The organism is Rhizobium sp. 05N49 (genome assembly GCF_056396805.1).
This window is the reverse complement of the sequence record NZ_JBFTME010000007.1, coordinates 1-224830: the sequence shown is the minus strand read 5'-3', so window position 1 is coordinate 224830 and position 224830 is coordinate 1. Positions and strand designations below refer to the sequence as shown.

216 protein-coding genes, 1 tRNA gene and 4 pseudogenes (1 of these 221 cut by a window edge) are annotated in these 224830 nt (G+C 60.6%); 122 read left to right on the top strand and 99 right to left on the bottom strand.

Annotation, left to right across the window (positions count from 1 at the left end):
* The 5 genes in view from AC1DF8_RS16520 to bcsN are tightly spaced (at most 54 nt apart) and all read right to left on the bottom strand, a layout consistent with a single transcriptional unit that may run on beyond the window.
* A protein-coding gene (locus tag AC1DF8_RS16520; protein WP_478154192.1) for a tetratricopeptide repeat protein crosses the window boundary here: on the bottom strand, positions 1–2055 show its 5' portion. Its footprint begins 426 nt before the window's first position; the window shows 2055 of its 2481 coding nt (coding positions 1–2055); its start codon is at positions 2053–2055; its stop codon lies beyond the left edge, outside the window.
* Complete coding sequence (locus AC1DF8_RS16515; RefSeq protein ID WP_478154191.1) at positions 2052–3098, bottom strand: family 8 glycosyl hydrolase; 1047 nt, start codon at positions 3096–3098, stop codon at positions 2052–2054. The genes AC1DF8_RS16520 and AC1DF8_RS16515 overlap by 4 nt, the downstream gene beginning before the upstream one ends.
* Positions 3095–5641, bottom strand: coding sequence for a cellulose biosynthesis cyclic di-GMP-binding regulatory protein BcsB (locus AC1DF8_RS16510; protein WP_478154190.1), 2547 nt, complete (start codon positions 5639–5641; stop codon positions 3095–3097). Before AC1DF8_RS16510 ends, AC1DF8_RS16515 begins: the two co-directional genes overlap by 4 nt.
* Positions 5638–7836: a UDP-forming cellulose synthase catalytic subunit gene (bcsA, locus tag AC1DF8_RS16505; protein ID WP_112544796.1), complete on the bottom strand. Its 2199-nt coding sequence runs from the start codon at positions 7834–7836 to the stop codon at positions 5638–5640. The genes AC1DF8_RS16510 and bcsA overlap by 4 nt, the downstream gene beginning before the upstream one ends.
* A gap of 54 nt (positions 7837–7890) precedes the next feature.
* Positions 7891–8874 carry a cellulose biosynthesis protein BcsN gene (bcsN, locus tag AC1DF8_RS16500; protein ID WP_478154189.1) on the bottom strand — a complete coding sequence of 328 codons (984 nt, stop codon included), beginning with the start codon at positions 8872–8874 and terminating at the stop codon, positions 7891–7893.
* Between the two features lie 304 nt (positions 8875–9178).
* Here bcsN and AC1DF8_RS16495 point away from each other — a divergent pair, with 304 nt between their 5' ends.
* The gene (locus AC1DF8_RS16495; RefSeq protein WP_112544635.1) at positions 9179–9499 is read left to right on the top strand and encodes a DUF1236 domain-containing protein; all 321 of its coding nucleotides are present in this window, start codon (positions 9179–9181) and stop codon (positions 9497–9499) included.
* Positions 9500–9531: 32 nt separating this feature from the next.
* Here the strand turns inward: AC1DF8_RS16495 and AC1DF8_RS16490 are convergent, their stop codons facing one another.
* Entirely contained in the window at positions 9532–11169 is a 1638-nt protein-coding gene (locus AC1DF8_RS16490) for a response regulator (RefSeq protein ID WP_478154188.1), read from the bottom strand.
* Between the two features lie 184 nt (positions 11170–11353).
* Here AC1DF8_RS16490 and AC1DF8_RS16485 point away from each other — a divergent pair, with 184 nt between their 5' ends.
* Positions 11354–11695: a response regulator gene (locus tag AC1DF8_RS16485; RefSeq protein WP_478154187.1), complete on the top strand. Its 342-nt coding sequence runs from the start codon at positions 11354–11356 to the stop codon at positions 11693–11695.
* A 5-nt stretch (positions 11696–11700) separates the two neighbouring features.
* Here AC1DF8_RS16485 and AC1DF8_RS16480 read toward each other — a convergent pair whose 3' ends face one another.
* The 6 genes and pseudogenes from AC1DF8_RS16480 to AC1DF8_RS16455 form a co-directional block, all read right to left on the bottom strand.
* The gene (locus AC1DF8_RS16480) at positions 11701–12243 is read right to left on the bottom strand and encodes a MerR family transcriptional regulator (RefSeq protein ID WP_112544640.1); all 543 of its coding nucleotides are present in this window, start codon (positions 12241–12243) and stop codon (positions 11701–11703) included.
* A 149-nt stretch (positions 12244–12392) separates the two neighbouring features.
* On the bottom strand, positions 12393–12731 hold the full coding sequence (locus AC1DF8_RS16475; protein ID WP_007819963.1) for an integration host factor subunit alpha: 339 nt from the start codon (positions 12729–12731) through the stop codon (positions 12393–12395).
* A 106-nt stretch (positions 12732–12837) separates the two neighbouring features.
* Positions 12838–13809, bottom strand: a complete 972-nt coding sequence (locus AC1DF8_RS16470) for a beta-ketoacyl-ACP synthase III (protein WP_112544642.1) — start codon at positions 13807–13809, stop codon at positions 12838–12840.
* A gap of 19 nt (positions 13810–13828) precedes the next feature.
* Positions 13829–14875 (bottom strand): phosphate acyltransferase PlsX, encoded by a 1047-nt coding sequence (gene plsX, locus AC1DF8_RS16465; RefSeq protein WP_112544644.1) that lies wholly within the window; start codon positions 14873–14875, stop codon positions 13829–13831.
* Between the two features lie 102 nt (positions 14876–14977).
* Positions 14978–15532: a DUF177 domain-containing protein gene (locus AC1DF8_RS16460; protein WP_112968033.1), complete on the bottom strand. Its 555-nt coding sequence runs from the start codon at positions 15530–15532 to the stop codon at positions 14978–14980.
* 11 nt (positions 15533–15543) lie between these two features.
* A pseudogene (locus tag AC1DF8_RS16455) lies at positions 15544–16135 on the bottom strand (ubiquinol-cytochrome C chaperone family protein).
* Between the two features lie 189 nt (positions 16136–16324).
* On the opposite strand from AC1DF8_RS16455, the gene AC1DF8_RS16450 reads away from it, so the two are divergent.
* A complete protein-coding gene (locus tag AC1DF8_RS16450; RefSeq protein WP_112544650.1) occupies positions 16325–16858 on the top strand; it encodes an outer membrane protein assembly factor BamE in 534 nt (177 codons plus the stop codon).
* 72 nt (positions 16859–16930) lie between these two features.
* On the opposite strand, the gene AC1DF8_RS16445 is transcribed toward AC1DF8_RS16450, so the two are convergent.
* From AC1DF8_RS16445 to AC1DF8_RS16435, 3 genes are all read right to left on the bottom strand, one after another.
* Positions 16931–19069: a sodium-translocating pyrophosphatase gene (locus AC1DF8_RS16445; RefSeq protein ID WP_112544652.1), complete on the bottom strand. Its 2139-nt coding sequence runs from the start codon at positions 19067–19069 to the stop codon at positions 16931–16933.
* 195 nt (positions 19070–19264) lie between these two features.
* A complete protein-coding gene (gene nusB, locus AC1DF8_RS16440) occupies positions 19265–19747 on the bottom strand; it encodes a transcription antitermination factor NusB (RefSeq protein WP_007819976.1) in 483 nt (160 codons plus the stop codon).
* A gap of 3 nt (positions 19748–19750) precedes the next feature.
* Complete coding sequence (locus tag AC1DF8_RS16435; RefSeq protein ID WP_112544653.1) at positions 19751–20206, bottom strand: 6,7-dimethyl-8-ribityllumazine synthase; 456 nt, start codon at positions 20204–20206, stop codon at positions 19751–19753.
* 342 nt (positions 20207–20548) lie between these two features.
* Here AC1DF8_RS16435 and AC1DF8_RS16430 point away from each other — a divergent pair, with 342 nt between their 5' ends.
* The 3 genes from AC1DF8_RS16430 to AC1DF8_RS16420 all read left to right on the top strand — a co-directional run bounded on the left by AC1DF8_RS16430 (position 20549) and on the right by AC1DF8_RS16420 (position 22084).
* Positions 20549–20908 (top strand): hypothetical protein, encoded by a 360-nt coding sequence (locus AC1DF8_RS16430; RefSeq protein ID WP_112544657.1) that lies wholly within the window; start codon positions 20549–20551, stop codon positions 20906–20908.
* A 122-nt stretch (positions 20909–21030) separates the two neighbouring features.
* Entirely contained in the window at positions 21031–21525 is a 495-nt protein-coding gene (locus AC1DF8_RS16425; protein WP_112544659.1) for a cupin domain-containing protein, read from the top strand.
* Positions 21526–21568: 43 nt separating this feature from the next.
* The gene (locus tag AC1DF8_RS16420) at positions 21569–22084 is read left to right on the top strand and encodes a GNAT family N-acetyltransferase (protein WP_113204711.1); all 516 of its coding nucleotides are present in this window, start codon (positions 21569–21571) and stop codon (positions 22082–22084) included.
* Here AC1DF8_RS16420 and AC1DF8_RS16415 read toward each other — a convergent pair.
* From AC1DF8_RS16415 to AC1DF8_RS16385, 7 genes are all read right to left on the bottom strand, one after another.
* Entirely contained in the window at positions 22065–22685 is a 621-nt protein-coding gene (locus AC1DF8_RS16415) for a riboflavin synthase (protein ID WP_478154186.1), read from the bottom strand. The two genes, AC1DF8_RS16420 and AC1DF8_RS16415, sit on opposite strands and share 20 nt — an antisense overlap.
* Entirely contained in the window at positions 22685–23881 is a 1197-nt protein-coding gene (gene ribD / locus AC1DF8_RS16410) for a bifunctional diaminohydroxyphosphoribosylaminopyrimidine deaminase/5-amino-6-(5-phosphoribosylamino)uracil reductase RibD (RefSeq protein WP_478154185.1), read from the bottom strand. Before ribD ends, AC1DF8_RS16415 begins: the two co-directional genes overlap by 1 nt.
* A gap of 2 nt (positions 23882–23883) precedes the next feature.
* Positions 23884–24360 carry a transcriptional regulator NrdR gene (gene nrdR / locus AC1DF8_RS16405; RefSeq protein ID WP_112544665.1) on the bottom strand — a complete coding sequence of 159 codons (477 nt, stop codon included), beginning with the start codon at positions 24358–24360 and terminating at the stop codon, positions 23884–23886.
* A 111-nt stretch (positions 24361–24471) separates the two neighbouring features.
* On the bottom strand, positions 24472–25770 hold the full coding sequence (glyA, locus tag AC1DF8_RS16400; protein WP_112544667.1) for a serine hydroxymethyltransferase: 1299 nt from the start codon (positions 25768–25770) through the stop codon (positions 24472–24474).
* 179 nt (positions 25771–25949) lie between these two features.
* The gene (locus tag AC1DF8_RS16395; RefSeq protein ID WP_113204699.1) at positions 25950–27251 is read right to left on the bottom strand and encodes a L,D-transpeptidase family protein; all 1302 of its coding nucleotides are present in this window, start codon (positions 27249–27251) and stop codon (positions 25950–25952) included.
* A 640-nt stretch (positions 27252–27891) separates the two neighbouring features.
* The gene (gene ldtR / locus AC1DF8_RS16390; RefSeq protein WP_112544669.1) at positions 27892–28404 is read right to left on the bottom strand and encodes a transcriptional regulator LdtR; all 513 of its coding nucleotides are present in this window, start codon (positions 28402–28404) and stop codon (positions 27892–27894) included.
* Positions 28405–28532: 128 nt separating this feature from the next.
* Positions 28533–28970, bottom strand: coding sequence for a DUF6163 family protein (locus AC1DF8_RS16385; RefSeq protein WP_112544670.1), 438 nt, complete (start codon positions 28968–28970; stop codon positions 28533–28535).
* A 135-nt stretch (positions 28971–29105) separates the two neighbouring features.
* Between AC1DF8_RS16385 and hemB the strand changes: the two genes are divergently transcribed.
* From hemB to AC1DF8_RS16355, 6 genes are all read left to right on the top strand, one after another.
* Positions 29106–30119: a porphobilinogen synthase gene (hemB, locus tag AC1DF8_RS16380; protein WP_113212471.1), complete on the top strand. Its 1014-nt coding sequence runs from the start codon at positions 29106–29108 to the stop codon at positions 30117–30119.
* Positions 30120–30192: 73 nt separating this feature from the next.
* Complete coding sequence (locus AC1DF8_RS16375) at positions 30193–30651, top strand: RDD family protein (RefSeq protein ID WP_112544671.1); 459 nt, start codon at positions 30193–30195, stop codon at positions 30649–30651.
* 182 nt (positions 30652–30833) lie between these two features.
* Positions 30834–31610: an arginyltransferase gene (locus AC1DF8_RS16370; RefSeq protein ID WP_020487538.1), complete on the top strand. Its 777-nt coding sequence runs from the start codon at positions 30834–30836 to the stop codon at positions 31608–31610.
* Positions 31610–32488: a DMT family transporter gene (locus tag AC1DF8_RS16365; RefSeq protein WP_478154184.1), complete on the top strand. Its 879-nt coding sequence runs from the start codon at positions 31610–31612 to the stop codon at positions 32486–32488. The genes AC1DF8_RS16370 and AC1DF8_RS16365 overlap by 1 nt, the downstream gene beginning before the upstream one ends.
* Positions 32489–32545: 57 nt before the next feature.
* A complete protein-coding gene (locus tag AC1DF8_RS16360; RefSeq protein WP_112544673.1) occupies positions 32546–32767 on the top strand; it encodes an AbrB/MazE/SpoVT family DNA-binding domain-containing protein in 222 nt (73 codons plus the stop codon).
* Entirely contained in the window at positions 32764–33156 is a 393-nt protein-coding gene (locus AC1DF8_RS16355; RefSeq protein WP_478154183.1) for a type II toxin-antitoxin system death-on-curing family toxin, read from the top strand. Before AC1DF8_RS16360 ends, AC1DF8_RS16355 begins: the two co-directional genes overlap by 4 nt.
* Here the strand turns inward: AC1DF8_RS16355 and AC1DF8_RS16350 are convergent.
* Both AC1DF8_RS16350 and parC read right to left on the bottom strand, forming a co-directional pair.
* Positions 33146–33643 carry an SRPBCC family protein gene (locus tag AC1DF8_RS16350; protein ID WP_478154182.1) on the bottom strand — a complete coding sequence of 166 codons (498 nt, stop codon included), beginning with the start codon at positions 33641–33643 and terminating at the stop codon, positions 33146–33148. The genes AC1DF8_RS16355 and AC1DF8_RS16350 overlap by 11 nt on opposite strands.
* A gap of 167 nt (positions 33644–33810) precedes the next feature.
* Positions 33811–36066: a DNA topoisomerase IV subunit A gene (gene parC / locus AC1DF8_RS16345; protein ID WP_478154181.1), complete on the bottom strand. Its 2256-nt coding sequence runs from the start codon at positions 36064–36066 to the stop codon at positions 33811–33813.
* Between the two features lie 229 nt (positions 36067–36295).
* Between parC and AC1DF8_RS16340 the strand changes: the two genes are divergently transcribed.
* Positions 36296–37483: a hypothetical protein gene (locus tag AC1DF8_RS16340; RefSeq protein WP_478154180.1), complete on the top strand. Its 1188-nt coding sequence runs from the start codon at positions 36296–36298 to the stop codon at positions 37481–37483.
* A 70-nt stretch (positions 37484–37553) separates the two neighbouring features.
* Here AC1DF8_RS16340 and aspS read toward each other — a convergent pair whose 3' ends face one another.
* The gene (gene aspS, locus AC1DF8_RS16335) at positions 37554–39344 is read right to left on the bottom strand and encodes an aspartate--tRNA ligase (RefSeq protein WP_478154179.1); all 1791 of its coding nucleotides are present in this window, start codon (positions 39342–39344) and stop codon (positions 37554–37556) included.
* Positions 39345–39596: 252 nt separating this feature from the next.
* On the opposite strand from aspS, the gene AC1DF8_RS16330 reads away from it, so the two are divergent.
* The 4 genes from AC1DF8_RS16330 (at position 39597) to AC1DF8_RS16315 (ending at position 45006) form a co-directional block, all read left to right on the top strand.
* Positions 39597–40988, top strand: a complete 1392-nt coding sequence (locus tag AC1DF8_RS16330) for a multicopper oxidase family protein (RefSeq protein ID WP_478154178.1) — start codon at positions 39597–39599, stop codon at positions 40986–40988.
* 165 nt (positions 40989–41153) lie between these two features.
* A complete protein-coding gene (rnd, locus tag AC1DF8_RS16325; RefSeq protein ID WP_478154177.1) occupies positions 41154–42305 on the top strand; it encodes a ribonuclease D in 1152 nt (383 codons plus the stop codon).
* Positions 42306–42479: 174 nt separating this feature from the next.
* Positions 42480–43541, top strand: coding sequence for an adenylate/guanylate cyclase domain-containing protein (locus AC1DF8_RS16320; RefSeq protein WP_113204704.1), 1062 nt, complete (start codon positions 42480–42482; stop codon positions 43539–43541).
* Positions 43542–43650: 109 nt separating this feature from the next.
* On the top strand, positions 43651–45006 hold the full coding sequence (locus AC1DF8_RS16315; protein ID WP_112968017.1) for an esterase-like activity of phytase family protein: 1356 nt from the start codon (positions 43651–43653) through the stop codon (positions 45004–45006).
* Positions 45007–45108: 102 nt separating this feature from the next.
* Here AC1DF8_RS16315 and ppx read toward each other — a convergent pair whose 3' ends face one another.
* The 4 genes from ppx to AC1DF8_RS16295 form a co-directional block, all read right to left on the bottom strand.
* On the bottom strand, positions 45109–46629 hold the full coding sequence (gene ppx, locus AC1DF8_RS16310) for an exopolyphosphatase (RefSeq protein WP_112968016.1): 1521 nt from the start codon (positions 46627–46629) through the stop codon (positions 45109–45111).
* Between the two features lie 10 nt (positions 46630–46639).
* Complete coding sequence (locus tag AC1DF8_RS16305; RefSeq protein ID WP_112544684.1) at positions 46640–48844, bottom strand: RNA degradosome polyphosphate kinase; 2205 nt, start codon at positions 48842–48844, stop codon at positions 46640–46642.
* 65 nt (positions 48845–48909) lie between these two features.
* The gene (gene hdaA / locus AC1DF8_RS16300; RefSeq protein ID WP_478154176.1) at positions 48910–49623 is read right to left on the bottom strand and encodes a DnaA regulatory inactivator HdaA; all 714 of its coding nucleotides are present in this window, start codon (positions 49621–49623) and stop codon (positions 48910–48912) included.
* Positions 49616–50740 (bottom strand): AI-2E family transporter, encoded by a 1125-nt coding sequence (locus tag AC1DF8_RS16295; RefSeq protein WP_113146175.1) that lies wholly within the window; start codon positions 50738–50740, stop codon positions 49616–49618. The genes hdaA and AC1DF8_RS16295 overlap by 8 nt, the downstream gene beginning before the upstream one ends.
* A 244-nt stretch (positions 50741–50984) precedes the next feature.
* Between AC1DF8_RS16295 and purM the strand changes: the two genes are divergently transcribed.
* The 4 genes from purM to AC1DF8_RS16275 all read left to right on the top strand — a co-directional run bounded on the left by purM (position 50985) and on the right by AC1DF8_RS16275 (position 55034).
* The gene (purM, locus tag AC1DF8_RS16290; protein ID WP_478154175.1) at positions 50985–52058 is read left to right on the top strand and encodes a phosphoribosylformylglycinamidine cyclo-ligase; all 1074 of its coding nucleotides are present in this window, start codon (positions 50985–50987) and stop codon (positions 52056–52058) included.
* The gene (gene purN / locus AC1DF8_RS16285) at positions 52055–52720 is read left to right on the top strand and encodes a phosphoribosylglycinamide formyltransferase (RefSeq protein WP_112968014.1); all 666 of its coding nucleotides are present in this window, start codon (positions 52055–52057) and stop codon (positions 52718–52720) included. Before purM ends, purN begins: the two co-directional genes overlap by 4 nt.
* Positions 52721–53110: 390 nt before the next feature.
* Positions 53111–53731 (top strand): PadR family transcriptional regulator, encoded by a 621-nt coding sequence (locus AC1DF8_RS16280; protein WP_478154174.1) that lies wholly within the window; start codon positions 53111–53113, stop codon positions 53729–53731.
* A gap of 4 nt (positions 53732–53735) precedes the next feature.
* The gene (locus AC1DF8_RS16275) at positions 53736–55034 is read left to right on the top strand and encodes an FAD-dependent oxidoreductase (protein WP_478154173.1); all 1299 of its coding nucleotides are present in this window, start codon (positions 53736–53738) and stop codon (positions 55032–55034) included.
* A 68-nt stretch (positions 55035–55102) separates the two neighbouring features.
* Here AC1DF8_RS16275 and AC1DF8_RS16270 read toward each other — a convergent pair whose 3' ends face one another.
* Positions 55103–55693: an NUDIX domain-containing protein gene (locus tag AC1DF8_RS16270; protein ID WP_478154172.1), complete on the bottom strand. Its 591-nt coding sequence runs from the start codon at positions 55691–55693 to the stop codon at positions 55103–55105.
* Positions 55690–57879: a molybdopterin oxidoreductase family protein gene (locus AC1DF8_RS16265; RefSeq protein WP_478154171.1), complete on the bottom strand. Its 2190-nt coding sequence runs from the start codon at positions 57877–57879 to the stop codon at positions 55690–55692. The genes AC1DF8_RS16270 and AC1DF8_RS16265 overlap by 4 nt, the downstream gene beginning before the upstream one ends.
* A 17-nt stretch (positions 57880–57896) precedes the next feature.
* Between AC1DF8_RS16265 and AC1DF8_RS16260 the strand changes: the two genes are divergently transcribed.
* Both AC1DF8_RS16260 and AC1DF8_RS16255 read left to right on the top strand, forming a co-directional pair.
* On the top strand, positions 57897–58766 hold the full coding sequence (locus tag AC1DF8_RS16260) for a 23S rRNA (adenine(2030)-N(6))-methyltransferase RlmJ (RefSeq protein WP_478154170.1): 870 nt from the start codon (positions 57897–57899) through the stop codon (positions 58764–58766).
* Positions 58767–58823: 57 nt separating this feature from the next.
* Complete coding sequence (locus tag AC1DF8_RS16255; RefSeq protein ID WP_112968009.1) at positions 58824–59420, top strand: glutathione S-transferase; 597 nt, start codon at positions 58824–58826, stop codon at positions 59418–59420.
* 93 nt (positions 59421–59513) lie between these two features.
* Here AC1DF8_RS16255 and AC1DF8_RS16250 read toward each other — a convergent pair whose 3' ends face one another.
* A complete protein-coding gene (locus tag AC1DF8_RS16250; RefSeq protein WP_018114166.1) occupies positions 59514–60146 on the bottom strand; it encodes an outer membrane protein in 633 nt (210 codons plus the stop codon).
* Between the two features lie 363 nt (positions 60147–60509).
* Here AC1DF8_RS16250 and AC1DF8_RS16245 point away from each other — a divergent pair, with 363 nt between their 5' ends.
* From AC1DF8_RS16245 to AC1DF8_RS16225, 5 genes are all read left to right on the top strand, one after another.
* Complete coding sequence (locus AC1DF8_RS16245) at positions 60510–61277, top strand: SDR family oxidoreductase (RefSeq protein ID WP_478154169.1); 768 nt, start codon at positions 60510–60512, stop codon at positions 61275–61277.
* Positions 61274–63316: an excinuclease ABC subunit UvrC gene (gene uvrC, locus AC1DF8_RS16240; protein WP_478154168.1), complete on the top strand. Its 2043-nt coding sequence runs from the start codon at positions 61274–61276 to the stop codon at positions 63314–63316. The genes AC1DF8_RS16245 and uvrC overlap by 4 nt, the downstream gene beginning before the upstream one ends.
* Positions 63317–63426: 110 nt before the next feature.
* Positions 63427–64017, top strand: coding sequence for a CDP-diacylglycerol--glycerol-3-phosphate 3-phosphatidyltransferase (gene pgsA / locus AC1DF8_RS16235; protein ID WP_112544696.1), 591 nt, complete (start codon positions 63427–63429; stop codon positions 64015–64017).
* Positions 64014–64268 carry a molybdopterin converting factor subunit 1 gene (gene moaD / locus AC1DF8_RS16230; RefSeq protein WP_112544697.1) on the top strand — a complete coding sequence of 85 codons (255 nt, stop codon included), beginning with the start codon at positions 64014–64016 and terminating at the stop codon, positions 64266–64268. The genes pgsA and moaD overlap by 4 nt, the downstream gene beginning before the upstream one ends.
* A 33-nt stretch (positions 64269–64301) precedes the next feature.
* Complete coding sequence (locus AC1DF8_RS16225) at positions 64302–64763, top strand: molybdenum cofactor biosynthesis protein MoaE (protein ID WP_112544698.1); 462 nt, start codon at positions 64302–64304, stop codon at positions 64761–64763.
* Here the strand turns inward: AC1DF8_RS16225 and AC1DF8_RS16220 are convergent, their stop codons facing one another.
* A complete protein-coding gene (locus AC1DF8_RS16220; protein WP_478154167.1) occupies positions 64764–65660 on the bottom strand; it encodes a branched-chain amino acid ABC transporter permease in 897 nt (298 codons plus the stop codon). It lies immediately after the preceding gene.
* 66 nt (positions 65661–65726) lie between these two features.
* Here AC1DF8_RS16220 and AC1DF8_RS16215 point away from each other — a divergent pair, with 66 nt between their 5' ends.
* Positions 65727–66275 carry a CGNR zinc finger domain-containing protein gene (locus AC1DF8_RS16215; RefSeq protein ID WP_478154166.1) on the top strand — a complete coding sequence of 183 codons (549 nt, stop codon included), beginning with the start codon at positions 65727–65729 and terminating at the stop codon, positions 66273–66275.
* Positions 66272–66778 carry a hypothetical protein gene (locus AC1DF8_RS16210; RefSeq protein WP_113013951.1) on the top strand — a complete coding sequence of 169 codons (507 nt, stop codon included), beginning with the start codon at positions 66272–66274 and terminating at the stop codon, positions 66776–66778. Before AC1DF8_RS16215 ends, AC1DF8_RS16210 begins: the two co-directional genes overlap by 4 nt.
* Before the next feature lie 72 nt (positions 66779–66850).
* On the opposite strand, the gene ndk is transcribed toward AC1DF8_RS16210, so the two are convergent.
* Both ndk and AC1DF8_RS16200 read right to left on the bottom strand, forming a co-directional pair.
* Positions 66851–67273 (bottom strand): nucleoside-diphosphate kinase, encoded by a 423-nt coding sequence (ndk, locus tag AC1DF8_RS16205; RefSeq protein WP_018115524.1) that lies wholly within the window; start codon positions 67271–67273, stop codon positions 66851–66853.
* An 82-nt stretch (positions 67274–67355) separates the two neighbouring features.
* Positions 67356–68045, bottom strand: coding sequence for a glutathione S-transferase family protein (locus AC1DF8_RS16200; protein ID WP_112968002.1), 690 nt, complete (start codon positions 68043–68045; stop codon positions 67356–67358).
* Positions 68046–68309: 264 nt separating this feature from the next.
* Between AC1DF8_RS16200 and AC1DF8_RS16195 the strand changes: the two genes are divergently transcribed.
* The 4 genes from AC1DF8_RS16195 to AC1DF8_RS16180 all read left to right on the top strand — a co-directional run bounded on the left by AC1DF8_RS16195 (position 68310) and on the right by AC1DF8_RS16180 (position 73217).
* On the top strand, positions 68310–69359 hold the full coding sequence (locus AC1DF8_RS16195) for a GGDEF domain-containing protein (RefSeq protein ID WP_478154165.1): 1050 nt from the start codon (positions 68310–68312) through the stop codon (positions 69357–69359).
* A 93-nt stretch (positions 69360–69452) separates the two neighbouring features.
* Positions 69453–71339 carry an ABC-F family ATP-binding cassette domain-containing protein gene (locus AC1DF8_RS16190; protein ID WP_478154164.1) on the top strand — a complete coding sequence of 629 codons (1887 nt, stop codon included), beginning with the start codon at positions 69453–69455 and terminating at the stop codon, positions 71337–71339.
* A gap of 323 nt (positions 71340–71662) precedes the next feature.
* On the top strand, positions 71663–72589 hold the full coding sequence (locus tag AC1DF8_RS16185; protein WP_112544705.1) for a Gfo/Idh/MocA family protein: 927 nt from the start codon (positions 71663–71665) through the stop codon (positions 72587–72589).
* Between the two features lie 76 nt (positions 72590–72665).
* Complete coding sequence (locus AC1DF8_RS16180) at positions 72666–73217, top strand: GrpB family protein (RefSeq protein WP_112968000.1); 552 nt, start codon at positions 72666–72668, stop codon at positions 73215–73217.
* 9 nt (positions 73218–73226) lie between these two features.
* Here the strand turns inward: AC1DF8_RS16180 and AC1DF8_RS16175 are convergent, their stop codons facing one another.
* Positions 73227–73676 (bottom strand): DNA polymerase III subunit chi, encoded by a 450-nt coding sequence (locus AC1DF8_RS16175; RefSeq protein WP_113013947.1) that lies wholly within the window; start codon positions 73674–73676, stop codon positions 73227–73229.
* A complete protein-coding gene (locus AC1DF8_RS16170; protein WP_478154163.1) occupies positions 73673–75166 on the bottom strand; it encodes a leucyl aminopeptidase in 1494 nt (497 codons plus the stop codon). Before AC1DF8_RS16170 ends, AC1DF8_RS16175 begins: the two co-directional genes overlap by 4 nt.
* 140 nt (positions 75167–75306) lie before the next feature.
* Between AC1DF8_RS16170 and AC1DF8_RS16165 the strand changes: the two genes are divergently transcribed.
* The 7 genes from AC1DF8_RS16165 to rsmA all read left to right on the top strand — a co-directional run bounded on the left by AC1DF8_RS16165 (position 75307) and on the right by rsmA (position 83791).
* A complete protein-coding gene (locus AC1DF8_RS16165) occupies positions 75307–76080 on the top strand; it encodes a phosphatase PAP2 family protein (protein WP_183851041.1) in 774 nt (257 codons plus the stop codon).
* 99 nt (positions 76081–76179) lie between these two features.
* Positions 76180–77361 carry an LptF/LptG family permease gene (locus AC1DF8_RS16160; RefSeq protein WP_029616522.1) on the top strand — a complete coding sequence of 394 codons (1182 nt, stop codon included), beginning with the start codon at positions 76180–76182 and terminating at the stop codon, positions 77359–77361.
* Positions 77358–78446 (top strand): LPS export ABC transporter permease LptG, encoded by a 1089-nt coding sequence (gene lptG, locus AC1DF8_RS16155; RefSeq protein ID WP_029616523.1) that lies wholly within the window; start codon positions 77358–77360, stop codon positions 78444–78446. The genes AC1DF8_RS16160 and lptG overlap by 4 nt, the downstream gene beginning before the upstream one ends.
* Positions 78446–80800: an LPS-assembly protein LptD gene (locus AC1DF8_RS16150; protein ID WP_478154162.1), complete on the top strand. Its 2355-nt coding sequence runs from the start codon at positions 78446–78448 to the stop codon at positions 80798–80800. Before lptG ends, AC1DF8_RS16150 begins: the two co-directional genes overlap by 1 nt.
* A 187-nt stretch (positions 80801–80987) precedes the next feature.
* Positions 80988–81929, top strand: coding sequence for a SurA N-terminal domain-containing protein (locus tag AC1DF8_RS16145; RefSeq protein WP_018115537.1), 942 nt, complete (start codon positions 80988–80990; stop codon positions 81927–81929).
* Between the two features lie 6 nt (positions 81930–81935).
* Positions 81936–82964, top strand: coding sequence for a 4-hydroxythreonine-4-phosphate dehydrogenase PdxA (pdxA, locus tag AC1DF8_RS16140; RefSeq protein ID WP_478154161.1), 1029 nt, complete (start codon positions 81936–81938; stop codon positions 82962–82964).
* Entirely contained in the window at positions 82964–83791 is an 828-nt protein-coding gene (gene rsmA / locus AC1DF8_RS16135) for a 16S rRNA (adenine(1518)-N(6)/adenine(1519)-N(6))-dimethyltransferase RsmA (protein WP_113146164.1), read from the top strand. Before pdxA ends, rsmA begins: the two co-directional genes overlap by 1 nt.
* Positions 83792–83889: 98 nt before the next feature.
* Here the strand turns inward: rsmA and gmk are convergent, their stop codons facing one another.
* The 7 genes from gmk to fabD all read right to left on the bottom strand — a co-directional run bounded on the left by gmk (position 83890) and on the right by fabD (position 90386).
* The gene (gmk, locus tag AC1DF8_RS16130) at positions 83890–84552 is read right to left on the bottom strand and encodes a guanylate kinase (protein ID WP_112967993.1); all 663 of its coding nucleotides are present in this window, start codon (positions 84550–84552) and stop codon (positions 83890–83892) included.
* A gap of 3 nt (positions 84553–84555) precedes the next feature.
* A complete protein-coding gene (locus AC1DF8_RS16125; protein ID WP_112544715.1) occupies positions 84556–85443 on the bottom strand; it encodes a YicC/YloC family endoribonuclease in 888 nt (295 codons plus the stop codon).
* 16 nt (positions 85444–85459) lie between these two features.
* The gene (gene mltG, locus AC1DF8_RS16120) at positions 85460–86680 is read right to left on the bottom strand and encodes an endolytic transglycosylase MltG (protein ID WP_018115542.1); all 1221 of its coding nucleotides are present in this window, start codon (positions 86678–86680) and stop codon (positions 85460–85462) included.
* A 116-nt stretch (positions 86681–86796) separates the two neighbouring features.
* Positions 86797–88059 (bottom strand): beta-ketoacyl-ACP synthase II, encoded by a 1263-nt coding sequence (gene fabF / locus AC1DF8_RS16115; protein WP_478154160.1) that lies wholly within the window; start codon positions 88057–88059, stop codon positions 86797–86799.
* A gap of 93 nt (positions 88060–88152) precedes the next feature.
* Positions 88153–88389: an acyl carrier protein gene (locus AC1DF8_RS16110; RefSeq protein ID WP_003547058.1), complete on the bottom strand. Its 237-nt coding sequence runs from the start codon at positions 88387–88389 to the stop codon at positions 88153–88155.
* A gap of 285 nt (positions 88390–88674) precedes the next feature.
* Positions 88675–89412 carry a 3-oxoacyl-[acyl-carrier-protein] reductase gene (fabG, locus tag AC1DF8_RS16105; RefSeq protein WP_018115544.1) on the bottom strand — a complete coding sequence of 246 codons (738 nt, stop codon included), beginning with the start codon at positions 89410–89412 and terminating at the stop codon, positions 88675–88677.
* 29 nt (positions 89413–89441) lie between these two features.
* The gene (gene fabD / locus AC1DF8_RS16100) at positions 89442–90386 is read right to left on the bottom strand and encodes an ACP S-malonyltransferase (RefSeq protein ID WP_113013935.1); all 945 of its coding nucleotides are present in this window, start codon (positions 90384–90386) and stop codon (positions 89442–89444) included.
* A 208-nt stretch (positions 90387–90594) separates the two neighbouring features.
* Here fabD and AC1DF8_RS16095 point away from each other — a divergent pair, with 208 nt between their 5' ends.
* The 6 genes from AC1DF8_RS16095 to AC1DF8_RS16070 all read left to right on the top strand — a co-directional run bounded on the left by AC1DF8_RS16095 (position 90595) and on the right by AC1DF8_RS16070 (position 96267).
* Positions 90595–91638 (top strand): aldo/keto reductase, encoded by a 1044-nt coding sequence (locus AC1DF8_RS16095; RefSeq protein ID WP_478154159.1) that lies wholly within the window; start codon positions 90595–90597, stop codon positions 91636–91638.
* A gap of 351 nt (positions 91639–91989) precedes the next feature.
* Complete coding sequence (rpsF, locus tag AC1DF8_RS16090; protein ID WP_029616526.1) at positions 91990–92448, top strand: 30S ribosomal protein S6; 459 nt, start codon at positions 91990–91992, stop codon at positions 92446–92448.
* Positions 92449–92460: 12 nt separating this feature from the next.
* Positions 92461–92709, top strand: a complete 249-nt coding sequence (gene rpsR, locus AC1DF8_RS16085) for a 30S ribosomal protein S18 (protein ID WP_478154158.1) — start codon at positions 92461–92463, stop codon at positions 92707–92709.
* Between the two features lie 146 nt (positions 92710–92855).
* The gene (locus tag AC1DF8_RS16080) at positions 92856–93836 is read left to right on the top strand and encodes a DUF2232 domain-containing protein (RefSeq protein ID WP_478154157.1); all 981 of its coding nucleotides are present in this window, start codon (positions 92856–92858) and stop codon (positions 93834–93836) included.
* Between the two features lie 20 nt (positions 93837–93856).
* Positions 93857–94435, top strand: a complete 579-nt coding sequence (gene rplI / locus AC1DF8_RS16075) for a 50S ribosomal protein L9 (RefSeq protein ID WP_018115549.1) — start codon at positions 93857–93859, stop codon at positions 94433–94435.
* A 335-nt stretch (positions 94436–94770) separates the two neighbouring features.
* On the top strand, positions 94771–96267 hold the full coding sequence (locus tag AC1DF8_RS16070; protein WP_007820234.1) for a replicative DNA helicase: 1497 nt from the start codon (positions 94771–94773) through the stop codon (positions 96265–96267).
* A gap of 62 nt (positions 96268–96329) precedes the next feature.
* On the opposite strand, the gene AC1DF8_RS16065 is transcribed toward AC1DF8_RS16070, so the two are convergent.
* The 3 genes from AC1DF8_RS16065 to AC1DF8_RS16055 form a co-directional block, all read right to left on the bottom strand.
* Entirely contained in the window at positions 96330–96632 is a 303-nt protein-coding gene (locus tag AC1DF8_RS16065) for an AzlD domain-containing protein (RefSeq protein ID WP_113208495.1), read from the bottom strand.
* Positions 96629–97348 carry an AzlC family ABC transporter permease gene (locus AC1DF8_RS16060; protein WP_112967987.1) on the bottom strand — a complete coding sequence of 240 codons (720 nt, stop codon included), beginning with the start codon at positions 97346–97348 and terminating at the stop codon, positions 96629–96631. Before AC1DF8_RS16060 ends, AC1DF8_RS16065 begins: the two co-directional genes overlap by 4 nt.
* Before the next feature lie 69 nt (positions 97349–97417).
* Positions 97418–98239, bottom strand: coding sequence for an AraC family transcriptional regulator (locus tag AC1DF8_RS16055; protein WP_112544802.1), 822 nt, complete (start codon positions 98237–98239; stop codon positions 97418–97420).
* A gap of 188 nt (positions 98240–98427) precedes the next feature.
* On the opposite strand from AC1DF8_RS16055, the gene alr reads away from it, so the two are divergent.
* Entirely contained in the window at positions 98428–99594 is a 1167-nt protein-coding gene (gene alr / locus AC1DF8_RS16050) for an alanine racemase (protein WP_478154156.1), read from the top strand.
* A 3-nt stretch (positions 99595–99597) separates the two neighbouring features.
* Here the strand turns inward: alr and AC1DF8_RS16045 are convergent, their stop codons facing one another.
* Positions 99598–100233, bottom strand: coding sequence for a LysE family translocator (locus AC1DF8_RS16045; RefSeq protein ID WP_018115555.1), 636 nt, complete (start codon positions 100231–100233; stop codon positions 99598–99600).
* A gap of 141 nt (positions 100234–100374) precedes the next feature.
* On the opposite strand from AC1DF8_RS16045, the gene radA reads away from it, so the two are divergent.
* The 11 genes from radA (at position 100375) to cimA (ending at position 111100) form a co-directional block, all read left to right on the top strand.
* The gene (gene radA, locus AC1DF8_RS16040; RefSeq protein WP_018115556.1) at positions 100375–101775 is read left to right on the top strand and encodes a DNA repair protein RadA; all 1401 of its coding nucleotides are present in this window, start codon (positions 100375–100377) and stop codon (positions 101773–101775) included.
* A gap of 89 nt (positions 101776–101864) precedes the next feature.
* Positions 101865–102485 carry a CvpA family protein gene (locus tag AC1DF8_RS16035; protein ID WP_112544723.1) on the top strand — a complete coding sequence of 207 codons (621 nt, stop codon included), beginning with the start codon at positions 101865–101867 and terminating at the stop codon, positions 102483–102485.
* Positions 102486–102715: 230 nt separating this feature from the next.
* A complete protein-coding gene (purF, locus tag AC1DF8_RS16030) occupies positions 102716–104206 on the top strand; it encodes an amidophosphoribosyltransferase (RefSeq protein WP_478154155.1) in 1491 nt (496 codons plus the stop codon).
* Between the two features lie 79 nt (positions 104207–104285).
* Positions 104286–105026: an SDR family NAD(P)-dependent oxidoreductase gene (locus AC1DF8_RS16025; RefSeq protein ID WP_478154154.1), complete on the top strand. Its 741-nt coding sequence runs from the start codon at positions 104286–104288 to the stop codon at positions 105024–105026.
* Positions 105027–105030: 4 nt separating this feature from the next.
* On the top strand, positions 105031–105450 hold the full coding sequence (locus AC1DF8_RS16020; protein ID WP_478154153.1) for a hypothetical protein: 420 nt from the start codon (positions 105031–105033) through the stop codon (positions 105448–105450).
* 240 nt (positions 105451–105690) lie between these two features.
* Entirely contained in the window at positions 105691–107067 is a 1377-nt protein-coding gene (gene cysS / locus AC1DF8_RS16015) for a cysteine--tRNA ligase (RefSeq protein ID WP_478154152.1), read from the top strand.
* Positions 107064–107540 carry a GFA family protein gene (locus AC1DF8_RS16010; RefSeq protein WP_113013927.1) on the top strand — a complete coding sequence of 159 codons (477 nt, stop codon included), beginning with the start codon at positions 107064–107066 and terminating at the stop codon, positions 107538–107540. The genes cysS and AC1DF8_RS16010 overlap by 4 nt, the downstream gene beginning before the upstream one ends.
* Complete coding sequence (locus AC1DF8_RS16005; RefSeq protein ID WP_478154151.1) at positions 107537–108025, top strand: GFA family protein; 489 nt, start codon at positions 107537–107539, stop codon at positions 108023–108025. Before AC1DF8_RS16010 ends, AC1DF8_RS16005 begins: the two co-directional genes overlap by 4 nt.
* A complete protein-coding gene (locus AC1DF8_RS16000) occupies positions 108022–108498 on the top strand; it encodes a GFA family protein (protein ID WP_018115565.1) in 477 nt (158 codons plus the stop codon). The genes AC1DF8_RS16005 and AC1DF8_RS16000 overlap by 4 nt, the downstream gene beginning before the upstream one ends.
* The gene (gene pip, locus AC1DF8_RS15995; RefSeq protein ID WP_478154150.1) at positions 108495–109454 is read left to right on the top strand and encodes a prolyl aminopeptidase; all 960 of its coding nucleotides are present in this window, start codon (positions 108495–108497) and stop codon (positions 109452–109454) included. Before AC1DF8_RS16000 ends, pip begins: the two co-directional genes overlap by 4 nt.
* Positions 109455–109483: 29 nt before the next feature.
* Positions 109484–111100: a citramalate synthase gene (gene cimA / locus AC1DF8_RS15990; RefSeq protein WP_113208487.1), complete on the top strand. Its 1617-nt coding sequence runs from the start codon at positions 109484–109486 to the stop codon at positions 111098–111100.
* Between the two features lie 101 nt (positions 111101–111201).
* Here cimA and AC1DF8_RS15985 read toward each other — a convergent pair whose 3' ends face one another.
* The gene (locus AC1DF8_RS15985; RefSeq protein ID WP_113212440.1) at positions 111202–112062 is read right to left on the bottom strand and encodes a methyltransferase domain-containing protein; all 861 of its coding nucleotides are present in this window, start codon (positions 112060–112062) and stop codon (positions 111202–111204) included.
* Positions 112063–112176: 114 nt separating this feature from the next.
* Between AC1DF8_RS15985 and rarD the strand changes: the two genes are divergently transcribed.
* A complete protein-coding gene (gene rarD / locus AC1DF8_RS15980) occupies positions 112177–113091 on the top strand; it encodes an EamA family transporter RarD (RefSeq protein ID WP_112967978.1) in 915 nt (304 codons plus the stop codon).
* A gap of 72 nt (positions 113092–113163) precedes the next feature.
* Here rarD and AC1DF8_RS15975 read toward each other — a convergent pair whose 3' ends face one another.
* Complete coding sequence (locus AC1DF8_RS15975) at positions 113164–113787, bottom strand: LOG family protein (protein ID WP_029616531.1); 624 nt, start codon at positions 113785–113787, stop codon at positions 113164–113166.
* A gap of 156 nt (positions 113788–113943) precedes the next feature.
* On the opposite strand from AC1DF8_RS15975, the gene AC1DF8_RS15970 reads away from it, so the two are divergent.
* The 5 genes and pseudogenes from AC1DF8_RS15970 to AC1DF8_RS15950 all read left to right on the top strand — a co-directional run bounded on the left by AC1DF8_RS15970 (position 113944) and on the right by AC1DF8_RS15950 (position 120054).
* Positions 113944–116016, top strand: a complete 2073-nt coding sequence (locus tag AC1DF8_RS15970; protein ID WP_478154149.1) for a LysM peptidoglycan-binding domain-containing protein — start codon at positions 113944–113946, stop codon at positions 116014–116016.
* 162 nt (positions 116017–116178) lie between these two features.
* Positions 116179–118056, top strand: a complete 1878-nt coding sequence (locus tag AC1DF8_RS15965; protein ID WP_018115571.1) for an ABCB family ABC transporter ATP-binding protein/permease — start codon at positions 116179–116181, stop codon at positions 118054–118056.
* Between the two features lie 131 nt (positions 118057–118187).
* Positions 118188–118889 (top strand): annotated as a pseudogene (locus AC1DF8_RS15960) (phosphatidylserine decarboxylase); the annotation flags it as partial.
* Positions 118890–118907: 18 nt separating this feature from the next.
* Entirely contained in the window at positions 118908–119753 is an 846-nt protein-coding gene (gene pssA / locus AC1DF8_RS15955; RefSeq protein WP_018115573.1) for a CDP-diacylglycerol--serine O-phosphatidyltransferase, read from the top strand.
* Positions 119754–119919: 166 nt separating this feature from the next.
* On the top strand, positions 119920–120054 hold the full coding sequence (locus AC1DF8_RS15950) for a hypothetical protein (protein ID WP_018115574.1): 135 nt from the start codon (positions 119920–119922) through the stop codon (positions 120052–120054).
* 185 nt (positions 120055–120239) lie between these two features.
* Here the strand turns inward: AC1DF8_RS15950 and AC1DF8_RS15945 are convergent, their stop codons facing one another.
* Both AC1DF8_RS15945 and AC1DF8_RS15940 read right to left on the bottom strand, forming a co-directional pair.
* A complete protein-coding gene (locus tag AC1DF8_RS15945) occupies positions 120240–121004 on the bottom strand; it encodes an SOS response-associated peptidase (RefSeq protein ID WP_478154148.1) in 765 nt (254 codons plus the stop codon).
* A 95-nt stretch (positions 121005–121099) separates the two neighbouring features.
* Positions 121100–121420: a YnfA family protein gene (locus AC1DF8_RS15940; protein ID WP_478154147.1), complete on the bottom strand. Its 321-nt coding sequence runs from the start codon at positions 121418–121420 to the stop codon at positions 121100–121102.
* Between the two features lie 106 nt (positions 121421–121526).
* Between AC1DF8_RS15940 and AC1DF8_RS15935 the strand changes: the two genes are divergently transcribed.
* The 8 genes from AC1DF8_RS15935 (at position 121527) to AC1DF8_RS15900 (ending at position 126717) form a co-directional block, all read left to right on the top strand.
* Complete coding sequence (locus AC1DF8_RS15935) at positions 121527–121943, top strand: NUDIX hydrolase (RefSeq protein WP_478154146.1); 417 nt, start codon at positions 121527–121529, stop codon at positions 121941–121943.
* Positions 121944–122020: 77 nt separating this feature from the next.
* Positions 122021–122479, top strand: a complete 459-nt coding sequence (locus tag AC1DF8_RS15930; protein WP_113114945.1) for a TIGR02301 family protein — start codon at positions 122021–122023, stop codon at positions 122477–122479.
* Between the two features lie 103 nt (positions 122480–122582).
* Positions 122583–122840, top strand: coding sequence for a hypothetical protein (locus tag AC1DF8_RS15925; protein WP_018115578.1), 258 nt, complete (start codon positions 122583–122585; stop codon positions 122838–122840).
* Positions 122841–122859: 19 nt separating this feature from the next.
* Positions 122860–123612, top strand: a complete 753-nt coding sequence (locus AC1DF8_RS15920) for a hypothetical protein (protein ID WP_478154145.1) — start codon at positions 122860–122862, stop codon at positions 123610–123612.
* Positions 123613–123773: 161 nt separating this feature from the next.
* Positions 123774–124613, top strand: coding sequence for a CAF17-like 4Fe-4S cluster assembly/insertion protein YgfZ (gene ygfZ / locus AC1DF8_RS15915; protein ID WP_478154144.1), 840 nt, complete (start codon positions 123774–123776; stop codon positions 124611–124613).
* A gap of 29 nt (positions 124614–124642) precedes the next feature.
* Positions 124643–125215: a YfbR-like 5'-deoxynucleotidase gene (locus AC1DF8_RS15910; RefSeq protein WP_210299457.1), complete on the top strand. Its 573-nt coding sequence runs from the start codon at positions 124643–124645 to the stop codon at positions 125213–125215.
* Positions 125212–125742: a tyrosine phosphatase family protein gene (locus tag AC1DF8_RS15905; RefSeq protein WP_113013912.1), complete on the top strand. Its 531-nt coding sequence runs from the start codon at positions 125212–125214 to the stop codon at positions 125740–125742. The genes AC1DF8_RS15910 and AC1DF8_RS15905 overlap by 4 nt, the downstream gene beginning before the upstream one ends.
* A gap of 54 nt (positions 125743–125796) precedes the next feature.
* Positions 125797–126717, top strand: a complete 921-nt coding sequence (locus tag AC1DF8_RS15900) for a mechanosensitive ion channel domain-containing protein (RefSeq protein ID WP_113202838.1) — start codon at positions 125797–125799, stop codon at positions 126715–126717.
* Position 126718: 1 nt separating this feature from the next.
* On the opposite strand, the gene AC1DF8_RS15895 is transcribed toward AC1DF8_RS15900, so the two are convergent.
* Together AC1DF8_RS15895 and AC1DF8_RS15890 are read right to left on the bottom strand one after the other, a co-directional pair.
* Complete coding sequence (locus AC1DF8_RS15895) at positions 126719–127234, bottom strand: superoxide dismutase family protein (RefSeq protein ID WP_112967974.1); 516 nt, start codon at positions 127232–127234, stop codon at positions 126719–126721.
* A 125-nt stretch (positions 127235–127359) separates the two neighbouring features.
* On the bottom strand, positions 127360–127689 hold the full coding sequence (locus AC1DF8_RS15890; protein ID WP_478154143.1) for a hypothetical protein: 330 nt from the start codon (positions 127687–127689) through the stop codon (positions 127360–127362).
* A 469-nt stretch (positions 127690–128158) separates the two neighbouring features.
* Here AC1DF8_RS15890 and AC1DF8_RS15885 point away from each other — a divergent pair, with 469 nt between their 5' ends.
* From AC1DF8_RS15885 to AC1DF8_RS15875, 3 genes are all read left to right on the top strand, one after another.
* Positions 128159–130063 carry a putative bifunctional diguanylate cyclase/phosphodiesterase gene (locus AC1DF8_RS15885; protein ID WP_478154142.1) on the top strand — a complete coding sequence of 635 codons (1905 nt, stop codon included), beginning with the start codon at positions 128159–128161 and terminating at the stop codon, positions 130061–130063.
* Positions 130064–130136: 73 nt separating this feature from the next.
* Positions 130137–130781 (top strand): HD domain-containing protein, encoded by a 645-nt coding sequence (locus AC1DF8_RS15880; RefSeq protein WP_478154141.1) that lies wholly within the window; start codon positions 130137–130139, stop codon positions 130779–130781.
* 9 nt (positions 130782–130790) lie between these two features.
* Positions 130791–131648, top strand: a complete 858-nt coding sequence (locus AC1DF8_RS15875) for an MOSC domain-containing protein (protein WP_478154140.1) — start codon at positions 130791–130793, stop codon at positions 131646–131648.
* 108 nt (positions 131649–131756) lie between these two features.
* Here the strand turns inward: AC1DF8_RS15875 and AC1DF8_RS15870 are convergent, their stop codons facing one another.
* The 12 genes from AC1DF8_RS15870 to rpoZ all read right to left on the bottom strand — a co-directional run bounded on the left by AC1DF8_RS15870 (position 131757) and on the right by rpoZ (position 142283).
* Positions 131757–132752, bottom strand: a complete 996-nt coding sequence (locus AC1DF8_RS15870; protein ID WP_478154139.1) for an aldo/keto reductase — start codon at positions 132750–132752, stop codon at positions 131757–131759.
* Positions 132753–132864: 112 nt separating this feature from the next.
* Complete coding sequence (gene recO, locus AC1DF8_RS15865) at positions 132865–133635, bottom strand: DNA repair protein RecO (RefSeq protein ID WP_478154138.1); 771 nt, start codon at positions 133633–133635, stop codon at positions 132865–132867.
* Between the two features lie 54 nt (positions 133636–133689).
* Positions 133690–134178, bottom strand: coding sequence for a response regulator (locus tag AC1DF8_RS15860; protein WP_478154137.1), 489 nt, complete (start codon positions 134176–134178; stop codon positions 133690–133692).
* Positions 134179–134400: 222 nt separating this feature from the next.
* The gene (locus AC1DF8_RS15855; RefSeq protein ID WP_478154136.1) at positions 134401–135153 is read right to left on the bottom strand and encodes a Crp/Fnr family transcriptional regulator; all 753 of its coding nucleotides are present in this window, start codon (positions 135151–135153) and stop codon (positions 134401–134403) included.
* Between the two features lie 293 nt (positions 135154–135446).
* Entirely contained in the window at positions 135447–136385 is a 939-nt protein-coding gene (gene era, locus AC1DF8_RS15850) for a GTPase Era (protein ID WP_112544749.1), read from the bottom strand.
* An 8-nt stretch (positions 136386–136393) separates the two neighbouring features.
* The gene (gene rnc, locus AC1DF8_RS15845; protein WP_018115595.1) at positions 136394–137110 is read right to left on the bottom strand and encodes a ribonuclease III; all 717 of its coding nucleotides are present in this window, start codon (positions 137108–137110) and stop codon (positions 136394–136396) included.
* Positions 137107–137850, bottom strand: coding sequence for a signal peptidase I (gene lepB / locus AC1DF8_RS15840; RefSeq protein WP_018115596.1), 744 nt, complete (start codon positions 137848–137850; stop codon positions 137107–137109). The genes rnc and lepB overlap by 4 nt, the downstream gene beginning before the upstream one ends.
* 114 nt (positions 137851–137964) lie before the next feature.
* Positions 137965–138369, bottom strand: a complete 405-nt coding sequence (gene acpS, locus AC1DF8_RS15835; RefSeq protein WP_478154135.1) for a holo-ACP synthase — start codon at positions 138367–138369, stop codon at positions 137965–137967.
* Between the two features lie 34 nt (positions 138370–138403).
* Positions 138404–138994 (bottom strand): DUF2062 domain-containing protein, encoded by a 591-nt coding sequence (locus AC1DF8_RS15830; protein WP_113146138.1) that lies wholly within the window; start codon positions 138992–138994, stop codon positions 138404–138406.
* Positions 138995–139139: 145 nt separating this feature from the next.
* A complete protein-coding gene (locus AC1DF8_RS15825; protein ID WP_478154134.1) occupies positions 139140–139289 on the bottom strand; it encodes a DUF3563 family protein in 150 nt (49 codons plus the stop codon).
* A 195-nt stretch (positions 139290–139484) separates the two neighbouring features.
* Positions 139485–141719 (bottom strand): RelA/SpoT family protein, encoded by a 2235-nt coding sequence (locus AC1DF8_RS15820; protein WP_113208474.1) that lies wholly within the window; start codon positions 141717–141719, stop codon positions 139485–139487.
* 159 nt (positions 141720–141878) lie between these two features.
* Complete coding sequence (gene rpoZ / locus AC1DF8_RS15815; protein WP_018115601.1) at positions 141879–142283, bottom strand: DNA-directed RNA polymerase subunit omega; 405 nt, start codon at positions 142281–142283, stop codon at positions 141879–141881.
* Between the two features lie 297 nt (positions 142284–142580).
* Here rpoZ and AC1DF8_RS15810 point away from each other — a divergent pair, with 297 nt between their 5' ends.
* Complete coding sequence (locus tag AC1DF8_RS15810; RefSeq protein WP_007820126.1) at positions 142581–143162, top strand: LabA-like NYN domain-containing protein; 582 nt, start codon at positions 142581–142583, stop codon at positions 143160–143162.
* Between the two features lie 140 nt (positions 143163–143302).
* Here AC1DF8_RS15810 and smpB read toward each other — a convergent pair whose 3' ends face one another.
* Positions 143303–143782: an SsrA-binding protein SmpB gene (gene smpB / locus AC1DF8_RS15805; protein WP_112544806.1), complete on the bottom strand. Its 480-nt coding sequence runs from the start codon at positions 143780–143782 to the stop codon at positions 143303–143305.
* Between the two features lie 101 nt (positions 143783–143883).
* Positions 143884–144768 (bottom strand): 4-hydroxy-tetrahydrodipicolinate synthase, encoded by an 885-nt coding sequence (dapA, locus tag AC1DF8_RS15800; RefSeq protein WP_018115603.1) that lies wholly within the window; start codon positions 144766–144768, stop codon positions 143884–143886.
* A gap of 216 nt (positions 144769–144984) precedes the next feature.
* Between dapA and AC1DF8_RS15795 the strand changes: the two genes are divergently transcribed.
* Complete coding sequence (locus tag AC1DF8_RS15795) at positions 144985–147060, top strand: lytic transglycosylase domain-containing protein (RefSeq protein WP_478154133.1); 2076 nt, start codon at positions 144985–144987, stop codon at positions 147058–147060.
* A gap of 63 nt (positions 147061–147123) precedes the next feature.
* Complete coding sequence (locus AC1DF8_RS15790) at positions 147124–148017, top strand: alpha/beta fold hydrolase (protein ID WP_478154132.1); 894 nt, start codon at positions 147124–147126, stop codon at positions 148015–148017.
* Between the two features lie 129 nt (positions 148018–148146).
* Here AC1DF8_RS15790 and AC1DF8_RS15785 read toward each other — a convergent pair whose 3' ends face one another.
* Complete coding sequence (locus AC1DF8_RS15785; RefSeq protein WP_478154131.1) at positions 148147–149190, bottom strand: porin; 1044 nt, start codon at positions 149188–149190, stop codon at positions 148147–148149.
* A gap of 715 nt (positions 149191–149905) precedes the next feature.
* Here AC1DF8_RS15785 and AC1DF8_RS15780 point away from each other — a divergent pair.
* The gene (locus AC1DF8_RS15780) at positions 149906–150241 is read left to right on the top strand and encodes a hypothetical protein (RefSeq protein WP_113208470.1); all 336 of its coding nucleotides are present in this window, start codon (positions 149906–149908) and stop codon (positions 150239–150241) included.
* Between the two features lie 149 nt (positions 150242–150390).
* On the opposite strand, the gene AC1DF8_RS15775 is transcribed toward AC1DF8_RS15780, so the two are convergent.
* The 3 genes from AC1DF8_RS15775 to AC1DF8_RS15765 form a co-directional block, all read right to left on the bottom strand.
* Positions 150391–150480, bottom strand: a tRNA-Ser gene (locus tag AC1DF8_RS15775).
* 141 nt (positions 150481–150621) lie between these two features.
* Positions 150622–151839 carry an NAD(P)/FAD-dependent oxidoreductase gene (locus tag AC1DF8_RS15770; RefSeq protein WP_478154130.1) on the bottom strand — a complete coding sequence of 406 codons (1218 nt, stop codon included), beginning with the start codon at positions 151837–151839 and terminating at the stop codon, positions 150622–150624.
* Positions 151840–151924: 85 nt separating this feature from the next.
* Positions 151925–153040 (bottom strand): Gfo/Idh/MocA family protein, encoded by a 1116-nt coding sequence (locus AC1DF8_RS15765; RefSeq protein ID WP_478154129.1) that lies wholly within the window; start codon positions 153038–153040, stop codon positions 151925–151927.
* Positions 153041–153248: 208 nt separating this feature from the next.
* Here AC1DF8_RS15765 and AC1DF8_RS15760 point away from each other — a divergent pair, with 208 nt between their 5' ends.
* The 4 genes from AC1DF8_RS15760 to iolE all read left to right on the top strand — a co-directional run bounded on the left by AC1DF8_RS15760 (position 153249) and on the right by iolE (position 159009).
* On the top strand, positions 153249–154121 hold the full coding sequence (locus AC1DF8_RS15760) for a MurR/RpiR family transcriptional regulator (protein WP_113146134.1): 873 nt from the start codon (positions 153249–153251) through the stop codon (positions 154119–154121).
* Positions 154122–154214: 93 nt separating this feature from the next.
* Complete coding sequence (locus AC1DF8_RS15755) at positions 154215–156149, top strand: bifunctional 5-dehydro-2-deoxygluconokinase/5-dehydro-2-deoxyphosphogluconate aldolase (RefSeq protein WP_478154128.1); 1935 nt, start codon at positions 154215–154217, stop codon at positions 156147–156149.
* 25 nt (positions 156150–156174) lie between these two features.
* Complete coding sequence (gene iolD, locus AC1DF8_RS15750) at positions 156175–158025, top strand: 3D-(3,5/4)-trihydroxycyclohexane-1,2-dione acylhydrolase (decyclizing) (protein ID WP_478154127.1); 1851 nt, start codon at positions 156175–156177, stop codon at positions 158023–158025.
* Between the two features lie 66 nt (positions 158026–158091).
* A complete protein-coding gene (gene iolE / locus AC1DF8_RS15745; RefSeq protein ID WP_478154126.1) occupies positions 158092–159009 on the top strand; it encodes a myo-inosose-2 dehydratase in 918 nt (305 codons plus the stop codon).
* Between the two features lies 1 nt (position 159010).
* Here iolE and AC1DF8_RS15740 read toward each other — a convergent pair.
* Positions 159011–159161 (bottom strand): annotated as a pseudogene (locus AC1DF8_RS15740) (endonuclease domain-containing protein); the annotation flags it as partial.
* Positions 159162–159180: 19 nt separating this feature from the next.
* Here AC1DF8_RS15740 and iolB point away from each other — a divergent pair.
* From iolB to AC1DF8_RS15720, 4 genes are all read left to right on the top strand, one after another.
* Positions 159181–159978 carry a 5-deoxy-glucuronate isomerase gene (gene iolB, locus AC1DF8_RS15735; RefSeq protein ID WP_478154125.1) on the top strand — a complete coding sequence of 266 codons (798 nt, stop codon included), beginning with the start codon at positions 159181–159183 and terminating at the stop codon, positions 159976–159978.
* A 91-nt stretch (positions 159979–160069) separates the two neighbouring features.
* Complete coding sequence (locus AC1DF8_RS15730) at positions 160070–160315, top strand: YjiS-like domain-containing protein (RefSeq protein ID WP_112967934.1); 246 nt, start codon at positions 160070–160072, stop codon at positions 160313–160315.
* Between the two features lie 50 nt (positions 160316–160365).
* Positions 160366–161199 carry a helix-turn-helix transcriptional regulator gene (locus AC1DF8_RS15725; protein WP_112967933.1) on the top strand — a complete coding sequence of 278 codons (834 nt, stop codon included), beginning with the start codon at positions 160366–160368 and terminating at the stop codon, positions 161197–161199.
* A gap of 85 nt (positions 161200–161284) precedes the next feature.
* Positions 161285–161449 (top strand): hypothetical protein, encoded by a 165-nt coding sequence (locus AC1DF8_RS15720; protein WP_478154124.1) that lies wholly within the window; start codon positions 161285–161287, stop codon positions 161447–161449.
* A 54-nt stretch (positions 161450–161503) separates the two neighbouring features.
* Here AC1DF8_RS15720 and AC1DF8_RS15715 read toward each other — a convergent pair whose 3' ends face one another.
* Both AC1DF8_RS15715 and AC1DF8_RS15710 read right to left on the bottom strand, forming a co-directional pair.
* Positions 161504–162871 (bottom strand): MATE family efflux transporter, encoded by a 1368-nt coding sequence (locus AC1DF8_RS15715; protein WP_478154123.1) that lies wholly within the window; start codon positions 162869–162871, stop codon positions 161504–161506.
* Between the two features lie 37 nt (positions 162872–162908).
* The gene (locus AC1DF8_RS15710; protein WP_112967931.1) at positions 162909–163349 is read right to left on the bottom strand and encodes a glyoxalase superfamily protein; all 441 of its coding nucleotides are present in this window, start codon (positions 163347–163349) and stop codon (positions 162909–162911) included.
* Between the two features lie 368 nt (positions 163350–163717).
* On the opposite strand from AC1DF8_RS15710, the gene AC1DF8_RS15705 reads away from it, so the two are divergent.
* Positions 163718–164056: a hypothetical protein gene (locus AC1DF8_RS15705; protein ID WP_112544807.1), complete on the top strand. Its 339-nt coding sequence runs from the start codon at positions 163718–163720 to the stop codon at positions 164054–164056.
* Positions 164057–164126: 70 nt separating this feature from the next.
* Here the strand turns inward: AC1DF8_RS15705 and AC1DF8_RS15700 are convergent, their stop codons facing one another.
* Positions 164127–164573, bottom strand: a complete 447-nt coding sequence (locus AC1DF8_RS15700) for a baeRF12 domain-containing protein (RefSeq protein ID WP_112544766.1) — start codon at positions 164571–164573, stop codon at positions 164127–164129.
* A 155-nt stretch (positions 164574–164728) separates the two neighbouring features.
* Between AC1DF8_RS15700 and AC1DF8_RS15695 the strand changes: the two genes are divergently transcribed.
* From AC1DF8_RS15695 to AC1DF8_RS15685, 3 genes are all read left to right on the top strand, one after another.
* Positions 164729–165130: a DUF2177 family protein gene (locus AC1DF8_RS15695; RefSeq protein ID WP_478154122.1), complete on the top strand. Its 402-nt coding sequence runs from the start codon at positions 164729–164731 to the stop codon at positions 165128–165130.
* A gap of 182 nt (positions 165131–165312) precedes the next feature.
* Positions 165313–165711, top strand: coding sequence for a PilZ domain-containing protein (locus AC1DF8_RS15690; protein ID WP_112544768.1), 399 nt, complete (start codon positions 165313–165315; stop codon positions 165709–165711).
* Positions 165712–165805: 94 nt separating this feature from the next.
* Positions 165806–166918 (top strand): pyridoxal phosphate-dependent aminotransferase, encoded by a 1113-nt coding sequence (locus tag AC1DF8_RS15685; RefSeq protein ID WP_478154121.1) that lies wholly within the window; start codon positions 165806–165808, stop codon positions 166916–166918.
* 180 nt (positions 166919–167098) lie between these two features.
* On the opposite strand, the gene AC1DF8_RS15680 is transcribed toward AC1DF8_RS15685, so the two are convergent.
* Entirely contained in the window at positions 167099–167368 is a 270-nt protein-coding gene (locus tag AC1DF8_RS15680) for a sel1 repeat family protein (RefSeq protein ID WP_112544770.1), read from the bottom strand.
* Positions 167369–167799: 431 nt separating this feature from the next.
* On the opposite strand from AC1DF8_RS15680, the gene AC1DF8_RS15675 reads away from it, so the two are divergent.
* From AC1DF8_RS15675 to amn, 3 genes are all read left to right on the top strand, one after another.
* Complete coding sequence (locus tag AC1DF8_RS15675) at positions 167800–168138, top strand: DUF2147 domain-containing protein (RefSeq protein ID WP_478154120.1); 339 nt, start codon at positions 167800–167802, stop codon at positions 168136–168138.
* A gap of 127 nt (positions 168139–168265) precedes the next feature.
* The gene (locus AC1DF8_RS15670) at positions 168266–168448 is read left to right on the top strand and encodes a hypothetical protein (RefSeq protein WP_183851097.1); all 183 of its coding nucleotides are present in this window, start codon (positions 168266–168268) and stop codon (positions 168446–168448) included.
* A 72-nt stretch (positions 168449–168520) separates the two neighbouring features.
* Positions 168521–170023, top strand: coding sequence for an AMP nucleosidase (gene amn / locus AC1DF8_RS15665; RefSeq protein WP_112967926.1), 1503 nt, complete (start codon positions 168521–168523; stop codon positions 170021–170023).
* A gap of 45 nt (positions 170024–170068) precedes the next feature.
* On the opposite strand, the gene AC1DF8_RS15660 is transcribed toward amn, so the two are convergent.
* Positions 170069–170236, bottom strand: a complete 168-nt coding sequence (locus AC1DF8_RS15660; RefSeq protein ID WP_183851099.1) for a hypothetical protein — start codon at positions 170234–170236, stop codon at positions 170069–170071.
* Between the two features lie 259 nt (positions 170237–170495).
* Between AC1DF8_RS15660 and AC1DF8_RS15655 the strand changes: the two genes are divergently transcribed.
* Genes AC1DF8_RS15655 through AC1DF8_RS15640 form a run of 4 tightly spaced genes read left to right on the top strand, consistent with a single transcriptional unit; the run spans position 170496 to position 172835 of the window.
* The gene (locus AC1DF8_RS15655) at positions 170496–170846 is read left to right on the top strand and encodes a YciI family protein (protein ID WP_112544774.1); all 351 of its coding nucleotides are present in this window, start codon (positions 170496–170498) and stop codon (positions 170844–170846) included.
* A 12-nt stretch (positions 170847–170858) separates the two neighbouring features.
* The gene (locus AC1DF8_RS15650; protein ID WP_112967924.1) at positions 170859–171218 is read left to right on the top strand and encodes a YciI family protein; all 360 of its coding nucleotides are present in this window, start codon (positions 170859–170861) and stop codon (positions 171216–171218) included.
* A 2-nt stretch (positions 171219–171220) separates the two neighbouring features.
* The gene (locus AC1DF8_RS15645; protein ID WP_478154119.1) at positions 171221–171580 is read left to right on the top strand and encodes a YciI family protein; all 360 of its coding nucleotides are present in this window, start codon (positions 171221–171223) and stop codon (positions 171578–171580) included.
* Between the two features lie 19 nt (positions 171581–171599).
* On the top strand, positions 171600–172835 hold the full coding sequence (locus tag AC1DF8_RS15640) for an RNA polymerase sigma factor (protein ID WP_478154236.1): 1236 nt from the start codon (positions 171600–171602) through the stop codon (positions 172833–172835).
* On the opposite strand, the gene AC1DF8_RS15635 is transcribed toward AC1DF8_RS15640, so the two are convergent.
* Positions 172825–173793, bottom strand: a complete 969-nt coding sequence (locus tag AC1DF8_RS15635) for a lysylphosphatidylglycerol synthase domain-containing protein (RefSeq protein WP_112544777.1) — start codon at positions 173791–173793, stop codon at positions 172825–172827. The genes AC1DF8_RS15640 and AC1DF8_RS15635 overlap by 11 nt on opposite strands.
* Positions 173794–173874: 81 nt before the next feature.
* Here AC1DF8_RS15635 and AC1DF8_RS15630 point away from each other — a divergent pair, with 81 nt between their 5' ends.
* Both AC1DF8_RS15630 and AC1DF8_RS15625 read left to right on the top strand, forming a co-directional pair.
* Positions 173875–174885, top strand: coding sequence for a glycosyltransferase family 2 protein (locus AC1DF8_RS15630; RefSeq protein WP_112544778.1), 1011 nt, complete (start codon positions 173875–173877; stop codon positions 174883–174885).
* Position 174886: 1 nt separating this feature from the next.
* Positions 174887–176377, top strand: a complete 1491-nt coding sequence (locus AC1DF8_RS15625) for an ArnT family glycosyltransferase (RefSeq protein WP_478154118.1) — start codon at positions 174887–174889, stop codon at positions 176375–176377.
* Between the two features lie 98 nt (positions 176378–176475).
* Here the strand turns inward: AC1DF8_RS15625 and AC1DF8_RS15620 are convergent, their stop codons facing one another.
* Positions 176476–177843 carry an aspartate aminotransferase family protein gene (locus AC1DF8_RS15620; RefSeq protein ID WP_478154117.1) on the bottom strand — a complete coding sequence of 456 codons (1368 nt, stop codon included), beginning with the start codon at positions 177841–177843 and terminating at the stop codon, positions 176476–176478.
* Between the two features lie 45 nt (positions 177844–177888).
* Between AC1DF8_RS15620 and AC1DF8_RS15615 the strand changes: the two genes are divergently transcribed.
* Together AC1DF8_RS15615 and AC1DF8_RS15610 are read left to right on the top strand one after the other, a co-directional pair.
* Positions 177889–179265, top strand: coding sequence for a glutamine synthetase family protein (locus AC1DF8_RS15615; RefSeq protein ID WP_478154116.1), 1377 nt, complete (start codon positions 177889–177891; stop codon positions 179263–179265).
* 164 nt (positions 179266–179429) lie between these two features.
* Positions 179430–181208 (top strand): GGDEF domain-containing protein, encoded by a 1779-nt coding sequence (locus tag AC1DF8_RS15610; RefSeq protein ID WP_478154115.1) that lies wholly within the window; start codon positions 179430–179432, stop codon positions 181206–181208.
* A gap of 3 nt (positions 181209–181211) precedes the next feature.
* Here AC1DF8_RS15610 and AC1DF8_RS15605 read toward each other — a convergent pair whose 3' ends face one another.
* Positions 181212–182156 (bottom strand): diacylglycerol/lipid kinase family protein, encoded by a 945-nt coding sequence (locus tag AC1DF8_RS15605; protein WP_112967918.1) that lies wholly within the window; start codon positions 182154–182156, stop codon positions 181212–181214.
* 295 nt (positions 182157–182451) lie between these two features.
* On the opposite strand from AC1DF8_RS15605, the gene AC1DF8_RS15600 reads away from it, so the two are divergent.
* Entirely contained in the window at positions 182452–183699 is a 1248-nt protein-coding gene (locus AC1DF8_RS15600; RefSeq protein ID WP_478154114.1) for an MFS transporter, read from the top strand.
* On the opposite strand, the gene AC1DF8_RS15595 is transcribed toward AC1DF8_RS15600, so the two are convergent.
* Positions 183667–184068, bottom strand: coding sequence for a winged helix-turn-helix transcriptional regulator (locus AC1DF8_RS15595; protein WP_112544784.1), 402 nt, complete (start codon positions 184066–184068; stop codon positions 183667–183669). The genes AC1DF8_RS15600 and AC1DF8_RS15595 overlap by 33 nt on opposite strands.
* Before the next feature lie 105 nt (positions 184069–184173).
* Between AC1DF8_RS15595 and AC1DF8_RS15590 the strand changes: the two genes are divergently transcribed.
* Positions 184174–185187, top strand: coding sequence for a zinc-binding alcohol dehydrogenase family protein (locus AC1DF8_RS15590; protein WP_112967916.1), 1014 nt, complete (start codon positions 184174–184176; stop codon positions 185185–185187).
* Between the two features lie 316 nt (positions 185188–185503).
* On the top strand, positions 185504–186877 hold the full coding sequence (gene mgtE, locus AC1DF8_RS15585; protein WP_478154113.1) for a magnesium transporter: 1374 nt from the start codon (positions 185504–185506) through the stop codon (positions 186875–186877).
* On the opposite strand, the pseudogene AC1DF8_RS15580 reads toward mgtE, so the two are convergent.
* The 5 genes and pseudogenes from AC1DF8_RS15580 to AC1DF8_RS15560 form a co-directional block, all read right to left on the bottom strand.
* Positions 186874–187673 (bottom strand): annotated as a pseudogene (locus AC1DF8_RS15580) (ABC transporter ATP-binding protein). The gene mgtE and the pseudogene AC1DF8_RS15580 sit on opposite strands and share 4 nt — an antisense overlap.
* The gene (locus tag AC1DF8_RS15575; protein ID WP_478154112.1) at positions 187666–188673 is read right to left on the bottom strand and encodes a FecCD family ABC transporter permease; all 1008 of its coding nucleotides are present in this window, start codon (positions 188671–188673) and stop codon (positions 187666–187668) included. Before AC1DF8_RS15575 ends, AC1DF8_RS15580 begins: the two are co-directional and overlap by 8 nt.
* Entirely contained in the window at positions 188670–189683 is a 1014-nt protein-coding gene (locus AC1DF8_RS15570) for an iron ABC transporter permease (RefSeq protein WP_112547814.1), read from the bottom strand. Before AC1DF8_RS15570 ends, AC1DF8_RS15575 begins: the two co-directional genes overlap by 4 nt.
* A gap of 6 nt (positions 189684–189689) precedes the next feature.
* Positions 189690–190622, bottom strand: coding sequence for an ABC transporter substrate-binding protein (locus AC1DF8_RS15565; RefSeq protein ID WP_478154111.1), 933 nt, complete (start codon positions 190620–190622; stop codon positions 189690–189692).
* A 124-nt stretch (positions 190623–190746) separates the two neighbouring features.
* Complete coding sequence (locus AC1DF8_RS15560) at positions 190747–191220, bottom strand: Lrp/AsnC family transcriptional regulator (RefSeq protein ID WP_113014089.1); 474 nt, start codon at positions 191218–191220, stop codon at positions 190747–190749.
* 143 nt (positions 191221–191363) lie between these two features.
* Here AC1DF8_RS15560 and AC1DF8_RS15555 point away from each other — a divergent pair, with 143 nt between their 5' ends.
* Positions 191364–192269: a DMT family transporter gene (locus AC1DF8_RS15555; protein WP_478154110.1), complete on the top strand. Its 906-nt coding sequence runs from the start codon at positions 191364–191366 to the stop codon at positions 192267–192269.
* A gap of 76 nt (positions 192270–192345) precedes the next feature.
* On the opposite strand, the gene AC1DF8_RS15550 is transcribed toward AC1DF8_RS15555, so the two are convergent.
* Positions 192346–192966, bottom strand: coding sequence for a L,D-transpeptidase (locus AC1DF8_RS15550; RefSeq protein ID WP_478154109.1), 621 nt, complete (start codon positions 192964–192966; stop codon positions 192346–192348).
* A gap of 226 nt (positions 192967–193192) precedes the next feature.
* Positions 193193–194857 (bottom strand): electron transfer flavoprotein-ubiquinone oxidoreductase, encoded by a 1665-nt coding sequence (locus AC1DF8_RS15545; RefSeq protein WP_478154108.1) that lies wholly within the window; start codon positions 194855–194857, stop codon positions 193193–193195.
* 254 nt (positions 194858–195111) lie between these two features.
* On the opposite strand from AC1DF8_RS15545, the gene AC1DF8_RS15540 reads away from it, so the two are divergent.
* Positions 195112–195900, top strand: coding sequence for an SDR family oxidoreductase (locus AC1DF8_RS15540; RefSeq protein ID WP_478154107.1), 789 nt, complete (start codon positions 195112–195114; stop codon positions 195898–195900).
* 10 nt (positions 195901–195910) lie between these two features.
* On the opposite strand, the gene AC1DF8_RS15535 is transcribed toward AC1DF8_RS15540, so the two are convergent.
* Positions 195911–196789, bottom strand: a complete 879-nt coding sequence (locus tag AC1DF8_RS15535) for a phosphotransferase family protein (protein ID WP_478154106.1) — start codon at positions 196787–196789, stop codon at positions 195911–195913.
* Between the two features lie 296 nt (positions 196790–197085).
* Between AC1DF8_RS15535 and AC1DF8_RS15530 the strand changes: the two genes are divergently transcribed.
* Complete coding sequence (locus tag AC1DF8_RS15530; protein WP_478154105.1) at positions 197086–198399, top strand: efflux RND transporter periplasmic adaptor subunit; 1314 nt, start codon at positions 197086–197088, stop codon at positions 198397–198399.
* The gene (locus AC1DF8_RS15525; RefSeq protein ID WP_112967907.1) at positions 198396–201512 is read left to right on the top strand and encodes an efflux RND transporter permease subunit; all 3117 of its coding nucleotides are present in this window, start codon (positions 198396–198398) and stop codon (positions 201510–201512) included. The genes AC1DF8_RS15530 and AC1DF8_RS15525 overlap by 4 nt, the downstream gene beginning before the upstream one ends.
* A 37-nt stretch (positions 201513–201549) precedes the next feature.
* Here the strand turns inward: AC1DF8_RS15525 and blaOXA are convergent, their stop codons facing one another.
* Positions 201550–202374: a class D beta-lactamase gene (blaOXA, locus tag AC1DF8_RS15520; RefSeq protein ID WP_478154104.1), complete on the bottom strand. Its 825-nt coding sequence runs from the start codon at positions 202372–202374 to the stop codon at positions 201550–201552.
* Between the two features lie 104 nt (positions 202375–202478).
* Here blaOXA and AC1DF8_RS15515 point away from each other — a divergent pair, with 104 nt between their 5' ends.
* The 5 genes from AC1DF8_RS15515 to AC1DF8_RS15495 all read left to right on the top strand — a co-directional run bounded on the left by AC1DF8_RS15515 (position 202479) and on the right by AC1DF8_RS15495 (position 206308).
* The gene (locus AC1DF8_RS15515; RefSeq protein WP_113114974.1) at positions 202479–203369 is read left to right on the top strand and encodes a LysR substrate-binding domain-containing protein; all 891 of its coding nucleotides are present in this window, start codon (positions 202479–202481) and stop codon (positions 203367–203369) included.
* Positions 203370–203514: 145 nt separating this feature from the next.
* Positions 203515–204810, top strand: a complete 1296-nt coding sequence (locus AC1DF8_RS15510; protein WP_478154103.1) for an Hsp70 family protein — start codon at positions 203515–203517, stop codon at positions 204808–204810.
* A 68-nt stretch (positions 204811–204878) separates the two neighbouring features.
* Complete coding sequence (locus AC1DF8_RS15505; RefSeq protein WP_113114976.1) at positions 204879–205769, top strand: uracil-DNA glycosylase; 891 nt, start codon at positions 204879–204881, stop codon at positions 205767–205769.
* A 134-nt stretch (positions 205770–205903) separates the two neighbouring features.
* Positions 205904–206095 (top strand): hypothetical protein, encoded by a 192-nt coding sequence (locus AC1DF8_RS15500; protein WP_018114375.1) that lies wholly within the window; start codon positions 205904–205906, stop codon positions 206093–206095.
* A 66-nt stretch (positions 206096–206161) separates the two neighbouring features.
* The gene (locus AC1DF8_RS15495) at positions 206162–206308 is read left to right on the top strand and encodes a hypothetical protein (RefSeq protein WP_478154102.1); all 147 of its coding nucleotides are present in this window, start codon (positions 206162–206164) and stop codon (positions 206306–206308) included.
* Between the two features lie 23 nt (positions 206309–206331).
* Here AC1DF8_RS15495 and AC1DF8_RS15490 read toward each other — a convergent pair whose 3' ends face one another.
* A complete protein-coding gene (locus AC1DF8_RS15490) occupies positions 206332–207204 on the bottom strand; it encodes a hypothetical protein (protein ID WP_478154101.1) in 873 nt (290 codons plus the stop codon).
* 247 nt (positions 207205–207451) lie between these two features.
* Positions 207452–208390 carry a DMT family transporter gene (locus tag AC1DF8_RS15485; RefSeq protein WP_478154100.1) on the bottom strand — a complete coding sequence of 313 codons (939 nt, stop codon included), beginning with the start codon at positions 208388–208390 and terminating at the stop codon, positions 207452–207454.
* A gap of 438 nt (positions 208391–208828) precedes the next feature.
* On the opposite strand from AC1DF8_RS15485, the gene AC1DF8_RS15480 reads away from it, so the two are divergent.
* From AC1DF8_RS15480 to AC1DF8_RS15470, 3 genes are all read left to right on the top strand, one after another.
* Positions 208829–209935 carry a methyl-accepting chemotaxis protein gene (locus AC1DF8_RS15480; RefSeq protein WP_113013849.1) on the top strand — a complete coding sequence of 369 codons (1107 nt, stop codon included), beginning with the start codon at positions 208829–208831 and terminating at the stop codon, positions 209933–209935.
* A gap of 184 nt (positions 209936–210119) precedes the next feature.
* The gene (pepN, locus tag AC1DF8_RS15475) at positions 210120–212768 is read left to right on the top strand and encodes an aminopeptidase N (protein ID WP_478154099.1); all 2649 of its coding nucleotides are present in this window, start codon (positions 210120–210122) and stop codon (positions 212766–212768) included.
* A 204-nt stretch (positions 212769–212972) separates the two neighbouring features.
* A complete protein-coding gene (locus AC1DF8_RS15470; RefSeq protein ID WP_478154098.1) occupies positions 212973–215288 on the top strand; it encodes a PAS domain-containing sensor histidine kinase in 2316 nt (771 codons plus the stop codon).
* An 11-nt stretch (positions 215289–215299) separates the two neighbouring features.
* Here the strand turns inward: AC1DF8_RS15470 and AC1DF8_RS15465 are convergent, their stop codons facing one another.
* The 4 genes from AC1DF8_RS15465 to AC1DF8_RS15450 form a co-directional block, all read right to left on the bottom strand.
* A complete protein-coding gene (locus AC1DF8_RS15465) occupies positions 215300–218257 on the bottom strand; it encodes a bifunctional [glutamine synthetase] adenylyltransferase/[glutamine synthetase]-adenylyl-L-tyrosine phosphorylase (RefSeq protein WP_478154097.1) in 2958 nt (985 codons plus the stop codon).
* Positions 218258–218350: 93 nt separating this feature from the next.
* A complete protein-coding gene (locus tag AC1DF8_RS15460) occupies positions 218351–219757 on the bottom strand; it encodes a HAMP domain-containing sensor histidine kinase (RefSeq protein WP_018114531.1) in 1407 nt (468 codons plus the stop codon).
* Complete coding sequence (locus tag AC1DF8_RS15455; protein ID WP_029616368.1) at positions 219754–220500, bottom strand: response regulator transcription factor; 747 nt, start codon at positions 220498–220500, stop codon at positions 219754–219756. The genes AC1DF8_RS15460 and AC1DF8_RS15455 overlap by 4 nt, the downstream gene beginning before the upstream one ends.
* 133 nt (positions 220501–220633) lie before the next feature.
* A complete protein-coding gene (locus AC1DF8_RS15450) occupies positions 220634–222193 on the bottom strand; it encodes a Do family serine endopeptidase (RefSeq protein ID WP_018114528.1) in 1560 nt (519 codons plus the stop codon).
* A gap of 238 nt (positions 222194–222431) precedes the next feature.
* On the opposite strand from AC1DF8_RS15450, the gene AC1DF8_RS15445 reads away from it, so the two are divergent.
* The 4 genes from AC1DF8_RS15445 to AC1DF8_RS15430 are packed head-to-tail and all read left to right on the top strand — an operon-like array spanning position 222432 to position 224103.
* The gene (locus AC1DF8_RS15445) at positions 222432–222779 is read left to right on the top strand and encodes an ArsR/SmtB family transcription factor (protein WP_478154096.1); all 348 of its coding nucleotides are present in this window, start codon (positions 222432–222434) and stop codon (positions 222777–222779) included.
* A 39-nt stretch (positions 222780–222818) separates the two neighbouring features.
* The gene (locus AC1DF8_RS15440) at positions 222819–223295 is read left to right on the top strand and encodes an SRPBCC family protein (protein ID WP_478154095.1); all 477 of its coding nucleotides are present in this window, start codon (positions 222819–222821) and stop codon (positions 223293–223295) included.
* 5 nt (positions 223296–223300) lie between these two features.
* A complete protein-coding gene (locus AC1DF8_RS15435; protein WP_478154094.1) occupies positions 223301–223717 on the top strand; it encodes a VOC family protein in 417 nt (138 codons plus the stop codon).
* Positions 223714–224103 (top strand): DoxX family protein, encoded by a 390-nt coding sequence (locus AC1DF8_RS15430; RefSeq protein WP_018114523.1) that lies wholly within the window; start codon positions 223714–223716, stop codon positions 224101–224103. The genes AC1DF8_RS15435 and AC1DF8_RS15430 overlap by 4 nt, the downstream gene beginning before the upstream one ends.
* Positions 224104–224141: 38 nt before the next feature.
* Here AC1DF8_RS15430 and AC1DF8_RS15425 read toward each other — a convergent pair whose 3' ends face one another.
* Together AC1DF8_RS15425 and AC1DF8_RS15420 are read right to left on the bottom strand one after the other, a co-directional pair.
* A complete protein-coding gene (locus AC1DF8_RS15425; RefSeq protein WP_478154093.1) occupies positions 224142–224597 on the bottom strand; it encodes a cytochrome c-type biogenesis protein in 456 nt (151 codons plus the stop codon).
* Positions 224594–224830, bottom strand: a 237-nt coding sequence (locus tag AC1DF8_RS15420; RefSeq protein WP_478154092.1) for a cytochrome c-type biogenesis CcmF C-terminal domain-containing protein, incomplete at its 5' end; no start/stop codon positions are given. The genes AC1DF8_RS15425 and AC1DF8_RS15420, both read right to left, overlap by 4 nt.

The window sequence follows — 224830 nt, the reverse complement described above, 5'->3', positions numbered from 1 at the left end:
TTCCATCGGCCTGTTGATATCCATCAGGCACCAGCCGCGTGCCAATGCATCGCCGGGCCGGAGGCGGGCGGGATCAATGGTGGTGGAGCATCCGCGAAGCTGACGCGGACCGCGCTCGACTGCAACCGTCTGCATGGCCCGCGTGGGCCTCGCGGGCACAACGGGCTGGGGCTGCACTTGCGGCTGCTGGGATTGAAATTGCGCCGGCGGCTGAGGCTCCGGCTGGAAGGCGGCACTGCGTTCGGTCGGCGCAGACTGGATCTGAGGGGCGGCAGGCTGAACAGCCGGCTGCGACCCAGCCGCAGAACCGGGGGCCGGCAACGGAGCGTTGCTGCGTGAAACGGCGGCTGTATCGTTCAACGTGGCAATGCGGGCCGAACGATCCGCCCAGAGACGCTGGATCTCGGCAACTCCGGCCCGGTCGTTCAATTGCTGGCGGGTGACGGCAAGGCCATAAGCGGACGGTTCGTCATCCGGCTTCCAACGCAGTCCCGTCTCGAACCACCGGGCAGCCGTCTGGAACTGGTTCAACGATCGAGCGTACCAGCCGAACTGCTGGGCCGTCGGCACGTATTTCTGTTCGATGATAGCAGCGGCGATACGACCGAGCACGTCCTCGCTCAGATCGGCCGGCGGCTGCAAGGCCATCAGATTGGCGGTCGCGGCAAGATAGGTGGCGGTCGCATCCTTGGAATCGTCACGCCATTTGTACATGACGTCTTCGGCTTCCTGCGGCGACTTGCGGGCGATCAGAGCCAGCGCCAGCCCCTGCGAGGCCACAGCGGAATCCTGCTTGTCATGGGCGATGCGGAACCACTTTTCGGCATCCGCATCATTGTTGCGGCGAAGCTGATACCAGCCAAGCAGCAGCGCGTCCGAAGGCAGCCCCTGCTCTTCGGCAAGCTTCTCAACGCGGGAGATATAATTGGCAGCGACCTCGAGCTTGGCATCGTCATTGCCGTCGGCAACGAAGCGGCGGGCCAGATCGTCGCGCAGGCTGTCGAATTCTCTGACACCATTGGCATCGGCAGGTTTTTCAAGGGACAGCAGCGACTGCATCGCACCATAGGGCAGAAGAGCGGCTGCCTTCTGGATCGTCGCCACGCGCTCGGCCGGCTCGGTGCAGTTCTTCAGGATATAGGTATATGCATCCTGCCCTCGCTGCTGCCTGTTCGTATCGACGAATGCTTCGGCAACGCGCCAGAGCACATCTATTTCGGCGCAGGTCAGCAGACTCGGGGTTTCGGCTGCAATATCGACGACCGTCGCATATTGCTTGAGATCGGAAGCATTGACCAGCCGCGCACGGGATTCGGCGACATCGAGACGGTCGAGCAGGTCGGCTGGCGGCTGCCAACTTTCGGCGACCTGACGATCGGCGATCGCCTTGCGCAGTTCGGCATAACGGCCCTCCGAATAAAGCCGCCACATATTTTCGAGCTGCCGGTCGCCGTTTTGTGGAATGGCGAGCGGATCAGCAGGTGGTACCCAGTTCGGATAGAGCGCCTGAAGGCGCGAGATTTCCGCCTGCAGGCGAAGCTTGTCGCCGCGGCTCGCAAAATAACGAAGGGCGCTTACGTCGACAACCGGCTGCTGGCTTGCCGCCGTGCCAGAAGACGGCGGATTGGCCGGGGCGGTGGCGGCACCCGAGGCAGCCGAGGGTGGTGCGGTCTGCGGGACGACCGGAACCGGAGCCGGCTGCTGGGCCTGATTTGTCTGTGGCTGATTTGCCGGGGCTTGGGCTGGCTGAGCTTGGCCCGGCTGCAATTGGCTTGTCTGCGCTTGGCTTATCTCGGGCAGGTCCGTCTGAGCCGCGCTTTGGGCCTGACCGACAGAGTTATCCTGCGTCGCGGCCTGGATCCGCTCCGTCACGGTCTGCACATCGATCGGCTCACCAGAGGGGGTATCCGGCCCCTTGATACGGCCCATCATCATGAGTTCGGGAGTCTTGCCACCGAAGCCGAAACGTTCCTGCAATGCGTCGCGGTCCTTCAGCCCGGCGATGAGAGTCGCCACAAGGACCGCTGCCGTGACCGCCACGAAAGAAGATTTCACAGACACTCCGGATGCTTCTCCCCGACATAGGCCAGCCCCAGAAGCTGAAGCGTTGAAGGATAATAATAGGCGGGCGCAAATTGCAGCGCTTCGGCAGGTAGTTTGGTTCCGTCCAATACACAGGCCACAACGTGGTTAACAATTTCATAACCAGGGTCGGAAAGCGGCGTCTTCGATCGCCCGGTGGTGAGGTCGATTATAGCCGGCACCCCGTTTTCGGTCATGCCTTCCTTGATCCGCGTCAGCAACGCCCTGTCGGTCACGCCGCCTCGCGCCAGATAGAGCGGGATACGGATCGCGTTGTAGCCGAACTCTGCCTCGAAACCGTCGGCCGGCTGCGGCTGTCGCTTCAGGCTCACCCATTCGGCGGGCAGCTTGCGCGGGCCAAATTGCATGGCCTTGAGCAGCGACAGACCATCATCGGCCAGTTTCTGCCACTGATCGGACGGTGCAAGTGCGGCCATGACCGGAAGCGCTTCATAGACCCAGTAGGATGGGTTGATAACGGGGCCATCGTCGCGATCCGTGCCGGAGAAGCCTTCCGCGCCAGGCATCAGCAGGGTGCGGCCGGAAAAATCGGCCACGGTCTCCGATAATGTCGACTGCGCCATGCGGGTGGCCGCGGTAATATAATCGGTACGGTTCCAGGCAGAGCCCGCCAGCGCAAGCGCATAGGCAATCAGTATATCGCCGTCGGACGCGTTGTTGGTGTCGGTCACATGCGGGCTGGCAGACGGATCCCATTTCCACACGGCAAGACCGTCATTGCGCAGCAGCAATTCGGTGCGGGTGAAATACCAGATCTGCTCGAAATCGGAGGGGCTCGCGGCAAGATAGGCGAGCAGCAGGCCGTAGCCCTGGCCCTCGCTATGGCTGATGTTGCCATTGCCGTTATCGATGATGCGGCCGCTCGGGTCGAGGAATTTCGCCTTGTAGGCAGCCCATGCCTCGCCGCTGATTCGCGGCTGCTGCGCCAAGGCCGGCTCGCTGGCGAGAGCCAGCATCATCGTGCCTGCCAGCAACGTCGCGATCCAGCCCTTCATTTCGACCTGCCTAGCCTTGAGAGCATTCTGGACGTGACCAGACCGATCAGCAGCGAAAGCACGACCAAAAGGAAAGAATAAGAGAGAATATTCGTCGACAGCCAGTTGGCAGCGATCAGGCGATAGTTGGCGATCGACAGGCCTCCGGTAGGTACGAAATCGAAACGGGTGACCGGCACGCTCTCGATCTTGCCGGTGCGGCTGGAATAGGTGGTGACATGGCCAGCAATCTGCGGCCAGTTCATCTGGGCGGTCAGGGAACTCAGCCCTTCGCGCAGGTCCTTGGCCGAGGGCGCGGTCACGACAGTCCACGTACCACCACCATCCGGGCTCTTGCCCTGAGCGACCATCAGAGATGCCACATTCGACGGCGTGAACACCTGCTCTGCAGTGGGAACGAATTGCAGCGAGGCGCCGGTAATATCGAAGTTTCGGTGCAGCCATTCGCGGAACGCGGCAATGCGGCCCTGCAGCGCGCCACCGCTGATGCGCGAGCGCCACTCTTCCAGCGCCTTGCCATTGTCGATCTCGGTCGGCTGGGAATCCGTCACCGGACGCCAGGAAGCCTGGCTGGCTGTTGAGACATTGACCTGCGTGAGCGCCGTTGCCGGCATCTGCGAAATCGAGCCGATGAAAATCGCGTTGCGGTCACCGATCACACCCGGCGAGGCGACCGTTTCGATCGCGATCGGGTGGCCCGCCATGATCGCGAGCTGGCCAAGCAGGGTCGCGGTGGCAGACAGCGTGTCGGCATCGGTGCGATCGATGAACAGCGGCGTCGGATCTGGACTGCGCCCATAGGGGTAGGATGTGCCGGCCATGGCCGCGAGGTTCGGTCGCTGCCCGACGCGTGCGAAATCCGGCATATGGAATTCGGACGTATCGAAAAGTGCAAATCGCGGCGTCGACGAGGCTGTCGCCCCGGGGACGCAAGCTGCATCATCATCCGTCATCAGAACTGCTTCGATGGCAATCGAATTCAGCCCTGGCTTGAAATGCCGCATGGTCACGCGGATAGGAAGCTGGCGGAAAATCCCGCCATTGGTCGTTGCTATCGGCACAGTGGAGGCAATGTTGCCGTTCACGTAGACATCGATATGACTGCCGGGAAGCACTTTGCTGGAATAGGCAGCATCGAGCAGGATTTTCGCCTCGCCGTAGGCATTGGCGTAAAAGTCAGCCGGCACGGCGATATTGAAGCCGGTGCGAAAGCGACGGCCGGAAAAGTCGATGGTCTTCAAGCCGAGCTGCGAGAGCGGAATACTCGTATCAGAAAAGAGAAGCGGCGCGTCAGGCGCGCTCCAGCGCTGCGTGGTCAGCACGTCACGACGGACTTCAGGGGCGCGGTCGGTCGGAGACACGATAGTATCGATCGCCGTGGAAACCGCCTGCCAGGATGGACCGCTGATCAACAGGACGGGCGAACCACTGCGCGGGTCGATGACGAAGGCCGCAAGCGGCGCGCTTTCAGCGCCTTGCGGAAGATTGGGGAAGATCGGACGCAGCTCGGTGGCGGTACCGACGAAAACCGCCATCTTGCCGGGACCACCTGCTGGCGGAGTGTCGGCACTAAAGGCAAAGACCTGGTTCGGCATGCCGCTCAGGAGCGACAGGCCCTGCGCCAGACGCAGGAGTGGCTTGGTGGTGCCGGGCTGTTCCATCGCCGGAACGACGAGATCGAATTCCGTCTTGCCTGCGCCATCGACCCCGATGGCGCGGATCGCATCCGTGCCGGAAAGCTGACTGGCGTCGCGGCCGGCAAAGCTCAGATAGGTACCGGCCGGATCGATGTTCGACCAGAGCTCATAGGTGGAGTCGATGCTGCAATCGGTGCGATGACGCTGATTGGCCTCGAAAGTGATGAGATTGGCACCGGGCTGGAGCAGACCCGGAGGAACATCGAAGCTGACTGCCGAAGGACTGTCGGGCGAACCGACCTGCTGCTGACCGATAATACGGTTGTTGATGAACACGGTCAGCTGCGATGCTTCGGGAGCGACGACGATGGCATTCTGATAGGTGAAGGTGAACCGCGCCTTCGCTGCTGCCTGCTCTGTCGTCAGATAGATCGACCATGACCTGCGGTCGTATTCACCACCAAGGCCGAGCTCGGAGAAAGGCACGATATAGCGCCTGAAATCGCCGGCCTGTGGAGCGGCCGCGGCAGGACGGATGACAGGGGTGGCCGCCTGCGGCTGGGCCTGAACAGGGGTGGATGGCACCGCCGGCGCCGATGGAGGTGCAGGCGCTGGTGCGGGGGTTGCGGGAATGACGCTAACCGGCGGCGCTGCGGGCGTGGGCGCCTGGCTCTGCGCCGGCGCGGAAGGCTGTACCGGCTGCGGAGCAACAGTCTGCGGAACGACGGGAACAGGGGCCGGTGCGGGCTGGGAAGGCTGCGCGGGCTGCGCCGGAAGCGTCAGGCGCGGCTTGACCGGCGGCGCACCCGCCGGGCGCTCACCGGACATGTCGAAGGGAGCGGTCTGCGCATAAGCGAGAACCGATGTGCCGATCAGGAGAAGGGAGGCGGTGAAGAGTTTTCTCATCCGGCGTTCGCCTTTGCCGCCTGCTGCTGTCGATGCTCCTCACGTTCCGGGCGCATGCTGCGGAAGAAATAAACCAGGCCACGGCTCGTCTGATAGAGCGAGAGGCCGAGGAACCAGATGGTGCCTCTGATGAGGCCGGGATTACGCCGGCGCGAGGCCTGGAACTGCGTCCATTGATCCGAATTGGCGAAGATCAGATCGGCGATGAGGCGATGGTCCAACGCGCTCTTCGGTTGATACTGGCAGCCGACATTGGTGATATCGCCAGACGGTTCGATGTTGCGGACGATGAGCGGCAAGGTTTCGAGATCGGCGCCGCTATAGGGGCGGAAGCGGATCTCGCCGAGCGCTCCAACCTGCACCGCATCAAAATGCTTGCTGAAGATGTGCAGGCGCGCGCCGTGGACAGAGACGTCCTCGATCGAGGCGGTGTACCACTGGTCGCCGACGCCGAATTCGCAGCGCCGATTGACGCGCACGCGGCGGGAGGACGCCCTCTCCCCACGCTCCGAGACCACGCCGAGCGCGCAGCCGGCAAGGATGAGATTGATGATATTCCAGCCGCCGACGACGAGCGTGACATCCGCCTTATAGGGTTCGGCATAGATCTTGTAGATGGTGATCGCGACGGCGATGATCTGCACCGCGAAGATGACGAAAAAGGGCCTGCTGATTTCCGACAAGCGGCTGACGGCGATGGATTCGTCCTTGGCGGTGACCTTGAAGGTCGGCTTTCGCGGATTGAGCATGACCGAGACGACAGCTGGCAACAGGTGAACCGTCTGCACATATTCATAGAGTTCGGAAATCCACGGCCAACGGAACGACCCGTAGAGGTAGTTCTGCATCATCAGGTTCACGATCATGTAGGCGAGCGTATAGGCCAGGAATTCGCCGCCGGAGGCCGTGAAGATCTCGAGATCGAAAAAGAGATAGAAGAGCGGCGCGAACAAGAAGATCGTGCGCGGGAACGGGAACAGCCAGAACAACGATGAGGACATGTAGCAGAAGCGCTGCGGCAGCGTGAGGCCGCGCTTGAGAAGCGGAAAGCGGAAGCGCAGGATCTGCATCATGCCTTGCGCCCAGCGGCTGCGCTGACCGATGAAACTTGCGAAGGTGGCGGGCTGCAGCCCGGCGATCAAAGGCTTGTCGAGATAGAGGCTGTTCCAGCCGGAGCCGTGCAGGGCAAGCGCGGTCTCGCAATCTTCGGTGATGCTGATGCCGCTGAAACCGTTGGTGGACTGCAGCGCGCGGCGGCTCAGCACCGCTGCCGAGCCGCAGAAGAATGCGGCGTTCCACTTGTCGAGACCGCGCTGAATGATGCCGTAGAACATTTCGTTCTCGCTCGGCATCTTTTCAAAGGTCCGAAGGTTGCGCTCCAGCGGATCCGGATTGATGAAGAAGTGCGGCGTCTGGACAAGGAAGAGCTTCGGGTCGTCGTCGAAATAGCCGACCGTTTCCAGAAGGAAGTCGCGCGCCGGCGCATGGTCGGCGTCGAAAACGGCAATCAATTCGCCGCTCGAATGCTGCATGCCGTTGTTGAGGTTGCCGGCCTTGGCGTGTTCGTTACGGTCACGCGTCAGGTAATTGACGTCAAGATCGACGCAGAGCTGCTTGAGCTCGGCGTGGCGGGCCGCGGCTGTCTGCGCTTCGATCAGCTTGCCGGAATTGCGCTTCTGTAGCGTGCCGCCATCATCCAGCAGCCACACATGCAGCTTGTCGGCCGGATAATCCATTGCCTTTGCGGCGGCAAGCGTATTGGCAAGCAAGCCGGCATCTTCGTTGTAGGACGGCACGAAGACATCGACATGGGGGAAACGCTCGAGCTTGCCGGCGCGCGAGGGACGCGGCGGCAGCGGGGTGGCGACGATGAAGAGCGACAGCGCCAGCATCATCACGCTATACATTTCAGCGAGATAGAGGAGCAGGCCGGGAATGAAGTTTGCGAGCTGGTTGACCGGCGGCAGCGTATTGGTCGTGCGCCAGTAGACATAGCGCAGCACGATGGCCGTACCGAAGGCGAGCGCCACGAGACGCCATGTGCCCTCTCCCTTCAGCACCTTGATGAGCGCCATGACCGTGACGACGGTAATGCTGGCGATGAGCTGGGTCTGCAGATTGACGGGCAGCGTGATCAGAGCAATCACGCAAAGCGACACCATAGCCCATATGAGAACACTGCCGGCCTTACGCATGAACGTTCCTTCGAAATGGCTCAACCGCTGCGCTCGGCGCATTGGGCGTATTTGCTATTTCCGGCAGGCGGCCGTCATGGCCGCATCGCCAATGCAATCAGGCGAAGGCACGGTCACACCGATCGGCCTTGCCGTTTGTTCGACTGCCGCCGGCGCCTCTGCCGGTGGCTCTATCGCATTCGTCTGCGTGTCGTCGTTCGGCAGCGGCACGCGAGGGCCGACAGGCGGCTGCAGGACCGGTGCAGCAGGTGCCGGTTGCGCCTGCACGCGGCGCACGGCCACGGCCCTTGTCTGGCGAACTGCGGCCGGAGCAGGTTCGTAACCGATCGGCATCGTGGTCGCACGATAGCCGCCCTCGTCGGGATAGATCGGCGCGCCGGTCTGGCCGAGCGCCGGATTGGCCGGCGGCGGAGCGCCATAGGGATTCCAGATATCGCCGTCGAATGTGCCCGTGACGGTGTAACCGTAGACGATGCCGAGGAGCTGGCGCTCGCTAGCCCGGGCATCGCAAAGGCGCAGGCGGATCTGGATCATGCCAAAGTTGCGCGCCTGTGTGTGCGCCGACTGGCTGGAGCGGACCTGCTGCCAGGCGTAAAGACAGGTATCGCCTGCACGGCTGTGGCCAGAGGCGTAACCGAAGGGACCGTAGCTGTTCTGCAGAAAGGTGGCTGAGGTCGCCATCGGAACGCCGGGAACCGATCGTGCCATCTCGCGCGCGATATCCCCTTCCCGGATCATCCTGTAGGAAGCGTTGCCGGCGCCGGGATTGGCCCCGGACGCGCCAAGAAACTGAACTTTGAGGAAATTCTGGCCTTGAACAGATGAGGACGTGAAGAGCGATATTGTCTGCTCCACACCATTTCCACGCTTTTGCTCGACGACGCTGACGATCGACGGACCACCAGGGGGCGGCAGGACCAGCGCCTTTTCCGGCTCTACACTGTCAGGCCCAACAGGCTGACGCACTCCCCCTGTCGACGTACAGCCGGCTATCATGGCCGCGAGAGCCGCCATCGATATCGTCTTCGGAAAATGCATGTCCTGGCCGTTGCTATCGTATTTTTAATCTTTGTCTGAAGGGACAAAGCGCGGCGAATTTCCGAATCAACAACCCCTATGTCGTTCTTTAGGAATAAACGATGCTCATGGTTAACAAATGGTCAACACTTTTCTACAGGTGTGCCGGGTAAAATCGGCAGGCGCTCCACTTTCACGGGCGCAGCAAGGCGAGAGGAAATCAACGGCATCCGGCAAGAATGACCCGGAGTAGCAGAGCCACCGGCGGAACCATGAAGGACGGCCGACGTTTTCTCGATGGCTGGGTAGGAAAAGGAGAATATCCATGCGCAAGACCATGCTGGCCGCGGCCGCCCTCATGCTGACCGTAAGCTCCGCCGCCTTCGCGCAGAGCAGCGTCATCGTAACCGATCCGGCGCCGACCGGTTCGACCGTCGTGCTTCCAGGGGAAGTCCGCACCTATGTCATGGAGCAGAGCGTTCCCTCCGTCGTCTATGACGGCGACATTGCCGTCGGCACGACGCTTCCCGACACGGTAGAGATTCATACCGTTCCCAACGTGGACGGCTATGGCTACACCGTCGTCAACGAGCGCCGCGTAATCGTCGAGCCGCAGACACACCGCGTTATCCAGGTTCTGGAATAGGCTCCCGCACGGCGTGAGGCTTTACGCGGGCCTCACGCCTGTTCCGAGGACGGCTTGCCGTTCAGCACTTCACGGACCTTGTGGGCGAGCTGTTCCAGGCTGAAGGGCTTGGCAAGCAGCGAGACGCCGTGGTCCAGCACACCATTATGAACAATGGCATTGCGGGTGTAGCCGGTCGTGTAGAGGATCCGGATTTCCGGCCACTTCTCCGTGACGGCATCAGCAAGCTGGCGACCGTTCATCTGCGGCATGACGATATCGGTGAAGATGAGATCGACCCGCTCATTCTGCAGCACATCCAGCGCCTCCGGACCGCTCGCGGCCTGCAGGACACTATAGCCGAGTTCACGCAGGCTTTCCGCCGTCATCTCGCGCACACTCTGGTCATCCTCGACCACAAGGATGGTGTCGTCGACGCTCCCTTGCGGGATCGGCATCATCGACGGCGCCGAAAACCGTGTCTCACCTGAACCGACGCGGCGCGGGAGATAGATCTTCACCGTCGTGCCGCGATCGATCTCCGAATAGATCTTGATGTGTCCCCTGCTCTGCTTGACGTAACCGTAAACCTGGCTGAGGCCGAGGCCGGTGCCCTTGCCGGCACCTTTCGTGGTGTAGAAAGGATCGAAGGCGCGTTCCAGAACCTCGGGCGACATGCCGATGCCGGTATCGGTGATACTGATCATCACGTACTGGCCGGCCTCCACTTCCTGGTGCATGCGCGCATACCGGTCGTCGAGTTCGGTATTGGCCGTTTCGATGGTCAGATGCCCGCCATCGGGCATGGCGTCGCGGGCATTGACCGAGAGATTGAGGATGGCGTTTTCAAGCTGGCTCAAATCGGCAAAGGTCGGCCACAGGCCACCGGCCAGAACCGTTTCGATCCTGATCTGCTCGCCGAGCGTCCGGCGCAGCAGTTCCGACATGCCGCCGACAAGCTTGTTTAGGTCTATGGTTTCCGGCGCCAGCGGCTGCTGGCGTGAAAAGGCGAGCAGCCGCGCGGTCAATACCGCTGCGCGCTGCGCCCCGTCCCTGGCGCTCTGGATCGAATTCAGGAGGCGTGGATCCTCCTTGCCGTTCAGCCGTCGCTGGGCGAGATCGAGGCTGCCGATAATGATGGCCAGCATATTGTTGAAGTCATGAGCGACGCCGCCGGTCAGCTGGCCGATTGTCTCCATCTTCTGCAACTGGCGCACCTGGGCCTGGGCGCTCGCATGTTCCGCCATCTCGCGCTTGAGCTCGCCAGTGCGCTGGGCGACCGTCTCTTCCAGTTTCCTGTTGAAATCGTTCAGCTCTCCGCGCAGGCGCAGCTGCCGGCCGTGGGAGACGACAATCGCCTGCATCAGTCCGACAATGATGAGTGCATTGGCAATGAACGTCGAAAGGCCGAGCCACTGGATGAACGTGACGGGCCAGAAGATATCGTGCGGCTCGACGAAGAACTGCTGGACGAGGAAGCCCGACAGAATGGCGGCCACCACGCCCGGCCCGGCACCGCCGATAAAACTTGCGATCAGCACGGCGGGCAAGAAGCTCAGAAACGGAAAGCCGGAGAGATAGTCGCCAGCAGCAGTGCGCAACAGGAATGTAACTGCAACAGCGGCGACAGCGAGCGGATAGGTCAAACCCGGCCTATGACGCAGCCAGTCCGTGGCGCTCAACAAATCCATTTCCCAGCCTCGTCCTTCCGTTACGAAAACGGCCCTCCAGCTTTTGCATATCGAATCCGGTCGGGCAACATGCCGTTTTTCGCACTACCGCGATCCAACCTTGACGAGCAGCCTGCTCGGGACAGATAAGCCATGTACCCGACAGGCCTGCACAGGCCCGTGCGGGCAGAGAGTGGACGGAACCATGAAAGACATTTTCATCGTCGAAGACGATGCGCTGATCGCCATGTTGCTTGAAGAGATGCTTGAGGATCTCGGCTACCGTATCACTGCCAGCGCTCCGGATCTGGAGCAGGCGCTCGATGCGGCTCAGAACAAGGAATTCGACGCGGCTATCCTCGACGTATCCTTGGCCGGAAAGAGTTCACTGCCGGTCGCTAAGCTGCTCGAGGCGCGCGGCAAGCCTTATGTCTTTGCAACAGGGTATGGCAGCGCGCCGGAAGGCAGCAATTCAGGCCAGCCTATCCTCAGAAAACCGTTCCAGCTTTCCGATCTCGAGAGAGCGCTGAAAGGCATGGAGGCCTAAACGCGCTAACGCACCTGATCGAGCAGGCGCTTGCATTCCAGGAGATCGTAGAGCGCTTCCTGGAGAAGCGCACGATCCTCCTTGCCGACACTGGACTTGCCGACCGAGATTTCCGGCTGATCATCGTCGCCGCTGACGAAGTTGAAAAAGCGGCGCGTGATCGGCGGCTTGGCGCGGCCAACGATCTGATCCTCTTCCGCCATTGCGACGCGCGGTTCGCCTGCGACCGTATCGTGCACGTTCGCAGAGAGTGCTTCAACGCTTGCGAGATCGCCATGGCCGACCGCGACGACAAACTTGTTGCCGTTGGTTTTCAAGAGCTTCTGCACACCCTTGATCGTATAGCCGTGGTCATAGAGCAGATGGCGGATGCCTTTCAAAAGATCGACATCCTCGGGCCGGTAATAGCGCCGTCCACCGCCTCGCTTCATCGGCTTTATCTGCGGAAAGCGGGTTTCCCAGAAGCGCAGCACATGCTGCGGCAGGTCGAGATCATCAGCAACTTCGCTGATGGTGCGAAAGGCATCCGGGCTCTTGTCCAACGTCATACTGCTACGCGACCTCGCGGATCGATCCAAACGGCGACTCATCATATTTCAACGGTTTGGAGCCGCGAATTCAAGTCACGTCTTCGCGTTGCGCACAGCCGGAGGCACGACGCAGCAAAAAACCTTTGCGTTCGGCGGGAAAAAGATGATCAGGCAGCCGGATTTTGCGGCTTGGTCTTGCCCTTCCGGGCAACATGGGACTTCAGAATGCGCGTCTTAAGCACATTCGACGCCTTGAAGGTCATGACGCGGCGGGGGGAGATCGGAACTTCCTCGCCGGTCTTCGGATTGCGGCCGATACGCTCGTTCTTGTCGCGCACCTGGAAGGTTGCGAAAGAGGAAAGCTTGACTGTCTCGCCGCGCACGATCGCGTTGCAGATCTCGTCGATGACCGTTTCGACAAGCTCAGCAGATTCTGTCCGGGAGAGACCGACCTTCCGAAAAACGGATTCCGCCAGGTCTGCTCGCGTAACTGTCTTTCCGGTCATGGTTTCCCCGCCCAATAGAAAATATTTTGTGAAAGTGGACGAAGATTATTTGTCTTGTGCCTCACGGTCAAGCTCTTGTTCGCCGCCAGTTTTTTAGGATTTATGCCTACCAGCGCAGCAAAACCGCGCCCCAGGTGAAACCGCCGCCCATGGCCTCCAGCATCACAAGGTCGCCCTTCTTGATGCGTCCGTCGCCTGCAGCCGTCGCAAGTGCCAGCGGAATGGAGGCAGCAGACGTATTGCCATGCAGATCGACGGTAATGACGACCTTTTCCGGGGCAATGTTCAGCTTCTTGGCCGAGCCGTCGATGATGCGGCGATTGGCCTGGTGGGGGACCAGCCAGTCGAGATCCTCGGAGGTTGTTCCGGTTGAATCGAAAGCGGCCTGAATCACGTCAGTAATCATGCCCACGGCATATTTGAAGACCTCGCGGCCTTCCATGCGCAGCTTGCCGACCGTACCCGTCGAGGACGGACCGCCGTCGACGTAAAGCTTGTCCTTGTGCGAACCGTCCGAACGCAGATGCGCCGTCAAGACGCCGCGGTCTGCCGTCGTCCCCTCGCCTTCGACTGCTTCCAGCACGATCGCGCCGGCGCCGTCGCCGAAAAGCACGCACGTGGTGCGGTCATTCCAGTCGAGGATGCGGGAGAAGGTCTCGGCACCGATGACAAGCACGCGCTTGGCAAGACCGCCACGAATATAGGCGTCAGCCGTCGTCACCGCATAGACGAAACCCGTGCAGACGGCCTGAACGTCGAAGGCGAAGCCATGCGTCATTCCGAGACGGTTCTGGATATTGACGGATGTCGCCGGAAAAGTGTTGTCCGGCGTCGAGGTGGCACAGATGATCATATCGATATCATCAGGCGTCAGCCCGCCATTTGCGAGCGCGGCCCGCGCTGCAGCCTCACCGAGCGACGACGTCGTTTCGTCATCGCCGGCAATGTAACGCTGGCGGATGCCGGTACGCTGGACGATCCACTCGTCCGACGTGTCGACGACACCTTCCATTTCGCGGTTGGTCATCACGCGTTTCGGCAGTGCTGCCCCGAAACCACGAACCACTGATCGGATCATATTGCTTGAACCCCGTCGCTCACGCGGCCTCAGGCCCTATCGGGGGCAGCCGCTTGGCATGATATTTTTTGAGATCGTTTTCTATTTTCTGGGTCAGGCCATTCTTGGCCATGTCATAGCCGACTTCGATGGCCGCGGCTATGCCTTCGGCATTCGCCCCGCCATGGCTTTTGATCACGATGCCGTTCAGGCCGAGAAATACGCCGCCATTGACCTTGCTCGGATCGAGCTTCTCGCGCAGCATGTCGAAAGCGCTCTTGGCGAAGAGATAACCGATGCGGGCAAGCAGCGTGCGCGACATGGCGGCACGCAGATAGGTGCCGATCTGCCGGGCGGTGCCCTCGGCCGCCTTCAGCGCGATATTGCCGGAAAAGCCTTCCACCACCACGACATCGACGGTACCCTTGCCGAGATCGTCGCCTTCGACGAAGCCGGAATATTCGAGCGAATCAAGATTGGCTTCGCGCAACAGGCGACCAGCCTCCTTGACCTCTTCCTGGCCCTTGATTTCCTCGACGCCGACATTCAGCAGGCCGACTGTCGGGCGCTCAAGCTCGAAAAGTGCGCGCGCCATGGCGCCGCCCATGAGAGCGAAATCCATAAGTTGCTGCGAATCGGCGCCGATCGTGGCGCCGACATCGAGCACGATGCTTTCGCCCTTTACCGTCGGCCAGATGGCGGCAATCGCCGGGCGTTCGATATTGGCCATTGTGCGCAGGCAAAACTTGGCCATGGCCATGAGTGCGCCGGTGTTGCCGGCGGAAACGGCGACATCGGCCTCGCCCGACTTCACCGCTTCGATGGTGCGCCACATGGTGGAGACATAACGTCCGCGGCGAAGCGCCTGGCTCGGCTTTTCTTCCATGCTGACTGCGAGCTCGCAATCATGAAAGACAGACTTTTCCCTGACCTTGGGAAACTTCGCCAGAACCGGCTCGCACTGTTCCTTGATACCGTAGAAGACGAAGGAAATATCCGGATGCCTGTCCAGCGCCTTGGCAGCGCCGGGGATGACAACCTGGGGACCAAAGTCGCCACCCATGAGGTCGAGAGATATTTTGATCACGTGTCCCTGATCCTTTTTTTCGCCTGAGGGGGGCGAAATTTGGGCCAAAATACCGGTTTTGGCGTCGCTTACAACTGAATTATGTCAAATGCCGGGGAGGCTTCAGTCCTTTTTCCAGTCCTTGAGCGCTGCGAATGCAGAGGGCTTTCGGTCATTTTCACCCGTGTCTTCGATATGGCCATCGAACTCCACGCCCTGCTTGCGTGGATAGGGATCGATGGCGAGCGCTGCGAATTCGGCGACGATCTCACCGGCATCGATCGTATCACCGGTAAAGGTTTCCGGCAGGTCGGGACCGTCGGGGTCCAGCACCATCTCGCCGGCATCATTGGCGGGATGGCGGGCGAGCCTGGAATTTTCCGGCACGAAGATCTGTTCGAAGTTCTCGTCGATTGCAGACTCGACCGGCTCGAGGGTGACCACGCAGGCCTGAACGATCTTAGCCTGCACGCGTCCCTTGACACGTATGCCGTCACGCTTCCACCTGTTGATCTGCAGGTCGGCGCGGAGACTGTCCACCGACACGACGTTCCAGCTTTCGGCCAGCGCCTTCAACTCGTCCTTGTCGGCAGTCACGCGCACTTCGACGGGATTGGCGGAAATGTGGCCAACCTTGACCGGATAGGAAAATGGAACCTCGCTCAGATCTTTCTTCATGATTCTGCTCCTCAAGCGAACCCAGGAATCGTTGCCGAACCGGTGGCGATCGCCTCCTCGGGAATGGCAGACAGATGGGCTTCCGCCGCCATCATCCAGTGCGCCAGCCCACTCATGTCGGCAGGTTCGGCAGCTTCGGGATAGATATTGCGCTGAAGTGCTGCGGAAAGAGCGGCGRCATCGCCTGCATCCATAGTTTTCGAATAGGCTTCGAGCCGGCCATAGAACATGCCTGCGAGCTTCTTCATGCGCTTTGGAACGCTGTTGTCGCCGATGCCGAGTTCCCGGATCGAATAGTCGATATCCTGAAAGAAGGCATCGACGATTTCCTGGGCAATCTCCTGGCCGCTCGTGTTGGACGTGCGGGTGCGACGGAAAAACAGGATCATGGCAATCGACAGCATCTCGAAGCGGCCCATGACGGTATCGGGGACATTCAGCCGTTCATAGAGCTCGGGCATGCGGGCAGCAGCCGTAAGAGCCGCGTACTGCCGCTCGACGATAGCCTGGTTACTGTTTCTCTTACCGAAGAGCCCGAGGATCATTTGTTTTTTCCGGAAATGCCGCATTCTTGGCGCCCAGCGGCACCGGGCCTTGTTGCATGATTTCGAAAGCTGGTTTACCGAAGCAGGCGCGAATTGCAATGCTGTTCGTGACCGGTTTCGGGACAGGGGCGCTCCGGTGCACAAAGAGGCGGGATCGAATGAATTCCACCCCGGAATGGCCACAATGGTTTTGCAGGAGGAAGCACGCAGTGTCCGGAATGGCTGCTATCGATACTCAAGGGAGTAGATGTCGTTGAAGAAACGGTATTTCAAGTCAGACATGAAATTCTTCAGTAATGCAGCCATTGCCGTCATAATCGCCTCCACCACCGCCCTATCGGGTTGCCAGACGAGCACAGTGCTTAACGGTGGCTATATCGTCGACCAGCAGTCGCTGGCGCTGGTTCCGGAGGGTTCCAGCCGCGAACAGGTGCTTCTGTCACTTGGCACACCGTCCACGACAGCAACCTTCGACGGGGAAGTCTTCTATTACATCTCCCAGCGCCGCCAGCGCTCGATGGCGTACCAGAAGCTGCGCGTCACCGAGCAGAGTATTCTTGCCATCTATTTCGACAAGGACGGCGTCGTTTCCCGCCGCGCCAATTACACCCTGCAGGACGGCAAGGTGTTCGACACGATTTCGCGCGTTACGCCGACCGGCGGTCGCGAACTCACCTTCCTGCAGCAGATGCTGTCCGGCGGCAGCGCGGCGAATGCGGCCAAGAGCCTGTTCGGTGGCGGCGCCGGCGGTACGCCGCAGAACCCGTCCAGCCTGCGATAAGGCAAGCTGTCTTCCATATGAAAAACCCGCCGGAGCGATCCGGCGGGTTTTTGTTTTGTTGGCTTACGCGTCTTAGTGCGCAAGAATCGCCAGCAGCAGCAACGCCACGATGTTGGTGATCTTGATCGCAGGGTTGACGGCGGGACCGGCCGTATCCTTGTAGGGGTCGCCGACGGTATCCCCCGTCACCGATGCCTTGTGCGCATCCGAGCCCTTCATGTGACGGACACCATCCTTGTCGACAAAGCCGTCTTCGAAGCTCTTCTTGGCATTGTCCCATGCGCCGCCGCCCGAGGTCATCGAGATTGCGACGAAAAGGCCATTGATGATGACGCCGAGCAGCGATGCGCCAAGTGCTGCAAAGGCAGACGCCTTGGAACCGGAGATGATGAGCACGCCGAAATAGACGACGACGGGCGCCAGCACCGGCAGCAGCGACGGAATGATCATTTCGCGGATCGCGGCCTTGGTCAGAAGATCAACGGCGCGGCCGTAATCCGGCTTTTCCGTGCCTTGCATGATGCCCGGCTTTTCACGGAACTGCTTGCGCACTTCCTCGACGATCGCGCCGGCGGCACGGCCGACAGCGGTCATGGCGATGCCGCCGAAAAGATAGGGAATCAGGCCGCCGAACAAGAGACCGGCGACGACATAGGGGTTCGACAGATCGAAGGAGATCGGACCGATATTCTGGAAATACGGGTACTGATCCGGATGCGCGGCAAAATACTGCAGGTCGTTCGCATAGGCCGCAAAGAGCACCAGCGCACCGAGGCCGGCGGAGCCGATCGCATAGCCCTTGGTGACGGCCTTCGTCGTGTTGCCGACGGCATCGAGCGCGTCGGTGGACTTGCGCACTTCCGGCGGCAGATGGGACATTTCGGCGATGCCGCCGGCATTGTCCGTAACCGGGCCGAAGGCATCGAGCGCCACGATCATGCCGGCGAGGCCGAGCATGGCGGTAACCGCGATGCCGGTGCCGAACAGGCCTCCGAGCTGATAGGTGGCAAGAATGCCGCCGACGATGACGATTGCCGGCAGCGCCGTCGATTCCAGGGATACTGCGAGGCCCTGAATGACGTTGGTACCGTGGCCGGTCACCGATGCCTGGGCGATCGAGACGACCGGGCGCTTGCCTGTGCCGGTATAAAATTCGGTGATCACGACGATCAGCGCGGTGACGACGAGACCGACGAGACCGCACACGAAGAGCCTTGTGCCCGTCACGTCAAAGCCGGCGACCTGCCCGAGCGAACCCCAGCCAACGGTCAGCGAAGTCGCGGCACCGAGACCGATGATCGACAGAAGCCCTGTCACGATCAGGCCCTTGTACAGCGCGCCCATGATCGAGCCGTTCGGGCCGAGCTTGACGAAGAAGGTGCCGATGATCGAGGTGATGATGCAAGCGCCGCAGATTGCCAGCGGATAAATCATCGCCGACGGCAGGATGGGCGCACCGGCAAAGAAGATTGCCGCCAGAACCATCGTTGCGACGACGGACACTGCGTAGGTTTCAAAGAGGTCGGCTGCCATGCCGGCGCAATCGCCGACATTGTCGCCGACGTTGTCGGCAATGGTTGCCGGGTTGCGCGGATCGTCTTCCGGAATGCCGGCCTCTACCTTGCCGACGAGATCGCCGCCGACATCGGCGCCCTTCGTAAAGATGCCGCCGCCGAGACGGGCGAAGATCGAGATCAGCGACGCGCCGAAGCCGAGCGCCACGAGCGAGTCGATCACCTCACGCGAGCCCGGCTCGTGTCCGAGCACGATCGTCAGCACGTAATAATAAATGGAGACGCCGAGCAGCGCGAGGCCGGCGACCAGCATGCCGGTGATCGCACCCGACTTGAAGGCAATGTCCAGGCCTGCCTTGAGGCTTGCGGATGCTGCCTGGGCGGTGCGCACATTGGCGCGGACGGAGACGTGCATACCGATGAAGCCGGCAGCACCTGAGAGGACGGCGCCGATCAGGAACCCGATCGCGGCCGTGGCGGAAAGGAGCAGCCATGCTGCAATGAAAACAACAATGCCTACGATGGCAATGGTTCTATACTGACGCGTCAGATAGGCCTGGGCGCCCTCGCGGATATAGCCCGCGATCTCCTGCATGCGGCTGTTGCCCTGATCGGCAGCAAGCACCGACCGGGTTGCCCAGATGGCATAAACCACCGAGAGCAGGCCACATGCGATTACCAATAAAAGAATGGTCATTCGCTCTTTCCTCCCATAAGCCGGAGCTCACTCCTTCTCCGGCGACGAATGCTGCTGAATCGACTCCTCTCCATAGAAACGCTCAACAGGCGAGCGGAGATTGCGTGGTCGATAACGTCGCGTCAAGACTGCAAAACTTCAAAAGCCTTGCAGTACCGCAGAAAGGATGGGAGGGGTTGTTTGGCGCCTAAGTGCCTACTTCTTCTGGTCGCCGCGCACTTGCTTGGCGATGCGGTCCAGAACGGCATTGACGAGTTTCGGCTCATCGTCGTCGAAGAAGGCACGGGCGATCTCGACATACTCGGTGACGATGACGGCGACCGGCACGTCCTTGCGGTCGACGAGTTCGAAAACGCCGGCGCGCAGGATGGCGCGTACGGTGCTGTCGAGACGCGACAGCGCCCAATCGTCCTGCAGGGCAGACGCGATCAGCGGGTCGAGGCGAAGCTGGTCGCGCACGACGCCTGAGACGATCGAGCGAAACCAGCCGGCATCGGCCTTCAGATAGGTTTCGCCGTCAAGTTCCTGGCCGAGACGATGCGCCTCGTATTCCGCCACGATTTCCAGAACGCCGGTGCCGCCGATATCCATCTGATAAAGCGCCTGCACAGCCGCGAGGCGCGCCGCGCCCCGCTGATTGGCTGCCTTGACCGGTCGTTCGGTATTTTCGTCAGTCATTCTTTATGCACCCAGCTTCTTCTTCAGCTCGATCATCGTGAGAGCTGCACGGGCGGCAAAACCGCCCTTGTCCTTATCTGAACGGCGCGCACGCGCCCATGCTTGTTCATCGTTCTCGACGGTCAGGATGCCGTTGCCGATGGCCAGAGACTCGCTCACGGCGAGATCCATCAGGGCACGCGAGGACTCGTTCGAGACGATGTCGAAATGGTAGGTCTCGCCGCGGATGACCATGCCGAGGGCGACGAAACCGTCGTATTGCGTGCCGTCATTATCCGCGCCATCGAGCGCCATGGCAATCGCCGCCGGAATTTCCAGCGCGCCGGGCACGGTGACGACGTTGTAAGTGGCGCCAGCCTCTTCCAACGCGAAGGTCGCGCCTTCCAGAAGAGCATCGGCCATGTCGTCATAGAAGCGTGCTTCGACGATCAAAATATGGGGAGCGGTCTCTTTCGGCATGGGTCACCTTCAGTTGGCGGGGCATTTTCCACTCAGGCAGGCCGCGGTCAAAACATGCCTTCGAGCGAATGGCAAGCAAATTCGGGCGGCGCTCTCGGAGGAAAGACAAAATATCTGCAATGGGATAGCTGGACCCGTCTTTATCAGACGCTACGGCGCCAAACCCATGCGTAGCCAGGCAGCTAAAAAGTGGCAAAACCAAGGCAGGCTTCGTGAACAATTTGTAATTGCTTTTCAGTGGCTTAAGTCATTGAAAGATCAATGCTGCAACGCCAAATCTTAGTCGTAACCAGACGATCCCTGTAGACAGCCGACCGTCGCGGTAGACGAAAGGATACCATCATGAACCGCGTTGCTAAAATCGCCATTGCCGCAGCTTTCTCGTCCCTTGCATTCGCCGGCGTTAGCCGGGCTGAAAGCCTAGGCATGAATACTGCAGCGGGTATCGAGCAGACGCTTCGCAGCTTCCACGGCAATGACTTCAACGTCGAGCCCGTCTATAACTGGCACCACCTCGACGACGAAATGACCGGCCCGCGATCTGCCCCTCAGCGCTCGCAAAGCGCTGTCCACGCCATTCAGGCTTCCATCGACGCCAACAAGTCGCTGGCACACCAGCTCAACAATGATGGTGTCAATATCCGCAATGTCGTGAACGCCGAACAGGCAGCCGACGGCAGCATTACGTTCTACGTTCGCTGAGGCTGCCGACTTGGCAGGCGAGTATGGGCGGTTATCTCCTCGCCGCCCATACCGTCTTTGACGAAATCACTGTTGCATTTTCCGCCGGATAGGATTGTCTTCTCGCCAAAGCGGAGGACTCTATGGCGACGAATGCGAAACCGGTCATCAACACGGCCGATCTGTCCCTCGAACACTGGACGAGGGGAAGCCTCTTCGAAAGCCGCGATACGTCTTTCGGAAAGGATCTTGGGCTTGCCAATCTCGGCATAAGCTACAGTGAAGTACCATCAGGCAAATCCGGCTGCCCTTTCCACAACCACCATGTGGAAGACGAACTTTTCTACATCATCGAGGGCACAGGCGAATATCGCTTCGGCGACCAACGCCACCCAATCAAAAAGGGCGATGTACTGGGCGCTCCCTCGGGCGGGCCGGAAACTGCCCATCAGATCATCAATACCGGATCAACGCCGCTTATCTATCTCGGCCTGTCGACCAAGGCGAAGACCGAGATCTGCGAATATCCCGATTCCGGCAAGTTCCTCGCCAAGACCAACCGCGACGGCAGCTCCTTCGACCATATCGGCAGGGGAGAGAACGCTCTGGACTACTGGGATGGAGAGCCCGGATTCTGATATCAGCTCCGTCATCGCAACTTCATTTCAGAGCAGCATTTTCATGACTGATATTCCGACACTTGAAACCGGGCGGCTCATTCTGCGCCCGCATCGCCGCGACGATTTCGACGCGCATTTCGAACTCTGGCGCGACGAGGATGTGGTGCGCTTCATCAGCGGCGTGCCCTCCACCCGCGAGCAGAGCTGGGCGCGGCTGCTGCGGATTGCCGGCATGTGGCACTACATGGGATTCGGTTTCTTCGCGATCGAGGAAAAGGAAAGCGGCCGCTTCATCGGCGAAGCGGGTTTCCTGGAGGCCAAGCGAGATATGCAGCCCTCGATCGAAGGGACGATGGAGGTGGGCTGGGCACTGATGCCCTCAGTCCACGGCAAGGGCTACGCCACCGAGGCACTGAAGGCGATCATCAGCTGGGGCGAAGCACAATTTCCGGCACGGCCGATGACCTGCATTATCAGCCCGGACAATATATCATCGCTGAAGGTCGCCGAAAAACTCGGTTTCAAGGAAATGGCGCGGGCGGACTATAACGGCCCGATCATTCAGTTTTCGCGCTAGGAAACTCGGCAAGCCGGGCCGCGTAACGGGCCATCGTATCGACCTCGAAATTGACGAAGTCACCAGCCCTGCGTTCGCCCCAGGTCGTGACCTCCAGGGTATGGCGGATCAGCAGCACATCAAAATCCGTGCCGTCGACGGCATTGACGGTCAGTGATGTGCCGTCGAGTGCAATCGAGCCCTTGGGCGCCACAAATTTCGCGAGATGGACCGGCGCACGCAGGCGGAAGCGGGTCGCATCGCCCTCCTCCGTCACCGACAGGATTTCAGCCTTGCCATCGACATGGCCTGACACGATATGGCCACCAAGCTCGTCGCCGATCTTCAGCGAACGCTCGAGATTGATGTGGCTGCCCGCCTGCCAGCTGGATACGGTGGTCAGGCGCAGTGCCTCTTCCCATGCCTCCACCTCGAACCAGCGGCCGTTGCTGCCCTCCTGCGGCAGACCCGTTACCGTGAGGCAGATGCCCGAATGCGAGATCGATGCGCCCATATCGATGGTCGTCGGATCGTAATTCGTCGCGACACGGAGCTTAATGCCTTCCTTCAACGGCGAAACGGATTCGATCGTGCCGACATCAGTGACAATTCCGGTGAACATCAATTCTCTCTTTCGTATTCGTCCAGGCGGTCCGCGCCGAATATGTAAGTGCCTCTGTGGGCGAAACCGGATGGTATGTCGGTTGCCTGCAGCGGGGATTCAATACCGCCCTCGCCGATGACGACAGGCGCCTGATAGAGCTGAATGCGATCAACGAGACCGGTTTGGAGGAAAAGCTTCGCGGTCTTAGCGCCGCCTTCCACCAGAAGCGAGGAGATGCCGCGGGTGGCGAGGGCCGGCAAGAGGATTTCCGGGTGGTAAGGATTGCAGTAGAGAACCTCGACGCCGGCTGCTTCGAGCGCACTACGGCGAGCATCCATGTCGGCGGCATCAGCGCTGTCGCCCTCTGGCTCGCCGGGCATGAGAAGAGCGGCGATCGCTTGGGGCGCAGGGGGAATTCCTTCCGCATCTGCCTGCAGCGGCGACATGACTTCATTCGCAACCACAATGACCGGCACGTCGCGCGCCGTCTCGACCAGCTTGCTATCCAGCGGCAACGCCAGAGTGGGATCGAGCACGATGCGGATAGGCGAATGTGCCTCAAGGCCCGGTGTGCGCACAGTCAGCAAGGGATCGTCAGCGACCGCCGTGCCAATACCGACGAGGATGGCATCGGTCTCGGCGCGCAGCGCCTGTACCTGGGCGCGCGCCTCCGGCCCGGTGATCGCCACCTGCCCTACCCCCTCACGGCCGATCATGCCATCGGCGGAAACCGCAAGTTTGAGAGTCACATAGGGGCGGTTCTTCGTCTGGCGGGTGAGATATCCAGCGAGCGATTGCCTTCCTTCTGCCTCCAGCACGCCTGTCGTCACCTCGATACCGGCATCGCGCAGCATGGAAATACCGCGGCCGGATACCCTGATATCGGGATCGGTCACGCTGATGACGACGCGCCCGACGCCATAGGCGATCAGCGCGTTGGCGCACGGCGGCGTCTTGCCGTGATGCGAGCAGGGTTCGAGCGTGACATAGGCGGTTGCACCGCGGGCAAGTTCACCGGCTTCGGCGAGCGCCTGGGGCTCGGCATGCGGGCGACCGCCAAGTGCCGTCACGGCGCGGCCGACGATCGCGCCGTCGCGAACGATGACACAGCCGACGGATGGATTGGTGGACGTCTGGCCCGTGTGCCATCGCGACAGCCGGATCGCGGCTGCCATGAAGCGTTCGTCCTCAGGCCGCGCGATCCCCTCGCCCATGGTCATGCGTCCAGCGGATCGCGGGCGATCTTGGCGTTGAGCTCTGCGATCAGCTTTTCGAAATCCTCGGCATGCGAGAAATCCCGATAGACCGAGGCGTAGCGCACGAAGCCGACATCATCGAGGCCCTTTAACGCTTCCAGGACCTGCAGGCCGATCTGTTCGGAAGAGATTTCCGTCTCGCCCGAGCTTTCCAGCCGGCGCACGATACCGGAGACAGCACGCTCGATACGGTCGCGATCGACGGGCCGCTTGCGTAGCGCCACATCGAAGGACCTAACCAGCTTGTCACGATCGAAGGGAACCTTTCGGCCGGTCTTCTTCGTAACCATCAGCTCGCGCAGCTGCACGCGCTCGAAGGTCGTGAAGCGGCCGCCGCAATCAGGACAGATACGGCGCCGGCGGATGGAGGTGTTATCCTCCGCCGGTCGTGAATCCTTGACCTGCGTATCTTCCGAACCGCAATAGGGGCAGCGCATGCCTTCTCCTTCAGCATCGGCCCGAAAATCGGAATCGATTTTCGGAAAGCCTGATGCGWAGATTCAAAGAGTTAGAGCGTCCTTTGTGCGCCCGAACGGGCGCACGGCGCTCTAGCCCATGTAATCATACATGGGGAAGCGATCGGTCAGATTCACCACCTTGCCGCGGACGGCAGCCTCGACGGCAGCATTGCCCTCGTCGGAATTGGCGACCTTCAGGCCATCAAGAACCTCGACGATGAGGTTACCGATCTCGCGGAATTCCGCTTCCTTGAAGCCGCGCGTCGTGCCGGCCGGGGCGCCGAGGCGCACGCCAGAGGTGACGAAGGGCTTTTCAGGGTCAAACGGGATGCCGTTCTTGTTGCAGGTGATGTAGGCGCGTCCGAGTGCGGCTTCCGCACGCTTGCCGGTGGCATTCTTCTTGCGCAAGTCGACCAGCATCAGGTGGTTGTCGGTGCCGCCGGAGACGACGTCGAGGCCGCCTGCGACAAGCGTTTCGGCCAGCGCCTTGGCGTTCTTGACGATCTGCGCCGCATAATCCTTGAATTCCGGCTGCAGGGCTTCGCCGAAGGCAACAGCCTTGGCGGCGATGATGTGCATCAGCGGACCGCCCTGGAGACCCGGGAAGACGGCCGAATTGAACTTCTTGGCCAGATCCTCGTCATTCGTCAGGATGACGCCGCCGCGCGGGCCGCGGAGCGACTTGTGGGTCGTGGTCGTCGCAACATGGCAGTGCGGGAACGGCGACGGATGCACGCCACCGGCAACGAGACCGGCGATGTGGGCCATGTCGACCATCAGGTAGGCGCCAACCGAGTCGGCGATCTCGCGGAAACGCTTCCAGTCCCAGATGCGGGAATAGGCAGTGCCGCCGGCGATAATGAGCTTCGGCTTGTGTTCTTTCGCCTTGCGCTCGACGTCGTCCATATCGAGCAGGTTGTCGCCTTCGCGCACGCCGTAGGACACGACGTTGAACCACTTGCCGGACATGTTGACCGGCGAACCATGTGTCAGGTGACCGCCCGAGTTCAGGTCGAGGCCCATGAACGTATCACCCGGCTGCAGCAGCGCCAGGAATACTGCCTGGTTCATCTGCGAACCGGAATTCGGCTGAACGTTGGCGAAGTTCACGCCGAAAAGCTTCTTGGCGCGCTCAATCGCCAGTTCCTCGGCGATATCGACGAACTGGCAGCCACCGTAGTAGCGCTTGCCCGGATAACCCTCGGCATATTTGTTGGTCATGATGGAGCCCTGGGCTTCCAGAACGGCACGGGAAACGATGTTCTCGGATGCGATCAGTTCGATCTCATGCCGCTGACGACCGAGTTCCTTTCCGATCGCGCCGAAGATTTCCGGATCGACGTCTGCAAGAGAGCGATTGAAGAAGGATTCGGTGGAAGCATTGGTCATTGGCGGGCTCCTTCACTGGAATGCGGAAGGTATTAGCGCCCCGCCGATGCGAGGGCAATACGAAGAACGACATTTGCTGGGCTAAGCGCGCGGGGCGAACACTTTGCGTGGAGTCCGGCCTCGCTGAAATGAAAAAAGCCGCGCAACGGCGCGGCTTTCGTGAATTTAGTGAGCCGGACTTACTGTACCGGCTGCTCCATGCCCGAAGTGGTGTCCAGCGCCAGTTCGGCATTGCCGTCCATCTCGTAGATGTCGTCGCGGAACTGGACGACGCCGTCGGGCATGCCCCAGGCCGAGATATAGACGAAGTAAACAGGCACTTCGGTCGCGAGCTTGATCGGCGTGTTGGTGCCGCTGGCGATGACCTGTTCCATCTGCTGGCGGTTCCAGCCGGGCGTTTCACGCAGCAGCCAGTTCGACAGGTCGCGGACGTTCTGGACGCGCACGCAGCCGGACGATTCAAAGCGCATGAGCTTGTTGAACAGGCCCTGCTGCGGCGTGTCGTGCATATACTCGCCGTTCTTGTTGTAGAAGTTGATCTTCGTGGACGCCATGGCGTTGATCTTGCCCGGGTCCTGACGGAACATCAGGTTCGGCGCCTCACCGTTCCAGTCGACGGTCTCGGGAGCGACTTCGTTGCCCTTGCCGTCGATCAGGCGGATGGCATTCTTTTCGAGATAGGTCGGATCCTTGCGCATCAGCGGCACGATGTCCTTCTCGACGATGGAGCGGGGTGCCGTCCAGTACGGATTGAGAATGACCTCGTAAACCTTCGAGTTGACGAGATGCGTCGGGCGGCTCAGGCGGCCGACAACCGCGGTATGGCGCGTCGCAACGCTGCCGTCTTCAACGGCTTCCACATAGGCGGCCGGAATGTTGACCATCAGGTGGCGACGGCCGAGATCTTCCGGGAAAGTCTGCAGGCGGATGAGGTTGGTGTTCAACTGCTGCAGGCGCACATCAGCCGGAATGTTCATCGCCTTCAGCGTGAATTCGCCGAGCACACCATCGGCTGGCAGGCCGTGACGGGCCTGGAAGCGCTTGACGGCACCATCGACATAAGAATCGAAAGCATTGGAAAGACCAGCCTCACGCGGCAGGTCGCCGGTGATTGCCAGACGCTGGCGCAGGGCCTGGACGGTGGGGGAGCTGACGCCGAGCTGCAGGCGCTGGTCGCCCGGATTGACTTCGGGCCAGCCGCCGGCGGACGCGATCTGCTGATATTGCATGATCGCCTGCTGCGTGCTCGGCACCGACTGCGGGCTGAGGATCGGGGTATTGGAAAGGACGGCCGTCGCCGTGCGCGAGGCAGCCTTGGCGTCGAACTGGTCGTCCCAGTTGCCGCGCTTCGGGGCATTCAGGAGCCCATCAAGCGCCGATTGCGCGAATGCGGGTGCGGCAAGCGCGCTGGCACCAACCGTTGCCGCCGACGCCAGGAAGGCGCGGCGTGAGAGAGCTTCAATTCCGTTCTTTTTAGACATTCGTCCCAACCACTCAATGCCACGGTGGAGGAAGCCGCGGCCCTTTGCGATATCCTGCGCCTTAACGCAGATCCCTATCCGTTCGTTCTTCCGGCGCAGCAGGAAATTCCGCCAGTCCCATCACAAGATTGCGAGCAACCTGGATGGTGCCAATGGTCCGTCGAGGACGCCGGCTATCGAATATTCCGCTGTCACATCAATATGGCCAATTCGTGTTGCCGGGCCGGAAGACAGACTGCCGGTTGCCGGAAACCGACGCAACGCACCAAATGACGGGTAAACCGTGAGGGTTAATAACGACTAAAAAACGGCTTGAATACGGGGCTTTTCGCTTGGCTGGAGTGCGTTGCAAAGATGCCACGCAGGGGCGAGCGGATGTCTTTGAGCGTTATCAAGGTGTCCGGTCGTGCCAAAGGCCGACACGCTTCCGTCTGATCGACAGCAGGCCTTTGACACAACGGCAGAAAAGCGCCTCGCGGAGGGAAACCGCGTGCGCTTAAGTTGCCGATGGAGGTCGGAAATCGCCGGCGTTCAAGTGGCGAGCGATCCACGCCACCTGTGCCATCTCGTGCCCCGTTTAGGCGGCCAACGCCGGCCAGGGCATTCTGGTGTTCATACCTGGGGACAGATCGTAATCTTCTTACAGACGATAAAGGATCTGATCGTTCCAGAAGCGATCCAGCCGCTGCAGGAGCTTGTTCATCTGCGTAAACTCGTCGGTGCCGATGCCGCCGACCTTGTCGATCGAGGCGATGTGGCGTTCGTAGAGCCGGGCCACCGTTTCGGCGATGTCCTGGCCGGTTTCGGTCAGGCTGATGCGGACCGAGCGGCGGTCGATGCGCGAGCGCTGGTGGTTGATGAAGCCGAGGTCGACCAGCTTCTTGACGTTGTAGGAAACGTTCGAGCCGAGATAGTAGCCGCGGGAGCGCAGCTCGCCGGCAGTGAGTTCGGAGTTGCCGATGTTGAAAAGGAGCAGCGCCTGGATGGCGTTGACGTCGCTGCGGCCCTGACGGTCGAACTCGTCCTTGATGACGTCGAGAAGACGGCGATGAAGACGTTCAACAAGATGAAGGGATTCCATGTAAAGATCACGGATGCCCTGCTCGTGTGCATGGAAAGTCGATGCCGCCTGCGGCTTGATTTTCGTGTTCATTTGACTGCCTCACTGTTTTGTTTGGCGGTGTCGTTTTCTTCCCGCCTTGAGTGAGACCCTATCGAATACATATAAAATTCGACTTAAACCGCAGGCTTAACAGAGACTTACGAAAACCCCTTGATGTATCAGGGTAAATCAACGCTTACCTGACGACGCTGCCGGCGCCGCTCCAGCCACAGGGAAAGCCTGAAAATCCAGTAGATGACGGCCACGATCACATGAAGCAGGATGATCAGCCGGTTGGCCCCGAAGATCTGCGGCAGCAGGCCGTACATGAGGATCTGGCCGCCTGCGGCCAGCACCCAGATGACCGGCCCCCAGGAAACGGTGAGCCAGAGGCCGAGCGAGGCAACCGGGAAAAGAACGGCAAGGCTGGTGCTTGCGACCTTCCATGGCAGGCTCAAGAGATCGAAGCGGCCGGCGCCGACCAGCGAGTAACCGACGAGCATCGCCCAATACTGAAGACCGAACCAGAAGCAGGAAACGGCGACGAGCCGCAGGAAGAAGATGAAGAGGATATCCGTCAGYGTCCGTTTCGGCATCGTCGGAGAATCGGTTTCCATGGGCGAGACATCACACTCAATGTTACGGCTTCAGTTTCAGGCTTTCATCCGCCRCGGCCAATCGTCCGGTTTGGATTTTCCAGGGCGCATGATAATGAGCGCTCCAATAAATGGAATGGCCCAGGGACAGATATCATGCAGGACAAGACACATCTCGTCGATGAAATCACCGGTCATCGGCGCATGCGGCGCAACCGCAAGGCCGACTGGACGCGGCGGCTGGTGCAGGAAAACCGCCTGACGGTCGACGATCTGATCTGGCCGATCTTCATCGTCCCCGGAACCGGCATCGTCGATCCGATCGCCGCCATGCCGGGTGTCAACCGCATGAGCGTCGACAAGGCGGTCGAGGCGGCGAAGGAAGCGGCCGATCTTGGTATCCCCGCTATCGCCACCTTCCCCGATATAGAGATGGAATTGCGCGATGAGACAGGGTCGAACAGTCTTGTCGCCAATAACCTCATCAATCAGACGACGGCTGCCATCAAAAAGGCAGTGCCCAATATCGGCATTATTACTGATGTGGCGCTCGACCCCTTCACCAGCCACGGGCATGACGGCATCCTGCGCGACGGCGAGATCGTCAATGACGAGACGGTCGACCAGGTCGTCAAGGCCGCGATCCTGCAGGCCGATGCCGGCGCCGACATCATTGCTCCCTCGGAAATGATGGACGGACGCATCGGCGCGATCCGCCGCGGGCTCGATGCCGCCGGGCATCAGAGCGTCGGCATCATGTCCTATGCAACGAAGTTTTCCTCCGGCTTCTACGGGCCCTATCGCGAGGCGATCAATACCAAAGGCCTGCTGAAGGGCGACAAGAACAGCTATTACATCAATCCGGCGAACGGTACGGAAGCGCTGCGCGATGCCGCCCTCGATGTCGAGGAAGGCGCAGACATGCTGATGGTGAAGCCAGGGCTTGCCTATATCGACATCTGCTGGCGCGTGAAGGAGGCTTTCGGCCTGCCGACTTTCGCCTATCAGGTGTCCGGCGAATATTCGCAAATCAAGGCTGCAGCCATGAACGGCTGGATAGACGGCGAGCGGATCATGATGGAGACGCTGCTTGCCTTCAAGCGCGCCGGTTGCGACGGCATCCTCACCTATTTTGCGCCGGAAGTGGCGAAAATCCTCGCAAAAAGGTGATTTTCGGGCGAATTATTGTATTTCCCCCGGACGATACCATATCAGCCGCATCGTCTTTCGAAGGGAGATATGGATGAGCTACAACCCCAATCCGCTTTATGCCGCACCGGAGGACTGGCGCGCCTATAGTGGTGTGCTCAGCCGTCGCGTCTTCGCATTCATCCTCGACTATGTCATCGTCGCCCTGCTCTGCATTCCGGCGGCGATCGTGGTGTTCTTCCTTGGGATCGTCACGTTGGGGCTCGGCTTCATCCTTTATCCGGCCCTGTTCGTCATCGTCGCAGGCCTGTACTTTGGCTTGACTGTCGGCGGTCCATCGCAGGCTTCGCTTGGCATGCGTGCGATGGGTATCGCGATCGTGCGTGTTGATGGAAGGCCGATGGACTTCATCCTGGCCGTTGCTCACCTGGCACTCTTCTGGATCCTGAACTCGGTGTTGACGCCGCTGATTCTGCTGGTCGGCCTGTTCACGGAACGCTCGCGCCTGCTGCACGATTTCCTCGTCGGCACGGCGACGATCCGCACCAACTGATTCCTTCGCGGCGGGGACGAAATAAAGTCCCCGCCCGCCCTTTGCCGGCCACAAAAAGGCGCCATATCCAAGAAATCGAATATTCGATTGCGCGGCACTGAATGCCGTGCTGTTGACGTTTTTTATTCTTGCGTCATGCTGTCTGGAATGACAGGCGCCCCGAAAGGAAATCTCCGCAAGAGATGAATACCCAGACTACGCCATCCCCGCAGTTTTATCTGACGGCTCCGGCTACGTGTCCGTATCTGCCGCATGAGATGGAGCGCAAGGTCTTCACTCACCTCGTCGGTCCGCGCGCTGCAGAGATGAACGACATTTTGACTCAGGGCGGCTTCCGCCGTTCCCAGAACATCGCCTACCGCCCCGCCTGCGAGGCCTGTCGCGCCTGCGTGTCGGTGCGGATCCTCGCGCAGGAGTTCGAACCCACCAAATCGATGAAGCGGGTGCTGGCGAACAATTCCGATATCATCGCGACGGAATTCCCTGCCCAGCCATCGAGCGAGCAATATTCGCTCTTCCGCCGCTATCTCGATTATCGCCACCAGCAGGGCGGCATGTCCGACATGACCGTGCTCGACTATGCGATCATGGTGGAAGATACGCATGTGAATACGAAGATCATCGAATATCGCCGACGCGAGGAAGGCTCCGGCCTGGAGACGCGCCCCAAGGGCGAGTTGCTTGCCGCTGCGCTGACCGACACGATGAGCGACGGCCTTTCCATGGTCTATTCCTACTTCAACCCAGACCTCGACCGGCGTTCGCTCGGCACTTTCATGATCCTCGACCACGTGCACCGCACCAGGGCGCTGGGCCTGCCGCATGTCTATCTTGGCTACTGGGTTCAAGGATCGCGGAAGATGGATTACAAGACGCGCTTCCAGCCGCAGGAACATCTGACGCCGCGCGGCTGGGAACGTTTCGATCCCTCTTCTCTCGAGGACGATCCGCAGGACTGATGCCCCTTCCCCACCTTTCCGATCATCGGAAGGGCCTGCTGCTGACGGCGATCGGCGGGCTGGCACTTTCCATGGACATTCCGCTCGTTCGCCTCGCCCATGGCGATATCTGGTCGATCCTCAGCGCGCGAAGCCTGGCGACGGTTCTTGCCACATTCGTCATCCTGGTTGCGATGCGCCTGTTCTCCGGCAGGTGGCCGCCGCTCGTGCCCGGTCGCCCCGGCCTCCTGGCCGGACTGCTCTACGGGCTTTCTTCCGTCACCTTCGTCTTGGCAGTCTTCAATACGTCCACGGCGAACGTCGTCTTCATCGTTGCCTTCAACCCGATGTTCGGAGCACTGCTGTCGTGGCTATTTCTCAAGGAGAAGCCGCAGCCGGTGACCTTAATCGCCATGCTGTTCATGATCTTCGGCGTCGGCCTGATCGTGCGCGAGGGACTTTCGAGCGGCCACGTCTTCGGCGACGCCATGGCGCTTTTAAGCGCGCTGGTGCTTGCCGCCGCCATCACAGTCGGTCGTGCCTCGCGCCGGGAGATGGGCTTCGTGCCGCTGCTTGCCGCAATCCTGCCGGCAGCACTCGGCCTGGTGCAGGTCCTGCCTACGGGACTTTCAATCGCTCACCCCGGATGGATCGTCTTCAACGGCGCCATCATGATGCCGGTCGCCTTCTGGTGCCTGGCGACGGGACCGCGATATCTTTCCGCGCCTGAAGTCGGGATGTTCTACCTGTTGGAAACGGTGCTTGCACCGATTTGGGTCTGGCTGATCTTCGCCGAAACGCCAGCCTCGATGACGCTTGTCGGCGGTGCGATACTGGTTGCGGCGATCGCCGCCCATTCCGTCTGGATGGCGAGGGGCAGAAACGTTCAACTCGCTTGATTGGCAAGTGATTACGACCTATCTATTGTTATAACTCTGTTATTACGGGAAGCGATTATGAACGTCACCATCCGCAAAATCGGCAATTCGGAAGGGGTCATCATTCCGAAGGAAATACTTCAACGTCTGGGGCTCAGTAGTGGCGACAGCCTTGAGTTGCGCGAGACGGACGGCACAATCCAGCTGGTCCCGGAATCCGCAGATCTCGCAGAGCAGATGCGCGCTGCACGCATCGGCATGGAAAAATATAGGGTTGCCCTTCGTGAACTCGCGAAATGAGTCGTTTGAAGTGGCTCAGCCGGGAAGCGATTGAAAAGATGCATGAAGAGCAGATCACCGAACACGGAGGTCTGCCAGGGCTTCGCTCTTTCGATTCATTGGAAATGGGCTTGGCACGACCGATTAACAAAGCCGCTTATGGCGAGCCGGATATTTTCGTGTTGGCAGCAGCGTATCTTCATGGAATCGTTAGAAACCATCCCTTTGCGGACGGCAACAAGCGCACCGGTTACCTCGCAGCTTTTACATTTCTCTATATCAACGGCTACCTTGTCGACACTGACAACGCGCAGATCATCACATTCGTGCAGGATGTCGCGGCAGGCGAAATAGACGAAGACGGCGCAACCCGCTTCCTGCGCGATCACACAGTTCCGCTCACGCCGTAGCGCCTGCAGACTGGCCGGCTTCGGGGTTCGATCGTTTCGAACCTGGCGAAAGCTCCAGTTCCCGATCCAGCCCTTCGACGATATGTGTCCAGCCCTGACGGGTCTTTTCCTCGTATTCCGCCCATTCCGCGCACATCTCGTGCGTGAGGGTCAGGCGGCTGCCGCTGCCGAGTGGTTCGATGTCGATTTCGACGCGATCGCAATTATGGTCGTGTTCCTCGACCGAGAAGCAGAACACGATGTGTCTGGGGCGCTTCAGCTCCAGGAATACGCCGTGATGAAAGGCGTCGCCGGTCGGGCGGCGGTCGACGATGATGAAGCGGCCGCCGACGCGCGGATCGATATCGGCGCGCACGACATGGCCGTCATCGGTTGCGAATAAAAAGCGGCGGGCGATTTCGGGATTGAGCCAGGCATCATAGACCGTGGCAGGGGGCGCCCTGTAGCTGTGGGCGACATGCAGTTTGATGGTATTTGCGGCGGCCATCGGCATTCCTCCGTTGTGTTCTCACGCTCTTCCAAGCGCACGGCTTATGGCCATCCCGCCCGCCCGCGGAACGACATTGCCCTTCTTGTTGGCCCTTCTTTTTGGTGACAGGACTGAGATAGAGGAATTGCTCCGCCCGCCAAGGGCGGAGCCTCAAAATTCCCGGATCAGCCGGCGAATTTGCCGCTGCGTGGAAAGCCCTTCGGCACAGTGCGGCCGGCGGTGGCGCGGTCGGCAAGCCACTCGGCGAGCTCGTCCTTGTTCTTGGTGAAGGTGCGGCCGGCACTGTCTTCCCAGCTCAGGCCATCGGTGATGGCAAAGCAGCGAACGTCGGAAATGCCGCCATCCTTATAGCGCTGCAGGCGCACGCCCTTGCCGCGCGTCATTTCCGGCACCTGGCTCAGCGGGAAGACCAGCATCTTGCGGTTCTCGCCGACGACGGCGATGTGATCGCCGGTCACGGGCACGAGAAGCTTGGTCTCATCCGGCATGGAGACGTTCATGATCTGCTTGCCCTTGCGGGTATTGGCGACCATTTCCACTTCCGGCACCACGAAGCCATTGCCGACCGTCGAGACGATCAGCATCTTGCGTGCCGCATCGTGGACGAAGGCAGTCAATACGTCCTGATCGTTTTCCATGTCGATCATGATGCGCAGCGGCTCGCCATGGCCGCGGCCGCCGGGCAGCTTGTCGCCGCCGAGCGTGAAGACCTTGCCGCCGGTCGTGACGATCAGGATCTTGTCCGTCGTCTGCGCCGGGAAAGCCACCTTCAGGCCGTCGCCTTCCTTGAAGGCCAATGTGGACGTATCGGAAATGTGACCCTTCAAAGCGCGGATCCAGCCCTTTTCGGAGACGACGACAGTGATCGGTTCCTTCTCGATCATCGCGTGCTGGACGGCCTCTTCGTCGGCATCGGGCGCTTCGGCAAACTGCGTGCGGCGGCGGCCGATCTCGGTCGCCTTGGCGAATTTCTTCTTCACCTCGCCGATTTCCCAGGAGACTGTCTGCCACTGCTTCTCGTCGGAAGCGAGCAGCGCCTCGATATCGGCCTTTTCCTTGGTGAGCTCGTCGTGCTCCTTGCGGATCTCGAATTCTTCGAGCTTGCGCAGGGCGCGCAGCCGCATGTTGAGGATCGCCTCGACCTGAACGTCGGTCAGGTCCCAGCGTTTCATCATGACAGGCTTCGGCTCATCCTCTTCGCGGATGATACGTATCACCTCATCGATATTGAGGTAGGCGACGAGCAGGCCGCCGAGGATTTCGAGGCGCCTGTCGATAGCAGCAAGGCGGAAGCGCGATCGGCGCTGCAGGACCTCGCGGCGATGCTGCAGCCACTCCTTCAGCACTTCGTTCAGCGCCATGACGCGCGGGATGACGCCCATCGACAGCACGTTCATGTTCAGCGGGAAGCGGCTTTCGAGCTCCGTCAGCTTGAACATGGATTCCATGAGGATGGTCGGATCGACGGTGCGGCTCTTCGGCACCAGGACGATGCGGATATCCTCGGCCGATTCATCCCTGATATCTTCCAGCAGCGGCAGCTTGCGGGCGATCAGGAGCTCAGCGATCTTTTCGATCAGGCGCGACTTCTGCACCTGGAAGGGAATTTCGGTGACGATGATCTGGTAGCCGCCGCGGCCGAGATCTTCCGTCTCCCATTTCGCACGCACACGAAAACCGCCGCGGCCGGTGCGGTAGCTCTCGATGATGCTTTCTTTGTTATCGATGATGATGCCGCCGGTCGGGAAATCCGGGCCGGGGATGAATTCGACGAGCTTTTCGACCGTGGCATCGGGATGCTTGATCAGGTGGAGTGCGGCGTCGCAGATCTCGTGCACATTGTGCGAGGGAATGGACGTCGCCATACCCACGGCAATGCCCGAAGAGCCGTTCGCGAGAAGGTTCGGGAAGGCACCAGGAAGAACGATCGGTTCGGAATTGGATTCGTCGTAGGTGTCGCGGAAATCGACGGCATCCTGATCGATGCCTTCGAGCAGCAGTTCGGAGACCGCGGTCATCTTCGATTCGGTGTATCGCATGGCGGCGGGACTGTCGCCGTCGATATTGCCGAAATTGCCCTGGCCGTTCACCAGCGTATAGCGCTGCGAGAAATCCTGCGCCAGGCGCGCCAGCGCGTCATAGATCGACTGGTCGCCATGCGGATGATAGTTACCCATCACCTCGCCGACGATCTTTGCGCATTTCCTGAAGGCCGCATTCGGCCGCAGGCCCATGTCGTTCATCGCATAGACGATGCGGCGATGGACCGGTTTCAGGCCATCACGCACATCAGGCAGAGCGCGGTGCATGATGGTCGACAGCGCATAACGAAGATAGCGCTCTTCGAGCGCCGCCTTCAGGTCGACCGGTTGAATATTGTCGCCGTCTCCGCCGGAAGGCGGTAAAATCTCTTGTCCCATGGAACCTTGACTAACTCAGAAACCCCTGTGGGGCAAGGAATCCGGGCGCTCCGGCTGTGGATGACGTCTTCATGCTGACACGAAAGCTGTAAAAGGTGACAGCTGAATTTGGACTCTGTTTGCCTATCCTCTCAATAAAAATTTAGGGGTCTGCAAATATAAAGCCGGACCGTTCCGCAGTAGCTTCTTTGTAATAGTCAACGGCACTTGCCATCCAGGGGACTTTCTCATGACCTTTTACCGCACAACGCGGCTGATGCTGTCGAGCGCAGCCATTCTATCGTTCGCTGGTTCTGCGTTCGCGCTGGACGGCCAGGATCTCCTGACGAAGATCAATGCCGCCTCCAGCCAGCAGACCGGAACGATTTCGCCCAGCAGCATCGATATCGACGGCACGACCGTCACACTCAAAAGCGTCAGCTACACGCCAAAAGGTGCTAAACCTTTTCCTGTCGGCGATATCACTCTCTCTGGCGTTGAAGAACAGGACGACGGCAGCTATTATATTGAAGGGGCCACTTTTGAAGATGTCGATAGCACCGCAGATGGTGTGACGGTGACCGCAAAAGACCTGAGTCTCGGCGGCATCACCGTACCCGCCAAACCGGGTGATGACAGCCCAGACACCATGCTCTGGGCCGAAAATCTCCATACCGGCGCCCTCAAGGTGGTTAAGGACGGTGCGGAAGTCTTCTCGATGCTCGAGGGCGATGTGAATAGCACGCTCCGCGAGGACGAATCCGGCTTCGACTTTGACGGCGCATTTAAGGGGATGAAGTTCGACCTCAGCAAAGCCAGCGACCCGCAGACCAAAGAAGCAATCGAGAAGCTGGCGCTTCAGCACATTCAGGGTGACGTCAGCTTGAAGGGATCTTGGGATCTCGAGCCTGGCACGATCGACCTTTCAGACATTTCCTTCGACTTCACCAATGTCGGCAAATTGCAATTCGGTTTAAAAATGTCCGGCTATACGTTGGCTTTCGGAAAATCGATGGCACAAGCGTTCGAGCAGTCGGAAGCCAACCCCAACAAGGAAGAAGCACAGCAGGCGCTCGGCCTCGCCATGCTCGGACTTGCCCAGCAGCTGACATTCGATTCCGCGCAGATCCGCTTCGAGGATGCGTCGATCACCAAGCGCGCGCTGGACTATGCCGGTTCGAAGCAGAACGTCTCCGGCCAGCAGATGGCGGATTCGCTGAAGGCGATGACGCCGATCATGCTCGCGCAGCTCAACATTCCGGAGCTGCAGAACGCGATTTCGGCTGCGGTCAGCACCTTCCTCGACAATCCGAAGAGCCTGACCGTCAAGGCCACGCCTGAGAAGCCAGTCGCATTCCCGATGATTGTCGGTGCTGCCATGGGTGCACCGAACACGGTGCCGCAGATGCTTGGGGTGAAGGTTTCGGCGAACGACTGAGTTCGTCTCAACCCAACAAAAAAGCCCGGCGATATCTTCGCCGGGCTTTTTTTGTTTTGTGATGCCTGCCTCAGTCTTTCTTCTGCGGCGGGATCGGGCGGATCGCCAGTTCGCGCAGCTGGGCGGTCGTTGCCGGTGTCGGCGCGCCCATCAGCAGATCCTGGGCCTGCTGGTTCATCGGGAAGAGCGAGATTTCGCGCAGGTTCTTCGCGCCGACGAGCAGCATGACGATACGGTCGATACCGAAGRCGGCACCACCATGCGGCGGCGCGCCGTACTGGAAGGCGCGGTAGAGGCCGCCGAAACGATCCTCGACATCCTGCTGGCTCAGGCCCACCTTTTCGAAGGCAGCGACCATGGTTTCCGGCGACTGGTTACGGATCGAGCCAGAGGCGATTTCGAAGCCGTTGCAGACCGCGTCGTACTGGAAGGCCTTGATCGTCAGCGGATCCTGATTGGTCAGCGCATCGAGGCCGCCCTGCGGCATAGAGAACGGATTGTGGGCGAAGTCGACCTTCTTCTCATCTTCGTTCCATTCGAAGAACGGAAAATCGACGATCCAGCAGAGTTCGAAGCGGTCGCGGTCAATGAGGTTCAGCTCGTCGGCGGCGCGGTTGCGGGCTTCGCCTGCAAACTTGTAGAACTTTTCCGGTTCGCCGGCGACGAAGAAGCAGGCGTCGCCGTCACCGAGGCCGAGCTGGTTGCGGATGGCATCCGTACGCTCTTCGCCGATGTTCTTGGCAAGCGGGCCGGCGCCTTCGAGCTTTTCGCCTTCCTTGCGCCAGAAGATATAGCCGAGGCCGGGCTGGCCCTGGCTCTGCGCCCAGGCGTTCATGCGGTCGCAAAAGGCGCGCGAACCGCCGGTCTTGGCCGGGATCGCCCAGACCTGAACCTTCGGGTTGGAGGCGATCATGTTGGCGAAGACCTTGAAGCCGGAGCCGGCAAAATGGTCGGTCACGGCTTCCATGACGATCGGGTTGCGCAGATCAGGCTTGTCGGAGCCGTATTTGCGGATCGCTTCGTCATAAGGGATACGCGGCCATTCCTTGGTGACCGGCTTGCCTTCGGCGAATTCCTCGAAAATGCCGGTCATCAGCGGACCCATCGTGTTCCAGACGTCTTCCTGGGTCACGAAGCTCATTTCGAGGTCGAGCTGGTAGAACTCGCCCGGCAGGCGGTCGGCACGCGGGTCTTCATCGCGGAAGCAGGGCGCGATCTGGAAGTAGCGGTCGAAACCGGCAACCATCAGCAGCTGCTTGTACTGCTGCGGAGCCTGCGGCAAGGCGTAGAAAGTGCCGGGGTGGATACGGCTCGGCACGAGGAAGTCGCGCGCGCCTTCCGGCGAGGAAGCCGTCAGGATCGGCGTCGTATATTCGGTGAAGCCGACATTGCCCATTTCGCGGCGCATGGCGGAGATCACCTGCGTGCGCTTGACTATGTTCTTATGCAGCGTCTCGCGGCGGAGATCGAGGAAGCGGTACTTGAGGCGAACGTCTTCCGGATAGTCCGGCTCGCCGAAGACGGGCAGCGGCAGTTCCTTTGCGGCAGAGAGAACTTCGATCTCCTGCGCATAGAGCTCGATCTCGCCGGTCGGCATGTTCTTGTTGACGGTGTCTTCGGTGCGCGCCTTCACGAGACCGTCAATGCGGATCACCCATTCGCCGCGAACGGTTTCGGCCATCTTGAAGGCCGGGCTGTCCGGGTCGGCAACCACCTGGGTGATGCCGTAGTGATCGCGAAGGTCGATGAACAGCACGCCGCCATGATCTCGGACACGGTGGACCCAGCCGGAAATACGGACATTCGAGCCGACGTCCGACTTGCGGAGAGCGGCGCATGTGTGGCTGCGGTAGCGATGCATGATCTCAAATCCTGGCATTTGGCTTAAGACGGCGGCATGGCCCTCGGGACCTTCACGCCGACAAGAAAATCGGGCGGACAAGCGCATGGACGCTCTGATTTGTCAAGACTTGGCACGGCCGGCGGGCCGCTTGCTCCCTCGTTTCCGAATGAGCCAGGACACTTGCGCTGCGGCAGTTTGGCTGAAGGCTGCGTATTGATGAAAAGGATAGTCAACTTTAAAAGGAGGCATCATTGAAGACGGAACCTGCCGATGCCCCTCCTCACCCGCCGCAATCTGCTCAAGGCTTCCGCCGTCGCCGGCGCCTATGGCGCAGGCATGGCGATTGCCGGGCGCTTTGGAGTGGCGGAGGCCGCGCCCGAGCCGCGCATCCTGACGGCGCGCAGGACCGAGGCACAGATCATGGATGCCGCACCGACGCGGGATATCATGACATGGGGCGACGAGGGCCTGCCGCCGGTGCTGCGCATGCCGCGCGGCAAAGCCTATGCGGCGCGCCTGACGAACAGCCTGGACGAACCGACGACGATCCACTGGCACGGACTGCGCATCGACAACAAGATGGACGGCGTGCCCTTCATGACGCAGCCCTACGTCTATACAAACGACAGCTTCGATTATCTCTTCACGCCGCCGGATGCCGGAACCTTCTGGTATCACCCCCACTGCAACACGCTGACCCAGATGGGCCACGGCATGACCGGCGTGCTCGTCGTGGAAGATCCCGCCGATCCCGTCTTCGATGCCGAAATCGTGCTCAACCTGCGCGACTGGCGGCTTGGTGGCGATGGTCAGTTCATCGCGCCGTTCCGCCCGCGTGATGCAGCAAAGGCCGGCACCTATGGAACGGTGCGGACCGCCAACTGGCACCAGGAGCCGAAATATGATGCACCGGCGGGCGGGCTCGTGCGCCTGCGTATCGCCGTCACCGACGTGACCCGCATCTTCTCGCTCAAGATGGAAGGTGCAGATGCCACGGTTATCGCTATCGACGGCAATCCGGTACCGAAGCGCTTCCCGCTCGATCTCCTGCAGATCGGACCAGGACAGCGGCTCGACCTTGCCGTTCGCATGCCGGATGGCGAAGGGGCGGTCGCCACGCTGGAAGATATTCGCGGTACGACGCCGAAGGTGATCGCGAGCCTCAGCGCCATCGGGCAGTCACTGAAGCGCAATATCGGCGATCTCGGCGCGCTTGCAGAAAACCCGGTGCCGAAGGCCGATCTTTCTTCCGCGGAGACAATTCCACTTGTCTTGTCCGCCACCGCAGAGAATGCCGCCGTCGAAAGCATCTGCGGCACGCTCGGCTACAGCTTCTGGGCCATCAACAAGGTGCCGTGGCCGGGCGATACACCCGATCCGACCGCACCGCTCGTTGAACTAAAGCTCGGCAGGAGCTACGTCTTCAACCTGGAAAACGTCACGCCGCATACGCATCCGATCCATCTGCACGGCATGAGCTTCACCGTCATCTCGTCCTCGACGCGGGAGGTGATGCCGCTCGTCTCCGACACCTATCTCATTCAGCCGGACGAAAAGGTGCAGCTCGCCTTCGTCGCTGACAATCCGGGTGACTGGCTGTTGCATTGCCATATCATCGAGCATCAGAAGACGGGCATGACGAGCTATCTTCGCGTGGTTTGATATTGCGCAGCGGTTATCACCTCGGCGACACAGCAGCCGCAGAAAACATCACCTGCATCATGGCGAATAAGACTTCGTAAAGGTGAAGCCCGCTGACCATATTGACATATCTCTTCGAAAGGGGAAGGAAGGTTTAACTGACCTCTTCCTTGTGAATGAATTGATATGATCGAAACCACCGCCGATCTGGCGGCCGCCTGCAAAGAGCTGGCCAAGTCCGATTTCATTACCATCGATACTGAATTCCTGCGTGAGACGACCTTCTGGCCGGAACTGTGTCTGATCCAGATGGCGAGCCCAACGGTGGAGGTGCTGGTCGATCCTCTGGCGAAAGACATCGATCTTTCGCCCTTCTTCGAGCTGATGGCCAATCCTGATGTGCTGAAGGTATTTCACGCGGCGCGGCAGGATATTGAAATCATTTTCAATCGTGGCAACCTGATCCCTCACCCGATCTTCGATACGCAGGTCGCCGCCATGGTCTGCGGCTTTGGTGACAGCGTTTCCTACGACCAGCTCATCAGCCGCACGAAGAACGTCCATATCGACAAGTCCTCGCGCTTTACGGACTGGAGCCGCCGGCCGCTCTCCGACAAGCAGCTCGAATATGCGCTGGCCGATGTCACCCATCTGCGCGACGCCTATGTCTACCTCAAGGCCGAACTGGAGCGCGAAGGCCGCGCTTCCTGGCTGCGCGAGGAAATGGACATTCTGGAATCGCGCGAGACCTACGATATCCACCCTGACGATGCGTGGCAGCGGCTGAAGCTTCGCCTGCGCAAGCCGCAGGAGCTGGCGATCCTGAAATATGTCGCCGCCTGGCGGGAGCGCGAGGCGCGGTCGCGCAACGTCCCGCGTTCGCGGGTGCTGAAGGACGATGCGATCTACGAGATCGCCCAGCAGCAGCCGAAGGACGCCGAGGCCCTCGGGCGCCTGCGCACAATTCCGAAGGGCTGGGAGCGCTCGGCCACGGGTGCTGCGGTGCTCGATGCGGTCAATACAGCGCTTGCGCTGCCACGTTCAGAAATGCCGCATGTGCCGCGCCAGGCACAGCCGCCGGAAGGTGCGGCGGCGGCCGTCGAGCTTCTCAAGGTGCTGCTCAAGCTGATTTCCGAAAAGCACGGCGTGGCGCCGAAGGTAATCGCCAACAGCGACGACCTCGACAGGATCGCGGCTGAGGGCGAAACGGCAGATGTCGCGGCCATGCATGGATGGCGGCGCGATCTGTTCGGCGAGCCGGCGCTGCAGCTCATCCGTGGCGAAATTGCTCTGCGCTTCGTTGGCCGCAAGGTCGAAACCGTCGCGCTCCCAGCGTAGATCGTGGCAGGGGCCTTCGGCCCGGCTGTCGCGTTTCAACTCGTTGTTTGACGCGTGTCGTCAGCGCAAAATCGCTTCGCACCTTTGTGCGAGCTGCCTTAAATTCGAAATATCTTGACCATAGCACTGCGCCGGAAACAATAGCCGAATGAAGTGCTTCGGCGAAAGGGCGGCATGAGAGAGATATCCCCGACGCAGAACTGGATTCTGATTGCGCTCGTCCTTGGACTCAGCGGCGTGGTCTACGATCTGTACTTCTTTGCCGGTCAGACGCCCATCATCGGAGCGATCTTCGCGCTTTTCATCGGCATGCCGATCCTCGCCTTCGAACGCAAGGCGCTGTTGCGCGGCCTTTATCGGCGCATACAAAGACTGCCGACCCTGCTCTTCATCATCTCCGAGCTCGTCATCTATGAAATCCTGATGAGCATCGGCTTTGCCGCTGCCGGTTTCCTCCTTACTGTGCTTGGCGTTCTGAATCCGCCGAAGATGATCGACGTGCTGATCATGCCGTTCGACATCTTTCTCTATGCGCTTGCCGTCTGCGCAACATTGATCTTCCTGCTCCGGGTGCGGGAACTGCTCGGGCGCGAGGTCTTCATCAGCATGCTGATCAGCCGCTATCGCAGACCGATGAAGGAAGAGCGGGTCTTCCTGTTCATCGATCTCGCCGAATCCACAGCCTTTGCCGAAAAGCACGGGGACCTACGCGCACAACAGCTTCTGAGCTCGCTGTTTGCCGCCTTCGCCGAGCCTGTGCGGCGCAACAAGGGCCTGATCAACGACTATGTCGGCGATGCGGCGATCATCACCTGGCCACTGGCGCGCGGCGTCAAGGATGCGCGTTGCGTGCGCTGCCTTTTCGATATCCTTGCCGATATCGAAGCCAATGCCGCAAGCTGGAAGAAGAGCTACGGCCATGTGCCGAAGCTCAGGGCCGCCCTTCACGGCGGCAGCGTCATTACGGCTGAGGTCGGCGTCGACCATCATAAGATCAGCTTCTTCGGTGATACGGTGAATACCACTTCGCGGCTGGAATCGCTCTGCCGAACATTGAACCGGCCGGTGCTGATTTCCGCCGAGCTCGCCAAACGCATGACGTTGCCCGAGGAGATTGTCGGCGAGAACCTCGGCAATCACGCTGTGCGCGGCCGTGGCCAGGGGCTGGATGTCATCGCCCTTTCCTCGCGCGCCGTGACCGTCCTCAATCAGCCCGCGACCCTGCGGCGCGGTTGAGCCGTAGCTTTCCGCACACGTCACCAAAGCTTCACCCAACCGTCAATGTGCCGACATGAATGCCCTGCTAAGCGGATGGCGCTTTTGCACTCCGTTCTATGGGGACATCATGAAGAACGCTCTTTTCGCTTCCGTATCACTTTTCATGCTCGTCGCAGGCTCCGCCTCCGCCGACCAGCAACTCTTCCCGGCAAAGCTGACCAGCCAGGCGATCCTGCCTGCCAACACGGTCGTTCCGGCTCCCGCCGATGCGCCGGCTTTTCTCAAGACCTCGGGCAAGTTCACGACCCCTGACCGCAAGCGCACCGAGAAACTCGGCACGATCGACGGCAAGGACGGCGCCCGCGTAACCGACGTCAAGCTGCCGCTCGACGGCCAGCCGATCCAGGGTTTTTCCGGCATCAAGACCATGGCCGACGGCACCTTCTGGACGCTCTCCGACAACGGCTTCGGCTCGAAGTTCACCTCGTCCGACTCCATGCTGTTCCTGCATCAGCTGAAGTTCGACTGGAACGCCAACAAGGTTGACGTCGTCAAGAACCTCTTCCTGTCCGACCCGAACAAGATCGCTCCGTTCCCGATCGTCACGGAAGCCTCGGACACGCGTTACCTGACCGGTGCCGATTTCGACATCGAATCCGTACAGCCGGTTGCCGACGGCTTCTGGCTCGGCGACGAATTCGGCCCCTACCTCCTGAAATTCGACACTGAAGGCCGCCTGACGGACGTCATCCCGACGACGCTCGATGGCAAACCGGTCCTGTCCCCCGACAACCCGTTGATCCAGCTGCCGGCCAACCCGGCGGCCAAGATGCCGGCCTTCAACCTTAAGCGCTCCGGCGGCTTCGAGGGCCTCGCCATGTCTAAGGACGGCTCCAAGCTCTACGGTCTGCTGGAAGGCGCCATCTATGTCGACGGCCAGATGGAAACCGCTGACGGTCACACCGCCATCCGCGTCATCGAGTTCGACGTCGCTTCCAAGAAGTGGACCGGCCGCAGCTGGCTCTACCCGTTCGAAGACAAGGGCGCTTCGATCGGCGACTTCAACATGCTCGACGAGACCACCGCTCTCGTGATCGAGCGCGACAATGGCGCCGGCACGAAGGACAAGGCTTGCGCCGATCCCAAGCAGCCGAAGCCGGATTGCTTCGAAGCTCCGGCCGAGCTGAAGCGCGTCTACAAGATCGAGTTCAACGATGCCAACGTCGGCAAGTCCGTCCGCAAGATCGGCTATATCGATCTCCTGAACATCCAGGATCCGGACAACAAGAAGAAGGCCGGCGATATCCCCGGCGTCTACAACATGCCCTTCGTGACGATCGAAAACGTCGACCGCGTCGATGCCACGCACATCATCATCGGCAACGACAACAACCTGCCCTTCTCGGCCGGCCGCGCTGTCGACAAGGCTGACAATAACGAGTTCAGCATCCTCGAAGTCGGCGAGTTCCTGAACGCGAAGTAATCCGCAATTTAGTACGAGATTGAGAGGGCGGCGCGAAAGTGCCGCCCTTCTGCTTGGCCATGGGGACCAGAGGTGAACGGCCAGGCAGCCTGCCCGACCTGTCTACTCGAAGCGGAAGGCCAGCCGCTTGTTCGTCAGCCGCGACAATTGCTGCAGGCGGCCGTCCAGTCGTTCTCCGGCGAAATCGCGGTATTCGTGCGGAACCACGAATTCCAGATCGAGATCGGGGGTGGAAGCTTTGCGGAATCTCAGATTGCGCACAATGCCCGGCATGGAAGCCGAGAAGAGGTAGACGACGCGCAACATGCCGCCGAGCAGCTTTGCGCGGTCGATGAAGGCAGGACCGGCGATCGTCGCAAGAGGTGCCGTGGAGCCGTCGTCATGCAGACCTTCGAAGCGGTAGTAGTTGGTCAGCGCGATGAAGGCACGGCCGGGATGGCTGATGCCGACGAATGAGGAGTGAGCAATCACGTTCAGCGCCTGAGCGCCGCGATAATCAGGATGGGCGCGCCAGCTGATATCGGCCAGCAGGCAGGCAGCCTGACGATAGCGACTTTCCTCGTCGGTTTCCTGAACGCCGAAATACGGCATCATGCGGCCGGTCCAATCAGCCAGCTCGCGGGCATGTTCCGGCGAGCGGGCACGCAGGATCGCAAGCTCGCCGGCGGCAGCCAGCAGCGGATCGGCGCGGCGTTCGGATTCGGACAGCAGCGAAAAGAGATAACCTTCACGCACGCCCTGCGCGGAGAAGGAGATCACCGAAGGCTTCATGGCGTTCAGCACTTCCTTCATGGCGATGGCGCCGAAGGGCAGCAGTGAACGGCGGTGCTTGGAAACCGCCTGCAGTGCCGGTTCCTTGGAATCCTTGGCGGTGACGACCTGATCCAGGAACTGCGTCATGCCTTCGAGAGACACCTCGTAGCCCTGCATCATGTGCAGTGGATAACGAGTGATCTCCATGTGCAGCTTGGCAATGTTTCGCCAGGTGCCGCCAACGGCATAGAAGGTGCGCCCCTCCCCCTTGGAGAGAAGCTTGGCAGTCTTGACCTGCTTGCGGGCAAAGGCGCGCGCCTTGGCGAGCGACCCGCCGGCATATTCGGAGAGGCGCAGACCGCCGAGCGGCAAGGTAATACCGCCGCTGACATCCTTGCCCCTGATATCGATCAGTTCCAGAGAACCGCCGCCGAGGTCGCCTGCGATGCCATCGGGATTGTAGAAGCCGCTGATGATGCCGAGCGAGGCAAAGCGTGCCTCTTCCTCACCCGACAATATACGGACGTGCCGTTGCAGGATCGTCTCGGCCTGATGGATGAAATCAGGACCGTTGCTTGCCTCGCGCGCAGCGGCCGTGGCCAGCACATACATGGTGGCCGCGCGTGCCTGATCGGAGAGAGCCTTGAAACGATGAAGAGCCTGAAGCGCGCGTGCGACGCTTTCCTCGTCCATCTTGCCGGTCAGGGCTATGCCCTTGCCGAGGCCACAGAGAACCTTTTCGTTGAACAGGATGGTGGGCGAACGCGACAAGCCTTCGTAGACGACCAGACGGATAGAATTCGATCCGATATCGACAACGGAGACCGGGGCGATACCCGGAAGTCGCCCCTGGGCTTCAGATTCAACCATTAGGTCCAGTTTACTTGTTGTTCCGGCCGGCAAGCAGACCGGCGATCAGCTTCGGCGCACTCGATTTCAGAGCTTCACCGCGGCCCGACAGGCTGGGATTGGTCATGAAATACTGCTGCGCATTGAACGGTTCCTCGCCCTTGCGCACTTCCATGCGCCGTGACGTACCGTCGGGCAATATCTCGTAGCTTTGTTGATTGTCAATCACGTTGCCGAGCATAATCTGTGACAAAACCTGCTCGTGAACGGTCGGATTTGTCAGCGGAACCATCGTTTCGACGCGGCGATCGAGGTTTCTCGGCATCATGTCGGCCGAACCGATATAGACAAGCGCCTTGTCGGATGGCAGGCCGTAACCATTGCCGAAGCAGAAGATGCGGCTGTGTTCCAGGAAACGTCCGACGATCGATTTGACCCGGATATTGTCGGAAAGGCCTGGCACCTGCGGACGCAGGCAGCAGATGCCGCGCACGACGAGATCGATCTCGACGCCAGCGCGGCTCGCCGTATAGAGCGCGTCGATGATATCGGGGTCGACCAACGAATTCATCTTCATCCAGATCGCTGCCGGGCGGCCGGCGCGGGCATGCTCGATCTCTTCGTTGATGTGGCGAATGATGCGCGGACGCAGCGTATAAGGCGAAACGGCGAGCTGCATCCCCTCTTCCGGCTCACCGTATCCGGTGATGAAGTTGAAGATATTCGCCATGTCGTGGGCGATGACGGGGTTGCAGGTGAAGAAGGAGAGGTCCGTATAGATCTTCGCCGTGATCGGATGGTAGTTGCCGGTGCCGAGATGGCAGTAGGTGCGCAGCTTGCCTTCCTCGCGGCGAACGACGAGCGACATCTTGGCATGGGTCTTGAGCTCGATGAAACCGAAGACGACCTGCACGCCGGCGCGCTCAAGGTCGCGCGCCCAGCGGATATTGGCCTCTTCGTCGAAGCGGGCCTTGAGTTCGACCAGCGCCGTCACCGACTTGCCGGCTTCGGCGGCGTCGACCAGGGCGCGAACGATCGGGCTATCATTGGATGTACGGTAGAGCGTCTGCTTTATCGCCAGAACGTCAGGATCATGCGCAGCCTGGATAAGGAATTGGACCACCACGTCGAAAGATTCATATGGGTGGTGAACCACCATGTCCTTTTCTCGGATGGCGGCGAAGCAATCACCGGCGTGTTCACGGACACGTTCGGGAAATCGCGCATTGTAGGGCGGAAAGCGCAGGTCGTCGCGCGGCGCCTTGGTGATTTCGGAGAGCGTGTTGAGCGCCAGCAGGCCCGGCAGAACGGCAACGCGATTCTCGGGAATACTGAGTGCCTGGACGACGAACTGGCGCAGCGAGGCCGGCATCTCGGAATCCGTCTCGATGCGGATGACCTTGCCGCGGCGGCGGCGCTTCAGCGCGGTTTCGAAGAAGCGCACGAGATCCTCGGCTTCTTCCTCGACTTCGATATCGCTGTCTCGGATGACGCGGAATGTACCCGAGCCCTGCACCTCGTAGCCGGGATAGAGCCGGTGAATGAAGATGTTGGCGACGTCTTCCAGGGTGATGTAGCGGATCGTGTTGCGATCGTCGGGCAGGCGGACGAAACGGTCGAGAGCCGGCGGGAGGCGCAGCAACGCCGTCATCGGCTCGCGGCCGCTGCGGCTGACGAGCTGCAGGCCGATCGAGAACCCGAGGTTCGGAATGAACGGGAACGGATGAGCCGGATCGATCGACAGCGGCGTCAGAACCGGGAAGATCGCCTGCTCGAACTCGTTTGCCAACCATTGGCGATCGGCGTCGCTCAGCGCACCCGGACGCACGATCAGGATGTCTTCCTTGGCGAGGTACTGCTGCAGGACGGCGAGCGAGGCCTGCTGCTCCATCTGCAGATGATCGATCTCGCTCAGGATCGAATCGAGCTGTTCGGCGGGTGTGCGGCCATCGGGGCTCTTGACGACGATGCTCTGCCGTACCTGGCCTTCGAGGCCGGCGACGCGCACCATAAAGAATTCGTCGAGGTTGGCGGCCGAGATCGACAGGAAGCGCACGCGTTCCAACAACGGATGCTCGGTGTTCAGCGTCTCCTCGAGGACACGACGGTTGAACTGCAGCCAGGAGAATTCGCGGTTGATGAAGCGCTCGGGGCTCGACAGCAGCTGCTCCAGCGGCGGCAGGTCTGTGCTGTTGTTCGGGGTGGATTCCTGATGTTCCTGATATGCACTATCCATGGTCCACTCACCCTGCTCTTATCCGCTTCGGCGAATATATCAGTTTCACGACGGAACTGTGACAGTCAATCGCCCGAGCCGGAATTGCCCAATTCATTCAATACTTCAGCGGCAAGCGAACGGGTAATGCCCGTGCCTCTGGAAAGCGCCAGCCGATCGAGCCTTTCGACAATCGTCTGGGCGGCGTTGAGCGACCGCTCCATGCGATTGACGATATAAAGGACGAGTTTGTCATCTATATAAAGCTGCCTGTCGGCAAAGAGCTTGACGATGACCTGGGACAGCAGTTCCTCGTCCGGCTCGCCGATCTCCACGACCGTCGCGGCCTTCAGGCGGGAACGCAGATCGGGCAGCGTGACCGGCCAGGACATGGGCCAGAGGCGGCTGGTCATCAAAAGGCTGGTGCCGTTTTCCCGCACGCTGTTGATGACGTGAAAGAGCTTGACGTCATCAAAGCCCGCGCGGTCGGCATCCTCAAAAAGCACGGGGCCATTGACGGCCGTGATCGCGGCATCGGAATCAACGTTGGGGTGGATGATCTTCGCTCCGCTCAGCTCCTTCCAGATGCCGGCGAGATGCGATTTGCCGGAACCGACCGGACCGGCAAGGATGACGACCGGTGACGGCCAGTTCGGCCAGGCATCGACGATCGAAACGGCGGCCGCGAGACGCTCCGAGACAAGGAGGTCGTCGCGCCCGGCGGCGGCGTCATGCGAAAAGGCCAAGGGAAGCTGCTCTCCGGCCTTGCGCTTCGGATCAGCGTTCTTCACGTCATTCATCGGAAACAGATTTCGTCTTCCGGGCCCGGCCGCCCGGCGACCCGCCATAGTAGAGATCGCTTTGAAGGTAGCGCGAAAGCGCAAAGCGGACAAGGACGCCGACGGCGGCAGCGGCCGGCACTGCGACCAGCAGGCCGACGAAACCGAACAGTGCACCGAAGGCAAAGAGCGCAAACATCAGCCAGACGGGATGCAGGCCGACACTGGAGCCGACGAGCTTCGGCTGCAGGATATTGCCTTCCAGGAACTGGCCGGAGAAGAAGACCGCCAGAACGGCGATAATCCAGATATAATCAGGCCAGAACTGGACGATCGCCACGCCAATGGCAATGACTAGGCCAACCAGCGACCCGACATAGGGAATGAAGCTGATCATGCCGGCGAAAAGCCCGATGAGCAGGCCGAAGTTCAGGCCGACAATCGAGAGGCCCAGGGCGTAGTAGATGCCCAGGATGAGGCAGAGCGAGCCCTGCCCGCGGATGAAGCCGGCAATCGCCTGATCCACTTCCGTGGCGATCTGGCGCACGTCGCTCACATAGTCGCGCGGCACCCACTGATCGACCTTGGCGATCATGCGATCCCAATCGAGCAGAATGTAGAAGGCGACGACCGGCGTGACGACGAGAAGCGAGATGACATCGACGATCGCCTTGCCGGAATTCCAGATCTGCGCGAAGAGACCCGTCAGAAAGCCCATGCCTTCCGAAAGGATACCGGATAAATTGTCCTTGATGGTCCCGAGCTGGCTTCTGATCCAGCCAGGCAGCACGGAATCCTGATAGTTGGCGATGAATTGCTGCAGCTGGCTGATATAGCCCGGCACGCGCTGGGCAAAATCGTTGAACTGGTTGATGAGGACGGGGATCAGGATCACCAGTGCCAGCGCGAAGACGATGACGAAGGCCACCAGAATAACAATGGTCGCCATCAGGCGGCTCAAGCCCAGCCGCTCCAGCCTGTCTGCGACAGGATCGAGGAAATAGGCGATCGACATGCCGGCAATGAAGGGCAACAGGATCGAACTGAAAATATAGAGGAAGGCGATGAAGATGAGCAGAACCGCCACCCAGAAGATGATCTGGCGCTTCAGTATCGTTCCGCTAACTTGTTGTGGCATCGCTTCCCCGCTGATTGCACGCCCCGCCCGCACCGCTTTCCAACGGCCCCAGCCGTTTGAGCACATAGGATGGAGGCGCAAAGATGGTCAACCCTGTTGCACCAAATCCGGAAAGCGCACAGGGATTAGCTGGAAAATGGGGGCTTTTCCCTTGCAACGCTTGCATAAAGCGCACTCTCATGCAATTGCGACCGGCATGTGACGCGGTCCCCTGTCCGCAGCTTTAAATCCTCCGGAGATCACCATGAGCCAGTCTGGAAAAAACGGTCTGACCTATAGCGATGCAGGCGTCGACATCGATGCCGGTAACCTGATGGTGGAGAAGATCAAGCCGGCCGTGCGCTCCACGCGCCGTCCGGGCGCCGACGGCGAGATCGGCGGCTTTGGCGGCCTGTTCGATCTCAAGGCCGCAGGTTTCACCGATCCGGTCCTGGTTGCCGCCAATGACGGCGTCGGCACCAAGCTGAAGATCGCGATCGACGCGGACTATCACGAAACCGTCGGCATCGACCTCGTCGCCATGTGCGTCAACGATCTCGTCGTCCAGGGTGCCGAGCCCCTCTTCTTTCTCGACTATTTCGCGACCGGCAAGCTCGACCCCGACCAGGGTGCGGCGATCGTCGGTGGTATCGCCGCCGGCTGCCGCGAGGCGGGCTGCGCGCTGATCGGCGGCGAAACGGCCGAAATGCCGGGCATGTATTCCTCGGGCGATTATGATCTGGCCGGATTTGCCGTTGGCGCCGCCGAACGCGGCAAGCTGCTGCCGGCGGGCGATATTGCCGAAGGCGACGTCATTCTTGGCCTCTCCTCATCGGGCGTCCATTCCAACGGCTTCTCGCTGGTGCGCAAGATCGTTTCGCTTTCCGGCCTCGACTGGGATGCGCCGGCACCCTTTGCCGAGGGCAAGAAGCTCGGCGAGGCGCTGCTGACGCCAACACGTATCTATGTGAAACCGCTCCTGAAGACGATCCGCGAGACTGGCGCGCTGAAGGCGCTTGCCCATATTACCGGCGGCGGTTTCCCCGAAAATATTCCGCGTGTGCTGCCGAAGCATCTCGCTGCCGAGATCGACCTCGCCGCCGTCAAGGTGCCGCCGGTCTTCTCGTGGCTTGCCCGGACGGGCGGCGTCGAAGCCAAGGAAATGCTGCGCACCTTCAATTGCGGCATCGGCATGATCGTCGTCGTCGCCGCGGAGAATGTTGCCGCCGTTTCCAAGGTGCTCGAAGCCGAAGGCGAGAAGGTGATCACGCTCGGCCGCATGGTCGCCAGGGCGGAAGGTGAAGCCGGCACGATCTACAAGGGTACGCTCGCCCTATGAGCTCACCGCGCAAACGCATCGTCGTCTTTATTTCCGGCGGCGGCTCCAACATGATGGCCTTGGTGCAGGCGGCAAAATCGACGGACTATCCGGCAGAGATCGTCGGCGTGATCTCCGACAAGGCCGATGCCGGCGGGCTTGCCAAGGCGGCCGCCGAGGGCATTGCGACCTTTGCCTTCGTGCGCAAGGACTATGCGAGCAAGGACGCGCACGAGGCGGCGATCCTTGCCGCACTTGACGAGCTTTCGCCTGACATCATCTGCCTTGCCGGCTATATGCGGCTGCTTTCGGGCGCGTTCATCCAGCGCCATGAAGGCCGGATCATCAATATCCATCCTTCTCTTCTGCCGCTCTTTCCGGGACTGCATACGCATCAGCGAGCGATTGATGCCGGCATGCGCATTGCCGGCTGCACGGTGCATTTCGTTACCGAAGGCATGGATGAGGGACCGGTCATCGGCCAGGCCGCCGTGCCTGTGCTTGCGGGCGACACTGCCGAAGCGTTGGCGGGACGCGTGCTGACCATCGAACACCAGCTTTATCCGCAGGCTCTCCGTCTCTTTGCGGAGGGCAAGGTGAAGATGGAAGGCGGCAAAGCGGTTGGGGCAACAGCTTCCGCCACCGCTCCGAAATCCCAGCTTATTTCGTTGATCGGCGACTGAAGCAATTCCCGCAAAAGCGCCGAGAGGTCTGCGTCCTCGGGCATTCCGAGGTCCGGCGAAAAATGGGAATACCTGCCTTCAGGCGGCAAGAGCCTGAGGCGGGTGCAAGGCGGCTGGCAATCCTGCCGCTATCCATAAAGCCAGCAGGACTGGCGGCGTTCGACGTGGCCATCGCCACGGACGCGAAGACGACCTTCCGCCATTTTTGACAGCGTGACCGTTCTCGACCCGCCGACCTTGCCCACCACTTCGTTGGACAAGACGTTGGAAATGGTCGCATGCCTCGCTCACTCATCCATGGTCACGGATGCGGCCCGGCATTTGCCGAGGCGCCGGCAGTTCTGAAATGCCGCGTTGACTAGTCATAATCTTACTAGTAATATTATGACTATGACATCGATCAAACGCTCTCCAATCGCCCTCGCCGTCCTTGCAATGCTCATGGAAGAGCCGCTGCATCCTTACCGAATGCAGCAACTCATCAAGGAGCGCGGCAAGGACGAGGTAATCAATGTCACGCAGAGGGCGAGCCTTTATCAGACGATCCAGCGGCTTGAGCGCGAAGCCTTGATCACCCCACGCAAAACAATCCGGGATGACAAGCGTCCCGAGCGGACGGTGTACGAGATAACCAGGAAAGGCCGCGACGTCGCGGTGGACTGGATGCGGGCGATCTTGTCGACCCCGACGCGGGAATATCCGGAATTCCCCGCAGCTATATCCTTTCTTCCGCTGCTTTCGCCTGACGATGTGGCAAGCCAGCTTGAGCTCAGAGCAAAAGCCATTGAGGCGGAGCTTCGCCGGATCGACGAAACTCTGCACGAAGCGCRGACCGTTCCAAGGCTCTTCTTGCTCGAGATGGAATATCTCCGAGCGCTTCACGCAACCGAATTGTCCTGGGTCACCAGCGTTCTCGCGGACCTGCGCGCCCAGCGCATCACCTGGACGGAAGAGTGGCTGAGGCAGATCGCCACCCAATTCACCATCGACCCTAAACTCGACCAGGACTAGGACCATGAAGGTTTTGATTATCGGCGCCGGGACTGGCGGTCTGGCGCTCGCTCATCTGCTCAAGGGGGCTGGCATCAGCGTTGCGGTGTACGAGCGCGACCTCGCGCCGAACGCCGACACCGGCGGATATCGCGTCGGCATCAGCCCGGCTGGAAGCCGAGCGCTGAAAGCCTGTGTCCCCGACGAACTCTACGACCTCTATGTCGCTACCTGCGCCAGGTCGCCGCGCTATTTCAACATGCTGACCGAACAGTTCGGCGAAGTGCTGAGCTTTGATATCGAAGATGCGGGCCCGAATGCTCTGGATGGCGAACGGAACGTCATTCGAAAGACGCTGCGACGGGTTCTGCTCAGGGGGCTTGAAGCAGAGGTATTCTTCGGGAAGACGTTTGAAGCTTACACAAATAATGCCGACGGATCGGTTACCGCTCGTTTTCAGGATGGAAGCCTCGCGACAGGTGATGTCCTTGTGGGTGCGGACGGCACGAGTTCGACTTTGCGCAAGCAACGTCTGCCGGAAGCGCGCCTCGAAGACACGGGGATCGTCTCGCTCGGGGGCAAAATTCCAATGACGGCCGAAACGAAGGCTCTGCTGTCAGACAAAATGTTCAACGGCATGTCGCTGATTATGGCGCCGATGGGCTTTGGCGCCATCATTCATTCGCTCGAGTTCGCCCACAGCAGAAGCGACCCTGATTTTGCTGCCCGGTGGCCGGATTTCGTCGAGACGCTCGACGAGGATAGTATCGGCTGGGGCTTATGGGGCGCTCGGCAGAACTTCCCGCAGGATCCGGCCGGGCTGAGCGGCGAACAATTGCGAGAGCTTGGCCTGGAGATCGCCCGGGACTGGCATCCGCACATGCAGGCGCTCATCCGCATGACGGAACCCGCGACGATCCACGATGTCAAGATGAGGACTTCCGTACCACCGACGCCCTGGACGAGCTCGAATGTCACTATGCTCGGCGACGCCGTGCATACGATGACACCGGGACGTGGCGCAGGTGCCAATACGGCGCTTCGCGATGCCGCTCTGCTCGGACGCATGCTGGTCGAAGCGGACCAGGGCCGAAAGCCCCTCCTCGAAGCCATACGAGCCTACGAAATCGAGATGCTTCGCTACAGTAAGGAAGCAGTCCAGGAATCGAAAAAGCAGATGGATGCCCGCGATCCGGCCCATCGGCCAATTGTCGGCAGACTTCAGCTCGGCGTCACACGCGGCGTCATGCGCACCATAAACGCGATACCTGCGCTAAGACGGCGCGCCTTTCGGCAAATGATGCGCGTTCGCGGGGAAAACTGACCTCGTCGCGGATTATCTCGATCCGCCCCGGGCAAAATCGACGGATCGGATATCGATCAGCTTTCCCGCTACCGAACTTCGCCCTTGTTCAACAAGACCCATTGCAGCAGCGTGATCGTCTTGAGATCGATGATCTCTCCCCTTTCGATCATCGCAAGAGCTTCCGGCAGCGGAATTTCCAGTACCTCGATGTCCTCGTGCTCTTCCTCGAGACCACCACCATCGGATGTGCGATCGTCGATATCGATCGTCGCGGCAAAGAAATGGACGACTTCGGTAATGGAGCCTGGCGCCGGATAGGATTTGAAGAGGAAGCGGACGTCGCGGACCGTATATCCTGTTTCCTCCATCGCTTCGCGGCGGATCGCGGCCTCGGGTTCATCGCCGTCCAGCAGGCCGGCCGGCACTTCGATCATCCAGGCGGGATCGCCGTTTACATAGGCCGGCAGGCGGAACTGCTTCACCAGCACGACGACATCGCGCTTCGGATCATAAAGCAGGATACAGGCGGCGGGCGTGCGGTGATAAACCTCGCGCGGCAGGCGATGGGTCACGCCATTTCGATCTGTATAGTCGATCCGATAGCCGGTCAGCGTCGTCCAGCCGTCGGACAGGATTTCCTTGCCGACGATTTCCACTTTTGCCTTAGATTGCGTCATATGACGTCCTTGCGAAGCCAGACCTTGTTGTCATGGACGGCAGCGCCGCCATAGGGCGCCACGGGATCGGCGCCGGTGAGAACGTTGATGCCTTCGCCATCGACATGCGCCTTGTTGGGCCAGAGGCCCTCGGCGATCAAAACACCCGGCTTGACCTCGGTCGTTACGCGGGCGTGGATGCGCAGCTCACCGCGCATATTGCCAATGCGGACGAGGTCACCATTTCCGACATCGTTCGCCTCGGCATCGACAGGGTTGATCATCACTTCCGGGCGGCCTTCCTTCTGGCGCGAGGTCTTGGTTTCCGAGAAGCTCGAATTCAGGAAATTGCGCGCCGGCGATGTCGCCAGGCGGAAGGGATGCTCGGCGTCAGCAAGCTCGATGACGTCGACCTGATCCGGGAACGGCGGCAGTTCGGCATAAGGGCCGAGCGCACCGACGGAAGCGGGCGGCTTGTTCGGTGAGGCGCCGTTCACCCAATCCGGGCGGAAGTGGAACTTGCCGTCGGCATGGGCGAAACCATTGAGATAATGAGCGTCCTCGAAAGCCGGCTGGCGGTCGAACCATTTGTGCTCGAGGAAATGGTCGTAGTCCGGCAGGTTGCTGGCGGCCAGAACGCGATCGACCATTTCGCGGGCGGTGAAGCCGAAGCCGGGGCGATCGGCGACGCCAAGGCGTTTTGCCAGTTCCTCGATGACGAAGAGATTGGTGCGCACGGTCGATGGCGGCTCGACGAGCTTGGGCCCAAGCAGAATGTGGTTCTGGCCGCCGGCGCGATAGATATCGTCGTGCTCGACGAACATGGTGGCGGGAATGACGATATCGGCCATTTCGGCCGTCTCGGTCATGAACTGCTCGTGCACGGCAACGAAGAGATCGTCGCGCGCAAAGCCTTGTTTCACCAGCCGCTGTTCCGGGGCGATATTCACCGGATTGGTGTTCTGGATCAGCATGGCCGTAACAGGGCCGCGATCGCGCAACGCCACGGCATCGCCGGTCAGCGCCCGGCCGATCTGTGACTGGTCGATCATGCGGATGTCGGCATCCTTCATCGACTTGCCGGTCAGTTCCGCATTGTTCATGCGAAAGATATCGCTGTTGGAATGGAAGGCGCCGCCGCCCTCATATTGCCAGGAGCCGAGCACGGTGGCGATCGAGGCTGCCGCGTGCATGGCGACCGCACCATTACGCTGGCGCGTGAAGCCATAGCCGAGGCGGAAGAAGGTCTTCCTCGTGGTGCCGACGAGCTTGGCGAAGGCTTCGATCTCATCGACCGAAAGACCGGTTATTGCGGCCGCCCATCCCGGCGTCTTTGTCTTCAGATGCGCTTCGAGACCCGAGGGATCGTCGGCATATCCAGCCATGTAGTCACGGTCGGCATAACCGTCGCGGAAGGCGATGTGCATGACGGCGCAGGCAAGGGCCGCATCGGTGCCCGGCTTGACGATGAGCGCCATGTCAGCCTGCTTCATCGTCGGATTGTCGTAGATGTCGATGACGACGATCTTCGCGCCGCGCTCCTTGCGCGACTTGATCGCGTGGGTCATCACATTGACCTGGGTGGCAACAGCATTGGTGCCCCAGATGACGACGCAATCAGTGCGAGCCATCTCGCGCGGATCGGGGCCGCGCAGCATGCCGGTCGCCATGGTAAAGCCGGTCCAGGCGGGATTGGTGCAGATCGAGGAGAAGAAGCCGGAATAACGCTTGGCATGGCGCAGGCGCTCGATCGAGTCGCGCTGCACCCAACCCATGGTGCCGGCGTAGAAATAAGGCCAGATGGCCTCACTGCCATTCTTGACCTCGGCCTTCACGAAGGCTTCGGCAATCTCGTCCAGCGCATCGTCCCAGGAAATCTGCTGCCACTGCCCTGCCCCCTTGGCGCCGGTGCGGCGCAGCGGGTGCATGAGACGGTCCGGATGATAGAGCCGCTCGGCATAACGGGCGACCTTGGCGCAGATGACGCCCGACGTGTAGGAATGATCGTTCGCGCCCCGGACACGACCGATACGGCCGTCTTCCGTCAGATCCACTTCCAGTGCGCAGGTGGAGGGACAGTCATGCGGACAGGCCGTATGGCCGATCCGGGATTTGGCATGGATGGGGGTCGCAATGTTCATGCGATTTCTATATGCCAAGGCTCGACCGCCCAAAAGGCACAAAAACTCCCAATCATCCGAATTCATAACAGGCATCAGCGAAAATGAACTATCGCCACATCTATCATGCAGGCAATTTCGCCGATGTCCTGAAGCATGCGGTGCTGGCTCGGCTCGTCCGCTACATGCAGAAGAAGGATGCGGGTTTCCGCGTACTCGACACGCATGCCGGCATCGGCCTCTACGATCTTTCTTCCGAGGAAGCGCAGAAGACCGGGGAATGGCAAGATGGTATCGGCAAACTGCTCGAGACCGATCTCGGACCACAGGTCTCCGAATTGCTGGAGCCCTATCTCACCGCCATCCGCGAGCTGAACCCGCAGGGCGGCCTGCGCTTCTATCCCGGCTCGCCCAAACTGGCCCGCATGCTCTTCCGCCCGCAGGACCGGCTTTCGGCAATGGAACTGCACCCTGAGGATTTTGTTCGCCTGCATCGCGTCTTCGAAGGCGACCATCATGCGCGCATCACCGAGCTCGACGGCTGGCTGGCGCTCGGCGCGCATCTGCCGCCCAAGGAAAAGCGCGGCATCGTGCTCGTCGATCCGCCCTTCGAGGAAGACGGCGAATACGAGCGCCTGGTGGATGGTCTTGCCAAGGCCTACCGGCGTTTTCCGGGTGGCACCTATTGCCTCTGGTATCCACTGAAGAAGGGCGCACCGATCAAGGAATTTCACGAGGCGCTGCAGGCGACCGAAATCCCGAAGATGCTCTGCGCCGAGCTTGCCGTGCGCAGCGACCGGGAGACGACGGGGCTGACGGGCTCCGGCCTCGTCATCGTCAATCCGCCCTTCACGCTGAAGGACGAGCTGCACCAATTGCTACCGGCGCTAAAGGACCATCTGGCGCAGGACCGTTTCGCCTCGCAAAGAGCTTTCTGGCTGCGCGGCGAGACCAAGCCCGCCGAGGCCGATTGACCGACTCTCGTCGCTCGGGAATAGTCCGGCGCCATCAGCATATCCAAAAGGTGCCCCATGAAGCTTCTCTGCTCCCCGACTTCCCCTTTCTCCAGCAAGGTGCGCATGGCTTCGCGCCATCTCGGCCTGGAGACTACGGAAATCCGGGTCGATACGAATGCGGGACCGGCGATCCTCGTGGACAACAACCCGCTCGGCAAGATCCCGACGCTACTGACGGATGACGGTGTTTCCATCTTCGACAGCATCGCCATCATGCATTATTTCGACCGGCTCAAGAAGGGGGCGCTCTATCCTTCCAAAAAGGGCAAGCGCACGGATGCCGAAGTGCTGGAAGCGCTCTGCGACGGCGTCTGCGACTGCCTGCTGGCGATCGTCTACGAACGCCGCTTCCGCGACGAAGAAAAGATGCATCAGCCCTGGATCGACCGGCAGTGGAAGAAGGTCGAGACCGCACTGAACTATCTGGCCGCCAATACGCCGAAGCTCGGCAAGAAAATGCATGGCGGGCATTTCGCGCTCGCCGCCACGATCGGCTACCTCGACCTGCGCTTCAAGGGCCAGTGGGAGGAAGACCATGCCGAGCTGATCGGCTGGCTGCGAGAATTCGAAAAGAAGTTCGACGGCTACGAGCAATTGAAGCCGCAGACCTAGAGATTTGCTAAAGCACTAGAATCCGAGGTTGACGCAGACAACAAAAAAGCCGGGCACGAAGCCCGGCTTTTTTCATATTCGATGCAATCGGGATCAGAACTTGACGCCGATACCGACCTTGACGCTGTTTTCGTCGAAGCCGCGCGAAACGCTGCCGGAGTCGAGATTGTAGTCCTTGTCCTGGTAGTCGGTGTAGCGGTATTCGAGACGCGTCGTGATGTTGTTGGTCACGAAGGCTTCGACACCGGCACCGACCGTATAGCCGTAGGCAGTCTTGCTGTCTGAAGACGTACCGTCTGAAACCTTGGTGTTGGCGAGCGCCAGACCTGCCGTACCATAGAGCAGGAAGGGGTTCAGGTCGTAACCGACGCGACCGCGAACGGAGCCGTTCCAGCCGGTCTTGTTCTTGATGCCGTCGGTGGTGACGTCCGCATCGCCGTAACCGAGATCGGCTTCAGCACCGTAAACGATCTGGCCCTGCTGGAAGTTGTAACCGGTGAAGAGCTGGCCGCCCCAATCGTAGGTGTCACGGTCGTGACCGAAGCTGCCCATGTTGTAGGTCGCTGCGCCACCGAGGTAGAAGCCCTGCCAGTTGTTGACCGGAGCCGGGGTCTCCTCAGCAACCGGGGCCTGCGGAACCTGATCCACGGCATCAGCTGCGTGGGCTACCGAGAAACCGCCAACGGCGAGAGCGGAAGCCATGAGGCCAGCAAAGAGTATACGCATACTTGTCTCCTTTCAGTCCCGCGCGCCCGTCAACTCAAATTCGGCGAAGCATTCACGGGGGATTACTAAATGTCCCTTCCGGTTCGAGAGTGAAATTGGAGTGCAAATGCGGATTTGAAAGAGCCAAATTGTGATATCATTGTGGCCCCGCGGCGGCAGAAATTCGATGTTGCTTGCCTGCAACATACCGTTTATTAAGGATAATAATGAGTTAAACTTACAATACTCATTTTAATAAATCGATCCCGCAAATAATACATAGAATATCCGGCCAGCAGAGGCAATGCTTTCGGCCTATTTATATAATCTAGGCCTGCCCTTATATAGTCAGCAAACGGACTCGCAGGATCAGAAGGCAGCATCTTGACCCAGAAAAGACTTCGCGCGGCGCTTGTGACGGGTGCCGCCAAAAGAATAGGCCGGGCGATTGCCGAAGACCTTGTTGCTGATGGATTTTCGGTCGCAATCCATGCCAACGGCTCGCTCGCCGAAGCCGTGAGCTTTGCGGCGGAATTGCGGCAGAAGGGCCATCAGGCGGTTGCGATCAAGGCAGATCTTGCCAATATTGACGAGACCGAGGAGCTTGTCGGAAAGGCGTGCGAGGCGCTCGGGCCGCTCGATCTTCTCGTTAATAACGCATCGATTTTCCTCGAGGATTCGCTCCGCAAATTCGACGCACGAGTATGGGACGAGCATTTTGCCGTCCATGTTCGCGCGCCTTCGATACTGGCCGCTAAATTCGCCGAACAGCTGCCGGAAGCGGCCGAGGGGCTGATCGTCAACATTATCGACCAGCGCGTCTGGGCACTGCGGCCGAGCTTCTACTCCTATACTCTGTCGAAATCGGCGCTGTGGACGGCGACCCAGACGATGGCGCAGGCGCTGGCGCCACGCATCCGCGTCAACGCGATCGGTCCCGGTCCATCGATGCCGAGCGAGCGGCAATTGCAGGAAGACTTCCAAGCACAGGTTTCAGCCCTTATCTTGAAGCGGGGACCTGAGCTCAAGGAATTCGGCCGAACGATTCGTTTTCTGTTCGAGACCCCTTCGATCACGGGTCAGATGATTGCACTCGACGGCGGCCAGCATCTCGCCTGGCAAACGCCTGATGTGCTGGAGATCAAGGAATGAATGCCAAGAAGCTGCCGGATGGCGGTGTTCTTTACGACGAGACCGATGATAACGACGACGATATCATCGAGGTAGAAGGCGATGCCTCTGCCTCGCCGATTTCGGCGTCGGTCGACTGGAATGCCGGCAGCATCAACGAAACCGGCCTGCTCGGCGCCGATTTGATCGCCGAATTCGTCAAGCGCCTGCCAAACAGCCCCGGCGTCTACCGCATGTTCAACGAGGCGGGCGATGTGCTCTATGTGGGCAAGGCCCGCAGCCTGAAGAAGCGCGTCGGCAACTATGCGATGGGTCGCGTGCACTCCAACCGCATCGCCCAGATGGTGCGCCAGACCGCCAACATGGAATTCGTCACGACGCGGACGGAGACCGAGGCGCTGCTGCTCGAAGCGAATCTGATCAAGCGCTTGCGGCCGCGCTTTAACGTGCTGCTGCGCGACGACAAGTCGTTTCCCTATATCCTGATAACAGGCGATCATCGCGCCCCCGCCATCTTCAAGCATCGCGGTGCGCGTGCCCGGAAGGGGGACTATTTCGGTCCCTTCGCCTCGGCCGGTGCCGTTGGCCGCACGATCAATTCGCTGCAGCGCGCCTTCCTGATCCGCACCTGTACCGACAGCGTCTTCGAGACGCGCACCCGGCCCTGCCTGCTCTATCAGATCAAGCGCTGTTCCGGGCCTTGTACGCATGAGGTGAGCGACGAGGGCTATGCGGAGCTGGTGCAGGAGGCCAAGGACTTCCTCTCCGGCAAGAGCCAGAAGGTGAAGGAGCACATGGCGGAGGCGATGAACGCCGCCGCCGAAGATCTCGATTTCGAACGCGCCGCGATCTACCGCGACCGCCTCGCGGCGCTCTCGCATGTGCAGAGCCACCAGGGCATCAATCCGGCCGGCGTCGAAGAGGCTGATGTTTTCGCCATCCATCACGAGGGCGGGATTTCCTGCATCCAGGTGTTCTTCTTCCGCACCGGGCAGAACTGGGGCAACCGCGCCTATTTCCCGAAGGCCGATCCGCAACTGTCAGGCGCCGAGGTGCTGAACGCCTTCCTCGCGCAGTTCTACGACGACAAGCCGGTGCCGCGGCAAATCATGCTGTCGGAGACGGTGGAAGAACTGGAACTGCTGGCGGCCGCACTCGGTGAAAAAGCCGGACACAAGGTTTCGATCCTCGTCCCGCAGCGCGGCGAGAAGCGCGATCTCGTCGAGCATGTTATCGCCAATGCCCGCGAGGCGCATGGGCGCAAGCTTGCTGAAACCGCCTCACAATCCCGGCTGCTGGAAGGTTTCAAGGACACGTTCGGCCTGCCCTATGTGCCGCAGCGCGTCGAGATCTACGATAACTCGCATATCATGGGCACGAATGCGGTCGGCGGCATGGTGGTCGCCGGGCCGGAAGGTTTCGTGAAGAACCAGTATCGCAAATTCAACATCAAATCGACCGAGATCACCCCCGGCGACGACTTCGGCATGATGCGCGAGGTGATGACGCGGCGCTTCTCGCGCCTGCTGAAGGAAGAGGGCATTCCGGACAGGAGCGCGCAGGTCTCAGCCGCAGATGCGGCCGACATGCCCTTCCCCGCCTGGCCGGACGTGATCCTCATCGACGGCGGCCAGGGACAGATGACCGCGGTACGTGCCATCCTGGAAGAACTCGGCATAACCGACAGCGTGATTGCCATCGGCGTCGCCAAGGGCGTGGACCGCGAGGCCGGCCGTGAACGTTTCTTTGCACCCGGCAAGGGAAGTTTCACGCTGCCGCCGCGCGATCCTGTTCTCTATTTCATCCAGCGCATGCGCGACGAGGCGCACCGTTTCGCGATCGGCTCGCATCGGGCCCGGCGCAAGAAGGAGATGGTTAAGAACCCGCTCGACGAGATCGGCGGCATCGGGCCTTCGCGCAAGCGGGCCCTGTTGCAGCACTTCGGCACGGCGAAAGCCGTGTCGCGAGCCGCGCTCTCCGATCTCATGGCGGTGGAAGGGATTTCGGAGGCCGTCGCAAAGCAGGTCTATAATCATTTTCACGACGACGCCGCGAAATAAGCGGCGCCGGTCGCAAATTCCACGCAAAGGCAGCGAAAAAACAGAAAGAATGTTGACGGTCGAAGGGCAAAGCCGTCATCTACCGCCGCAATATCAAAGAGAACCGCTTCATGGCATCGCGTGCGTATAATATCCCCAATCTCCTGACCTACGGCCGCATCCTGGCGGTGCCGCTGATCGTCGTCTGCTTCTTCATCGAGGGACGGCTCAGCAGCAGCGATACCGCGCGCTGGGTGGCGCTCTGGATTTTCGTCATCGCCTCGATCACCGATTTCCTCGACGGCTATCTCGCGCGAATCTGGAACCAGACCTCGAATATCGGCCGCATGCTGGACCCGATTGCCGACAAACTGCTGGTTTCCGCCATCCTGCTTCTGGTTGCCGCCGACGGCACGATCGCCGGCTGGTCGCTTTGGGCGGCGATCATCATTCTCTGCCGCGAGATCCTGGTTTCGGGCCTGCGCGAATATCTGGCCGCGCTGAAGGTCAGCGTCCCTGTGACGCGCATTGCCAAGTGGAAGACGACGCTGCAGCTCGTCGCCATCGCCTTCCTGCTCGCGGGCCCGGCGGGCGATACCATTTTCCCCTACACGACCTGGACGGGGATCGCGCTCCTCTGGATCGCAGCACTTCTGACGATCTATACCGGCTATGATTATTTCCGTGCCGGCCTGAAACATGTGGTGGATGACGAAGAATGACACGGCTTGTCTATTTCGCCTGGGTGCGCGAACGCATCGGCAAGGGTGAGGAGGAGATCGACCTCCCCTCCTCCGTCGTCAGCGTTGCCGATCTTCTGAATCATTTGAAGGGCCTGGGCGAGGAATATGAGATGGCCCTTCAATATCCTGATGTGATTCGGGTCGCGATCGACCAGGAACATGTGGAGCATGACGAGCCGATAACGGGGGCAAAAGAAATCGGCATTTTCCCACCGATGACGGGCGGCTGAGGAACGACGGTTCTTCGGGCTGAGGAGTCTCCTGTGAGCATCACGCCAACCATTCGCGTCCAGCGCGAGGATTTTGATCTGCAGGCGGAAGTCGACCGGCTTTCCAAAGGCAAGCCCGGCATCGGCGCGGTCGTAACCTTCTCCGGTCTTTGCCGCGATGAAGGCGGCACGCTCTCGGCGCTGGAACTCGAACATTATCCCGGCATGGCCGAAGCGGAGATGAGCCGTATCGGCGAGCTCGCCATCGAGCGCTTCGGGCTCAACGGCCTGACCGCCATCCATCGCTTCGGAAAGATTGCGGCCGGCGAGAATATTGTGCTGGTCGTCGCAGCGGCGCCGCACCGGCAGGCCGCCTTCGACGGCGCGAACTTCGTCATGGATTTCCTGAAGACCTCCGCCCCTTTCTGGAAGAAAGAACACGGCAAGGACGGCGACACCGGCGACTGGATCGCGGCGAAAGATGCCGACAACACCGCGCGCGATCGCTGGAAATAGTCAAAGCACGACGCGCTCGCGGCGGCTCAATACCAGCAGGAATACCAAGAGCGAGAATATGGCGAGATCGCGCCAGATGAAGGAGCCGTAGGCGCCCCAGAGCGTCTCGACGAGTGCGAGGCCGGCCGCACCGCCCGCCGAGCGCAGCGGATCGGAATAGCCACCGACAGCAGCGATCAGCAACACCTTGAGGCCGAACATCAGCCCAGCGCCGAAATCCATCGATCCGTAATAGAAGGTCGCAAGGATGCCGCAGCAGGTGGCGACGAGCGCTGCGGCCCCATAGGACACAAGGAAGACACGGCTGGCGCTGGTACCGCAGAGTTCGGCGGCAAGCGGATCATCTATGACGGCGCGCCACAGGCGGCCCCAGGCGGTGCGCTTCAGGATTACCGCCCCGATCGCAATGATTGCGCACATCAAGGCCGTATCCAGAAGCTGGATATAGGTGAGCGTCACCTTGAAGGTGCCGTCGCTCCAGAAGGTCACGTTGTCGTTCAGGAGCGGCGGAAGCCAGATGGCGCGGGTATTGGCGGCAAGGCGCGCCGCCTCCATCAGCACGATCATCATTCCGAGCGCTGCGACGATGACCGTGTTCGGCGATTTGCTGACGAGCGGCTGCATGACGAAACGGCCGATCCACACCCCAGCCCCCACTGAATAGACCAGCGAGGCACAGACGCCGACCGCGATCGCCGCCGGCAGCACCAGCCAGAGGCGATTATAGGCCATGTCCGTGAAGAGCAGCAGCATCTGACCGGCAAAGGCGATAATAGCCCCATAGGTGATGTCGGCGCGTTTGGTGACCCCAAAGGCGATCGAATAGCCGAATGCAAGCGTGGCGTAGAGCGCTGCGAGCGGCACCGCATTTGCCAGTTGCTGCAGAAGATAGGCCATTCAGACACTCCAGATCGCCTTAAAATAATAACTGGCAAAATGTGTTTTACCAGTTATATTTTTCTCATGAGCTTCTCCTGGACCCCTCACCGTTTTTCCGGTGGCGCATTGGCGCTTGATGTCGCCAACAGCGTCATCCTTCGTCACGATACGGCGCGCAGCATCGACCGCTTCGAGGCCGAAGGGCAGATGGAGCGCTTCCCAGCGGCAGCGCGAGCGTTCTGCGCCGAACGGGTACTTTTCGGCGACATAGGGCCCGTTCGAGCGCAGAATAGAGCGAACTTCATCGAGCTGCGCGAAGCGACGGACCGATACTTCCGACAGCGCGTGCTCGAGGGGAACGACGACCGGCTGCTCGCCGAATTGCTGGAAACTTTGGCGCGCGCGCTGCGCGGGGCATCGGAAAAGGGGCTTGATACGGCAACGGCCCATTCGGTCTTGCGGCTGATCGCCATGCCAGATCCGGAGCGGATGAAGATCTGCGGCAATTGCGGCTGGCTGTTCATCGACCGCAGCAAGAATAAAAGCCGGGCCTGGTGCGATATGGCCGTCTGCGGCAATCGCGCCAAGGCGATCAGGCATTACCGGAGGAAAAAGAAGGAGGAGACGCCATGAAGCGGCGTTTAGTCATCACGACACTTGCAGCAGCGGGGATCATGCTTGCCGCCTGCCAGCGCCAGGCCGAGACCATGCTGGAAGTGACGGGTCATCTGTTCGTGTTCAACTATCGAAACGCCAGCGCCACCTATCTGCTGACAATGAAGAAGACGGCGCCCATTCCCGACGGCTCGACCATCGTTGCCGAATTCGAGAACCCTCAAGGGGGCACGCCGCTTGTGTTGAACCAGAAGGTCTTCCCAATGGACGACAAGATTTCGGTCCAGAGCGAAAACCTGCACTGCGTGGTCAAGGACCGGCCCTATTCGGTGACCGTCAAGCTGGTCGACAAGGATGGCAAGCTTCTGCAGGAGTTGAAGGCGCAGTTCAAATCCGATCTCGACCAGACGGTGCTGCCGAGCAAGCCGCTGGTGGTCGGGGCCGGCTACGAGAAGAACCCGGAGGTCTTCAAACCGGACGGAACGACGGATTTTTCGAATACGGACAAGTGTCCGGCTTAACAAAAAAGCCGGGACGAGCCCGGCTTTTCTCAGTCAATTCAATGCATTCCCGAGGAATGCTCCGTAGCTGAATCAGCCGACGATCTCGGTGTCGGAAAACCAGTACTTGATTTCCTGGGCTGCGGTTTCCGGAGCGTCCGAACCGTGGACGGAGTTTTCGCCGATCGAGAGAGCGTGAACCTTGCGGATCGTGCCTTCGGCAGCGTTTGCCGGGTTGGTTGCGCCCATGATTTCGCGGTTCTTCAGGATGGCGCCTTCGCCTTCCAGAACCTGAACGATGGTCGGGCCGGAGGTCATGCCGTCGACGAGTTCGCCGAAGAACGGACGTTCCTTGTGAACAGCGTAGAAGCCTTCAGCTTCGCGCTTGCTCATCCAGACGCGCTTGGAGGCGACGACGCGCAGGCCGGCATCTTCGAGCATCTTGGTGATAGCGCCCGTCAGGTTGCGCTTCGTTGCGTCCGGCTTGATCATCGAGAAGGTGCGTTCAATCGCCATTATCAGGTCCTCATACTCGTAAGGGAAAAGTGGGCGGTCTTTACCCGCCTCACCGCCTGAAAACAAGGGGTCTATGGCAATTTCACGCCGCTGTCACAGTCCGGCCCCGGCTTTCGTGAAGATCGAGGCAGCGCTCGAACCACGCCATAACGGGGTCATCCGGAGCCAGCATGGCAAGGCCGGCGGCGATGCGCAGCCATTGCAGCGCGCCGAAGACGATATAGTCGGCAAAGAGCGGACTCTCGCCGCCGATGAACGGCTGGAAGCGCAGCATATGTCGCATCGGCTCCAGCTTGGCGGCAAAGGCCTCCCTCTCGGCGTCACGACCGGCTGCGAAATCCTCCAGCGGCTTGCCGAGACGGCTTTCGCGGCTGGCGCGGAAATAGGCCTTGTCGCCCTCATCGAGAATGGAATGAATATCGAGGAGCGCGATCCGCATGATCGCCGGATGGATGATCATCTGCGAATAACCCTCGACCAAACGCGACAGGGCCTTGCCGCCCTCGCCACCAAACAGCGACGGACGGTCCGGATAGGCCTCTTCCAGGTAAAGGGCGATATCGAAACTGTCTGATATCAGCCGGCCGTTATCGTCCAGAACCGGCACGGTCTTGGAAAAGCCGCCGCCGATACCAGCAATGCGGCTGTAGGTCGTCGGCACTTCCTCGAAATCGAGGCCCTTGTGGGCAAGCGCCATCACCGCCTTCCAGCAATGCGGCGAGAAGAAATGACGCTCGTCGGCGCCGCACAGGGAATAAAGAACTCTGGTCATATCAGTCCTTTCGATATCGCAGCGGGTTCATTCCACGCCAGAAAGCCGGCGCGATCAAATCAGGAATTTTCATGGCGCCATCACGGCCGCTGCTGATACGGACAGGGCCATTCCCGATCGGGACGCAGCAAGGGTGCATTAACCGGTTTTGCTGCTTCCCTCCCCACGAACCTTGAAAATTCAATGTCTCTTAAAAGCTTGCCCTCATAGCGGAAGCAGATGAGCCGGTGGCCCAAGCGAACCGATGGCAATGAGGGGATCGTCATGCCGACTGCCGCAAATGCATTGAATGCGCGCGAGGCTGCCCGGCCGACGCCGGCTGCCGATATCCAGAAGGTCGCTCAGCACATGATGCGGCTCAACGTGGCGGGCCTGCCGCGCAATTACGAATTGTTCCACGAAGCGCTTGTCGGCCTGAATGCCGGCCTGGCGCAGGATATCGCAGCCCTCGGTTCACACCCACAGCAGGAAGCACTGGACGAACTCGGCCTGCGCTACCGGCTCGTCGGCCATTACGGGCTGGCGGGCGACCGCTCGCGCAACGAAGCGAGCCGCATGCTGAAGGAAACGGCCGAGCGGCTGGCCGAGGGACGCCTGCATCACCAGGCCTTCGCACGCGCCTGCGAGACCATCCTCAAATCCGTCTCGGGCCAGCAGGAGCACCAGAGCCTTTCCGACTTCATGGCCGAGGTCGAGTATCTCGCCGCCTCGCTTTCAGCCGTGCTTGCCGCGGAGCGCGCGATCGGCACGAAGCTGGAAGAGGACATTGAACGGCTGACGGCGCTGGAGCGCGGCATTTCGGCGGTGCAGGCGGCAACGGTGACCGACAAGATCACCGGCCTGCCGAACCGTATCGGCCTCAATCGTGCACTCGACGACCTCTATGGTCAGGAAGAGGGTGCGGCCGGCAGCGCGCTGATCATGATCGACATCGACGACTTCAAGGAGCTGACCGCCCGTTACGGCATGCAGACCGGCAACAAGCTTCTGAAAAAGCTTGCCGGCCTCTTCCGCAAGACGGTGAAGAAGAACGATTTCATTGCGCGCCTGGAGGCTGACGAATTCGCCGTCCTCTTTGCCAATGTCGGCATGCAGGATGCGCTGGCTATCGCCGAACGGCTGCGCAGTTCGGTCGAAGACAATCTTGTCTTCGCGGCGTCGGACACTTCAGATGCGAGCGGTTTGACGATTTCGGTCGGCGTGGCGCTCAGCGGCGATGCCGCAACGCCCGGCCAGCTTCAAGCCAACGCCCGCGTGGCGCTGCTCGCCGCCCAGTCCAATCCGCGTCAGCCGGTGCAGGCCTTCGGCCGGTAAGGCGTTCGACCAGACGCCATTCATGGCAGACAGTGGCGAACACGCCGCTGATCCATCTTGCCTTGGCGGCAGCTTTCGGCCAAAACCGCGCGCATGATCACGATTTCAGACATTTCCGCCCGCATCGCCGGCCGTTTGCTCCTCGACCATGCCAGCGTCTCGCTGCCATCAGGCACGAAGGCCGGGCTCGTGGGGCGTAACGGCGCCGGCAAATCCACCCTCTTCCGCGTCATATCAGGTGATCTGGGAGCCGAGAGCGGGACAATATCGATCCCCAAGAATGCGCGCATGGGCCAAGTGAAGCAGGAAGCGCCGGGCACTGAGGATTCGCTGATCACGATCGTGCTTTCTGCCGACAAGGAGCGCGCTGCGCTGCTGGCCGAGGCGGAAACCGCAACCGATCCGCATCGTATCGCCGAAATCCAGATGCGCCTCGTCGATATCGACGCCCATTCGGCGGAAGCGCGCGCCGCCAGCATCCTCTCGGGCCTCGGCTTCGATCAGGAAGCGCAGGCCCGGCCCGCATCCTCCTTCTCGGGCGGCTGGCGCATGCGCGTGGCGCTCGCCTCCGTGCTCTTTACCGAGCCGGACCTGCTGCTGCTCGACGAGCCGACCAACTACCTCGACCTCGAAGGCACGATGTGGCTGGAGGATTATATCCGCCGCTATCCGCACACGGTCATCATCATCAGCCACGATCGCGATCTGCTCAACAATGCGGTCAATTCGATCGTTCATCTCGATCAGAAGAAGCTCACCTTCTATCGCGGCAATTACGACCAGTTCGAGCGGCAGAAAGCGGAAGCCGACGAACTGCAGATGAAGGCCAAGGCGAAGAACGATGCGGCGCGCAAGCATCTGCAGAGCTTCATCGACCGCTTCAAGGCCAAAGCCTCCAAAGCCAAGCAGGCCCAATCGCGCGTCAAGGCGCTGGAGCGCATGGGCACGGTCGCGTCGGTGATCGAGGATCACATTCAGCCGATCAGCTTCCCGGAGCCGGAAAAACAGCCAGCCTCGCCGATCGTCGCAATCAGCGGCGGCGCCGTCGGCTACGAGCCAGGCAAGCCGATCCTCAAGGGGCTCAATCTGCGCATCGACAATGACGACCGCATCGCGCTGCTCGGCTCGAACGGCAACGGCAAATCGACCTTCGCGAAATTCATTTCGGGGCGGCTGGCTCCCGAAAGCGGCGATCTGCGCCTGGCACCTAGCCTGAAGATCGGTTTCTTCGCGCAGCATCAGCTCGACGATCTCGTGCCGAATGAGACGCCCGTCGAGCATGTGCGCCGGCTGATGCCGACCGAGCCGGAAGCCAAGGTGCGTTCCCGGGTGGCACAGATGGGGCTTGCGACCGAAAAGATGGCGACCGCCGCCAAAGACCTCTCGGGTGGCGAAAAGGCACGCCTGCTGATGGGGCTTGCCGCCTTTCATGCACCGAACCTCTTGATCCTTGACGAGCCGACCAACCATCTCGACATCGACAGCCGCCGCGCGCTGATCGAGGCGCTGAACGATTATGACGGTGCCGTTATCCTGATTTCGCACGACCGGCACCTGATCGAAGCGACGGTCGATCGCCTGTGGCTGGTCAACAATGGTACGGTGACGAGCTTCGAAGGCGATATGGATGAATATCGCGACCTGATCGTCGCTTCCGGCAAAAAAAAAGACGACGAAAAGCTGAAGCAGTCTGAAGACCAGGCATCGAAGGCCGATCAGCGCAAGCTGAATGCCGACAAGCGCGCCTCGCTCGCCCCTCTCAAGAAAAAGATCAACGAAATCGAATCCTTGACGGGCAAGCTGGAGAAACTGATTCAGGCACTTGATGCGGAACTTGCGGATCCAGCGCTCTATGAAAAGGCGCCCGCCAAGGCCGCCGACAAGGCCAAGCAGCGGGGCGAAGCAGCCGCCAAGCTTGCTGCTGCCGAAGAGCAATGGCTGGAGCTCTCCGCTGAATATGAAGGAGCCATGGCGAGCTGAAGCGCTGCCGGAGATTCACTGGCTGTCAGCACTCATTCCTGGCGGCCTTCCAGAGTGCGCCCAGCTGCGAAGTCTGCGTCACGGCCGTTCTTTTAAGGGAAGGACCAGGCGCGCTCGGATGAGGTTTTGGACCCCGAAAGTCCATAAATGTCTCGAGATACCCGACTGCGACACAAGAACCATCGCGCCCGTCAAGGGCTGGACAATTCCCCAAAAATCGCGTCGTCTGTTGTTAAAGACCAGGCTTGCCCGCGAACCGCTTTCTGATAAAACGGCGCGCAATAAGTCATACTTTTAGCGAAACACCGAACGCGAGCTTTACAATGTCAGCCATCAACCTCGCCATCGTCGGCGTCGGCAAGATCGTCCGCGACCAGCACCTCCCCTCCATCGCCGCCAATGCCGACTTCAAGCTGGTGGCGACGGCGAGCCGCCATGGCACGGTCGACGGCGTCACCGCCTATACCTCGATCGACGACATGCTGGCGGCCGAACCGTCGATCGATGCCGTTTCGCTCTGCATGCCGCCGCAGTATCGCTATGAAGCGGCCTACAAGGCGCTCGCTGCCGGCAAACACGTTTTTCTGGAAAAGCCGCCGGGCGCGACACTGAGCGAAGTGGAAGACCTGGAAGACCTCGCGAACAAGCAGGGTGCAACACTGTTTGCGAGCTGGCATTCTCGCTATGCAGCCGCCGTCGAAGCCGCCAAATCGTTCCTCGCCTCGACCGAGATGAAGAGCATGCACGTCATCTGGAAGGAAGACGTGCGCCATTGGCACCCGAACCAGGAATGGATCTGGCAGGCCGGCGGCCTCGGCGTTTTCGATCCCGGCATCAATGCACTGTCGATCGTCACGCATATCCTGCCGAAGGCGATGTTCCTCAGCGGAGGCACGCTGGAATTCCCTGAGAATCGCGACTCGCCGATTGCGGCCGATCTGCATTTCCGCAATGTCGACTACGTTCCGGTCCACGCCGAATTCGACTGGCGCCAGACCGGCAAGCAGAGCTGGGACATCATCGCCGAAACGGCTGCAGGCCAGATGGTTCTTTCGGAAGGCGGCTCGAAGCTCTCAGTCGGCGGCGAGCTGAAGTTCTCGGCCCCGGAGGCCGAATATCCGTCGCTCTATCGCCGCTTTGCCGAACTCATCAAGGCCGGCAAGTCGGATGTCGATCTGGCGCCCCTGCGCCATGTCGCCGACGCCTTCATGCTCGGCAAGCGCAAATTCGTCGAGGCGTTCCACGACTGATCGTCCCTCTACGGGCAGATGCTATTGCGCCGGCAGAATGGTACAATAGCGGCAGCGAGGCGTGAGGGGCCGTTCCATGCAACAGGAGCAGGATGAATCGTTTGGTTTGGGCGTCCGGCATCTGACGGTCAGGCTTGCCGACGCCAATGCGAGGTGGCGGGAAGCCTATCTGCTGGAAGAACTTAGAATCCGCGAGGCGCTGGGCCCCCTGGCGCTCGACATCCAGCATTTCGGCAGCACCGCCATCCCCGGCATCAAGGCGAAGCCGATCATCGACATCCTCATCGGCGTCCGCCGTCTCGACGATGGACTTGACTGCGTCAAGCCGATGGAAGCGATCGGCTATGACTATGCCGGTGCAGACATCGTGGCCGACGACCATCTCTTCGGCCGCGGCATTACGGGCGAGACGCGCACGCATCTCGCCCATGTCGTCGAATATCAGGGCTTCAACTGGCGGCGGGACATCTTCTTCCGCGACAGGCTGCGAAACGATCCCGCTCTCGCGCTTGCCTATGAAGAACTGAAGATCGGCTTGGCGCAGAAATTTGCCGAAAGCCGCGCTGCCTACACCGGTGCCAAGAAGGATTTCATCGACAAGATCCTGGCGGAAGCGGGACTCGCCTGACGACTGGCGTCAGGCCTTCTTCTCCCACCGTCTCTCTGGCGTCTGCTGCCAATAGGTCAGGTTGTGCCCCTCGCCTTTAAGCTTCTTCCATTGGGCGCGCGCGCCCTCGAGCTGCTCCTGATCGTAACCGTCGAACATGAAGACGATCCGCTCATAATCCGCAGCGGGCGGCGGTTCTGCACCGTCGACGATGAAGCGGACGGTGGCGGCATTCGGATTGCCAGCCGAGACGGTCAGGAGAACGGGCTGATCTGCGGCGAAATCTCCTCCGTCGGTGCCATGCGGCAGGAAACTATCCTCCCGATAGGTCCACAGATGCTGATCCAGCGCATCACGCCGCGCAGTCTCTTTCATCTGAACGGCGACCCGCCAGCCGCGCTCGACACTCTTGTCGAGCAGCGGCGGAAGCGCGTCTTCCAGCTTCGATTCGGTGAGGTGATAGAAGAGGATTTCCGTCATCGTGTTTCGTAGTTCGAGCGGACCAGTTCATCAAGCAGGCGTACGCCGAAACCCGAACCCCAGGACTGGTTGATCTCGTCCTGTACCGATCCCATCGCCGTGCCGGCGATATCAAGATGCGCCCAGGGCGTATCCTGCACGAAGCGCTTGAGGAAATGCGCGGCGGTGATGGAGCCGGCAAGGCGGCCGCCGGTATTCTTCATGTCGGCGAACTTGCTGTCGATCATCTTGTCATATTCCTTGCCGAGCGGCATGCGCCACAGCTTCTCGTTCGTCACGAGGCCGGCGGTCGTCAGTTGCGCCGACAGGGGATCGTCGTTTGAGAAGAGACCGGCATGGCTATTGCCGAGCGCGACCATGATCGCGCCTGTCAGTGTTGCAAGATTGATCATGAACTGTGGCTTGAAGCGGTCGTTGCAATACCAGAGCGCATCGCAGAGCACGAGGCGGCCTTCCGCATCGGTGTTGATGATCTCGATCGTCTGGCCCGACATGGAAGTGACGATGTCGCCCGGACGCTGGGCGTTGCCATCGGGCATGTTTTCCACAAGACCGATAATGCCGACGGCATTGACCGGCGCCTTGCGGGAGGCGAGCGTGTGCATGAGGCCGGTGACGGCAGCCGCACCACCCATATCGCCCTTCATGTCTTCCATGTTGGCGGCCGGCTTGATCGAGATGCCGCCGGTATCGAAGACGACGCCCTTGCCGATGAAGGCGATCGGCCGATCCTTGCCCTTACTGCCCTTCCACTGCATGACCGCGAGGCGCGGCGGACGGACGGAACCCTGGGCAACGCCCAGCAGCGCCCCCATGCCGAGACGGCGCATTTCGCGCTCGGTGAGAATTTCCACCTCAACGCCCAGCTTCTCCAGCTCCTTGGCCTTGGCGGCAAACTCCACCGGACCGAGCACATTCGGCGGTTCGTTGACCAGGTCGCGGGCGAGGTTCACGCCATCCGCGACCGATTCGGCATCGGCGAAGGCTTTCTTGGCGGCAGCGGCATCGGCCGTGACGATCGTCACTTTGACCGACTTCGCCTGCTTCTCTTCGTCGTCATTCTTCTTCGTCTTGTAGATATCGAAACTGTAGGCGCGCAGCAGCATGCCGAGAGCGAAATCGGCCGCGGCCTTGGCGCTGACGTCCGCACCCGGCGCATCGATGAAGATCGTCACCTTCTCGGTATTCTTGATCCGAGATGCAGCACTGCCACCGGCTTTCAGCCAGTCGTGGACGGTGAGGTCTGCGGGCTTGCCGACGCCCAGTACGACGATACGGTCGACAGGCGCGCCTTCCGGCGCCACAAGATCGAGGGCAGCCAGCGACTTTGCCGAGAAGCGTGCAATCTTCGACGCCTTGGCGATCACTCCCGCCGGATCGGCAATGTCGGCCCCAGCCGCCGTGTCTGCCTCTGATGTCTTCAGAAGAATCGCGAGGCCGCCGCCGAGTTTTGCCGATTTTGAGAATGAAATTTCGAATTTTGCAGACATGTCTTCTCCGATGGGATTCATGAAATCCGTGCCAGGGGATAATTTCGCGTTTGACGGGTCTGTCAATGGCCGGCGACAGTTGTTATGTTCCGCGCGGCCGCCAGGCCAAAAGGTTTTCGTCATTTTCGTAGATGTTTGCGTTGACAGTTTTTTCGAAAAATCGATGGCGGGGTCCGGCAATCCGCCTGCCGAAAACGGCATTCGGGGTCTTTATCCTGCTTTTCTGGGTCTGGTGGCTGCTATTGGCCCTGTTCCGCGCCTTTCCCGGGATCGATATTTATTTTTCCCAGCTTTTTTTCGTGCAGGTGGCGTGTAGCGCGTCAGCCCCGGCCACCGAGATCTGTGGCTCCTTCCCCTATCGGAGCGAAGCGATCCTCGGCCTGCTGCGCACGCTGTTCTTCTATGTTCCCTATGTAGTGACCGCGGTGATGCTGTGGAAACTGGCGGAGTGTTATCAACAGCATGGCGCGACGTTCAATGCGCCGCGCGCCCGCGATCTGAAGGTGGCGCTTGGTACGCTGCTGATCGGTCCCGTTCTTCTCGTTAATGTGATCCTCAAGGAACACTGGGGTCGGCCGCGGCCGGTCCAGACGGATTTTTTCGGCGGTACTCTGCATTTCGCCGAAGCCGGTTCATTGGCCGGCAAATGCGTTTCGAACTGCTCGTTCATATCCGGAGAGGCCGCGAGCGCGGGCTGGCTGTTCTGCCTGCTCATCTTCGTTCCGAAGTCGGTGCGTTATGCGCTTGTGGCCCCTGTTGCTGCCGTTTCCATCCTGACCCCCGCGATGCGGCTCTCCTTCGGCGCACATTATCTATCCGACGTCGTGCTGGGATGGCTGTCTTCGGTCGTCATATTCGCGGCGCTGATGGCAATTGCTGAGTCGCCACGGCAACAAAAAAATTCTGAAATTTGAATGAATTTTTGACACTGACTTGTCGCAAAACCGAGACAAACAGCGTAGAGGGAATCTCCTGCTGATCATATCGACCTGCAGGCGCGTTCAAGGGCGAGCATGAAACTACTCGAGACATATATATTACGGCGTGTCGGCCAGATGTTTCTCGTGGCTCTTCTCCCGGTGCTCGCGATCATCTGGACCACCCAGGTCCTGCAGCGCATCAACCTGGTGACCGACAGCGGCCAGTCGATCGGCTCCTTCGCCACGCTTGCGACGCTGATCCTGCCGTCCATCATTCCCGTCGTGCTGCCCTTCGCGCTCGTCATCGGCATTACCCAGACGCTGACGACGATGAACAACGATTCCGAACTGACCGTGATCGATGCCGCCGGCGCCCGGCGCAGCATCCTGGCGCGGCCGATCCTGCTGCTCGCGCTCCTCATCAGCGTTTTCTCGTTCTTCGTCGACAATGTCGTCGAGCCGCGTGCGAAGACGGTCGTGCGGCAGATGATCGCCGCCACCTATGCCGATCTTCTGTCGTCCGTGATTGAGGAGAAGACCTTCCGCAAGATCGACGAAGGCCTTTACGTGCAGATCTCGCAGCGGCTTGCCGGCCGTACGCTCAAGGGCCTCTTCGTCGCAGACGAGCGCGACCCGAATTATGAGCTCATCTACTATGCGCGCGAAGGCGCCGTGGATGATGTCGGCACGTCGCTGATCATGCATGATGGCGAAGTCCATCGCAAAACGGCCGATGGAAACGTCTCCGTCATCAAGTTCGATTCCTATTCCTTCGATCTTTCGGACATGACGGAAAATAACGGACAGGCGACGCTTCGCGCGAGCGACCGCGACCTCGGCTTCCTGCTCAATCCCGATCCGAAGGACCCCGATTACATCGCCAAGCCCGGCAGCTATGCCGCCGAACTGCATCGGCGCCTGACCGACTGGATGCTTCCCTTTGTTTTCGCGCTTTTCTCGCTTGTCATAGCCGGGGATGCGCGATCACATCGCGAAGCGCGAATGCATCCGATGATCGGCGCACTGGGGCTCGCATTCGCATTGCGCTGGGCAGCATTTTACGTTGCCAACCAGATCGACAAGAGCGCGATCTATATCCCGATCCTCTATGCGATCCCGATCGTGACGAGCCTGGTTTCGATTATTTTCCTGAATATGCACAAGCGGCTCGCGATGCCGCTTGCCGTCAGAAATCGTACCTCGACACTCTGGAAGCGCGCGCAGAAGCAGATGCTTACCGCGACAAGCCGGACCGGCGGAGGCGCTTCGCAATGATATTCGGGACATTGTCGCGGTATTTCTTCCGCCGGTACGTGGTAACCACGATGTGGTTCCTGATCGGCATGAGCGCCATCACCTTTCTGCTCGACTTCAGCGAGACGGCAAGCCGCATCTCCAATTTCCCCGGCTACACGCTGGGCGGCGCTGTGCTGCTCACCGCCGTCCGCCTGCCATTGATCCTGCAACAGACCATTCCCTTCGTGGCGCTGTTCGTCGGCATCACCGTGCTGATCGGCCTAAATCGGAAATATGAACTCGTCGTCACACGTGCGGCCGGCATTTCGGTCTGGCAGTTCATGCTGCCTTTTATCGCCGGATCCCTGATTCTCGGCGTGCTGACGGTGGTGGCGCTCAATCCGCTCGCCGCCTGGGGCCAGAGGCAGGCGACACAATTCGAAACGGCATGGCGCGGTCAGGACAATGCCATGATCAGGGCGCTCCAGGTTCCCTGGCTGCGCCAGATCAGCGGCCGGGACGATGTCATCATCGGCGCCAAGACGGTGCTGGAGAACGGCACGCTGCTTATGGACGCCGTGCTTGTCCACTTCGATTCCACCGGTCAGGTCATTCTGAGGCAGGACGCCGCATCCGCCAAATTGGAAGATGGTTACTGGCAGCTTAACAACGTTGTCGAACGCAAGCCTGGGGAAATCCCGGTGCGTAAGGCTTCGGAACAGCTTCGTACCAATCTGAAGCAAGACTTCATCAAGGAGCGGCTGACTGCGCCGGAAACAATTGGTTTTTTTGACCTTTCCAACCGTATCGCTGCTGCAAAATCCTTCGGAATCTCTACGAAGGCGCTCGAGACTCAATTCAACTCGTTGCTGTCGCAGCCACTGCTCTTGGTGGCCATGACTCTCATTGCTGCAACAGTGTCCCTGAAATTTAGCCGGTTCAACCAGTCACGCTCTGTGATTCTGGGTGGAATCCTTTCAGGCTTCATGCTTTATGTCGTCACCGTGCTTGTAAAGGCATTTGGAAGCAGCGGTGTCGTGCCGCCGTTTGTGGCGACTTGGATACCAGTGATCGTAGCGCTCGCTTTAGGCGCAACGATCCTGCTTCATCAGGAGGATGGCTAGTGGCGGTAGGCGACCGCAAGAATTTTAGTAAACAGTTGGTTGCCCTGCTCTTAGGTGCGACTCTGTGTTCCTATTTCGAAAATGCTCCACTGGCCTACGGCCAGGAGAACAATACCGGCATGCCTGCGATCGGCCAGAATATCTCGCCGGACGCGAAGCTGATGCTGTCTGCGAACGAGCTGGTCTATAATAAGGACCAGGAACTCGTCTCCGTGATCGGCGGCGTGCAGATCAATTACGGCGGCTACAAGCTGGTCGCCCAGAAGGTCGACTATAACCAGAAGACCGGCCGCATGATGGCCACCGGCAACATCGAGATGGTGACGCCGGACGGCAACCGAATCTATGCCGACCACCTCGATGTGACCGACAATTTCGCAGACGGCTTCATGAATGCGCTGCGAATCGAGACAAGCGACAATACCCGCCTCGTTGCCGAAACCGGCCAGCGCGTCGGCGGCACGCAGATGATTCTCAACAAAGGCGTCTATACGGCGTGCTTGCCCTGCGCCGAAAAGCCCGAGCGTGCCCCTTTCTGGCAGGTCAAGGCCGAACGCGTTATCCAGAACAGTGAGAAGCACACGATCCGGCTTGAGCACGCGCGCTTCCAGCTGCTTGGTCGTTCGCTCGCCTATCTGCCGTGGATCGAAGTCCCCGATAATACGGTAAAGCGCAAATCGGGTTTCCTGTTCCCGTCGATGAGCGTTTCGCAGAATCTCGGCTACGGTCTTTCTGTTCCCTATTACTACGTCATCTCGCCGAGTTCGGATTTCACCGTCACGGGCACCGGGTACACCTCCCAGGGCTTGATGCTCGAGGGCGAATATCGCCGCCGCTTTGAAAATGGCACGGTGACGATGCACGTTGCCGGCATCGATCAGATGAACCCAAGCAATTTCAGCGAAGGTACAAGCGATGCCGAAGCCAAACAGCGCGGCATGGTCGCATCGGCGGGACGTTTCAGGATCAATCCCCGCTGGAGCTTCGGCTGGGATGTTATGGTGCAGAGCGACAACAACTTCTCGCGCACCTACAAGATTGACGGCTATGATGACACGCCGCATGCCAACACCGTCTTTCTGACGGGTCTCGGCAAGCGGAATTATTTCGACCTGCGCGCCTTCTATTTCGACGTCCAGGACGCCGATCGCAACAACACCGCGGAAAAGCAGCAGGCGATCGTCTATCCGACGCTCGATTATCACTATGTGGCACCACAGCCGCTTGCAGGCGGTGAGCTTTCCGCCGATGTCAATCTGACCAATATTTCGCGCACTCACGACGACTTTTACAATGTCGCAGGTTTCGACCGCTTCCGCGGCCTCGAGGGTCAGACGACCCGCCTAAGCACGGAACTGCAGTGGAAGCGCACCTTCGTGACCTCGACAGGCCTGGTGATCACACCGCTGCTTGCAGCGCGTGGCGATGCTTTTGCGCTCAACATGGAAAGCCCCGTCGACGCCAACGGCATTCCGTATGCTGGCAATTATCTCAACGATAGTGCAGCGACGCGCGGAATGATCACCGCCGGGCTGGAAATGCGCTATCCGATCCTGTTCACGACCAGCAACAGCACGCATGTTCTTGAGCCGATCGCCCAGGTCTATGCGCGACCCGATGAGCCGCTCGCAGGCCGGCTGCCGAACGAAGACGCGCAGAGCTTCGTCTTCGACGCAACGAACCTTTTTGATCGCGACAGATTCTCCGGCTATGACCGGATCGAGGGCGGAACCCGAGCAAATCTGGGTTTCCAGTACACCGGTACCTTCGACAGCGGATACAAGCTACGTGGCATCTTCGGCCAATCCTACCAGCTCGCCGGTCAGAACTCGTTTGCGACCGATGACCTCGTGAATGTCGGCGCCGATTCTGGCCTTGAGACCGACCGTTCCGACTATGTGGGACTTGGCGGCATTGAAATGCCTTTCGGCCTGTCGATGGCAGCATCCTACCGTTTGGACGAAAAGGATTTCTCCTTCAATCGCGGCGATCTGATCACGGCCTATCAGAACGATACCTTCTCAGGCCAGGTCACCTATACGCACGTGAGCGCCCAGCCAGCATACGGCTTTGCTGACGACCAAGACGAGATTCAGGCGAGCAGCAGGATCAAGTTCAAGGATTACTGGTCGATCTTCGGCGGCATTGCCTGGGATCTGAATAACGACGTCGTTACGAGACGTACGCTCGGCATCTCCTATGAGGACGAGTGCACGATCTTCACCATCGCCTATACGGATGCCCGCGATACCGCGGATCAGACAGCAAGCGACTGGACGATCGCCGCACGCCTGACGTTCCGCACGCTCGGCGATATCCGCCTGGGAACGGGTGACGCTGCGAATAACCTCTGACGACATGTGGGCGGCCGGAAATATCCGGCCGGGCCATTCTTTCGCCGTAAGCCTGTGCAGGACATTGCGACCAATCGTTATGTGAGGCATAGGGTGTCGCGGAGCAAGAGAAGCGATTTCCGGTCGTCTCAGTGTATGGTAAGAACGCCGCGCGCTGGATCGTGCGGCGCTATCGGGAGGTCAACAGATGATTGACGCGAAGAAAACCGTAACCACGCTTATTGCAGGCGCAGCCTTCATGCTTGCTGCCTTCAGCGGCCCTGTCTTCGCCGCCAGCGAAGTCAAGGCGGTGGTAAACGGTACCGCCATTACCAGCGGCGATGTCGCAAAGCGACAGGCCTTCATGCGCCTGCAGCGCTTGAAACCCGATGCCAAGGCTGCGGAAGAACAGCTTGTCGACGAGGCGCTGAAGCGGCAGGAAATCTCTCGCGTGCGCATGTCCGTCTCGCAGGACGACGTCAACGCCTCCTTCGCTCGTTTCGCTGCCAGCAACAAGCTTTCCGTCGAGCAGATGGGGCAGATCCTCGACCGTGCCGGCGTCGGGGTCGATCACTTCAAGAACTTCATTGCCGTACAGATGAGCTGGCCGCGTATCGTCAATGCCCGCTACGGCTCCAGCGCACGTATCTCGAATTACGATCTCGTCAACCGCCTGATGCAGAACAACAAGCAGAAGCCGGTGACGACGGAATACATGCTGCAGCAGGTCATCTTCGTGGTCCCGCCAGCCAAGCGAAATGCGATTACGGCCAAGCGCAAGGGCGAGGCTGAGGCATCGCGTTCCAAATATCCGGGCTGCGATCAGGCCAAGACTTTCGCTGCGACCATGCGGGACGTTTCGGTCCGCGATCTCGGCCGCATGCTGGCTCCGGAAATTCCGGCGGAGTGGAAGGACCTCGTCGCACAGACCAAGGGCAACACGACGGCAACGCGCGTGACTGAAAAGGGCGTGGAATATCTGGCAATCTGCAGCCAGCGCCAGGTTTCGGACGACCAGGCCGCAGAAATGGTGTTCCGTCAGGAAGACCTCGACAAGGCCAAGTCGGACAAGTCCGCAGCGCCGGAAAACGAAAACAGCACCAAATATCTGGATGAACTGCGCAAGCACGCGCAGATCATCTATCGCTGATTTTCCATGGCGACACCATTTTCGCGACCGCTTGCGTTGACGCAGGGCGACCCGGCTGGCGTGGGGCCTGATGTCACCCTCATGGCCTGGCTTCGCAGACGCGAGCTCGGGTTGCCGCCATTCTTTCTGATTGGCGATTCCGATGTGCTTGCCGTGCGGGCACGACAACTCGGCCTTGATATTCCCTTGCGCAGCGTCGGCAACGCCGCGGAAAGTCTTGCTCTCTTTGCGGAAGCGCTACCTGTCCTGCCGATGCCGGCCGGCGTCGATGTTGCGGCAGGAGAGCCGCATGTCGCGACGGCGAAAGGTACGATCGCCTCGATCGAGACGGCTGTGGCACTCGTCATGCAGGGCGAGGCGCTTGCGGTCGTCACCAATCCGATCGCCAAGTCGGTGCTCTACGAAGCAGGATTCAAATTTCCGGGCCATACGGAATTCCTTGCCGACCTTGCCATGCGTGCAACCGGTCAGTCGATCACGCCTGTCATGATGCTTGCGGGGCCGAAACTGCGCGCCATTCCTGTTACCATCCACATTCCGCTCAAGGATGTGCCGCAGGCATTGACTCTCGGCCTGATCGTCGAAACCTGCCGGATCGCAGATAAGGACCTGAAGCAGCGGTTCGGGATCACCTCTCCGCGCCTCGCCATCGCTGGACTTAATCCGCATGCGGGCGAAGGCGGCGCCATCGGCAAGGAGGATGAGACCATCATTCATCCGGCAGTGCAGATCCTGCGCGATGAGGGCATCGATGCTATCGGCCCTCTCCCCGCCGATACGATGTTCCATGACGAAGCGCGCGCACGTTATGACGTTGCCGTCTGCATGTACCACGATCAGGCGCTGATTCCCGCCAAGGCGCTCGGCTTCGACGATTCCGTCAATGTGACGCTCGGCCTTCCTTTCGTACGCACCTCCCCCGACCACGGTACCGCCTTCGGGATTGCCGGCAAGGGGCTGGCGCGCGAGGCGAGCCTTGTTGCCGCGCTCAAGCTCGGCGCGCAGCTCGGCCGCACGGCGGAAAGCCATCGTTAATGGCTGCACTCGACGGTCTGCCGCCGCTTCGCGAGGTTATCCAGCGCCACGGCCTCGACGCGCGCAAGGCGCTCGGGCAGAACTTCCTGCTCGATCTCAACCTGACGCAGAAGGTAGCCCGAACGGCCGGCATGCTTGAAGATGCGACCGTCTTTGAAGTCGGACCTGGGCCTGGCGGATTGACGCGGGCGATCCTCGCGCTTGGCGCGAAGAAGGTCATCGCGGTCGAGCGCGATGCGCGCTGCCTGCCGGCGCTGGCCGAGATCGCCGATCATTATCCCGGGCGGCTGGAGGTCATAGAAGGCGATGCGCTGAAGACCGATTTCGAGGCACTGGCGCCTGAAGGTCCCGTCAAGATCATCGCCAACCTGCCCTATAATGTCGGCACCCAGCTTTTGGTGAACTGGCTGCTGCCGAAGGCATGGCCGCCCTTCTGGCAATCGCTGACACTGATGTTCCAGAAAGAAGTCGGCGAGCGGATTGTCGCCTCCGAGGACGACGATCACTATGGCCGCCTCGGCGTGCTCGCGGGATGGCGCACAAACTCCCGCATGGCATTCGATATTCCGCCACAGGCTTTCACGCCGCCGCCGAAAGTCACCTCGACAGTCGTGCACCTGACACCCAACGAGAACCCGATCCCCTGCTCCGTTACCAATCTGGAAAAGGTAACGCAGGCAGCCTTCGGCCAGCGCCGCAAGATGCTGCGCCAGAGCCTGAAGCCCATCGGCGGCGAAAGCCTGCTTGTCAAAGCCGGTATCGATCCGGCCAGGCGGGCGGAGACGCTATCAGTGGAAGAATTCTGCCGGCTGGCGAACAGCCTTTAGAGCGTTTCTGTTTTTCTTCGAATCACGGAGATGCTCTATCGCCTTGTTTTCACGCGATTCCCGACGCAAAACCGCTGCGCAGTTTTACTGGAATTGCTTTAGAGAACCGGCGTTTCCTCTAGCAACTCGCGGACGAAGTCAAACATGCCATGACGGCGGTCGCGGCGCAGGCGCTCGGCCTTGACGATTGACTGCACGGCATCGAATGCAGCGTTCAGGTCATCATTGACGATGACGTAATCGTATTCACGCCAGTGGGCGATCTCGGCACGGGAATTTGCCAGGCGCGTCTGGATGACCTCCTCGGAATCCTCGGCGCGGCGATGCAGGCGCGACTGCAGCTCGGTCATGGTCGGCGGCAGCACGAAGATCGAGACCACGTCGGCCTGCATCTTCTGCTGCAGCTGCTGAGCGCCCTGCCAGTCGATATCGAACAGCATGTCGCGGCCTTCGGACATGGCCTGTTCCACTGGCTCGCGAGGCGTGCCGTAGAAATTGCCGTGAACCTCGGCCCATTCGAGCAGAGAATCGGAATCGCGCAGTCGCTCGAATTCCCGAACGGTCTTGAAATGATAGTGGATGCCTTCCACTTCGCTGGGCCGGCGCTGACGTGTCGTGACGCTGACGGAAAGGCCGATCTGCTTGTCCGTTTCCAAAAGCGTCCGCGCGATGGTGGATTTACCGGCACCCGAGGGCGACGAGATAACCAACATCAGACCGCGACGGGCGATCTGGATGGACGAGATTTTCGCCGGGCTCATGTCCTACTCCAAATTCTGGACCTGCTCGCGGAACTGATCGATCACCACCTTCAGCTCGATCCCGGCTGCGGTGACGGCCGATGCGTTCGACTTCGAGCATATCGTATTCGATTCTCGGTTAAATTCCTGTGCAAGGAAATCGAGCTTTCGGCCAACCGGGCCACCTTTTGTCACGAGATCGCGGGCGGCGGCGACATGGGCCTTCAGTCGGTCGATCTCTTCGCGTAGATCCGCCTTCGTCGCGAGCAGTGCCGCTTCGGCATGCAGGCGGTCACGGTCGAGAGCGCCGGTTCCTTCCATGAGGAGTGCCACCTGCGCGGAGAGCCTTGCCGCGATCTCCTGCGGCGAGCGCGAAGGATCGGCCTCGATCGTGCTTGTCAGCGCCTCGACCGTCGCGACGTGGCCAAGAAGCACGCGCGCCAGCGCCGCTCCCTCCTGCTCACGCATGCTCCTGAGATCGGAAAGCGCAGCCTTCAGTCCCGACATGATATCGGCATCGCGGACAGCGACCGTCTCTTCGCTGTCTTGCGTCTCGCGGAAATCGACGAGGCCTCGGATGGAAAGCAGCGTATCAAGCCTCAAAGGCGCCGGATCGATAAGACCTTCGAGCTTGTCGCGCATCGCGAGAACGGCAGCGAATGCATCCTGATTGAGCACGGCTTCAAGCTGGCTTTCGCCCGAGGTCAGCGCCAGCGAGGCCTGCAGGTTGCCGCGGCTGAAATTCTCGCCGGCAATGCGGCGAACATCGGTTTCCAGGCGCTCCAGACCGGGCGGAAGCCGCAATCTGACGTCGAGGCCCTTGCCGTTGACCGAGCGCAATTCCCATGCCCAGCGCCAGCGGCCAGTCGTTCCCTCGCGCCGCGCGAAACCGGTCATGGACTGCAATGCCATCAAAGGCCTCCCGATATCAGTTGATCTTCTTTTTCTTCGGCGGAACTGCGGATGTATTGTCCGCCGGCTGGTCTTCCGGTTGCCCGTCGACGGCAATTTCGGGATCGGCGCCCTTGTCGGCTTCGAGCTTGCGCCAGCGCTTGACGTTGGCATTGTGCTCTTCGAGCGTTGCCGCGAAGACGTGGCCGCCGGAGCCATCGGCGACGAAATAGAGGTCCTGCGTCTTCCAGGGATTGGCGACAGCTTCCAGCGCATCCTTGCCGGGATTGGCAATCGGCGTCGGCGGCAGGCCCTTGATGACGTAGGTGTTGAAGGGGGTCTCTTTCTTCAGGTCCGACTGATAGATCGGCCGGTCGGAGGGTTTGCCCCCGCCACCGAAGAGACCATAGATGATGGTCGGATCGGACTGCAGCCGCATTCCCTTGCCAAGACGGTTGAGGAACACGGAGGCGACATGTGCGCGCTCATCCGGCACTCCCGTCTCCTTCTCGACGATGGAGGCGAGCGTGACGAACTCTTCCTTGCTCTTCAGGAGCAACGAAGGATCGCGCCGTTCCCAGATCTGATCGACAAGCTTCTGCTGGGCTGCAGCCATCTGGTCGATGATTTCGGAGCGCTTGGTGCCGCGCGAGAACTTGTAAGTGTCAGGCCGCAGGCTGCCTTCCGCCGGCAGGGCAGCCGGCAGGTCGCCTTCGAGGACCGCATCATCAAGCATGCGGTCGAACATCTGTCGCACCGTCAGGCCTTCCGGGAAGGAGACGGAATAGAGGATGGACTTACCGGATTTCAGGAGCTCCATGATCTCGTTCATGGACGCATGCGCCTTGATCTCATATTCGCCGGCCTTGAGGCTCTCGCCATCAGTAAGGTGCGTGGCCGTCAGATAGCGGAAGACCCGGGCATCCGAAATGATCAGGTTGCGCTCAAGGTTTGTAGCGATTTCCGCGAGGCCTGCCCCATTGCGGACGATGAAGTTGGTGTTCGTCTGCAGCGGGCCGGGGTTCTGATACGCGGTGATGGCGTAGTAGAAGCCGATGAGACCGGCAATGCAGACGACCACGGCCATGGTCATTACGAAATTCAGGAAGAGGATGACCTGACTGCGAGCATTCCTGGAGCGCTTCGGCGGCTCGGGGACACGTTCCGGGCGCAGGGCTTCGCTCGGCGATTTCGGGATGATCGGTCCCTTCTGCGCCGGCTGGCCGTTGTCGCTGCTCTGGTTGGTCGTATCGCTCACCGGCAATCCTCTAAAACTTGGCCCCGCTTCGCTATTTCGCGAAGTAATGCGGCAAAAACAGGTTCTGCCGCGCTTCCTGACGCCGTTTGACGTTCGCCCGTGTCGTGAACCGTCTGTTACGCGACGTAGCGGCGCAGCACGAGCGATGCATTCGTGCCGCCGAATCCGAACGAGTTGGATAGCGCCACGTTAATTTCTCGCTCACGAGCCTTGTGCGGAACGAGGTCGATTGCGGTTTCCCGCTCAGGATTGTCGAGGTTGAGCGTCGGAGGGGCGACATTATCCCGAATTGCGAGGGTCGTGAAGATCGCCTCGATGGCGCCGGCAGCACCGAGCAGGTGGCCGGTCGCAGATTTGGTCGACGACATCGAGATCTTCGAGGCCGCATTGCCGACGAGGCGCTCGACGGCGCCGAGCTCGATCGTATCGGCCATGGTCGAAGTGCCGTGGGCGTTGATGTAGTCGACATCGGCAGGCGTCAGGCCCGCGCGTTTCAGCGCCATGGTCATGCAGCGGAACGCGCCATCGCCGTCTTCAGACGGAGCGGTGATGTGGAAGGCATCGCCGGAAAGGCCGTAACCAACCACTTCTGCATAGATCTTGGCGCCGCGTGCCAACGCATGGTCCAGCTCTTCGAGAACGACAATGCCGGCGCCCTCGCCCATGACGAAACCGTCGCGATCCCTGTCATAGGGGCGCGACGCTTTCTGCGGGTCGTCATTGTGCTGCGTCGACAGCGCCTTGCAGGCAGCAAAGCCGGCAAGCGAAATGCGGCTGACCGGGGATTCCGTGCCACCGGCAACCATGACATCGGCATCGCCGAGCGCAATGAGACGAGCAGCATCGCCAATGGCGTGCGCACCGGTGGAGCAGGCAGTAACAACCGAATGGTTCGGGCCGCGCAGCTTATGGCGAATGGAGACCTGGCCCGAAACAAGGTTGATCAGCCGGCCGGGAATGAAGAAAGGAGAGATACGGCGCGGGCCCTTGTCGCGCAGCGTATAGCCGGCTTCGACAATACCCTCGATGCCGCCGATGCCAGAGCCGATCAGCACGCCGGTGGCGATCTGGTCCTCATCGGTTTCCGGATGCCAGTTGGCATCCTTGAGCGCCATGTCGGCGGCAGCCATGCCGTAGATGATGAAAGGGTCTACCTTGCGCTGTTCCTTCGGCTCCATCCAATCGTCGGCATTGAACGTACCGTCAGAACCATCGCCGACGGGAATGCGGCAAGCAATCTTGGCAGGGAGATCCTCGACTTCGAATTCGGACACGAGACGGGCGCCGTTTGCCCCCGCAAGCAGGCGGGACCAGGTAACTTCCGTTCCGCATCCCAAGGGCGATACCATGCCGGTACCAGTAATGACGACCCTTCTCATCGACTGCTTTCCCCCGTCTGTTATGTTTTATGGAGAAACATGCTCAAAAGAAAAGGGCGGACTCTTGGCCCGCCCTTTCTCGAATGCACAGTATCAGGCCTGAGCCTTTTCAATAAACTTCACGGCATCGCCAACGGTCAGGATCGAGTCAGCGGCATCATCGGGGATTTCAACGCCGAATTCTTCTTCGAAAGCCATGACCAGTTCGACCGTGTCGAGCGAGTCGGCGCCCAGATCGTCGATAAAGCTGGCGCTCTCGACGACCTTGTCGGCATCGACGCCAAGATGATCAATAACAATTTTCTTTACGCGTTCTGCGATATCGCTCATGTCGGTTTCCTCGACCTTATGTCCTGATCGGAATGTCCTTCTGACACCCCTACCCTGTTTCAGCCTGCGATGCGTTCAGACATCCTCGGCAAACTCGTTTACCCGGCTTTAGAGAAGTCCCAGGCTTGCGAAAAGCCCGCCGGTCCGTCTGCTTTTTCGGGACGACTGTTGACAGTCATGGCCCGCTTAACATGCTTTAAGTCTGCCGCAAAGCCAGAAAATCAACCGTTCGTGATTGCTCAACACGCTATTGGCTTAAATCGGCGACTGCGGCAGCTAATCGTTTCAGATCATGGCCATGCCGCCGTTCACATGCAGCGTCTGACCCGTCATATAGGCGGCCTCAGCAGACGCGAGATAGGCGACGGCCGAGGCCACTTCGGCGCCGGTTCCCATGCGCTTCATGGGGATCGCACCCATGATCGCTTCCTTCTGCTTGTCGTTCAGCTTGCCGGTCATGGCGCTTTCGATGAAGCCCGGGGCGACACAGTTGACCGTCACGTTGCGCGTGGCGATTTCCTGCGCCAGCGATTTCGTGAAGCCGATCATACCGGCCTTGGAGGCGCAGTAGTTCGCCTGTCCCGGATTGCCGGTGACGCCGACGACGGAGGTGATGTTGATGATGCGGCCATAACGGCGGCGCATCATCGGATGGGTGAGTTCGCGCGTCAGGCGGAAGGTCGCCGTCAGGTTCACTTCGAGAACAGCATCCCAGTCCTCATCGCTCATGCGAACGAAGAGACCGTCCTTGGTGATGCCGGCATTATTGACGAGGATATCGACGCCTTCGAGATCGGCTTCCGCCTTCTGGCCGAGAGCCTTGACTTCGTCGCGATCCGAAAGGTTCGCCGGGAAGATCTTTACGCGATCGCCGAGTTCGTTTGCGAGAGCCTCGAGCTTTTCGACGCGAGTTCCGTGCAGGCCGACGATGGCGCCCTGCTTGTGAAGAAGGCGGGCGATTTCTTCGCCAATGCCGCCCGATGCGCCGGTGACGAGAGCCTTGCGGCCGGAAAGATCGAACATGGGAACGTTCCTTATATAAAGTGGGGCAATCAGGCCGTGAGTGCGGCAACGGCAGCGTCGATATCGGCTGGGCCGTTGACCGAGACGCCATTGATAGTCTTGTCGATGCGGCGTGCAAGACCAGTCAGCACTTTGCCGGCACCGAGTTCATAGAGCGTGGTAACGCCGTTTGCGGCAAACCATTCCACCGTTTCGCGCCAGCGAACCTGTCCAGTGACCTGCTCGACGAGAAGGGCTGCGATCTCCTCGGCATCCGTAACAGGTGCTGCGCGAACATTTGCGATAAGGGGCACGACCGGATTGGCCTTCTTCACGCCGGCGAGCGCCTCGCGCATGGCATCTGCGGCAGGTGCCATCAGTTTCGAATGGAAGGGAGCGGAGACCGGCAGCAGAATGGCCCGCTTGGCGCCCTTGTCGGTTGCAAGGCCAGCGGCCTTTTCGACGGCCGACTTCTCGCCCGATATGACGAGCTGGCCGCCGCCGTTGTCGTTGGCAATCTGACAGGAGCCGATCGCTGCAGCCTCCTCGCAGACGGCCTGCACGTCGGCATGTTCGAGGCCGATGATGGCGGCCATGGCGCCGACGCCGACAGGCACGGCAGCCTGCATGGCATTGCCGCGGATGCGCAGAAGACGGGCCGTATCTGCTATCGAGAAGGTGCCGGCGGCACAGAGGGCGGAATATTCGCCAAGAGAATGGCCGGCGACATAGGCGACCTTGGCCTTCAGATCGAGACCCCTGGCCTCGAGAACGCGGATAACGGCCAGGGAGACGGCCATCAGCGCCGGCTGGGCGTTTGCCGTCAGCGTCAGCTTATCCTCGGGACCGTTGAACATGGTGTCGGAAAGCTTTTCACCGAGCGCTTCATCGACCTCTTCGAAAACGGCGCGGGCTTCAGCAAAATTCTCGGCGAGATCCTTGCCCATGCCAACGGCCTGGCTGCCCTGGCCGGGAAAAGTGAAAGCAATGGTCATTTTTCAATCCCTCGATAGTGCCCGTCGGGCCATTTCGCCTCCAATTGACATTCTTTCTTTGAGAGTCAAGTGGCGGCAGTTTCTCTCCAAAGCCTTTCGCCCCAGCGGAAACGCTCGGTTTTTTCTCTTGCGCTTCGGCAAATCCGTCCTAGATTTGCGCGGCTCTTCCCACGCCTTTCCCTTTTTCAGACCACGCCCAGGGTTTCCGATGAAATATAATAAATTAGGCCGCACCGATATTTCCGTTTCCGAGATTTGCCTTGGCACCATGACCTGGGGCACGCAGAACAGCGAGGCAGAAGCCCACGAGCAGATGGACTACGCTGTCCAGGAAGGCATCAATTTCTTCGATACCGCCGAGCTTTATCCGACCACGCCTGTTTCGGCCGAAACACAGGGCCGCACGGAGGAGTATATCGGCAGCTGGTTCGAACGGACCGGCAAGCGCAAGGATATCGTTCTTGCCACCAAGGTTGCCGGTACCGGCCGCTCCTACCTGCGCAACGGCGAAGGCGCCGACGCCAAGAATATCCGCCTCGCGCTCGAGGCCAGCCTGAAGCGGCTGAAGACGGACTATGTCGACCTCTACCAGATCCACTGGCCGAACCGCGGCCATTTCCATTTCCGCCAGAGCTGGCACTACGATCCCTTCGGGCAGGATCGCGCCAAGGCCGTCGCCAACATGACCGATATTTTGCAGACGGTGGGCGAACTGGTGAAGGAGGGCAAGATCCGCGCCTTCGGCCTGTCCAACGAGACGACCTGGGGCATCCAGAAATATGTGAGCCTCTCCGAGCAGATGAACCTGCCGCGCGTCGCCAGCACCCAGAACGAATACAATCTTCTCTACCGGCATTTCGATCTCGACCTCGCGGAACTCTCCCATCACGAAGATGTCGGCCTCCTCGCCTATTCGCCGCTTGCCGCCGGCATTCTGAGTGGGAAATACATCAATGGCGAGAAGCCTGCGGGCACGCGCGCCGCGATCAACGGTGATCTCGGCGGCCGCCTGCAGCCGCTGCAGGAAGCGCCGACGAAGGCCTATCTCGATATCGCGGCTCGGCATGGGCTCGATCCGTCGCAGATGGCACTCGCCTTCTGCCTGACCCGTCGCTTCATGACCTCGGTCATCATCGGCGCAACCACGATGGCACAGCTGAAGACGGATATCGGATCCGTCGGCGTGAAGCTCAGCGGCGAAGTGTTGGCGGAGATCGAGAAGGTTCACCGGCAGTATCCGATGCCGCTCTGAGGGGGGCGGTATCCCCGACGTTTTGAGGGCGCGAGCAATCGCGCTCTTTTCTCATTCCGGCTGGCGGTGGCCGCTTTTCGTAGTTTATTGCCCGCTTCCCTTGCCTTTCGCGCAAAAATCCGTATAAGCGCCCCTGTTCGTTAACCCGGTCTTCTGGCTGGTGGCTGAACGGAGGGCCGGTTTGCTTCTTGCGAGCCGTTCGGAACGGAAGCGTTCCAGCCTCCCGTGTCTCCGCTCTCGACCGTCTCGGAAACGCTTTTCTTGCTTGGCGCTATCGCCTCTCAGGAGCAGTCGTTGAGGCTTAGCCGCCGAATGCCGGGTTCTGATCAACGCAAGAAAGGCAAAGCTGTCATGGCTCTTTATGAACATGTATTCCTTGCCCGACAGGATATTTCCACGCAGCAGGTTGATGCCCTCGTAGAACAGTACAAGGGTGTTATCGAAGCTAACGGTGGTAAAGTCGGGCGTATCGAAAACTGGGGCCTCAAGTCCCTCACCTACCGCATCAAGAAGAACCGTAAGGCTCACTATGCCCTGATGGACATTGATGCACCGGCAGCTGCGATCCAGGAAATGGAACGCCAGATGCGCATCAGCGAAGACGTTCTTCGCTACATGACCATCGCTGTTGAAAAGCACGAAGACGGCCCGTCTGCCATGATGCAGAAGCGCGACCGCGACGACCGTGGCCCGCGTGAAGGCGGCGACCGTGGCCCGCGCCGCGAATTCGGCGATCGTCCGCCGCGCCGTGACGGCGACTTCCAGCGTGGCCCGCGTCCTGATCGCGCTCCCCGCGAAGACCGTGCATAAGGAGAAATAAGAATGTCTGAATCTTCCTCCGCTCCGGTCCGTCGTCCGTTCCATCGTCGTCGCAAGACCTGCCCGTTCTCCGGCGCAAACGCTCCGCGCATCGACTACAAGGACGTCCGTCTCCTGCAGCGCTACATTTCCGAGCGCKGCAAGATCGTTCCGTCCCGCATCACGGCCGTTTCCCAGAAGAAGCAGCGCGAACTCGCCCAGGCGATCAAGCGTGCACGCTTCCTCGGCCTGCTGCCGTACGTCGTCGCCTAATTGACTTTCGAAGCCCCGGATCTTCGGATCCGGGGCTTCCTCCCTTCCGCGATGGGCGCGGATCGGAACCTTAAAACCCATGTTGAGGTATCTCCCGGATCGATTCAGGGAAATCCTCTAACTGCTTGATGAAGCAGGACAGCGAAGTGAAAAAACTGGACCCGAAAACGCTTGCGATCGGCGCACTCGCCGGATTGACCGCCGCCTTGCTGGTGCTTGGCGCGAGCATGCAGCCGTCGTTCAGTGCTGTGCTCTATGCTGCTTCCGCACTTCCCATCCTGCTCGTCGGCCTCGGCTGGGGCAACCTCGCCGCCATTTCCGCCGTCGTCACCGCTGCCGTGCTGGGTGCGATCGCCATTTCGCCGTCCTTCGCGCTCGTCATGACGATGGTGACGCTGCTGCCGGCCGGCTGGCTGAGCCATCTTGCAAACCTTGCGCGCCCAGCGTCCGAACTCGGCGGCCCCGACCATCTGCTTGCCTGGTATCCGCTGTCCGATATCCTTCTACATCTCTGTGGCCTGGTCACGATCGCCGTCATCGTTACCGGCATCATGATCGGTTACGGGCCTGAGATTACCGACCAGATGGTCGACATGCTGATGGCCTCGCTGCAGGAGCAGCAGCCGACTTTCGTTCCGGRCCCGGTCGCGACCGCCCAGACCAAGTCGCTCGTCGTGCTCATGCTGCCCGCGCTGCAGGGCGCCATCTGGGTGGTGATGCTGTTTGCCGCCTATTACATCGCGACGCGCATCGTCACCGCCTCCGGCAAGGGCCTGCGCCCGCGCGAGGATATCCCCTCGTCGCTGCGCATGAACCGGAATTCGATCTTCATCTTCCTCGCCGGTCTTGCCGCCACCTTCATGGGCGGAATTCCGGCGATGATCGGCGCCACGGTCGTCGGAGCCTTCGGCGCCGGCTTCCTGATGTCCGGCTTCGCCGCACTGCACTTCCGCACCCGCGGCAAGGACTGGCGCTTGCCGGCCCTCATTCTCTGCTACCTGGCATCCACCATGATGCTGCCAGCTCTTTTCATCCTCGTGCTCGGTCTTGCCGATACCCGCAAGGCGATCGCCCTGACCCCGACCAAGGATGCCGATGCCCCCAAACAAACCGATACCGAAATCTGAGAACAAGAAAGGAAAACACCATGGACGTCATTCTTCTCGAACGCATCTCCAAGCTCGGCCAGATGGGCGAAACCGTAAAGGTTCGTGACGGCTTTGCACGCAACTACCTCCTGCCGCTCGGCAAGGCACTGCGCGCCAACGCTGCCAACAAGGCCCGTTTCGAATCCGAGCGCGCAACGCTCGAAGCCCGTAACCTCGAGCGCAAGTCCGAAGCCCAGAAGGTTGCCGACGTTCTCGACGGCAAGTCCTTCATCGTCGTACGGTCCGCCGGCGAAACCGGTCAGCTCTACGGCTCCGTCGCTGCCCGCGACGTCGTCGACATTCTGGCTGCCGAAGGCTTCAATATCGCCCGCAACCAGGTTCACCTCAACACGCCGATCAAGGCGATCGGCCTGCACAAGGTCGAGCTGCAGCTCCATGCTGAAGTTGAGATCAACGTTGAGCTGAACGTTGCCCGTTCTGCTGAAGAAGCCGAACGCCAGTCCAAGGGTGAAGAACTCACCTCTGTCGACGCCATCTACGGCGTTGACGAAGACGCACTGCGTCCGGAAGACTTCTTCGATCCGGAAGCCGACGGCCTCGACGAAGACGAAGCATAATTTCTGTCTTCAGGCAGAACGAAAAGCCCGGCTCGCGCCGGGCTTTTTTGTTGTTGGAGCTTTTCCAGCCGGCAGGCTTTTTTGCTGCGTCCTCCAATCGAGGGCGCTAAAATAACAGAATGCTGGAATGACGAAGTGAGTCGCTGCAGGCACCGTGTCCCGCAAGTGACAGTCAGGATATTTCTCCTCAAGCGATCCGCCGACTGTGGAGAAATCGAACAACGTGCACAGCGCCGCCGATTTGACGGCGAGCTGAAAGTAGTTGCCGCGCGGCACTTGATTTTATTCAGTCCGCCCTGCAAATCCGGGTTTTGGAAAAGACAGTACGGATGACGATGAACGAAGCTGCACGAAAGATTGCCGCCGTTGCTCCCGCAGAGCAGCACTATCGCGAAGCGCCGAACAACATCGAGGCCGAACAGGCGCTGCTCGGCGCCATCCTGATGAACAACGACGCCTATTACCGGGTGTCTGACTTTCTGAAGCCCACGCACCTCTATGAGCCGCTTCACCGGAAGATCTTCGAGGTCGCCGGCGACATCATCCGCATGGGCAAGATCGCCAACCCGGTAACGGTCAAGACCTTCCTGCCGGCCGACGAAAAGGTCGGCGACATCACCGTCTCGCAATATCTCGCCAGCCTCGTCACGGGTGCTGTGACGATCATCAATGCCGAGGACTACGGAAGAGCAATCTACGATCTGGCGATCCGACGCGCGCTGATCACCATCGGTGAGGATGTCGTCAACATCGCCTATGACGCGCCGCTCGACATGCCGCCGCAGGCGCAGATCGAAGATACCGAACGCCGCCTGTTCGAGCTTGCCGAAAATGGTCGTTATGACGGCGGCTTCCAGGCCTTCAACGATGCCGTGGCGCTCGCGATCGACATGGCGGCTGTCGCCAAGGAACGTGACGGCGGCCTCTCCGGCATTTCCACCGGCATCCACTCGCTCGATTCCAAGATGGGCGGGTTGCAGCGCTCGGACTTGATCGTGCTTGCCGGTCGTCCGGGGATGGGCAAGACCTCGCTTGCGACCAACATCGCCTATAATATCGCGGCCGCCTACGAGGGAGAAGTGCAGTCCGACGGCAGCATGAAGGCAAAGAATGGCGGCGTCGTCGGCTTCTACTCGCTCGAAATGTCGTCCGAACAGCTCGCCACCCGTATCATCTCCGAGCAGACGGAAGTCTCCTCCTCGAAGATCCGCCGCGGCGACATCAACGATGCCGATTTCGAAAAACTTGTCGCCTGCTCGATGATGATGCAGAAAGTGCCGCTGTTCATCGACCAGACCGGTGGTATCTCGATCGCCCAGCTTTCGGCGCGTGCCCGCCGTCTCAAGCGCCAGCGCGGTCTCGACGTGCTCGTCGTCGACTACGTGCAGCTGATGACGGGCTCCGGCAAGTCGAACGAGAACCGCGTTCAGGAAATCACGCAGATCACGACTGGTCTCAAGGCGCTCGGCAAGGAACTGAACGTTCCGATCATCGCGCTGTCGCAGCTCTCGCGTGCCGTCGAAAGCCGCGAAGACAAGCGCCCGCAGCTTTCCGACCTTCGTGAATCCGGCTCCATCGAGCAGGACGCCGACGTCGTGCTCTTCGTGTTCCGCGAGGAATATTACGTGAAGAACATGGAACCGCGCGATATACACGACCCGAAATATCCGGAATGGGAAGCGCTGTTCGACAAGGTGAAGGGCACGGCCGATGTCATCATCGCCAAGCAGCGTCACGGACCGACCGGCACGGTGAAGCTCGCCTTCCAGTCGGAATTCACGCGCTTCGCCGATCTCGCCGATCCGTCCTTTACCCAGTACGAGGAACATTGACGCGGGTTTCGCGCGTCAATTCCTCAGGGCGCAAAACCTCCGCGCAATTTTGCTGATTTGCTTCAGAGCCCTGCAGCACGAAGAAGCGCTGCCGTTGCCACACCGACGACGACACTTGCCAGCATTGGCAGGCGGCTCGCGGCGACTGCGGTCGCCACACAGGCCAGCGTCTCCGCCCAACCGGTCGCAAATGCGGTTGGGGCAATGACGGCCATCAGCACTGCCGGCGGAATGGCTTCGATTGCCGTTCTCCTGTTCTCGTTGATCTCGACGTAGCGGATCAATACGAGACCACTGATGCGGGTGAAGATCGTGGCGGCAGCCATGGCAAGGATGGCAAGCAGAGTGTTGGGATCGAGCGTCATGCTGCCTGCTCCCGCGCCCTGCCTCTCCAGAGAGCCATGGCCAGCCCCGCCAGCGCGCCGGCTGCGATGTACCAGACGCCTGGCACGAAATGATGGACGGCGACGGCCGCAATCCCGCTTGCCGCGAGAACGGCACCGGTTTCCCGCCCCTTCCAGAAGCCCATGACCAGCACGATGAAGACAGCCGGAAAGGCGAAGTCGAGACCGATGACGGCGGGATCGCCGAGAAAGGCGCCGAGCAGCGCACCTGCAAGCGACGAGCCGACCCAGGTGAGGTAGAAGGGCGTAACGATGCCGGCATACCAGGCGGGTGTAAGCCGTGTCGTCCCGGCGCGGAATTCCGCCATGGCCCAGAGCTCATCGGCGAGAAACAGCATGGCGATATAGCGTTTGATACCGGAGAAGCACTGCATCTTCGTGCCGATCGAGGCGCCCATCAGCACGTGGCGGATATTGACGAGCAGGGCCGCGAAGCCGACGCCGATCCAGCTCGCCGGATGCGTCCAGATATCCATCGCCACGAACTGCGAGCCGCCGGCAAAGACGAGCGCGCTCATCAGCGTCGTTTCCAGGGCCGAAAGCCCCTTGGTGGCCGAGACCGCGCCGAAGACGAGGCCGATCGGCAATACAGCGACGATCAACGGAAAAATGGCACGCATTCCGCCCAGGAATTCGCGGACAGGATTTTTGCCGGCTGGCCCGGTCTGTTGCAACATTGGCAACCTCCACATCAAGATGGCGGAGAGGTAGCCGAGGCAGTCGCGTGCTGTATTGAACGAAAGTGATCAACCGACTCGAAACTGGCCGGGGGTCACCCCGGTGCGGGATTTGAAATGGCGCGTGAAATGCGCCTGATCGGCAAAGCCGCATTGGACCGCGACATCGGCCGGCATGCGGCCCTCCCTCAGCAATCGCCGGGCGACGAGGACACGCCGGTCGGTCAGGAAGGCGTGCGGGGTGATGTGATATTCCCGGCGGAAGGCGCGGATCAGATGGGCGCGGCTGAGGCCCGCCACCGTCGCCAGTTCCTCGAGGCCGACATCGCTGTCGAAATTCTCGATCAGGTAATCGCGAGCACGGGCGACAGCGCTCCGCTCCTTGGTATCGACCGGCAAGACGATCGTGCTGCCATAACGCGCGAAGATCGCCGCCAGCACCGAGAACATGCTTTCATCGGATTCCAGCGCGCCAGCGCCGCTTTCAAGCGTGCGGTGCGCAGTGTGGAAGGCTCTGGCAAACTGCGGATCGCGCGGCAGTGCCCTGGCAAAGGACGGCGTCGCGTTGAAGGCCTTGCCGGTGACATCCTCCAGAATATCGATGAACAGTTTCGTATCCGGGTAGATCATACGGTAGCGATAGCCCTCACCGCCCGGAGCGCCGTCGTGCACGACACCAGGATCGATCAGATAGAGGTCTCCTGGTCCGGTTTCTTCCCGCCTTCCGCTCAGTGTCGCGATCTGGCTGCCGCTTTCGATCGCGCCGATGCTGAAGGTGTCATGGGCGTGCGGCGCGTATTCATGCGTGAGAAAACTGGCGCTCAGGCATTCCATGTCGCGAAAACGGCTATCCCGCCAGAAGCGGGCCGATTCCACCTTGGCAAGCGGCATGGCATCTGCCGCCTCTTTTTGCGATACGTTCTGCATCCGGTCAGATTAGCGCGCGCCCGGCCGTCCGTCTTGAACAAAAGTGATCGCATGTGGGAAAGGCTGCTATGTGACTGCGCGTGCTTTCTCTTTGCCACAATGGTCTCTAGAGTATTGGCAGCATTTTCCCTTCCCTTTCAGTGCGGCGATTCATGACAGATTTTTCCATCCCCTTCGAAGACGACGACCTTTTCGCCTCCGCCGGCCTGCGGCTGACCGTCGACCTGACGGCGCTGACGGACAACTGGCGGGACATGGCGCGACGCTCCGGGAAGGCCCGCGCGGCCGCCGTCGTCAAGGCGGATGCCTATGGGATGGGGATCGAGGATGCCGGCGAAGCGCTCTATCTTGCCGGCGCACGGGATTTCTTCGTGGCGACCGTCGATGAAGGTGTGACGCTGCGCATGTTTGCGCCTGAGGCACGCATCTTCGTGCTGGCAGGCATATGGCCCGGCACCGAGCGGCGCTTCTTCGAAAACGATCTGGTGCCGATCATCTCCTCGGAAGAGCAGCTTGCATTCTGGATGGCGGTGCTTGCAGATTACGGCGACTATCCTTGCGCCCTGCATGTCGACACCGGGTTCAACCGCCTCGGACTGACGCTGGATGAAGCGCTCGCTCTTGCGGATGATGTATCGCGGCCGGCGAGTTTTGCGCCCGTTCTCGTCATGAGCCATCTTGCCTGCGGCGACGATCATTCCTCGGCAATGAACAGGCAGCAGCTTGAATCATTCCGCAAGGTTAGCGCCGCCTATGAAGGTATCGATTCAAGTCTTGCGGCGTCCGGCGGCATCCTGCTCGGCAGCGACTATCACTTCGATCTCACGCGGCCGGGCATTGCGCTCTATGGCGGGCAGGCCGTCAACGGCATGGCGAACGCGATGCGTCCGGTGGCGACCGCCGAGGCGCGCATCATCCAGGTCCGTAGCGTCAAGGCCGGTGAATCCGTCAGCTACGGGCAGACGCTGCAGCTGACGCGCGACAGCCGGCTCGCCGTTGCTGCGGCGGGTTATGCCGACGGCTACATGCGCAGCCAGTCGAGCGGCGGCGTGCCGTTGCGCCAGGCAGTGCCGCAGGGCGGACAGGGCTTCATTGCCGGTCACAAGGTACCTGTCGCCGGCCGCATCACCATGGATCAGACGATCTTCGACGTGACCGACCTCCCGGAAAATGCGGTTCGCGCCGGCGACTATATCGAGCTCTTCGGCAAGAACATGCTCGTGGACGACGCGGCCAAGGCTGCCGGTACGATCGGTTACGAGATGCTGACCAGCATCGGCCTGCGCCACGAGCGCAAGTACGAGATGGACGAGGAATAGTCCTTAGCGTGTTGTGAGCGCGAGGCGCACGCCGAGCGCCACGAACAGCGCACCAAGGCCGCGATCCAGCCACAGGCCTATCCTGGCATTGCGCTTGAAGAGATCAGCAAGCCGCCCTCCCGCAAGGATCAGCGGCGGCTCGATGAAAAAGGCGACCACAATGATCAGGCCGCCGTGAACGGCAAGCTGCAGCCATGCCGGGCCTGCGCCCTCCACGACGAATTGGGGCAGGAAAGCGAGGAAGAAGATCGCCACTTTCGGATTGAGCAGCGAGACCAGTACGCCCTGGCGATAGATGCGCCGCCAGCCGAGCGTCTCGCCCGCTGCACGCACGAAGCCGCCCTCACCTTTCGAGCGCAGCGCCTGGATACCGAGCCAGACGAGATAGACCGCGCCCACCCATTTGACGGTGGAGAAGGCGATTGCCGAGGCGGCAAGGATCGCCGACAGGCCGAAAGCGGCAAGAAGCACGTGGATGCAGGCGCCTGTCCAGATGCCGAAGACGGCAGAGAAGCCGGCGCGCGTGCCGCTCTTCATCGTATGGCCGAGGATGAAGGCCATGTCCGGGCCGGGCGAGATGTTTAGAAGGACCGCCGCAGTCAAAAAACCGATCCAGTGAGCGAGCGAATAATCGAGCATGGCCTATCCCTTGAGAGCCTGCCCATGCTGCCAGCCCGGCCACTGATAGGAAAATCATTAGTTTTGATCGGTGCAGGAAGCCATTATCTAGGGCGAAACCGATTCGGCCGCCCAGGCGGCTCTACGTGAAAGCAGTCATTGATGGCCAAGGCCAGAACACAATTCATATGCCAGAGCTGCGGTGCGGTGCATAACCGCTGGGCCGGCAAATGCGACAATTGCGGCGAGTGGAACACCATCGTCGAGGAAGACCCGATGGGCGGCATCGGCGGCGGACCGGCCAAGACGCCGAAGAAGGGCCGGCCGGTGGCACTGACCGCCCTGTCCGGCGAGATCGAGGAAGCGCCGCGCATCCATACCGGCATCTCCGAGCTCGACCGCGTCACGGGCGGCGGCTTCGTGCGCGGCTCGGCCGTGCTCGTCGGCGGCGATCCCGGCATCGGCAAATCGACGCTGCTGATGCAAGGGGCGGCCGCCCTTTCCCGGCGCGGGCACAAGATCATCTACGTTTCGGGCGAAGAGGCTGTGGCGCAGGTGCGACTGCGCGCCCAGCGACTGAATGCGGCCGACACGGATGTGATGCTGGCGGCAGAGACCAATGTCGAAGACATTCTGGCAACACTGGCCGAGGGCAAGCGCGCCGATCTCGTCATCATCGACTCCATCCAGACGCTCTGGAGCGAGCTCGCCGAATCCGCGCCGGGTACGGTCACGCAGGTGCGCACCGGTGTGCAGTCGATGATCCGTTTTGCCAAGCAGACGGGCGCGGCCATGGTGCTCGTCGGCCATGTGACCAAGGACGGCCAGATCGCCGGCCCGCGCGTGGTCGAGCACATGGTCGATGCCGTGCTCTATTTCGAGGGTGACCGCGGCCATCACTATCGCATCCTGCGCACGGTCAAGAACCGCTTCGGGCCGACCGATGAAATCGGCGTCTTCGAAATGTCGGACAAGGGTCTGCGCGAAGTCGCCAACCCCTCCGAACTCTTCCTCGGCGAGCGCAACGAGAAATCGCCGGGTGCTGCCGTCTTTGCCGGCATGGAAGGCACGCGGCCCGTTCTCGTCGAAGTGCAGGCGCTGGTGGCGCCGACATCGCTCGGCACGCCGCGGCGCGCAGTCGTCGGCTGGGACTCGGCTCGCCTGTCGATGATCCTTGCGGTTCTGGAGGCCCATTGCGGCGTTCGCCTCGGCCAGCATGACGTCTATCTCAACATCGCCGGCGGCTTCCGCATCTCCGAGCCTGCCGCCGATCTTGCCGTCGCATCGGCCCTTGTTTCCTCGCTGGCCGGTATTGCCCTTCCGGCCGATTGCGTCTATTTCGGCGAAGTCAGTCTGTCGGGCGCCGTCCGGCCGGTTGCGCAAACAGCCCAGCGCCTTAAAGAAGCCGAAAAGCTGGGATTTTCGGCTGCTCTGCTGCCATCCGGTTCCGCCGAACTGCCCAAGAGCGGCGGCCGCTGGAGCGAGATCGAGAGCCTGCCGGATCTGGTCGCGCGCATAGCCGGCTCGAAAGGGGCGTTGCAGCGTGTGGAAGAAGACGTTTGATCCTTCATCACTGATAGCGGGGATGCTATAGGATCAGCCAAACAAGGCGCGACGCGGCCCGCAAGGCGGCAGTCTGGAGTGGAATTTACATGCCCATTACGATTTTCGACGGTATTGTCATCGGCGTCGTGCTTTTCTCCGCCGTATTGGCAATGGTCCGCGGCTTCTCGCGTGAGATCCTCTCGATCGCGAGCTGGGGCGGCTCTGCAGCCGCCGCCTACTATCTCTATCCGCATCTCGTGCCGTATGCGAAGAAATATACCGACGATGACCGTATCGCCATCGTCGGCTCGGCCGCCGTCGTCTTCCTGATCGCGCTGATCATCATCTCCTTCATCACCATGAAGATCGCCGATTTCATCATCGACAGCCGCATCGGCGCGCTTGACCGCACTTTGGGCTTCCTCTTCGGTGCTGCGCGCGGCATACTTCTGCTCGTCGTCGCCGTCGCCTTCTGGAACTGGCTGGTCGATGCCGATCACCGCCCAGCCTGGGTCAACAATGCCAAATCGAAGCCATTCCTGGATTCTCTCGTCGTTCGCCTGCAGGCGGTCCTGCCGGATGAATTCGCCCAGATGATCCAGAAGAGCATTACCGAGAAGCTTGGTGGCGCGCGCACGACGGAAGAAAATGCGCCGGCCAACGATCAGGCTCCGGCGGAAGACGCAGCACCCGCGCCTAACAATGGCGCACAGCAGCCATCTAATTGACGCAGTGTTCACGCGCTTGACCCGCGGCCTGGCAATTGCCATTTGAGCGGGACGTAAGACCAAAGGTCCGGCCGGGCATTCCGCTCTGCCGGGCCTCAACCGTTTCAGAGCCGGCGAGCGGGCTTTGAGGAAGTGTCGTTCAGCATGAATTTATCGGAAAGCTGCAAGATTTCCGGTATCATGCTACTGGACAAGCCGATCCATTCTTGTGAGAGCAGAGGCCCGCAGAAATGAACCAGTCCCATTCCTTCCCGATTGACGATCCGCTCGACGGAGACACGCTGCATGAAGAATGCGGCGTTTTCGGAATTCTGGGACATGACGATGCTGCGGCGCTGACGGCGCTCGGTCTCCACGCCCTGCAGCATCGAGGGCAGGAAGCGGCCGGTATCGTCTCTTTCGACGGCAAGCGCTTCCATCAGGAACGCCATATGGGCCTCGTCGGCGACCATTATACCAATCCGATGACACTCGCCCGCCTGCCCGGCAGCATGTCGATCGGCCATACGCGCTACTCCACGACAGGCGAAGTGGCGATGCGCAATGTGCAGCCGCTCTTTGCCGAACTGGAAGAAGGCGGTATCGCCATTGCCCATAACGGCAATTTTACCAACGGCCTGACGCTGCGCCGGCAGATCATCGCGACCGGCGCCATCTGTCAGTCAACGTCGGATACCGAGGTCGTTCTCCACCTCATCGCGCGATCCCGCCACACGTCCACGGCCGATCGCTTCATCGATGCTATCCGTCAGATGGAAGGCGGCTATTCGATGCTCGCAATGACGCGCRCGAAGCTGATCGCCGCGCGCGACCCCACCGGCATCCGCCCACTCGTCATGGGCGAACTCGATGGCAAGCCGATCTTCTGCTCGGAAACCTGCGCACTCGACATTATCGGTGCCAAGTTCATCCGCGACGTGGAAAATGGCGAAGTCGTCATCTGCGAAATCCAGCCCGACGGCTCGATCAGCATCGATGCCCGCAAGCCGAGCAAGCAGCAGCCGGAGCGCCTCTGCCTGTTCGAATATGTCTATTTCGCACGTCCGGATTCAGTCGTTGGCGGGCGCAACGTCTATACGACGCGCAAGAACATGGGCATGAACCTTGCCAAGGAAGCCCATGTCGATGCCGACGTCATCGTGCCGGTTCCCGATGGCGGCACACCCGCGGCGCTCGGCTACGCACAGGCCAGCGGCATTCCCTTCGAATACGGTATCATCCGCAACCACTATGTGGGCCGCACCTTCATCGAGCCGACGCAGCAGATCCGCGCCTTCGGCGTGAAGCTGAAGCACTCCGCCAACCGGGCGATGATCGAAGGCAAGCGCGTGGTGCTGGTCGACGATTCCATCGTACGCGGCACGACTTCGCTGAAGATCGTGCAGATGATCCGCGAGGCGGGCGCGAAGGAAGTGCACATCCGCGTCGCCAGCCCGATGATCTTCTTCCCGGATTTTTACGGCATCGACACGCCCGACGCCGACAAGCTGCTCGCAAACCAGTATGCCGATGTCGAAGCCATGGCGAAATATATCGGTGCGGATTCGCTCGCCTTCCTGTCGATCAACGGCCTCTATCGCGCCGTCGGCGGCGAGGATCGCAACCCGGCCCGCCCGCAGTTCACCGACCATTATTTCACCGGTGACTATCCGACCCGGCTGCTCGACAAGAATGGCGAGTCCATGGGCAACAAGATTTCCGTGCTTGCCAGCAACGGCTGAGCCGCTTCCGCTTTGACTTTCCTATCAGGGGCGCTTATTGCGCCCCTTACCTTTTCAAGCACATCCGGGACCGAGGCAGATGAACATCAATCTCGAAGGCAAGATCGCGCTGGTCACAGGCGCATCGCGCGGCATCGGCTATTTCACCGCCCTCGAACTCGCCAAGGCCGGCGCGCATGTGATTGCCTGCGCCCGCACCGTCGGCGGCCTGGAAGAGCTTGATGATGCCATCAAGGCGGTGGGCGGCTCAGCGACGCTCGTTCCCTTCGATCTCGCCGATATGGAAGCAATCGATCGTCTCGGCGGCTCGATCTTCGAGCGCTGGGGCAAACTCGACGTTCTCGTTGCCAATGCCGGCGTGCTCGGCGTCATCTCGCCGATCGGCCATATCGAGGCGAAGGTCTTCGAGAGGGTCATGAACATCAATGTGAATGCCACCTGGCGGCTGATCCGCTCGGTCGATCCGCTGCTGACGCACTCGGATGCCGGCCGCGCGGTCATCATGTCGTCGGGCGCGGCCCACAAGTGCCGACCCTTCTGGAGCGCCTATTCCGCCTCCAAGGCAGCCGTCGAGGCGCTTGCCCGCACCTGGGCCGGCGAGACGCAATCGACGCCGCTGCGCATCACCAGCGTCGATCCGGGCGCTACGCGCACCGCCATGCGCGCGCAGGCAGTACCGGGCGAAGACCCGATGAGCCTGCCGCATCCGTCCGAAGTGGCGAAGGCGATCCTGCCACTGCTCGGCCCCGGCGTGACCGAGACGGGCAAGCTGTTCATCGTGCGCGAGAAGAAGCTGGTCGATTACCAGCTGCCGGGATGATCCGGTGATCGAGAGGGAGATTTGGAGCAGCGAGGATTTTGATGTGATGGGCTGGCACGATTGCCGCCTCTACTCGATCTCGCTTCCAAATGAGAACTTCGAGTTCAAAATCGATATCGACTATATCTTCAAATGGGAAAGACGAGGCGATCTCTTCGCCGGCTTCTGGGTGTCGGAATGCGACCTCAGCTTTCACAATGTTTCCGACTTGAAAATTGCAATCGAGCCCGAGAATACTATTCCAACAATCATATCGGACGTCACGCGCAAAAACATGCGCCCGACTCCGAGCGGCGAACTATTCGTCTGGGATTACGAGATCGAGTTGGACAAGGGTGCAATCTGCTTTTCGGCAACCGGCTTCACTCAGAAATTGCGTTCTCAACCGATCTTCTCCGAGACGCAGGATCTCAACAATCGATAGCGGCTTCACCGTGATGCGGGGTCGAATTCGCTGTTTCAGATCGCTTTATTCTCCTTGACCAAACTCCGATCCCGCGCCATAAAACGCGTCATGAAAACGGTTACCTGCATTATTTGCCGGAAGATTATTCGCTAGCCCAAAGCTGGCCTGGCCGTTTTCGTCTCCCAAATGTCCAAGATGCGAAACGCCCCGGCCTGCCGGTGGTGGTATTTTTCTGCATATGCATTTTAGGAGAGTGGAATGGGCGGCACGCCGGAACTGAAGCTGTACAATACGCTGACGCGGGAAAAATCGGTGTTTGCCCCGATCGATGCCGAAAACGTCCGCATGTATGTGTGCGGCCCGACGGTCTATGATTTCGCCCATATCGGCAATGCCCGGCCGGTCATCGTCTTCGACGTGCTGTTCCGCCTGCTGCGCCATGTCTATGGCGAAAACCACGTCACCTATGCGCGCAACATCACCGATGTCGATGACAAGATCAATGCGCGGGCGCTGCGCGATTATCCGGGCCTGCCGCTCAATGCGGCGATCCGGGCAGTGACGGAGAAGACCGAGAAGCAGTTTCTCGGCGATGCCTTGGCACTCGGCTCGCTCGAGCCGACTGTGCAGCCACGCGCGACCGACAATATCGCCCAGATGATCGAGATCATCGAGCGGCTGATTGCGCGTGGCCATGCCTACCAGGCCTCAGGCGAAGTGCTGTTCGATACGAAGTCGATGGCCGATTACGGCCAGCTTTCGAAACGCAATCTCGATGAGCAGCAGGCGGGCGCCCGCGTCGCCGTCGATGCGCACAAGAAGAGCCCCGGCGACTTCGTGCTCTGGAAACTGTCGGACGAAAACGAACCCGGCTGGGAGAGCCCCTGGGGCCGCGGCCGACCGGGCTGGCACATCGAGTGCTCGGCCATGAGYGGGCGCTATCTCGGCGATGTCTTCGATATCCATGGCGGCGGGCTCGACCTGATCTTCCCGCACCATGAGAACGAGATCGCTCAGTCGCGTTGCGCCCATGGCACCAACGTGATGGCGAATGTCTGGATGCATAACGGCTTCCTGCAGGTCGAAGGCCGCAAGATGTCGAAATCCGAAGGCAATTTCGTCACCATCTACGAACTTCTGCACACAGAGACATTCGCCGGCCGGCAATGGCCGGGCGAAGTGCTGCGCCTTGCGATGCTGATGACGCATTACCGCGAACCGATCGATTTCTCCGTCAAGCGACTGGAGGAAGCCGAGCGGCTGCTCGCCAAATGGCCGGCCGCAGAACCCGGCAATGCCAAGCCGGACGAAACGGTGCTGAATGCGCTCGCCGACGACCTCAACACGGTCGCCGCCGTCCAGGCGCTGCATGCGCTTGCCCAATCCGGCGATCCCGCCGTCTTTGCAGCCAGTGCCGCCCTGCTCGGCGTGCTGCCGAAGAAGACGGAGATCGACGAGGCCGTGGCGGCGGAAATCGATACGCGCGTCAAGGCGCGGCTCGAGCTCTTGAAGGCGAAGAATTTCGCCGAGGCCGACAAGATCCGCGACACGCTTGCTGCCGAAGGCATCCAGCTCAAGGACGGCAAGGATCCGGCAACGGGCGAGCGGGTGACGACGTGGGAGGTGAAGAAATGAACACCTATACCGGCGGATGCCAATGTGGCGCGATCCGTTTCCGGGCGCGGGGCACGCCGCCGGATTCGTCGATCTGTCACTGCCGCATGTGCCAGAAGGCGTTCGGCGCCTACTACGCACCGCTGGTCTCCGTACGCGGAATGGAATTCGAATGGACCAGAGGCCAGCGCAAGACCTTCCGGTCCTCGAATTTCGTCAACCGCGGCTTCTGCGGCGATTGCGGCACGCCGCTGACCTATGAGGCGCCCGACGGCATGGCGGTTGCGGCCGGCGCGTTCGATGATCCGTCGTTGCTGCCGCCGACCATTCAGTGGGGGGTGGAAGGCAAGATCGGTTTCGTCGATCACCTGCACGAACTGCCGGCAGAACGAACCGAGGCAGATCTCGCTGCCGGTTCCTTCCTCCATCAGATCGTGTCCTATCAGCACCCCGACCGTGATACGCCGGTCTGGCCGCCGGAGGATCACGCGTGACGGCAAAGGCTGAACAGAGCGGTGGATGCCAATGCGGCGCGGTTCGCTACAAGGCAAATGGCGAGCTCGGCTACCCACATGTCTGCCATTGCCGCATGTGCCAGAAGGCGGCCGGCAATTATTTCCTGCCGCTTGCAGGGGTGATGCGGGTCGATTTCGAGCTCACGCGTGGCGAGCCGAAATGGTTCCACTCCTCCGGCCTCGTGCGGCGCGGCTTCTGCGGCGATTGCGGTACGCCGCTTTTCTACGACATTCCCGATGCCGACTTCATCAACATCACGCTCGGCTCGCTCGATGATCCGCAAGCTGTAAAGCCGGTCATGCAATCCAATCTCGACAGCAAAATGGTCTGGTTTCATGCGCTCGACGGCTTGCCCGTCGAACCGGAACCGGAAACAACCGATCGCGAGGACGGGATTGCGGCTAGCAATCATCAGCATCCCGACCACGATACATCCCAATGGCCTTCAGGAGCTCATCCATGACCGAGACGACGAGAACAGGCGGCTGCCAGTGCGGCGCCGTACGCTTCCGCATAACAGGCAAGCTCGGACGTCCGTCCATCTGCCATTGCCGCATGTGCCAGAAGCAGTTCGGCGGCTTCTTTTCCGCTCTGGTGACGGCGCCGGAAGAGGGCATGGAGTGGTCGCGCGGTGAACCGACCTATTTCCAGTCCTCGGTCAATATCGAGCGCGGCTTCTGCAGCGATTGCGGCACGCCGATGACCTATCGTCATCCTGGCGGGCTGGAGCTTGCGATCGGCACATTCGACGACCGCAGCGATCTCGCCCCGCAGATCCAGGTCAATTACGATGCCCGCCTGCCCTGGGTCGAGACGATCTTCGACGCGCCCGTGCACAAGGATCCGGATTTTTACGCCCGGCAGGAGGCGATCATCTCCTTCCAGCATCCCGACCACGATACCGCTGTCTGGCCCGCAAAAGGCGTGAAGATATGACTGGAGCGATGCGCACACTCTATCCGGAAATCGAACCCTATGCTTCCGGCCATCTCGATGTCGGCGACGGCCATGTGATCTATTGGGAGCGCTGCGGCAAGCCGGGCGCCAAGCCGGCGGTCTTCCTGCATGGCGGTCCGGGCGGAGGCATTTCACCCACCCATCGCCGTCTGTTCGATCCTGATCTTTATGACGTGCTGTTGTTCGACCAGCGCGGCTGCGGCAAGTCGACCCCACATGCAAGCCTCGAGGCCAACACGACCTGGCATCTCGTTGCCGATATCGAGCGGCTGCGCGAGATGGCGGGCATCGACAAATGGCAGGTCTTCGGCGGCTCCTGGGGCTCGACACTGGCGCTCGCCTATGCCGAGAAACATCCGGATCGCGTTTCCGAACTCGTCGTGCGCGGCATCTACACGCTGACGCGGGCCGAACTCGACTGGTACTATCAGTTCGGTGTCTCCGAGATGTTCCCGGACAAGTGGGAGCGCTTTGTCGCTCCTATCCCGCCTGAAGAACGCCATGAGATGATGCTCGCCTATAACCGGCGCCTCACCGGTGCGGACCGGGCGGTGGCTCTGAAGGCGGCCCAGGCCTGGAGCATCTGGGAGGGCGAGACGATCACGCTGCTGCCGGAGAAATCGACCAGCGGCAAATTCGAAGAAGCCGAGTTCGCCTATGCCTTTGCGCGCATCGAAAACCATTTCTTCGTCCATGCCGGGTGGATGGATGAGGGCCAGCTGCTGCGCGATGCCTACAAGCTGAAGGATATCCCCGGCGTCATCGTCCACGGGCGTTACGACATGCCCTGCCCTGCCAAATATGCCTGGCTGCTGCACAAGGCATGGCCAAAGGCCGAGTTCCACCTGATCGAAGGCGCCGGGCATGCCTTTTCGGAACCCGGCATTCTCGAGCAGCTGATCCGGGCAACGGACCGGTTCGCAGGCAAACAATAAGGCCGCAAGCGGCGACAGGAAACACCACTATGGCACGCGAAAGAATCTACCTCTTCGACACGACGCTTCGGGACGGGCAGCAGACGCCCGGCATCGACTTTTCCGTCGAGGACAAGATTGCGATTGCAAGCATGCTGGACGAGTTCGGGCTCGACTATGTCGAGGGCGGTTATCCCGGGGCAAACCCGACCGATACTGCCTTCTTCGCCGAAAAGCGTACGAGCCAGGCCTCCTTCGTCGCCTTCGGAATGACGAAGCGGCCGGGTGTTTCCGTCTCCAACGATCCGGGGATAGCCGGGCTCCTGCAGGCGCGCAGCGACGCGGTCTGTTTTGTCGCGAAGAGCTGGGATTATCACGTGCAGGTGGCGCTTGGCTGCACCAACGAGGAAAATCTCGAATCCATTGCCGAGAGCGTCAAGGCCGTCGTTGCCGCCGGCAAGGAGGCGATGGTCGACTGCGAGCATTTCTTCGATGGCTACAAGGCCAATCCGGAATATGCGCTCGCCTGTGCGAAGACCGCCTATGAGAACGGCGCGCGTTGGGTGGTGCTCTGCGACACCAATGGCGGCACGCAGCCGCCGGAAGTGCGCGCAATCGTCGAGGCGGTGATCGCCTTCGGCGTGCCGGGGCACTGTCTCGGTATCCATGCGCATAACGATACCGGCCAGGCCGTTGCCAATTCGCTTGCTGCCGTCGAGGCCGGTGTCCGCCAGATCCAGGGCACGCTGAACGGCATCGGCGAACGCTGCGGCAATGCCAATCTGGTGACGCTGATCCCGACGCTGGCGCTGAAGAGCGCTTACAATACGCGTTTCGAAACCGCGATCGACGCCGAGCGGCTGACCAACCTCACTCGCCTGTCGCATGCCTTCGACGAGTTGCTCAACCGCTCGCCGGATCATCAGATGCCCTATGTCGGCGCCTCCGCCTTCGCGACGAAGGCCGGCATCCATGCCTCGGCGCTGCTGAAGGACCCGCGCACATACGAACACGTGCCGCCGGAAAGTGTCGGCAACTTCCGCAAGGTCATGGTCTCGGATCAGGGCGGCAAGGCGAATTTCATCAATGCGCTGAGGCGGCGCGGCATCGACGTCGCAAAGGACGATCCGAAGCTCGATCTCCTGATTTCGATCGTCAAGGAGCGCGAGGCTTCCGGCTATGCCTACGAGGGCGCCGATGCGAGCTTCGAGCTTCTGGCGCGGCGCACCATGGGCACAATCCCGGATTTTTTCACGATCGAAGGCTTCCGGGTGATGATCGAACGGCGCTTCGATTCCCACGGGCGCATAAAGATCGTCTCCGAAGCCGTCGTGAAAATCGCCATCGATGGCCAGACGCTGATGTCGGTGGCGGAAGCGGAAGGCCCGGTCAATGCGCTCGACCTCGCGCTGCGCAAGGATTTCGGCAAATATCAGCATGAGATCGACGATCTGGTGCTCGCCGATTTCAAGGTGCGTATCCTCAATGGCGGCACCGAGGCCATCACCCGCGTTCTGATTGAATCGACCGATTCCAGCGGTGTGCGCTGGTGGACGGTCGGCGTTTCCGAAAACATCATCGACGCCTCGTTCCAGGCATTGATGGACTCGGTCATCTACAAGCTGATGAAGAACCGGCAACTTGCCGGCAAGATCGCTGCCGAGTGAGCTGGAGCATTCCAGCAAAACTGTGCTGCGGTTTGCGCCCGGAATTGCTTGAAAACAAGGAGATAGAGCATTTCCGTCTCTCGAACGAAAACGGAAATGCTCTACAGGAGGCCCCAGTCCTCCTCCGAATACCATTCGTCCTCCTGCTTCGGCACCTTCCAGCGCAGCCGTGTGACCTTCTCCATACCGCCATGCCGGAAGGTGGATTCCAGTGCCTTATAGGTCTCGATCGTCCCTGATGCGGCATGGCCCCAGACGAAGACGGTAGGACTGAGGTAGCGGGCGCTGTATTCCGTGGCCGTGCGCCTGATCAGGAAGAAGCCGCCGCGGGCACTGCGCGGCCGCAGATTGTCGTTGCCGTCGCGGGAGGGAGCAGAGAGCGGAAAGATCAGCCGGCCGCCGACTGAGAGATTGCCGATCCAAGGATCGGCAGGCCGGTGGGTCGCGAAATTGACGTAGATCGCATCGGCAGACGATTTCGGCCATTCCAGGCCGTTGCCGCAGACAAGCTCGACATTGCCATAGGGCGCCAGATTGACGCTCGCGCGAGCGGCGAGCTCCCTGTCGTATTCGATCGCCGTGACATGGCCGTCGCTGCCGACCAGATGCGACAGCATGGCGGTGTAGTAACCGCCGCCGGCACCGATGTGGCAGGCCGTTTCCCCCGGCTGCGGCGCAAGCCAGTGGAGACCGAGCGCATGTAGCGAGGGGCTGCCATTGTTGACCTGCCGTTCTTCCTGTAGCGCGATGAGGACATCCTGATAGAGGATGACGGGATCGGTTGACGGCATGTCCTGATAGCCAATTCCATTCGCCATGCGCCACGGCGGCGGGTCCAGGAAATCTTCTCTCGGCACTGTGGCAAAGATCTGCCTTAGCCGCTCGTCGTCAGCGACCCCCATCTTTGCCAGCATCTGGGCGGCATAGGCTTGCCGGCAGACCGCCAGGTCAGTTTCGTCCATGCTTGCCTCTTTTCGCGGCCCTGCAGGTGCTGTTCCATTCAACGAAATGAATTGGCCTATTCACGCCGCTTAAGCTAATGCGGATCAGAAACAGAACAAAGATGGAAACACCCGATGTCTGCCGATGCAAGCGCCCCCTTGATCAAGAACGAAGACAGTCCACGCGGCTTTGCCTTCGCGCTGACGGCCTATCTTCTTTGGGGCTTTCTGCCGATCTACATGAAGGCGGTCGCGCATATTTCGCCTGCCGAAGTCATTGCCCATCGTATCGTGTGGTCGCTGCCGCTTGCCGGTATCGTGCTTCTGGTGCTCGGACGCACGCAGGATATCAAGGTCGCGCTGCGCTCTCCACGCATGCTCGCCATGGCCATGATGACTGCGGCACTGATCACCGTGAACTGGGGCACCTATGTCTGGGCGATCGGCGCCGGCCATTCGCTCGATGCGGCCATGGGCTATTTTATCAATCCGCTCTTCAGCATCTTCCTCGGCGCCGTGCTCCTGAAAGAAAAACTGCAGCCGTTGCAGATTGCTGCGATCTGCCTTGCCGGCCTTGCGGTCGTCGTGCTCGCCTTCGACAGCGGCGGCATTCCCTGGGTGGCGCTGACGCTGGCGTTCAGCTGGGGCTTCTATGCCCTGTTTCGCAAGACGCTGCCGCTTGGGCCGAACCAGGGCTTCTTCCTGGAAGTGCTGATCCTCAGCCTGCCCGCCCTGCTCTACATCCTCTACCTGGAATTCGTCAGCGGCGAAGGGCACTTCTACCGCACCGGCTTTAGCGATACCGCCTTGCTGCTTGGCTGCGGACTGATCACCGCCGTACCCCTGATGATCTACGCCAATGGCGCCAAGCTGCTCCGGCTCTCGACCATCGGCATCATGCAGTATATCGCGCCGACGATGATCTTCCTCATCGCCGTCTTCGTCTTTCACGAAGAGATGGATACGGCGCGGATGATTGCCTTCCCACTGATCTGGGCCGGCCTGTTCCTCTACAGCTGGTCGATGTTGACGACGACGCGCGGACGTTAGAGCCGCGCCCGTTTTCACGCAATTCCGGCCACCGAAGCGTTGCGCAACGTGCGGCTGGAATTGCTTGAGAGACTACATTTTCGAAATCACGTCGTCCTCGCCGTCACGGTCGGCGGCAAGCTCTGCCGCCTGCGCCATGATGGCCGGGATGATGCCCGAGATCTCGTCGATGACCAGCGGCTGCACGCGATGGGCGGTGTGCAGGAAGCCCTCGCCCGTCATGTGGCGCAGAAGCTCCATCATCGGATCCCAGAAGCCGTTGATATTGGCAAAGACCATCGGCTTTTCGTGACGGCCGAGCTGCGCCCAGGTCATGATCTCGACGATCTCTTCCAGAGTGCCGATACCTCCCGGCAGCGCCACGAAAGCATCGGAGCGCTCGAACATCGTGTGTTTGCGCGCATGCATGTCAGGGGTTACAATAAGTTCGTTGAGCTGGCCCAGGGAATGGCGAGTCGCCTCCATGTCGATCAGGAACTCGGGAATGATGCCCGTCACCTGACCACCGTTGGATAGGGTCCCGCTGGCCACAGCACCCATGATGCCCTTTGTGCCGCCGCCGTAGATCAGGCGAAGGCCATATTCCGCGATCTCTTTTCCAAGCGCGCGGCCGGCAGCCATATGGGAAGGATCGCGTCCCGGCCGAGAGCCGCAGTAAACGCAAATGGATCGAATCGATACAGATTGTTCGGTCATAAGGGAAAAACAACTATTCCATTTCAATGCAGTCAAGAAAATTGACTGAAAAGCGACGTCCGGAGCTTGCGTATTTGCTTTGAATGCTTGTGCAAAGCAACGGGAATCGCTAGCAATTTCTGAATACTACGGCAATTTGCCGCCTTTGGAGACGCAATGATGAAAAACCGTGCCGGCTTGCTGGCCCTCGCAGTGCTCGTAATCGCAATCATACTGATGGTGTTTTTCGTCATGCCCCGGCTCGGCTCTGATGTGGCGAAGGTCGGCGACGCGATCAACCAGGCCGGCACCGAGGTCAACAACACGGTTAACGAAGCGTCTAAGACTTCCCGCTCCACTGCCGCTGACGCCGCAGAGGCCGCCCAGAAGATCGGCAGTCTCACCGCCGATGCCGTGCGGTCTCTTTCCGGCCTGAAGGCGCTGTTTGCCGATGGCAAGGTGCCCGCCGCCGATGCGCTTGCAGGCGCCAAGACTGCGACTGTGAGCGCGCTGACCGCGATCGCAGATTTCGCGGCACCGGATGGCCTCGACACCACCACTGCGGGCCTCGTTTCCAGGGCGAAGGACGGTGCCGGCAAGGCGCGCGACATCATCCGGAATCTGCCCGAAAACGCCGCCGACGTGCTGGCTGCCCTTGCACGGGCCGAAGCGGCGCTCACCGGTGCGCCGGAGCCAGCCGGCCAGCCGGCTGCAGCCAATAGCCAGACTGCTCCGGCAGCGGATGCTGCTTCCAATACCGGCCCGAAGATCCCGGCTTTTGACGTACTGCGGGTGGAGCCGGACGGTTCGACCGTCATTGCAGGCTCGGCCGAGCCGAATGGCAAGCTGGAGGTGCTCGATGGCGACAAGGTGGTCGTGACGACCGATGTCGACGGCACCGGCGATTTTGCCGCCGTTCTCGACAACCCGCTTCCGGCAGGCGACCACCAGCTGGTGCTGAAGGTAACCGGCAAGGACGGCAAGATCACGCTGTCCGAGGAAGTTGCGACCGTTTCCGTGCCGAAGGACGGCAGCGGCAGCGAGCTTCTCGCCATGGTTTCCAAGCCCGGCACGGCAAGCCGCATCATCACCGCGCCGAAGGCTGAGGTCGCCAGCGCGGCGCCGCCGGCTGTCAGCGACGCATCTGCGGGCAATCCGCCGACGGCCGACAACGCGCAGCCTGCGCCTAATGGCGCTCCGAGCAACCAGGTTGCGATGCAGACGCCGAATATGCCCGCAACATCAGGTGATGCGGCCAATACGGCACTTCCTGTTCCCGGTACTCAGCAAGGTACTGCTGCTGCCGATGTGATGATCACTGCCGTCGAGATCGAAGGCAACAAGATCTTCGTGGCTGGCACGGCGCGCGCCAATGCCAAGGTTATCGGTTACGCCGATGACGCGCTGATCGGCCAGGATACGGCGGAGCCGGATGGTCACTTCGTTATCAGCGGCGCGATGGACCTCCCGGTCGGCGATCACAAGATCCGTGTCGATGTCGTCGATGGCACGGGCAAGGTCCTCATCCGCGCGACCGTCAATTTCAACCGTCCGGAAGGCGATCAGGTCACGGTTGCCGCGCAGTCCGGCAACAATGCCAATGTCAATCAGGCGGCGGTGCCGCTCGACGAGGGCCAGCTCGGCAAGCTCAAGGGCGATGCGACGAAAGCCTTCGGCCTGCTGAAGGGCCTGTTCGCAGATGGCAAGGTGCCGGGAGTCGAGCAGCTTGCGGCAGCCCGCTCGGCCACCGAGTTCGCACTGCGCTCTCTCGTCGACTTCCATCCGGGCATCGATGCGACCGACGCCATCAAGCAGGCATCTTCCTCCGCCTCACATGTTGCGGCGAATGCGCTGACAATGCTGCAGAGCTTGCCGAAGGATGCCAAGTCGGTCGGCGCGGCACTCGACAAGCTCGGCGCGATCATCGCCGAACTGACGGCTCCCGGTGCCAATGTCGCGCCGATGCCCTCAAACGAGGTATCGGACGCCAGCCAGCCGAAGACGATCGAGCAGGCACCGCTGACGGCAAACAACAACGCGGTCATCATCCGCCGTGGCGATACGCTCTGGCAGATCTCCCGGCGCACCTACGGCCTTGGTGTGCGCTATACGACGATCTACATCGCCAATGAGGACAAGATCCTCAATCCGGACCGCATCCGTCCTGGCCAGGTCTTCGGCCTCCCGAAGGATGCGCTTCCGAATGCCGAGGAGCTGCATCGCAAGCGGCTCTCGGGCGGACATCTCTAAATCAAAAAACGGCGGCCCATCGGCCGCCGTTTCCGTTAGGGCCGACGCGCAACACCTCGCCTATAAAATCCCTATCAATGTTGTAATCCGCCATCCGGTGGCATATCTCGCGGGGGCGGCGACAGGCCGCGGCGACAGCGGCCCGCCGGGCTGGAGACACGCATGGCAAACGGCAAGACAGTTTCAGACTCCAACCTGTTGGGAACGCTCTACAATCTTTGGCCCTACATGTGGCCGAAGGACAGGCCGGATCTGAGGATGCGGGTCGTCTGGGCTTCGGTCTATCTGCTCATCTCGAAATTCGTACTGCTGCTGGTGCCCTATTTCTTCAAGTGGTCGACCGACGCGCTGAACGGCAGGATGGACCTTCAGGGCACGTTGCCGCCGCTGCTGATCGGCGCGACAGCCCTCGTCATCGCCTATAACCTGACGCGTCTCATCCAGCTCGGCCTCAACCAGCTCAGGGATTCGCTCTTTGCCAGCGTCGGTCAATATGCGGTGCGCCAGCTTGCCTACCGCACCTTCGTGCACATGCACGAGCTTTCCCTGCGCTTCCATCTGGAGCGCAAGACGGGCGGGCTTTCGCGCATCATCGAGCGCGGCACCAAGGGCATCGAAACGATCGTGCGTTTCACCATCCTGAATTCGATCCCGACAGTCATCGAATTCGTGCTGACGGCGGCAATCTTCTGGTGGGGCTACGGTTTCTCCTATCTCGCCGTTACCGCCTTTACCGTCTGGGCCTATATCTGGTTCACGATCCGCGCCTCCGACTGGCGCATCTCCATCCGCCGGACGATGAACGAGAGCGATACGGACGCCAATACCAAGGCGATCGACTCCCTCCTCAACTTCGAGACGGTCAAATATTTCGGCAACGAGGAGATGGAGGCCAAGCGCTTCGACAAGTCGATGGAGCGCTACGAAAAGGCTGCAACTGACGTGTGGACCTCGCTCGGCTGGCTGAACTTCGGCCAGGGCGTGATCTTCGGCATCGGCACGACGATCATGCTCGTCCTCTCGGCCTGGTCGGTCCAGCGTGGCGAGCACACGGTCGGCGATTTCGTCTTCATCAATTCCATGCTGCTGCAGCTTTCGGTGCCGCTGAACTTCATCGGCTTCGTCTACCGTGAAATCCGCCAGGGCTTGATCGATATCGAGCAGATGTTCGATCTTCTGGAGGTGAAGGCCGAGGTTCTGGACGCGCCCGGTGCGAAGGCGCTCGCCATCGGCCAGGGTGCCATCTCCTTCAAGGATGTGCATTTCTCCTATGATCCGGCCCGGCCGATCCTGAAAGGCATTTCCTTCGACGTGCCCGCCGGCAAGACGGTTGCCGTCGTCGGCCCTTCGGGCGCCGGCAAATCGACGCTGTCGCGCCTGCTCTATCGTTTCTACGATATCCAGAGCGGTTCCATCACCGTCGACGGGCAGGACATCCGCACCATCACGCAGAAGAGCCTGCGCTCCGTGATCGGCATGGTGCCGCAGGATACGGTTCTTTTCAACGACACCGTTGCCTATAACATCCGCTATGGCCGCCCTTCGGCTGATGAAGCCGAGGTGAAGCAGGCGGCCGAAATCGCACAGATCGGTCATTTCATCGAGATGCTGCCCGAAGGGTTCGAAACCAAGGTCGGTGAGCGCGGACTGAAACTTTCCGGTGGCGAGAAACAGCGCGTGGCAATTGCCCGCACCATCCTGAAGGCTCCGCCGATCCTCATCCTCGACGAGGCGACCTCGGCGCTCGACACGACGACGGAGCGGGAAATCCAGACGGCACTCGATGTCGTTTCCAAGAACCGCACGACGCTGGTCATCGCCCACCGCCTCTCCACCGTGATCGGCGCGGACGAGATCATCGTGTTGAAGAGCGGCGAGATCGCCGAACGCGGCACGCATGCCGCCCTTCTCGAACAGAACGGCCTCTACGCGTCGATGTGGAACCGCCAGCGCGAGGCGACACAGGCCGAGGAGCATCTCAAGCAGGTTCGCGAGAGCGACGAGCTCGGCATCGTCAACCGGCTGGCGCCGGCAAGCTAGCTGCAGACAGGCGGAACTGTCTGTTTTATTGTTTAGAACCGATGCATCGAAGGCGGCCTGAGATCCGCGCCATTGCTCATCAGGTCGTTTTTCTGTAACCAGCGGATACGAAAAACGACAGGAGACCGGCATTCATGAGCTTGTTCGATACGGTTCGCAACACGATCGTACCGGTGCACAAGGAAGGGTATCCCTTCGTTGCCGCCTTTTTCGTCGCGTCGCTCGTATTGGGCTGGATCTTCAAGCCGCTCTTCTGGATCGGTCTGATCCTGACGCTCTGGTGCGCCTATTTCTTCCGTGACCCGGAGCGCGTCACGCCACAGGACGATGATCTCGTCATTTCGCCTGCCGACGGTAAGGTCTCTTCGATCCAGATGGTCACACCGCCCGCCGAGCTCAATCTCGGCAGTGAGCCGATGCTGCGGATCTCTGTCTTCATGAATGTTTTCAACTGCCATGTGAACCGCGCACCGATGCGCGGCCGCATCGTCAGCATCAATTATCGCCCCGGCACCTTCGTGAATGCCGAACTCGACAAGGCGAGCGAGGAGAACGAACGCAACGGCCTCGTCGTCGAGACCCGCCACGGCCAGATCGGCGTGGTGCAGATCGCCGGTCTCGTTGCGCGGCGCATCCTCTGCTTCTCGCATGTCAACGAACCGGTCGATGCCGGCGAACGTATCGGCCTCATTCGCTTCGGCTCGCGTCTCGACGTATTCCTGCCGGCGGGTGCCGCGCCGCGAGTCTCGCTCGGCCAAACGGCGGTTGCCGGTGAGACGGTCATTGCCGAATTCGCCTCGGCAAAGGGTCCGGTCATCAGCCGCCGCAGCTAATTTTCAGGAGAGCGCGATATGGAGCCACCCTTTCCGCCCTTCGAACCGAATGGCCCGAACGATGATTCGGCCCGCGGGCCGCGTCTGCGTGAGATTCCGATCCGGCTTGTCGTTCCGAACCTCATCACCATCCTTGCCATCTGCGCCGGCCTGACGGGCATCCGGCTTGCCTTTGAAGCTCGTTATGAGCTCGCTGTCGCCATGGTGCTCCTCGCAGCCTTCCTCGACGGCATAGACGGTCGTGTGGCGCGGCTGATGAAGGCCACGTCGAAATTCGGCGCGCAGATGGATTCGCTTGCCGACATCGTCAATTTCGGCGTCGCCCCTGCCCTCGTGGTCTATGTCTATGCGCTCGACCAGGCGCGCTCGCTCGGCTGGATCGCCGCGCTCATCTACACGATCGCCGCCGGCCTCAGGCTCGCGCGCTTCAACGTGATGTCGGAACGCGAGAATCGCGCGGCCTGGCAATCGGAATATTTCGTCGGCGTGCCCGCCCCTGCCGGCGCGATGCTGGTGCTTCTGCCCGTCTATCTCGGTTTTCTGGGCCTCACCGCCGACCGGACCTTCGCGTTCCTCTCCTCGGGATACACGGTCCTCATCGCCTTCCTGCTCATCAGCCGCCTGCCGGTCTGGTCCGGCAAATCCGAGAGCCGGATGCGGCGCGATCTCGTGCTGCCAGCCATGCTCGGTGTCGTGATCTACGTCGCGATGCTGATGAGCTTCACCTGGGAAGTCATGGTCGTCACCGTCTGTGCCTACCTTGTTTCGCTGCCCTTCGGCGCGCGAAAATGGAAGCGCAAATATGGCACGCTGACCATCGAAGAGCCCGGTATCGGCGAAGACGACATCGGTCGTCATATCTGAGCATTCACTTTATTAAGTAAGTATTAACGAACGTAGGTTTCAGTTAAGCCTCGCGAATTATGGTCCGTGGTTACATTTCCTGATAAGCCGCGCCTCTCTTTTGTCGCTATTTCAGACAAAAGAGCATGATACATAAAATTCTAGAGAAACACGTAAGGAGAGTATCGTGACCTCGAAGAAGTCGGAACAGCAGCAGGCAGCCAAGCCGGATCTCGCCACCAACTACCGCCCGCTCGGCCTCAAGGCAGTGGCCGCTGCCTCGATGATGGCAAAGCCGGCACCGGTCAAGAAGCTCGCCTAAGCGGGCGCGAAGAAACGCACGAGCAGGCGGATTACCAGCCGGCTCATAGTGATGCCGATAGTGATATCCGGAGCCCGCCATGCGGCGGGTTTGGCTATAGTGGGCAGCAAGAGACGCGCCGCTGGCCGCAACCGGACCAACAGAGATCACCGGATTTTCCACTCAGCGGATAGCGGGCTCAGGTTTCAGAAGAAACTGAGCTGGCCACTGTCGGGTGACTTCTTCTGCGGAAGCTTCTGCGCCTTTTCGAGCGGTATCGGATCTTGAAGGTCCGGCCCCATATTTGCGACCTTGTTGACCCTGTCGGAAACCGGGATCGCCTCGAAGAAATCCTCCTGAACCGGCCGCATCAGGTCAACGACCGCGCGCGGTTCCTGTGTCTTGCAATCCAGCCAGCGGGCAAAATCCTCCGGTTGGATGACGACCGGCATGCGGTCATGGATCGAGGAGATTGCGCCGTTGGCCCTGGTCGTCAAAATGGCGCCGGTATCGACCTCCGAACCGTCGGCCGAGGACCAGGTTTCCATGAGACCGGCAAAGGCGATGACACCACCTCTGCGTGGCCGGATCCAATAGGCCTGCGCCTTCTCGCCACTCTCCTTCGAAGGGCGATGCCATTCGTAGAAGCCGGAAGTCGGGATCAGGATGCGGCGATGGCGCATGGCGGCACGGAAGGAGGCTTTTCCGATTGCCGTTTCCGAGCGCGCGTTGATCAGCAGCGGAAATTCCTTGGGATTCTTGACCCAGCCCGGCGTGAAGCCCCAGCGCACCAGAAGCGCACGGCGGTCCGGCAGGTTGCTGCCCGGCTCCTGCCCCTCACCCGAGATGACAACGAGGATCGGCTGCGTCGGCGCGATATTGTAGCGCGCCGGAAAGCCTTCCAGCTCGGCAAGGCTGAAAGCTTCGGCGATATCCTTGACCACTTCTGTCAGGGCAAAACGTCCACACATACGGGTTTCTTTCATCGTGCCCGACATCGGTCAAGGCGGTTTGCCCTCAAGCAATTGCGAATGGGACGGCGCTGCACATCTTTCGTGGAAAAGCTTCAGCCACGCGGTGCAAAAAGGATGATCGCCGTGCCGGCAAGGCAGACCAGCGCGCCGCCGATATCCCAGCGGTCGGGAATGCGGCTTTCGACCAGCCAGAGCCACAGAAGCGAGGCGACGATATAAATGCCGCCGTAGGCAGCAAAAGTGCGTCCGGCCGCCTCGCTCGGCACGAGCGTCAGCAGCCAAGCGAACAAGGCCAGCGACACCATGCCCGGCGCCAGCCACCAGACAGGCCTTGCCAGGCGCAGCCAGGCCCAGAAAGCGAAGCAGCCGGCAATTTCAAAGAGGGCGGCAAGGGCATAGATGAGGTAGGTCAACGGCGTCTCGCAGGAATCGTGACGCCATATTCCACGCAATGCCGACGGTTGCGCAAGGTGCGCCGGCCATGGGATAAGGCGACATCACAGCAAAGCGTGCAAAGCAATGACCTCCCAGGCCAAACCCGCCTCCTCCGCCATCCTTGAACGTGATGGCCGGTTCCTTCTCGTGCTCAGGCGAAACCCGCCTTCGGCCGATATGTATGCCTTTCCCGGTGGACGAGGCGAACCTGGCGAGACGCCCGAGGAAACGGCATTGCGCGAATTTCTCGAAGAGACGGGAATTCAGGCACGAAATCCGCGCCTGTTTTCGACCTATGACCTGAAGACGCATGCGCCCGATGGCAGCATCAACAGCCATTTCTTCCTTTCCGTCTTCCGCGTCGAGGCGGACCGCCACCTGGTGGCCGAAGCCGCTGACGATGCTGCAGCGATCGGCTGGTACAGCGTGGAGGAGATCCGGCGCATGCCGGTGCCGCAGAGCGTGCTCGAATGCGCCGAGCGGCTGGCGGCCGATGAATGAGGCGCACTCGCTAGAATAGAAGTGGAAACTGCCGTATCTGCCTTGTTCCTGTCACGCTCCCTGTATCAACTATGAGCATGATTCCCGTTCGACGCGTTGTCTTGTCATCCCTTGTCTTCGGTGGCCTCGTCTGGGCCGGTTCCACAATGGCGCAAGGCGGGGCACAAGGAGGGGCGCAGGGCGGCAAAAACGCGGCTCCGCCGCCAGAGGAGGTCGTGCCGCAGGTTGCGGTCGTACCCTATGACGACAAGCTGGCGCGGCTGGCCGAGGTCCTGGGTTCGGTGCATTATCTGCGCACGCTCTGCAAGGCGCCGGGTGCGGACGAGTGGCGGGCCAACATGCAGCAACTGCTTGATTCTGAAACGAATGGAGAGCCGCAGCGCAAGGAAAAACTGACCGCAGCCTTCAATCGCGGATACCGAGCATTCGCCTCGGTTTACACGGATTGCACGCAAGCGGCCATCGTGGCAGAGGAACGCTACCGTAACGAAGGTGCAACACTCGCCACAGAAATTACTTCGCGCTTTGGAAATTAACGTTTAATTAACCTGTTTTCGCATGCGCACGTGTCGTTTTGGGAAAAGGCTGTTAGTGTTGTTAACGTAGCGGTAAGACATGAGAAGTTCTGAGGAAAAGACAATGGAACCAAGCCTCAACGACATCGACGACATGATCGTCCACGAAAAGATGCAGGCGGCTCTGGAATACCAGAACGAGGCTTGGGCCGACGGCATGGCCGACGGCATCGAGCCTGAAATCATTGCCGATGCTGCAATTGCACATGCACTGCGCGAGACGATCAGACTGCATGGAGAAGGTAGCGCCGAGGCCTTGCTGGACTCGCTGCGTGACCGCATGCTGGCAGGTGAGTTTTCCACCAACAGGACCCTGCAATAAGGGCAATACAGAGAGTTTCATGCGTACCGGTAAAGATATTTCCTCGCGAATTCCGCTCGCGCCGGTCCTGCTCGCCGTCGGCATTGCCGCAGGCAGCATGCTGTCCGCCTCTTCCGCCTACGCACTTTCCGAACTTCAGAAGATCCCGGGCCAACCCGATGCGCCCGCTACGGCGCAGCAGAGCCCTCAGCAGCCGACTGCACCACAGACCGGTTCGCCCGGCATTCCCCAGCCCGATCCGCTCGTCAACAAAGACAGCGGCCAGAGGGTCGACAAGACGCCGGGCGCGTCCGACGCTTCCAAGCCCGTCGAAGTGATCTACGACATCAACAAGGCACCGGAACCGGTGCGCAGGATGCGCGAACAGATCGTCGAGGCAGCCGCATCAGGCGATCTGGAACGCCTGCGTCCGCTGATGGGGACCGGTGCCGACCAGACACAGGTAACGGTCGGCGAACCCACTGACGATCCGATCGGCACACTGAAGGATCTCTCCGGCGACCCCGATGGCGACGAAATTCTGGCCATCATGCTCGACGTCATCTCGACCGGCTTCGTACATGTCGGCCAGGGCACGCCCGAGGAGATGTACGTCTGGCCCTATTTTGCCGAGAAAGACCTGAAAACGCTGACGCCGCCGGAACGCGTGGAATTGCTGCGCATCGTCACCGCAGGCGATCTCTCTGACATGCAGGAATTCGGCGGCTATAACTTCTATCGCGTCGGCATCGCGCCGGACGGCAAATGGAAGTTCTTCACGGCCGGCGACTGAGGCCAGAGATCTGGGCGTCGATTCCGACGCACCAAGCCCATGAATCTACGCATCAGGCCTCTCGAAAATCAGTTCCGATTTTCAGGCCGATGCGTCGAGCGCTTGCACCCTCCGCTTCAAAGACTTACCTCTGGTCGATCACCAACGCGACAGGTTCCGCCATGCCAGCCGTATTCCTGAAAGACCGCTCGCTCATCGCCATCGGCGGGGCGGAGGCAGAGTCCTTCCTGCAGAATCTGATCACCACCGACATCGTTTCGCTCGGCACGGACGAGGCGCGGCCCGGCGCATTGCTGACGCCGCAGGGCAAGATCCTGTTCGACTTCATGATCTGGCGCGACGGCGACGGTTTCATCATCGAAACGGATGCGACCCAGCGAGAAGCCCTGCTGAAGCGGCTGACCATGTATCGTCTTCGTGCGCCGGTGACACTGACGCCAGTTGCCGAAGACGGCGTGACCGTTTCCTGGGGCGAGGATGCCAAAGATGGCGTTGGGGATAGCCGCTTTGCCAAGGCCAACGTCATCGTTCTGCGTCGTGCCGGTCATCATGGCAACGATGACGCGGCGCTCTACGACGCGCTGCGAATAGAGAACGGCATCGTCACGTCAGGTCCGGATTACGCTCTGCAGGACGCCTTCCCGCATGACGTACTGATGGATTTCAACGGCGGCCTCTCCTTCAAGAAGGGCTGCTATGTCGGGCAGGAAGTGGTGTCGCGCATGCACCATCGCGGTACGGCGCGGCGCCGTGTCGTGACCGTTTCGGCAGGTGCCGCACTGCCTGCCAGCGGCACCGAAATCACCGCGAATGGCAAGCCGGTCGGCACGCTCGGTTCCGTCGAGGGAGCGAGCGGACTGGCGATCGTGCGGATCGACCGCGCCGGCGAAGCCATGGCATCGGGCACGCCGCTGCTTGCCGGCGAGATCTCCGTGACACTCAGCCTGCCTTCCTGGTCCGGGCTCAGCTTTCCGACCTCCTCCGACGAGGCCAGCGCGTGACGGCGAAGGCTCCGCGTGCCTGGCAACGCATGCTCTCCGGCCGGCGGCTCGATCTGCTCGATCCCTCGCCGCTCGATGTCGAATTGAGCGATATCGCCCATGGACTTGCCCGTGTCGCCCGCTGGAACGGCCAGACGTCGGGCGACCATGCCTTTTCTGTTGCCCAGCACTGCCTGGTCGTCGAGTTCATCTTCCGGCATTTCAACGAGGCAACACCCGGCGATTGCCTGATGGCGCTGCTGCATGATGCACCCGAATATGTGATCGGCGATATGATCTCCCCCTTCAAGGCTGTCGTCGGCGGCGGATACAAGACCGTCGAGAAGCGGCTCGAGGCGGCTGTACACCTGCGCTTCGGTCTGCCGCCGCACGCCTCCCGTGAGCTCAAGGACAAGATCAAGAAGGCCGATACGATTGCCGCCTATTTCGAGGCGACTGTTCTTGCCGGCTTCACGCCGGCCGAAGCGCAGAAATTCTTCGGCCAGCCGCGCGGCATCACGCGAGACATGCTCTTGATCGATCCCGTCCCGGCGCTCGAAGCGCAGCGGCTCTTCTGCGAACGTTTCGCCGAGATCGAGGCGAAGCGGAGTGTCGGCGCGTGACCGTGATCGTGGTTTCTCCCCTGGCACGTATCGGCGAAATGGCCGTACGGCACAAGGCGCGCGAGATGATCAGCCTGATGGCGAAGGAACAGGCCTTTCACCGGCCGGGCGTCATCCAGGCTGACCGGCATCTGCTGCTCAACATGAACGATATTGCTTTCAAGGGCACGGGTGATCTCGTGGCGCCCGACGAAAAGCACGTGCGGGCGATCATCGATTTTGCTGCCGGCTGGCAGCAGGAAGCACCGTTGCTTGTTCATTGCTGGATGGGTGTATCGCGCTCACCAGCCGCAGCACTGATAGCGGCTCTCTCGCTCGCGCCGGAGCAGGAGGATATGGCGCTTGCGCGGCGGCTGCGAACCGTCTCGCCCCAAGCGACGCCGAATGCTCGAATCGTCGAAATCGGCGATGCGCTGCTTGGCCGGCGCGGCCGGCTCGTCGATGCCGTGAAGGCCATTGGCCGTGGTGCCGAGGCCGACGGCAACGCACCCTTCGTATTGCCCGTCAGGGACAATTCGAACGGTTGACGCACATCGCCCCTGCTCCATCTAGCCCTCGACGAAGCATTCGAGGAGCACCCGATGGAACAACAGGCCACCGACCTTATCATCGCAACCCGCTCGGCACTCGATCAGGCGAGCGCGCTTGCCGTACAATATTCCTTCTCCATCCTCGGGGCGATCATCCTGCTCATCGTCGGGTGGGTGGCGGCGAGCCTCATCAGCCGCTGGGCATACGAGGGCATCTCGCGCGTGCGCGGCATCGACGAGACGCTCGCCCGTTTCTTCACCAATGTCGTGCGCTACGCGTTGCTGGTGCTGGTCTTTGTCACCGTCCTCGCGCAGTTCGGCGTACAGACGGCATCGATTATCGCGACTCTCGGCGCTGCCGGACTTGCCGTCGGCCTGGCGCTGCAGGGCACGCTGCAGAATATCGCGGCCGGCATCATGCTGTTGGTGCTTCGTCCGCTGCGCGTCGGGGAATATATTGAGACAAGCAGTGTCTCGGGAACGGTTCTCGAGATCGGCCTGTTTGCCACGGAACTGAGAACCGGAGACGGTCTCTACCGGCTGGCGCCGAATTCCACGCTCTGGAATACACCGATCACGAATTATAGCCGCCAGCCGACGCGGCAGAACGAAGTGAAGATCAACGTAACCCATCAGGAGGATCTCGATCTCGTCATGGAGACGCTGATGAAACTTGCAACCGCAGACAAGCGCGTCCTCAAGACGCCGGCGCCGAGCGTCTTCATCGATAGTCTCAGCGACAGTGCGGTCAGCGTGACGTTGCGCTACTGGGCATCGACCGGGGACTGGTGGGACCTCAGTCGCGACATGATCAAGCGCGTCAAGCTTGCCTTTGACAAGAAGGGCGAGGTTGGCGACGCTCCGGCAGAGGTTTCGAGCGCGCCCCTTCCCGAACCGGCACCAGAGGAAACGCAGGTCAGGGTTTCGGCCCGCAAGAGGACGCCGAAGGCATCCCCCCAGACGCAGCCATAACTTATTTGATCACCCCGCAGGCGATCCTGTCGCCGGCGCCGCCCGTAGGCTGGGTTCGATAATCATCGGAATCGGCATGCACCATCAGCGCGCGGCCACGCACCCCATCTTCCTTGCCGTCGAGCGTGATCATCGTATCGAAGACCTGTGCGCGCAATATGCCATCCTGACCGACATACTGGTTCGGCATATCTCCKGCATGCGGTCCCTTGGCGGCCAGGAAACCGTGCTCTGCCTTGGTCGGATTGAAATGACCCCCGGCTGATTGATGATGCGTTGCGGCATCGCAGCGGCCTGTCTCATGGATGTGGAAACCGACCCACTTGTTGGCCGGCAAGCCGGAGATTTCCGCCTCGATGAAAACGCCGCCATTGGCCGCAGCAGTCAACGTGGCGCGGCCGGACTCCTTGCCATCAGGGCCGATAAAATTTGCCGTCGCCGTCTGTTTGTCCTGGGCAAAGCCCTGGGACGCCGCTGCAAGTAGACCGAGGGCAGCGATGATGCCTATGATTTTCATCGGGTTTCCTTCCGTTTTGGGCACTATGCCCCAACGCTCACAAAGGGAAGGTGTTCCTGCCCGCCTAAAAGGCAAGAAAAAGCCGGCGCGCGGCCGGCTCAACTGCGACCGCCAATGATCAAGGCTCAGGCGGCGACACCGAAATCGAACTCGCCATAGGTATTGCGATAGATCTGCGTCGCCTGGTCGTCGGCATTGGGGGCAACCTGCTGCAGCGCATAGGGGACGCCCGAGCCGTTGTCGCCGTAGTCCATCATGAGCGCGGCGAGGCTGCTCGGATATTTCGGCTGCGAATTGCCGGAATCATCCTCTTCGAGGAATTCCCTGATGATGCCAGGCTTCTGATCTGCCGCGCGTTCAGTGCGGCTCAAGACGCCGTCGCCATTGGCATCAAGCCGCGAGAGCGTTGCCAAATATGCATAAGAGATGTCTGAAACTGATGAAAGAGCAGTCATACAAACCTCCGTTCACCGCTTCTTCCGGTGAGAGTCTGTACGCAGTACACGGGTGGAAATATCAAAGGCTGATCTGGTGACTAAACTGATTTGCGGCTTCGGTCAATAAGCTGTTAACTCCCGATTAACCATAGTTGACAAAGTGTAACCACCCATTCCCACGGCACTTTCCAATTACCCTTGGAAACCAGGTTTCCTCAGTATTTCAGTAGTTTGCGAGATACAAACAAATTGCCGGCTAGCGATAAAGCGTCGCCTGGTTGCAACCGATTATTAATCGGAGCGGTAGAAGATGCCGCGTGCGAGTTGCTGGAAGCGGCTACTTGCTACTTAAAAAAAGTGATTCTTGCATTCATTTTAGGAAGGTCTTTTTTATGCTCGGCGCGATCTGGCACCTTTTGCCAATCGAAGACGCCTTCGCCTTTTGCCATGCTTCCATCGCAACCGTCCCGCAAGGGGGTTTATGCGCATGAAAGCCGAGACGCTTTTCTGGCAACAGTGCACGCAGGCCGTCGATGAGGACGGATCGATCGATGCAGAGCATCTGATGGATCTCGTGATCGCGACCTATCGTGGCCATGAGAGCGACTATAGCGAAATCGAGCGCAGCGCCGAGACGCTGCTCGCAGAAAACCGCGAATTGCGGACCACTGTCGGTTTCACCAGGCAGGCGCTTGCAGAACAGCGCGAGCTCTTCGAAATCGTCCTGAACAACCTGCCGCTCGGCCTCAGTGTGTTCGGTGCGGACCAGCGGCTGACCCTTTCCAACCTGCGTTTTCGCCAGCTTTTCGGCTTTGCCGATGACGATGTCATGCCCGGTACGGCGATTGCCGACCTGATGCGCAAGACACGCGGTACGGAGCAGGCCCATGCCAGAACCCGCGGCAGGAGAGAAGGTCCGGAGACCTCTTCGAAGGCGGGGCGCATCCGCAGGCGCGAATGGCGGATGGATGACGGCCGCATCATCCAGAGCGTCGTCACCATCCTTGTCGATGGCAGTAATATCGCCATTCATGCCGACATTACCGAAGACCGCAAGGCAGCAGAACGCATCACCTACCTCGCCCATCACGATCCGCTGACCGGCCTGCCGAACCGCATTCGCTTCCGCGAGCAGATCGATGCAGCCCTTTCCGATCGCAGGCCGGATGAGCAGATCGCGCTCGTGCATCTCAATCTCGACCGGTTCAAGTCGATCAACAACACGCTTGGTGTTTCCGCAGGCGACAAGATCCTGCAACAGGTGGCAGAGCGCATCCGCGCCTCGGCAGGCTCGGAGAATATTCTTGCGCGTCTCGGCTCGGACGAATTCGCGATCCTGCAGACTGGCCGCCAACAGCCCTGGAACGTCACCGCGCTTGCAGACCAGATCCGTCGCGAGCTCAGCGAACCATTCTTCCGCGGCGAGAAGCAAGTGGAACTCAGCGTTTCCATGGGCATTTCGATAGCCCCTGACGATGCTGTCGAGACCGACAAGCTGCTGCGCAACGCGGCGGTCGCTCTTTCCCACGCCAAGGCCGACGGGCGCCGGCACGAACGTTTCTTCACCGGCGAGATGGACGAGAAGATACAGGCCCGCCATGCGCTGGAGGCCGATTTGCGTGCCGCCGTGCAGAACGAGCGATTCGAGCTTCACTACCAGCCTCTCTACGACCTGGCGCAGCATCGCATTAGCGGCTTCGAGGCGCTGATCCGCTGGAATCATCCGGTGCGCGGCCGCGTCTCGCCGATGGAATTCATTCCGCTTGCCGAAGAGGTCGGCCTCGTCGTCGATATCGGCCGCTGGGTTTTGCGCCAGGCCTGCAACGATGCAGCGCAATGGCCCGAGGATATCAAGATTGCCGTCAATGTCTCGGCCATCCAGTTCAGCAGCAGCGATCTGCCGAAAGATGTCGGCGAGGCGCTGGCGGCGGCAGGACTTTCGCCTTCGCGCCTCGAACTGGAGATCACCGAGAGCGTGCTGATGGAAAATCGCGATGAGGTGTTGCCGGTCCTGCATGCGCTCAAGGAGCGCGGCATCCGCATTTCCATGGACGATTTTGGAACCGGCTATTCGTCGCTGAGCTACCTCTCAAGCTTCCCCTTCGACAAGATCAAGATCGACAAGTCCTTCGTGAACGACATTGTGGATCATAGGGAAGCGCATGCGATCATGCGCGCGATCATCCTGCTCGGCGATGCGCTCGGCATGCGCGTCACCGTAGAGGGCGTGGAAACGGCAGAGCAGATGGCGCTGCTCGAACGCGAGGCATGCGACGAGATCCAGGGCTATTACATAAGCCCCCCCAAACCCTTCAGCGACGTCGCGTTCATGCTTTGCATGCCGCCGAAAAAGACAGACAGCGTTACGCCACTCGTCAAACTCCGGCGTTGATTTCGGCACGTTGCGACTCGCCGGCCAAGCCGTTATCGATGGGATACAAATCCTTTGAAAACCGGTGACGACGATGTTCAAGGCTGAAGCCTTTTCCTCCCATGAGTCCCTGGCTGCGGAGCTCATTCCGCATGCGACCGAGGGTGACGACGGATCCCACGACCTCGCTCATATCCTGCGTGTCTTCCGCAATGCCATGCGCATCCATGCCGCGGAAGGCGGCAAGGGCCACGTGCTGGCCGCTGCCGTGCTGCTGCATGATTGCGTCGCTGTCGAGAAGAATTCACCTCTGCGCGCCCAGGCATCAACGCTTGCTGCGGAAAAAGCGTCGCGGATCTTGAGAGAGCTTGGCTGGAGCGACGACGATATCGCTGATGTCGCTCATGCAGTCACCGCGCACAGTTTCTCGGCGAACGTGCCGCCGGAAACACTGGAGGCAAAAATCCTGCAGGACGCGGACAGGCTCGATGCGATCGGCATGGTGGGCGCGGCGCGCTGCTTCTATATAGCTGGGCGGCTTGGATCTGGCCTCTACGATCCCTTCGACCCCGCCGCCGGGGACCGCCCGCTTGATGACAAGCGTTATGCGATTGACCATTTCCAGACGAAGCTGTTCAAACTGGCGGATGGTTTCCAGACCAGGACCGGCCGCGAACTGGCGGCCGCCCGCGACAGGAGCCTGCGCGACTTTCTCGCGGCATTTATGGATGAAATCTAGGAGCCTATGATGCGCGTCAGCGATCTCTTCATCTACCCGCTCAAGAGCGCCCGGGGCATTGCCCTGCCCTCCACGGAGATCGATGCTTGCGGCCTGCCCGGCGATCGGCGCGCCATGGTGACGGACGCGGACGGGCAATTCATCACGCAGCGCGAGCTTCCGGCCCTTGCCCGGATCGACGTACGACCGGAGACCGGCGCCTTTCGCCTGCTGATGCAGGGCAAAGCCGATATCGCAGTACCGCCGCCGCATCCGGAGCGGCGGCTCGATGTCACGGTCTGGAAATCGGCCGTCAGTGCTGCCGTTGCCGACGACGACAGCAACGGCAGGCTTTCGGAATGGCTCGGTCGTGAGGTGAAGCTCGTCTTCTTCGACGGTGCCGCCAGACGAACGGCAAATGCCGAGTGGGCGGGCGAAGGCACGCCCGTGACCTTTTCGGACGGCTACCAGATCCTGGTGACGACAACGGGATCGCTGAAGGCACTCAACGCGGATCTCGCGGCGCATACCGAAGGCGAGGTCGGCATGGAGCGTTTCCGGCCGAATATCGTCATCGACACGGATGAGGCCTGGGCGGAGGACCGCTGGGCTGCAATAGAGATCGCCGGCATCCGCTTCGACCTCGTCAAGCCCTGCGCCCGCTGCATCATGACCACGCAGGACCAGTTGACGGGTTCGCGCGAGGTGGCGAACCCCATGCCTGCCATGGGCCGGATCCGCATGTCGGGTGACCGGCGGGTCCCCGGCCCGCTTTTCGGCTGGAACGTGACACCACGCGGCACCGGCAAGGTCGCGATCGGCGATGAGGTAAAGATCATCGAGGCACGGCCGGAAGGCTGGACCTTCAAGGTGCGCACCCGAGCCTAAAGCGCGCCGCGATCCCCGGAATTCGCTTGCCACGCTTTAGGTCTTCGTTTTTGCGCATGTCGTCATCGCAAAACCGCTCCGCACTTTTGCACGACATGCTTTGCAGCCTCAGACGCGAGCCAGCGCCGCGTCGATCTCCGCCATCACACTGGCCGGCAGCGGACCCTTTTCCAGTGCGCCGGCATTTTCCTCGACCTGAGCTACGGTCCGGAAACCTGGAATGGGCAGGGTGCGCGGCGAGCGCGCCCAGAGCCAGGCGAGTGCGCCCTGCGTCAGCGTGCGTCCATCGGATGTGAGCAGGCTGCGTACGGCATCGAGCCTTGCTGCAAATTCCGGCGCGATGCGGCCATCCTTGAAATAGACCATCCATTCGAGTGCTGCACCGCGCACGTCCTTGGCGCCGACGGCCTTGTCCGGCGTGAATTTGCCTGTCAGCAGGCCCATGGCAAGCGGCCCGCGATTGATGGAGATGAGACCGTTCTTTTCGATCACATCGATCATCCGAGGCACCGGCTCGAAGACGTTCATCGTATGCTGGATCGAAACGAAGCCGGGGCGGTGAATATGACGGGCGGCGCGATCGGGGAAATCCGTGCTCCAGCCGAAGGCATCGATCTTGCCCTCTTCCCGCAGGGCCTGCAGCGTATCGAAGACCGCGTCGGACTGATCCAGCGCAAAATCGTTGAGATGGAACTGCAGGAGATCAAGACGCTCCCGCTTCAGCCGGCGGAGCGACGTCTCGACGGACTGACGAATGAAGGCAGGATCGGCAAAGGCGCCGGTCGCCTGCTTCGTTTCCGGATTGGTGGCAAAACCGAACTTGGTGGCGATGACGATATCGGCGCGATTGCCGATCGCCTGTCCCAGAACCTCTTCCGAGTGGCCGGCGCCGTAGTTCGAGGCGGTATCGAAGAAGCGAATGCCAAGGTCGATCGCGCGGTTGATCGCAGCGATGGATTCATTGTCATCCACCTCGCCCCAGCCGAGCGGCGTATCGCCCGCGAAGAACGGACCGCCGATCGCCCAGCAGCCCATGCCGAGGCGAGGAACCTCCTGCCCGTTCCAGAGCGTGATGGTGGTCGATGTGTCGGGCTTGGTCAGCATGGCTTCCTCCTTGAGCGCTTAGAAGCTTTCCCTATCGAACGAGAGATAGGGGTGCGGCACACGGGGGTAAACCGCCAAAACTGAAGACTGTTTTGCAGGTATGAAAAACTGTTCAGGCAGAAAGCTCATCAGGTCGCGAAAGCGTCCGGGGAGCCGGATTCAGCGCCTTGAGCGCCGCCTGAACGAAGCCTTCACGGGCTGCCGAAGCTTCCAGACCACGCGGTTCATAGACGTGGCGATGCAGAAAGAATCCGGTCAGACGGAATGCCGCTACAAGGCTGTCGAAATCGGCCGCGTGGTTTTCCTGCACACTCAGGAAAGCCGGTAAAAGCAGCATCTTGTCAGCCCATGGCTCGCCGGCATCCCGGCTGACGGCACGGCCGGATTTCGGCGAGACATAGGTAAGATCGGTGCGATTGCCAGTTGCGGCGCATTCCGTCAGGTCGAGCCCGAAGCCGAGATCGTTCAGCACTGCAAGCTCGAAGCGCACGAAAAGCTCCCCCGCATCGGCGGGATTGTGGAGATGGTCGAGGATGACTTCGAGCGCCTCGAAAAGATGCGGATGCGGGTCGCGTTCGGGGAGCAGGCGCAGCAAAGCGCCCATGGCCTGCACGCCATAGACGGCGGTCGCCGTCTCCATCAGCCGCGCCGCGCGCAGCTTCACCGGCTCGAGGCGGAATTCACCGAGATGTTCATCCAGCCTCGCACGCCAGGTAACTTCCACCTCATTACCGGGCTGCAGTACCGGCTGCATGGTGCGCGAACGTCCGGAGCGGACGAGACCGAGATGGCGGCCGCGCTCGCGCGTCATCACCTCGGCGATGACGCTCGTCTCGCCGTGGCGCTTGACGCCAAGAATGATCGCCTGGTCCTGCCATTGCATCGGAAAACCGTCCTTCAGCCTGCCGATTCATTCTAGAGCAAGGCTAGGGCTGTGTCATTCGGCCGGTGTCGGGAAAAGCTTCTGGAGGAAATCGCGCATCGCGTTCTCGTCGAAAGGCTTGACGAGAAGGGGCACGTCCTGAAGATCAGTCGGGAAATCCTGCGTATCGGAATAGCCGCTGACAAAGCCGAACGGAATATTGGCGAGCGACAGATCACGCGCGAAATCGAAGCTCATCGCCTCTCCGAGATTCACGTCGAGAAGTGCGAAATCGTAATCTGCGACCTGGATCGCGTCCCTGGCCTGATCGAGGCTATTGGCAATATCGATGGTATCCGCACCAACGAGACGCAGGATATCTTCCGCCTCCATGGCGATGATCAGACTGTCTTCCAGGACCAGAACGCGGGTTCTTTCGCTCATGATCTCCATGCCCCTCGTGAAGCACAAACATCGCAGCGCTTCTGCCTTTTTGCAAACATCATTCCGTCTGTGTCTCGTCTGGACGTTGACGATGGTTGCCCATCGCAACTGAATAACCACTTTTTTGCCTCCGGTCGATAAAAACGAAAATCGGAGGAAAGATGACACAACTCTATTTTTCCCGGCACGAATTTGCATTTAAAAAAGACATTAAGGCTGACCAATCCGCCCCGGAAAGATTCTAGCACGCGTCTTAATCTTTCAGATCCGATTGCGACGCTTCACGTCCTTGCTGACGCGTATCGTCATCGGAAACGGCGGCACAGTTTTGCGCGACATGCCTCAGATAAAGGGACGCTTTCCTTCACGCAGACCCTCCCATCCGGCAACCCGCATCAATCCCTCTCCGTCCAGCACGTCGCAGCCGCGCTCCTGCCAGCGGATCAGGTTGCGCCCTGCAAGTTTCTTCAGCGTCTTGTTGGTGTGAACGATCGAAAGACCAAGTGTATCGGCAATATGCTGCTGCGTGATCGGGATGACGTTGCGGCCATTGAAAAGGCTGAGCGTCCTTGCGCGCTCAAACAGGAAGGCGATGAGATAGGCAGCTCTTTCAAGCGCGGTACGGCGGCCGATGCTCAGCAGGTGCTCATCGAGAATGCGCTCCTCCTGTGCCGCAATCCAGGTAATATCGAAGGCAAGCGACGCGTGCTTGTTATAAAGCGTCATCAGCTTGTCGCGCTCGAAGACACAGAGCGTTACCGGCGACAGGGCCTCCACGGAATGCTGCATCTCGCCCATGATCGTCCCCTGCAGGCCGATCAGATCGCCCGGCATGATGTAGTTCAGGATCTGCCGGCGGCCGTCCTCCAGCATCTTGTAGCGGAAGCCCCAGCCTGAGAGCACCGTAAAGAGATGGGCACTATGGGCACCTTCGACGAGAATGGTCGCACCGGCATCGACGGCCAGTTCACCCCTTTTGAATCTCGACACGAAGTCAAGCTCGTCCCGGCTGAATTCCCGGAAGTGCGGCAGTGGCCGCAGCGGACACTGCTCGCAGGGCGTCTTGAAGGAATGGGTAGGTTTTGCCGTCGCCATCGTGCCCCTGCTGTCGAGAAAACCGGCGCTGCAGGGTGCAGCGCCGTTCGCACATCAATGCGCAGACAGGCCGATTTGTTCCCGGGAACAGGCAGAGATTTTCATGCGGAAACAAGAGGCTGGAGCCCAGCAGCCGGTTTTCTTGTCACCCTTCGGCTTTTTGTTTTCCAATTCCTTTATCGCAAAACCGCGACACACTTTTGCGCAAAACCGCGACACACTTTTGCGCGACATGCGTTTGCCTCGCGCATGTCGTTGCCGCAAAACCGCGACACACTTTTGCGCGACATGCGTTAGCGCGGGAATTCGAGACCCATCTCGCGGAAGCGTTCGGGATCGTCACCCCAGTTTTCGCGCACCTTGACGAACAGGAAGAGATGGACAGGCTGCTCAAGGATTTCAGATAGCTCGCGGCGCGAGGCCGAAGAGATTGCCTTGATTGTCTCGCCGCCCTTGCCGAGCGCGATCTTCTTCTGGCTGTCACGCTCGACATAGATGACCTGCTCGATGCGCACGGAGCCATCCTTGCGCTCTTCCCATTTCTCCGTCTCGACATGCGAGGAATAGGGAAGCTCCTGGTGCAGGCGCAGGAACAGCTTCTCGCGGGTGATTTCGGCGGCCAGCTGGCGCATGGGCAGATCGGAAATCTGATCTTCCGGATAGTACCACGGGCCTTCCGGCAGCGTTTTCGCCAGATAATCCATCACGTCGTCGCAGCCGGAACCGTTCTCTGCCGAGATCATGAAGGTCTGCTCGAATTCGACCGTCTGGTTTGCTGTGGCGGCAAGTGCGAGAAGCAACTCGCGATTGACGCGGTCGATCTTGTTGAGGACCAGGATCTTCTTCTGCGGAACATCCTTCAGGCCTTCGAGGATGGCTTCGGCATCGCCGCGCAGACCGCGCTCGCTGTCGATCAGCAGCATGATGAGATCGGCATCCTTGGCGCCGCCCCAGGCGGATGTCACCATCGCGCGATCAAGGCGACGGCGCGGCTTGAAGATGCCGGGCGTGTCCATGAAGACGATCTGCGCATTGTCATGAATGGCAATGCCGCGCACGATGGCACGCGTCGTCTGCACCTTGTGGCTGACGATCGACACCTTGGCACCGACGAGGCGGTTGACCAGCGTCGATTTCCCGGCATTGGTCGGGCCGATCAAGGCGACGAAGCCAGAATGCGTCGGATTGCTTTCAGCAGCGACTTCGGCTGCCATTTCGTTTTCTTCTGTCATTGATCCCGTCAATTTCCGGCAGAGGTCGACTGCCAAATGCCTTCACGCTCGAGCATTTTCGTAGCGGCGACCTGTTCTGCGGCGCGCTTGGAGCGCTCTACCCCGGTCTCCGGTGCAACACCAGTGACTTCTACAGTCACCTTGAAACGCGGATCATGATCCGGTCCGCTGCGTTCTTCAACCCGGTAGACGGGTGTAACGCCATATTTGGCGTGCGACCATTCCTGTAATTCGGTCTTCGCATCGCGGCGGGCGCCATCGGCGCGCACCGCCCTGCCCTCCCAATAGCGCAAGATGAAGCGTCGGGCGACCTCCAGGCCACCATCCAGATAGAGGGCTGCGATCAGGCTTTCGACGACATCGGCGCGCACGTTCATCATGCGCTTGCCGGTGAGTTTCTTCACGTCGGCGCCGGTGCGGATATAGAGGTGGAGATTGAGCTCGTCGGCAACGGCAGCACAGGTTTCGGCGCTGACAAGCTGGTTCAGGCGCACTGAAAGCTCGCCTTCGGCCGCAGTCCCGAAGGTCCGGAACAGCAACTCGGCGATACAGAGCCCGAGAACCCTGTCGCCGAGAAATTCAAGCCGCTCGTAATTGCCTTTGTCGGTGCGCGCGCTGGCATGGGTCAGCGCGCGGTCCAGACGTTCCTTCTCGACAAATTCATGTCCGATCAGGGTTTCAAGCTTTGCGCGGTCCGCCGCTGAGAGCGTCTGCGCCTTGCTCATTCAACAACCTTGAAGAGGCGGTCCCAGCGCATGTTGGTCGGCCATTTCCAGATTTCGCGGAAGGACGTGTCGTTGCCGAGCGAGAAGAAGATGACGCTGGCACGACCGACAAGGTTTTCCGCCGGCACGTAACCGACATCGAAGCGGCTGTCGAGCGAGTTGTCACGGTTGTCGCCCATCATGAAATAATGGCCTTCCGGAACAATGAACTCGCGAGTGTTGTCGGCGCGCGAAACCGGCGACTGGTCGAGCGTGTCGTAGGTCTTGCCATCATCAAGCGTCTCGCGGAACACCGGCACGTCCTGGCCCGGATCAAGCTTGTAGTCGGAATTGAAAGTCCCATCGGGCACCTTGGGAACCGGCTTGCCGTTGATGTAGAGAACACCGTCGGTGACCTGGATATGATCGCCCGGCAGGCCGACGACACGCTTGATGTAATCGACATCAGGATTCGGCGGGAAACGGAAAACGACGATATCGCCACGCTTGGGATCGGAACCGAAGATACGGCCGCTGAAAATGTCAGGCGAGAAAGGCAGCGAATATTTCGAATAGCCGTAAGCAAACTTGTTGACGAAGATATAGTCGCCGACCAGCAAGGTCGGCATCATCGAGCCAGAGGGAATGGTGAAGGGCTGAAACAGGACAGTCCTGATAACCATCGCCAGGACGAGAGCCTGGATGATGACCTTGATATTTTCCCAGAGGGCGTTCGGCTTGGCTTCGACTTTTTCGGACACGCAGTCTTATTCCTTCAAGACGCCGGCAAGGCGCATTTCTTTCTGATGTTCTCTCTAGCGGCTTCGGCCGGTGGCGGCAATAACGACGGCACTAAAAGCGACGAGAGGTCGCTATCATACGGCATCCGGCAGCGCTTCGATGATCACAAAAGCCTGAGCCAAGGGATAATCATCGGTTATTGTCAAATGAATGGCGGCCTTGTGGCCCGCCGGCATCATGGCCTTGAGAACCTCGGCGGCGCCGCCCGTCAGCTGCATCGTCGGCTTGCCGCTTGGCAGGTTGACGACGCCCATATCCTTCCAGAAGACGCCCTGCGAGAGGCCGGTGCCAAGCGCCTTGGAGCAGGCTTCCTTGGCGGCGAAGCGCTTCGCATAGGATTCTGCGCGGTTGGCGCGGCGATCCGAGCGGGCGCGCTCGATCTCGGTGAAACAGCGATGCGTGAAGCGATCACCGAAGCGTTCGATCGATTTCTCCACGCGTCTGATATCGATGAGGTCGCTGCCAATTCCGATGATCATGCGAATAGGCCTTTCAGGATGACACTGCTTCGGCTCAGACGGTCGGCATCTCGACGGCGGGATTGGCGAGCCTGAAACGCGCACGCTCCATCAGCCGGGCGCGGCGACGCGCCTGAAAGCCTCTCACGGTGTAGAATGTCAGGACATAAAGAGCAACCGAGGTGATCGCAGCCGGCGGGATCGCACCGATCAGCATCGGCTCCAGCACCGGCTTCCACAGTTCCGTGAAATGCAGCTTGTGGAAGAGCTCGGCCAGATTGATCGTCTGCCCGGCCAACTGATCCTGCCGGCTGAGCAGCAGGTGACCAACTTCCCAGGTGATGCCCCAGATGAAGGGGTAGGTCAGCGGATTGCCGAAGGCCGCGCAGCCAAGCGCTGCCGCCACCATATTGCCTGACAGCAGATAGGTGATGACGAAGGCCATGACGAAATGCACGCCGATGAAGGGTGTCCACGACACGAAGACACCCGCAGCGACGCCCACTGCAACCGCATGCGGCGAGGCAGTCAGGCGCAGGACGCGCATAATAAGATATTTCGGCGGGCGCAGAAAACCCTTGCGAGGCCATACGAGCTCTCGCAGCTTTTCCTTAAATCCCGCAGGTTTGCGACGGCGAAACAACATGGCGCGTATTTAGTGCAGCGCACAGGGCCATGACAAGAGCGGCAAATGGAACCGCTTGAGAAACAGGCCGTCTATTCTTCTTTTCTTCCAAGGGGCGTGGGTCATGCATAACGCCCCCTTCCTTACTTCAGGTATATCTCAGAGATTAGCGATTACGGAAGATACCGCGATCGACCTGACGCTGACGATATTCAAGATCAATTCGGTCATGCGAGCCATTGAGATATGCTATTTCACGTTCCTGAGCGGTCGGAGCGCGAAGGGCGCGGGCGAACTTCCTGATCGGTTCAAACATTGCTTTGCCTCATCTTCGTTTCATTTTCTGATGACCTGAAGATAGTCGCGGCAACGGTTAATTACCACCGCTGTAACCTGAGCACAGCCATGCGCCAATCGCATGGCTTGCCTTTCCAATATGCCAATTCGACCATTAAATGATCACAAAATATGCAAAGCGCAATTTTGCGATCGGCAAGACTTTAATAAAATCCTACTCGTAGAGACGCCTGACCGTCGCGATGCATTCCAGGTCCTTGAGCTGAGCGAGAAGCTGGTTGAGCTGACGCAGATCCCAGACCTCCACTTCCAGCACCATTTCGGTGAAGTCGGCGGCCACACGCACCGTGTTCAGCATGCGAATATTGACATCCAGGCTTGCCACCGTCTGCGCCACCTTGGCGAGCGTGCCGGGCTCATTCAGCGCGTTGACCATGATGCGGGCCATGAAGCGGGATTTATTGGCCTCGTCGAGATCCCAGCGCACGTCGATCCAGCGGTCCGGTTGATCATCGAAACGCTGCAGCGACGGCGACTGGATGGGATAGATGGTGATGCCCTTGTTCTTTTCCATGATGCCGACAATGCGATCGCCGGGCACGGCACCCGTCGGCGAGAACTTGACGTCGACATTGCCGGAGAGACCGCGGATCGGCACGATATCGGGATCGCTCTCGGTGGAGGCGCGCTCGCCGTCGAGATCCGCCTTGCTCTTGCCGGGGATCTTGAAAATCATGCCCGACGCGCTTCTGACGTTGAACCAGCCTTCGTCACCGGCGGGCTTGACCGTGACGCGCTCGTCCTGGTGATCGGGATAGACGGCGCGCAGGACGTCGAGCGAGGACATTTCGCCGCGACCGACAGCTGCGATCGCATCCTCCACATCCTTCTGGCCGAGGCGGTGCAGCGCAGGCTTCATGGCTTCGCGCGAGAAGATCTTGCCGGCACGGTCGAAGGTACGCTCCAGGATGCGGTGACCGAGACCGGCATATTGCTTGCGGATCGCCATGCGTGTCGCGCGGCGGATGGCGGCGCGCGCCTTGCCAGTGACGACGATCTCTTCCCAGGCGGCCGGCGGCACCTGCACGCCGGAACGAATGATCTCCACTTCGTCGCCATTGTTGAGGCGGGTTACAAGCGGCATGATACGGCCGTTGATCTTGGCACCGACGGTCGTATCGCCGATATTGGTATGGACGGCATAAGCGAAATCGATCGGCGTCGCGCCGCGCGGCAGGGCAATCAGCTTGCCCTTGGGCGTGAAACAGAAGACCTGGTCCTGAAACAGCTCGAGCTTGGTGTGCTCGAGGAACTCCTCCGGGCTGTCGCCTTCGGCAAGCGCCTCGATCGTGTGCCGTAGCCAGGAATAGGCATTGCTTTCGCGCGAGAGGATATCGCCATCGGCATTGGTGGCGCCGTCCTTATAGAGCGTATGGGCGGCAATACCGAATTCGGCGATCTCATGCATGCGTTTGGTGCGGATCTGCAGCTCGATGCGCTGCATCGACGGGCCGACGATGGTGGTGTGCAGCGAGCGGTAGTCGTTCTGCTTCGGTGTCGAGATATAATCCTTGAAGCGGCCGGGCACGACGCGCCAGCGCGTATGCACGATGCCGAGCGCGCGATAGCAGGAGGGGATATCCTCGACGATGATACGGAAACCATAGACATCGGAAAGCTGCTCGAAGGAGAGCGATTTCGACTGCATCTTACGGAAGACGGAGTAAGGCTTCTTCTGCCGGCCCTTGACATAGGCACTCGTCAAGCCGCTGGCGATCAGCAGGTCGCGCAGTTCGGCCTCGATCTTCTTGACCAGGCCCTCGTTGCGCTTCGACAGTTCTTCGAGGCGCTTGGTGACGGTCTCGTAGGCTTCCGGGTTCATGTGCCGGAAGGAGAGTTCCTCCAGCTCCTCGCGCATGTCCTGCATGCCCATGCGGCCGGCAAGCGGCGCATAGATTTCCATCGTCTCTTCGGAAATTCGCGCGCGCTTTTCCTGCGACATGTGGTCGAGGGTGCGCATATTGTGGAGACGATCGGCGAGCTTGACCAGCAGCACGCGCACGTCGTCGGAAATGGCAAGCAGCAGCTTACGCAGATTTTCCGCCTGCTTAGCCTTCTTGGTGACGAGGTCGAGCTTCTTGATCTTCGTCAGACCCTCGACCAGGCGGCCGATATCCTCGCCGAAGAGTTCGTCGATCTCGGCGCGGGTGGCCGTCGTATCCTCGATCGTGTCATGCAGGAGCGCGACTGCAATCGTCGATTCGTCGAGATGCATGTCGGTCAGGATGGCGGCCACTTCGAGCGGGTGCGAGATGTAAGGGTCACCGCTCGCCCGCTTCTGCTGCCCATGCTTCTGCATGGCGTAGACATAGGCTTTGTTCAGCAGAGCTTCGTTGGCATCGGGCTTGTATTTCTGAACCCGCTCCACGAGCTCGTACTGCCGCATCATTCCAAAGCCACTCCAATAAAATAAAAGGGCGCCAATCGCAGACTGGCGCACACAAGGGCAATATTATGCCTAAGCCTTACAGGCGCAAGATTGATGATTGGTAATCGTCGATCTTTTGCCGCGCGGGAAGCCCCGGCCTTTCAAAAGCCGGAGATGCGCTTAGTAGTCGTCGCTCTTTTCCGGCGGGACGAGACCTTCGATACCGGCCAGAAGCTCTTCTTCCGACATCTGGTCGAAGGTGATCGTTTCCGGCAGATCGTCCTGCTCTTCGCTGTCGGCAGTAGCAGTAGCGCCGGCCGCGATCAGGCTTGCCGGATCGGGCTCGGGCTCGTCCACTTCCACATGCTTCTGCAGGGAGTGGATCAGGTCTTCCTTCAGATCGTCCGGCGAGAGGGTCTCATCAGCGATTTCGCGCAGAGCCACAACCGGGTTCTTGTCGTTGTCACGATCGATGGTGATCGACGCACCCTGGGAAATCAGCCGGGCGCGGTGGCTGGCGAGCAGAACCAGCTCGAAGCGGTTCTCCACCTTGTCAATGCAATCTTCTACTGTGACACGGGCCATTGCCTGTCCTTTGCGGTCGTCTTTTCAGGATTAAAACGCCCGATACAATTAAAACCGGACAAATTCAAGTTTTTCGTTAGGGGCCCCTCGCCTTTATCCGCGGCGGGTCTAAATTTCCATGCACAATGTGACATTTCCACCGAGGGTTGCTTGGAATATCGCGAATCGTGCCCTAAATCTTTCATATATGAATAATTCATAAAGTACGGAACAGCTCGACGCCACATCCACAAGCCACTGTTTTTATTGGGCTAAGTGGCTTATGGATTTCGATTACTCTCTTTGGATCGGTAAGCGATGTTTGACCCACGCGAAAAAATTGCACTATTCATTGACGGCGCCAACCTCTACGCTGCATCCAAGAGTCTCGGCTTTGACATCGACTACCGCAAGCTCTTGAAAGCATTTCAAAAACGCGGATATCTGCTGCGCGCTTACTACTATACCGCGCTTATCGAGGACCAGGAATATTCCTCGATCCGTCCACTCATCGACTGGCTTGATTATAATGGCTACAAGGTCGTAACGAAGCCCGCCAAGGAGTTTACCGACTCCATGGGGCGTCGCAAGATCAAGGGCAATATGGATATCGAGCTCGCAATCGATGCCATGGAACAGTCCGAAACGGTCGACCATCTCGTCATCTTCTCTGGCGACGGCGATTTCACCAATCTGGTCGAAGCGCTGCAACGCAAGGGACGCAAGGTTTCGGTCATTTCGACCATGTCCACCCAACCGCCGATGATCGCCGACGACCTGCGCCGCCAGGCCGATCACTTCATCGATCTCCTGTCGCTGAAAGCAGAGATCGGCCGGGATCCTTCCGAACGTCCTCCGCGTCCTGCCGAAGTGGCGCCAGCCAGCGATTTCGAAGACTAAGGCGCGTCGCGACTCCGGGATTCACCTGCCACGCTTTAGTCTTGCGTTATCGCATGTCGCTAGCTCGAAACCGCTGCACGCTTTTGCGCGACATGCTTCAAGCCTTCATTCGCGAATAGCCCGACACCGTCGGCAAATGGTCAAGCGTTGCCTTTCAACAGACGGCTCTTCTGCCTGTTCCAATCGCGCTCCTTCTCGGATTCGCGCTTGTCATGCAGCTTCTTGCCCTTCGCGAGGGCCAGCTCGAGCTTGGCGCGGCCCTGATCGTTGAAATAGATCTTCATCGGGATCAGCGTCATGCCTTCGCGGTTGATGCCAGCGCGCAAACGGTTGATCTCACGCCCGGACAAGAGCAGCTTGCGGCGGCGACGCGGCTCGTGGTTGAAGCGGTTCGCCTGCAGATATTCCGGCAGATAGGAATTGATCAGCCAGATCTCGCCATCCTCATCCGAAGCGTAGGATTCGGCGATATTGGCCTTGCCTTCGCGCAATGACTTGACCTCGGTGCCCATCAGCACCAAGCCCGCCTCATAGGTATCGATGATTTCGTAGTTGAAGCGGGCCTTGCGGTTTTCCGCGACGACCTTCTTCACGATACGCTGGCTGCCTTTGGGGGCCATGACGATAATTCCATCCGAGGGGCGCGAATGCCGCGCCCTCATTTCCTGTCATCTATGTAAGGGGACGGCCCGGCTTTGTGAAGACGCAGGGCCGTGAAGCCTCAGTTGAGCAAGCCAGCGTGACGCATCGCGGCGTCGATTGCCGCTTCCGTCGAAGGCTCCAGCGAGGACATCAGCGGCGAGCGGACCGTGCGGCTCATACGACCGAGCTTCGACAGGCCGTATTTCGCGCCACAGACGCCAGGCTCCATGAAGACCGCCTTGTGCAGCGGCATCAGCCGGTCCTGCAGTTCCAGAGCCTTGGCGTAATTGCCTTCGGCCGTGGCAGCCTGGAATTCCGCACAGAGGCGCGGCGCAATGTTGGCCGTGACCGAGATGCAGCCGACGCCGCCATGGGCGTTGAAGCCGAGCGCCGTCGCATCTTCACCGGAAAGCTGCTGGAACTCCTTGCCGCAGGTGATGCGCTGTTCGGAGACCCGCTCGATCTTGCCGGTCGCATCCTTGACGCCGACGATATTCTTGTGGGCCTTCGCAAGCGCGCCCATCGTCTCCGGCGTCATGTCGATGACCGAACGGCCGGGGATGTTGTAGATATAGATCGGCAGATCGACGGCTTCGGCAATCGCGGAATAATGGGCGATCAGGCCCTTCTGCGTCGGCTTGTTGTAATAGGGCGTGACGACCAGAACGGCGTCGGCGCCGACCTTTTGCGCATGCTGCGCAAGTTCGATCGCTTCCCGCGTATTGTTCGAGCCAGCGCCAGCCATGACAGGCACGCGCTTGGCCGCAACTTCGATGCAGAGCTCCACCACCCGTTTGTGCTCGGCATGCGACAGCGTCGGCGACTCGCCGGTCGTACCGACCGGAACGAGACCTTTGCTGCCTTCCCCGATCTGCCAGGCAACATGAGCGGCGAAGCTGTCTTCGTCGATCAGGCCGGCATCGGTGAAGGGGGTTACGAGCGCGGGGATGGACCCATTGAACATGCAAAGCTCCTCACGGCCGATATCCTTGCTTCAGCCGCATTCCATGAATAAGAGTTGCGCACCATAGAGCGGCAAAAACGCCGCGACAAGCGCGCATAGGTCGGTTTAGGGCAAATTCCGATAGCAAATGTGAATGAATTTTACCCGATGCGGTAAGGTTTCGTTAAGATGCCTCCAGCCAAATTGAGGGGCATGTTTTCGTTGCGAGTCATCCGGATGAAGAGAGCCGTTCTGATCCTGTCCGCCTTCGGCCTGGTCGCTGCGGCCTGGGGCAGCGCTGCATCGCAGCTCCCCGGCGAAAGCGCCCCCGTGACCGTCAAGCCGCTTGGATTCGTGCCGGAGACGGCGTCTTTCCCCGAGGCAATCACCACCGGCTCCATTCCGCGCACTGGAGCCATCGCGCCGGTCAACAGCGATCTGAAGGCCGGCCTGGATGCGCTCTCCAACAAGGATCCGCAACAAGCACTCGCCATCCGCAACACCATGGCGGCAGGAACGCTCGATCGCCACATCCTCACCTGGGCAATCGCGACATCCGGCCTGAAGGGCGTCCCCTCCTATGAGATCGCCAGCGCTTCCGACGAGCTGAAGGGCTGGCCAGGCCTCGAGCGTCTGCGCGGCAATTCCGAGCGCGCGCTTTATGACGAAAACCCGGCTCCTGCTGCCGTCCTGAACGCCTTCGGCGATACGACGCCAGAGACGCCGCAGGGCGCGATGATCATGTCGCGTGCACTGGTGGCGACCGGCAAATCTGCGCAGGCGACGAAATATATCGGCAAGATCTGGCGCAGTCAGGTGCTCGACAAGGCAACCGAAGACAAGATCCTCGCGGAATTTGCCGGCCTGCTGACCGCCGCCGATCACAAGACGCGCATGGACTACCTTATGTATCGCGGCCGTGTGGCACAGGCCAAGCGCTTCGGCGACATGGGCCAGGCGCAGTCGCTCTACAAGGCCTGGGCTGCCGTCGACGCCAGTGCGGGTAACGCCGGCGCGCTGCTGAACGCGGTCGATGCCAAGTGGCGCAGCGATCCGGGCTATCACTTCGCGCGCATCGAATATCTGCGCAAGCAGGACAAGTATCTCGACGCTGCCAAGCTCCTACAGCAGATACCGCGCGACCGCAGCGAACTGATGAACTCCGGTGAATGGTGGAACGAGCAGCGGATCATCAGCCGTGGCCTCGTCGACCAGGGACAGTTCAAGGCCGCCTACCAGATCGTTTCCGCCTCCGTCGCGACGGTGCCGACGGATATCGTCGAAGCTCAATTCCATGCCGGCTGGTATGCGCTACGCGGACTGCAAGACCCGACGACGGCCGAGACGCATTTCCGCCAGATCCTGCAGGTTTCGAACGGCCCGCTTTCCGTTTCCCGCGCCTGGTATTGGCTCGGACGCTCCGCGGAAGCCGGCGGGCCGGGCAAGGCCAGCGAATTTTTCGCCAAGGCCGCGAATTTTCCGGGCACTTTCTACGGACAGCTGGCGGCCGAGCGGCTCGGGCGCAAAACCCTCAACGTAACCTACCCCTCGCCGACAACGGCAGACCGGCAGAACCTACAGCAGCGCGAGGCGGTGCAGGCGATCGGGCGGCTTGAATCGGCCGGTCACGGCTGGCGTGCGGCAGCCCTCTACCTGGCACTTGCCGACCAGATTCAAAGCCCTGGTGAACTGGCAATCCTGACAGCCAAGGCCGAGCAGGCGGGCGACCATCATCTCTCGCTGCAGATCGGCAAGATCGCCTATGGGCGCGGCATCGATGTCGCAGCTCTTGCCTTTCCGGTCGGCGTCATTCCGGCGAACGCGAATATATCCGGTTCGGGAAAGGCGCTTGCCTATGCAATCGCCCGCCAGGAAAGCGCCTTCAATCCAGCCGCCGTCTCCGCCGCCAATGCGCGCGGCCTGCTGCAGCTGCTGCCGGGCACGGCCCAGGCGGTCGCCAAGCGGCACAATATCACCTATTCCAAGGACAAGCTGACGGCTGATGCCGGCTATAATGCAACGCTTGGCGCGCATTACCTCGGCGAGCAGATCGATGCCTTCGGCGGCTCCTACATCCTGACATTCATCGCCTATAATGCCGGACCCAAGCGCGTGCCGGAATGGATCGGCCGCTATGGCGATCCCCGCGGCAAGCCGGTCGACGAGATCGTCGACTGGATCGAGCGCATTCCCTTCCCCGAGACGCGCAACTACGTACAGCGGGTGATGGAGAATTATGAAGTCTACAAAGCGCGCCTTGGGCAGACGCCTGACATCGAGCGCGATCTCATCGGGGGCCGCAGCGCCACTTGAGGCTCATTGGCAGACCTGCCGAAAGCAAGCTACATCTCGTTCAGACAGATGGATGGAGATGTCATGAGCGACGCCGTCACAAGCGGGTTTGAGGAAAAATTCTATAGATCGACCGATGGGCTGAGGCTTTATGCTCGCAGCTACCAAGTGGCGGACAAAGAGCCTGACCGTCTGCCGATCGTCTGCCTGCCAGGTCTTACCCGCAACAGCCGCGATTTCCATGAACTCGCACTGATCCTGTCGCGGGATACGGTCTCCCCGCGACGTGTCGTTGCCCTGGACTATCGCGGACGCGGCCTGTCCGATCGGGATGGTAACAAGGCGAACTACAATCTCGCCGTCGAATGTGGCGATGTGATTGCCGGCTGCGCTGAACTCGGCATCGAGCGCGCCATCTTCATCGGCACGTCGCGCGGCGGGCTGATCCTGCATCTGCTGGCGGCAATAAAGCCGGAACTGCTCGCAGGCGTCATTTTCAACGATATCGGCCCGGTCATCCAGCCGGCCGGACTGATGGCGATCCGGGATTATCTCAACCGTGATCGCAAAGCTCAAAGCTGGAGCGAGGCGGCAGATGTCCTCAGGGAGGATCACGCAGGCGCTTTTCCGGCACTCGGTCTCACCGACTGGGAGAGCATGGCGCATGCCATCTATCGGGAGCAGAATGGCGTACCCGTCGCCGACTACGACCCGGCCATTGCCGAGCAGCTGAAAACAATCGATTTCAACAAACCCCTACCCGACCTCTGGCCGCAGTTCGAAAACCTGGGCGCCATACCGCTGCTGCTCATCAGGGGAGAGAATTCCAGCCTGCTGTCGCGGGGGACGGTGGATGAAATGGCGAAACGGCATCCTGATATGCTGCAGATCACCGCAAAGGGCCAAGGTCATGCACCGCTTCTGCATCTAGGAGACATTCCGGACAGGATCAGGATGTTTGTCACCAAATTCGGCTGATCCGGCTTACCTCGTTTCCCTCGGGGTTCATCTATTTCCAGGCTGCACCACAGATCGGTCTTCCGGCATGAAATGCAAAAAGCCCGGCTCGAGAGCCGGGCTTCCCTGAATGACCGAAGTCAGATCAGATTAGAATGCACGCTGCAGGCGGAAGTAGCCCGAGGTTACGTCGTCAGCACCATCCGGATCGAGGTACTGAACCGAAACCTTAGCAGAGAGGTTGTCTACGATCTGGTAGTCAACCGTCAGACCAACCTTCCAGGCATCGTTGTCGTCGTTGAATTCGTCACCGACGATGCCGTAGTGGCCGTAGTACTGCACGCCCGGGGTCAGCTTCAGCTTGTCGGTAGCCTTGAGGGCGTACTCGGCAGCAACTGCCCATTCGGACTTGTTGTAGTAGGCGTTCGGGTTGGTCGAGTAGACAGCTGCGAGGCCGAGCGTGCCCGGGCCGATTGCAACGGTACCCATAGCGCGAACAGCGCCTTCTTCGTTGTCGGTGTCGTAACCAGCGGTGATCTGGTAGGTGAAGGCGCCAGCCTTGCCACCGAGGCCAACTGCTACACCCCAGTTGTTCGGGGTTTCACCGTCGTAGAACGGGCTGTCTTCCAGTTCGTCAACGCTGATACCAGCGTAGAAGTCGCCGGTTTCATACTGATAACGGATGGAGTTATGCAGGGTAACCGGGGAGCCGATGTCGTCCGTTTCGCCGGAGAGACCATCGTCCCACCAGGAGTAGAAGAGACCAGCGCGGAAGCCGGCGATGTCGAGGTAAGCAGAGTCAAGCTGCGTCTTCTGAGCCGAAGCGTTGTCAGCATTGGCCTGGATAACGATCACGCCGGTGAGCGGGCCGTATTCGGTGTCGCTCTTAGCCGTGAACTGAACCTGACCACGCGTACGAGCGTCCCAATCCGAGTCGTTCGGAACAGAACCGCCGCCGCTAGCACCGATCGAGCTTGCGTTCGGAGCGACGTCAACCTGGAAACGGATGTAACCGTTGATCTTCAGGCAGGTTTCCGTGCCCGGGATGTAGAAGTAGCCGGTGCCGTAAGCGTCGCAGACGCGAACGTATTCAACCGGTTCCGGCTCGGCTGCAACGATAGCGTCAGCAGCCTGAGCGCCGGAAACTACTGCCATAGCGGCAGCAGAGCCAAGAAGAAGGCTCTTGATGTTCATAATGACCTCCAATTCAAGTTTCGTTCGGAGGTAAGATCACGCCTTACAGCGTTTCCCTGCCCTACCCCCGGTGTTTGAAGAAGTCGGGCGGTCAGGCCCTTGCTTCCGAGGCTGAAAATACAAGACGGCGGCTGTCACGCAATCACCAACTTGTGTTCAAGAGGGGTTTACGAAAGCCTTACCGGAACCCTGTTGCTGAAAGGCCACAAGTTGGGCAACGGGCCAGCCGTTTGTTTAGGCTTTATTAAGAAATCGCTTATTTTCCCGACGTTTATTGGGGTTTCATAAGGTGCGGCAGCGCCCAATCGTGCCAAATTGACACCATTTTCCCGCCAGATTCAGCTTTTTGCGATGATTGCCTGACGACCGGTGCAAAGCTCGCCAACACAAGAATCGAAACCGATTTCAGTTTTAGCCGACGAGAGGCGATTGATTCTCATGCGCGATTCGGCCGGCCGAGCATCGCGATGCTGGAACGAGGCAGACGACAGGAAGAATTCAGAACAGAGAAAATTGACACAGACACGGGGAACGCTCGCGAAAGACCGCGACGTTAGCAACGGAGGAAACGGCGGAAGGGACGAAGGTGGACTGGATCGCCACTCGATCCAATACGGGCTGAATGGGCGGTGAATCCGGGCCATTCGATCGATGAAGCTGTTCATCGGAGGTTCACGCCCGGAGGCTCACGCTGAAAACTTGGAAGGATACGTCGATGAGGAAGCTATTATCAGCACTCGCAGCCGTCGTCCTGGCTGCATCTTTCGCCCCACCGCTAAACGCGGCTCCGATGTTCGTGCCGAGAGCAGAGCAAGTGCAGATCGGCAATGTCGAGCAGGTCAGATATCGAGGCCATCGACACTGGCGCGCGGATCGCTACTGGAACCACCGGTACGCCTACCGTTCCTGCGGATATTATGACAGATGCTACAGATATCCCCGCTACGGCTACAGGTACCCGCGGTACTACGATCGCGGTTATTACGGCGGCTACCGCGACTATTACGGCTACCGGCCGCGGTCAGGAGTGAGTTTGTATTTTCATTTCTAGCCGGCGACACCTGTCGGCCATATCGCCGGGCGCGGCCTTCAACGGCCGTTGCCCTGCCCGATGAGCCAACAACAATCGTGTCTTGGTGAATGTTATGGCTGGTTTGATACCGGCTGCCATCCATCTGACTTCATCGATAAGAAGATAGATGGCGGAGAAGATGGGATTCGAACCCACGATACCATTCCTGGTATACTCCCTTAGCAGGGGAGCGCCTTCGACCACTCGGCCACCTCTCCGGTGGGAGCCCTGATATGGGTATTCCCCGGTACGATCAAGCTTTTTTTGAAGTTTTTCACACGCCCTTTGCGCAGATCGCAAACGCGACGACAACAGTTCAAAACTGAATCGACCGCAGAGGCGATCAAACCCCTATCCGCTTATGCCAGGAGTTGCTTCAGGTCGGCCGCAGGATCGGCCAGGATTGCGCGGTCAGGATTGATGCCGGATTCAAGCATCTTCTTGCCCGTCACATAGGCCTTGGCATCATTGATGGCATCAACGGCGATCAGCTTGCCCTCGCGGAAATACCAGACGGAGCTTGCGCCTTCACGGGAACCTGGACGAAGCAGCGTGTCGTCGTAGCCCATATTGAAGCCGGCGATCTGCAGCTTCACGTCATACTGGTCCGACCAGAACCAGGGCTTGGGGTCGTAGGGTTCGTTGCCGCCAGCGATGACGGCGGCCGCGGCATCGGCCTGGTCGACGGCGTTCTGCACGGATTCAAGCCGGATACGGCCGCCCTGCCAGGGCAGGCTGGCACAATCGCCCGCCGCATAGATCGAAGGGTCGGAAGTGCGGGCAAATTCGTCGACAATGATTCCATTGCCGACTTCGAGCCCGGCCTCCTTCGCGAGAAGGTCATTGGGCACGACGCCGATGCCGACGATCACGAAGTCCACTTCGATGGTGGTGCCATCGGAAAGCTCGGCGCCTGTCACGCGGCCATCCCTGCCGATGAGGTGCTTCAGGCCTGTCTTTTCGCGAATCGTCACATCATGGCTCTTATGGATTGCGCGCATGATGTCGGCGGTTTCCTTGGCAGCGACACGCTGCAGGATTCGGTCGGCCATTTCGATGACGGTCACTTCGAGGCCGAGATGTCGGGCGACGGCCGCAGCCTCGAGGCCGATATAACCGCCACCGATGATGAGCACACGGCGGCCGGGTCGCATTTCCCCTGCCAGCAAATCGGCATCACGCTTGTCGCGAGCGACGTAGACGCCTTCCAGATCGCCGCCGATCGCGGCAGGCAGGCGGCGGGGTGTGGAGCCGGTCACAAGCGCCAGTGTGCCATAATCGAGAATGGAGCCGTCCTGCAGAAGGACTTGTCTGGTCTCGCGCTTGATCTGCTCGGCCCAGGTCGAGAGGCGGATCTCGACATTATTATCGGGATACCAATGCTCGGGACGGAACAGCAAGCGGTCGAAGGCCATCTCGCCGAGCAGATACTTCTTCGACAGAGGCGGGCGCTGGTAAGGAAGCACGTCTTCGGCGCCAATCAGCGTAATCGGACGCTCGTCCTTCAGCGCACGCAGCTTGGCTGCCAATGCGAAGCCTGCCTGCCCCGCGCCGATGATCACCAGTCTGTCCGTCACGATACCACTCCCGAATATCAGCCATTCAACAGGGACAAGGCCTATCCCCTGCCCCAAACGCCGTCAACGGAAGCGAAGGCTTGCTTCAGCCGATCTCGATCCAGCGGCGCTCATGGAAGGACTGTGCCATGGCATGAACCGACTTCTCTATCCTGAGACCGTCTTCGAATGTCACGATAGACGCCGGCTCCCCGGAAATCGCCCGGATCAGTTCGCGGCATTCGATGATCTTCAGGTCATTGAAGCCGAGACCGTGACCGGGGGCCGGGATGAAGCGATCATACGGCTGATGGGCGGGTGCCGCCAGTATCTTGCGGAAGCCCTGCTCCGAGCCGCGTCCTTCGGCCTGATAGAGCTCGAATTCGTTCATGCGCTCCTGATCATAGAGAATAGAACCCTTCGAGCCATAGATCTGCAGCGCTATACGGCCCTTGCGGCCCCAGGCGGCACGATTTGCCATCAGCACGGCCGAGATGCCGCCGCCGAGACGCATCAGCACATTGGCCGCATCATGATTCTCGACCGCGCGGCGACCGCCGCCCGATACCGGGCGATCGGCATAGGGTTTGACCATATCCGTGGTGACAGCTTCGACATGGCCGAACAGATACCAGAGCAGCGACAACGGATGGACGGCGAAATCGTCGAGTGCGCCGTAACCGGCAGAAAGCTCGCTCTTCCAATAGAACAGGACATCAGGATCGGCCATGAAATCCTCGTCCATTTCGACGCGGATGTGATTGACGGAGCCGATCGCGCCCTCACCTATCAGCGCCTTGATATGCCGCATGATCGGGTTCTGGATATAATTGTAGCCGAGCACTGCGACCTTGCCGGATTGTCTGGACACCTGAAGCATGCGCTCGGCATCGGCATAGGCGGGCGCCATCGGCTTTTCACACCAGACGTGCTTGCCGGCCTCGAGGGAGGCGATCGCCATTTCGGCATGGAACTGATTGGGTGTGGTGACGGAGACGACGTCCACATCAGGATCCGCAATCAGCGCCCGCCAGTCGGCCGTCGCCTTCTCGAAGCCGAACTCCCCGGCGCGGGTGCTTGCCAGCTCGGCATTGGCTTCGGCAAGATGCACGAGACGCGGGCGCTCGACATCGCCGAAGACCGTTTTCACCGCATTCCACGCAAGTGCGTGGCACTTGCCCATATAACCGGTGCCGATCAAACCTATGCCGAGTGGCTTCATGTCAGGGTCTCCTCCTCAACTCCGCGGGAATTTTTGGAATATTTGGATCATTTTGACAAGCAGGTCCTGATCCATCTTTTCATGCCGGTCTTCTCAAAATTGTCTAAAACCTTTGATTTTCAGACTATTAAAAACAATTAGGCGCCTTCGTCGAAATCGTTTATGCTCCGAAATATGGAATATTTGTTTCATCTTCTGAGCCGTCAGCATGGATAGTGACCCCCAAAGAGCGCGCGTGCCGCGCGATTTCGAAAGCCTGCGCAGTACGATCATCGAGCGGAAGGCGAACATGCCGAAGCGGCTGGCGCAGGTGGCCGCCTTTGCGCTCGGCAATCCTGATGAAATCGCCTTCGGCACGACGGCCAGCATTGCCGCAGCCTCGGAAGTCCAGCCCTCCACGCTGGTACGCCTCGCCCATCACCTCGGCTATGAGGGCTTTTCCGATCTCCAGAGCATTTTTCGCGAGCGGCTGCGTGACCGGACGCTTAGCTATGAGGAGCGCCTCGTCACGCTGGAACAGTCCGGCGGGGATGACGAGGATGCGACGCTGCTGACAGGCTTCATTTCGGCCGCCAGCCAGTCGGTGAACCGGCTTGCGGCGACCGTGCAGACGGACACGTTTGCGAAGGCCGTCGATATCCTGGCGGCGGCGGAGACCATCTATCTCATCGCCAAGCGGCGCTCCTATCCGCTGACGGCGCACATGACCTACGCCTTTTCCAAGCTGAACATCCGCCATCAGATCGTCGCCTCGCCAAACGGCGTCGACCCAGAGATGGTGCAATTCGCCACGCCGCGCGATGCGGCGATCGCGGCGAGCTTTTCGCCCTATGCGGCCGACAGCCTCATCCAGAGCCAGGAGCTTGCCGATCGCGGCGTGCCGGTGATTGCGATCACCGATTCGGCCTTCTCGCCGCTCGCTGCCTGCGCCACGCACTGGTTCGAAATAGCCGAGGCCGATTTCGCCGGCTTCCGTTCATTGTCGGCCTCCATGGCGCTCACCATGGCGCTGCCAGTTGCCATTGCCGAGCGGCGGCGCAAATTACAGCACGCAAAACCCGCGAAGACCAAAATGGAATAAACATTCCGAATTGACAAACAGACGGAACCGATGTTTCATTATTCAAAATTCGCGGACGGTCCAGGCCGCGTAAAAATCTAGCGGGAGGACATCATGGCACAATCGAATCCGGGCTCACAGCCGGAGCCGACACTCGACGTGATCACCATCGGCCGCTCGTCCGTCGACCTTTACGGTCAGCAAATCGGTTCGCGGCTGGAAGATATCGGTTCCTTTGCGAAATCTGTCGGCGGCTGCCCGGCCAATATCGCGATCGGCACGGCGCGGCTCGGGCTGAAATCGGCATTGATCACCCGCGTCGGCGACGAGCAGATGGGGCGCTTCATCATCGAGCAGTCGGCGCGCGAGGGCGTCGAGACGAAAGGCATCAAGACCGACAAGGATCGGCTGACGGCACTTGTGCTGCTGGCGGTAGAGGCCGAGGGCGTCTCGCCGATGATCTTCTATCGTTCCGATTGCGCCGATATGGCACTCGACGAAGGCGATATTGACGAGGATTTCATCAAGTCCTCGCGCGCAGTGCTCGTCTCGGGCACGCATTTCTCCCGGCCGAATACGGAGGCCGCGCAACGCAAGGCGATCCGGCTTGCCAAGGCGAATGGCAGAAAGGTGATTTTCGATATCGATTACCGGCCGAACCTCTGGGGCCTTGCCGGCCATGCCGAGGGCTTCGAGCGTTATGTGAAGTCGGACCGCGTCTCCTCGAAGATGAAGGAGACGCTGCCGGATTGCGACTTGATCGTCGGAACGGAAGAAGAGATCCTGATTGCATCGGGTGCCGATGACGTTCTCGGTGCGTTGAAGGAGATCAGACGCCTCTCGCCGGCGACAATCGTTCTGAAGCGCGGCGCCATGGGCTGCATCGTCTATGACGGCCCGATCAGCGACAATCTCGAAGACGGCATTGTCGGCCAGGGCTTTCCGATAGAGGTGTTCAACGTGCTTGGCGCGGGCGATGCGTTCATGTCCGGCCTGCTGCGCGGCTGGCTGAAGGATGAACCGCTGAAGACCTGCGCCACCTGGGCGAATGCCTGCGGCGCCTTTGCCGTTTCCCGCCTGCTCTGCTCGCCGGAATATCCGACCTGGGCGGAGCTCGACTTCTTCCTGAAGAACGGCAGCAAGCACCGCGCGCTGCGCAAGGACGAAGCGATCAACCACATCCATTGGGCCTCGACCCGCAAGGGCGACATCCCGCTTCTGATGGCGCTCGCCATCGACCATCGTTCGCAGCTAACGGCTGTCTGCGACGAGCTCAGCATCGATTATAAGCAGATCGTCGCCTTCAAGCGGCTGGCGGTAGAAGCTGCTTCCCGCGTTGCTGACGGGCGGACCGGCTACGGCATGCTGATCGACGAGCGCTTCGGCCGTGACGCCTTCTTCGACGCGGCCAAGAAGGATTTCACCTGGATCGGCCGGCCGGTCGAGCTTCCGGGCTCCAAGCCGCTTCGCTTCGAATTCAGCCAGGATATCGGCTCGCAGCTGGTAGAATGGCCGCTCGACCATTGCATCAAGTGCCTGTGTTTCTATCATCCCGACGATCCGGCGGAATTGAAGAAGGAACAGCAGGAAAAACTGCGCACGCTCTTTGAAGCCGCACGCAAGGTCGGCCGCGAGCTGCTGGTGGAGATCATCTCCAGCAAGAACGGGCCGCTGACCGACGATACGGTGTCGACGGCGCTGGAAGAGCTCTACGCGCTCGGCATCAAGCCGGACTGGTGGAAGCTCGAGCCACAGGCCTCAACCGGCGCCTGGAAAAAGATCGATGCCGTCATTGCCAAAAATGATCCATGGTGCCGCGGTATCGTGCTTTTGGGGCTAGAAGCTCCCGCCGACGAACTGGTGAAGGGGTTCGAGGCGACGCTGGCGGCACCCTCGGTCAAGGGCTTTGCGGTGGGCCGTACGATCTTTGCCGATGCGGCGCGCGGCTGGCTTTCGGGCAAGATCAACGACGAGGAAGCGATTGCCGATATGGCCGGTCGCTTCAAGCAATTGACAGAGGCCTGGCTGAAAACGCGCGGTCTCAACTAAGTAGAGCGAATTTGGGAGGCGCCCGATGGGCAAGACGGTAAGATTGACGATGGCGCAGGCCGTCGCGCATTTCCTTAAAGTGCAGATGACCATCGTCGACGGCAAAAAGGTGCCGATCTTCGGTGGCGTGTGGGCAATCTTCGGCCACGGCAATGTCGCCGGCATGGGCGAGGCACTCTATCAGGTGCGCCAGGAACTGCCGACCTATCGTGCGCATAACGAACAGGGCATGGCCCACGCGGCTATCGCCTATGCCAAGGCGAGCTTCCGCCAGCGTTTCATGGCCTGCACGACCTCGATCGGCCCCGGTGCTCTGAACATGGTGACGGCTGCCGGCGTGGCGCATGTCAACCGCATCCCGGTGCTCTTCCTGCCCGGCGATATCTTCGCCAATCGCGCGCCCGATCCGGTGCTGCAGCAGATCGAGGATTTCGGCGACGGCACGGTCTCGGCCAATGATGCCTTCCGCCCGGTCTCGCGCTATTTCGACCGTATCACCCGGCCGGAACAGATCATCACGGCGCTGAAGCGCGCCATGCAGGTGCTGACCGATCCGCTCGATTGCGGCCCTGTGACGCTGTCGCTCTGCCAGGACGTTCAGGCAGAAGCCTTCGATTATCCGGAAAGCCTGTTCGAAGAGAAGGTCTGGACGGTGCGCCGTCCGCAGCCGGATGCCGATGAGCTTGCCAATGCCATTGCGCTGATCAAGGCTTCGCAGAAGCCCGTTATCGTTGCCGGCGGCGGCGTACTCTATTCGCAGGCGACCAAGGAGCTTGCGGCTTTCGCGGAGGTGCATGGCGTTCCCGTCGTCGTCACCCAGGCCGGCAAGTCGGCGATCGACGAGCGTCATGCGCTGGCGCTTGGCTCCGTCGGCGTGACCGGCACATCGGCTGCCAACGCTATTGCCGAGGAAACCGACCTGGTGATTGCCGTCGGCACGCGCTGCCAGGATTTCACGACCGGTTCCTGGGCGCTCTTCAAGAACGAAGGCCTGAAGCTGCTCAACCTTAATATCGCTGCCTATGACGCGCTGAAGCATGACAGCCATCCGCTTGTCGCCGACGCGCGCGAGGGACTGAAGGCACTTTCGTCAGGCCTTTCCGGCTGGAAAGCGCCAGCAGCGCTTGCCGAGAAGGCAACGAAGGAAAAGAACGTCTGGATGGAGGCTGCCGCCAAGGCCATGGGCACCACCAATGCCGCCCTGCCCTCCGACGCGCAGGTCATCGGTGCCGTGGTTCGTTCCATCGGCGGCGAGAAGACGACGCTGCTATGTGCGGCGGGCGGCCTGCCGGGCGAGTTGCACAAGCTGTGGCCGGCCACCGTCCCCGGCAGCTACCACATGGAATACGGCTTCTCCTGCATGGGCTATGAGATTGCCGGCGGCCTCGGCGCCAAGATGGCGCACCCGGAAAAGGACGTCGTCGTCATGGTCGGCGACGGCTCTTACATGATGCTGAACTCCGAACTCGCCACTTCGGTCATGCTCGGCCTCAAGCTGAATATCGTGCTGCTCGACAATAGAGGCTATGGCTGCATCAACCGCCTGCAGATGGCAACCGGCGGCGCCAACTTCAACAACCTGTTGAAGGACTCCTATCATGAGGTCATGCCCGAGATCGATTTCCGCGCGCATGCGGAAGCGATGGGCGCGATTGCAGTGAAGGTTTCCTCCATCGCCGAACTGGAACAGGCGATCGCCGATTCGAAGAAGAACGATCGCAGCTCGGTCTTCGTCATCGATACCGACCCGTTGATCACGACGGATGCCGGTGGTCACTGGTGGGATGTGGCGGTGCCGGAAGTCAGCCCGCGCGGCGATGTCAACAAGGCCCATGAGGCCTATGTCAAGGCACGCGCCGCCCAGCGCGTCGGCTGATCCAATTGCTATCATTTTCCGGAGGAGCGGCAGCGCTCCTCCGCACTCTATTTAAGGAGACTATCGATGAAGGCCAAACTCGGCATGTCGCCCATCGCATGGTGGAACGACGACCTTCCTGAACTCAGCGACGACGTGTCCCTTGAAGAATGCCTGCGCCAGTCCCGCACTGCCGGCTTTACCGGCATGGAGCAGGGCCGCCGCTTCCCGAGCAACCCGCAAGAGATGCTGCCCATTCTGCGCGCCGCCGACGTGACGCTCTGCGGCGGTTGGTTCTCCGGCACGCTTGTCAATGAGGAGCTTGCGGCCAACAAGCACCGCATCGCTCCGATGATCGAACTTTTCAAGGCGGTCAATGCGCCCTGTATCGTCTATGGCGAAGTCGGCCGCTCGATCCAGGGCGACCGCTCCAAGCCACTCGCCACCAAGCCGCGGCTTGGCGATGACGAGATGAAGGCCTATGCGCGCCGTGTCACCGAATTCGGCGAATGGTGCGCCGAGCAGGGCATGCCGCTTTCCTATCACCACCACATGGCGGCTGTCGTGGAGACCGAGCCGGAACTCGACGCCTTCATGAAGAATTCGGGCGCCGGCATTCCGCTGCTGCTCGATGCCGGGCATCTGGCCTTTGCCGGCGGCGACGTGCTGCGCGCGATCGATAATCACCACGCCCGCATCAACCATGTGCATGTGAAGGATATCCGCAAGGCCGTTGTCGATGGGCTGGATCGCAGCAAGCAGTCCTTCCTCGACGCAGTAGCGCTCGGCGCTTTCACCGTGCCGGGCGACGGCTCGCTCGATTTCGGCGCCATCGTCAAGCGGTTCGCCGATTATGGTTATGAAGGCTGGTTCGTCGTTGAAGCCGAACAGGACCCGCGTAAGGCACCGCCCCAGAAGATGGCGGAGATCGGTCATGCCGAATTGATGCGTGTCATGACGGCGGCTGGTTATACGGTGGAGACGGAAGGTTTCCCGAAGGCGTAACTACAAAACTGCTGGAGCCCGGAGCCCCCTCATCCGCCCTTCGGGCACCTTCTCCCCTGGGGGAGAAGGGAGAAAGAGGCGGGCGCGGCATATGCCTTCTCCCCAGCGGGGAGAAGGTGGCGGCAGCCGGATGTGGGGGCCGCACCCACCAATTCAGGAGGAGAAACACCAATGCCAAACCTCAAGGTAAAACCGTCAGGCAAGACCGGCCGCGTCACGCATGTGACGCCCGAAAGCGCCGGCTGGACCTATGTCGGCTTCGACATGCACCGCTTGAAGCCGGGCGAGACGGCATCGGGAGAGACAGGCGAACGCGAAGTTTGCCTCGTCTGGGTGAGCGGCAAAGGCAAGGCTTCGGCCGGCACCAGGGATTTCGGTACGCTCGGCGAGCGCATGAGCCCTTTCGACGGCGCACCGCATGCTCTCTATATTCCGATGGAATCGACATGGTCGGTGACGGCGGAGACGGATCTGGAGCTTGCCGTTTGCTCCGCCCCCGGCGGCGGCACCTATGAGGCCAAGGCCATTCCGCCCGGCACGCACCCGCCGCTGACGCGCGGCAAGGGCACGAATGTGCGCTACGTCAACAACATCATGCCGGAAGACGATAGCTCGGCGCATTCACTGCTCGTCGTCGAGGTCATCACGCCCGGCGGTCATACCTCCTCCTATCCGCCGCACAAGCATGACCAGGACAATCTTCCGCATGAAAGCATGCTGGAAGAGACCTACTACCACCGCCTCAACCCGCCCCAGGGCTTCGGCTTCCAGCGCGTCTATACGGACGACCGCTCGCTCGATGAGGCGATGGCCATCGAAGACGGCGACGTGACGCTGGTACCGAAGGGCTATCATCCGTGCGCGGCAACGCATGGCTACGATCTCTATTATCTCAATGTCATGGCGGGGCCGAAGCGTGTCTGGAAGTTCTACAATGCGCCGGAACACGAATGGCTGCTGAAAGCCTGATCCGGCCGCAGATCGCTAAATAATCTGACAGCGGGCGAGCCGCGCAGATGGTTCAATCCTCCCATTCAAACGCAATGGATGGAGGAACACCATGCGCGGCTCTAGCCTTACAATTTATGCCGAGACTACCCGCCGGACGGAAACCAGACAGTCCCGGCTTCTTGCAAGTCTCGTTACGGGCTTTCGGTTGATAGGACGCAAGCTCGCCGAACGGCGCAGTCGCAGCGCCGTCATGGAGTTGTCCGACGATCAGCTCAAGGATATCGGTCTTTCTCGCGGCCAGATCGAAAGCGACGTGCATATCTCAAGCCACTACTGGCGCAACAAGGGATTGTGATAGGGTGCAGCGGCGGGCAGCACTCGCCGCGCAAAAATCCGGAAAGACCGATGTCGCAATTTTCGACCGCATTGCTCTTGAAGACGAAGACTGTCGCGATCCGCGACATTGTCTGCAATGGCGAATGCCGTCACAAGAGCGACGAGGAATGCGCCCACAAGACGAGTCTCGTCTATCCCTATCGCGGCGTCTTCATGCGTCATGTCGGGCGCACCGACACGGTGGCGGAAGCCAACCAGATGCTGTTCTTCAACGCCGGCCAAGGCTATCGTATCAGCCATCCCGTCGAGGGCGGCGATGCCTGCATCGATCTTTCAATCGACGAATCCCTTTTGGCCGAACTCGCGCCCAGGGATCAGGTGCAGGCCGGCGAGCTGTTCGGTTTCAAGCGCCAGCGCCGGCGCATCGATCCGCGGGCGCAGGCGCTTGTCGCGCTTCTTCGCCATGGGCTGCGCCGGGGTGTTGCCGAGACGCTGGAAGCGGAAACGCTGGCGCTCACTCTCGTGCGCCGCTCGCTCGGCGAACGCACCTCGCATGCAGCGGGTGCGAGTGCCGGTCGACAGAAACTTGTCGACCGGGCAAAGCTCGTGCTCTCCTCCGATCTCGCGCGGCGCTGGACGCTTGCCGAAATCGCAACGGAAGTGGGCGTTTCGCCTGTCTATCTGACCCAGGTCTTCCAGCAGGTGGAGGCAACCCCGCTCTATCGCTACCAGCTTCGGCTTCGCCTTGCCCGCGCGCTCGATCTTCTTGGCGAGTATGAGGATCTGACAGCGCTCGGCCTCGATCTCGGCTTTTCCAGCCACAGCCATTTCACCGCATCCTTCCGCCAGGCCTATGGCCAGACGCCGGCGGAGTTCCAGCGTGCCACGCGACTGCGGGCCTGAAATCGCTAAAGAATTCGACAGCGATGAAGGTCCACCAGTGGTCTTATGATCCCGCCCCTGACGGGGACCCAACGGAGGATGACAGATGAAGAAGACCACATGCGCTGCCTGCGACTGCGAACTCGGAGCTGATACCATCAGCGTCAAGCTTGGCGGAAAGACCGTCGAGGTCTGCTGCGAGGAATGCGCCCAGGCGCTCGGGGAAGCAGAGGCTGCCACCGCATCCGCACCTGCAACCGCGAAGGATTGAAACAAGGCCGCGCCCAAAAAGGCGCGGCCTTCTTCGTTTTTCCATGCTCTGCCCTCAAGCAGGCAGCAAACCGTACCGCCAGCCGAGCCGCCTTGCATTGCGCGAAAGGACGGCAAAGGCCAGCAGGAACATGCAGGCTTCGGCAAAGACCGGCACCATCCAGATACCCATCTCCCCAAAGGCATGCGGCAGCAGGAAAGTCAGCGGCAGGGTGAAGAGATAGGCGCGCGACAGGCCGAAGATCGCCGCACGCTTGGCATCGCCTATCGCCTGGAAATAGCCTGACAGGACGATCATCTGGCCGAACAGGAAATAGGCGCCGACCGTCCAGGGCAGGATGCGTGAGACCTCGGCGATGACGACTGGGTCGGCCACGAAGACATGGCCAAGGCGGCTTGCCAATAGTTCGACCGTTATCTCGACGCCGGCGCAGTAGACGAGAGCTGCGACCAGCGCGATCTGCAGGCTGCGGCCGACGCGCTCGGACAGGCCTGCCCCATAGTTATTGCCGCAGATCGTCTGGAAGGCGATGTTGAGGCCGAGCAGCGGCAGGTAAGCCACAGTCATGACACGGGTGATGATGCCGTAGGCGCCAACAGTCGCGACATAATCGCCCTCGCCCCAGATCGACAGATTGAAGATGACGGCTGCGGAGCAGAGCGAGATGCCGATGAAGCCGAGGCTCATCGGCGCGCCAAGTGCCAGGATCGGCCGCCAGTCCGCAAGCGGAAAGCGGGATGCCGGACGAAGTGCGCGCGCATTGCGCCAGCGATAGATCAGCACGGCAACAAGGCAGATCGCCTGCGCCAGCACCGAGCCCAGCGCCGAGCCGGCCACCCCCCATTGCAGGATCGCCATGAAGAACCAGTTGGCGACGATGTTAAGTGCCGTGGCGGCAAGCATCACCATGGTCATGAATCCGATCCGGCCTTCGCTGCGCAGGGCATCGATATTCAGCGACAGGAAGAAGGCGACGGGTGCGGCACCGACCATGATGCCGATGAAGGCGCGGGCATTTTCGGCAACGGCGAGATCGCCTGCGGCGGCATTGTCGACGATGCGCCAGCCGACGGTCCAGTAGATCGCGTTGATGACAAGCACGACGGCGATTGCCAGCACATGGGCCGCCGCAAAGGTGCGGCGGGCGGCATCGCGATTGCCGGCGCCGAGTTCACGGGCAAGGATGCTCGCCATACCGTTCGAGACGAGCGACTGCAGGGCCACCAGCATCATCAGGCCGGGAAAGACAAGGGTGACGGCGGAAAGCGCACCGGCCCCGACATAAGCGCCAAGGAAATAGGCGTCCACCACGGCAAAGAGGCCGTTGATGGTGGTGATCAGGATGATTGGCAGTGCCGTGCGGGCAAAGACCGAAGGCAGCGAGCCGGTCAGGAATGCATTTGTTTGCGAATTTGAAGTCATGGACGGAATCCGGGTGTTGCGGGCAACGATCAGGCTGTCAGATATCGAGAACGAGATGCGGCAGACCGTTCGAGGTCTTGCGCGGCGAGACGCCATTCTCGTCTATCTGGGCATGGACGCGCTGGCGGAAGGCCGAGAAGCTCTCGAAGGTCACGACGTCGACAGGCTCATCGAAATGGATGGTGATCCTGTAGAAGTCGCTGCCCGGGACAGCCGACAATGCGAGAACCTTGCCGGTGAAAGGCTGGTTCAGGTACCGCCCGCGAATATGCGCGCCGACGAAGATCGGCGACGCAGGCTTGTCATTGGGCTTGGCAGCAAGGGCGGAGAGCGTGTTCCAGTCGCGGACGCCATATTGGCGGGCGATCAGCTCGAGAGCGGCGGCGTGGGTGATCTCGCTGCCGCGTTCGGTCATGGCCTGACGCAGGCGCTTTGCCTGGGCCTTCAGTTCATCAACCGGCGGATAGGCCATAGTCATGGTGGTACGAGTCATGGAGTCAGCCTTTCAAAGGCATGCCATTCGACTGTCAGGGGGGCTCGCATTGCCGTCAGTCAGCATGCACAGGGGCTGTGACCATGATCGCGAGGGCTTCACCATGGATCTTATCCGCGAGCGGCCGGTGCCTCGAACCGGCTTCTCTATGCGCGACGACGGATGCCAAGTCAAGATCGGCACAGGCTTGGCGAAAAAATGGGCAGATTCTGAACAATATTGCCGACGATAAAAGCGTTATGCCGTTAGATTTTGCACAAGCTTTCAATTTTAAAGATATTGTTCAGCAGATGTGAGCAATCCTGCGTTAAAGTCAGATCGTACAACAAGCGGAGGCTGACATGGCCTTTCAGATGCACCTCGACACAGAACATCCGAAGCCCGAACAGGCTTACAGAGAATTCAACCTCGATCGGCCCGGCAACATCATCTTCGTCGGCCATCACCTCAGCACCGGCACGCAAGTGCGCTGCCTGATCCGCACCATCACGCTAGCCGGCGCGCTGCTGGAAGTCAGCCCCAGCCTGGAAATGCCGCAGAATTTCTTCCTTGAAATCCTCGGCATCCACGACGAGATCGGAGCGACCGTGGTCAAGCGCGAAGACGAATTCGTGACCATCAGCTTCAACATGCTGCTGAACCCCGAATTCCTGCATCACGTGCTGCGGTTGAGCTTCGAAACCAGCCTCTGATTCCCTGATCTGGCCGCATAAAAACGCGGGCCGTGTGACCCGCGTTTCAAAGAGCGATGGCTTGTGGCGATCAGGCGGCCAGATGCCGCTCGATCTGGTCGACGGGGAGATTGGTGTAATCCTTCGCCACTTCGGCCGAGATTGCGGCCTGTGCATCGGCACTGAGATTGGGACGCAACGTGCCGAGCGCACGCGGAGGCGCTACCAGAACGATGCGGCTTGCCTCCTTTTCGTGTACGAGCTCGTCGAGCTTCACGGCAACTTCCTTCAGAAAGTCGGCCTCGGCCTGGTCCTGCCAGTTGGTCTCTTCCATGGCGCTGCCGCTGAGCCCATCCGGGGCGTAGGCGCGACCCGGCTTGTCGGTGCCGAGCTCGCGTGTCGGCTGATTGGGCTGCGTAAGAGTTTCACGGACCTGGAGGTTCATCAGTTCGGCATCGCCGGCATTCTGCATTATCAGGGCTTTTGCCCCATCGCACACGACGACCCAGGATTCCCAGGGAACTTTGACATCAGTCATTTCAGTTTCCTCACTTCATTATTGAAAGCAGCACATCGCAAAGAGAAAACGCCCGGCAAATGAAAGAGTTCGGGAAAAATCCGCGCAAAGAGAATCAACGGCGATCCGCAAGGCGGGCCATGGCGTAGAACGGGCAAAGCGGGAGATGAAAGACGATGAAAACTGCGTTTATTGCCTATGCCGGCTGCCTTCTCACCCTTGCCGTTGTTGACGCCTTATGGCTCGGCATCGTCGCCCGCACCTTCTATCGCGACCAGTTGGGCGAGCTGATGCTTCCCGCGCCGAACCTCGGTATCGCGGCGCTTTTCTATCTGTTCTTCACGGCCGCGATCGTCGTGCTTGCGGTTTTGCCGGGGCTTTCCGGCGGCTCGATCGGCACAACGCTTCTCTATGGTGCCATTTTGGGACTGGCGGCTTACGGCACCTATGACATCACGAATTTGTCGACACTAAAGAACTGGCCGCTCGCGATGAGCCTTGTGGACATGGCCTGGGGAACCTTTCTGACGGCACTTAGCGCTGCTGGGGGCTATTGCGCGGCAAGATTGCTGGCCTGAGCGACGACAAGTTTATTCCCAAGAGGGCACAATAGATGTGCCGCTAACGCACAAATTTGAAACTCGTTAAAATTGTAGTTTCATATTTGACGAATGTGAAAAACATTCGTGTGAGCCTCTCTGTCGAACAGCCTGAAATTCGAACTGCCCCACATCTTGAACTGCCTGACGGAGAATGCGAAATGGAAATGCTCCGCGCAACGCACCTCGCCACGGTGAAGTCGGCTGTCTACGATATTCGCTGGGAGGAGTTCAACGTCAAACGACCGGCCCGTATCGTGGCCGTTCGCCCCTGCCTTACCGGGATTTCGATGCGCAGCGCCGAAATTCTCGACATTTCCCAGGGTGGCGCGACCTTTGTCGTGTCGACGACGGCCGGTCTGCCCAAACATTATTATCTGAATATTCTTGGGCTCGCCTATCGCATCGGCTGTGCCGAGGTCTACCGCCATCACGAGCGCATCGGCGTTCGCTTCATCAACCTCATGGAGCCGGAGGTTCTACGCAAGGTAGTGCGCGCAGACTTCATGATCGGCAATATGGAAGCGATCAACGCACGCCGCAACAGCCCCCGCGTCTAGGCCGCAGCGGGCGTGAAATAATCTTGCTTGCCATGGCAAAGCGAGAGCCTATTCTTGCGCGGCTTTTTCAATAATCCCGGGAAATTGCCCTCGCATGTCTGCCTTCTCGCGCTTCACGCCGCTCGCCAGCGCCCTGCCCTCCACCGTCCCTTTCGTCGGCCCAGAGGCCATCGAGCGTCAGCGCGGTCTGAAGGTCGAAGCGCGCATCGGCGCCAATGAAAACGGCTTCGGCCCGGCTCCCTCGGTTATTGCCGCCATGCGCGAGCAGGCCGGCGACATCTGGAAGTACAACGATCCGGAAAATTACGCGCTGCGCGAGGCGCTTGCCACCCATCTAGGCGTGACACCGGCCAATATCGCAATCGGCGGCGGCATTGACGAACTGCTCGGGCAGATCGTGCGGCTGGTGATCGAGCCCGGCGGCACCGTCGTGACCTCCTTCGGAGCCTATCCGACCTTCAATTTCCATGTGAACGGCTTCGGCGGCCGACTGGTCACTGTTCCTTATGCCGGCGACCGTGAAGATCTCGACGCGTTGCTCGATGCGGTCAAGCGCGAGAACGCACCGCTTGTCTATTTCGCCAACCCTGACAATCCGATGGGAAGCTGGTGGAACGCCCAAGAGATCGTCGCCTTCGCGCGCGCCCTGCCGGAAACCTGTCTGATGATCCTCGACGAAGCCTATAGCGAGACCGGCCCGGCCTCTGCCTTGCCGTCGATCGGGTCGCTCATCGATCTGCCGAACATCGTGCGCACCCGCACCTTCTCCAAGGCCTACGGTCTTGCCGGCGCCCGCGTCGGCTACGCGATCTCGACGCCCGGCACGGCGCTGGCCTTCGACAAGATCCGCAATCATTTCGGCATGAACCGGCTTGCGACGGTCGCTGCGCTCGCAGCCCTCAAGGATCAGGCCTACCTTTCGGAGGTGATCGGGAAGATCCACGCCGCGCGCGACAGGATCGCCGGTATTGCCAGGGCAAACGGCCTGCAGCCGCTGGCGTCGGCAACGAATTTCGTGGCAATCGATGCCGGCCGCGATGGCACTCATGCTCGGGCGATCGTCGACGGGCTGATGGAACATGGCGTCTTCATCCGCATGCCGGGTGTGGCACCGCTGAACCGCTGCATCCGTGTGAGCGTCGGGCCGGAAGCCGAAATGGCGCGGTTCGGAGAGGCTCTGCCGCAGGTCCTGAAGAAACTCGCCTGATAATGGGAAACCAAAAACGGGTAAACCGCGGCCGGCGGGAGGGCGCCGGTCGCGGTTTCCTTCTCCCGGCGTCGGCCCCGTCCAAAGCGCCCCGCCAGCTCCCCTCTTTTGAGGTTGTTATTTCGAATTGTCTTGTTGGAGACGGTCCTTGGAGCGCGTCGCGCCAAGCGACGACAGTCTTTAGTGGATCGTCATCCATTCGCGTGCGGCGCGGAGCGCTTCGGCAAGCTGCATCTTGCTCATCGCAGCGGCCACATCGGCACGCAGCTCGGCGGCGCGGTCGTTGCCCTTGATTGCGGCGATGTTCAGCCACTTGTGAGCGGAGACGAGATCGATCTCGCAGCCACGGCCGGTCGCATACATCAGACCCATTTCGCAGAAGACATCGGCGCTGTTGCTTTCGCCACCCATGGTGGCCATTTCAGCATTGTGCATTTCAAAGCGTGCCATCGGTTCTATCCCTGTTTAGCCTGTTAAGACGTACCCTGTTTTACCTTTGGGCCTTGCCATCTTCTGCGGCTTCCGGCCTCTCCGGTCCGGCGGGTTTGCCCCGCTCGTTTGATGGGTTCACTATGCCAAACGGCTTTCAAAAAACGCCTAAAATGCATGATTAATTTGACGCAAACAAAGTGCAAATGCTTGGTAAACTTGGGTTTTTGTTAAACATCGGAATCCCTGCGAATTAAGGATTTTCCAGCGCCTTTTACGAAAAATTCAGATTTGGAAATTGAGGATTTGTTCACTATGAAATCAGCATCGCTCTGGCCATCAGCAGAAAAAACCTCGCGCGGAGGCCGGATTTTTGGCCCGTCCCGCATCATATTTACCTTTACGTTCGCGTCAGTTATTTTCCCGGCATTTCATATCTCAAGGAGGAAGAGATGATCCGTACCCTCGTTCTTGYCGGCGCACTGGCACTCGCGGCAGGCCTTGCCCAGGCAGATGAACCGATCGTCGGCAACTGGAAGACCCGCGCCGGCGATACGGCAGTGATTGCGCCCTGCGGCGGGGCATACTGCATCACGCTGAAGACGGGCAAATATGCCGGCAAGAAGATCGGCAGACTGTCCGGTGCCGGCGGCAGCTATAGCGGTGAGATCACCGATCCTGCCGACGACAAGACCTACAGCGGCTCGGGCACGATCTCCGGCGGCTCGCTCAAGATGCAGGGCTGCATGATGCAGGTCTTCTGCAAAACGCAGACCTGGACCCGTCTCTGAAACGCTCGGCCTCTGAGAACCTTAGCCGGCCTCAGAAACTGAACGCAAAATGAACCACCGTCTCAGCACCCGTTCAGCCACATCATGGCAAAACAGCACCATGAAGGGCGCATATCGGGGTAAGGACGTGGACGTGTTCATTCTAGCGAGACGCTTTACAATCATAACGCTGTTTGCGGCGATCTTCGCGATTTCGTTTTCGGCAGTCGTGGTGCGCAACGGCGGTGGCGGAGGCGCACAGCAATCGCATTTCGGCGCGAACTATACATGCCTGGCAAGCAGCGGCGGTTACTGCACCGTCATCCGTTGAGACCCGGGAAAAATCTGGGTCTCAGCCTTTGAGCGTCGTTTGCTTGTTAAAAACGACTCTCTATAATGCCTCATGAGCAAACGAATCTATCCCCTGTCCGCGTTCGACATTTCGTCGCCTCCCCCTTTCGAGCCGCAAACCTTCGATGATCCGGCAAAAGCCGTCGAGGCGCTGACGGCACTTTACGAGCGCAACACCTCCTTCCTGATCGACAGCTTCACGAGGCTCGCGCAGGGCGCACCGGTCACCTCCCGGTACCGGGCCTTTTACCCGCAGGTCAGCATCGAGACGACGAGCTTCGGCCATGTCGACTCCCGTCTCTCCTACGGCCACGTGACGGCACCCGGCGTCTATACGACGACGGTCACCCGGCCAAAGCTCTTCAAGCACTATCTGAAGGAGCAGCTTTCGCTGCTGGTGAAGAGCCATAACGTGCCTGTCGTCGTTTCCGAATCCTCGACGCCGATCCCGCTGCACTTCGCTTTCGGCGAAGGCGCGCATGTGGAAGCGTCGGCAGCGGCTTTTGTCGATATTCCACTGCGCGATCTCTTCGATACGCCCGACCTCAACACGACCGACGACGAAATTGCCAACGGCGAGTATCTGCCGCCTCCGGGCGAGCCCTCGCCGCTGGCACCCTTTACCGCACAGCGCATCGACTATTCGCTGGCCCGCCTGTCGCACTATACGGCAACGGGTGCCGAGCACTTCCAGAACTTCGTGCTGTTTACGAACTACCAGTTCTATATCGACGAATTCTGCTCCTGGGCACGCAAGCTGATGGCAGAAGGCGGCGATGGCTATACGGCCTTCGTTGAGCCCGGCAATATCGTCACGCTTGCAGGATCGAGCGTTCCGGAAACGGATGCCGTGCTTTCCCGCTTGCCGCAGATGCCGGCCTATCACCTCAAGAAGAAGGGCCATGCCGGGATCACCATGATCAATATCGGCGTCGGTCCGTCCAACGCCAAGACGATCACCGACCATGTGGCCGTGCTGCGCCCGCACGCCTGGCTGATGCTCGGCCATTGCGCCGGCCTGCGCAACAGCCAGCGCCTCGGCGACTACGTGCTGGCGCATGCGTACATGCGCGAAGATCATGTGCTCGACGACGACCTGCCGGTCTGGGTGCCGATCCCGGCACTTGCCGAAGTGCAGGTGGCGCTCGAGGCTGCCGTTGCCGAGATCACCGGTTACGAGGGCTTTGAGCTGAAACGCATCATGCGCACTGGCACAGTCGGCACGATCGACAACAGAAACTGGGAACTGCGCGACCAGGCAGGCCCGGTGAAACGACTGTCACAGGCTCGTGCCATCGCGCTCGACATGGAATCGGCTACGATTGCCGCCAACGGCTTCCGGTTCCGCGTTCCCTATGGGACGCTGCTCTGCGTTTCCGACAAGCCGCTGCATGGCGAGCTCAAGCTGCCGGGCATGGCGACCGCTTTTTACCGCACGCAGGTGAACCAGCATCTGCAGATCGGCATACGGGCAATCCAGAAGCTTGCCGCCATGCCGCCGGAAGCCCTGCATTCGCGCAAGCTGCGCAGCTTCTTCGAAACGGCGTTTCAGTAAGTTATCAGCTGTGGTCCGACCTTATCGGTCGGGCCACAGCTGTTCTCAGGCGCTTGCGGCAAGCTGCAGCGCTTCGATCAGGCCGGCAAATGCCGCCAGCGCAATCCCGGTCCTGACCAGCATCTTCATCACCTCGGCATTCTCAAGCGGCGGCATCTTGCGCACGCCGCGTGTGACGATCAGATGTGCTATTCCGAATTCAAGCATGCTCATTGCTCCATCTCCTCGATGTTGTCAGATGAAGCTTTGTCGAGCGCTGCCTTGGCCCTTCGACATTCAGGCCGCTTGAAAGATATTTTTCTTCCCTGTCGAAAAGTACCTAGGCTGTTCGTCTCTAAGCATCGGCCCGAAAATCGCGATAGATTTTCGGAGAGCCCGATGCATAGATTCAAAGATTTAGAGCGTCCTTTGTGCGTCCGAATGGACGCACGGCGCTCCAAGGGCTGTGAAAGTACAGCGTGGAGGATAAGCAATGAAATATCTTTGCCAGGTCTGGTTCGACGGCACGGTGCTGTCGGCCATGTCGCAGGAAGAGAAGAACAAGCTTGGCCGGGATTCGCTCGCCTATGACCGCGACCTAGCCGACAGCGGCCACATGATCGTCGCGCAGGCGCTGCAGTCGCCGCAGTCGGCCGTCACAGTCAGGGTGCGCGGCGGCGAGATGTCGGTCACCGACGGCCCCTTTATCGAGACGAAGGAAGCGCTCGGGGGCTTCATCCTGATCGAAGCCAAGGACCTCAACGACGCGATCCGTGTTGCAGCCGGCATTCCGCTGGCAAAACTCGGCGCGATCGAGGTTCGCCCCATCCACGAATTCGGCTGAGGAGGTCATGCCATGAAATATCTGGGTCAAGTCTGGTTCGATACTGAAAAGAGCAGCCAGGTCAGTCAGGAGGAATGGGCAGCAGTCACGCAGGAATGCATCATCAGCGACGATCACTGGCGCGAGAGCGGCCATATGTTGAGCGCGCTGGCGCTCTATGAGCCGGAGCAGGCCGTAACGCTCAGGGTTCGCAACGGCACCGTGGCCGCAACGGATGGTCCATTCGCGGAAATCAAGGAACATCTCGGCGGCTTCGTGGTGATCGAGGCTGGGGATATGGAGGAAGCCAAGGCGATCATTGCCACCTTCCCGATCCTCAAATATGCGTCGATCGAGATCAGGCCTGCCTATTCGATCAAGGATGGGAGATAGCGATGCGCTTCGTCTGCCTCATCTATAATCCTGCCGATATGGATGGCACGCTCAGCAAGGCCGAGGGCGACGAGCTCGTGAGGGACCATTTCCAGTATGACGAGGAGCTCGAGCGCAAGGGCATCATGATCCATTCCGATGCATTGGAAGGTCCCGAGAGCGCCTCGGTCCTGAGCGTGCGCCACGGCATTCTGTCTTCGACCGACGGTCCCTATGTCGAGACCAAGGAACATCTGGCCGGCATCTACATCATCGAGGCGGGCGATCTCGAAGAGGCGCGCAAGGTCGTTGCGGGCATTCCTAGCGCCCGGGTCGGGTCGATCGAATTGCGTCCGGTGAGGCTTCTCACCCTGCCGCAGTGAGGGCCGGCCCTTGAAACAGGTGATTGGAGAACGGGTGATCGAGGATATCTACCGGCAGCATTCGCGCCGGGTTCTGGCGACGCTGATCCGCCTGCTCGGCGATTTCGACCGGGCGGAAGAGGCGTTGCACGACGCCTTTGCAGCAGCCGCGCGGACGTGGCCGATCGACGGCATGCCCAACAATCCAGTCGCCTGGCTGGTCTCGACAGGGCGCTTCAAGGCGATCGATCACCTCCGGCGGCGGGCCCGCTTCAACGCCTCGCTGCAGCACATCGAGGACGGCCTCTATCCTGGTGGCACAGAAACGGAGATTGGCGACATGGAACCGATCGAGGACGACATGCTGCGGCTGATCTTCATCTGCTGCCATCCGGCGCTTGCCGCCGATGCACAGACCGCGATGGCGCTGCGCGAGGTCTGCGGATTGACGACGGAAGAAATTGCGCACGCCTTCCTCGTGCCGGCGCCGACCGTCGCGCAGCGTATCGTGCGCGCCAAGAACCGGATCAGGACGGAGAAAATTCCCTATGAAGTGCCCGTGGGGGCCGAGCTGCCTGAAAGGCTCGACCGGGTGCTGCACGTCATCTACCTCGTTTTCAACGAGGGCTATTCGGCATCCTCGGGCAACACGATCGTCCGCGCGGATCTGACGGCCGAGGCGATCCGGCTGGCACGGTTGCTGGCGACACTGCTGCCGCATCCGGATGTCTCCGGCCTGCTGTCGCTGCTGCTCCTGCAGGAGTCGCGTCGTGCTGCCCGGCAGGATGGCGACGGCGCGCTGGTGCTGCTTGCCGATCAGGATCGGTCACGATGGGACCGGACCAAGATTGCCGAAGGGCTTTCGCTGCTTTCGATCGCCATGCGCACACCCGAAGTTGGGATCTACACGGTTCAGGCGGCGATCGCGGCGGAACATGCGAAGACCGGCAACACCGAAGAGACGGACTGGCGGCGCATCGCCTCCTACTACGACCTGCTGCTTGCCGCCCATCCGTCGGCTGTTGCCGAACTCAACCGCGCGGTGGCAGTCGCCATGGCCGACGGACCCGAAACAGGCCTCGCACTTGTCGATGCCATTCTCGGCAAGGGGGAACTTTCGACCTATCACCTCGCCCACTCGGCGCGCGCGGATTTCCTGCGCCGGCTCGGACGCCGGGCCGAGGCGATTGAAGCTTACGAGACGGCGCTGACATTCTGCCGGCAGGAACCGGAACAGGTCTTTCTGCGAAAGCGCATTGCGGAGCTTAGGATCTAGCCTTGCGGCGGCGGCCGAGCGGGAGCGAGATGGCGGTGCCGGTCAGGGCCGAAACGATGATGAGCAGATGCGCGCTGACGCTCGCCTGCGCCAGCGCATCCAGTGCTGAGCGTTCGCTCGATGCACCGAAGGCGACCGCACCGGCAGTGATGCCGGCCGGATAAGTGCCGACACCGCCCGGGGCATGCACCGGCAATACCGAGGAAAGCTCGCCACCCAGCGCGCCGCCGAAGCTTGCGGCCATCGGCAACACGCCCATCAGGCCGAGCGCCCAGGCGAGCACCAGCACCTTCACCAGCCAATTGACGATGGTCATCGCCCAGGCGCGGCCGAAGGCCACGGCATCGAAAGGCAGTCCATTCTCGATTTCATGGAGCAGTGCCTGCGCCTTGCGCGGCAGGAGCTTTGCACCGAGACGCAGCAGCGGCTTGCGGGCAGCGAAGGCAAAGACCGGCAGGAACAGAAATATGACCCAGACGAGCCAGGCAAGCGCGGCATTGGAGGCGGCCACAGCAAAACCGAGGCCGGCGGCAGCGAGCAGCGCATGCAGGTCCAGAAGCCGCATGACCAGCAGGGCGGAGGTGCCGCGGGTCAGCGGAATGCCGAATTCCGTGCGCATCAGCACCGGAAAACTCGTCTCGCCGGCGCGGAAGGGCAGCATGATGTTCAGGAGGTTATGGATCTGCGTGACGCGGAAGAGTGCCACGAAACGGCCTGCCGTCTCCCGTGGAAAATAATCGTAGATGCGCCATGTACGCAGGAAATAGGTGCTGGTCAGCAGTATCAGTGCGCCGATAACCGGACGTGCTCCGACGGCGGCCCATTGTTCCAATATGACCGACCAGCCCCAGAACCATTCGATGAAAAGTGCATAGGCTGCGACGATTGCGACCGTCAGCAGGCTCATGCGATTGCGCAGAAACCAGGATTGCCCGCTTTCAACACTCGGGGTCTTCATGTATCAGGCTTCCTAAGTTTGGCTGCGGCGGCTGGTATTCCATTGGTCCTTCATTGCCGCGCCTTTTAGGAGAAATGAAACTTGCAGACAACGGTAGAGTCCATTCGCGGTGCGAATGATCAGATGCAACCGCTCGAATTGTCGCTGGTCGTCCCTGTTTTCAACGAGGAAGAAAGCATCGGCCCGCTCATCGAGCGCATCGTCGCGGCCATGGCCGACTATCCGCATCGCTGGGAACTGATCCTTGTCGACGACGGCAGCACGGACGCAACACTCGTCAACGCCCGTAAATTCGTCAACCGCGACGGGCTGACGCTGCGCATCGTCGAACTGCAGCGCAATTTCGGCCAGACCGCCGCCATGCAGGCTGGTATCGACACGGCCCAGGGCCGGCTGATCGCCACCATGGACGGCGACCTGCAAAACGACCCGAAGGATATTCCTTCGATGGTCTCGGAGCTGGAACGGCGCGAACTAGACCTGCTCGTCGGCTGGCGCAAGAACCGCCAGGACGGACTGCTGCTGCGCAAGATCCCCTCCTGGTGCGCGAATTACCTGATCGGCCGCATCACCGGCGTGAAGCTGCATGACTATGGCTGCAGCCTGAAGATCTACCGCGCCTCGATCATCAAGCAGGTGAAGCTTATGGGCGAGATGCACCGCTTCATCCCGGCCTGGGTTGCCGGCGTCGTGCCGAGCTCGCGCATCGGCGAAATGGCCGTCACCCATCACGCACGCCAGCATGGCACCTCGAAATACGGCATCTCGCGCACCTTCCGCGTGATCCTCGACTTGCTGTCCGTCATGTTCTTCATGCGCTACAAGGCCCGCCCGGGCCATTTCTTCGGCTCGCTCGGCCTCGGCCTCGGCGGCCTTGCAGCGCTGATCCTCCTCTATCTCGGCGTCGACAAGTTCATCATGGGCAATGATATCGGCACAAGACCGATGCTGATGGTCGGCGTCGTGCTGCTGCTGTCGTCGGTGCAGATGATCACGACCGGCATCCTGGCGGAGATGATCGCCCGAACCTATTACCGCGACGACGCCTCGCCGAATTATATCGTACGCCAGATCTTCTCTCGAGAAAGCTGACGTGGAAGGCCTTTTCAGCCGCCGGCCACATCTGATCCTGGCGGTGCTCGGAACCTATTTTCTGCTCCACCTGATCGTGCGGCTCAGCATCCCCAATGCGCTGGAGCTGGACGAGGCGGAGCAGATGCTGCTCTCGCAGTGGTTCGCCTTCGGCTATAATTCGCAGCCGCCCTTCTACAACTGGGTGCAGTATGGCGTGACATCGCTGATCGGCGTGTCGCTGTTTTCGCTGTCATTCCTCAAATGCACCATGCTGTTCCTGTCCTACGTCTTCTATTGGCTGGCGGCGCGTCTGACGTTGAGGAACAGCAGCCTGGTGGTGATGGCAACGCTTGGCTTGCTCACCGTGCCGCAGATCGTCTTCGAGGCACAGCGGGACCTGACGCATTCGGTCGCGACGATCTTTGCCGGATCGCTGTTCCTCTACGGCTTTTTCCGCACGCTGAAGGCGCCTTCGGCGATCTCCTACACCATTGTCGGCATTGCGACCGGCATCGGGATGATATCGAAGTATAATTTCGCGCTCCTCCCGGCCGCCGCTCTGATCGCTGCCCTCATCGACACCGATTTTCGCAAGCGGATTTTAGACTGGCGGCTGGCGCTGACGATCGTCGTGTCGATCACTATCGTTTTGCCACACGCACTCTGGTTCCTGCAGCACTTCGACGTTGCCGTCGACCGCACGCTGCACAAGATGACCGGTGACGGGGAAAGCTTTCTGGCGCAGGTATCGACCGGCGTTTTCCGCTTCATCTCTGCAATGATCGGCATAGCCGGCGTATCGGTCGCCATCTTTCTGGCGCTCTTTGCCAAATCGTTGCCGGCCATGTGGCGCGCTTCCAGCCGCTGGACAAGAATTGCCGGTCGCATCCTGCTGATCGAGATCGGCGCCATTGCACTGATGATCCTGCTCGCCGGGGTCGACAACGTCGCCGATCGGTGGCTGACGCCACTCTTTCTTATCCTGCCGCTTTATATCTGCATGAAGGCAGACAGTGCCGAAGTCGATGCAAGCGTGCCCTTGCGAGCATCGCTTGCTGTCGGCGGTGTCATCATGGTTGCGGTGCTGGCCGTGCTTGCCATGCGAGCCTATTGGGGTCCGCTTTTCGGCAAATATCAGCGGCTGAACATTCCCTATTCCGGCTTTGCCGAGATTATCCGCAAGGACATCGGCGGCGAACCGGGGCTGATCGTCGGCTACGATCCGCATCTTGACGGCAACATGCGGCTGCTGATGCCCGACACACCGGTGCAGACCTATTTCTATCCGGACTTCAAGCCGACGTTTCGACTGGATGCAAAACATCCCGTCGTTTTCGTCTGGCGCGATGACAAGGGCGGACCGCCGCCCGCCTGGCCGAACGACTATTTCGGGGATCTGCTGGCGCAGAACGGTCTAAAACAGCCGGAGACGCATGTCGTCACCTTGCCCTATATCTACGGCCGGCCGGGCGACACCTATCAATTCGCTTACGCGGTCGCCTATCCCTAGAGTATTTCCGTCTTTCTTCTACTCGCGGAAACACTCTGTCTCCTTGTTTTCACGCAATTGCGGACGCAAGACCGCTATGCACTCTTGCCGGAATTGCTTTAAGCGCGCAGTTCCTTCCAGGCCGCATCGAGCGCCAGTTTGGCGATCCGCGCCATCTCGTCGACCTCCTCATGGCTGATGACGAGCGGTGGCGAGGCCAGCATGCGGTCGCCGGTGGCGCGCAGCACGAGGCCGTTTGCCAGCGCGTGATTGCGCACCAGCGCGCCGATCGGATCGGGCTTTTCGAAACGGCTGCGGGTCTTCTTGTCGGCGGCAAGCTGCAAGCCGCCCATCAGGCCGACACTTTGCGCCTCACCGACGAAATCATGCTCGGCAAGGGCGCCCCACTTCTTTGCGAAATAGGGGCCGATGTCGTCGCGCACGCGCTCGACGAGCTTCTCCTCCTCGATGATGCGCAGGTTTTCGAGCGCTGCGGCGGCGCAGACCGGGTGGCCGGAATAGGTAAAGCCGTGATTGAAATCGCCGACGTCGTTGATCAGCACTTCGGCGATGCGATCGCTGACGAGCACACCGCCGATCGGCAGGTAACCCGAGGAAAGCCCCTTGGCAATCGGCGCGAAATCCGGCTCGACGCCGAAATATTGATGGCCGAACCATTCGCCCAGCCGCCCGAAACCACAGATGACCTCGTCGCTCACAAGCAGGATATTGCGTGCCTTGCAGATGCGGTCGATCTCCGGCCAGTAGGTCTCCGGCGGGACGATGACGCCGGCCGCACCCTGGATCGGCTCGGCGACGAAGGCGGCGACGTTCTCCTCGCCGAGCTCATCGATCTTGGCTTCGAGCTCGCGGGCGACCTTCAGCCCGAATTCGGCGGGCGAGAGATCTTCGCCCTCCCCGTACCAGTAGGGCTGGCCGATATGGACAATGCCCGGGATCGGCAGATCGCCCTGCTCGTGCATGTATTTCATGCCGCCGAGGCTGGCGCCCGCAACCGTCGAGCCGTGATAGCCGTTGCGGCGTGCAATGACCGTCTTCTTCGAGGGCCTGCCGACGGCTGCCCAATAGACACGGGCCATGCGAAACCAGGTGTCGTTCGCCTCCGAGCCTGAACCGGTGAAGAAGATGTGGTTGAAGCGTGGGCCGGCCTTGGACGTCACCTTCTCCGCCAGCAGGGTCGTCGGCGGCGAGGTCGTGCCGAAGAAGGTGTTGTAATAGGGAAGTTCGTTCATCTGACGCGCGACGGCGTCGGCGATTTCCTTGCGGCCGTAGCCGATGTTGACGCACCAGAGACCGGCGAAGCCATCGAGGTACTTTTTGCCGTGACTGTCGAAAATATGCACACCCTCGCCGCGCTGGATGATGCGCGTGCCATCGGCGTTCAGCTTCTTCATGTCGGAGAAGGGATGCAGATGGTGTGCGGCATCGATCGCGGCAAGGTTTGACAGTGGGTAAGTATCGGACATGATTAGACCTTCGGATTGAAAGGCTTTGACTGATGGTTTACGACCTTGGCCTTCTGCGAGAGGATTTTCAAGGTCATGGCGAGCAAGGGCAAAGAGACTGAAGCGGGTGATCCGCGTTTCGAGATCCTGATCGTCGGCATGAATGGCGATCTGCGCGGCAAGCAACTGCCGCTATCGGCCGAAGAGAAGGTCTGGGCCGGCGACATCCGCCTGCCGACCTCCACGCAATCGCTCGATATATGGGGCGACGACAATGACGATATTACGGGCCTGTCGCTGACGATCGGCGACCCCGACGGCAATGTCATTCCCGACAAGCGCAGCCTGACGCCAATGCCCTGGGCGCCCGAGGGATCGGTGCAGGTGCTTGCCACGATGCACGAATTCGACGGCAGCCGGAGCTTCATGGATCCGCGCGGTATTCTCACCTCCGTGCTTGAACGTTATGCCGAGCGCGGGCTGACTCCTGTGGTGGCGACCGAGCTGGAATTCTATGTGGTCGAGGAGAACTGGCGCGAGACGGGCATTCCCTCTCCGCCCGCAAGCCTTACCTATCGCGGCGATCCGAACGGTTTTCAGCTTTATGACATGAGTGCGGTCGATGCGCTCAACGGCTATCTCCAGACGCTGCGCGCCTACGCCAAGGCGATGAGCCTGCCGGCGGAGGCGACGACGGCGGAGTTCGGGCCTGGTCAGTTCGAAGTAAACCTGCTGCACCGGCCCGATGCGCTGGCTGCGGCCGACGACTGCCTTTATCTGAAGCGCGTTGCCGAACAGGCCGCACGCAGGCACGGGCTGAAATCCACCTGCATGGCCAAGCCCTATTCCGAGCATGCAGGCTCGGGACTGCATGTGCATGCGAGCATCATCGACAGGGATGGCAACAATATCCTCGATGCCAAGGGCGGAGAACCAAGGCTTTTGAAATCGGTGACGGCAGGCCTGCTGCAGACCATGCAGGAGGCACAGCTGGTCTTCGCGCCCTTTGCCAATTCCTATCGCCGCTTCCAGCCAGGTTCCTTCGCGCCGACCGATCTGACCTGGGGCAGCGGGCATCGCGGCACGGCAATCCGGATTCCCGATACCGATGGACCGGCGGCGCGCATCGAGCACCGAGTGGCGGGTGCGGATGCCAATCCCTATCTTCTACTGGCGGCAATCCTCGGCGGCATGTTGCTCGGCCTCGACGGAGATCTCGATCCGGGCGAGGAAACGACGCCCGCTTACACACCACCGGACGCAAAACGGCTCACGTATTATTTTCTGACGGCGGTCGAAGCCTTCCGGCAGTCATCCTTTATCGCCAATATCTTCGGCGATAGGTATCGAAAGTTGTATGGCGATACAAAGCACAAGGAAGCAATAGCCTACCTTCGCACCGTATCGGATTTCGATTATCGCACATATCTTGCGCGCCTCTAGTTAATAGAGCGGTCACATAACTTTCACCTGCACGCTTTTCTTAACCCTGTTGGGCATTATCGATTATCTATACTCGAAATCGGTAATATATGCCTGATATCAGCATATTCAGCAAACCGGCAAACGGAGCCGGATCGGATGACAGGTTGAAAGGGTTCGGTTTGATGAACCGCATCACTCTTGAGGGAAAGCTGCTTTTTGCAACTGTCATCGTGGCATTTCTCACCCTCGTTCTGACAGCCAGCGCTCTCATTCCGACCTACGAAAGCTATCATTCGACCAATGACAATCTGCGGGCGGTGGAACGTTTCCGCCAGGTCCTGGAAGCGGCGAGCCGCATGTCGGCGGAACGCGGACCAGCCAATGACATCATGGCGATCGAGCCAAACAGCAGCGCGCCTGCAACAGAGCGCTTGAAGGTCTTCCGGCGCATCAGCGATATCTCGCTCGAGGCGCTCGATGAGCCGCCTGAAGTCAACGTATCCTCCTCCCTTCCCGATCTCGGGGCCGCGCTTGCCGAGACACGAACGCAGCTTAGCAGGGCTCGCGAAGCCGTCGACCGCGTTGCCGCAACACCGCTTGCCGACCGCCAGCCGGACGATGTGCAGAACGCGATCGGCGAGATGATCGAGGTGATCGAAACTTTCCAGCATGTTGTCGACTGGCACATAGCCGCCTTCACCGCCCACCGGTCGGAACTGACCGCACCATTCCTGACGGGGCGGATGATCAGTGACATGCGCGAATATGGCGGCCGGGCTGCCTCACAGATCATGGGTCCGATTGCCACGCGCCAGCCGCTGCGTGACAGCCATATCACCGACGCAAGCCGCACCATCGGCCGGCTCCTGGAGTTGCGCAAGCTGATGCAGGGCCAGAAAATCGTCAGCGATCGCGATGCGCTGTCCCAGCAGCTCATGAAGGATATCGATACGATCTTTTTCGGATCCGGCGTCGAGCTCGTCAAGATATTGATCGAGCAGGGCAAGATCTCCGGGGATTATTCGGTTTCCGCAGTCGATCTGACGCGCGACTACGTTCCGACGCTGCAGCCGCTCGAAAGGCTGCGCACGGTCTTTCTCGACGACGTGGTGAAGCGCTACCGAACCCAACACTATGCCGCGTCCTATCGCCTGGCGGTCATCGCTGTGATCACCGCCTCCGCTCTCGCGGTGCTGTTCACGCTATTCCGCTCCATCCGCCTTCACATGCTCGATCCGTTGCTGACGGCCCGCCGGCAGATCATCGCGCTTGCCGAGGGCGGCGCCATGACGAACCTTGGGACGGGATCAAAGGCGCCGGAAATGCGCAGCCTGTTCGACGCGCTGGAACTGCTGCGCGGCAAGCTCGACGAGCGGGCCGAATACGAGGCTCGGCTGAAAATGCAGGCCGAAAAGGACGGGCTGACCGGCGTATGGAACCGCCGGGCGCTGGAAGGCTTCGGCAACGCGCCTTCGGAGCGCGAGGAAGATGTCTGCCTGATGCTGATCGATATCGATCACTTCAAGACGGTCAACGACACCTATGGCCACCTTACCGGCGATGCCGTGCTGATCGAAATGGCCACCCTTTTGCAAGGTGCGATGCGTCCCACCGACGTCGTCGCACGTTATGGCGGCGAGGAATTCGCCGTTCTCGTTTCGACACCGGATCTTGCGAATACCGTCGATTTTGCAGAGGAACTTCGCAGCCGCATTCAGGCGCATGTGATCCGTGACGGGGAAACCGGCATCGATCTTTCCATTACCGTCAGCATCGGCGTCGCCTCCGGTCTATGCGGTGCAAGCGGCTGGCGCCAACTCATCGCATCGGCCGACGAGGCGCTTTATTGCGCCAAGAAGAAGGGACGCAATCGCACCTGTGTGTTCGGCGACGAGGCGAACCGGGATATCGTCGAAAGCGCCCTCATTCCTTTCAGGGCCAGGCGCGCCGCTTCGTTCTGAGCATCAGGCTGCCGGCTCGCGCCGGTCACCCTCGCCTTCCTGTGCAGCCAATCCCTGCCTGACCAGTACCTTCAGTTCGCCCGGATGAAGCTTCACCGTGATATCGCGCGCCAGCGGCAGAAGTTCGCCGTCCATGACGCAATTCGCCTTGGCGCGCAGCTTCGGGAAATGCAGATACACCTCGGCCGGATGCATGACCATGACAGCGTCGTTTTCGCGGAACTTGCCCCGCAGCATGTCGATCGCCAATCGTGCGACGCCGAGCGGTCTCAGCGGCTTTGCCGTATAGAAGCCGAGTTCGCCGCTGCGCAGATTGTCTGCATAGAGCAGCGCGTTTTCACCGAAGGGATTGTTGGAGACCGATATCGCCGAGACGCGCCGGGTCTCCTTCATGCCCGCCGCCTCGAACGCGACCTCGAATTCCGGCGGGTTGAAGACGACGCCGAAGGCAGCACGGGTGCTGGCGCGCATCTTTCCGAGGCGGGAGCGGTAGCTGTAGGAATTGCGGTATCGCACCATGCGTGCGTGCAGTCCGGCGGAGAACTGGTGAATGAAGGGTCTGCCGTTGGCGCTGGCGATATCGACATTGTCGAGCTCGCCGAAAGCCAGCACATCGAGCGCCTGCCAGATATCGAGCGGCACTTTCAGCGAGCGGGCAAAGAGATTCATGGTACCGGCCGGCACGACGCCAAGCGCCACCCCGTTCTTCCAGGCGATGGAAGCGGCTGCCGAGATCGTGCCGTCGCCACCACCGGCGACAATGCCGTCTATATCGTCGCGCCGTGCGGCGCGCTCCATGGCGGGAACGATCTCGCCGCCGGAAAAGACGATCGCTTCGAAATCATGCCCGGCATCGCGGAAGACCTCCTCCGCGCGCTTCTCATAAGCCTGCATGTCTGTCGTTCTGAAGGTACCGCCGTCGCGATTGAAAAAACCGACGAGCTTCATGAGGTGCCTATTCCCTGTCCTCGCTGTGATGCCTGCCCTCAAGAAATGGTCGATACACCTGTGATTTCAAGCCGGACGATTTTTCCGGACACTTTGCTGAAGCGCAAATATTGCAATGGACGTATGCAGATAGCAGGACGCTGCACTGCAAAAAAAGCACTCGACGCCTTCGGCTTGCCATTTGATAGATAGAAGGCTGGAGATCCTATCTCCGCCTCCCGCCATTTCTGAATGACCGGCCCTGCGTGTCCCGCCAGCGGCCGTTATCCAAGCACAGATCCTCCGAGGACCGCCCGTGAGCCAGGTTGCCGTCAACGATTCCATCAATGATTCCATCGATGACGATTCTACCGATTCCGGGCCAGAGGCAGCTCTTCCCTCGGCCATGACCGTCGCGCTCGTGCAACTGGCGCTCGCCGCCGGCGGCTTCGGCATCGGTACGGGTGAGTTCGCCATCATGGGTCTGCTGCCCAATGTGGCGGACACGTTTTCGGTCACGACCCCACAGGCTGGTTATGTCATCAGCGCCTATGCGCTCGGCGTCGTCATCGGCGCACCCGTCATCGCCGTGCTTGCCGCCAAGATGGCGCGGCGCACGCTGCTGCTCTGCCTGATGCTGCTCTTTGCCGTCGGCAATATTCTGAGCGCCATCGCGCCGACCTTCGAAAGCTTTGCGGTGCTGCGCTTCATTACCGGCCTGCCGCATGGCGCCTATTTCGGCGTGGCAGCCCTCGTTGCCGCCTCCATGGTGCCGGCGCATCGCCGCGCGCGAGCCGTCGGCCGCGTCATGCTCGGCCTGACGGTCGCAACCCTGCTCGGCACGCCGCTTACGACCTTTTTCGGCCAGGCGCTCGACTGGCAGGTGGCCTTCCTCACCGTCGGCATCATCGGTCTCGTGACTGTTGCGCTCATCTGGTTCTACGTGCCGCATGACAAGGTTGCTGAAGGGGCAAGCGCTTTGCGTGAACTCGGCGCCTTCCGCCGTCCGCAGATCCTGCTGACGCTCGGCGTTGCCGCAGTCGGCTACGGCGGCATGTTCGCGATGTTCAGCTACATCGCCTCGACGACGACGCAGGTGGCAATGCTGCCGGAAACGGCCGTTGCGCTGATGCTCGTGCTCTTCGGCGTCGGCATGAATGCCGGCAATGTCATCGGTTCATGGCTTGCAGACAAATCGCTGCTCGGCACGATCGGCGGCTCGCTGGTCTACAATATCGTCGTCCTGACGATGTTCTCGCTGACCGCCTCCAACCCCTACATGCTTGGGCTCTGCGTCTTCCTCGTCGGCTGCGGCTTTGCAGCAGGCCCGGCGCTGCAGACGCGCCTGATGGATGTCGCAGCCGATGCGCAGACGCTGGCCGCCGCCTCCAATCACTCGGCCTTCAACATCGCCAACGCGCTCGGCGCATGGCTCGGCGGCCTCGTCATTGCCTGGGGCTACGGTTTTGCGGCGACCGGCTATGTCGGCGCCGTCCTGTCCTTCCTCGGCCTCTTCGTCTTTGCCGCGTCGCTACGCCTGGAGCTCCGCAGCCGAACTGCCTAAGGCCTTTGCGATACGCAGCTCCCGTCCCTCGGGGCTGCAGAAGACGAATTCATCGCCCCAGGCGGCAAGCGCCCGGATGACCGGCTTCAGCGTGGAGCCGAGCGGTGTCAGCGCATATTCGACACGCGGCGGCACGACCGGGTAAACAGTTCGTGAGATCACGCCTGATTCCTCCAGCTCGCGCAGCTGCTTCGTCAGCATGCGCTGGGTGATGGCAGGCAGATGGCGTCTCAGCTCGTTGAAGCGCAAAGTCCTGTCCATCAGGTGGAAAAGGATCACTCCCTTCCACTTTCCGTCGAGATAACTCAGCGTCGCCTCGACCGGGCAACCGGGGAAATTCGTGACCAGTTTGGCGCGCGGCAGCGACATTTACAGTATCCTTTTTGGTACTACGTACAGAATTTGTGCATTCTTGCGTTGGCGGAACATAGGTCGCATCTAGCTCTCGTGCAATGAACACAGGAGTTTCCTAAGATGCGCGCCGTCGCCTACAAGACCCCACAGCCAATCGCCGCCGAAACCTCGCTGATCGACGTCGAGCTGCCGACCCCGGAAGCCAGGGGTCACGACCTGCTCGTCGAGATCAGGGCCGTATCCGTCAACCCTGTCGATGTGAAAGTCCGTGCCAGCATGGCGCCGCCTGCCGATGAACTGAAGGTGCTCGGCTATGACGCGGCCGGCATCGTCAAGGCTGTCGGTTCGGATGTCACGTTGTTCAAGCCGGGCGACGAGGTCTTCTATTCGGGCGTGATCAATCGCCCCGGCTCCAATGCCGAATTCCAGCTCGTCGACGAGCGCATTGTCGGGCGCAAACCCAAGAGCCTCGATTTTGCCGCTGCGGCCGCCCTGCCGCTCACCTCGATCACCGCCTATGAAGCGCTGTTCGACCGTCTGCGTGTCACCGATCCGGTGCCGGGCGCGGCTCCTGCGGTGCTCATTATCGGTGGCGCCGGCGGCGTCGGCTCGATTGCCGTGCAGATCGCCCGCATGTTGACCGGCCTCACCGTGATCGCCACCGCCTCCCGACCGGAAACACAGGAATGGGTCAAGGCTCATGGGGCACATCATGTGATCGACCATTCCAAGCCGATCGCACCGCAAGTCGCAGCACTCGGTATCGGCGCGCCGGGCTTCATCTTCTCGACGACGAATACGGACAAGCATGTTGCCGATATTGTCGAAGCGCTCGCACCGCAGGGCCGCTTCGCGTTGATCGACGATCCCAAGACCTTCGATATCGTTCCCTTCAAGCGCAAGGCCGCTTCGGTTCACTGGGAACTGATGTTCACCCGTCCGCTCTTCGGCACGCCTGACATGATCGAGCAGCACAAGATCCTCAACAAGATTTCCGAGCTCGTCGATGCCGGCAAAATCCGCACGACGCTGTCGGAAACCGTGGGTGCGATCAATGCCGCGAACCTGAAAAAGGCGCATGCCATGGTCGAGAGCGGCAAGATGAAGGGCAAGGTCGTTCTCGCCGGATTCTGAGGTTTTCGAGGTCGAAAATCCGCCTTCTTCGACGCCCGAAATATTGCGTAAAGGATGCTGACCTATAATGCCGCGCCGAGGGTGCGGCATTCTGGCGTTAAGCATCTAGGCAGCTTGACTTTTTCCGCATTCGAGACCACCTAGTGTGACACGTGGATGACGCATGTCTTGCACGGATATCAACGGAGCCATCATCACGATGCCAAGCGACAGTAGCAGTCGATTGCCTTTGCCGTACGCGGCCGTCGTGCGCTGACCTGGACGCTCCAGGCTCGCCCGTTCGGACGCTACGGCGGATCGACGGAAAGGCGAGCCAATGAATATCAATCGCTTCCCCCTGCGGGCCGGCTATGCTGCCCGTGCCTTCATGAATAACAGCCGTGTCGCGACCATTGCCGAGCGCGTGGAGTCGTTGAACGGACTTGCCCCGGCTGAAGCCGGCCGCATCCTCTCTCGGATGCCGCAGGACTATGCCGTCAACATTCTCGACCGTCCGGAACTGCGCAACGCACCGGCCGTTCTGGCGCTGATGGACAGCGCAGATTCGGCCCGGCTGCTGCATGGCATGTCGAACGACCGCGTCGCCGACGTTCTGTTGGAACTCGATGTCGATGATCGCGTACGCCTATTCTCCAGCCTGGAAGAACCCGTCCGCATCGCCATCCAGCATCTGATGGGCTATCCGCCGCGCACGGCCGGCAGCATCATGACGACGGAATTCGTCAGCGTGCCCGACGACTGGACCGTTGCCCAGACACTGGACCATGTGCGGCAGGTCGAACGCTCCCGCGAAACCGTCTATGCCATCTATGTGCTGGATCACAATTCCGGCGCGCTTATGCATGTCGTCACACTGCGCCGCCTCATCACCGGCGAGCCTGACGCCTCGATCCTTTCCGTCGCGCAGAAGGGTACGCCGGTTTCGGCCAATGCGCTGATGAAGCAGGAAGACGTCGCACGGCTGATCCGCAAGCACGACCTCCTGGCCATGCCCATCGTCGACGACCACGGCATGGTGCTCGGCATCGTCACGGTCGATGACGTCATCGACACGATGATATCAGACACTACCGAGGCCGCCCAGAAGTTCGGCGGCATGGAAGCGCTCGGCAAGCCCTACATGAAGATCAGCTTCGGCGGCATGATCCGCAAGCGTGCGGGCTGGCTCTGTGCCCTCTTTCTCGGCGAAATGCTGACGGCAAGCGCCATGCAGCATTTCGAAGGCGAGCTGGAAAAGGCCGTCGTTCTGACGCTCTTCATTCCCCTGATCATGAGCTCCGGCGGCAACTCCGGTTCGCAGGCAACCTCGCTCATCATCCGGGCGCTGGCTGTCGGCGAGTTGAAGCTGACCGACTGGTGGCGGGTGCTGCTGCGTGAACTGCCGACGGGCGTCGTGCTCGGCGCCATTCTCGGGCTTGTCGGCATGCTGCGCGTGATCTTCTGGCAGACGGCCGGGCTCTATGATTATGGCCCGCACTGGCAGCTGGTCGGCCTGACGGTCTTTGCCGCATTGGTCGGTATCGTCACCTTCGGCTCCATGTCAGGTTCGATGCTGCCCTTCCTGCTGCAGAAACTTCGGCTCGATCCGGCAACGGCATCGGCTCCGTTCGTCGCCACGCTGGTCGACGTGACCGGGCTCGTCATCTACTTCTCTGTGGCGCTGCTGATCCTCAGCGGAACGCTGCTTTAGCGCCCAACGAACGGCAGGCAGAGTGGTGTCCCATCAACCGGATGGGATATCACCACGGCATCGATGCCGAAGACGCTGCGGATCAGCTCCGGCTTCAGCAAGTCTCCGGGGCTGCCTGCAGCATGGATGCCGCCATCGGCGACCGCGATGATGTGGTCGGCATATTGGGCGGCGTGATTGAGATCATGGACCACCATGACGATGGTGCGTCCACTCTTCTCGTTCAATTCCTTCAACAGTTCCAGAACTTCCAGCTGATGGGCAATGTCGAGATAGGTCGTCGGCTCGTCGAGCAGCAGGATCGGCGTTTCCTGCGCCAGCGCCATGGCGATCCAGGCACGCTGGCGCTGGCCGCCGGATAGGCGGTCGAGCGGGCGTTCGGCAAGATCCGACAGTCCGGTTGCAGCGAGCGACGCCTCGACGATCGCCTCGTCGTGACGGCTCGTGCGCGACAGCATGCCTTTGTGAAGCGGCAGAGCTGGCGCACCGTCAGGCCATCGGGCGAAACGGGGCTTTGCGGCAGGAGCGCCAGCGTCTGGGCGATCGCCTTGCCAGGCATGGAAGCGATCGCCTTGCCGTCCAGCGTCACGGTGCCGCCGAGCGGCTGGATGATACGGCCGAGAGCACGCAGCAGCGTCGATTTGCCGGAACCGTTGGCACCGATCAGGGCAGTGATCCTGCCGTCGGGGATCGTGACATCGACATGATCGAGCACTTTGATTGCAGCATAGCCGAGTGTCAGATCCTCGGCGGAGAGGCGTGAATGGCCGGCGTCTGTCTTGCCTGCATCAGTCATGGCGACCCGCCTCCTTGATCAGCAGGAAAATGAGATAGGGGCCGCCGATCACGGCGGCGACGATGCCGGCCGGAATCTCATTCGGCAGGGCCACGAGCCGGCCGATCAGATCGGCAGCGGAAAGCGTCAGGGCGCCGATCAGCGCGCTTGCCGGAACCATATGCCGGGCACGTGGACCGACGAGCAGGCGGGCGGCATGAGGCGACAGCAGGCCGAGGAAGCCCATGCTGCCGACGGCGGCGACGCTGCCGGCGCAGAGCAGCACCGAGACGACGATGAAGCCGCCGCGCAAGAGGCCAGGCGAAATGCCGAGGCTCGTCAACGTATCGTCACCAAAACCGCCGGCATCGAGCCTGATAGTGGCGATCAGCACGAAAGGCAGGCAGGCGATGAGCCAGAGTGAGAGAGCGACCACATCGGTCATCGTCGAGCCATAGACGCTGCCGGCAAGCCAGACCATCGACTGGTCGGCGCGCGTCGGGAAGAGCACCATGACATATTGCATCAGCGCCTGGGCCAACATGCCGAGGGCGACGCCCACAAGCGCCAAGGCCGCGATGCCGCCGCCGAAGCTGCGGCCGATGGCAAGCAGCACCAGCGCGCCCGCAACCGCACCGGCGACGACACCAGCGGGAATGGCCCAGACGGCCCAGGCCGGCGGCGCGAAGAGACCGGCAAGGAAGGCGCCGAGGCCGGCCCATTTGGTAATGCCGACGACATCGGGCGAGGCCAGCGGGTTTCGCAGCGCGCCTTGCAGAAAGGCGCCGGCAATGCCGAGCGAGGCGCCGGCGAGGATGGACACGATGACGCGCGGGGCGCGGTACTGCATGACGATGAAGGCGCTCTTGCCGCCGGCAATGCCGTCCAGCACTTGGCCGACCGAGAGCGTGACGGCGCCGATCGTCATGCCGAGCACGGCAACGATTACGATGAGGGCCGCAATGGCAAGGCAGACGCTTGCCGCACGCAGGCTCTTCGATGGCAGGGCCGCACTCGTCATTTTGCCCTCTGCCGCCAGAGGATGGCGACGAAAGCCGGTGCTCCGATCAGAGCCGTCACGATGCCGACAGGGGTTTCGGCCGGAAAGGCGGCGACGCGGCCCAGGAGATCGGCGGCAGTCAGCAGCAAGGGGCCGGTGATAGCGCTCAGCACGATCACTGTCAGCTGGTCGTTGCCGGCAAGACGCCGCACGATATGCGGCACGAGCAAGCCGATGAAGCCGATCGGTCCGCTGACGGCGACGGCCGACCCGGCAAGGACGACGATGAGCGTGGCCGCGAGGCCGCCGACACGCCGGGCATTCTGGCCAAGCGAAATACCGGTGGTCTCATCAAGCGCCAGCACGCCGAAATGACGACCGGCGATCAAAGCGATTCCGCCGCCGAGAAGCGTGAAAGGCAGTATGATCCAGACCTTGCTCCATTGCGCGCCATTGATGGAACCGGCGAGCCAGTAGACGATATCCTGGCCGGCATTGTTGGCAATCAGGATCGCCTGCACGAGGGCGGCGAGCACGAGCTGGATGGAGATGCCAGCAAGCGCAAGCTTCATCTCGTTCATCGCGCCCGATACCGACAGCGCCCACATGGCGAGACCTACGGCAGCCGCACCGATGAAAGCCGGCCAGACGGTACCTCCGGCGCTCAGGCCCGGCATGGCGATCAGTGAAATCACGATGACCAGCGAGGCCCCGGCATTGATGCCGAAGGTCTGCGGCGAAGCGAGCGAATTGCGGGTCAGCGTCTGGATCAGCACGCCGGCAACGGCGAGGTTGGCGCCGACCAGCGTGGCGAGCATTGCCCGCGGCAGCCGCACGTCCCAGACCAGGGCGCTGTCAGGCGAGCCATCGGGCACAAAAAGCAGGTGAAGCGCGCGGGCGACCGGTAGCGCGGAAACGCCGAAGGAAATGCCGGCCAGGACAGTCGCAGCGAGCGCCAGCAACAGGCAGAATGCCAGCAGTGCGGCGCTGCCGGTTTCATGCCGCGTGGCTGCGCCGCCTCTTGTCGTCATCGACGCTTATCCCGCCTGATAGACCTTGGCGAGGATTTCGCGGGCGATCATCTCTGCCGTCGTCAATCCGCGGAAACGGGAAAACTGGTTGCGGTCGACCTGAAAGACCATGCCGGTCTTCACCGCCGCAATATTGTTGAAGGCGGCATTGCTTTTCCACTGGTCGAACACGGTGGCGCCGGTATCGGTCGCAACCAGGAATACGTCCGGATTGACGGCGACCAGGCGCTCGATCCCTGCCCCGCTTTCCACGGCGTCGCTGGAATCGATCGCCGGCGTCAGGCCCATGGCCTTGAAGACGGAACCGGTGAAGGAGGAGGAGCTATGCAGGCTCATCGAATCCGGATTGGCGACGGCGAGCAGGAAGCGGCGCTTTTCGCCAGCCGGGATCTTTGCGACCAGTCCGGCGATGACGGCTTCATGGGCGGCGAGCGCTTGTTCACCCTTCGCCTTTTCGCCCAAGGCATCGGCGATGGTGACGACCGAAGATTTGATGGTCTCGTAGTTGCCTTCCCAGCTGTTCAGCACGATGGTCGGCGCAATGGCACTCAATTGCTCGTAAATCGCCGAATGGCGGAGTTCATCGGCAATGATGAGATCGGGCGTCAGCGCAGCGACGAGTTCGAGATTGGGCTCCAGCCGCGTGCCGACCGAGCTGTAGTCGATCTTCTTGCCGAGAAGCTGTTCGATACGTTTCGGCTGGTTGTCGTCGGTAATGCCAACCGGCACGACGTCGACTGCATTCAGCGCCTGTACGAAGGAGAATTCAAGGGCGACGACACGCTGCGGCTTGCCGGAAATTTCGGTGGTGCCGAGCTCGTGCTTGATGGTTCGCTTGTCGTTGTCAGCAAGGACAATGCCCGGTACGGCAGCTGCCACGCCAGCCGAGAGCAACAGGCCGAACTGGCGGCGCGACAGCGGAATATCAAAAACGCTCACGGCAAAATCCTTCATGCTGAAATGATGGGCCGGCCCTCTCGCCGGCCGAGACACCGGCTACAGAAGTGAAGCGCTTTTTTCAAGTAAAGTTTACAATTGCAGTCATATTAATGGAGATGGTGCGTCAGTTGCGCTCCGGCAGCTTCAGCGGTCCATGTGTCTTGATGCTGCGGATGGCGAAATTCGACCTGATATCGGTGACGTTCGGCAGGGTCAGCAGCGTCTCCGTCAGCAACCGTTCATAGGCCGAAAGGTCTTCGACGACGACCTCCGCCAGGAAATCGGCCGTCCCTGAAATCAGGAAGCAGGAGACGATCTCGGGAATGGCGAGCAAGGCCGCCTGCTGCGCCTCGGAATTTTCCCGGCTGTGATGGGCAACCTTGAATTCAACGAAGACGGTGAGACCAAGGCCAACCTCCTTGCGGTCGATATCGGCGGTATAGCGGCGGATGACGCCGAGCTTTTCGAGATTGCGGATGCGGCGCAGACAGGGTGACGGCGAAAGATTCACCTTCTCGGCGATCTCGACATTGGTGGCGCGCGCATCCTCCTGCAGGCATTTCAGGATGGCAATATCGAATTTGTCGAGATTTGGCATAATTGCGAAATCCATCAGTATAAATTGGCAGATCATTGCGCATATCACGTTCTCTGAGCCAGAGATAGCAAGGACATGCCTCGGCCCTTGGCGCTAATGTTCTTTCAACCGGATGAGATCCGGACCGAGGAAAGGACGGGACGATGAGCACGATCGCATTTTCAAACGAGAAGTCGCCTTCGCAAGGGCTGGGTTATGCCGCCGGCACCGTGACGGTGCTGATCTGGTCGACATGGTTTCTGGCGACGCGCCACAGCGCCGCAACGCCGCTCGGTTCGATCGATATCGGTCTCATCCGCTTCGGCATCCCGGCCCTCGTTCTCTCACCGATCTGGCTGCGCACTGGGCTCATGCCAAAAGGCCTGCCGCTGCATCTGCTGGCGATCATGGTCGCCGGCTGCGGTGCGATCTTCTTTCTGGTGACAACGCTTGCCATTCACTCCACACCGGCGGCCTCGTCGGGCATCCTGCTCGGCGGTTCCATGCCGCTCGCCACGGCGCTGATCGGGATTCTGCTGTTTCGCGAACGACCGGATGCGACGCGTATTGCCGGGCTGACGGCGATCGTCGCCGGTGTGCTGATCCTGCTCGTGCGCAGCCTTGCCGATGCCTCCCTGCCCTGGACGAGTTTCGTGCTGCTCCCGGCTGGCGCCGTTCTCTGGGCAAGCTATACGCATGCCTTCCGCCGCTCGGGTCTTTCAGCCATCCAGGCGAGCGCGCTGATTGCCATCTGGTCCTTCCTGATCATGGCCGTCCTCGCGCTGGTGTTCGGCATCTCGCTGCCGCAGGCAGCCCTTCCGGAAATCGGCCTGCAGGTGCTGAGCCAGGGCATTCTTTCCGGTCTTGTCGCCATGGTCGCCTATGGCACGGCGGTGCGCACCCTCGGCGGAACGCAGGCTGCCGCCTTCACGGCACTGACGCCGGTGCTGGCCACGCTCGGCGGCGGCTTCCTGCTCGGCGAACAGATAGGCCTTGCCGAAATCAGCGCCGCCGTCATCACCGGCATCGGCGTGGCGCTCTCGACCGGCATTGCCGCCAAGCGCCGCTGAATATTCGCCCAAAACAAAGGCCGCCGACAGCGATCCGCTGCGGCGGCTTTCTGCATATCTAAGTTCGGGCCAAGCCTCAGGCCATGGCCTGGATGACGACGACCCTGGCGCCGACTTCGACGCGATTGTAAAGATCGATGACGTCGTGGTTCATCATGCGGATGCAGCCGCTCGACATGGCAAGACCGATCGATTGCGGCTGGTTGGTGCCGTGGATGCGGAAATGCGTGTCGCCACCGCCGCGATAGAGATACATGGCGCGCGCACCGAGCGGATTGTTCGGGCCGCCCGGCATGCCGCCGGCGAGCTTGCGGTATCGCTCCTCACGGCGCTGCATGTTCTCCGTCGGCGTCCAGCTCGGCCATTCCGCCTTGCGGCCGACATAGGCGTTGCCGGCAAGGGCCAGACCCTCGCGACCGACACCGACGCCATAACGCATCGCCCTGCCGTCACCGAGGATATAATAGGCGCGCCGCGCCGGTGTATCGACGACGACGGTTCCCGGCGCATAGCTGCCCTCATAGGCGACTTCGGTGCGGCGAAGCTCCGGTTTGATCTGATCGATCGGCACCTGCCTCAGCGGAAATTTCTCATCGGGAAGTGCGGCATAATTCGTCTGGCTGTTCAGAGTGGTCGAGGAGCAACCGGCGACAAAGAGGGGAAGAGCGATCAGGAAGCCCCGGCGCGAGATCGTCATGAACATGTCCTTAGTGCGTCAAGAAGATGTCGCAAGCTAAGGAGATTATGGTTAATGAAATGCTAAATAGGCCCGGCGCAAAGTGATAACGAATGTGTTATCAGGTATAGGGCGCGCGTTACTCGGCTGAGGGGTCAATACTATTCACCCGCGATATTGATCAGCGGCACGCTTGTTCCAGGAGCACTTCGGCGCCGCATTTACGGCGCCGAACAACCGACCGGCATCACATGTTTGGATAGACAGGCCCCTCGCCCCCCTGCGGCGGCACCCAGTTGATGTTCTGGTTGGGATCCTTGATATCGCAGGTCTTGCAGTGCACGCAGTTCTGGGCGTTGATGACGAAAGTCTCTTCGCCGTCCTTCTCCACCCATTCGTAGACGCCGGCCGGACAGTAGCGTGTCGACGGGCCGCCGTAGATGCCGAATTCGGACGATTTCTGCAGCGCCATGTCCTTGACCTGAAGATGGACCGGCTGGTCTTCCTCGTGGTTGGTGTTCGACAGGAAGACGGAGGAGAGGCGGTCGAAGGTGAGCACACCGTCGGGCTTCGGATAGTCGATCTTCTTGTGTTGTGAGGCCGGTTCCAGCGAGGCTGCATCGGTTTTGCCGTGACCGAGCGTGCCGAAGAAGGAGAAGCCGAAGAGCTGGTTGGTCCACATGTCGAGACCACCGAGTGCGACGCCGAGGGCCGTGCCGAACTTCGACCAGAGCGGCTTGACGTTGCGCACGCGCTTCAGGTCCTTGCCGATATCGCTCTTGCGCCAGTCGTTTTCGATCTCGACCACTTCGTCATTGGCTCGCCCGGCGGCAATCGCCGCGGCGATGCGGTCGGCGGCCATCATGCCCGAGAGCACTGCATTGTGGCTGCCCTTGATGCGCGGCACGTTGACGAAGCCTGCCGAACAGCCGATCAGAGCACCGCCCGGGAAGGAGAGCTTCGGCACCGACTGGTATCCGCCTTCGGTGATGGCGCGCGCGCCATAGGAGAGGCGCTTGCCGCCCTCGAACGTGCCGCGGATCGCCGGATGCGTCTTGAAGCGCTGGAATTCCTCGAAGGGGTAGAGCCAGGGGTTCTTGTAGTTGAGATGGATGACGAAGCCGACGGCGACGAGATTGTCTTCGAGGTGATAGAGGAAGGAGCCGCCACCGGTCGACATGCCGAGGGGCCAGCCGAAGGAATGCTGGACAAGGCCGCGGCGATGGTTCTCCGGCTTGACCTCCCAGAGTTCCTTGATGCCGATGCCGAATTTCTGGGGCTCGCGATCCTTCTGCAGGTCGAACTTGGCGATCAGCTGCTTGGCGAGCGAACCGCGCACACCTTCGCCGATCAGCACATATTTGCCCATGAGCGCCATGCCGCGCGCGTAGCTCGGGCCGGGCTCGCCATTCTTCTCGATGCCCATGTCGCCGGTCGCGACGCCGATGACGGCGCCCTCGTCATTGTAGAGCACCTCGGTGGCGGCGAAGCCCGGATAGATCTCGACGCCGAGTTCTTCCGCCTTCGTCGCCAGCCACCGACAGACAAGCCCAAGCGATACGATGTAATTGCCGTGATTGCTCATCAGCGGCGGCATCATGATGTTCGGCAGGCGGATGGAGCCTGCGGGGCCGAGCAGCAGGAAGTGGTCGTCCTTGACTTCGGTCTTGAAAGGATGGTCGCTTTCGCTGCGCCAGCCGGGCAACAGGCGGTCGATGCCGACAGGGTCGACGACGGCGCCGGAGAGGATATGGGCGCCGATTTCAGCGCCCTTCTCCAGCACGACCACCGAGAGTTCCGGATCGATCTGCTTCAAGCGAATGGCGGCCGAAAGGCCGGCCGGACCGGCGCCGACGATCACCACGTCGAATTCCATGCTTTCGCGTTCCGGCAGCTCGGTCATTTCGGTCATCCATCCGTCTCCACTCGGCCGTCTCGCGACCGTTCATCCCCATTATGGGGTATTCTCTTGTCAAAACCGGAAAACATTGTCGAGCCGGGAAGCGACAGCCAATCCTCCAATTCGCACAATGACGTTCATCCGCACAGAAGATTATATAACGCTTACGTTAACGTCAATTATTGGAGTACCCGTAAAGCGCTCTTCGTCCTTTTCTTTCACGGGACTTGCGCCCTATAGATGGGCCACCGGAAATGGAGGAAATCATGGATCTCGGCATCAAGGGCAAACGCGCACTCGTACTCGCCTCCTCACGCGGTCTCGGGCTCGGCATCGCCAAGGCGCTGGCGCAGGAAGGGGCAAATGTTCTTCTCTGCGGGCGCAGCGGCGAGCAGCTGGAAGCCAATTGCAAGGCGATCAACGGGCAGCGCAATGGCAAGGCCGACTGGATCTGGGCCGACCTTGCGGATGACAATTTCGTCCAGACCGCTACGGGTGCCGTGCAGGAGAAATTCGGCGGGCTCGATATCCTCGTCAACAATACCGGCGGCCCGACGCCCGGCACGACCGAGGACATGACGCCGGAGAAGCTCGAAACCTATTTCCTCTCCATGGTCGCGCGCGTCATCACGCTCACCAATGCGCTGCTGCCCGGCATGAAGGCGCAGGGCTGGGGCCGCATCCTGACGGTTGCCTCGTCGGGAGTGATCGAGCCGATCGCCAACCTCGCCCTGTCGAACACGCTGCGCCCGGCCCTTGCCGGCTGGAGCAAGACGCTGGCATCGGAAGTCGCCGGCCATGGCATCACCACGAACATGCTTCTGCCCGGCAGTATTCTCACAGCACGGCTCGACGATCTCGACGGAGCTGCGGCCAAACGGACCGGCAAGAGCGTCGAGCAGATTCGCGTGGAGAAGGAGGCGCGTATCCCGGTCGGGCGGTACGGCAAGGTCGAAGAATTTGCCGCAACGGCGGCCTTCCTGTGCAGCCAGCCGGCGAGCTACATCACCGGTTCCCTGATCCGCTGTGACGGAGGTGCTGGGCGCTCCCTCTGACCCCTGCCCCTCATCCGGCACGGTCCGCAGCGGCCCATGCCGCTACGCTGTCGATTTTCGTGCCGACATAGGTGGGATCGTCTGCAAGTTCCGCCAGCTCGGACAGGCGGTGGAAACCGGTGAGAATGGCAATGCGCCGGCGGTCCAGCCGGCGACCCGTCAGCGTCTCGTAGCCAGAGACGATGCGTGATGTCAGATCGGGCGAGATGAAGTTCGAATAGATGAATTCCTGATGCAGCGGGCCTAACCCTGAATCGGCGAAATCATAGAGGCCGTTCAACCTGCCCTCGGCATGGTCGAAGGCCATATTCCAGCCATGGCCATCGAAGAAGCCGTAAGTGACCCCGCAAGGATCCGGCGGCAAAGCCTGGAAATCCCAGATGACTTTCTCTGCATAGCTTGCCAGTTCGGACGACAGCAACGGCAACGCCACTTCCCGCACCTTATCAGGCGATTGCCAGGGCAGGATCGGGCCGGCGCCGAGCGCGCGCATGCGGTCGTCATCGAGATCATGCAGTTCGGCATAGAAGCGGGCGAGATCGTCGCCGAGGCGCTGGCGGGCCGCATCCGGCAGAAGCTCGTAATCGTCGGTGATGAGGTGTTCGCCCTGGATCTTGGCATGGCTGGAGAAAATCGGAGGGCCGTCATGAATGCGCATATTGGGAACCGTCATCGACAGCGACGGCCTGATGATGCCGAGAAGAGCGGCTTCCCTGATCAGCGCCCTCTCGGCGGCCGGATTGCGCGGAAACTTGAAGATCAGACGGTCATCGACATCGATGGCCGTCGAATCCCAGCCCTTCGTCGCGAGCTTGAAAACGGAGCCTGTCAACTCCGGAAAGATGTTGGTGATAAGCGCACGAAAATCACCGGCGTTCAACTCGGCCATGACAGTCTGCCTCCGCATTTCCCAGGTTCCATCCCGCGCAAAAACCTGCAATGCGGACCAAATAGTGTTTTGCCGGTACAGCCTGCGCTGGCAGCTCGCCAAGGCGGAGAACGCTGCCTAAACGACTATATATTAGTATAGTTTGAATATTACGGAATGTTCATTACGAAAATTTAAGCCGTTATAACTGCTTAGTGATCATTGCCGGGGTGATTATGTCTTTTTTGCGCCGCAATATAGGCGGCTCAATCACCGTAGAAAATCACGCAATCTGCCCAACAAAACCGGTTTCGCTTATGAAGAAATTTTGGATCACCGTCAGCATTGTAGCCGTGGCCGCTGTTGGCTTCTGGCAGTTCGGGAACAAGATCCCCTACGCTTCTGATATTCCTTATCTGTCACAGTTCATCAAGAAGCCCGACGGGAGCCAGAACGGCAATCATCAGCAGGCCCAGGCCGACCAGGCCCAGAGCGGCGGCGGACAGCAGGGTGGTCAACAACAGGGTGGCGGGCGCCGGCGCGGCGCAAACGGTCCCACAATGGTCAAGACCGTAGCAGCCGTGAAGGCCGCTTTGCCCACCGACGTCACGGCAACCGGCTGGGCAGATGCCGACGACAATACGACGATTGCCGCCCAGGAACAGGGCCTCATCGTCAGCATCGAGGCCAATGACGGCGCCACGGTCAAGGAGGGCGACCTGATCGCCAAACTGGACGATCGGACGGCCAAGGCTGCCGTCGACAAGGACAATGCGATGATCGTGCGTGATGCAGCAACGCTCGCAGAATCCGAGACGGCGCTGACAAGGGCGCAGGACCTCTTCAACCAGAAGGCCGGCACGCAACAGAGCCTCGACCAGGCGAGAGCCGCCCGCGATACCGCCGCCGCAACCGTCGAAGCCGACAAGGCCACGCTCGCTTCGGACCAGGTTATCCTCGAGCATACCGATATTCGCGCGCCTTTCGATGGCAGGCTCGGCGATATCGCTCCCAGCAAGGGTGCCTTCGTCAATGCCGGTGCGGCCATCGTCACCATCGCCAAATACGATCCGATCTATGTGAAGTTCCACCTGCAGGAACGTTACCTGCGTGAACTGAAGAAAGCGCTGGCCGTCGGTCCGGTCGAAGTCAGCACGGCGCCCAATTCCACCAAGGGAAGGGTGCGCAAGGGTGAGATCAGCTTCTACGACAACACGGTAGACACGGCATCGGGCACGATCCTTGCCAAGGCGAAGTTCGAAAACGCTTCGGGTGCGCTGTGGCCCGGCCAGTCGATCAATATCATCGTGCATTTCAACAATGACGAGCAGCAGGTGGTCGTGCCGACGGTTGCCGTCAGCCCCGGCCCCGACGGCTTCTTTGCCTTCGTGGCCAAGGACGGCAAATCGCATCTGACGCCCGTTACCGTCGCCCGTGCCAATGGCGGCTTCACGGCCATCGCATCCGGCCTTTCGGAGGGCGACCACGTGGTCGTCGAAGGCCAGGGCCAGCTCAACGACCAGCAGGCGGTCAGCGAGCAATTCGACGACAAGACCCTGAACGTCGCTTCCGCCGACGCGYCTCGGCAACAGCAGCAGGCCGAAACGATCGCGGTGGGGGCTGAGCAATGATCCCGAATTTCTGTATTCAGCGGCCGGTCGCAACGACCCTGCTTGCGATCGGCGTCATTCTGGCGGGTCTTGCGGGCTACCAGCGCGTGCCGGTCGCGGCTCTGCCGCAGGTCGACTTTCCGACCATCAACGTCTCGGCGCAGCTGAGCGGCGCCTCGCCGCAGACGATGGCGACTTCGGTCGCGACCCCTCTGATCAAGCAGTTCGAGACGATCCCCGGCATCAGCGAGATCAGCGCGTCGAGTTCGCTCGGCAGCACCAGTATCGTGCTGCAATTCGACCTGAACCGCGATATCGATGCGGCCGCCGCCGACGTGCAGGCGGCCATTTCGCATGCGACGCGGCAGCTGCCCGACAACATGACGACGCCGCCGAGTTACCGCAAGACCAACCCGGCCGATGCGCCGATCATGCTGCTTTCGGTGCAAAGCAATACCATGCCGCGCAGCAAGCTCGACGAGATCGCCGAAGACATCATCTCGCCGTCGCTGTCGACGCTTCCGGGCGTCGCCCAGGTCAGTGTCTTCGGTGCGCAGACCTATGCCGTGCGCGTCGAGGTCGACCCCAACAAGCTGCTCACCCGTGGGATCGGCATCGACACCGTCAACAAGGCGCTTGCGGCGGCCAACAGCCAACAGCCCGTGGGCACGCTGCAGAACAATTCGCAGGCCATGACCATCACGGCCAATACGCAGCGTACCAATGCCGAGCAGTTCCGCTCGCTCGTCATCGCCAATCCGAACGGCGCGCCGATCCATCTCGGCGATATCGCCGATGTCCAGGACAGCGTCGAGAACCAGTATACAGGCAGCTGGTATGACGGCCAGCGCGGCATTATCCTGGCCATCCAGCGCCAGCCGGATGCCAACACCGTCGACGTCGTCGATGCGATCAACGCCAAGCTGCCGCAGCTTCACGCCGAAATCCCGCCCTCGGTCAACACGGTCATCATGAACGATGCCGCAAAGCCGATCCGCGATGCCATTGCCGACGTGAAGTTCACGCTGCTTCTGACGATCGGCCTCGTCGTTCTCGTCATCTATCTCTTCACGGGCCATGCGACGGCAACGATCATTCCGGGCCTTGCCGTTCCGCTGTCGCTGATCTCGACCTTCGGCATGATGTATGTGCTCGGCTACAGTATCGACAACATCTCCTTGCTCGGGCTGACGCTCGCGGTGGGTCTCGTCGTCGACGACGCGATCGTCATGCTCGAAAACATCCTGCGCCATGTCGAGGAAGGCATGCCGGTGCGCGAGGCGGCGATCAAGGGTGCCGGCGAAGTCAGCTACACCATCATCTCCATGTCGGTGTCGCTGATTGCGGTCTTCATCCCGATCCTGTTGATGGGCGGTGTTGTGGGCCGCGTGTTCAACGAATTCGGCATGGTTGTTGCGATCGCCATCATCGCTTCGGCGATCGTCTCGCTGACGGTCACGCCGATGCTCGGTTCGCGCCTTTCCAACAACCACAGCCGTCCGCCACTGCTCATCCGCATCTTCGATGCCGGTTTCGAGCGGACGCTGCGCGGTTACGACAATGCGGTCGGCTGGTGCCTTCGCCACCGCCCCTTCATCCTTGGAGTCTTCCTCGCTTCCGTCGCGCTGACCGTCTATTTCTTCATGACGCTGCCGACGAGCTTCTTCCCGCAGGAAGATATCGGGCGCCTGACGATCAGCACGCAGGCCCGGCAGGATATTTCCTATTCGGCGATGGAGGCCCTGCAGCAACAGGCCGCGGCCGTCGTCAAGGCGAACCCGGCGGTCAATCACGTCATGTCGACCGTCGGCGGCAACCCCAACAAGCCCCAGAACAACGGCTCGATGTTCGTCGAACTGAAGGACAAGGATCAGCGTGAACCGCTTGAGCAGACGCTGCGCGAACTGCGAACGGCGATCAACAAGATCCCCGGCCTGCAGGCCTTCGTGACGCCCAACCAGAGCCTGCGCTTCGGCGGGCGCCAGACCGCCAGCCAATATCAGCTGGTCATCCAGGCGCTTAACGCCGACCAGACCAATCTGTGGGCCGGCAAGATCCAGCAGGCCATGCGCGGCGACCGCCTGTTCACGGACGTGACCTCGGATGCGCAGAACAATGCCCTGCAGGCCAATATCGTCATCGACACCGAGCGCGCAGCCGCCTACGGGATCGACAATGACACGCTGCGCACGACGCTGCAGGAATCCTTCAGCGGCTTTGCGGCTGCGGAAATCCAGTCGACCGGCGACAGCTACGACGTCATCGTCGAATATGACACGAGCAAACCATGGGACGATCAGAAGCTCTCTGAAATCCGCGTGGCCTCCTCCAATGGCAGCCTGGTGCCGCTGTCGAATTTCGCGCATGTCGAGCGCACGCTCGGGCCTGTCACCATCAACCAGACCGGCCAGCTCGTCTCGACCACCGTTTCCTTCAACCTGCCGGAGGGCGTATCGCTCAGCGACGCGACGGCCCGGATCGACCAGATCAAGAAGGATCTCAACATGCCGGCCGATGTCTTCACGTCCTATGGCGGCACGGCAGAGATCTTCCAGCAATCGCAGGGCAATACGCCCTATCTGATCCTGGCAGCGGTGCTGACCATCTATGTCGTGCTCGGCGTGCTCTATGAAAGCTTCATCCACCCGCTGACCATCCTGTCGGGCCTGCCGGCGGCGGCCTTCGGCGCGCTGCTAGCGCTGAAGATCATGGGCTTCGATCTTTCGATCATTGCCCTGATCGGCCTGCTGATGCTGATCGGCATCGTCAAGAAGAACGCGATCATGATGATCGACGTGGCTGTCGAAACCATGCGCACGACGGGCGAGAAGGCGACGGCGGCGATCCACGAGGCCTGCGTGCGACGCTTCCGCCCGATCATGATGACGACCTTCTGCGCCCTGCTCGGCGCCCTGCCGATCGCGCTCGGCACCGGTGCGAGCTCGGAATTGCGCCAGCCGCTCGGCATCGCCGTCGTCGGCGGTCTCATCGTTTCGCAGATGCTGACGCTGTTCATCACCCCGGTCATCTTCGTCGAGATGGATCGCTTCGGGAATTTCCTCAACCGCTTGCTCAGCCGCGGGAAGACGGAGGAGCACGTCGCAGAGGAACCACAGGCGATGGCCGCCGAATAGAGAGACAGAAAGGGCGCCTTCCGGCGCCCTCTTCCTTTCAGCGGTCTTCGACCAATCCGGGGAAATCCGCAACCAGCGTATCGCGCGTCTCGAAGCTGATCGGATTGTCGGCGTAGCGATGATTGGCGATGTAGAGCCTCGCGAAAATCAGCCGTCTGTCGCCCTTTGTCGCCCAGCCGACGAACCAGCCGAGCGGCCGTTCATAATTGGTCTTGCCGGCCGCGTTGCGCAACCATCCGGCGCCGGTCTTGCCCTGGATATCCCAACCGTCAGCCGCTTCAAAATGCGGGACGATCGCCTCCGTCATCTGCCGCGCGCGCTGCGATATCGGCAGGCGGCCGGTTCGAAACCGGCGGAGGAACTGCACCTGGTCCTCGGCGGAGATCCTGAGCGATGACATCAGCCAGGACTCGGTCAGCCCATCCGTATTGCCAGGACCGCCCGAGACATCCTCATTGCCGTAGCCGAAGCGCCTGACATAATCGGCAAGGGCACGTTTGCCGAGCTTGCGGGTCAGCGCCTGTGAGTACCAGACGATGGAATCCCGCTCCCAGATGGTCGGGTCGGTATCCTTCTGCTCGCGCTGCGGTCGCTTGAGCTTCGGATCATATGTCCAGAGCGGATTGTGCTCATCGACCAGAATGCCGGAATCATAGCCCATCATGGCCAAAGGCAATTTGAAGGTCGACTGCGGATAGAAGCCCTGATCACAATTGCCCTGACGGTAAATCGTCTCGCCGGTCTTCTCATCGATGATGACGGTGCAGCGGATGGGATCGGCGGCATATGCCGGCGCCGGTTTCATGGAAATCACTGCAATACTTATGGAAAATGCCAGAAGAACAAGTCTTTCGAAAGCCACTTTCTCTCTCCATATGGTTCGACCTGGGCTTTCTAGGCTGGCTTGCGAGGCCCAATCAAACGACGATATTTCCGGTCAGGTATAAATCAGATTAGGCCATTGCCATGGTTCGACCATATTTGCCGCTGAACTCGCTGCGCGCCTTCGAGGCAGCGGCGCGCCATCTTTCCTTCACCCGGGCGGCGATCGAACTCTGCGTTACGCAGGCGGCCGTCAGTCATCAGGTGAAACTCCTGGAGCAACGGCTCGGCGTCAGCCTGTTTCGCCGCCTGCCGCGCGGGCTGATGATCACGGAGGAAGGGCTTGCGCTGCTTCCTGCCCTGCAGGATTCCTTCGACCGCATGGCCGACATGCTGGAGCGTTTCGAAGGCGGTCATATGCGTGAAGTGCTGAAGCTCGGCGCGGTCGGCACGCTCGCCGTCGGCTGGCTCCTGCCGCGGCTTGCCGATTTCCGCGAGCAATATCCCTTCATCGATCTCAGGCTTTCGACCAACAACAACCGCGTCGACATTGCCGCCGAAGGGCTCGACTATACGATCAAGTTCGGCAACGGCGCCTGGCACGACATAGAGGCCGAAGCCCTGTTCGAAGCGCCACTCTCGGTGCTCTGCATTCCCTCGATCGCCCGCCAGCTCTCCTCCCCCGAAGACGTCGCCCATCAGACGCTGCTGCGCTCCTACCGCGCCGACGAATGGCCGGGCTGGTTCGAGAAGGCTAACGTCACCTCCCCACCGATCCGCGGCATGGTCTTCGATTCCTCCGTGCTCATGATCGAGGCGGCACTGCAGGGCGCGGGCGTAGCGCTCGCACCGCCCTTGATGTTCTCCCGCCAGCTAGCTGCCGGCGAGCTGGAACAGCCCTTTCCGGTCTGGATTTCGAAGGGCAGCTACTGGCTGACGCGGCTCAAATCCCGCTCTGTTACGCCCGCCATGGAGATGTTTCGCAAGTGGATCGGCAAGATGGCAGAAGGGACACGCGTGCAACTCGGAAACTAAGCGGCATGGGTTGCTTTCCGCCTGCTCCTATGCGATCACGCGCCTCTCACAAGATATCAGGGGCGCACAACAAGGCGCCCTTTCGCATTTCGGGGTATCCGCCCCGGCTCACAGATTTTCGACATATTTGACAGGGAGCACGGCCATGGCACGGGCGCTCGGGCTTGACTTCGGCACGACCAATACTGTTCTGGCGCTGGCAGACGGCGGCGCCGACACGCATTCCATATCACTGACCAGCAGCGCCGGCACGGCCGACAGCATGCGCACTGCGCTGTCCTTCATGAAGGACGCGCAGCTTGGCGCTTCGGCGTTGAAGGTGGAGGCCGGACATGCGGCAATCCAGCAGTTCATCGACAATCCCGGCGATTGCCGCTTCCTGCAGTCGATCAAGACCTTTGCGGCAAGCGCGCTTTTCCAGGGCACGATCATTTTCGGCAAGCGGCAGAGCTTCGAAGACCTGATGGAAATCTTCATCCGGCGTCTGCGCCACTATGCCGGCGAGAACTGGCCAGGCGACGTGAACCGCATCATAGCCGGCCGTCCCGTTCATTTTGCCGGCGCCAATCCGGACCCGGTGCTGGCGGTGCAGCGATACAACGAGGCGCTGACGCGCTTCGGCTTTCCGGAAATCCATTATGTCTACGAACCGGTCGCGGCCGCTTTCTACTTCGCGCAGAACCTGAAAGCCGATGCGACCGTGCTCGTCGCCGACTTTGGCGGCGGTACGACGGACTATTCGCTAATCCGCTTCGAGACCAGAGCCGGCAAACTGACGGCAACGCCGATCGGCCATTCCGGTGTCGGTGTCGCCGGCGACCATTTCGATGCGCGCATGATCGACAACATCGTTGCGCCGCAGATCGGCAAAGGCAGCCATTTCAAGAGTTTCGACAAGATCCTCGAGGTACCGTCAAACTACTATGCGAGCTTCAGCCGGTGGAACCAGCTGTCGATCTTCAAGAGTTCGAGGGAATTCGAAGACCTCAAGAAGCTGGTGCGCACAGCGCTGGAGCCCGAGAAGCTGGAAATCTTCGTCGACCTTATCGATCACGACGAGGGCTATCCGCTCTATCAGGCCGTCTCGGCAACGAAAATGGCGCTTTCCGCCGCCGAAGAGGCGCCCTTCGATTTTGCCCCGCTCGGCCGCGGCGGTCACCGCACGATCAAGCGCAGCGATTTCGAAAGCTGGATCGTCGATGATCTCGTCCGCATCGAGGGGGCGCTGGACGAGGTGCTGGAAAAGACCAACACCGATGCATCCGGCATCGACAAGGTGTTCCTGACCGGCGGCACATCCTTCGTACCGGCCGTGCGGCGCATCTTCACCGAGCGCTTCGACAGCGACAAGATCGAAACCGGCGGCGAGTTGCTTTCGATCGCGCACGGTCTGGCGCTGATCGGCGAACGCGACGATATCAACCAGTGGACTGTGCAATAGTGGCCGAAAGGGCGCGGGCAAGGATGCCCGCCCTTTCATTGCCGTTTTCGCTCCGCTAAAGTCTGCTCATGATCTCCGCAAACGACCTGAGTCCGGCCGAACTTGCAGCACTTCTGCATTTCCATGCGGAGGCGGGCGTGGACTGGTTGCTGGAAGAAGAGCCGGTCGACCGTTTCGCCGAGTTCGAGGCGATGAAGGCCGCGCGCCGTTCGGCGGCACCCGCCGCGCAACCGCAGCCGGACAGACAGGCGCCACCGGAGAGACCGGCGTCCCCTCGCCCTGCGCCGCAGCAGACGGCAGCGTCAATTCCGTCCTCGCGGCCACAGCCGGCAATTCCTGACGGCGAAGCCGTGCAGCAGGCGCGGTTTGCAGCCGAGAGCGCTCGCTCGCTTGCAGAACTGAAAACGGCGCTCGAAGCCTTCAATGGCTGCAATCTGAAAAATAGCGCCCGCTCGACCATTTTTGCGAGCGGCGATCCGGCAAGCGGCATCATGGTGATCGGTCCGGCGCCAGGCGCCGATGACGAGCGCGAGGGAGCGGCCTTTGCCGGCAGGCAAGGCCAATTGCTGGACCGGATGCTGGCTTCGATCGGGCTCGAGCGGTCAGCCATTCTCCTGACGCAGATCATTCCCTGGCGTCCGCCGGGCAACCGCATGCCGTCTGCGGCCGAGACGGAGATCTGCCGTCCCTTCATCGAGCGGCAGATCGCGCTTGCCGAACCGCGTGCCATTCTGCTGCTCGGCAACTACACGGCGCGCTTCTTCTTCGGCGAAAATGACACGATCCACGGGCTTCGTGGCCGCTGGAAGGAGATCGCCGTCGCAGATCAGGTCATTCCGGCCATAGCCAGCCTGCATCCCCAGGACCTGCTGACCGCGCCCGTCAACAAGCGGCTTGCCTGGAGCGACCTGCTGGCCTTCCAGGCTCGACTTAAAGAACTGTCTCTGCTTACAAATTAGCCAAGTTTGAAAATATTGTGAATATTCCCATGCAATATACGCATGGCTGCATCCTGCAAGGGTGCATTGAAAAATCGATGCTGCACTGCAATATAGAGGGCGTGTCTTGGGAGGAATGAACAGGAACCAAGGCCATGAGCAAAAGTTTTCGTCCTATACATTGCGGGTTTGAAACCCTGCGCCAAGCAAGCGATCAGGTTCGCAGCACCCAGGGCTACAGCCGTTTCGGCTTTGCCACGAACGAACAGATGATCGCCCGCGGTACCGGAATCAGCAGCCGCACCTCGCGTCCGGCAATGATCTTCGCGGACTTCCAGGAATATTGAAAATTCCGGAATGATGATCCGGCAGGCGGTTCGCCTGCCTTTTCGTATTTCCGAAAGTAGCGACCGATGTCCACAATTCTGATTTCACTGCTGCGCAATATCGACTCTTTCGAGCATATCCGTGCTGCCGTCTGCGCTGCGCACGAATATCGCCGCGAGCTTTGCGACACGCCGTCAGAGGCCAAGACCCCGGCTTCCGCCATCGCGCTCTGAGAGCACGGTTTGCTGGAATTGCTTCAGCAGTTTTCGGATTCGAACCTCGCCTTTGCCCATTCGAAGGCTTCGTCCACATAGGCGAACTTGACCGCCTGCCAGCCGACATATTCCCTCAGGAAATCGCGCGACAGCCACAGTTGCGACTTCTTCGGCTCGTCGTACCAGCCGAGACAACCGCGCTGGGCGCCCTTGGCGAGCAGCCGCTGGAGATGCGTGCGCGACATCATGAAATCACCGGCGAGCGGGCGGGTTTCCACCCTGCCGATCGCGAGCCGTGCCGGATCGCCTCCCTCGAGATCGAGCCGGGACATGAAATGATCGATGACCATGCCGCCCGCTTCCGTCCAGAGGAACAGCGCCACCTGCTCAGGCGGTTCGCGCCATCTGCTATCCTCGAGGCAGTTATAGGCGATACGCGGCTGGATCTGGCGGAAAAGCACGGGATTTTCGTGCRGAAACGCCGCCCGGTTTCCACCATCGATGAGATCAAGCGCGCCGAGGTTGGAGTGCAACCAGCCGAACATCGCCTGATGGCTGACTTCGGCGGGCTCGAAATGGCGCGGACGGCGGCGTTCGTCACCCGGTGTATGGGCGATGAAGCGGTAGGTGAAGAGTTCTTCGATGAAGGCAAGCACGGTATTGCGGCTGGCGATCTTGTGCGCGGTGATCTTGCCGGTCAGCCGGACGGCGGTGAAACCCGAGGTCACATCCCGCGGGTCATATTCCAAATGCAGTGCATAGGCCGTCTGCGTCAGGAGCCAGCGTTGATGCGAGGCCAGCAGGCGCGCCAGCCGCGGCCCCGCATCAAACATGCCTCGCATTTGCCCGGCCAGAAAGCGAATGCTCACTACGAAAGAGGGGTTCTGCGCCAGTTCTTCCGCTGTGAACGCCATAATGCTTTTCCTCAACCCTCGCTCGCAAGCCAGCGTTCGGAGCAGCGATACCGAAACTCCCCCGGCATCTATGGCCTATCGATTATGCACGGCTTTGAATAAATGAAAGTAATTCACTTTCATAACCATATTTCTGACAAAAGCGATATCCCAAGATTTCACCACCCCCTTCTCTTTTGAGGGAGTGGCGGAATAGATTTTCAATTATTGCGATAGTAAATTCCACCTGTGATACAGGCGCAGCCACTCAGGATTGCGGCGCGCCAGCTTTTCGCGCTTCGCGACTCTCGAGGCCAAGCTGGTGCTCGCGGTAGATGATGAAGACGCCGGCGGCGATAACGATGAGGGTGCCGAAGAGCATCGTACTGCTCGGAACGTCACCGAAGACATAATAAGCGACAATGCCGCCGAGCAGGATCGAGCTGTATTCGAACGGAGCGATGGTGGAGACATCGGCGTGCCGGTAGCTCTCGGTCAGGAGGATCTGTGCCACACCGCCGCAGAAACCGGCAGCGATCAGGAAGAGCGCCGAGGTCCAGTCGAGCAAAAGCCAGCCGAAGGGGACAGTAACCAGGGAAAAGACCGAAGCGGTGATCGAGAAGTAGAGCACGATCGTCGCCGTCTTCTCTTCCTCGACAAGGCGACGTACCTGGATCATAGCCATGCCGCCGAGAACTGCCGACAGCAGCACGCAGAGTGCGCCGACGGCCTGTTCAGCCGCCATGCCGCCTTCCCTGAACAGCGTGAGCTTCGGCCAGGAGATGATGGCGACACCGACGATGCCGAAACAGACCGCGCTCCAGCGGTATACGCGCACCGTCTCGCCCAGGAATACCGCTGCGAAGATGACGGCGATTAGCGGCATGGCATAACCAAGCGCGATCGCCTCCGGCAGCGGCAGGTGCAGCAGCCCGTAAAAGCCGAAGCCCATCGAGATGATGCCGAGCGTCCCGCGCTTCAGATGACCGATCGCATTGGCAGTATAGAAGGCAGAGCGCAACTGATGCCGGTAGCCGAGATAGGCCATGATCGGAAACAGCGCGAAGAAGGAACGACAGAAAGTCACCTGGCCTGGCGGGATATCCGACCCCGCCAGCTTGATGAATGTCTGCATGGCCAGGAAGACCACGACCGACGAGACTTTCAGCGCAATGCCTCTCATCGGGTTTCTGAGAACCGATTCCATGATCCTGGCTCTTATGCGGGCATGCCGAGCGGGGAGACGCGTTCGACTCGAACGCAGCGGATGATTTTTTCATCGTAACCGAAGAAATGCGCCGGCGGGGAAAAATCTGCGCGTACCAAACGCCGTGCGTGCATTCGCACGCTCTAACTTTTGGAATTTACGCATCAGGCGTTTCGAAAATCGATTCTGATTTTCGGGCAGATGCTGCAGCGAGCAAGTATTTACCTGCTTTTGATCTGCCGCTTTTCTGTGCAAATTCGTCTTTTGATGAAAAAACTTCTCGTTTTACGCTTATTCGCCCGAAAATGTTCGCATCCGGACCCTTTGCGTTAACCTGTTGCAAACCATGCCCCCGCATCGTTCGCAGTTAATTAATCATACAAAAGAATCGCATTCGTACGCAGCCAGTCGCGTCAGCTTATTTTCAGGATCTTTTTGATGAAGCCGCTCAGCGCAGAGATCATATCCCAGTCACAGAATGCAACGCCCCGCTCGATGCGTGTCGTCACCGACGGCATCAGCACGGACCTGGAGCGTTTCAGCACCGACAACACCAGCATCGTCAAACAGATCAAGCTGCTTGCCATCAACGCACTGATCGAGGCGGCGCGCGCCGGTGAAACCGGCAAGGGCTTTGCGGTGGTTGCCAATGAAGTGCAGCGGCTGGCACAGATCGCCACCGAGATCACCAGCAAGTTCGAAAGCAATGTGCTGGGACGCATCGGCCTCAGCCGCGCGATGGCGGATTCGCTCGTAACCGAAATGGAAGGCGTGCGGCTGACCGATCTCGCGCAGACGCTGGTCCAACTCATCGTGCGCAATCTCTTCGAGCGCACTGCCGACGTGCGCTGGTGGGCGACGGATACGGCGCTCTGGCAGGCGTTGCAGGAGCCGGACAAGGATCGTATCGCCTTCGCGGGTGAACGGCTCGGCGTCATCAACCGCTTTTATACCGTCTATCTCGACCTCGTCATGACCGATCTCTCCGGCCGGGTGATCGCGTCCGCCAACCCGACCTTCCAGCGCAAGATATCAGGCTCATCGCTTGCCGGTGATCCTTGGTTCCGGGCAGCGGCCAGCTGCGCGTCCGGCGACAGCTATATCGTCGATGAAGTCAAGCCGAGCGTTCTGCATGACCAGCGGCATGCGCTGGTCTATGCGACCGGCATCCGCGAAGGCGGCAAGCTCGACGGCAAGCTGATCGGCACGCTCGGCGTTTATTTCGACTGGCAGAACCAGGGCCAGGCGATCGTCGAGAAGGAGGCGAACCTGCCGCCGCAGCTGGCGGAAAAGACCACCGTCATGCTGCTCGACGGCGCAAGCCGGGTGATCGCCTGCACCAATCAGGCTCTGCTCTTCACCCATTTCGCTCTCGCCAACCCCACCGGCCAGGCAAAGGGCAGCTATTACGACAACAATGGCTCGATCGTCGCTTTCGCGCGCACGCTCGGCTACGAGGATTATGACGGGCTTGGCTGGTACGGCGTCGTCGTGCAGCAGACGGAAAGCGATGTTGCGATCAAGAACGCCCTCAATCTCAAATAGCAGCTTTCTCCTTTCTGCTGCATGCACGATAATTCGACCATAATAAATTGGCTGTGAACTTGGCGCTCACGGCCAATTTGCTTTAACTTTAGTTCAGACTTTAATGTAATCATGGCGGCCAAATTTCAGCAGAGTGCGCCCGCCTCTGTATTCGGCCATTGTCTAATAAAGGTCTTCAGGCAACATGCGAACAGATACCGGCCAGGTCATCAATCTGGCAGATTACCGCCCAACAGATTTCGTGCTGGAACGCGTCGACCTGACCTTTGAACTGGATCCGACGGAAACAAAGGTAGAAGCCCGGCTGATCTTCCATCGCCGCGAAGGTGCCGATCTCTCCGCTCCCCTTGTCCTCGACGGCGACGAACTCAATCTTTCCAGCCTTCTCTTCGATCAGAACGAGCTGGCGCCGGAACGCTACACGGTAACGCCCGAAAGCCTCACGATCCGCGACCTGCCGGAAACGGCGCCGTTCGAAGTCACCGTTACCACGCTCATCAATCCCGAAGCCAATACGCAGCTGATGGGCCTTTACCGCACCAGCGGCATCTATTGCACGCAATGCGAGGCCGAGGGCTTCCGCCGCATCACCTATTTCCCCGACCGGCCGGATGTGCTGGCGCCCTATACGGTCAACATCATCGCCGACAAGGATGCCAATCCGCTGCTGCTGTCGAACGGCAATTTCCTCGGCGGCGCAGGCTACGGTCCGGGCAAGCATTTCGCCGCCTGGTTCGATCCTCATCCGAAGCCGAGCTATCTCTTCGCGCTGGTCGCCGGTGATCTCGGCGTCGTCGAAGACACGTTCACCACGACGTCGGGCCGCGAGGTCGTGCTGAAGATCTATGTCGAACATGGCAAGGAGCCGCGCGCAGCCTATGCCATGGACGCGCTGAAGCGTTCGATGAAGTGGGACGAGGAAGTGTTCGGGCGCGAATACGATCTCGACATCTTCATGATCGTTGCCGTCTCCGACTTCAACATGGGGGCCATGGAGAACAAGGGCCTCAACATCTTCAACGACAAATACGTGCTCGCCGACCCTGAAACGGCGACGGATGCCGACTACGCCAATATCGAGGCGATCATCGCGCATGAATATTTTCACAACTGGACGGGCAACCGCATCACCTGCCGCGACTGGTTCCAGCTCTGCCTCAAGGAAGGCCTGACTGTCTATCGCGACCACGAATTCTCGTCGGACCAGCGTTCGCGCCCGGTCAAGCGCATTGCCGAGGTGCGCCATCTGAAGTCCGAGCAGTTTCCGGAAGATGGCGGCCCGCTCGCCCATCCGGTGCGCCCGACCAAATATCGCGAGATCAACAACTTTTATACGACGACGGTTTACGAGAAGGGCAGCGAAGTCACGCGCATGATCGCGACCCTGCTCGGCCGCGAGACCTTCAAGAAGGGCATGGACCTCTATTTCGATCGCCATGACGGCCAGGCCGTCACGATCGAGGATTTCGTCAAATGCTTTGAAGATGCCAGCGGCCGCGACCTCGCGCAGTTCTCGCTCTGGTACCATCAGGCCGGGACCCCGCTGGTGACCGCATCCGGCACCTATGATGCAGGCGCCAAGACGTTCAGCCTGTCGCTGGAGCAGATGATCCCCGCGACACCCGGCCAGCCGACCAAGGAGCCGATGCATATTCCGCTGAGCCTGGCGCTGTTTGCCGAGGACGGGGCCAAGATTGAGCCATCCTCCGTCGAGGGCGCCGAATATGCCGGCGAGGTGCTGCACCTGACGGCGCGGACGCAAACCGCCGTCTTCCACGGTATCGGTTCGCGGCCGGTGGTTTCGATCAACCGCAGTTTCTCTGCGCCGATCAATCTGCATTTCGACCAGAGCCCGGCCGATCTGGCGCTGCTCGCCCGCTATGAAACGGATCACTTCGCCCGCTGGCAGGCGCTGACGGATCTTGCGCTGCCGAACCTCCTGAAGGCGGCTCGCGATGCCCGCGAGGGTGCCGCCATCGTTTGCGAACAGACCTTCATCGATACGCTGGTCGCAGCAGCCGCCGATGAAAGCCTGGAGCCCGCCTTCCGCGCCCAGGCGCTCGCCTTGCCGAGCGAATCCGATATTGCCCGCGAACTCGGCAGCAATATCGATCCCGACGCCGTGCATGCAGGTCGCCAGGCGATCATGAAACAGATCGCCGAAGCCGGCAAAGCCACCTTCGCGGCCCTCTACGACGCAATGACCACGCCCGGCGAATTCAGCCCGGATGCCAAGAGTGCCGGCCGCCGTGCGTTGCGCAACGCCGCCCTCACCTACCTTTCCTATGCCGAGGGCACCCCTGTTCGCGCCAAGGCTGCCTTTGACGGCGCCAACAACATGACCGATCTCAGCCATGCGCTGACGATCCTCGCTCATCGCTTCCCCGAAAGCGCGGAGGCAAAGGCGGCGCTCGAAGCCTTCCGCAGCCGTTTCCAGGAAAACGCGCTCGTCGTCGACAAATGGTTCGCGATCCAGGCCGGTATTCCCGGACAGGGCGCGGTCGATCGCGTCAAGGCGCTCATGGAAAACCCGCTCTTCAAGCGAACTAACCCGAACCGCATGCGCTCGCTGGTCGGCACGTTCGCCTTCGGCAACCCGACCGGCTTCGGTCGTGCTGATGGCGAAGGCTACCGTTTCCTCGCCAGCCAGATCCTCGACATCGACCAGCGCAACCCGCAGCTTGCCGCACGGTTGCTGACCTCAATGCGCTCCTGGCGCTCGCTGGAATCGATCCGTGCCGATCATGCACGCTCGGCATTGCTCGAGATCGAAGGAGCGGCGAACCTTTCGACCGATGTCCGCGACATTGTCGAGCGCACCCTCAAGGGGTGATTTGCCACAAATGATTTGCCGCCTAGCTGTCTTGTGTTCTCCGGACAGCTAGGCCGGCCATCAGCGAATCCTTCCGAAATACCAGCAATCGCAAATGGTTAATAAATTTTTACCAGCAGCTCTGGACAAGGCGAATCACGCATGATTCTCTGTGTGTAGTTCGAGCGAGCGGCGCGCGAATCACACGAGGGATTAGGTTCAGAGATGATGGACGTGCGGCGGGCAACCGCGGCCGAAGGACGGCTGCGTGTCGATTTTGGCRGGCTCAAAGCCTGGCGCGACAGCCTGTCCGGAAACGCTGCGAAAGCTCCTGAACCATTGCTGCGCCACTTGCCGAAGGCAGAGCTTCTCCTGAAGCGCACGATCCCCGTTCTGATCGTTGCCTTCCTTGCCGTCGTGGCGGCCTCGCATTTCTTCGGCATGGTCAGCGAATATAGCCGCATGGAAGCTTCCGCGCGCCACGCGACGGCGCTCTCGGCTGCAACCGCGGCCGCCGTCTTTGCCGATGCGACCGATCTCTTCGACGGCGGCAGCGCCGCAGAGGCGCAGGCGCGCCTTGTGAAATTCCTGCCGCAGGACCGGCTGGAAAACGGCGCCTTCGTGCTGCTGGTGGAGGCGAGCGGCAAGGTGTTTGCGGCAACGGCGGCGGGTGCCGCCTATGTCGGCGCCGATGTCTCGGCCCTGTTCCCCGAGATCTCCGCGATCCGCCGCTTCGGCGACCGCACCGACGTCATCGAAACGAGCATCGGCGGCGAGCTGCATTATGCCGAGATCTCCCTGATGGGCACGGCGGGCGGCTATATCGTTTCCGCCACCTCGCTCAACGAGATAAACCGTCTCTGGCGCGAAGAGCTGACGCTCAACGTCACGCTGTTTGCCGGCATTTCCTCCATCCTGCTCGTCATCCTCTATGCCTATTACATGCAGGTGAAGCGGGCGCGCGATGCCGACGACATCTTCCTGGAATCCAATCTCCGGGTGGAGACGGCGCTATCGCGCGGCCGCTGCGGCCTCTGGGATTTCGATTTCCACAATCGTGAATTCTTCTGGTCGCGCTCGATGTACGACATGCTCGGGCTTGCTGGCTCGGACAAGACGATGAGCTTTGCCGATGCAGCCCGCCTCATGCATCCCGAGGATAACGGGTTGCATGAGATCGCCCGCGCCATCGCCAAGGGCGATTCCGGCCAGGTCGATCAGATTTTCCGCATGCGCCACGCGAGCGGTCATTATGTCTGGATGCGCGCCCGCGCCCAGGTGATCCGCAGCCATTCCGGCCGCGTGCACATGATCGGCATCGCCATGGACGTGACCGAGCAGCATCGCCTGGCCCAGCGCTATGCCGAGGCCGACCAACGTCTGGCCGATGCCATCGAGTGCACCTCGGAAGCCTTCGTGCTTTGGGACAAGAACGATCGGCTCGTCATGTGCAACGCGCATTTCCAGCAGGCTTACGGTCTTCCCGACAGCGTGCTCGTGCCCGGTACCGAGCGTACGGTCGTCCATGCCGCCGCGGCACGCCCGGTGATCGAGCGGCGTATCGCCGATGCCGACGGCTCCGGCTATTCGCGCACGACGGAAGTGCAGCTTGCCGACGAGCGCTGGCTGCAGATCAACGAGCGCCGCACCCGAGACGGCGGGCGCGTATCCGTCGGCACCGACATCACGCCCCTGAAGCGTCACCAGGAGCGCCTGCGCGATTCCGAGCGCCGGCTGATGGCGACGATCAACGATCTCTCGGCCTCGCGCCAGACGTTGGAAACACAGAAGGCCGAGCTTTCGACCGCCAACTCCAACTATCTGGTGGAGAAAGAGCGTGCGGAAGCGGCCAACAAGGCGAAGTCGGAATTCCTCGCCAACATGTCACATGAGCTGCGCACGCCGCTCAACGCCATTCTCGGCTTCTCGGAAATCCTGCAGAACCAGATGTTCGGGCCGCTCGGCTCGGCCAAGTACAATGAATATGCCCGCGATATCCATGACAGCGGCAAGCATCTGCTCAACGTGATCAACGACATTCTCGACATGTCGAAGATCGAGGCAGGCCATATGCTGCTGTCGCGCGAGCGTATCGATCTCGTGCCGCTGATCGAGGAAAGCCTGCGCTTCACCGCGATTCCGGCGGCCGAGAAGAACATCGTCATCCAGCAGCGAATCTCCTCGGGCATGACGCTGATGGCCGATCGCCGCGCCATGAAGCAGGTGCTGCTCAACCTGCTCTCCAATGCAGTGAAATTCACCAACGAGGGCGGGCGCATCGCCGTGCGCACCCGCCGCGTCGCCGATGGCGTCATGGTCACCATCGCCGATACCGGCATCGGTATCCCGCGCGCAGCACTCATCAAGATCGGCCAGCCCTTCGAGCAGGTTCAGAGCCAGTATGCCAAGAGCAAGGGTGGCTCAGGCCTTGGCCTTGCCATCTCCCGTTCGCTGACTAGTCTGCACGGCGGCAGCATGAAGATCCGCTCACGCGAGTCCATCGGGACGGTGATTTCGCTGCGCATTCCCGATCACGGCTGATGCGGAAAGGCTCAGGCCTTTACCACCGTCTGGAAGACCTTGCGGACAGCCTTGGACAGCCGCTTCACCTCACCCTCCAACGTCTTGATGTCAGGGCAGTCTCCGGCCCGGCAGACGAGTTCGGTCAGGCCGGCGGGCGCCTCCTTCGGATCGAACATTCCATCGATGCAGAGACGGATCAGCTGTGACAGCTCCGTATAGAGGGTAAAGGCTTCAAGGCAGGTATCGAGGTCTGCAGAACCCATCAGCTTCTCGCCCAGCACCTTCAGGGCCGCACCCGTCGTCAGGCCGTTGATCCTGATATCGACACCCTTGGCTGGGGCGATCAGGGCGAGATACTGGGCGATGAATTCGACATCGATCACGCCGCCCGGAATGAGCTTCAGATCCCAGCCATTCTCCGGCGCCTTTTCCTTTTCGATCAGTTCGCGCATCTCGGCCACATCATGCGTCACCTTGGCGACATCGCGCTTCCCCGAGAGCACGTCGGCAATGATGCTTTCAGCTTCATTGACAAGGCTTTCATCGCCGCAGATCAGCCGGGCGCGCGACAGCGCCATATGCTCCCAGGTCCAGGCCTCCTCGCGCTGGTATTTGCCGAAAGCATTGATGCGGGTTGCGACCGGGCCCTTATTGCCGGAGGGGCGAAGCCGCATGTCGACTTCATAAAGCACGCCTTCGGCCGTGGGGGCCGAGAGGGCAGCAATCAGGCGCTGGGTGATGCGGGTGAAGTATCGCGTCGCATCGAGCGGTTTTGCACCGTCGGATTCGCCAGCGGCATCGTCGTAGTCGTAGAGCAGGATGAGATCGATATCGGAGCCGCCTGTCAGTTCGAAGCTGCCGAGCTTGCCCATGCCGGCAATCGCAATCCTCCCGCCGGGATAATCGCCATGTGTCACGCGTATCTCGCTCATGACGGCGTCGAGGGCGGCTTCAATGATGAGATCGGCGAGATGGGTGAAGGCGCGCGCGGCCATGTCGCCGTTGATTGCGCCGGTCAGCAGGCGGATACCGATCAGGAAGCTCTGTTCCGACGCGAAGATGCGCAGACGGTCAAGCACCTCCTCATAATGCCGGGCCTGTACCAGCGAGGCCTTCAACCGCTCGCCGAGATAGTCACGCGTCGGCAGCTCGGCCATCAGGCCGGGATCGAGCATGCCGTCGAAGACATGCGGGCGGGCGGCGATGACTTCCGCAAGCTTCGGCGCCGAGGACATGATGTTGACGATGAGGGAGAGCAGCGCCGGATTGCTGCCGAGCAGCGAGAAGAGCTGGATGCCCGACGGCAGGCCGGAAATGAAGCTGTCGAAGCGCAGCAGCGCCTCGTCCGCACGCTTGCTTTCGCCGAAGACGCGCAGAAGCTCGGGTGTCAGCTCCGTCAGCCGCTCGCGCGCCTCGACCGATTGCGTGGCGCGGTAGCGGCCGTAATGCCAGGTGCGGATGATGCGGGAGATATCCGAGGGGCGCTCGAAGCCGAGTTTCCTCAGCGTCTCCAGCGTGTCGGGATCGTCGCCCTGGCCGGTGAAGACGAGATTGCCGGTGCCCACCGAGAGTTTGGTTTCCTGTTCGAAGAGGTCGGCATAACGCCGCTCGACCGTCTTCAACACCTCCACCAGCCGCTCGGAGAAACTGGGCGTATCGGTAAAGCCCATCATGAAGGCGATGCGTTTCAGTTCTGCGTCCGTCTCCGGCAGGAGATGGGTTTGTTCGTCGCGCACCATCTGGATGCGGTGCTCGACATCGCGCAGGAACCAGTAGGCCTCGATCAACTCGTCGCGGGTTTCCGCGTCGATCCATTTTGCCCTGGTGAGTTCGGCCAGCGTCTCCTCGGTCACGCGGGAACGCAGTGCCGGCATGCGCCCGCCGGCGATCAGCTGCTGGGTCTGCACGAAGAATTCGATCTCGCGGATACCGCCTCGGCCGAGCTTGACGTTGTGGCCTTTCACGGCGATTGCGCCATGGCCCTTATGGGCGTGGATCTGCCGCTTGATGGAGTGGATATCCGATATCGCGGCATAATCGAGATATTTGCGAAAGACGAAGGGAACGAGACCGCGCAGGAACTGTTCGCCGGCAGCCAGATCGCCGGCCACCGCGCGGGCCTTGATGAAAGCGGCCCGCTCCCAGTTCTGCCCCCTGCCCTCATAGTAGATCATGGCGGCATCGACGGGGATTGCGAGCGGCGTGGAGCCGGGATCCGGCCGCAGCCTGAGATCGGTGCGGAAGACATACCCATCCGCGGTGCGTTCCTGCAAGATGCGCACCAGCCGCCGCATCATGCGCGGAAAGATCTCGATCGCGTCATCGGGGTCGGGAACAATGCCGGCTTCTTCGTCAAAGAAGACGACGAGGTCGATATCGGAGGAATAGTTGAGTTCGGAAGCGCCGAGCTTGCCCATGCCGAGAACGATCACGCCGGAGCCTTCGCTCGGGGCCGCAACATTCTTCAGCTTCAGCTTGCCGCTTTCATGCGTTGAGAGCAGCAGGTGATCGATGGCGGCGGTGACCGAGGCCTCGGCCAGTTCGCTGAGCCAGCCGGTTGTCGCCCGGCCGTCGAAGATGCGGGCGAGATCGGCAAGGGCCACGAGGAAAGCCACCCTGCGCTTGACGATGCGCAGCCTGCTCATCACCTGGCTTTCGCCAGGCGTACTTCCTTCGCCGTCCGGTTTCCAGCAATCGCGCGCTTCTGCAATCAAAGCCTCGATCTGTGGCTCCAGCGGATCGCTGATGGCAGAGGCAAGGATTGCCGGATCGAGATTGGCGATTTCGCGCAGGTAGGGAGAGAGCGTCAGGACGGCGGCGATAAAGTCGCGCAGCGCCCCCTCGGCCTTCAGCATCTCAGACACGACAGGCTCGCTCTTGCCGATATCCTGCAGGTCGGCAAGCGCCGATTTCAGTTCCGTCTGGTTTAACGGCCGCAAGAGGCCTTCGGTGACGTCCTTGAGGCCGTGCTTCGATTTCGTCAGCATTCGCTCTCCCTGCATCGCTGCAATGCGACTTAAACTAGGGTGTCGAAGCTAGGGCCTCAAGGCGAAAGCGCCAATATGAAAATGATAAGAAAATCAGGCAGGCCTTGCGGGGAAAACCATGCTGACGGTGAGGCCGGGACGTTCCGCATTGCCGGGCTCGGTATCGGAAAGCTCCAGTGTGCCGCCATGCAGCTCCATGATTGCTTCGACCAGCGAGAGGCCAAGTCCGGTGCCGGGTTTCGAGCGGCTTTCGTCCAGGCGCACGAAGCGCTTCAGCACGTCCTCGCGCCGATCGGGCGGGACACCCGGCCCGTGGTCGGCAACGGAGAGGCAGATGCCATCAGGACGACGGCGAAGCTTCACCGAGACGGAACCCGCGCATTCGGTATCGGCGGAATATTTGATCGCATTGTCGAGCAGATTGAAGATCGCCTGGCCGATCAGTTCGCGATTGCCCTGGATCTCGATACCGGGCTCGATCTCGGAGTTCAGTGCCATGCCCGCCTCGTCGGCCACCGGCTCATAGAGTTCGGCGCTGTCGGCGACGATGGCTGAGAGCTCGATCGGCGACATTTCGGCGGCAACGGAACCGGCTTCCACGCGCGAGATCATCAGCAGCGCGTTGAAGGTGCGGATGAGCTGGTCGGATTCGGAGATGATGCCTTCCAGCGCGCTGCGGCGGACTTCGCCATCCTCGATATCGAGCGCATCGGCGGCCTTGTTGCGCAGGCGCGTCAGCGGCGTCTTCAGGTCATGGGCGATATTGTCCGAGACCTGCCGCAAGCCCTCGTTCAGCTTCTCGATGCGTTCCAGCATGTTGTTCAGCGAGACGGAAAGGCGGTCGAACTCGTCGCCGGAACCGCCGACCGGCAGGCGCTGCGAGAGATCGCCAGCCATGATCTTCTTGCCGGCATCCGACATGCGGTCGATGCGCTTCAAGGCATTCCGGCCGATGCCGAACCAGATGATGATGGCGCCGAGGCCCATGATGGCGAGCGCGATCATCAGCGCCTGACGCACCAGCACGCGGAAACGTTCCGGCTCGCCAAGGTCGCGACCGATCAGCACCCGAAGGCCATTGTCGAGGACGAAGATGTTGGCAATCGCCGTATGCCCGACCACTCCGCTATCGGTGTAGCGCTGATAGGAGAAGGGCACCGACGTCCAGCCCTGCTCCTCGAACACACCCGGCTGCACAGAGGCGACATTGCCGGCAAGGATATCGCCCGAGGGACCGGCGATCAGATAGAGATTGGCGCCCGGCTGACGAGCACGTCGTTCCATCGTGCGAAGGAGCAGGTTCATGCCCCCGGCATCATAGGCGCGCTGTACCTGCGTCACTTCCTGGGCGACCGCGTCGCGGATCTGACCGGACAGCAGCCGCTCGGACATCGCCGTCACGTAGAAGACGAGCGTTGCGGCGCAGATTGCAAAGAGCAGAATGTAGAGAGCCGAAAGGCGGACTGCAGTGGACTTGAAGAGAACCCAGAAACGGCTCATCCCTCATCCTTGATCATATAACCCGCGCCGCGGATCGTCTTCAGCAGCGGCTGGCTGAAGTCCTTCTCGATCTTGGAGCGCAGGCGCGAGACATGCACGTCGATAACATTGGTCTGCGGGTCGAAATGGTAATCCCAGACATTTTCGAGCAGCATGGTGCGGGTCACCACCTGGCCGGCATTCTTCATGAGATATTCCAACAGGCGAAATTCGCGCGGCTGCAGCGGGATTTCCTTGCCGCCGCGGCGGACTTCATGGGAGAGGCGGTCGAGCTCGAGATCGCCGACGCGGTAGACAACATCCTGATCCGGCGTGCCCTTGCGGCGGCCGAGCACTTCGACGCGGGCCAGCAACTCGCTGAAAGCGTAGGGCTTCGGCAGGTAGTCGTCGCCGCCGGCGCGCAGACCGGTCACGCGGTCGTCCACCTGGCCAAGCGCCGAGAGGATGAGAACCGGCGTGTGGATGCCCTTGCGGCGCAGCTCGCTGATGACGGAGAGACCATCGCGGCGCGGCAGCATGCGGTCGATGACGATGACGTCGTAGGTATTTTCCGACCCCATGAAGAGACCGCTTTCGCCGTCGCTTGCATGGTCGGCAACGATCCCCGCCTCGCGAAAGGCTTTTGTAAGATAGACCGCCGCTTCCAGATCGTCTTCGATAATGAGAATCTTCATGCGGCCGACATTACCCGCCGGTTGCTTTTCGGCAAGGCTCAAAGCGTCTTCCTGTTGTGGGGAGGTCATTGCGGGCGTCCTTCATAATTGAAGAATTTGGCATAATCGAAGAATTAGGCGGCCGTGAAGAATTCGCGAGCTCGTGAAACGGAGCCGCGCAGCATTTGCTCCTGCGCGGCTCCAGCTTTCCGGGGCTGGAAGATCAGCCCTGACCGTTGATCGGAAGGGCGACGAAACGGCTGCCGTCCTTCGACTGGATCTGGAACAGCGCGCGGGTGCGGCCGTCCTTCTTGGCCTGGTTGATGACGCGGACGACATCGTCGGCGCTGGAGACCTCCTGGTTGTTGACCGAGGTGATCGTTTCGCCTTCCTTGATGCCCTTGTCGGCAGCATCCGAATTCGGATCGATGCCGGTGATGGCGAGGCCTTTGCCGTCATCCGACGGGCCGACCGTCAGGCCGAGATCGGCAAGCGCCTTCTCGGAAGCCGGCGGCTGGGCCTGCTCCTGCTGGTCGTTGTCGTCACCCGCGGAAGCCTGCTGATCGGCCGGCAGCGTGCCGAGCTCGACGGTTACGGACTGGGCCTTGCCGGAACGCCAAACCGAAAGTTCGACCTTGCTGCCCGGCGTCATCGCGCCGATGCGGCGGCTGAGGTCGCGGGCATCCTTGACCGGCTCACCATTGACGGCGGTGACGACGTCACCGGTCTTCATGCCGGCCTTCTGGCCGGGCGTGCCCTCCTGAGCGGAGACGACAAGAGCGCCGTTTGCTTCGGAGAGGCCGAGGGAGTCGGCAATGTCCTTGGTGACCGGCTGGATCTGCACGCCGAGGTAACCGCGCGAAACCGTGCCGTCCTTCATCAGGTCGGCGACGACATCCTTGGCGGTAGAAGCCGGGATCGCGAAGGCGATGCCGACGCTGCCGCCCGACGGCGAGAAGATCGCGGTGTTGATGCCGACGACCTGGCCATTGAGGTTGAAGGTCGGGCCACCCGAGTTACCGCGGTTCACGGCCGCATCGACCTGCAGGTAATCGTCATAGGGGCCGGAGCCGATATCGCGGCCGCGGGCCGAAACGATGCCGGCCGTGACCGTGCCGCCGAGGCCGAAGGGATTGCCGACGGCGACAACCCAGTCACCGACACGGACCTTGTTGTCATCGGCCCAGTTCACGTAGGTGAATTTGCGGCCCTTGCCATCGACCTTCAGCACGGCGAGGTCGGTGCGCGGGTCCTTGCCGATCAGCTTGGCATCGAGCTCGGTGCCATCGTTCATGACAGCGACGAAGGCGGTGCCATCGGAAACGACGTGGTTGTTGGTGACGATATAGCCGTCTTCGCTAATGAAGAAGCCGGAGCCTTGAGCGACCGGACGCAGACGGCCCGGGCCGCCCGGCTGGCCGAAGCGGCGCTGCTGGTTCTGGCCCTGGTGGCCCTGCTCGCCGAACTGGCGGAAGAACGGCTTCAGGGCGTCGGGCAGATCGTCAAAGCCGCGGCCGTTGAAATCGAAAGAGAAACCATCACCATCGTCGGAGGCCGGCTTGACGCGGCTTTCGACGCGAACGGAAACTACGGCCGGGGAAACGGCGTCAACGACATTGGCGAAGCTCGGAACCGAGGGAGACTGGACATTGACAGCCTCGGCATAGGAACGGGAAATCTCGACAGGGATACCGGTTGCAAGAACGGCGGCTGCCAGACCTGCAACGGTGGATGCCTGAAGCACCGTTTTAAGGGACGGACGTCCGCGGAAATTTTTCAGCATAAGAGCTCCTTCTCTTTTTTCAGACCCTCTTTCCGGCGATGCCGGATCAGTGATGGACCGAGATATAGGACGCCGCACCTTACTACGAACTGTCCAGCCCATGAAAAATTCGTAATGTACCAACATTCTTTTGGTTGCATGTCGGACAAGGTCAACTCGCTGCGCCCTATTTAACCGATCGGTTGACAATCAAGGTTGGACCCTATATTTAACCATAGAGTTACATACGAGGGCCCATATGCAAACCGACACTCTGAGCGCCACTTTCGCGGCCCTTGCGGACCCCACGCGGCGGGCCATCATCGCACGGCTGGCCGAAGGCGAGGCTTCGGTCAACGAACTCGCTGCTCCCTTCGACATGAGCCTTCCGGCTGTCTCCAAACACCTAAAGGTGCTGGAAAAGGCTGGGCTTATCAGCCGGGGCAAGGAGGCCCAATGGCGACCGGCCAGGCTCGAACCGCAAATGATGAAAGGCATCGCCGACTGGCTGGAGCAATACCGGCGCTTCTGGGAATCGAGTTTCGACCGGTTGGATGGCTACCTGCAAAATATCCAGAAGGCGGACGACAGCGGCCCCCGCAACTGATCGCCGGCCCGCATTTTCAATCATCACAAGGGGAATACCATGGCCGATCAGCTGTCGCGCCCCACATTGCATATGCAGCGGACATTCAATGCACCCCGCGCCCTCTTATGGGCCGCCTGGACCCGGCCGGAAATGGTCGTCGCCTGGCTTGGTCCGGTGGAGTGGCCGGCGGTCAGCGTCGTGCAGGATCTACGTGTGGGCGGCTCCTATCGGGCTTGCCTGAAAAACGCCGAGGATGGCCGGCTGCTGTGGCAGAGCGGCGTCTACAGGGAAATCGAGGAACCCTCGCGCCTGTCCTTCACCTTCCAATGGGAGGATTCGCACGAGGACGGCGAGCCGGTCGTAACCCTGGTGACCGTTATCTTCGAGGAACTGGCCGAGGGCCGCACGCGCATGGATTTCACCCATGCGGAGCTGAAATCCGAAGAGAGCCTTGYCGGACACAGACATGGCTGGGAAAGCACCTTCGGCAGGCTCGAAAGCTGGATTGGAAATCAGGGAAATCAAAGGGAGTGATGACCATGAAACTCGTGACGAATCTCGTTTTCAAAGGCGAATGCCGTCAGGCCTTCGAATTCTACGCCAAAGTGCTGGGCGGCAAGCTGACAGGCATGCACACGTTCGGTGAAGCGCCCGGCGACATGCCGATCGATCCGTCCTTCAAGGACAAGATCATGCATGCCTGGCTCGATGTCGGCGACCAGTCGCTAATGGGCTGTGATGCCCCTCCCGGATATCAAGAGGACATGGGCGGCTTTAGCGCCACCTATCACAGCCAGGATGCGGCGGAAACGAAGCGCGTCTTCAACGCACTCTCTGAAGGCGGCAAGATAACCATGCCCTTCAACGCGACCTTCTGGTCGCCGGGCTTCGGGATGTTCACCGATCGCTTCGGCACGCCCTGGATGGTCAATACGATCCCGACGGACCGGCAATGAGCGAGAAGGCCATGATCTGGACCGGGCGCGTGCTGACCGGGCTTTTTGCACTCTTCATGCTCGGCGCATCGATCGCACCCAAGCTTCTCGGCCTGCCGGTCGCGGAGGAAACCATGACCGCGCTCGGCTGGCCTAATGGCTATGTACTGATGATCGGCCTGATCGAGCTTACCTGCCTCGTGCTCTACCTCATCCCGCAGACCAGCGTGTTCGGCGCGGTGCTGATGATGGGGCTGCTCGGCGGCGCGATGGCCACGCAGATCCGGGCCGGAAGCCCGCTCTTCAGCCATATATTGTTCAGCATCTATCTCGGGCTGTTCATGTGGGGCGGGTTGTGGCTGCGTGATCCCGTGGTCAGGGCGCTGTTTCCATACCGGAAAGCGTGAGGATCGCCATTCCGCTGCCGCTGCGGCGGAATGGTTCGTTATTTTTCAAGCAATTCGGCAAGCCTTGCCTGCTCTTCTGCGGTCAGCTTGCTGCCAGTGGGCTTTCCAGCCCGCTTGCGGGCAAAGACGATGAGCGAAACCCCGCCGGCAAGGATCAACAGCACCGGTGCCCCCCAGAGCAACAGCGTGCGCAGACTGAAGCGCGGCTTCAGGAGGACGAATTCCCCGTAGCGCGAGACGATGTAGTTCAACACCTGCTCGTCGCTGTCGCCATCGGTAATGCGCTCGCGCACCAGCAGGCGCAGATCCTTTGCGAGATCGGCATTGGAATCGTCGATCGACTGGTTCTGGCAGACCATGCAGCGCAGTTCGGCAGACAATGTTCGCGCCCGGGCTTCGAGGGCCGGATCGGAGAGCATCTCGTCCGGGTTGACGGCGAAGGCTGGTGCGGCCGCCAGGATCAACGTCAGGACGAGGAGAAAACGCCTGATCATTCCGCCGGCTCCATGGCAGGTGCCGCTGGTTTCGCCGGCTTTGCCTTCCTGCTCGGAGCCCCGACGCGCAGGCGCCGGTCGGTGAGCGAGACGAAGCCGCCGAAGGCCATGATGAGCGCTCCGCCCCAGATGCAGAGGATGAACGGTTTCCACCAGATGCGCACGACGATGCCGCCGTCCTTCGTCGCGTCACCCAGCGAGACATAGAGCTGGCTGAGGCCGAACGTGAGAAT

Coding starts and splice junctions, on each gene's coding strand:
- AC1DF8_RS16515 (WP_478154191.1), bottom strand. CDS start 3,098: ATGAAGGGCTGGATCGCGACGTTGCTGGCAGGCACGATGATGCTGGCT.
- AC1DF8_RS16510 (WP_478154190.1), bottom strand. CDS start 5,641: ATGAGAAAACTCTTCACCGCCTCCCTTCTCCTGATCGGCACATCGGTT.
- bcsA (WP_112544796.1), bottom strand. CDS start 7,836: ATGCGTAAGGCCGGCAGTGTTCTCATATGGGCTATGGTGTCGCTTTGC.
- bcsN (WP_478154189.1), bottom strand. CDS start 8,874: ATGCATTTTCCGAAGACGATATCGATGGCGGCTCTCGCGGCCATGATA.
- AC1DF8_RS16495 (WP_112544635.1), top strand. CDS start 9,179: ATGCGCAAGACCATGCTGGCCGCGGCCGCCCTCATGCTGACCGTAAGC.
- AC1DF8_RS16490 (WP_478154188.1), bottom strand. CDS start 11,169: ATGGATTTGTTGAGCGCCACGGACTGGCTGCGTCATAGGCCGGGTTTG.
- AC1DF8_RS16485 (WP_478154187.1), top strand. CDS start 11,354: ATGAAAGACATTTTCATCGTCGAAGACGATGCGCTGATCGCCATGTTG.
- AC1DF8_RS16480 (WP_112544640.1), bottom strand. CDS start 12,243: ATGACGTTGGACAAGAGCCCGGATGCCTTTCGCACCATCAGCGAAGTT.
- AC1DF8_RS16475 (WP_007819963.1), bottom strand. CDS start 12,731: ATGACCGGAAAGACAGTTACGCGAGCAGACCTGGCGGAATCCGTTTTT.
- AC1DF8_RS16470 (WP_112544642.1), bottom strand. CDS start 13,809: ATGATCCGATCAGTGGTTCGTGGTTTCGGGGCAGCACTGCCGAAACGC.
- AC1DF8_RS16460 (WP_112968033.1), bottom strand. CDS start 15,532: ATGAAGAAAGATCTGAGCGAGGTTCCATTTTCCTATCCGGTCAAGGTT.
- AC1DF8_RS16450 (WP_112544650.1), top strand. CDS start 16,325: ATGTCGTTGAAGAAACGGTATTTCAAGTCAGACATGAAATTCTTCAGT.
- AC1DF8_RS16445 (WP_112544652.1), bottom strand. CDS start 19,069: ATGACCATTCTTTTATTGGTAATCGCATGTGGCCTGCTCTCGGTGGTT.
- nusB (WP_007819976.1), bottom strand. CDS start 19,747: ATGACTGACGAAAATACCGAACGACCGGTCAAGGCAGCCAATCAGCGG.
- AC1DF8_RS16435 (WP_112544653.1), bottom strand. CDS start 20,206: ATGCCGAAAGAGACCGCTCCCCATATTTTGATCGTCGAAGCACGCTTC.
- AC1DF8_RS16430 (WP_112544657.1), top strand. CDS start 20,549: ATGAACCGCGTTGCTAAAATCGCCATTGCCGCAGCTTTCTCGTCCCTT.
- AC1DF8_RS16425 (WP_112544659.1), top strand. CDS start 21,031: ATGGCGACGAATGCGAAACCGGTCATCAACACGGCCGATCTGTCCCTC.
- AC1DF8_RS16420 (WP_113204711.1), top strand. CDS start 21,569: ATGACTGATATTCCGACACTTGAAACCGGGCGGCTCATTCTGCGCCCG.
- AC1DF8_RS16415 (WP_478154186.1), bottom strand. CDS start 22,685: ATGTTCACCGGAATTGTCACTGATGTCGGCACGATCGAATCCGTTTCG.
- ribD (WP_478154185.1), bottom strand. CDS start 23,881: ATGGGCGAGGGGATCGCGCGGCCTGAGGACGAACGCTTCATGGCAGCC.
- nrdR (WP_112544665.1), bottom strand. CDS start 24,360: ATGCGCTGCCCCTATTGCGGTTCGGAAGATACGCAGGTCAAGGATTCA.
- glyA (WP_112544667.1), bottom strand. CDS start 25,770: ATGACCAATGCTTCCACCGAATCCTTCTTCAATCGCTCTCTTGCAGAC.
- AC1DF8_RS16395 (WP_113204699.1), bottom strand. CDS start 27,251: ATGTCTAAAAAGAACGGAATTGAAGCTCTCTCACGCCGCGCCTTCCTG.
- ldtR (WP_112544669.1), bottom strand. CDS start 28,404: ATGAACACGAAAATCAAGCCGCAGGCGGCATCGACTTTCCATGCACAC.
- hemB (WP_113212471.1), top strand. CDS start 29,106: ATGCAGGACAAGACACATCTCGTCGATGAAATCACCGGTCATCGGCGC.
- AC1DF8_RS16375 (WP_112544671.1), top strand. CDS start 30,193: ATGAGCTACAACCCCAATCCGCTTTATGCCGCACCGGAGGACTGGCGC.
- AC1DF8_RS16370 (WP_020487538.1), top strand. CDS start 30,834: ATGAATACCCAGACTACGCCATCCCCGCAGTTTTATCTGACGGCTCCG.
- AC1DF8_RS16365 (WP_478154184.1), top strand. CDS start 31,610: ATGCCCCTTCCCCACCTTTCCGATCATCGGAAGGGCCTGCTGCTGACG.
- AC1DF8_RS16360 (WP_112544673.1), top strand. CDS start 32,546: ATGAACGTCACCATCCGCAAAATCGGCAATTCGGAAGGGGTCATCATT.
- AC1DF8_RS16355 (WP_478154183.1), top strand. CDS start 32,764: ATGAGTCGTTTGAAGTGGCTCAGCCGGGAAGCGATTGAAAAGATGCAT.
- AC1DF8_RS16350 (WP_478154182.1), bottom strand. CDS start 33,643: ATGGCCGCCGCAAATACCATCAAACTGCATGTCGCCCACAGCTACAGG.
- parC (WP_478154181.1), bottom strand. CDS start 36,066: ATGGGACAAGAGATTTTACCGCCTTCCGGCGGAGACGGCGACAATATT.
- AC1DF8_RS16340 (WP_478154180.1), top strand. CDS start 36,296: ATGACCTTTTACCGCACAACGCGGCTGATGCTGTCGAGCGCAGCCATT.
- AC1DF8_RS16330 (WP_478154178.1), top strand. CDS start 39,597: ATGCCCCTCCTCACCCGCCGCAATCTGCTCAAGGCTTCCGCCGTCGCC.
- rnd (WP_478154177.1), top strand. CDS start 41,154: ATGATCGAAACCACCGCCGATCTGGCGGCCGCCTGCAAAGAGCTGGCC.
- AC1DF8_RS16320 (WP_113204704.1), top strand. CDS start 42,480: ATGAGAGAGATATCCCCGACGCAGAACTGGATTCTGATTGCGCTCGTC.
- AC1DF8_RS16315 (WP_112968017.1), top strand. CDS start 43,651: ATGAAGAACGCTCTTTTCGCTTCCGTATCACTTTTCATGCTCGTCGCA.
- ppx (WP_112968016.1), bottom strand. CDS start 46,629: ATGGTTGAATCTGAAGCCCAGGGGCGACTTCCGGGTATCGCCCCGGTC.
- AC1DF8_RS16305 (WP_112544684.1), bottom strand. CDS start 48,844: ATGGATAGTGCATATCAGGAACATCAGGAATCCACCCCGAACAACAGC.
- hdaA (WP_478154176.1), bottom strand. CDS start 49,623: ATGAATGACGTGAAGAACGCTGATCCGAAGCGCAAGGCCGGAGAGCAG.
- AC1DF8_RS16295 (WP_113146175.1), bottom strand. CDS start 50,740: ATGCCACAACAAGTTAGCGGAACGATACTGAAGCGCCAGATCATCTTC.
- purM (WP_478154175.1), top strand. CDS start 50,985: ATGAGCCAGTCTGGAAAAAACGGTCTGACCTATAGCGATGCAGGCGTC.
- purN (WP_112968014.1), top strand. CDS start 52,055: ATGAGCTCACCGCGCAAACGCATCGTCGTCTTTATTTCCGGCGGCGGC.
- AC1DF8_RS16275 (WP_478154173.1), top strand. CDS start 53,736: ATGAAGGTTTTGATTATCGGCGCCGGGACTGGCGGTCTGGCGCTCGCT.
- AC1DF8_RS16270 (WP_478154172.1), bottom strand. CDS start 55,693: ATGACGCAATCTAAGGCAAAAGTGGAAATCGTCGGCAAGGAAATCCTG.
- AC1DF8_RS16265 (WP_478154171.1), bottom strand. CDS start 57,879: ATGAATTCGGATGATTGGGAGTTTTTGTGCCTTTTGGGCGGTCGAGCC.
- AC1DF8_RS16260 (WP_478154170.1), top strand. CDS start 57,897: ATGAACTATCGCCACATCTATCATGCAGGCAATTTCGCCGATGTCCTG.
- AC1DF8_RS16255 (WP_112968009.1), top strand. CDS start 58,824: ATGAAGCTTCTCTGCTCCCCGACTTCCCCTTTCTCCAGCAAGGTGCGC.
- AC1DF8_RS16250 (WP_018114166.1), bottom strand. CDS start 60,146: ATGCGTATACTCTTTGCTGGCCTCATGGCTTCCGCTCTCGCCGTTGGC.
- uvrC (WP_478154168.1), top strand. CDS start 61,274: ATGAATGCCAAGAAGCTGCCGGATGGCGGTGTTCTTTACGACGAGACC.
- pgsA (WP_112544696.1), top strand. CDS start 63,427: ATGGCATCGCGTGCGTATAATATCCCCAATCTCCTGACCTACGGCCGC.
- moaD (WP_112544697.1), top strand. CDS start 64,014: ATGACACGGCTTGTCTATTTCGCCTGGGTGCGCGAACGCATCGGCAAG.
- AC1DF8_RS16220 (WP_478154167.1), bottom strand. CDS start 65,660: ATGGCCTATCTTCTGCAGCAACTGGCAAATGCGGTGCCGCTCGCAGCG.
- AC1DF8_RS16215 (WP_478154166.1), top strand. CDS start 65,727: ATGAGCTTCTCCTGGACCCCTCACCGTTTTTCCGGTGGCGCATTGGCG.
- AC1DF8_RS16210 (WP_113013951.1), top strand. CDS start 66,272: ATGAAGCGGCGTTTAGTCATCACGACACTTGCAGCAGCGGGGATCATG.
- ndk (WP_018115524.1), bottom strand. CDS start 67,273: ATGGCGATTGAACGCACCTTCTCGATGATCAAGCCGGACGCAACGAAG.
- AC1DF8_RS16200 (WP_112968002.1), bottom strand. CDS start 68,045: ATGACCAGAGTTCTTTATTCCCTGTGCGGCGCCGACGAGCGTCATTTC.
- AC1DF8_RS16195 (WP_478154165.1), top strand. CDS start 68,310: ATGCCGACTGCCGCAAATGCATTGAATGCGCGCGAGGCTGCCCGGCCG.
- AC1DF8_RS16190 (WP_478154164.1), top strand. CDS start 69,453: ATGATCACGATTTCAGACATTTCCGCCCGCATCGCCGGCCGTTTGCTC.
- AC1DF8_RS16185 (WP_112544705.1), top strand. CDS start 71,663: ATGTCAGCCATCAACCTCGCCATCGTCGGCGTCGGCAAGATCGTCCGC.
- AC1DF8_RS16180 (WP_112968000.1), top strand. CDS start 72,666: ATGCAACAGGAGCAGGATGAATCGTTTGGTTTGGGCGTCCGGCATCTG.
- AC1DF8_RS16175 (WP_113013947.1), bottom strand. CDS start 73,676: ATGACGGAAATCCTCTTCTATCACCTCACCGAATCGAAGCTGGAAGAC.
- AC1DF8_RS16170 (WP_478154163.1), bottom strand. CDS start 75,166: ATGTCTGCAAAATTCGAAATTTCATTCTCAAAATCGGCAAAACTCGGC.
- AC1DF8_RS16160 (WP_029616522.1), top strand. CDS start 76,180: ATGAAACTACTCGAGACATATATATTACGGCGTGTCGGCCAGATGTTT.
- lptG (WP_029616523.1), top strand. CDS start 77,358: ATGATATTCGGGACATTGTCGCGGTATTTCTTCCGCCGGTACGTGGTA.
- AC1DF8_RS16145 (WP_018115537.1), top strand. CDS start 80,988: ATGATTGACGCGAAGAAAACCGTAACCACGCTTATTGCAGGCGCAGCC.
- pdxA (WP_478154161.1), top strand. CDS start 81,936: ATGGCGACACCATTTTCGCGACCGCTTGCGTTGACGCAGGGCGACCCG.
- rsmA (WP_113146164.1), top strand. CDS start 82,964: ATGGCTGCACTCGACGGTCTGCCGCCGCTTCGCGAGGTTATCCAGCGC.
- gmk (WP_112967993.1), bottom strand. CDS start 84,552: ATGAGCCCGGCGAAAATCTCGTCCATCCAGATCGCCCGTCGCGGTCTG.
- AC1DF8_RS16125 (WP_112544715.1), bottom strand. CDS start 85,443: ATGGCATTGCAGTCCATGACCGGTTTCGCGCGGCGCGAGGGAACGACT.
- fabF (WP_478154160.1), bottom strand. CDS start 88,059: ATGAGAAGGGTCGTCATTACTGGTACCGGCATGGTATCGCCCTTGGGA.
- AC1DF8_RS16110 (WP_003547058.1), bottom strand. CDS start 88,389: ATGAGCGATATCGCAGAACGCGTAAAGAAAATTGTTATTGATCATCTT.
- fabG (WP_018115544.1), bottom strand. CDS start 89,412: ATGTTCGATCTTTCCGGCCGCAAGGCTCTCGTCACCGGCGCATCGGGC.
- fabD (WP_113013935.1), bottom strand. CDS start 90,386: ATGACCATTGCTTTCACTTTTCCCGGCCAGGGCAGCCAGGCCGTTGGC.
- AC1DF8_RS16095 (WP_478154159.1), top strand. CDS start 90,595: ATGAAATATAATAAATTAGGCCGCACCGATATTTCCGTTTCCGAGATT.
- rpsF (WP_029616526.1), top strand. CDS start 91,990: ATGGCTCTTTATGAACATGTATTCCTTGCCCGACAGGATATTTCCACG.
- rplI (WP_018115549.1), top strand. CDS start 93,857: ATGGACGTCATTCTTCTCGAACGCATCTCCAAGCTCGGCCAGATGGGC.
- AC1DF8_RS16070 (WP_007820234.1), top strand. CDS start 94,771: ATGAACGAAGCTGCACGAAAGATTGCCGCCGTTGCTCCCGCAGAGCAG.
- AC1DF8_RS16065 (WP_113208495.1), bottom strand. CDS start 96,632: ATGACGCTCGATCCCAACACTCTGCTTGCCATCCTTGCCATGGCTGCC.
- AC1DF8_RS16060 (WP_112967987.1), bottom strand. CDS start 97,348: ATGTTGCAACAGACCGGGCCAGCCGGCAAAAATCCTGTCCGCGAATTC.
- AC1DF8_RS16055 (WP_112544802.1), bottom strand. CDS start 98,239: ATGCCGCTTGCCAAGGTGGAATCGGCCCGCTTCTGGCGGGATAGCCGT.
- alr (WP_478154156.1), top strand. CDS start 98,428: ATGACAGATTTTTCCATCCCCTTCGAAGACGACGACCTTTTCGCCTCC.
- AC1DF8_RS16045 (WP_018115555.1), bottom strand. CDS start 100,233: ATGCTCGATTATTCGCTCGCTCACTGGATCGGTTTTTTGACTGCGGCG.
- radA (WP_018115556.1), top strand. CDS start 100,375: ATGGCCAAGGCCAGAACACAATTCATATGCCAGAGCTGCGGTGCGGTG.
- AC1DF8_RS16035 (WP_112544723.1), top strand. CDS start 101,865: ATGCCCATTACGATTTTCGACGGTATTGTCATCGGCGTCGTGCTTTTC.
- AC1DF8_RS16025 (WP_478154154.1), top strand. CDS start 104,286: ATGAACATCAATCTCGAAGGCAAGATCGCGCTGGTCACAGGCGCATCG.
- AC1DF8_RS16010 (WP_113013927.1), top strand. CDS start 107,064: ATGAACACCTATACCGGCGGATGCCAATGTGGCGCGATCCGTTTCCGG.
- AC1DF8_RS16000 (WP_018115565.1), top strand. CDS start 108,022: ATGACCGAGACGACGAGAACAGGCGGCTGCCAGTGCGGCGCCGTACGC.
- pip (WP_478154150.1), top strand. CDS start 108,495: ATGACTGGAGCGATGCGCACACTCTATCCGGAAATCGAACCCTATGCT.
- cimA (WP_113208487.1), top strand. CDS start 109,484: ATGGCACGCGAAAGAATCTACCTCTTCGACACGACGCTTCGGGACGGG.
- AC1DF8_RS15985 (WP_113212440.1), bottom strand. CDS start 112,062: ATGGACGAAACTGACCTGGCGGTCTGCCGGCAAGCCTATGCCGCCCAG.
- rarD (WP_112967978.1), top strand. CDS start 112,177: ATGTCTGCCGATGCAAGCGCCCCCTTGATCAAGAACGAAGACAGTCCA.
- AC1DF8_RS15975 (WP_029616531.1), bottom strand. CDS start 113,787: ATGACCGAACAATCTGTATCGATTCGATCCATTTGCGTTTACTGCGGC.
- AC1DF8_RS15970 (WP_478154149.1), top strand. CDS start 113,944: ATGATGAAAAACCGTGCCGGCTTGCTGGCCCTCGCAGTGCTCGTAATC.
- AC1DF8_RS15965 (WP_018115571.1), top strand. CDS start 116,179: ATGGCAAACGGCAAGACAGTTTCAGACTCCAACCTGTTGGGAACGCTC.
- pssA (WP_018115573.1), top strand. CDS start 118,908: ATGGAGCCACCCTTTCCGCCCTTCGAACCGAATGGCCCGAACGATGAT.
- AC1DF8_RS15945 (WP_478154148.1), bottom strand. CDS start 121,004: ATGTGTGGACGTTTTGCCCTGACAGAAGTGGTCAAGGATATCGCCGAA.
- AC1DF8_RS15935 (WP_478154146.1), top strand. CDS start 121,527: ATGACCTCCCAGGCCAAACCCGCCTCCTCCGCCATCCTTGAACGTGAT.
- AC1DF8_RS15930 (WP_113114945.1), top strand. CDS start 122,021: ATGATTCCCGTTCGACGCGTTGTCTTGTCATCCCTTGTCTTCGGTGGC.
- AC1DF8_RS15925 (WP_018115578.1), top strand. CDS start 122,583: ATGGAACCAAGCCTCAACGACATCGACGACATGATCGTCCACGAAAAG.
- AC1DF8_RS15920 (WP_478154145.1), top strand. CDS start 122,860: ATGCGTACCGGTAAAGATATTTCCTCGCGAATTCCGCTCGCGCCGGTC.
- ygfZ (WP_478154144.1), top strand. CDS start 123,774: ATGCCAGCCGTATTCCTGAAAGACCGCTCGCTCATCGCCATCGGCGGG.
- AC1DF8_RS15910 (WP_210299457.1), top strand. CDS start 124,643: ATGCTCTCCGGCCGGCGGCTCGATCTGCTCGATCCCTCGCCGCTCGAT.
- AC1DF8_RS15900 (WP_113202838.1), top strand. CDS start 125,797: ATGGAACAACAGGCCACCGACCTTATCATCGCAACCCGCTCGGCACTC.
- AC1DF8_RS15890 (WP_478154143.1), bottom strand. CDS start 127,689: ATGACTGCTCTTTCATCAGTTTCAGACATCTCTTATGCATATTTGGCA.
- AC1DF8_RS15885 (WP_478154142.1), top strand. CDS start 128,159: ATGAAAGCCGAGACGCTTTTCTGGCAACAGTGCACGCAGGCCGTCGAT.
- AC1DF8_RS15880 (WP_478154141.1), top strand. CDS start 130,137: ATGTTCAAGGCTGAAGCCTTTTCCTCCCATGAGTCCCTGGCTGCGGAG.
- AC1DF8_RS15875 (WP_478154140.1), top strand. CDS start 130,791: ATGCGCGTCAGCGATCTCTTCATCTACCCGCTCAAGAGCGCCCGGGGC.
- AC1DF8_RS15870 (WP_478154139.1), bottom strand. CDS start 132,752: ATGCTGACCAAGCCCGACACATCGACCACCATCACGCTCTGGAACGGG.
- recO (WP_478154138.1), bottom strand. CDS start 133,635: ATGCAATGGCAGGACCAGGCGATCATTCTTGGCGTCAAGCGCCACGGC.
- AC1DF8_RS15855 (WP_478154136.1), bottom strand. CDS start 135,153: ATGGCGACGGCAAAACCTACCCATTCCTTCAAGACGCCCTGCGAGCAG.
- era (WP_112544749.1), bottom strand. CDS start 136,385: ATGACAGAAGAAAACGAAATGGCAGCCGAAGTCGCTGCTGAAAGCAAT.
- rnc (WP_018115595.1), bottom strand. CDS start 137,110: ATGAGCAAGGCGCAGACGCTCTCAGCGGCGGACCGCGCAAAGCTTGAA.
- acpS (WP_478154135.1), bottom strand. CDS start 138,369: ATGATCATCGGAATTGGCAGCGACCTCATCGATATCAGACGCGTGGAG.
- AC1DF8_RS15830 (WP_113146138.1), bottom strand. CDS start 138,994: ATGTTGTTTCGCCGTCGCAAACCTGCGGGATTTAAGGAAAAGCTGCGA.
- AC1DF8_RS15825 (WP_478154134.1), bottom strand. CDS start 139,289: ATGTTTGAACCGATCAGGAAGTTCGCCCGCGCCCTTCGCGCTCCGACC.
- AC1DF8_RS15820 (WP_113208474.1), bottom strand. CDS start 141,719: ATGATGCGGCAGTACGAGCTCGTGGAGCGGGTTCAGAAATACAAGCCC.
- rpoZ (WP_018115601.1), bottom strand. CDS start 142,283: ATGGCCCGTGTCACAGTAGAAGATTGCATTGACAAGGTGGAGAACCGC.
- AC1DF8_RS15810 (WP_007820126.1), top strand. CDS start 142,581: ATGTTTGACCCACGCGAAAAAATTGCACTATTCATTGACGGCGCCAAC.
- smpB (WP_112544806.1), bottom strand. CDS start 143,782: ATGGCCCCCAAAGGCAGCCAGCGTATCGTGAAGAAGGTCGTCGCGGAA.
- dapA (WP_018115603.1), bottom strand. CDS start 144,768: ATGTTCAATGGGTCCATCCCCGCGCTCGTAACCCCCTTCACCGATGCC.
- AC1DF8_RS15795 (WP_478154133.1), top strand. CDS start 144,985: ATGAAGAGAGCCGTTCTGATCCTGTCCGCCTTCGGCCTGGTCGCTGCG.
- AC1DF8_RS15790 (WP_478154132.1), top strand. CDS start 147,124: ATGAGCGACGCCGTCACAAGCGGGTTTGAGGAAAAATTCTATAGATCG.
- AC1DF8_RS15785 (WP_478154131.1), bottom strand. CDS start 149,190: ATGAACATCAAGAGCCTTCTTCTTGGCTCTGCTGCCGCTATGGCAGTA.
- AC1DF8_RS15780 (WP_113208470.1), top strand. CDS start 149,906: ATGAGGAAGCTATTATCAGCACTCGCAGCCGTCGTCCTGGCTGCATCT.
- AC1DF8_RS15765 (WP_478154129.1), bottom strand. CDS start 153,040: ATGAAGCCACTCGGCATAGGTTTGATCGGCACCGGTTATATGGGCAAG.
- AC1DF8_RS15760 (WP_113146134.1), top strand. CDS start 153,249: ATGGATAGTGACCCCCAAAGAGCGCGCGTGCCGCGCGATTTCGAAAGC.
- AC1DF8_RS15755 (WP_478154128.1), top strand. CDS start 154,215: ATGGCACAATCGAATCCGGGCTCACAGCCGGAGCCGACACTCGACGTG.
- iolD (WP_478154127.1), top strand. CDS start 156,175: ATGGGCAAGACGGTAAGATTGACGATGGCGCAGGCCGTCGCGCATTTC.
- iolE (WP_478154126.1), top strand. CDS start 158,092: ATGAAGGCCAAACTCGGCATGTCGCCCATCGCATGGTGGAACGACGAC.
- iolB (WP_478154125.1), top strand. CDS start 159,181: ATGCCAAACCTCAAGGTAAAACCGTCAGGCAAGACCGGCCGCGTCACG.
- AC1DF8_RS15730 (WP_112967934.1), top strand. CDS start 160,070: ATGCGCGGCTCTAGCCTTACAATTTATGCCGAGACTACCCGCCGGACG.
- AC1DF8_RS15725 (WP_112967933.1), top strand. CDS start 160,366: ATGTCGCAATTTTCGACCGCATTGCTCTTGAAGACGAAGACTGTCGCG.
- AC1DF8_RS15720 (WP_478154124.1), top strand. CDS start 161,285: ATGAAGAAGACCACATGCGCTGCCTGCGACTGCGAACTCGGAGCTGAT.
- AC1DF8_RS15715 (WP_478154123.1), bottom strand. CDS start 162,871: ATGACTTCAAATTCGCAAACAAATGCATTCCTGACCGGCTCGCTGCCT.
- AC1DF8_RS15710 (WP_112967931.1), bottom strand. CDS start 163,349: ATGACTATGGCCTATCCGCCGGTTGATGAACTGAAGGCCCAGGCAAAG.
- AC1DF8_RS15705 (WP_112544807.1), top strand. CDS start 163,718: ATGCACCTCGACACAGAACATCCGAAGCCCGAACAGGCTTACAGAGAA.
- AC1DF8_RS15700 (WP_112544766.1), bottom strand. CDS start 164,573: ATGACTGATGTCAAAGTTCCCTGGGAATCCTGGGTCGTCGTGTGCGAT.
- AC1DF8_RS15695 (WP_478154122.1), top strand. CDS start 164,729: ATGAAAACTGCGTTTATTGCCTATGCCGGCTGCCTTCTCACCCTTGCC.
- AC1DF8_RS15690 (WP_112544768.1), top strand. CDS start 165,313: ATGGAAATGCTCCGCGCAACGCACCTCGCCACGGTGAAGTCGGCTGTC.
- AC1DF8_RS15685 (WP_478154121.1), top strand. CDS start 165,806: ATGTCTGCCTTCTCGCGCTTCACGCCGCTCGCCAGCGCCCTGCCCTCC.
- AC1DF8_RS15680 (WP_112544770.1), bottom strand. CDS start 167,368: ATGGCACGCTTTGAAATGCACAATGCTGAAATGGCCACCATGGGTGGC.
- amn (WP_112967926.1), top strand. CDS start 168,521: ATGAGCAAACGAATCTATCCCCTGTCCGCGTTCGACATTTCGTCGCCT.
- AC1DF8_RS15660 (WP_183851099.1), bottom strand. CDS start 170,236: ATGAGCATGCTTGAATTCGGAATAGCACATCTGATCGTCACACGCGGC.
- AC1DF8_RS15655 (WP_112544774.1), top strand. CDS start 170,496: ATGAAATATCTTTGCCAGGTCTGGTTCGACGGCACGGTGCTGTCGGCC.
- AC1DF8_RS15650 (WP_112967924.1), top strand. CDS start 170,859: ATGAAATATCTGGGTCAAGTCTGGTTCGATACTGAAAAGAGCAGCCAG.
- AC1DF8_RS15645 (WP_478154119.1), top strand. CDS start 171,221: ATGCGCTTCGTCTGCCTCATCTATAATCCTGCCGATATGGATGGCACG.
- AC1DF8_RS15635 (WP_112544777.1), bottom strand. CDS start 173,793: ATGAAGACCCCGAGTGTTGAAAGCGGGCAATCCTGGTTTCTGCGCAAT.
- AC1DF8_RS15620 (WP_478154117.1), bottom strand. CDS start 177,843: ATGTCCGATACTTACCCACTGTCAAACCTTGCCGCGATCGATGCCGCA.
- AC1DF8_RS15610 (WP_478154115.1), top strand. CDS start 179,430: ATGAACCGCATCACTCTTGAGGGAAAGCTGCTTTTTGCAACTGTCATC.
- AC1DF8_RS15605 (WP_112967918.1), bottom strand. CDS start 182,156: ATGAAGCTCGTCGGTTTTTTCAATCGCGACGGCGGTACCTTCAGAACG.
- AC1DF8_RS15595 (WP_112544784.1), bottom strand. CDS start 184,068: ATGTCGCTGCCGCGCGCCAAACTGGTCACGAATTTCCCCGGTTGCCCG.
- AC1DF8_RS15590 (WP_112967916.1), top strand. CDS start 184,174: ATGCGCGCCGTCGCCTACAAGACCCCACAGCCAATCGCCGCCGAAACC.
- mgtE (WP_478154113.1), top strand. CDS start 185,504: ATGAATATCAATCGCTTCCCCCTGCGGGCCGGCTATGCTGCCCGTGCC.
- AC1DF8_RS15575 (WP_478154112.1), bottom strand. CDS start 188,673: ATGACGAGTGCGGCCCTGCCATCGAAGAGCCTGCGTGCGGCAAGCGTC.
- AC1DF8_RS15570 (WP_112547814.1), bottom strand. CDS start 189,683: ATGACGACAAGAGGCGGCGCAGCCACGCGGCATGAAACCGGCAGCGCC.
- AC1DF8_RS15560 (WP_113014089.1), bottom strand. CDS start 191,220: ATGCCAAATCTCGACAAATTCGATATTGCCATCCTGAAATGCCTGCAG.
- AC1DF8_RS15555 (WP_478154110.1), top strand. CDS start 191,364: ATGAGCACGATCGCATTTTCAAACGAGAAGTCGCCTTCGCAAGGGCTG.
- AC1DF8_RS15550 (WP_478154109.1), bottom strand. CDS start 192,966: ATGACGATCTCGCGCCGGGGCTTCCTGATCGCTCTTCCCCTCTTTGTC.
- AC1DF8_RS15545 (WP_478154108.1), bottom strand. CDS start 194,857: ATGACCGAAATGACCGAGCTGCCGGAACGCGAAAGCATGGAATTCGAC.
- AC1DF8_RS15540 (WP_478154107.1), top strand. CDS start 195,112: ATGGATCTCGGCATCAAGGGCAAACGCGCACTCGTACTCGCCTCCTCA.
- AC1DF8_RS15535 (WP_478154106.1), bottom strand. CDS start 196,789: ATGGCCGAGTTGAACGCCGGTGATTTTCGTGCGCTTATCACCAACATC.
- AC1DF8_RS15525 (WP_112967907.1), top strand. CDS start 198,396: ATGATCCCGAATTTCTGTATTCAGCGGCCGGTCGCAACGACCCTGCTT.
- AC1DF8_RS15515 (WP_113114974.1), top strand. CDS start 202,479: ATGGTTCGACCATATTTGCCGCTGAACTCGCTGCGCGCCTTCGAGGCA.
- AC1DF8_RS15510 (WP_478154103.1), top strand. CDS start 203,515: ATGGCACGGGCGCTCGGGCTTGACTTCGGCACGACCAATACTGTTCTG.
- AC1DF8_RS15505 (WP_113114976.1), top strand. CDS start 204,879: ATGATCTCCGCAAACGACCTGAGTCCGGCCGAACTTGCAGCACTTCTG.
- AC1DF8_RS15500 (WP_018114375.1), top strand. CDS start 205,904: ATGAGCAAAAGTTTTCGTCCTATACATTGCGGGTTTGAAACCCTGCGC.
- AC1DF8_RS15495 (WP_478154102.1), top strand. CDS start 206,162: ATGTCCACAATTCTGATTTCACTGCTGCGCAATATCGACTCTTTCGAG.
- AC1DF8_RS15485 (WP_478154100.1), bottom strand. CDS start 208,390: ATGGAATCGGTTCTCAGAAACCCGATGAGAGGCATTGCGCTGAAAGTC.
- AC1DF8_RS15480 (WP_113013849.1), top strand. CDS start 208,829: ATGAAGCCGCTCAGCGCAGAGATCATATCCCAGTCACAGAATGCAACG.
- pepN (WP_478154099.1), top strand. CDS start 210,120: ATGCGAACAGATACCGGCCAGGTCATCAATCTGGCAGATTACCGCCCA.
- AC1DF8_RS15465 (WP_478154097.1), bottom strand. CDS start 218,257: ATGCTGACGAAATCGAAGCACGGCCTCAAGGACGTCACCGAAGGCCTC.
- AC1DF8_RS15460 (WP_018114531.1), bottom strand. CDS start 219,757: ATGAGCCGTTTCTGGGTTCTCTTCAAGTCCACTGCAGTCCGCCTTTCG.
- AC1DF8_RS15455 (WP_029616368.1), bottom strand. CDS start 220,500: ATGACCTCCCCACAACAGGAAGACGCTTTGAGCCTTGCCGAAAAGCAA.
- AC1DF8_RS15450 (WP_018114528.1), bottom strand. CDS start 222,193: ATGCTGAAAAATTTCCGCGGACGTCCGTCCCTTAAAACGGTGCTTCAG.
- AC1DF8_RS15445 (WP_478154096.1), top strand. CDS start 222,432: ATGCAAACCGACACTCTGAGCGCCACTTTCGCGGCCCTTGCGGACCCC.
- AC1DF8_RS15435 (WP_478154094.1), top strand. CDS start 223,301: ATGAAACTCGTGACGAATCTCGTTTTCAAAGGCGAATGCCGTCAGGCC.
- AC1DF8_RS15430 (WP_018114523.1), top strand. CDS start 223,714: ATGAGCGAGAAGGCCATGATCTGGACCGGGCGCGTGCTGACCGGGCTT.
- AC1DF8_RS15425 (WP_478154093.1), bottom strand. CDS start 224,597: ATGATCAGGCGTTTTCTCCTCGTCCTGACGTTGATCCTGGCGGCCGCA.